At 62.5% G+C, this 221,164-nt stretch carries 212 protein-coding genes, 6 tRNA genes, 1 other RNA gene and 1 pseudogene (1 of these 220 running past the window's edge); 141 read left to right on the top strand and 79 right to left on the bottom strand.

Annotation, left to right across the window (positions count from 1 at the left end; genetic code table 11):
- The coding region (locus tag EP237_RS06755; protein ID WP_164744641.1) for a M10 family metallopeptidase C-terminal domain-containing protein at positions 1-1,768 on the bottom strand (1,768 nt) is incomplete at its 3' end.
- A gap of 221 nt (positions 1,769-1,989) precedes the next feature.
- On the opposite strand from EP237_RS06755, the gene EP237_RS06750 reads away from it, so the two are divergent.
- Positions 1,990-2,301, top strand: coding sequence for a hypothetical protein (locus EP237_RS06750; protein WP_127559391.1), 312 nt, complete (start codon positions 1,990-1,992; stop codon positions 2,299-2,301).
- A 253-nt stretch (positions 2,302-2,554) separates the two neighbouring features.
- A pseudogene (locus EP237_RS06745) lies at positions 2,555-3,046 on the top strand (tyrosine-type recombinase/integrase); the annotation flags it as partial.
- Positions 3,047-3,174: 128 nt separating this feature from the next.
- Here EP237_RS06745 and EP237_RS06740 read toward each other — a convergent pair.
- The 7 genes from EP237_RS06740 to EP237_RS06710 form a co-directional block, all read right to left on the bottom strand.
- Positions 3,175-3,681, bottom strand: coding sequence for a DUF2165 domain-containing protein (locus EP237_RS06740; RefSeq protein WP_127559388.1), 507 nt, complete (start codon positions 3,679-3,681; stop codon positions 3,175-3,177).
- 64 nt (positions 3,682-3,745) lie between these two features.
- Positions 3,746-5,410 carry an ABC transporter substrate-binding protein gene (locus EP237_RS06735; protein ID WP_127559386.1) on the bottom strand — a complete coding sequence of 555 codons (1,665 nt, stop codon included), beginning with the start codon at positions 5,408-5,410 and terminating at the stop codon, positions 3,746-3,748.
- Positions 5,411-5,522: 112 nt separating this feature from the next.
- Complete coding sequence (locus EP237_RS06730; RefSeq protein WP_127559384.1) at positions 5,523-6,404, bottom strand: TauD/TfdA dioxygenase family protein; 882 nt, start codon at positions 6,402-6,404, stop codon at positions 5,523-5,525.
- 4 nt (positions 6,405-6,408) lie between these two features.
- Positions 6,409-7,815: an FAD-binding oxidoreductase gene (locus EP237_RS06725; RefSeq protein WP_127559382.1), complete on the bottom strand. Its 1,407-nt coding sequence runs from the start codon at positions 7,813-7,815 to the stop codon at positions 6,409-6,411.
- Positions 7,812-9,044, bottom strand: a complete 1,233-nt coding sequence (locus EP237_RS06720) for an amidohydrolase family protein (RefSeq protein WP_127559380.1) — start codon at positions 9,042-9,044, stop codon at positions 7,812-7,814. Before EP237_RS06720 ends, EP237_RS06725 begins: the two co-directional genes overlap by 4 nt.
- Positions 9,041-9,835: a creatininase family protein gene (locus tag EP237_RS06715; protein ID WP_127559378.1), complete on the bottom strand. Its 795-nt coding sequence runs from the start codon at positions 9,833-9,835 to the stop codon at positions 9,041-9,043. The genes EP237_RS06720 and EP237_RS06715 overlap by 4 nt, the downstream gene beginning before the upstream one ends.
- Positions 9,832-10,530, bottom strand: coding sequence for a glutamine amidotransferase-related protein (locus EP237_RS06710; protein ID WP_127559376.1), 699 nt, complete (start codon positions 10,528-10,530; stop codon positions 9,832-9,834). The genes EP237_RS06715 and EP237_RS06710 overlap by 4 nt, the downstream gene beginning before the upstream one ends.
- A 128-nt stretch (positions 10,531-10,658) precedes the next feature.
- Between EP237_RS06710 and EP237_RS06705 the strand changes: the two genes are divergently transcribed.
- A complete protein-coding gene (locus tag EP237_RS06705) occupies positions 10,659-11,051 on the top strand; it encodes a RidA family protein (RefSeq protein ID WP_127559374.1) in 393 nt (130 codons plus the stop codon).
- A gap of 488 nt (positions 11,052-11,539) precedes the next feature.
- Here the strand turns inward: EP237_RS06705 and EP237_RS06700 are convergent, their stop codons facing one another.
- On the bottom strand, positions 11,540-12,424 hold the full coding sequence (locus EP237_RS06700) for a GlxA family transcriptional regulator (RefSeq protein WP_240661548.1): 885 nt from the start codon (positions 12,422-12,424) through the stop codon (positions 11,540-11,542).
- A gap of 134 nt (positions 12,425-12,558) precedes the next feature.
- Between EP237_RS06700 and EP237_RS06695 the strand changes: the two genes are divergently transcribed.
- The 3 genes from EP237_RS06695 to EP237_RS23075 are packed head-to-tail and all read left to right on the top strand — an operon-like array spanning position 12,559 to position 14,463.
- The gene (locus EP237_RS06695) at positions 12,559-13,347 is read left to right on the top strand and encodes a class II aldolase/adducin family protein (protein ID WP_127559370.1); all 789 of its coding nucleotides are present in this window, start codon (positions 12,559-12,561) and stop codon (positions 13,345-13,347) included.
- A 19-nt stretch (positions 13,348-13,366) separates the two neighbouring features.
- A complete protein-coding gene (locus EP237_RS06690) occupies positions 13,367-14,209 on the top strand; it encodes an alpha/beta fold hydrolase (RefSeq protein WP_127559368.1) in 843 nt (280 codons plus the stop codon).
- Positions 14,210-14,238: 29 nt separating this feature from the next.
- Positions 14,239-14,463, top strand: coding sequence for a hypothetical protein (locus EP237_RS23075; protein ID WP_164744640.1), 225 nt, complete (start codon positions 14,239-14,241; stop codon positions 14,461-14,463).
- Between the two features lie 414 nt (positions 14,464-14,877).
- Here EP237_RS23075 and EP237_RS06685 read toward each other — a convergent pair whose 3' ends face one another.
- Positions 14,878-15,792, bottom strand: coding sequence for a LysR substrate-binding domain-containing protein (locus tag EP237_RS06685; RefSeq protein WP_127559366.1), 915 nt, complete (start codon positions 15,790-15,792; stop codon positions 14,878-14,880).
- 118 nt (positions 15,793-15,910) lie between these two features.
- On the opposite strand from EP237_RS06685, the gene EP237_RS06680 reads away from it, so the two are divergent.
- The 11 genes from EP237_RS06680 to EP237_RS06630 all read left to right on the top strand — a co-directional run bounded on the left by EP237_RS06680 (position 15,911) and on the right by EP237_RS06630 (position 23,391).
- Entirely contained in the window at positions 15,911-16,777 is an 867-nt protein-coding gene (locus tag EP237_RS06680; protein WP_127559364.1) for a pirin family protein, read from the top strand.
- Positions 16,778-16,837: 60 nt separating this feature from the next.
- Positions 16,838-17,470 carry an isochorismatase family protein gene (locus EP237_RS06675; RefSeq protein ID WP_127559362.1) on the top strand — a complete coding sequence of 211 codons (633 nt, stop codon included), beginning with the start codon at positions 16,838-16,840 and terminating at the stop codon, positions 17,468-17,470.
- A gap of 137 nt (positions 17,471-17,607) precedes the next feature.
- Positions 17,608-18,147, top strand: a complete 540-nt coding sequence (locus EP237_RS06670) for an NADPH-dependent FMN reductase (protein WP_127559360.1) — start codon at positions 17,608-17,610, stop codon at positions 18,145-18,147.
- A 1-nt stretch (position 18,148) separates the two neighbouring features.
- A complete protein-coding gene (locus EP237_RS06665) occupies positions 18,149-18,394 on the top strand; it encodes a DUF2798 domain-containing protein (protein ID WP_206052255.1) in 246 nt (81 codons plus the stop codon).
- A 300-nt stretch (positions 18,395-18,694) separates the two neighbouring features.
- The gene (locus EP237_RS06660; RefSeq protein WP_127559358.1) at positions 18,695-19,390 is read left to right on the top strand and encodes a DUF4386 domain-containing protein; all 696 of its coding nucleotides are present in this window, start codon (positions 18,695-18,697) and stop codon (positions 19,388-19,390) included.
- Between the two features lie 437 nt (positions 19,391-19,827).
- Positions 19,828-20,832, top strand: coding sequence for an AraC family transcriptional regulator (locus EP237_RS06655; RefSeq protein ID WP_127559356.1), 1,005 nt, complete (start codon positions 19,828-19,830; stop codon positions 20,830-20,832).
- A 108-nt stretch (positions 20,833-20,940) separates the two neighbouring features.
- Positions 20,941-21,768 carry a Rossmann-fold NAD(P)-binding domain-containing protein gene (locus tag EP237_RS06650; RefSeq protein WP_127559354.1) on the top strand — a complete coding sequence of 276 codons (828 nt, stop codon included), beginning with the start codon at positions 20,941-20,943 and terminating at the stop codon, positions 21,766-21,768.
- A gap of 26 nt (positions 21,769-21,794) precedes the next feature.
- Positions 21,795-22,223 carry a DUF4345 domain-containing protein gene (locus tag EP237_RS06645; RefSeq protein ID WP_127559352.1) on the top strand — a complete coding sequence of 143 codons (429 nt, stop codon included), beginning with the start codon at positions 21,795-21,797 and terminating at the stop codon, positions 22,221-22,223.
- Positions 22,224-22,299: 76 nt separating this feature from the next.
- Positions 22,300-22,797: an anthrone oxygenase family protein gene (locus EP237_RS06640; protein WP_127559350.1), complete on the top strand. Its 498-nt coding sequence runs from the start codon at positions 22,300-22,302 to the stop codon at positions 22,795-22,797.
- Between the two features lie 58 nt (positions 22,798-22,855).
- On the top strand, positions 22,856-23,110 hold the full coding sequence (locus tag EP237_RS06635) for a hypothetical protein (RefSeq protein ID WP_127559348.1): 255 nt from the start codon (positions 22,856-22,858) through the stop codon (positions 23,108-23,110).
- Positions 23,107-23,391, top strand: coding sequence for a hypothetical protein (locus tag EP237_RS06630; RefSeq protein ID WP_127559346.1), 285 nt, complete (start codon positions 23,107-23,109; stop codon positions 23,389-23,391). Before EP237_RS06635 ends, EP237_RS06630 begins: the two co-directional genes overlap by 4 nt.
- 220 nt (positions 23,392-23,611) lie before the next feature.
- Here the strand turns inward: EP237_RS06630 and EP237_RS06625 are convergent.
- Positions 23,612-23,687: transfer RNA gene (locus EP237_RS06625), tRNA-Thr, on the bottom strand.
- Positions 23,688-23,844: 157 nt separating this feature from the next.
- Here EP237_RS06625 and EP237_RS06620 point away from each other — a divergent pair.
- The 9 genes from EP237_RS06620 to EP237_RS06580 all read left to right on the top strand — a co-directional run bounded on the left by EP237_RS06620 (position 23,845) and on the right by EP237_RS06580 (position 32,533).
- Positions 23,845-24,600 (top strand): 5-oxoprolinase subunit B family protein, encoded by a 756-nt coding sequence (locus tag EP237_RS06620; protein ID WP_127559344.1) that lies wholly within the window; start codon positions 23,845-23,847, stop codon positions 24,598-24,600.
- The gene (locus tag EP237_RS06615; protein ID WP_127559343.1) at positions 24,597-25,625 is read left to right on the top strand and encodes a 5-oxoprolinase subunit C family protein; all 1,029 of its coding nucleotides are present in this window, start codon (positions 24,597-24,599) and stop codon (positions 25,623-25,625) included. Before EP237_RS06620 ends, EP237_RS06615 begins: the two co-directional genes overlap by 4 nt.
- 3 nt (positions 25,626-25,628) lie before the next feature.
- Positions 25,629-26,393 (top strand): LamB/YcsF family protein, encoded by a 765-nt coding sequence (locus EP237_RS06610; RefSeq protein WP_127559341.1) that lies wholly within the window; start codon positions 25,629-25,631, stop codon positions 26,391-26,393.
- Positions 26,394-26,508: 115 nt separating this feature from the next.
- Positions 26,509-27,885 (top strand): bifunctional enoyl-CoA hydratase/phosphate acetyltransferase, encoded by a 1,377-nt coding sequence (locus tag EP237_RS06605; protein WP_127559339.1) that lies wholly within the window; start codon positions 26,509-26,511, stop codon positions 27,883-27,885.
- Positions 27,882-29,039, top strand: coding sequence for an acetate/propionate family kinase (locus EP237_RS06600; protein ID WP_127559337.1), 1,158 nt, complete (start codon positions 27,882-27,884; stop codon positions 29,037-29,039). The genes EP237_RS06605 and EP237_RS06600 overlap by 4 nt, the downstream gene beginning before the upstream one ends.
- A gap of 230 nt (positions 29,040-29,269) precedes the next feature.
- A complete protein-coding gene (locus EP237_RS06595; RefSeq protein WP_127559335.1) occupies positions 29,270-29,728 on the top strand; it encodes a DUF1499 domain-containing protein in 459 nt (152 codons plus the stop codon).
- Between the two features lie 32 nt (positions 29,729-29,760).
- Positions 29,761-30,816, top strand: coding sequence for a peptide chain release factor 1 (gene prfA / locus EP237_RS06590; RefSeq protein ID WP_127559333.1), 1,056 nt, complete (start codon positions 29,761-29,763; stop codon positions 30,814-30,816).
- Positions 30,813-31,658 carry a peptide chain release factor N(5)-glutamine methyltransferase gene (gene prmC / locus EP237_RS06585; RefSeq protein WP_240661546.1) on the top strand — a complete coding sequence of 282 codons (846 nt, stop codon included), beginning with the start codon at positions 30,813-30,815 and terminating at the stop codon, positions 31,656-31,658. The genes prfA and prmC overlap by 4 nt, the downstream gene beginning before the upstream one ends.
- A gap of 296 nt (positions 31,659-31,954) precedes the next feature.
- The gene (locus EP237_RS06580) at positions 31,955-32,533 is read left to right on the top strand and encodes a DUF4167 domain-containing protein (RefSeq protein ID WP_127559331.1); all 579 of its coding nucleotides are present in this window, start codon (positions 31,955-31,957) and stop codon (positions 32,531-32,533) included.
- A 3-nt stretch (positions 32,534-32,536) separates the two neighbouring features.
- On the opposite strand, the gene rsmA is transcribed toward EP237_RS06580, so the two are convergent.
- The 6 genes from rsmA to lptF form a co-directional block, all read right to left on the bottom strand.
- Complete coding sequence (rsmA, locus tag EP237_RS06575) at positions 32,537-33,379, bottom strand: 16S rRNA (adenine(1518)-N(6)/adenine(1519)-N(6))-dimethyltransferase RsmA (protein ID WP_127559329.1); 843 nt, start codon at positions 33,377-33,379, stop codon at positions 32,537-32,539.
- Between the two features lie 108 nt (positions 33,380-33,487).
- The gene (pdxA, locus tag EP237_RS06570; protein WP_127559327.1) at positions 33,488-34,477 is read right to left on the bottom strand and encodes a 4-hydroxythreonine-4-phosphate dehydrogenase PdxA; all 990 of its coding nucleotides are present in this window, start codon (positions 34,475-34,477) and stop codon (positions 33,488-33,490) included.
- Positions 34,474-35,718, bottom strand: a complete 1,245-nt coding sequence (locus EP237_RS06565) for a peptidylprolyl isomerase (RefSeq protein ID WP_164744639.1) — start codon at positions 35,716-35,718, stop codon at positions 34,474-34,476. The genes pdxA and EP237_RS06565 overlap by 4 nt, the downstream gene beginning before the upstream one ends.
- Positions 35,719-35,747: 29 nt before the next feature.
- Positions 35,748-37,877: an LPS-assembly protein LptD gene (locus EP237_RS06560; protein WP_240661544.1), complete on the bottom strand. Its 2,130-nt coding sequence runs from the start codon at positions 37,875-37,877 to the stop codon at positions 35,748-35,750.
- A complete protein-coding gene (lptG, locus tag EP237_RS06555) occupies positions 37,874-38,968 on the bottom strand; it encodes an LPS export ABC transporter permease LptG (RefSeq protein ID WP_127559321.1) in 1,095 nt (364 codons plus the stop codon). The genes EP237_RS06560 and lptG overlap by 4 nt, the downstream gene beginning before the upstream one ends.
- Positions 38,965-40,095 (bottom strand): LPS export ABC transporter permease LptF, encoded by a 1,131-nt coding sequence (gene lptF / locus EP237_RS06550; protein WP_240661542.1) that lies wholly within the window; start codon positions 40,093-40,095, stop codon positions 38,965-38,967. Before lptF ends, lptG begins: the two co-directional genes overlap by 4 nt.
- A 138-nt stretch (positions 40,096-40,233) precedes the next feature.
- Between lptF and EP237_RS06545 the strand changes: the two genes are divergently transcribed.
- Complete coding sequence (locus EP237_RS06545) at positions 40,234-41,703, top strand: leucyl aminopeptidase (protein WP_127559319.1); 1,470 nt, start codon at positions 40,234-40,236, stop codon at positions 41,701-41,703.
- A 6-nt stretch (positions 41,704-41,709) separates the two neighbouring features.
- Positions 41,710-42,186, top strand: a complete 477-nt coding sequence (locus EP237_RS06540) for a DNA polymerase III subunit chi (protein ID WP_127559317.1) — start codon at positions 41,710-41,712, stop codon at positions 42,184-42,186.
- Between the two features lie 51 nt (positions 42,187-42,237).
- On the opposite strand, the gene EP237_RS06535 is transcribed toward EP237_RS06540, so the two are convergent.
- The 5 genes from EP237_RS06535 to EP237_RS06515 all read right to left on the bottom strand — a co-directional run bounded on the left by EP237_RS06535 (position 42,238) and on the right by EP237_RS06515 (position 47,563).
- Positions 42,238-43,188: a Hint domain-containing protein gene (locus EP237_RS06535; RefSeq protein ID WP_127559315.1), complete on the bottom strand. Its 951-nt coding sequence runs from the start codon at positions 43,186-43,188 to the stop codon at positions 42,238-42,240.
- Positions 43,189-43,426: 238 nt separating this feature from the next.
- The gene (locus tag EP237_RS06530) at positions 43,427-44,299 is read right to left on the bottom strand and encodes a Hint domain-containing protein (protein ID WP_127559313.1); all 873 of its coding nucleotides are present in this window, start codon (positions 44,297-44,299) and stop codon (positions 43,427-43,429) included.
- Positions 44,300-44,472: 173 nt separating this feature from the next.
- On the bottom strand, positions 44,473-45,054 hold the full coding sequence (locus EP237_RS06525) for a retropepsin-like aspartic protease family protein (RefSeq protein ID WP_127559311.1): 582 nt from the start codon (positions 45,052-45,054) through the stop codon (positions 44,473-44,475).
- A gap of 50 nt (positions 45,055-45,104) precedes the next feature.
- Positions 45,105-45,719 (bottom strand): MarC family protein, encoded by a 615-nt coding sequence (locus tag EP237_RS06520; RefSeq protein ID WP_127559309.1) that lies wholly within the window; start codon positions 45,717-45,719, stop codon positions 45,105-45,107.
- The gene (locus EP237_RS06515) at positions 45,716-47,563 is read right to left on the bottom strand and encodes an ABC-F family ATP-binding cassette domain-containing protein (protein WP_127559307.1); all 1,848 of its coding nucleotides are present in this window, start codon (positions 47,561-47,563) and stop codon (positions 45,716-45,718) included. Before EP237_RS06515 ends, EP237_RS06520 begins: the two co-directional genes overlap by 4 nt.
- Positions 47,564-47,671: 108 nt before the next feature.
- On the opposite strand from EP237_RS06515, the gene ndk reads away from it, so the two are divergent.
- A complete protein-coding gene (ndk, locus tag EP237_RS06510) occupies positions 47,672-48,094 on the top strand; it encodes a nucleoside-diphosphate kinase (RefSeq protein WP_127559305.1) in 423 nt (140 codons plus the stop codon).
- Between the two features lie 160 nt (positions 48,095-48,254).
- On the opposite strand, the gene EP237_RS06505 is transcribed toward ndk, so the two are convergent.
- A complete protein-coding gene (locus tag EP237_RS06505) occupies positions 48,255-48,584 on the bottom strand; it encodes a TfoX/Sxy family protein (RefSeq protein ID WP_127559303.1) in 330 nt (109 codons plus the stop codon).
- A 1,187-nt stretch (positions 48,585-49,771) separates the two neighbouring features.
- On the opposite strand from EP237_RS06505, the gene EP237_RS06500 reads away from it, so the two are divergent.
- Positions 49,772-51,472 carry a Hint domain-containing protein gene (locus EP237_RS06500; protein WP_127559301.1) on the top strand — a complete coding sequence of 567 codons (1,701 nt, stop codon included), beginning with the start codon at positions 49,772-49,774 and terminating at the stop codon, positions 51,470-51,472.
- A gap of 96 nt (positions 51,473-51,568) precedes the next feature.
- Here EP237_RS06500 and EP237_RS06495 read toward each other — a convergent pair whose 3' ends face one another.
- The 3 genes from EP237_RS06495 to EP237_RS06485 form a co-directional block, all read right to left on the bottom strand.
- Positions 51,569-52,153: a nucleotidyltransferase family protein gene (locus EP237_RS06495; protein ID WP_127559299.1), complete on the bottom strand. Its 585-nt coding sequence runs from the start codon at positions 52,151-52,153 to the stop codon at positions 51,569-51,571.
- Entirely contained in the window at positions 52,150-54,558 is a 2,409-nt protein-coding gene (locus tag EP237_RS06490; RefSeq protein ID WP_127559297.1) for a GcvT family protein, read from the bottom strand. Before EP237_RS06490 ends, EP237_RS06495 begins: the two co-directional genes overlap by 4 nt.
- Positions 54,559-54,750: 192 nt before the next feature.
- On the bottom strand, positions 54,751-56,061 hold the full coding sequence (locus EP237_RS06485; protein WP_127559294.1) for an HlyC/CorC family transporter: 1,311 nt from the start codon (positions 56,059-56,061) through the stop codon (positions 54,751-54,753).
- 914 nt (positions 56,062-56,975) lie between these two features.
- Between EP237_RS06485 and EP237_RS06480 the strand changes: the two genes are divergently transcribed.
- The gene (locus EP237_RS06480) at positions 56,976-57,662 is read left to right on the top strand and encodes a sugar transferase (protein ID WP_127559292.1); all 687 of its coding nucleotides are present in this window, start codon (positions 56,976-56,978) and stop codon (positions 57,660-57,662) included.
- On the opposite strand, the gene EP237_RS06475 is transcribed toward EP237_RS06480, so the two are convergent.
- Positions 57,616-58,821: a glycosyltransferase family 4 protein gene (locus EP237_RS06475; protein ID WP_127559290.1), complete on the bottom strand. Its 1,206-nt coding sequence runs from the start codon at positions 58,819-58,821 to the stop codon at positions 57,616-57,618. The genes EP237_RS06480 and EP237_RS06475 overlap by 47 nt on opposite strands.
- 141 nt (positions 58,822-58,962) lie before the next feature.
- Between EP237_RS06475 and EP237_RS06470 the strand changes: the two genes are divergently transcribed.
- The 3 genes from EP237_RS06470 to EP237_RS06460 are packed head-to-tail and all read left to right on the top strand — an operon-like array spanning position 58,963 to position 64,437.
- The gene (locus tag EP237_RS06470) at positions 58,963-60,345 is read left to right on the top strand and encodes a hypothetical protein (RefSeq protein ID WP_127559288.1); all 1,383 of its coding nucleotides are present in this window, start codon (positions 58,963-58,965) and stop codon (positions 60,343-60,345) included.
- A gap of 8 nt (positions 60,346-60,353) precedes the next feature.
- Positions 60,354-61,673: a glycosyltransferase family 4 protein gene (locus EP237_RS06465; protein WP_127559286.1), complete on the top strand. Its 1,320-nt coding sequence runs from the start codon at positions 60,354-60,356 to the stop codon at positions 61,671-61,673.
- Positions 61,660-64,437 carry a calcium-binding protein gene (locus tag EP237_RS06460; RefSeq protein WP_240661540.1) on the top strand — a complete coding sequence of 926 codons (2,778 nt, stop codon included), beginning with the start codon at positions 61,660-61,662 and terminating at the stop codon, positions 64,435-64,437. The genes EP237_RS06465 and EP237_RS06460 overlap by 14 nt, the downstream gene beginning before the upstream one ends.
- Before the next feature lie 12 nt (positions 64,438-64,449).
- Here the strand turns inward: EP237_RS06460 and epsE are convergent, their stop codons facing one another.
- On the bottom strand, positions 64,450-65,649 hold the full coding sequence (epsE, locus tag EP237_RS06455) for an exopolysaccharide biosynthesis GT4 family glycosyltransferase EpsE (RefSeq protein ID WP_127559284.1): 1,200 nt from the start codon (positions 65,647-65,649) through the stop codon (positions 64,450-64,452).
- Positions 65,650-65,726: 77 nt separating this feature from the next.
- On the opposite strand from epsE, the gene EP237_RS06450 reads away from it, so the two are divergent.
- Positions 65,727-66,548 carry a glycosyltransferase gene (locus tag EP237_RS06450; RefSeq protein WP_127559282.1) on the top strand — a complete coding sequence of 274 codons (822 nt, stop codon included), beginning with the start codon at positions 65,727-65,729 and terminating at the stop codon, positions 66,546-66,548.
- Positions 66,545-67,915 (top strand): oligosaccharide flippase family protein, encoded by a 1,371-nt coding sequence (locus EP237_RS06445; protein ID WP_127559280.1) that lies wholly within the window; start codon positions 66,545-66,547, stop codon positions 67,913-67,915. The genes EP237_RS06450 and EP237_RS06445 overlap by 4 nt, the downstream gene beginning before the upstream one ends.
- 218 nt (positions 67,916-68,133) lie before the next feature.
- On the opposite strand, the gene ssrA is transcribed toward EP237_RS06445, so the two are convergent.
- Positions 68,134-68,486: a transfer-messenger RNA gene (gene ssrA, locus EP237_RS06440) on the bottom strand.
- 87 nt (positions 68,487-68,573) lie between these two features.
- On the opposite strand from ssrA, the gene EP237_RS06435 reads away from it, so the two are divergent.
- A complete protein-coding gene (locus tag EP237_RS06435) occupies positions 68,574-69,224 on the top strand; it encodes an LCCL domain-containing protein (protein ID WP_127559278.1) in 651 nt (216 codons plus the stop codon).
- On the opposite strand, the gene EP237_RS06430 is transcribed toward EP237_RS06435, so the two are convergent.
- A complete protein-coding gene (locus EP237_RS06430) occupies positions 69,221-69,958 on the bottom strand; it encodes a FadR/GntR family transcriptional regulator (protein WP_127559276.1) in 738 nt (245 codons plus the stop codon). The genes EP237_RS06435 and EP237_RS06430 overlap by 4 nt on opposite strands.
- Positions 69,959-70,067: 109 nt before the next feature.
- Here EP237_RS06430 and EP237_RS06425 point away from each other — a divergent pair, with 109 nt between their 5' ends.
- Together EP237_RS06425 and EP237_RS06420 are read left to right on the top strand one after the other, a co-directional pair.
- Complete coding sequence (locus tag EP237_RS06425; protein WP_127559274.1) at positions 70,068-70,805, top strand: DUF2182 domain-containing protein; 738 nt, start codon at positions 70,068-70,070, stop codon at positions 70,803-70,805.
- Between the two features lie 16 nt (positions 70,806-70,821).
- The gene (locus EP237_RS06420; RefSeq protein ID WP_127559272.1) at positions 70,822-71,457 is read left to right on the top strand and encodes a DUF1326 domain-containing protein; all 636 of its coding nucleotides are present in this window, start codon (positions 70,822-70,824) and stop codon (positions 71,455-71,457) included.
- Between the two features lie 283 nt (positions 71,458-71,740).
- On the opposite strand, the gene EP237_RS06415 is transcribed toward EP237_RS06420, so the two are convergent.
- Positions 71,741-72,208, bottom strand: a complete 468-nt coding sequence (locus EP237_RS06415; protein ID WP_164744638.1) for a hypothetical protein — start codon at positions 72,206-72,208, stop codon at positions 71,741-71,743.
- Between the two features lie 74 nt (positions 72,209-72,282).
- Here EP237_RS06415 and EP237_RS06410 point away from each other — a divergent pair, with 74 nt between their 5' ends.
- From EP237_RS06410 to EP237_RS06355, 12 genes are all read left to right on the top strand, one after another.
- The gene (locus tag EP237_RS06410) at positions 72,283-73,386 is read left to right on the top strand and encodes a dimethylsulfoniopropionate demethylase (protein WP_127559268.1); all 1,104 of its coding nucleotides are present in this window, start codon (positions 72,283-72,285) and stop codon (positions 73,384-73,386) included.
- A 52-nt stretch (positions 73,387-73,438) separates the two neighbouring features.
- On the top strand, positions 73,439-74,431 hold the full coding sequence (acuI, locus tag EP237_RS06405; protein WP_127559266.1) for an acryloyl-CoA reductase: 993 nt from the start codon (positions 73,439-73,441) through the stop codon (positions 74,429-74,431).
- Positions 74,432-74,708: 277 nt separating this feature from the next.
- Positions 74,709-75,164 carry a GNAT family N-acetyltransferase gene (locus EP237_RS06400; protein ID WP_127559264.1) on the top strand — a complete coding sequence of 152 codons (456 nt, stop codon included), beginning with the start codon at positions 74,709-74,711 and terminating at the stop codon, positions 75,162-75,164.
- A gap of 361 nt (positions 75,165-75,525) precedes the next feature.
- On the top strand, positions 75,526-77,175 hold the full coding sequence (locus tag EP237_RS06395) for a BCCT family transporter (RefSeq protein WP_127559262.1): 1,650 nt from the start codon (positions 75,526-75,528) through the stop codon (positions 77,173-77,175).
- A 239-nt stretch (positions 77,176-77,414) separates the two neighbouring features.
- Positions 77,415-78,641: an aminotransferase class V-fold PLP-dependent enzyme gene (locus tag EP237_RS06390; RefSeq protein ID WP_127559260.1), complete on the top strand. Its 1,227-nt coding sequence runs from the start codon at positions 77,415-77,417 to the stop codon at positions 78,639-78,641.
- 58 nt (positions 78,642-78,699) lie between these two features.
- On the top strand, positions 78,700-80,079 hold the full coding sequence (locus tag EP237_RS06385; protein ID WP_127559258.1) for a cryptochrome/photolyase family protein: 1,380 nt from the start codon (positions 78,700-78,702) through the stop codon (positions 80,077-80,079).
- 59 nt (positions 80,080-80,138) lie between these two features.
- On the top strand, positions 80,139-81,350 hold the full coding sequence (locus EP237_RS06380; RefSeq protein ID WP_127559256.1) for an SAM-dependent methyltransferase: 1,212 nt from the start codon (positions 80,139-80,141) through the stop codon (positions 81,348-81,350).
- A gap of 4 nt (positions 81,351-81,354) precedes the next feature.
- Positions 81,355-81,798 carry a TrgA family protein gene (locus EP237_RS06375; RefSeq protein WP_127559254.1) on the top strand — a complete coding sequence of 148 codons (444 nt, stop codon included), beginning with the start codon at positions 81,355-81,357 and terminating at the stop codon, positions 81,796-81,798.
- Positions 81,799-81,807: 9 nt separating this feature from the next.
- Positions 81,808-82,923, top strand: coding sequence for an NUDIX domain-containing protein (locus EP237_RS06370; RefSeq protein ID WP_127559252.1), 1,116 nt, complete (start codon positions 81,808-81,810; stop codon positions 82,921-82,923).
- Between the two features lie 115 nt (positions 82,924-83,038).
- Positions 83,039-84,067: a cysteine synthase A gene (locus EP237_RS06365; protein WP_127559250.1), complete on the top strand. Its 1,029-nt coding sequence runs from the start codon at positions 83,039-83,041 to the stop codon at positions 84,065-84,067.
- Between the two features lie 6 nt (positions 84,068-84,073).
- Entirely contained in the window at positions 84,074-86,452 is a 2,379-nt protein-coding gene (locus EP237_RS06360; RefSeq protein WP_127559248.1) for a DUF3772 domain-containing protein, read from the top strand.
- 2 nt (positions 86,453-86,454) lie between these two features.
- Complete coding sequence (locus EP237_RS06355) at positions 86,455-87,177, top strand: alanyl-tRNA editing protein (protein WP_127559246.1); 723 nt, start codon at positions 86,455-86,457, stop codon at positions 87,175-87,177.
- 124 nt (positions 87,178-87,301) lie between these two features.
- On the opposite strand, the gene EP237_RS06350 is transcribed toward EP237_RS06355, so the two are convergent.
- From EP237_RS06350 to EP237_RS06335, 4 genes are all read right to left on the bottom strand, one after another.
- Entirely contained in the window at positions 87,302-88,375 is a 1,074-nt protein-coding gene (locus tag EP237_RS06350) for a hypothetical protein (protein ID WP_127559244.1), read from the bottom strand.
- A gap of 86 nt (positions 88,376-88,461) precedes the next feature.
- Positions 88,462-89,514: a YeeE/YedE family protein gene (locus EP237_RS06345; protein ID WP_338068146.1), complete on the bottom strand. Its 1,053-nt coding sequence runs from the start codon at positions 89,512-89,514 to the stop codon at positions 88,462-88,464.
- Positions 89,515-89,549: 35 nt separating this feature from the next.
- On the bottom strand, positions 89,550-89,897 hold the full coding sequence (locus EP237_RS06340; protein WP_127559242.1) for an ArsR/SmtB family transcription factor: 348 nt from the start codon (positions 89,895-89,897) through the stop codon (positions 89,550-89,552).
- 216 nt (positions 89,898-90,113) lie between these two features.
- Positions 90,114-90,503, bottom strand: a complete 390-nt coding sequence (locus tag EP237_RS06335; protein ID WP_240661538.1) for a thioredoxin fold domain-containing protein — start codon at positions 90,501-90,503, stop codon at positions 90,114-90,116.
- A gap of 69 nt (positions 90,504-90,572) precedes the next feature.
- Here EP237_RS06335 and EP237_RS06330 point away from each other — a divergent pair, with 69 nt between their 5' ends.
- The 15 genes from EP237_RS06330 to gph all read left to right on the top strand — a co-directional run bounded on the left by EP237_RS06330 (position 90,573) and on the right by gph (position 103,778).
- Positions 90,573-91,310: a cytochrome c biogenesis CcdA family protein gene (locus tag EP237_RS06330; RefSeq protein ID WP_127559240.1), complete on the top strand. Its 738-nt coding sequence runs from the start codon at positions 90,573-90,575 to the stop codon at positions 91,308-91,310.
- Positions 91,311-91,332: 22 nt separating this feature from the next.
- Positions 91,333-91,908 carry a thioredoxin family protein gene (locus tag EP237_RS06325; RefSeq protein ID WP_127559237.1) on the top strand — a complete coding sequence of 192 codons (576 nt, stop codon included), beginning with the start codon at positions 91,333-91,335 and terminating at the stop codon, positions 91,906-91,908.
- A 106-nt stretch (positions 91,909-92,014) separates the two neighbouring features.
- Positions 92,015-92,473 (top strand): sulfur oxidation c-type cytochrome SoxX, encoded by a 459-nt coding sequence (gene soxX, locus EP237_RS06320; RefSeq protein ID WP_127559235.1) that lies wholly within the window; start codon positions 92,015-92,017, stop codon positions 92,471-92,473.
- Between the two features lie 38 nt (positions 92,474-92,511).
- A complete protein-coding gene (gene soxY, locus EP237_RS06315; RefSeq protein ID WP_127559233.1) occupies positions 92,512-92,934 on the top strand; it encodes a thiosulfate oxidation carrier protein SoxY in 423 nt (140 codons plus the stop codon).
- A gap of 24 nt (positions 92,935-92,958) precedes the next feature.
- Positions 92,959-93,282, top strand: a complete 324-nt coding sequence (gene soxZ, locus EP237_RS06310) for a thiosulfate oxidation carrier complex protein SoxZ (protein WP_071689718.1) — start codon at positions 92,959-92,961, stop codon at positions 93,280-93,282.
- A 41-nt stretch (positions 93,283-93,323) separates the two neighbouring features.
- Positions 93,324-94,172 (top strand): sulfur oxidation c-type cytochrome SoxA, encoded by an 849-nt coding sequence (gene soxA, locus EP237_RS06305; RefSeq protein WP_127559231.1) that lies wholly within the window; start codon positions 93,324-93,326, stop codon positions 94,170-94,172.
- A gap of 99 nt (positions 94,173-94,271) precedes the next feature.
- A complete protein-coding gene (gene soxB / locus EP237_RS06300) occupies positions 94,272-95,969 on the top strand; it encodes a thiosulfohydrolase SoxB (RefSeq protein WP_127559229.1) in 1,698 nt (565 codons plus the stop codon).
- A 50-nt stretch (positions 95,970-96,019) separates the two neighbouring features.
- The gene (gene soxC, locus EP237_RS06295) at positions 96,020-97,291 is read left to right on the top strand and encodes a sulfite dehydrogenase (RefSeq protein WP_127559226.1); all 1,272 of its coding nucleotides are present in this window, start codon (positions 96,020-96,022) and stop codon (positions 97,289-97,291) included.
- A complete protein-coding gene (locus EP237_RS06290; RefSeq protein WP_127559224.1) occupies positions 97,275-98,315 on the top strand; it encodes a c-type cytochrome in 1,041 nt (346 codons plus the stop codon). Before soxC ends, EP237_RS06290 begins: the two co-directional genes overlap by 17 nt.
- A gap of 4 nt (positions 98,316-98,319) precedes the next feature.
- Positions 98,320-98,994, top strand: a complete 675-nt coding sequence (locus tag EP237_RS06285; RefSeq protein WP_164744637.1) for a c-type cytochrome — start codon at positions 98,320-98,322, stop codon at positions 98,992-98,994.
- A gap of 57 nt (positions 98,995-99,051) precedes the next feature.
- Positions 99,052-100,314 carry an NAD(P)/FAD-dependent oxidoreductase gene (locus tag EP237_RS06280; protein ID WP_127559220.1) on the top strand — a complete coding sequence of 421 codons (1,263 nt, stop codon included), beginning with the start codon at positions 99,052-99,054 and terminating at the stop codon, positions 100,312-100,314.
- Positions 100,315-100,380: 66 nt separating this feature from the next.
- The gene (locus tag EP237_RS06275) at positions 100,381-100,815 is read left to right on the top strand and encodes a DUF302 domain-containing protein (protein WP_127559218.1); all 435 of its coding nucleotides are present in this window, start codon (positions 100,381-100,383) and stop codon (positions 100,813-100,815) included.
- The gene (gene hemA, locus EP237_RS06270; protein WP_127559216.1) at positions 100,812-102,038 is read left to right on the top strand and encodes a 5-aminolevulinate synthase; all 1,227 of its coding nucleotides are present in this window, start codon (positions 100,812-100,814) and stop codon (positions 102,036-102,038) included. Before EP237_RS06275 ends, hemA begins: the two co-directional genes overlap by 4 nt.
- 122 nt (positions 102,039-102,160) lie before the next feature.
- Positions 102,161-103,066 (top strand): MBL fold metallo-hydrolase, encoded by a 906-nt coding sequence (locus EP237_RS06265; protein WP_127559214.1) that lies wholly within the window; start codon positions 102,161-102,163, stop codon positions 103,064-103,066.
- Between the two features lie 43 nt (positions 103,067-103,109).
- Positions 103,110-103,778, top strand: coding sequence for a phosphoglycolate phosphatase (gene gph, locus EP237_RS06260; RefSeq protein ID WP_127559212.1), 669 nt, complete (start codon positions 103,110-103,112; stop codon positions 103,776-103,778).
- 3 nt (positions 103,779-103,781) lie between these two features.
- On the opposite strand, the gene EP237_RS06255 is transcribed toward gph, so the two are convergent.
- Together EP237_RS06255 and EP237_RS23070 are read right to left on the bottom strand one after the other, a co-directional pair.
- The gene (locus EP237_RS06255; protein WP_127559210.1) at positions 103,782-105,041 is read right to left on the bottom strand and encodes an aminotransferase class V-fold PLP-dependent enzyme; all 1,260 of its coding nucleotides are present in this window, start codon (positions 105,039-105,041) and stop codon (positions 103,782-103,784) included.
- A gap of 155 nt (positions 105,042-105,196) precedes the next feature.
- Positions 105,197-105,790, bottom strand: a complete 594-nt coding sequence (locus EP237_RS23070; RefSeq protein ID WP_164744628.1) for a hypothetical protein — start codon at positions 105,788-105,790, stop codon at positions 105,197-105,199.
- Here EP237_RS23070 and cpaB point away from each other — a divergent pair.
- The 5 genes from cpaB (at position 105,690) to EP237_RS06230 (ending at position 109,935) form a co-directional block, all read left to right on the top strand.
- On the top strand, positions 105,690-106,403 hold the full coding sequence (cpaB, locus tag EP237_RS06250) for a Flp pilus assembly protein CpaB (protein WP_240661550.1): 714 nt from the start codon (positions 105,690-105,692) through the stop codon (positions 106,401-106,403). The two genes, EP237_RS23070 and cpaB, sit on opposite strands and share 101 nt — an antisense overlap.
- Positions 106,400-107,668, top strand: a complete 1,269-nt coding sequence (locus EP237_RS06245) for a CpaE/TadZ family protein (protein WP_127559206.1) — start codon at positions 106,400-106,402, stop codon at positions 107,666-107,668. Before cpaB ends, EP237_RS06245 begins: the two co-directional genes overlap by 4 nt.
- Positions 107,653-108,132 carry a TadE/TadG family type IV pilus assembly protein gene (locus EP237_RS06240; RefSeq protein ID WP_127559204.1) on the top strand — a complete coding sequence of 160 codons (480 nt, stop codon included), beginning with the start codon at positions 107,653-107,655 and terminating at the stop codon, positions 108,130-108,132. Before EP237_RS06245 ends, EP237_RS06240 begins: the two co-directional genes overlap by 16 nt.
- The gene (locus EP237_RS06235; RefSeq protein ID WP_127559202.1) at positions 108,125-108,565 is read left to right on the top strand and encodes a TadE/TadG family type IV pilus assembly protein; all 441 of its coding nucleotides are present in this window, start codon (positions 108,125-108,127) and stop codon (positions 108,563-108,565) included. Before EP237_RS06240 ends, EP237_RS06235 begins: the two co-directional genes overlap by 8 nt.
- A 77-nt stretch (positions 108,566-108,642) precedes the next feature.
- Complete coding sequence (locus EP237_RS06230) at positions 108,643-109,935, top strand: pilus assembly protein TadG-related protein (protein ID WP_164744635.1); 1,293 nt, start codon at positions 108,643-108,645, stop codon at positions 109,933-109,935.
- A gap of 7 nt (positions 109,936-109,942) precedes the next feature.
- Here the strand turns inward: EP237_RS06230 and EP237_RS06225 are convergent, their stop codons facing one another.
- The 8 genes from EP237_RS06225 to EP237_RS06190 all read right to left on the bottom strand — a co-directional run bounded on the left by EP237_RS06225 (position 109,943) and on the right by EP237_RS06190 (position 117,693).
- The gene (locus EP237_RS06225; RefSeq protein WP_127559198.1) at positions 109,943-110,911 is read right to left on the bottom strand and encodes a type II secretion system F family protein; all 969 of its coding nucleotides are present in this window, start codon (positions 110,909-110,911) and stop codon (positions 109,943-109,945) included.
- Positions 110,904-111,884 carry a type II secretion system F family protein gene (locus tag EP237_RS06220; RefSeq protein ID WP_164744634.1) on the bottom strand — a complete coding sequence of 327 codons (981 nt, stop codon included), beginning with the start codon at positions 111,882-111,884 and terminating at the stop codon, positions 110,904-110,906. The genes EP237_RS06225 and EP237_RS06220 overlap by 8 nt, the downstream gene beginning before the upstream one ends.
- A complete protein-coding gene (locus EP237_RS06215) occupies positions 111,874-113,316 on the bottom strand; it encodes a TadA family conjugal transfer-associated ATPase (RefSeq protein WP_127559194.1) in 1,443 nt (480 codons plus the stop codon). The genes EP237_RS06220 and EP237_RS06215 overlap by 11 nt, the downstream gene beginning before the upstream one ends.
- A gap of 134 nt (positions 113,317-113,450) precedes the next feature.
- Complete coding sequence (locus EP237_RS06210; RefSeq protein ID WP_127559192.1) at positions 113,451-113,612, bottom strand: Flp family type IVb pilin; 162 nt, start codon at positions 113,610-113,612, stop codon at positions 113,451-113,453.
- 581 nt (positions 113,613-114,193) lie between these two features.
- Positions 114,194-114,283 (bottom strand) — tRNA-Ser (locus EP237_RS06205).
- A 91-nt stretch (positions 114,284-114,374) separates the two neighbouring features.
- Positions 114,375-115,322 (bottom strand): glucokinase, encoded by a 948-nt coding sequence (locus EP237_RS06200; RefSeq protein WP_127559190.1) that lies wholly within the window; start codon positions 115,320-115,322, stop codon positions 114,375-114,377.
- Between the two features lie 18 nt (positions 115,323-115,340).
- Entirely contained in the window at positions 115,341-116,657 is a 1,317-nt protein-coding gene (locus tag EP237_RS06195) for a GH1 family beta-glucosidase (protein WP_127559188.1), read from the bottom strand.
- A gap of 4 nt (positions 116,658-116,661) precedes the next feature.
- Positions 116,662-117,693: a LacI family DNA-binding transcriptional regulator gene (locus tag EP237_RS06190; RefSeq protein WP_127559186.1), complete on the bottom strand. Its 1,032-nt coding sequence runs from the start codon at positions 117,691-117,693 to the stop codon at positions 116,662-116,664.
- A gap of 250 nt (positions 117,694-117,943) precedes the next feature.
- Between EP237_RS06190 and EP237_RS06185 the strand changes: the two genes are divergently transcribed.
- The 7 genes from EP237_RS06185 to EP237_RS06155 all read left to right on the top strand — a co-directional run bounded on the left by EP237_RS06185 (position 117,944) and on the right by EP237_RS06155 (position 126,164).
- Positions 117,944-119,287 carry an ABC transporter substrate-binding protein gene (locus tag EP237_RS06185; RefSeq protein ID WP_127559184.1) on the top strand — a complete coding sequence of 448 codons (1,344 nt, stop codon included), beginning with the start codon at positions 117,944-117,946 and terminating at the stop codon, positions 119,285-119,287.
- 69 nt (positions 119,288-119,356) lie between these two features.
- Positions 119,357-120,334 (top strand): carbohydrate ABC transporter permease, encoded by a 978-nt coding sequence (locus EP237_RS06180; RefSeq protein ID WP_127559182.1) that lies wholly within the window; start codon positions 119,357-119,359, stop codon positions 120,332-120,334.
- Entirely contained in the window at positions 120,334-121,557 is a 1,224-nt protein-coding gene (locus EP237_RS06175) for a carbohydrate ABC transporter permease (protein ID WP_127559180.1), read from the top strand. The genes EP237_RS06180 and EP237_RS06175 overlap by 1 nt, the downstream gene beginning before the upstream one ends.
- Before the next feature lie 14 nt (positions 121,558-121,571).
- Positions 121,572-123,218, top strand: a complete 1,647-nt coding sequence (locus EP237_RS06170) for an alpha-glucosidase family protein (RefSeq protein ID WP_420812507.1) — start codon at positions 121,572-121,574, stop codon at positions 123,216-123,218.
- On the top strand, positions 123,211-124,311 hold the full coding sequence (locus EP237_RS06165) for an ABC transporter ATP-binding protein (RefSeq protein ID WP_127559178.1): 1,101 nt from the start codon (positions 123,211-123,213) through the stop codon (positions 124,309-124,311). The genes EP237_RS06170 and EP237_RS06165 overlap by 8 nt, the downstream gene beginning before the upstream one ends.
- Before the next feature lie 113 nt (positions 124,312-124,424).
- Positions 124,425-125,180, top strand: a complete 756-nt coding sequence (locus EP237_RS06160; RefSeq protein WP_127559176.1) for an SDR family NAD(P)-dependent oxidoreductase — start codon at positions 124,425-124,427, stop codon at positions 125,178-125,180.
- A 36-nt stretch (positions 125,181-125,216) separates the two neighbouring features.
- Positions 125,217-126,164, top strand: coding sequence for a 1-phosphofructokinase family hexose kinase (locus EP237_RS06155; RefSeq protein WP_127559174.1), 948 nt, complete (start codon positions 125,217-125,219; stop codon positions 126,162-126,164).
- Between the two features lie 85 nt (positions 126,165-126,249).
- Here EP237_RS06155 and mepK read toward each other — a convergent pair whose 3' ends face one another.
- Positions 126,250-126,810 (bottom strand): peptidoglycan L,D-endopeptidase MepK, encoded by a 561-nt coding sequence (gene mepK / locus EP237_RS06150; RefSeq protein WP_164744633.1) that lies wholly within the window; start codon positions 126,808-126,810, stop codon positions 126,250-126,252.
- 369 nt (positions 126,811-127,179) lie between these two features.
- Here mepK and EP237_RS06145 point away from each other — a divergent pair, with 369 nt between their 5' ends.
- The 4 genes from EP237_RS06145 to EP237_RS06130 are packed head-to-tail and all read left to right on the top strand — an operon-like array spanning position 127,180 to position 131,389.
- Positions 127,180-128,760, top strand: coding sequence for a L,D-transpeptidase family protein (locus EP237_RS06145; protein WP_240661536.1), 1,581 nt, complete (start codon positions 127,180-127,182; stop codon positions 128,758-128,760).
- Positions 128,761-128,795: 35 nt separating this feature from the next.
- Entirely contained in the window at positions 128,796-129,884 is a 1,089-nt protein-coding gene (lpxD, locus tag EP237_RS06140) for a UDP-3-O-(3-hydroxymyristoyl)glucosamine N-acyltransferase (protein ID WP_127559170.1), read from the top strand.
- A 36-nt stretch (positions 129,885-129,920) separates the two neighbouring features.
- Complete coding sequence (locus EP237_RS06135) at positions 129,921-130,181, top strand: acyl carrier protein (RefSeq protein WP_071689768.1); 261 nt, start codon at positions 129,921-129,923, stop codon at positions 130,179-130,181.
- On the top strand, positions 130,178-131,389 hold the full coding sequence (locus EP237_RS06130) for a beta-ketoacyl-[acyl-carrier-protein] synthase family protein (protein WP_127559168.1): 1,212 nt from the start codon (positions 130,178-130,180) through the stop codon (positions 131,387-131,389). Before EP237_RS06135 ends, EP237_RS06130 begins: the two co-directional genes overlap by 4 nt.
- Positions 131,390-131,464: 75 nt before the next feature.
- On the opposite strand, the gene EP237_RS06125 is transcribed toward EP237_RS06130, so the two are convergent.
- Positions 131,465-132,130 (bottom strand): invasion associated locus B family protein, encoded by a 666-nt coding sequence (locus EP237_RS06125; RefSeq protein WP_127559166.1) that lies wholly within the window; start codon positions 132,128-132,130, stop codon positions 131,465-131,467.
- 473 nt (positions 132,131-132,603) lie between these two features.
- On the opposite strand from EP237_RS06125, the gene EP237_RS06120 reads away from it, so the two are divergent.
- The 4 genes from EP237_RS06120 to EP237_RS06105 all read left to right on the top strand — a co-directional run bounded on the left by EP237_RS06120 (position 132,604) and on the right by EP237_RS06105 (position 137,747).
- A complete protein-coding gene (locus tag EP237_RS06120; protein ID WP_127559164.1) occupies positions 132,604-134,193 on the top strand; it encodes a helicase HerA-like domain-containing protein in 1,590 nt (529 codons plus the stop codon).
- A 266-nt stretch (positions 134,194-134,459) separates the two neighbouring features.
- Positions 134,460-136,433 (top strand): heme lyase CcmF/NrfE family subunit, encoded by a 1,974-nt coding sequence (locus EP237_RS06115; RefSeq protein WP_127559162.1) that lies wholly within the window; start codon positions 134,460-134,462, stop codon positions 136,431-136,433.
- Positions 136,430-136,891, top strand: coding sequence for a cytochrome c-type biogenesis protein (locus EP237_RS06110; protein WP_127559160.1), 462 nt, complete (start codon positions 136,430-136,432; stop codon positions 136,889-136,891). The genes EP237_RS06115 and EP237_RS06110 overlap by 4 nt, the downstream gene beginning before the upstream one ends.
- Positions 136,892-136,970: 79 nt before the next feature.
- Positions 136,971-137,747, top strand: coding sequence for an enoyl-CoA hydratase-related protein (locus EP237_RS06105; protein ID WP_127559158.1), 777 nt, complete (start codon positions 136,971-136,973; stop codon positions 137,745-137,747).
- A gap of 87 nt (positions 137,748-137,834) precedes the next feature.
- On the opposite strand, the gene EP237_RS06100 is transcribed toward EP237_RS06105, so the two are convergent.
- From EP237_RS06100 to ccmI, 3 genes are read right to left on the bottom strand one after another with little or no spacing between them, the layout of a single operon-like run.
- Complete coding sequence (locus EP237_RS06100; RefSeq protein WP_127559156.1) at positions 137,835-138,071, bottom strand: DUF1289 domain-containing protein; 237 nt, start codon at positions 138,069-138,071, stop codon at positions 137,835-137,837.
- Positions 138,068-138,547, bottom strand: coding sequence for a Holliday junction resolvase RuvX (ruvX, locus tag EP237_RS06095; protein ID WP_127559154.1), 480 nt, complete (start codon positions 138,545-138,547; stop codon positions 138,068-138,070). Before ruvX ends, EP237_RS06100 begins: the two co-directional genes overlap by 4 nt.
- Positions 138,544-139,824 (bottom strand): c-type cytochrome biogenesis protein CcmI, encoded by a 1,281-nt coding sequence (ccmI, locus tag EP237_RS06090; protein WP_240661534.1) that lies wholly within the window; start codon positions 139,822-139,824, stop codon positions 138,544-138,546. Before ccmI ends, ruvX begins: the two co-directional genes overlap by 4 nt.
- A gap of 191 nt (positions 139,825-140,015) precedes the next feature.
- Here ccmI and EP237_RS06085 point away from each other — a divergent pair, with 191 nt between their 5' ends.
- The 7 genes from EP237_RS06085 (at position 140,016) to rarD (ending at position 147,431) form a co-directional block, all read left to right on the top strand.
- Complete coding sequence (locus tag EP237_RS06085; protein ID WP_127559152.1) at positions 140,016-141,260, top strand: sarcosine oxidase subunit beta family protein; 1,245 nt, start codon at positions 140,016-140,018, stop codon at positions 141,258-141,260.
- 11 nt (positions 141,261-141,271) lie between these two features.
- Entirely contained in the window at positions 141,272-141,652 is a 381-nt protein-coding gene (locus tag EP237_RS06080) for a hypothetical protein (protein WP_164744632.1), read from the top strand.
- Positions 141,646-141,969, top strand: coding sequence for a sarcosine oxidase subunit delta (locus tag EP237_RS06075; RefSeq protein WP_127559147.1), 324 nt, complete (start codon positions 141,646-141,648; stop codon positions 141,967-141,969). Before EP237_RS06080 ends, EP237_RS06075 begins: the two co-directional genes overlap by 7 nt.
- Positions 141,966-144,977, top strand: a complete 3,012-nt coding sequence (locus EP237_RS06070) for a sarcosine oxidase subunit alpha family protein (protein ID WP_127559145.1) — start codon at positions 141,966-141,968, stop codon at positions 144,975-144,977. The genes EP237_RS06075 and EP237_RS06070 overlap by 4 nt, the downstream gene beginning before the upstream one ends.
- Positions 144,970-145,533: a sarcosine oxidase subunit gamma gene (locus EP237_RS06065; protein WP_127559143.1), complete on the top strand. Its 564-nt coding sequence runs from the start codon at positions 144,970-144,972 to the stop codon at positions 145,531-145,533. Before EP237_RS06070 ends, EP237_RS06065 begins: the two co-directional genes overlap by 8 nt.
- Before the next feature lie 266 nt (positions 145,534-145,799).
- Positions 145,800-146,405: a superoxide dismutase gene (locus EP237_RS06060; RefSeq protein ID WP_127559141.1), complete on the top strand. Its 606-nt coding sequence runs from the start codon at positions 145,800-145,802 to the stop codon at positions 146,403-146,405.
- 147 nt (positions 146,406-146,552) lie between these two features.
- On the top strand, positions 146,553-147,431 hold the full coding sequence (gene rarD, locus EP237_RS06055; protein ID WP_127559139.1) for an EamA family transporter RarD: 879 nt from the start codon (positions 146,553-146,555) through the stop codon (positions 147,429-147,431).
- On the opposite strand, the gene EP237_RS06050 is transcribed toward rarD, so the two are convergent.
- Entirely contained in the window at positions 147,397-147,948 is a 552-nt protein-coding gene (locus tag EP237_RS06050; RefSeq protein WP_127559137.1) for an LOG family protein, read from the bottom strand. The two genes, rarD and EP237_RS06050, sit on opposite strands and share 35 nt — an antisense overlap.
- 107 nt (positions 147,949-148,055) lie before the next feature.
- On the opposite strand from EP237_RS06050, the gene EP237_RS06045 reads away from it, so the two are divergent.
- Both EP237_RS06045 and EP237_RS06040 read left to right on the top strand, forming a co-directional pair.
- Positions 148,056-150,440, top strand: a complete 2,385-nt coding sequence (locus tag EP237_RS06045) for a LysM peptidoglycan-binding domain-containing protein (RefSeq protein WP_127559135.1) — start codon at positions 148,056-148,058, stop codon at positions 150,438-150,440.
- A gap of 115 nt (positions 150,441-150,555) precedes the next feature.
- Positions 150,556-152,397 (top strand): ABCB family ABC transporter ATP-binding protein/permease, encoded by a 1,842-nt coding sequence (locus EP237_RS06040; RefSeq protein WP_127559133.1) that lies wholly within the window; start codon positions 150,556-150,558, stop codon positions 152,395-152,397.
- Positions 152,398-152,627: 230 nt separating this feature from the next.
- On the opposite strand, the gene EP237_RS06035 is transcribed toward EP237_RS06040, so the two are convergent.
- Positions 152,628-156,392: an efflux RND transporter permease subunit gene (locus tag EP237_RS06035; RefSeq protein ID WP_127559131.1), complete on the bottom strand. Its 3,765-nt coding sequence runs from the start codon at positions 156,390-156,392 to the stop codon at positions 152,628-152,630.
- Positions 156,389-157,690 carry an efflux RND transporter periplasmic adaptor subunit gene (locus EP237_RS06030; protein WP_127559129.1) on the bottom strand — a complete coding sequence of 434 codons (1,302 nt, stop codon included), beginning with the start codon at positions 157,688-157,690 and terminating at the stop codon, positions 156,389-156,391. Before EP237_RS06030 ends, EP237_RS06035 begins: the two co-directional genes overlap by 4 nt.
- A gap of 283 nt (positions 157,691-157,973) precedes the next feature.
- On the opposite strand from EP237_RS06030, the gene EP237_RS06025 reads away from it, so the two are divergent.
- The 3 genes from EP237_RS06025 (at position 157,974) to der (ending at position 161,680) form a co-directional block, all read left to right on the top strand.
- Positions 157,974-158,750 carry a tetratricopeptide repeat protein gene (locus EP237_RS06025; protein WP_127559127.1) on the top strand — a complete coding sequence of 259 codons (777 nt, stop codon included), beginning with the start codon at positions 157,974-157,976 and terminating at the stop codon, positions 158,748-158,750.
- A 47-nt stretch (positions 158,751-158,797) separates the two neighbouring features.
- Entirely contained in the window at positions 158,798-160,126 is a 1,329-nt protein-coding gene (locus EP237_RS06020; protein ID WP_127559125.1) for a PQQ-like beta-propeller repeat protein, read from the top strand.
- Positions 160,127-160,231: 105 nt separating this feature from the next.
- Complete coding sequence (gene der / locus EP237_RS06015; RefSeq protein WP_127559123.1) at positions 160,232-161,680, top strand: ribosome biogenesis GTPase Der; 1,449 nt, start codon at positions 160,232-160,234, stop codon at positions 161,678-161,680.
- A gap of 150 nt (positions 161,681-161,830) precedes the next feature.
- Here the strand turns inward: der and grxD are convergent, their stop codons facing one another.
- The 5 genes from grxD to EP237_RS05990 form a co-directional block, all read right to left on the bottom strand.
- Complete coding sequence (gene grxD, locus EP237_RS06010) at positions 161,831-162,190, bottom strand: Grx4 family monothiol glutaredoxin (RefSeq protein ID WP_127559121.1); 360 nt, start codon at positions 162,188-162,190, stop codon at positions 161,831-161,833.
- Between the two features lie 50 nt (positions 162,191-162,240).
- Positions 162,241-162,477, bottom strand: a complete 237-nt coding sequence (locus tag EP237_RS06005) for a BolA/IbaG family iron-sulfur metabolism protein (RefSeq protein ID WP_127559119.1) — start codon at positions 162,475-162,477, stop codon at positions 162,241-162,243.
- 126 nt (positions 162,478-162,603) lie between these two features.
- Positions 162,604-164,763, bottom strand: a complete 2,160-nt coding sequence (purL, locus tag EP237_RS06000; protein WP_127559117.1) for a phosphoribosylformylglycinamidine synthase subunit PurL — start codon at positions 164,761-164,763, stop codon at positions 162,604-162,606.
- Between the two features lie 80 nt (positions 164,764-164,843).
- Complete coding sequence (locus tag EP237_RS05995; RefSeq protein ID WP_127559115.1) at positions 164,844-165,317, bottom strand: GNAT family N-acetyltransferase; 474 nt, start codon at positions 165,315-165,317, stop codon at positions 164,844-164,846.
- Between the two features lie 218 nt (positions 165,318-165,535).
- Entirely contained in the window at positions 165,536-166,438 is a 903-nt protein-coding gene (locus EP237_RS05990; RefSeq protein WP_127559409.1) for a LysR family transcriptional regulator, read from the bottom strand.
- A gap of 167 nt (positions 166,439-166,605) precedes the next feature.
- Here EP237_RS05990 and EP237_RS05985 point away from each other — a divergent pair, with 167 nt between their 5' ends.
- Positions 166,606-170,007, top strand: a complete 3,402-nt coding sequence (locus tag EP237_RS05985; RefSeq protein ID WP_127559113.1) for an indolepyruvate ferredoxin oxidoreductase family protein — start codon at positions 166,606-166,608, stop codon at positions 170,005-170,007.
- 123 nt (positions 170,008-170,130) lie between these two features.
- On the opposite strand, the gene EP237_RS05980 is transcribed toward EP237_RS05985, so the two are convergent.
- The gene (locus tag EP237_RS05980) at positions 170,131-170,358 is read right to left on the bottom strand and encodes a sulfurtransferase TusA family protein (RefSeq protein ID WP_206052254.1); all 228 of its coding nucleotides are present in this window, start codon (positions 170,356-170,358) and stop codon (positions 170,131-170,133) included.
- 93 nt (positions 170,359-170,451) lie between these two features.
- On the opposite strand from EP237_RS05980, the gene EP237_RS05975 reads away from it, so the two are divergent.
- The 3 genes from EP237_RS05975 (at position 170,452) to EP237_RS05965 (ending at position 173,881) form a co-directional block, all read left to right on the top strand.
- A complete protein-coding gene (locus EP237_RS05975; protein ID WP_127559109.1) occupies positions 170,452-171,201 on the top strand; it encodes a cytochrome c biogenesis CcdA family protein in 750 nt (249 codons plus the stop codon).
- 65 nt (positions 171,202-171,266) lie between these two features.
- A complete protein-coding gene (locus tag EP237_RS05970) occupies positions 171,267-172,535 on the top strand; it encodes a hypothetical protein (protein WP_127559107.1) in 1,269 nt (422 codons plus the stop codon).
- Positions 172,532-173,881 carry a cytochrome P450 gene (locus EP237_RS05965; protein WP_127559105.1) on the top strand — a complete coding sequence of 450 codons (1,350 nt, stop codon included), beginning with the start codon at positions 172,532-172,534 and terminating at the stop codon, positions 173,879-173,881. Before EP237_RS05970 ends, EP237_RS05965 begins: the two co-directional genes overlap by 4 nt.
- Here the strand turns inward: EP237_RS05965 and tpiA are convergent.
- From tpiA to rimK, 7 genes are all read right to left on the bottom strand, one after another.
- The gene (tpiA, locus tag EP237_RS05960; protein WP_127559103.1) at positions 173,869-174,618 is read right to left on the bottom strand and encodes a triose-phosphate isomerase; all 750 of its coding nucleotides are present in this window, start codon (positions 174,616-174,618) and stop codon (positions 173,869-173,871) included. The two genes, EP237_RS05965 and tpiA, sit on opposite strands and share 13 nt — an antisense overlap.
- Positions 174,619-174,681: 63 nt before the next feature.
- Positions 174,682-175,005: a TfoX/Sxy family protein gene (locus tag EP237_RS05955; RefSeq protein WP_127559101.1), complete on the bottom strand. Its 324-nt coding sequence runs from the start codon at positions 175,003-175,005 to the stop codon at positions 174,682-174,684.
- Complete coding sequence (locus tag EP237_RS05950) at positions 175,002-175,382, bottom strand: HesB/IscA family protein (protein WP_127559099.1); 381 nt, start codon at positions 175,380-175,382, stop codon at positions 175,002-175,004. The genes EP237_RS05955 and EP237_RS05950 overlap by 4 nt, the downstream gene beginning before the upstream one ends.
- A gap of 52 nt (positions 175,383-175,434) precedes the next feature.
- Positions 175,435-176,148: a DUF3307 domain-containing protein gene (locus EP237_RS05945; RefSeq protein WP_164744631.1), complete on the bottom strand. Its 714-nt coding sequence runs from the start codon at positions 176,146-176,148 to the stop codon at positions 175,435-175,437.
- On the bottom strand, positions 176,141-176,788 hold the full coding sequence (locus tag EP237_RS05940) for a hypothetical protein (RefSeq protein WP_127559094.1): 648 nt from the start codon (positions 176,786-176,788) through the stop codon (positions 176,141-176,143). Before EP237_RS05940 ends, EP237_RS05945 begins: the two co-directional genes overlap by 8 nt.
- A gap of 52 nt (positions 176,789-176,840) precedes the next feature.
- Positions 176,841-177,194 (bottom strand): SUF system Fe-S cluster assembly protein, encoded by a 354-nt coding sequence (locus EP237_RS05935; protein ID WP_071689805.1) that lies wholly within the window; start codon positions 177,192-177,194, stop codon positions 176,841-176,843.
- A 273-nt stretch (positions 177,195-177,467) separates the two neighbouring features.
- On the bottom strand, positions 177,468-178,859 hold the full coding sequence (gene rimK, locus EP237_RS05930; protein ID WP_127559091.1) for a 30S ribosomal protein S6--L-glutamate ligase: 1,392 nt from the start codon (positions 178,857-178,859) through the stop codon (positions 177,468-177,470).
- A gap of 73 nt (positions 178,860-178,932) precedes the next feature.
- Between rimK and tgt the strand changes: the two genes are divergently transcribed.
- The 3 genes from tgt to lon all read left to right on the top strand — a co-directional run bounded on the left by tgt (position 178,933) and on the right by lon (position 184,315).
- Positions 178,933-180,063, top strand: a complete 1,131-nt coding sequence (gene tgt, locus EP237_RS05925; protein ID WP_127559407.1) for a tRNA guanosine(34) transglycosylase Tgt — start codon at positions 178,933-178,935, stop codon at positions 180,061-180,063.
- An 89-nt stretch (positions 180,064-180,152) separates the two neighbouring features.
- On the top strand, positions 180,153-181,697 hold the full coding sequence (locus tag EP237_RS05920; protein WP_127559089.1) for a hypothetical protein: 1,545 nt from the start codon (positions 180,153-180,155) through the stop codon (positions 181,695-181,697).
- Positions 181,698-181,909: 212 nt separating this feature from the next.
- Complete coding sequence (lon, locus tag EP237_RS05915; RefSeq protein ID WP_127559087.1) at positions 181,910-184,315, top strand: endopeptidase La; 2,406 nt, start codon at positions 181,910-181,912, stop codon at positions 184,313-184,315.
- Positions 184,316-184,639: 324 nt separating this feature from the next.
- On the opposite strand, the gene EP237_RS05910 is transcribed toward lon, so the two are convergent.
- Complete coding sequence (locus EP237_RS05910) at positions 184,640-184,852, bottom strand: hypothetical protein (RefSeq protein ID WP_127559085.1); 213 nt, start codon at positions 184,850-184,852, stop codon at positions 184,640-184,642.
- Between the two features lie 237 nt (positions 184,853-185,089).
- Between EP237_RS05910 and EP237_RS05905 the strand changes: the two genes are divergently transcribed.
- The 11 genes from EP237_RS05905 (at position 185,090) to EP237_RS05855 (ending at position 193,094) form a co-directional block, all read left to right on the top strand.
- Complete coding sequence (locus EP237_RS05905; RefSeq protein ID WP_240661532.1) at positions 185,090-185,869, top strand: polysaccharide deacetylase family protein; 780 nt, start codon at positions 185,090-185,092, stop codon at positions 185,867-185,869.
- Positions 185,870-186,053: 184 nt separating this feature from the next.
- On the top strand, positions 186,054-186,317 hold the full coding sequence (locus tag EP237_RS05900) for an HU family DNA-binding protein (protein WP_164744630.1): 264 nt from the start codon (positions 186,054-186,056) through the stop codon (positions 186,315-186,317).
- 51 nt (positions 186,318-186,368) lie between these two features.
- Positions 186,369-186,443: transfer RNA gene (locus EP237_RS05895), tRNA-Val, on the top strand.
- A gap of 81 nt (positions 186,444-186,524) precedes the next feature.
- The gene (locus EP237_RS05890) at positions 186,525-187,103 is read left to right on the top strand and encodes a histidine phosphatase family protein (RefSeq protein ID WP_127559403.1); all 579 of its coding nucleotides are present in this window, start codon (positions 186,525-186,527) and stop codon (positions 187,101-187,103) included.
- 42 nt (positions 187,104-187,145) lie between these two features.
- Positions 187,146-187,221: transfer RNA gene (locus tag EP237_RS05885), tRNA-Val, on the top strand.
- A 92-nt stretch (positions 187,222-187,313) separates the two neighbouring features.
- The gene (locus EP237_RS05880; protein WP_127559081.1) at positions 187,314-188,879 is read left to right on the top strand and encodes a DUF6538 domain-containing protein; all 1,566 of its coding nucleotides are present in this window, start codon (positions 187,314-187,316) and stop codon (positions 188,877-188,879) included.
- 125 nt (positions 188,880-189,004) lie between these two features.
- Positions 189,005-190,189, top strand: a complete 1,185-nt coding sequence (locus tag EP237_RS05875) for a phage portal protein (RefSeq protein WP_127559079.1) — start codon at positions 189,005-189,007, stop codon at positions 190,187-190,189.
- Entirely contained in the window at positions 190,186-190,551 is a 366-nt protein-coding gene (locus tag EP237_RS05870; protein ID WP_127559077.1) for a gene transfer agent family protein, read from the top strand. The genes EP237_RS05875 and EP237_RS05870 overlap by 4 nt, the downstream gene beginning before the upstream one ends.
- A complete protein-coding gene (locus tag EP237_RS05865) occupies positions 190,548-192,119 on the top strand; it encodes a phage major capsid protein (RefSeq protein ID WP_127559075.1) in 1,572 nt (523 codons plus the stop codon). The genes EP237_RS05870 and EP237_RS05865 overlap by 4 nt, the downstream gene beginning before the upstream one ends.
- Before the next feature lie 4 nt (positions 192,120-192,123).
- Positions 192,124-192,741: a hypothetical protein gene (locus EP237_RS05860; RefSeq protein WP_127559073.1), complete on the top strand. Its 618-nt coding sequence runs from the start codon at positions 192,124-192,126 to the stop codon at positions 192,739-192,741.
- Positions 192,741-193,094: an HNH endonuclease gene (locus EP237_RS05855; RefSeq protein WP_127559071.1), complete on the top strand. Its 354-nt coding sequence runs from the start codon at positions 192,741-192,743 to the stop codon at positions 193,092-193,094. The genes EP237_RS05860 and EP237_RS05855 overlap by 1 nt, the downstream gene beginning before the upstream one ends.
- A 23-nt stretch (positions 193,095-193,117) precedes the next feature.
- On the opposite strand, the gene EP237_RS05850 is transcribed toward EP237_RS05855, so the two are convergent.
- Complete coding sequence (locus EP237_RS05850) at positions 193,118-193,594, bottom strand: hypothetical protein (RefSeq protein WP_127559069.1); 477 nt, start codon at positions 193,592-193,594, stop codon at positions 193,118-193,120.
- A 167-nt stretch (positions 193,595-193,761) separates the two neighbouring features.
- Between EP237_RS05850 and EP237_RS05845 the strand changes: the two genes are divergently transcribed.
- From EP237_RS05845 to EP237_RS05825, 5 genes are read left to right on the top strand one after another with little or no spacing between them, the layout of a single operon-like run.
- A complete protein-coding gene (locus EP237_RS05845; protein ID WP_127559067.1) occupies positions 193,762-194,055 on the top strand; it encodes a head-tail connector protein in 294 nt (97 codons plus the stop codon).
- The gene (locus EP237_RS05840) at positions 194,045-194,467 is read left to right on the top strand and encodes an HK97-gp10 family putative phage morphogenesis protein (protein ID WP_127559065.1); all 423 of its coding nucleotides are present in this window, start codon (positions 194,045-194,047) and stop codon (positions 194,465-194,467) included. The genes EP237_RS05845 and EP237_RS05840 overlap by 11 nt, the downstream gene beginning before the upstream one ends.
- A complete protein-coding gene (locus EP237_RS05835) occupies positions 194,464-194,883 on the top strand; it encodes a DUF3168 domain-containing protein (RefSeq protein WP_127559063.1) in 420 nt (139 codons plus the stop codon). The genes EP237_RS05840 and EP237_RS05835 overlap by 4 nt, the downstream gene beginning before the upstream one ends.
- The gene (locus tag EP237_RS05830; protein ID WP_127559061.1) at positions 194,880-195,212 is read left to right on the top strand and encodes a phage head completion protein; all 333 of its coding nucleotides are present in this window, start codon (positions 194,880-194,882) and stop codon (positions 195,210-195,212) included. Before EP237_RS05835 ends, EP237_RS05830 begins: the two co-directional genes overlap by 4 nt.
- On the top strand, positions 195,209-195,601 hold the full coding sequence (locus EP237_RS05825; RefSeq protein WP_127559059.1) for a P27 family phage terminase small subunit: 393 nt from the start codon (positions 195,209-195,211) through the stop codon (positions 195,599-195,601). The genes EP237_RS05830 and EP237_RS05825 overlap by 4 nt, the downstream gene beginning before the upstream one ends.
- A gap of 20 nt (positions 195,602-195,621) precedes the next feature.
- Here the strand turns inward: EP237_RS05825 and EP237_RS23065 are convergent, their stop codons facing one another.
- Entirely contained in the window at positions 195,622-195,999 is a 378-nt protein-coding gene (locus EP237_RS23065) for a hypothetical protein (protein ID WP_164744629.1), read from the bottom strand.
- A gap of 81 nt (positions 196,000-196,080) precedes the next feature.
- Between EP237_RS23065 and EP237_RS05815 the strand changes: the two genes are divergently transcribed.
- The 5 genes from EP237_RS05815 (at position 196,081) to EP237_RS05795 (ending at position 202,493) form a co-directional block, all read left to right on the top strand.
- On the top strand, positions 196,081-197,721 hold the full coding sequence (locus tag EP237_RS05815; RefSeq protein WP_127559055.1) for a terminase large subunit: 1,641 nt from the start codon (positions 196,081-196,083) through the stop codon (positions 197,719-197,721).
- A 9-nt stretch (positions 197,722-197,730) separates the two neighbouring features.
- Complete coding sequence (locus EP237_RS05810) at positions 197,731-200,229, top strand: phage tail tape measure protein (RefSeq protein ID WP_127559053.1); 2,499 nt, start codon at positions 197,731-197,733, stop codon at positions 200,227-200,229.
- Between the two features lie 665 nt (positions 200,230-200,894).
- Positions 200,895-201,356 carry a hypothetical protein gene (locus tag EP237_RS05805; RefSeq protein ID WP_127559051.1) on the top strand — a complete coding sequence of 154 codons (462 nt, stop codon included), beginning with the start codon at positions 200,895-200,897 and terminating at the stop codon, positions 201,354-201,356.
- 66 nt (positions 201,357-201,422) lie between these two features.
- The gene (locus tag EP237_RS05800; RefSeq protein ID WP_127559049.1) at positions 201,423-202,049 is read left to right on the top strand and encodes a hypothetical protein; all 627 of its coding nucleotides are present in this window, start codon (positions 201,423-201,425) and stop codon (positions 202,047-202,049) included.
- Between the two features lie 252 nt (positions 202,050-202,301).
- On the top strand, positions 202,302-202,493 hold the full coding sequence (locus EP237_RS05795) for a hypothetical protein (protein WP_127559047.1): 192 nt from the start codon (positions 202,302-202,304) through the stop codon (positions 202,491-202,493).
- Positions 202,494-202,500: 7 nt separating this feature from the next.
- Here EP237_RS05795 and EP237_RS05790 read toward each other — a convergent pair whose 3' ends face one another.
- Positions 202,501-202,998 (bottom strand): hypothetical protein, encoded by a 498-nt coding sequence (locus tag EP237_RS05790; RefSeq protein ID WP_127559045.1) that lies wholly within the window; start codon positions 202,996-202,998, stop codon positions 202,501-202,503.
- 146 nt (positions 202,999-203,144) lie between these two features.
- On the opposite strand from EP237_RS05790, the gene EP237_RS05785 reads away from it, so the two are divergent.
- Positions 203,145-203,435 (top strand): hypothetical protein, encoded by a 291-nt coding sequence (locus EP237_RS05785; RefSeq protein ID WP_127559043.1) that lies wholly within the window; start codon positions 203,145-203,147, stop codon positions 203,433-203,435.
- A gap of 174 nt (positions 203,436-203,609) precedes the next feature.
- Positions 203,610-204,389 carry an abortive infection family protein gene (locus tag EP237_RS05780; protein ID WP_127559041.1) on the top strand — a complete coding sequence of 260 codons (780 nt, stop codon included), beginning with the start codon at positions 203,610-203,612 and terminating at the stop codon, positions 204,387-204,389.
- Between the two features lie 12 nt (positions 204,390-204,401).
- Here EP237_RS05780 and EP237_RS05775 read toward each other — a convergent pair whose 3' ends face one another.
- Complete coding sequence (locus tag EP237_RS05775; protein ID WP_127559039.1) at positions 204,402-204,866, bottom strand: hypothetical protein; 465 nt, start codon at positions 204,864-204,866, stop codon at positions 204,402-204,404.
- 367 nt (positions 204,867-205,233) lie between these two features.
- On the opposite strand from EP237_RS05775, the gene EP237_RS05770 reads away from it, so the two are divergent.
- The 4 genes from EP237_RS05770 to EP237_RS05755 all read left to right on the top strand — a co-directional run bounded on the left by EP237_RS05770 (position 205,234) and on the right by EP237_RS05755 (position 207,605).
- Positions 205,234-206,196, top strand: coding sequence for a pirin family protein (locus tag EP237_RS05770; RefSeq protein ID WP_127559037.1), 963 nt, complete (start codon positions 205,234-205,236; stop codon positions 206,194-206,196).
- 85 nt (positions 206,197-206,281) lie between these two features.
- Complete coding sequence (locus EP237_RS05765; protein ID WP_240661530.1) at positions 206,282-207,283, top strand: DMT family transporter; 1,002 nt, start codon at positions 206,282-206,284, stop codon at positions 207,281-207,283.
- A gap of 134 nt (positions 207,284-207,417) precedes the next feature.
- Positions 207,418-207,494 (top strand) — tRNA-Asp (locus EP237_RS05760).
- A 34-nt stretch (positions 207,495-207,528) separates the two neighbouring features.
- Positions 207,529-207,605, top strand: a tRNA-Asp gene (locus EP237_RS05755).
- A 192-nt stretch (positions 207,606-207,797) separates the two neighbouring features.
- Here the strand turns inward: EP237_RS05755 and mmsB are convergent.
- The 6 genes from mmsB to EP237_RS05725 form a co-directional block, all read right to left on the bottom strand.
- On the bottom strand, positions 207,798-208,673 hold the full coding sequence (mmsB, locus tag EP237_RS05750; RefSeq protein WP_127559035.1) for a 3-hydroxyisobutyrate dehydrogenase: 876 nt from the start codon (positions 208,671-208,673) through the stop codon (positions 207,798-207,800).
- Between the two features lie 12 nt (positions 208,674-208,685).
- On the bottom strand, positions 208,686-209,720 hold the full coding sequence (locus EP237_RS05745) for an enoyl-CoA hydratase/isomerase family protein (RefSeq protein ID WP_127559033.1): 1,035 nt from the start codon (positions 209,718-209,720) through the stop codon (positions 208,686-208,688).
- Positions 209,720-210,865, bottom strand: a complete 1,146-nt coding sequence (locus tag EP237_RS05740; protein WP_127559031.1) for an acyl-CoA dehydrogenase family protein — start codon at positions 210,863-210,865, stop codon at positions 209,720-209,722. The genes EP237_RS05745 and EP237_RS05740 overlap by 1 nt, the downstream gene beginning before the upstream one ends.
- Positions 210,862-211,101: a hypothetical protein gene (locus EP237_RS05735; protein WP_127559029.1), complete on the bottom strand. Its 240-nt coding sequence runs from the start codon at positions 211,099-211,101 to the stop codon at positions 210,862-210,864. The genes EP237_RS05740 and EP237_RS05735 overlap by 4 nt, the downstream gene beginning before the upstream one ends.
- An 84-nt stretch (positions 211,102-211,185) precedes the next feature.
- Positions 211,186-212,319, bottom strand: a complete 1,134-nt coding sequence (locus tag EP237_RS05730; RefSeq protein ID WP_127559027.1) for a carboxylate-amine ligase — start codon at positions 212,317-212,319, stop codon at positions 211,186-211,188.
- A 105-nt stretch (positions 212,320-212,424) separates the two neighbouring features.
- The gene (locus EP237_RS05725; protein WP_127559025.1) at positions 212,425-212,754 is read right to left on the bottom strand and encodes a cupredoxin domain-containing protein; all 330 of its coding nucleotides are present in this window, start codon (positions 212,752-212,754) and stop codon (positions 212,425-212,427) included.
- Between the two features lie 162 nt (positions 212,755-212,916).
- Here EP237_RS05725 and EP237_RS05720 point away from each other — a divergent pair, with 162 nt between their 5' ends.
- Together EP237_RS05720 and EP237_RS05715 are read left to right on the top strand one after the other, a co-directional pair.
- Complete coding sequence (locus EP237_RS05720) at positions 212,917-213,099, top strand: hypothetical protein (protein ID WP_127559023.1); 183 nt, start codon at positions 212,917-212,919, stop codon at positions 213,097-213,099.
- Between the two features lie 136 nt (positions 213,100-213,235).
- On the top strand, positions 213,236-213,916 hold the full coding sequence (locus EP237_RS05715; RefSeq protein ID WP_127559021.1) for a hypothetical protein: 681 nt from the start codon (positions 213,236-213,238) through the stop codon (positions 213,914-213,916).
- A gap of 75 nt (positions 213,917-213,991) precedes the next feature.
- Here the strand turns inward: EP237_RS05715 and EP237_RS05710 are convergent, their stop codons facing one another.
- On the bottom strand, positions 213,992-214,432 hold the full coding sequence (locus tag EP237_RS05710) for a hypothetical protein (RefSeq protein ID WP_240661528.1): 441 nt from the start codon (positions 214,430-214,432) through the stop codon (positions 213,992-213,994).
- A 178-nt stretch (positions 214,433-214,610) separates the two neighbouring features.
- Between EP237_RS05710 and EP237_RS05705 the strand changes: the two genes are divergently transcribed.
- The gene (locus tag EP237_RS05705; RefSeq protein WP_127559019.1) at positions 214,611-215,126 is read left to right on the top strand and encodes a hypothetical protein; all 516 of its coding nucleotides are present in this window, start codon (positions 214,611-214,613) and stop codon (positions 215,124-215,126) included.
- Between the two features lie 44 nt (positions 215,127-215,170).
- On the opposite strand, the gene EP237_RS05700 is transcribed toward EP237_RS05705, so the two are convergent.
- Positions 215,171-216,670: a CoA-acylating methylmalonate-semialdehyde dehydrogenase gene (locus EP237_RS05700; protein ID WP_127559017.1), complete on the bottom strand. Its 1,500-nt coding sequence runs from the start codon at positions 216,668-216,670 to the stop codon at positions 215,171-215,173.
- 120 nt (positions 216,671-216,790) lie between these two features.
- On the opposite strand from EP237_RS05700, the gene EP237_RS05695 reads away from it, so the two are divergent.
- The 6 genes from EP237_RS05695 to EP237_RS05670 all read left to right on the top strand — a co-directional run.
- Positions 216,791-217,690, top strand: a complete 900-nt coding sequence (locus EP237_RS05695; RefSeq protein WP_127559015.1) for a LysR family transcriptional regulator — start codon at positions 216,791-216,793, stop codon at positions 217,688-217,690.
- Between the two features lie 62 nt (positions 217,691-217,752).
- On the top strand, positions 217,753-218,187 hold the full coding sequence (locus tag EP237_RS05690; RefSeq protein WP_127559013.1) for a CBS domain-containing protein: 435 nt from the start codon (positions 217,753-217,755) through the stop codon (positions 218,185-218,187).
- 106 nt (positions 218,188-218,293) lie between these two features.
- Entirely contained in the window at positions 218,294-218,791 is a 498-nt protein-coding gene (coaD, locus tag EP237_RS05685; protein ID WP_127559012.1) for a pantetheine-phosphate adenylyltransferase, read from the top strand.
- Positions 218,792-218,978: 187 nt separating this feature from the next.
- A complete protein-coding gene (locus EP237_RS05680) occupies positions 218,979-219,893 on the top strand; it encodes a Hint domain-containing protein (protein WP_127559010.1) in 915 nt (304 codons plus the stop codon).
- A gap of 334 nt (positions 219,894-220,227) precedes the next feature.
- Complete coding sequence (locus EP237_RS05675) at positions 220,228-220,734, top strand: peptidylprolyl isomerase (protein ID WP_071689834.1); 507 nt, start codon at positions 220,228-220,230, stop codon at positions 220,732-220,734.
- Positions 220,727-221,164 carry the 5' portion of a peptidylprolyl isomerase gene (locus EP237_RS05670; protein ID WP_127559008.1) on the top strand. The gene runs 111 nt beyond the window's last position, so only the first 438 of its 549 coding nucleotides appear in the window; its start codon is at positions 220,727-220,729; its stop codon lies off the right edge, out of view. The genes EP237_RS05675 and EP237_RS05670 overlap by 8 nt, the downstream gene beginning before the upstream one ends.

The raw sequence follows: 221,164 nt of genomic DNA, 5'->3' as shown, positions 1-221,164 counted from the left end.
CGCCGGTCAGGTCGCTCTCGGGGTCGCTGTCGCCGACACGGATGCGTCCTGCGAGGCCTGCGGTGCTGGTCACACCGTTGAGTGTCAACGTGTAGCCACCGCCGAAGTCGAGCACGAGATTGCCGCTTTGGACAACTGCAGAGGCCAGCAGTGAGCTGACATCGCCAAACCAAGAGGTCAGGTTGATCCGAATAATGTCTCCGTTGAAGTCCGTGATGACGTCCTGCCCACCGGAATAGATGAACGTATCGATCGCAGCACCTCCGGTCAGCGTGTCATTGCCGAGGTTGCCATCGAGCACATTCGCGACGTCATTGCCGATGATCGTGTCATTTCCCCGACCACCGGTCGCATTCTCGATGACGGCCCCGGCGGCGATGGTGAAGCCGCCATGTACTCCTGTGACATAAGAGACATAGCCACCGCCATTGGCCGAATAGGTCAACGGGGCTTCGCGCAGGTCGATGATGGAGGACAGCAGGCCGGGATTGACGATCGTGTCAATGCCGCCAGTATCCCAGATCGTCGAGTAGTAGGCGTGGGAAAAGGCCGTCTGATTGACTGTGAACAGCTCGTAGGTGTCGTTGCCGTTGTTGAAGGTGGTGTTGGCCCCATAGAGCGATTGCAGAACCGCTATATCCATGGCCATCGGCGTGCCCTGCCAGCCGTAATTGTCCGACGGGCTGGCCCCGTGCGGGGCGGTCTGCCAGCCATCGTTGTAGGACATTGTCGTATAGATGCCCTGGTTGAGGTCGAAATTGCCCAGGCTGCCAAACGACGCGGTCACGCCGTCCATGATGGAAGAGGTGCCACCGGTGTCGTGCGGATGGGCAAGACCCATGCCATGACCGATTTCGTGGATCATGGTGATGAACCCGTAGCCACCCTGTGCCTGGCCGAGCGTCGTCCAGCCCTGACCGCCATTGTAGAACACGCCGTGACCGTCAAGGTTGTTGTAGGAGGTGCCGTTGATCGTCACCGAGGTTCCGCCGACGCCCCAATAGCCGAGGGAGGAGTCCGGGTCGGTGGATTCAACCATGAAAAAATCGGCCTGGTTGGGGTTCGTGACCACGTTGAAATTCACGTTGGCCACGTTCTCGAAGGTCTCGAAAGCCAGCATTGCCTGCTGCTGTTCGTAAGTGCTCCAGGTCGAGGTGGTCTGTGGCGTGTCATAGGGGTCATCGAAGCTGACGCCGCCGGGCACGAAGTAGACGTTGATGGAGGTGGGGGCCGTATAGCCCCAGGTGATCGAGTCCAGCAGGTCGTTGCCAGAGGGCGGCGGCGGGGTGGTGCCTCCGCCGCTCATGGTCAGGGTGTAGGTGCCCGTGTCGACCGTGCTGCCGGTATAGCCGGGGCTGTTGTAGTAGCTGTCCGCGGCGATGTAGTAGGTGCCACTCGATGCTGCGGTGTACACGATCTGGGAGTTCAGGGTGCCGGTCCCCATATCGTCATTGCTCCGAACTGGGTTTGAGGACCCGTCATAGAGATAGAGATACGGATCCGTCATCGAGCCAGCGGTCATCGTGAACGTATAGGTCACGCCCGCCGTGAGGTTCACTTCGACCCAGTCCCAATCGTTGTCAAAACCAAGCGTGCCAACGAAGGAATCGCCCGAAGACATGCCGTACACAGTGCTGGAGTTTCCAGCTGCATCGGAGGTTTCGGAGATGGTCAGCGCGTTTTCGCCGCCAGTGTCATGCAGCCAGTCGCCATCGGTTTTGAAAGGATTGAATATGGCGCAGGTCAAACACATTTCTGGTCTCTCCATGTTGCGTCCCGGCTGTTGCATCTATGGGCAGGGGGCGGCGGACCCCCGACGGGACATCTTTTTTTGCACAGCCAAAGGCCGCTTTGAATAATCTTCGGGGACTGGTACGTTTTGCCAAAGGCGCGTCGAAGAAAGCTTCAAGAACGAGCATAACGCGGTGGCTGCCAGGCATTTTCCCCCGAAAGAAAGCAACCTCCAAGCATACTTAACGGAGACATAGGATGAAATTCAAGCTTGGCCATACGGTAAATCTGGCCGGGCTTCTGTTGGCAGGAGGCCTGACCATGGTCGCAGACAGCTCATTTGGCAGCGGGACAGGGGCTGGCGCTGCGCTCCCCCATGCTGAGGGTCAAGATTTCACAACGCTGGATGCCTATCTGGCGCATTTGCAGCAACTTGGGACCATCGGGATCGCCTGGTATGAGCGGATGCCAGACGGGCGCTATCAGCTCGTCAGGCGGCGGCCGCCCTGGGAAGAACCCGAGGTCTTCACGCGCGAAGAATTGCTGGAACGGTTCGGGTTCGAGGAATAGAACCCGCGCGAATTTGATGCCCGACGGTCGGGGCGCAGGGTGTCGGAGCACTGCGCGTTCGAAACGCCCATGCACCTGTCTTCGGGAAGCTTTAGTATCATTGCAGGGAGCGTCAGGCGGCAGGAAAAGCGCGGCTTTCGGACATGCAATGTCGCAACGGCGGTCATGTGTCGACGAAGCAGGAGGCGCAAGGGCTGACCTGAGCCGGCATCAAGCGAAGCTTGGAAAGCAGGCGATGCGATCGGTGTGAATGGTGCCTGTTGAGGCCTTTGAGGCCCGCAAGGCGCAGCTCAAGGGGGACGGCAAGGCCGGGCGCTGGTTCTCTCCGCTGGAGCTGCATGTCCTTCCAAAGCTCGGTCGCGTCCCTGCGGAGGAGCTCGACCAGCAGGACATCAGGAATACTTTGGTGCCGATCTGGCATACGAAGGCAGACACGGCTCGCAAGGCGATGAACCGTCTCGGCATCGTCATGCGCCATGCGGCGGCCATGGGCCTCGACGTCGACATGCAGGCCACCGAGAAGGCGAAGGCTTTGCTCGGCAAGTCACGGCATCAGCCCAAGCATGTCCCCGCAATGGACTGGCGCGAGGTGCCTGCGTTCTATCAGACCCTTAACGAGGGCACGATCACCAACCTGGCGCTGCGCTTGCTCATCCTGACAGCGGCCCGCTCCAGCGAGGTCAGGTTCTGCCACCTGGACGAGATCGAGGGCGACCTCTGGACGATCCCGGCCGCGCGGATGAAGCTGATGTTTCGCGGCGATCTCTTGCACGGCCTTGTCTCCGCGCAGCGCTTCCAATGCCCCCTTGGCTAGCGCGCTGTCCCGCCTCCATACAAGCTCCTCTGACACTACCGATTAGCTCCACCACCGACCTAAAGCAGCAGGTTTGCCGATGCGACGATAAGGATCATGGTGCCCATGCCCCATAGGGTCATCTGGAAATGCGTGTTTTGGCCTCCTTCGTGACCGAACCAATAGCAAAACCAGTTCCCGACGACGAGGAAACCACACCACGTTGTCGTGAACAACAGGGTCCCAATAAGCGCTAGCGAAAGCGCTGGCTCTACCGCTCCGATTGCGAAACCCGCTAAGAACAAGGCGCCCGCGCCGATCCACAATGCCAGGGCAGAGACCAACTCCCATGCGACGATCAGACGGAACAGGATCCGCCTCAGGGGCGCGCTGACAATTCGTCTGTAAGACACGAACGCATAGGCTTCGGGGTAGTCCTCTCGCATGCGGGCCATGTCCATGACCTCGGCCGTGTATGTCTCGTTCAGGAACGGGTGAAAGAGGTTTTCCAACGCGCCCACGGTCAGCCACGCGGCCAAAAAGCCGACATTGACCGCGAGAACGAACAGTATGATCTGGTCTAGCATGCTTGGTATCCTGGAAAGTTGCGCCCGGCAGGGGAGAGGGCTGCCGGGCGCCTATGGGACGCCTTTAGGCTTCCCAGTACATGTACTGAGGATAAAGCTCGTTTGAGATATGGACCTCCGCGCCCTTCAGGTTGCTCTTGGAGTGGTTGTAGAGCGCCCGCCAATAGGGCTGGATGATCACGCCTTCATCGACCATGATCTGCTCGATCCGGGCCATGATTTCACGCCTTGCCTCCACATCCGCCGTGGCCAAGGCCTGTCCGACCAGCGTGTCGAACTCCTCGTTGGCGAAGCCGGTCTCGTTCCAGGCCTCACCGGAACGATAGGCGATCGCCAGAGTCTGGATGCCGAGCGGGCGGTGGTTCCAGTTGGTGATCGAGAACGGGTATTCCGCCCAGGCGTTCCAAAAGGACGAGGACGGGATCACGTGGCGACGTATGGGGATACCTGCAGACCGGATTTCCCCGGCGATGGCGTCACCGGTCGAGCGCCAGAACGCAGCATCGAGCGAGATCAGCTCGTGTTCGAAATCGGCCATGCCGGCCTCGGCCATCAGGGCCACCGCGCCCTCGGGGTCATGGATTGCCGGGCCGATATCCGCGTATTCCGGATGAATCGGAGAGACATGGTGGTTCTCGGCGACGCTGCCTTGTCCGCCGTAGCCAAGCTCCAGCACGTTGGCCGGGTTCACCGCCATCGCCAGGGCCCGGCGCACGCGGGCATCGGCATAGGGGCGCGTCCCGTCCACTTCGGCCAGCGCATTGCAGCGGGCCAGCACCGTGGCTGCCGTGTTCACCGAATGCCGCGACCAGCCATCGAGCGTATCGAAGACGTCGATGAAGTCACCTTGCGTGTCATAGGTCACGTCGAACTCGTCGGCTTCAGCACTGGCGAAATGGGCGGTTGGATCGGCACCAAGATCGATGAATTCGATGCGATCCATGAAGGCACCGTTTTCGGCGTCCCACCATGTGTGATCGGGATTGCGCACCAGTGCCGCTGCGATGCCGACGTCATAGCCGTCGGGCAGGTATGGGCCGGTTCCAATCGGGTTTTCCAGCATCATGTCTTCCCGGAACGAGGGATGCACGATGGCGGCGGGATAATCTGCAACACCGGCGATCAGCGAGATGTCGGGCCGGGGCAGGGTCAGCCGCAGGGTATGGCTGTCGAGCACCGCCATCACACCGTCCATGATCTGGCCGGTATCTGGGTCGATCATCACTCCGAACTTTCCGGGCATGGCATTGGCTTCAACCGTGCTGTCGCAGAAGCGCTCGATGTTGAAGGCGACGTCCTCGGCAGTGAAAGGATCGCCGTTGTTCCAGGTCACGCCGCGCCGGACATTCAGGGTATAGACGGTCGCATCCTCGTTGATGTCCCAGCTTTCCAGAAGCTTGGGCGTGAAGGTGCCATCGGAATTGTATTGCACGAGGTATTCAAGCCAGCCGCGCGTATAGGTGGCGAGGCTGTTGAAGTCGAACTTGCGCGGGTCGCGCATGGTGACCAGCTGCTGCTGGATGCGAACTGTGCCGCCCATCTGGGCATGGCCCGCGGCATGGGCCGGAGCAGGCATGCCGATCATGGCGTAGGCGGTGGCAGCCGAGGCGCCGAAAGAACAGGCCGTGGCCAGAAACTCGCGGCGGCTCATCGGGTCGGGCCCGATCTTCTCTGCCGATTTCAGCAGTGTTTCGGGAAGGGGTCGTCCAGTTCTGGTGAAGAAGCGCATGTGTGTTTTCCTCTCTGTTGGGTCGTGAGGGGGACCGCCCTGTCAGTTGGCAGCGGGGCTGCGGGGATGCGCGCGGTCGCAAAGGGCCCGGTCGGCCGCGCGCGGAAACCTGTCAGGCCGGAATGCGGATCCGGTCGATGCCGTCGGCCTCGGTGACCGACGAACAGATGCTCGACAGCGTGCGTGGCTGTTCGTAGGGCCAGGGCGTGCCCCGGTGCATCACCGCGCGCTGATCCCACAGCAGCACGTCGCCGACGGACCATCTGTGCGAGTAGACGAAGGCAGGTTGCGTGCAAAATGCGGTCAGGTCGGCCAGCAGCGCCTCGCTCTCGGCCTCGTCATAGCCGTCGATCCTGAAGGCATGGGAGGCGAGGTAGAGCGCCTCACGCCCGTTCACCGGGTTTTCCCAGATCGCGTTCCAATGCTGGTCGGGCCACTTGTTGAACATCGGCAGCTTCGCCAACTCGGGCGAGATCTTGCGCCGCGAATGGCTGTAGCGGTGCCAGATTCCGCGCCCGCGTACCTTTTCTTTGAGGTCCTCGGGCATCATCGCCCAGGCCGCGCGGGTGGAGGCAAGCTCGGTCGCGCCGCCCTCGGTTGTCACCACGCGCCCGATGAGGATGTTCACCAGCGACGGGACGGGCAGGAATGTGCTGTCGGAATGCCACAGGAAGTTGGATTTCAGGTTCAGCGTCTTGAGATCCATCTCGCCCGAGGTCGTGCCATCCTCCTGCACATTCGACACTTTCGGGATCTCGAACTTTTCGCCGGGCTTGCGCTCGTCCGCCTGCCGGTCTTCGATCGGGCCGAAAAGCTGCGCCAGTTCCAGGTGCTTTTCGTCGCTCACATCCTGCGCACGGAACAGCAGCGCGGAATGCTCCTCGAACAGCGCCCGGATCTGCGGAAAGAGGTTTTCGGCAGTCACGTCGGACAGAGCGATGCCGGTCACTTCGACACCGAAATGGGGGTTGAGGGGTTTGGTCTGGATCGTCATGGGGTCAGTCCTTGGCCTTTGCTTCGATTTCGTCCGCCGTCAGGTGGCGGACCGTTTCCCAGACCTGTGACTTGCCGGGATTCAGCAGTCCCTTGGGGTCCATGCGTTTCTTCCAGGCGAGGTGGCGGTAATCGGCGTTCTTCAACCCGCCGCCCTCGACATGGAAGGTGTGGGCATCCCAGACGGTGAACCCGTGGGAGGCATAGATTCCGTCGATCTCGCGCAGGCGCGCTTCGTCCTTGAACCAGATGATGGGGAGATCTGCGGTCATGACCGCGCCGTCGAGGCGCGCAAATTCATGGTGATGCCAGACATCGTCACCAATCGCCTCGGCGACGCTGACCACGGCGTCGGCATCGGCCGGATCGGGCACGCCGAGCTGCTGGTAGGTGGCCGAGCGGTCGGCCTTGAGTACCTGCAAGGTGGTATGGTTGTAGGCGAACTCGAAGACATGGGGCACACCCTTTTCGGCGCGCTCTTCTTCGGTCATCGCCAGGTCGAGCGTGCCGCCCTGCGCCGCGACCAGATCGCGAAACGCTGCCATGTCTTCGCGCGGGACCAGCGTGACCAGCAGGTCGCGCCCGGCCTGGATGTGGCCCTCCAGCTTGGGAAAATAGCCTGCAATGCGGGCATCCACGACCGAACACAACTTGCGGCCGATGCTGTCGCTGATGGCCAGCGCATATCCCGCCTCGTAGGCGGCACGGTAGTCGTCGAAACTCGCCATGCAGCCCACCCAGTCACGGGTGGGGACGGTGCGCAGGGTCACCTCGGTGATCGCCCCGTTCAGACCCCAGGCATGGTGAATCTGCAGGGCCTCTTCCGCGTCGAAGACATGTTCGAGCGGGTCGGCCTCGACAGACAGCGCCTTGAGCTGGAGGATGTTGCCCTTCTCGCGCAGGGCCCCGTTGGCGATGGACCCGATGCCACCGCTGCCGCCCGCGACGAAACCACCGATGGTGGCAATGTCCTGGGTCGAAGGGAACATGGCCATTTCCCATCCCTGGGGGATCAGCGCGGCGTTGATGTCAGCCATGAGCGCGCCTGCCTCGACCCGAACGTAGCCCTCGCCGATTTCGAGAATCCGGTTCATACCCGTAGTCTCGATGATCAACCCGCCCTTCAGCGGCACCGCCTGCCCGTAGTTCCCGGTTCCGCCCCCACGCAACACAACCGGCAGGTCGCGGGCGTAAGCGACGGCAAGGCAGTGCGCCATTTCCTCGCGTGTCTTTGGCTGCGCGACGAGATCGCCGAAACAGCGGCGCAACTGCGCGTTGAGGATCGGTGAATACCAGAAGAAATCGCGGCTGCGTTTCTTGACCAGCACTGGCTCGTCGATGATTTCGACCGGGGCCAGCGCTGCGGCGACCTCGCTCCAGTCGGCTTGCGGTTTCTCAATCGTGTCGGTCATGGGCGGGTTCCAATCGTTTCAGCCAGCGGACGCGGGCGGGCCGTGCCGCTCAGCAGATCCGAGGTCGAGGAGGCGTCGAACAGCAGAAGATCCCCGATGGCGGCCCCGTCGACGGTCTGGGGCGCCAGTCCCAAGGCGCGACGCGCATTGGTGGTGATCATGGGAAGGTGATCCCCGAAGGGCGGGTCGAGATGGGCGGCCAAGACGCCGAGCGACAGCACCCCGATCGGGTCGTGCCGCCCGATGGGACAGAAGGCGTCGCGCACGTTGTCCGCGCCCATGACCACGCACACCCCGGCGGCCTGCAATTCCCTGACCCGCGTGATCCCGCGCCGGTCAGGCGTGCCAGCGCGGCGGCCCTGCAGGTAGAGGTTTGTTTGAGGCAACGCGGCAACGGCAATCCCGGCACGTGCGAGTTTGTCTGTGATCCGGGCGAGATCGTTTTCGCTCTGATTGGCAAGGCTGCATGCGTGTCCACAGAGCACGGGCCCCTCGAAGCCGGTTTCGAGGGCCGCGTCGGCGATCATCTCCAGCCCGTCTAGGCCCGGTTTCAGCCCCTCGTCGACGTGGAAATCGAGCGCCAGGCCAAGCCTATCAGCTTCGCGGAAGCAATTGGCGATACCCGCCGCCCGGTCCGGCTGGTCGAAAACGAAGGTTCCAAGAACCGCGCCATCATGTGCCACCCGCCGTGCACAGCGCCGGGCATAGTCGGGATCAGCCATCCGGTCGGCCCCGGTCAGCGCAGCGCGTTGAAGGACAGCTCGGCTCTCCTCGGCCAGCGCCCCCAGGACGTGCCAAGCCATGGGGGGCTGGTCGGGCTCCTCGCCATCACCCCAATCGACATGACTGCGCACCGCACCGCAGCCCGCAGCGATCAGCTCCGCAAGCCCCCGGGTTGCGCGCAGGCGGATGTTGTCCTCGGTCCATGTTGCCTTGTCGGCGCGTTGAGCCATGATGGCGGCGTGCAAATCCCCGCCAACGCCCTGCATCCGGTCGATACTGTGGCACTTGTCCAGATGCACATGCGGTTCCGTCAGGCGCGGCAGGACCATCCGAGTCGCGGGCGCATCCGAGGCCTCCAGCGCAACAGCCTGTCCGTCCATGATGAGCAAGTCCCCAGACAGGCAATCCCCGGTCGACCGCCCCCCAAACCGGTCGGGGTCGGCCAGCAGGCTTCGGGGCACAAGGACGCCCGGAATGCGCGATGTGAACCGATCCTCGCGAGTCATGGCGCCCCTCTGCGATGATCGAACCGCGCAAAATCCGCGAGGAAGGCCGCGAAGGCCCGCCCCGCGCTGTCGAGCAGATGTGCACCTTTCTCAGCCGTCGCCGCAGTAGCATTTCCACAGGCCCCGAGCGGGTGCAGATCCTGCGCGAGCCAGCCGGGATTGGCGGGTTTCCCGCCGAGGCCGATTTGGGGAAAGTCCTTCTCCCAATCCGCCATCGCAGGCCTGAAATCCTGCGCTTGCGTCATGTCCACCCGCTCTGGCCGGATCGCCAGCATGGCCGAGGTTTCGCTGTCGCCGGCGTGAATGTCCTGCGCATAGGCATCGGCATCGTAATGCGCCTGCCAGTCCGTGAACCCGCCCAAGGAACAGACCACGACAATCAGGTTATGTGTTCGCCGCAGATCCCGTGCCGCCACCTGCAACAGCGCGCTGTTGCCGCCGTGGCCGTTAAAGAGAACCAGCCGCTGAACCCCCGCGGCCGAAATCGAAGCCCCGATATCGCGCAGAACCGACAGCAGGGTTTCGGCAGACAGCGTCAGCGTGCCGGGAAAGGCGATGTGCTCATCACTCTTGGTGACGGTCAGTGTCGGAAGGACAAGCACGGATTGCTCTGGCCCGAGAGCCGCCAGCATCCGCGTGGACACGGCGTCGATCAGGTCGCTGTCCACCGATAGCGGCAGGTGCGGCCCGTGCTGTTCCGTCGCGCCAAGCCGCAATACCGCCACCGTATCAGCGGGGAGGTTGCGAAAGGCGGGTGAGGGCAGATCGGCCCAGTAGCCTTGAACGGTCACAATGCCCTCCCGATCAGGGTATCCAGAAAACCGGTGAACCACGCTGCCTGCGCGGCGTCATGCTGCGCCATCAGCGCCAGTTGCTGCTCGCGCGATTGCACGCCGGGGCGGGCATAGACATCTTCCTTGTTCTGCTGCCAGCGTCGGAAGCCGGTCTGCGTGACCTCGGGGTGAAACTGCACACCGTAAACCTTGTCGCCGTAGCGAAAGGCCTGGTTCTCGTAGTTCTCATTGCCCGCCAGCCGGACCGCCCCTTTCGGCAGGTCGAACGTATGGTAGTGCGCCTGGGTGACGGTCAGCGGCCGGTTAAGGAAATCTCCGGCCTCCTGGGTCGGCTGCACCTCGTAGTAGCCGAACTCGAATATCTCTCGCTCGCGCGGTCCGGCCCATGCCCCGAGGTGATAGGCGATCTGCTGGCAGCCCTGGCAGATGCCAAGCAGCGGAATGTCGGCCGCAAGGCTGGCCTCGATCCAGGCGTATTCGTCGTTCAGGAAGGGGTGACGGTCCGTCTCGTAGACATTGAACATGCCGCCGTAGATCACTGTCGCGGCATAGCCATCGGCGCGCTTCGGCAGAGGCTCGCCCTTGAACGGCTTGCACGTTTCGATCTCATACCCGGCGGCCTTGCACCAGGACACGACCCGATCATCCGCCGGCTCATCCCCATGGCGCACCAATAGCACACGCTGGTCCATGACTTCCCCCTTGAAGGAACTGGTTTCGCGTGGCCCTGAGAATGATCTGTGCCAGAGATGTACATTAAGGTTTCCAGAAGCCTTCGCATCTGGCAAGATTTTTTCTTGGGCAAAGAAAGAAATTGGAAATGAAGGCGTTAACACCAGATTGCATCCGTGCGCCGTTCGGTGCCTATGCTCATGGAACAGAGATTCCCGCCGGGTCGCGGCTGATCAGGACCTCTGGTCAGTTGGGAATCGGACCCGATGATTCGGTTCCTGAAAGTGCCTACGATCAGGCCGTCATCTGCTTCTCGAATATCCGGGAAATCCTTGCTCAGGGAGGGATGGAGCCATCCGACGTAGCGCACATCTCGGCTTATGTGACCGACCGTGATTTCTTTCCCGAATACATGCGCGCACGCGACGCGTTCGTCGGCGCAGCGGACAGGCTTCCCAGTTCGACTCTCCTGATCGTTTCCGGATTCACCAGACCCGAATTCAAGGTCGAAATCGAGGTTTGGGCGGCAAAATTGGCTTGATCAGGTCAAGGTTGGTTAGGCCAAGAAATCACTCGGTAAGTTAAGACCGTTCCGTGGGGATTGGGCGCCCCATGAGTTGCTTTCCCTGCCAAGATCGTCACCTTGGAATGGTACTCCTGCTCGGTGTTGATTGCATCCGCTGCCGGTTTCATTTGTGCCATCACGGCCACAAAGTGTCGAACCGGGCGAGGTATGGCCGGACAGCTACATTAGAGGCGCTGCGAGCAGATGTTCTGCCGCACCTTGCGTGGCGGTCCGCAATGGACCGTCAGAGTGGCTGTGCAGCACTTCGGTGCCAACACCGATGGCCTAGAAGCCGACAAGTTGGATGCGACCTTAAGGCAGCCGAGCTCCGTGCCGACACTTGCCGATTGACCACAAAATAATGTTCGATCCATCAGCAAAACTTGAACTTGGCTCGGGAGGCGATGTGAATTCTCAGTGTTCATTCAACTTGGTAGTCAAACATAGTCTCGCCAGATCGCGGCCTATCGTAAACGAACATCACGCGGGCGCGTCCCCATTTCCTTCCGATAGGTGCGGCTAAATCCTGCATGAGAACCGAAACCAGTCGCGACCGCGATCTCGGTGATCGGCAGCCGCGTCGTGGAAAGAAGCGCCCGCGCGTGCTGAAGCCTGAGGGAAAGGTAATACTCCGACGGGCTGCGCCGCAACACGGAGCGGCAGAGTGCCCGCAGACGCTTTTCGCTGACCGCCAGCTGTCGCGCGATCTCCCGGATCGGCATCGGGTCTTCAATGTGGGCAAGCATCAGTGCGCGCATGGCTTGCAGGGTTGGATCCATCGTATCAAGGGGACGCTGGCTTTGCGCGGCGGGCCTGAGTGAGCCGTGAATCATGTCCTCGGCCACTTCGTCGGCGAACGTCGCGCCCATCTCCGAGGCGATCCAACCGAGCATCGCATCGCCAGTCGCTGTGCCTCCCGCCGATGACAGCCGCCGCCCGTCGAAGTGGTAAATCGCGTCGATGACGTCAATTTCGGGCCAGGTTTCGCGAAAGCCGGGTTCTGCTTCATGATGCACGACGACGCTGTGCCCTTTCAGCAGGTCAAAGGAGGCGAGCACCGCGACGCCGGTGTCGATTCCGCCGAGAATGGCACCCGCTCCAGCCGCCCGGCGCAGAAATTGACCAAGGCCGTGGGGGCGCAGGGCAAGCGGTTCGTAGCCTGCCAGCACCAAGAGGAGATCGCACCGCTTCCCGTCCATCCAACCGCGCACGTCAGGCTCCACGAGGCGGCCGTTTGAGGCTTCCACCGGCTCTGCGGTAGCCGTGCGCGTTTCCCAGGTGAAAATACCTCGGCTTGCCCGCTTGTTGGCGATGCGAAGCGTTTCGCAAGCAAAGACATAGGCGAGCATCTGGAACCGAGGGTGCAGTATGAAGCAAACATGGGGCATGGGACGTTCACGGATAGAAATGGGTTGTTCAAGGATAGTCGGGTTGCAGGATGCGCATAATATGGCGCGGGCTCAATCGCTTTGGGAGATGCATCATGACAGTAATGACACCCACGCCGCTGACCGGGCGGCCAGCCAATTGCAGCGACGCCGAATGGGAGGCCCGGCAGGACCTTGCGGCGATCTACAATGCGCTTGTGAAATACCGACTGACAGACCTGACGAACCAGTGGCATGCCGTGCGGGTGCCGGGCGAAGAGGCGTTGCTGACCCACCATTACGGCTGGATGCACGACGAGGTGACGGCTTCGAACCTGATCAAGGTCGGCTTCGATCGCACTAACCACAATCCTGAGAACGGAGCGCCAAACCCCTCGGCCACTAAGATCGGCAAGCTTTTCTTCGAAGCTGATCCAGCAACAAACTGCATCATGCATATCCATACCAAGGCGATCATGGGTGTCAGTGCGCAAACCGAGGGGGTCGGTCCTTACAGCCAAGCCTACCTGATGATCGGAGGGGGAGACGTGATTGGCTACACCGACTACGAATTCGAGTGCACAGAGGATTTCCTGTCGGGCCTTCTGAAGGCAGGCATCGGGAAGAAGATGATCGTCGAGGCATGGCACGGTGCCTTCGTTTTCGGCCGCGATGCAGGCGAGGCCTTCTTCCGATCCTTCTACCTTGACCAGGCTTGCGCCGTGCAGTTGGAGGTGCAGAAGTCAGCTGCGGGTGGCGCCACGCTACGCACTATACCCGAGTCGGAGCAGGAGCGACACTTGGCAGACATGGCGGCGAGCGACTGGTACGGCTACGAGGGCGCGTTGGAATGGCACGCGATCCGCCGGCGTCTCGACACGGAGATGCCTCACTACAGGACATGACGAGCGCAGGGGAAGCTGAATGGTGCAGGTGCGAGCGAACGGTATCACGCTGGAGGTGGAGCGGCACGGTGATCCGGGCGGGGTGCCACTGGTCCTCGTCCGCGGTCTCGGTTCGCAGCTGATCCAGTGGCCCGCGCGGCTGATCACCGACCTGGTGGCGGGAGGCTGTCATGTCGTGACATTCGACAACCGAGACGCCGGATTGTCGCAGGTATGTGATGGGTCCGAGGGCTATACGCTGTCGGACATGGCCGACGATACGGTCGGTCTGATCGAGGCGCTCGGCTTAAGACAGGCGCATGTATTGGGCATGTCGATGGGGGGTATGATCCTCCAGATCATAGCGCTGAAGCATCCCGGGAGGCTTCTGAGCGGGATCGCGGTGATGTCATCGAGCCGCGCGGCCTACCTTTCGAAGGCCTCGCCCGAGGTGCAGGCAGCACTTCTATCGTCGGCTCCGAGCGGGCGACGAGAGGACGTCATCGCCCACGAGTTACAGACCGGCCGGCTCTGGCAAAGCCCGCGATGGCCCTTCGACGCCCAAGCGCGGGCGGAACAAATCGGGCAGTGCTGGGACCGCGCCTTCCGCCCCGAAGGAGTCGTGCGGCAGTACCAGGCAATCGAAGCCTCGGAACCCGACCTCGCCCGGATCGAGGAAATCTCCGTCCCCTTCATGGTGATCCACGGCACGGACGATGCGCTCCTGCCATGTGATCATGGGCGCGATATCGCCCGACGTGTGCCCGGCGCGCTGATGGTCGAGATCGAAGGGATGGGCCACGACCTGGAAGGCGACCTGCCCGGGATTGTAGCGGATCATGCACTGCGCTTCATCGAAACGGTGTTGCATCAGAGGGAGTAACATCAGTCGTAGCGCCTTCGCATCGCAGCATGGCCTTCCGCTTCCACCAGACCACAGCAATCACCACGACGGTATCGAATGGCTACGCATCCGGCTCGATTGGAGTGATCAGTTGCCTATGGAACAGCATCGGCCAGACAAGACTGGCGCGAGACGAATTGAAGATCGGCGTTACAACAACAGCCAGCGTGATGTTGCCAAGGAAGAAAGGAAAGAGGTTCCAAGCCGCAAGAACGGTGGATAGCCAAATCTGACTGGTCCGGTTTGATTGCTGGCACATGGATTGGCCTCGGGTCCATCTGGACCAAGGCTTCGGGGGCAGATGGTTTGTAGAGTGAAGCGCTCTGCTCAATCTGTCTCAAGAAGTCCCAAATAGGTCGCATGGATTCGAGGCGAATGGCCGCTTCGTCCCGCATAGCCGACCTCCACCCTTCGAAAACGCTGCACTATTTTCGAATGGCCGGTCTCGTGAAGCAGCACCGCAGCGCTCGGCCTCTAAGCCAATGGTAGGTCTGAGCCGTTCGCTCCCTACGCCCACACGCTCCACCAAGGGCGGCTTCCGGACCTTCGCCGCAAAAGCGAGCGCCACTCGGCCCGATTGCGAAAGCGGACCTTCAGCCGCCCCCACCCGCACCAGCATCTGCATGATCGACACGTGAGGCGGGTCGCTACCCGTTGCCGCCACCGCTCATGACATCCGGCAATTCGCGGCGCAGGAAGGCGGCGAAGGCATCGACCTGAGGCGGGTTGCCTCGTCGTTCGTGCATCAGAAGGCTGATTTCCGGCAAACCAGCGGTCCAGTCTGGAAGCAGTCGGGTCAGTCGCCCTGCCGCGACATCCTCGGCGCAGACATAGGCCGGCAGGGCCACGACGCCGAGTCCTTCTGCGGCCGCCTGTTTGAGGGTAGCCATGTCATCGCTGCGCAGACGCGCGGCATATGGCACCGATGCGGTCCTTCCATCAGGCCCCTGCAGCGACCAGGAATTGCCTTCGGGACGCCAGCCGAGCGCAAGTCCGGGCAGGCCTTCGAGGTCTGAGGGAGTGACCGCGACCCCTACCTGTTGCGCAAGGTCGGGTGAACCGAACAGATGCCAGGGGGTTTCAGTGATGCGCCGCTGGATCAGCCCGGAGTCTGGAAGCAGGCTGGCATGGCCCCGGATGGCCAGGTCGATGCCATCGCCGATCATGTCGGCATACTCGTTCGAGGCCTGAAGACGCAGGACGACACGCGGGTTCTCGGCCAGAAATCGCGGGACGATCCGGCTGAGCGCGAACTGCGCGACCCCGACCGAGCAGGATACGGTGACGGTGCCCTCCAACGCGTCCTTGTCTTTTCGCACCGCCGCTTCGGCGGCCACCATGCAGTCCAGGGCCATCTTGGCATGGCGGTAATAGGCTTCGCCCGCTTCAGTCAGCGACATCTGTCTCGAATCCCGGTTGAGGAGGCGCATTCCTAGGGACTCCTCAAGGGTCTTCACCTGCCGGCTGATCCGCGACTTGGGGATTCCCAAAGCCCGAGCCGCTGCCGAGAAGCCCTGTTTCTCAACGACATGCACGAGGTAGTAGGCTTGATTGAGGTCCATGCGCCGTCCCTTTCGCTCACGAGGTACGTTCCAAATACAGAACGAAGGGTTCCGAGATCAACGGATTTTCGACGCTTCGTTCCGACAGTAGGTTCAATACCAGCAAAAGGAGGCGAACATGACTGTTCAACACAAAGCTCGGACCGACATGTCCCTGGCCGCGATCACCGCGGTCCAGCACGGGGAGAAGATGAGCCGGGGCACGGGCTTCGAAGCGCTCAGCTTCATCCACCGCCAGCTTGACGGGCTGATGGATCCGCTGATCATGGTCGACCATTTCACCATGACCGAGCCGACCTTCGCGCCCCACGCGCATGCCGGGCTCTCGGCGGTGAGCGTGCTTTTCGAGGACAGCACCGGCAGCTTTCGCAACCGTGACTCGCTAGGCAACGACATTGAACTGGCCCCGGGTGATCTCTACTGGCTGAAGGCCGCCCGCGGTGCGGTGCATGACGAGGCGCCTACGCCAGGTTCGCGCACCCACGCCCTGCAGATCTTTGTGAACCTGCCCGCAGCGCAGAAGCTGGACGCACCCAGTGCGCGCCAGGTCGCCGCCGCCGAGATGCCGGTGATCGAAGGCCCGGGCCATCGGGTGCGGGTGATGACCGGCCAGAGCAACGGCGTCGTCGGCGCGACCCCGCCCGCCTTGCCGCTCACGATCCTCGATATTTCGCTGCAGGCAGGGGGAAATTTCACCCATCGCGCCGATCCCGGAGACGCCGCCTGGCTGCACCTCATCCGAGGCGAGGTCGAGGTCGAGATCGACGGAACCCGCCACCGGCTGAGCAGCGACACGGCGCTGGCCACGCATGGCGCAAAGGAGATCCGCCTGCTGAGTCGCGATGGCGGCCAAGCGGTCCTGCTTGGCGGCACCCCCTTGCGCGAACCCTTCGTGCAGAAGGGCCCCTTCGCGATGCGTGACGCGGATCAATTGGAGGCCGTCATCGCCGCCCATGCTGCCGGCAAACTGGGCGCCATCGACTGAGCCCCCCTTCACCCTGAACAGAAACCCCAACCAACCCATCAAGGCAAAGAGGAAATTCCAATGACCTTTATCAATCCTGAACCCCTGACGGCAGACAACACCGCGCTTGTTCTGGTCGACCACCAGGTCGGCCTGATGACCGGCGTGCGCGACTATCCGGTCGCGGAACTCAAGCACAATGTCGTGTGGCTGGCCAAGGCCGCCAAGGCCCTCGGGCTGCCGATCGTGACCACCACCACCTCGGCCGAGACGCTCTGGGGGCCCGCCTTTCCCGAGCTGGTCGCGGCGCTGCCCGGCCACGAGTTCATCGACCGGACCTCGGTCAACGCCTGGGATGATCCGCGCGTGGTCGCGGCGATTGAGGCGACAGGCAAGCAGAACCTGATCTTTGCTGGTGTCTCACTCGAGGTTTGCGCCGCTTTCCCTGCAATGACCGCGCAGCGCAAGGGCTACAACGCCTACGTGGCGATGGACGCATCGGGTACGTTCAACCAGACCAAGCGGGAAACCGGGCTGCTGCGCCTGTCGCAGGCGGGCGTGGTCGTCGCTGACGGGGCAAGCCTGATGGTTGAGATCCTTGCCGACAATGCCCGCCCGGTGGCCGGTGAGGTCTATGGAGCTCTCGACATGGATTGGGCGATGCTGGTCGGCCAGGTCCGGGCCAGCGCAGTGCCTGCAGACAAGGCGGCGTGAGTACAGTCAAGGCCACGCCCGGTGGCAAATCCCGGCAGAACGAGGCGGCGCTTCCCGACCTACGGAAACGCAAAGCGGATGCCGCCTCGTGATGGCCTTATTCAAATCAATCCTCCGATCCAAATAGGAGAATACCCATGAAAATCCTGGCTTTCGGTGCAAGCAACGGCAAGACCTCCATCAACAAGACCTTGGCGCAGTTTACTGCCCAGTTGGTCCCCAATGCCGAGATCGAGGTCCTGGATCTAAGTGACTACGACCTGCCGATCTTCAGCGAGGATCTCGAAAAAGAGATCGGCAAACCCCAATCTGCAAAAGCGTTCTTCAACAAGATCGGGGAAGCCGACGCGGTGATCGCCTCCTTCGCGGAACACAACGGATCCTATTCCGCCGCCTACAAGAACCTCTTCGACTGGGCGAGCCGGATCGATCAGAAAGTGTTCCAGGGCAAGCCGACAATCTTCCTGTCGACCTCACCGGGTCCCGGGGGCGCGGGCAGCGTGCTGGCGTCGGCCAAAGGCTCGGCCCGGTTCTTCGGGGTGGATCTGAAGGCGGCGGTTTCCGTTGCCAACTTCCACGACGTCTTCGATGCCGAGACCGGGCGCATCACGGAGCCAAACGCACTGGCCGCCCTGACCGCCGCGGCCGAGGCCCTGGCCCTGCAGGAGGTCGCTTGAGATGCTGGATCGTCGGCACCTTCAAAGGCTTTCGGGCTCCCTAGTCATGTCGTCTTTCATGTCGGTGGCCCTGTCAGGTGTGTTCAGCCTCCTTGAACTCGGAGTCTCATGGTCGTGGCTGCAGGTCTGGGGACAAAGCATTCTGATCGCCCTGCCGATCGCGTTCTCGCTGGACATGATGTTCGGAGACAAGCTCCGCCTTCTGTCGGCCAAACTGGCTGACAAGGCAGCAAGCGCCTGGCCATGATTGTTCAGGATAGGAAAGCAGGCGCGGGCTTTCTGAACTTGCTGCGGTGCAAGCCACCCGCGTCCCCAGAAGCCTTGCCTGCCGGTCTTCCACAGCCGTGACAGTGACCCTCATCCACTCGAAGCCCAAACCCGGCGGTCAGCCCAATGAGTGTGCGCCGGTGGCGCAATAGGCGAACGATCCCGCCTTCCTCCGCGAAGCCCCGGCCATCCTCGCGCGCGATAGCACCCCGGCGCCGACCATGGCGCCCATGCATCGGCCAAAGCAGCCTGACACCGGCCAAAACAAGGAAACCCAAGCATGACGCATTCCAGCCGATCCCCCGCCGCCGCCCTCCGCCTCGCCGGGCTGCTTTACCTGCTGATCATCGTCTGCGGACTCAGTGCAGAGATGCTGTTCCGCGGCCCACTTGTCGACTTCGGCGACCCATCCGCCACCGCGAGCGCCATTCGAAATGCGGTCGGCACGTTCCGCCTGGCCATCGCGGCAGATATCCTCATGGCTGCCGCAGATGCGGCGCTGGCGATCCTGCTCTACATCATCTTCCGTCCGGTCGCACCGGTGCTGGCGCTGGCTGCGATGGTGTTTCGGCTGATCCAGTCCGTGATGATCGCCATGAACCTGATGCACATGCAATCCGCGCTTCTGCTGATAACGGGCGTGCCCGGCCTTTCCACCCCCGAGGCCGAGGCGATGGCGCTCCACGCACTGACCCTGCACGCCCATGGCTATGACCTCGGGCTGGTCTTTTTTGGCATCAACAGCCTGCTGACCGGCTACCTCATCTGGCTGTCGGGCCTGTTCCCGCGCGTGATCGGCGCAGGGGTCGCGCTGGCCGGGCTCGTCTACCTGACCGGCAGTGCGCTGCGCTTCTTCGCGCCTATCTTGTTCGACGCCTTCGCCCCCGCCTATGGTGTGACCATTCTGGCCGAGGGCGCATTCTGCCTGATCCTGCTCTCAGGTTGGACGCGGCATCGGCGGATACGCGGCGCCTGACGCAGGCGGTCGGGCTGCCGTTCTGCGCGCGGCTCTACACGCCGCGGGTCCTTCTCGGAACTGAAGGCATCAACCCATGTCCGCCTTCTCCAAGGTCGATGACTTGTCTCCAAGACAATGCGTTCCTTGAGCGGAGCCGACCTTAATAACGAGGGCGGCCTGCTGGCCGGATCGGTGGCGACACGGAAGAGAGAGTGATTTGTTTGTGGCCACTATCCTTTCCCTGAGGACCGCTTCAGGGCATCCGCGCCGCGGCAATGGACTTCTTGATGAAGGTCAGGTCAGAGCCGTCGTCGGCATCCCGCGGATCGGGCGAAAGCAGTCCTTCGCAGCATTTGCAGGCTGGATGGAAGGTTATACAAGATCATCCAGTTAGCCGCGCATCCGGATCTGCCGCAAGCTTGGCGGTTCGTCGCGCGCATCGTAGAATGCTTGGCATGGACTATGTCACATCGCTCTTCGCGCGCAAGGTGGTCGCCGTGGCGGGTGGCGGGATCGATGCTGCGACGCTGCTGCAAAGCGTTGGGATCGCCCCCGAAGCCCCCTGGGATACCGGGCAGATGATCCCGGCCGAGAGCTACTACGACATGCTCGAAAAAATCGCTGAGCAGATAGATGCGACCGACCTGCCGGTGCGCACGGGCGCGTCCATGCGGCTCGACGAATACGGCGCGCTCGGGCTGGCCTTCAAGGCGGCGACGACGCTCGGGGCGTCCTACGCGCGGATCGAACGCTATGCGCGACTTTGGACCAGCGTTGTCGAATACGAACTGCGACCAGCGAACGGGGGCACGCTTTTCATCCTGCACCGAGAGGGCGAGCGACGCCTCGGGATGCGGCTGTCGAACGAGGCCACGCTGGCCAGCGCCGTGTCCCTTGCAAGGCAGGTTTGCCCGGTGCCGCTTGTGCCCGTGGAAGTGCTGGTCCGGCATCCCGCGCCGCGCAGGGTCGCCGCGCACGAGGACTGGTTCGGCTGTCCGGTACGCTTCGGAGCGGAACTCGACGCGATCCTCTATGCCGATGAGACGCTGGCGCGGCCCAACATCCTTGGGGACGAGGGGATCTCGCAATACCTCGCCACGCATCTTGACGCGGAACTGTCCGAGATCATCCGGGAGCCCGCGCTTGTCACACAGGCGAAAGCCGCAATCGCCCAGGCCCTCAGCGGGGGGGCGCCGAAGATGACTGATATTGCCCGCAGCCTCGGGCTCAGTGCAAGATCCTTCCACCGGCGCCTCTCCGAACACGGAGCGACCTTTCAGAGCCTCACCGAAGACACCCGCCGCGACCTTGCCGAGGGGCTCTTGCGCGACGAGAGCCATTCACTAGCCGAAATCGCGTTCCTCACCGGTTTCTCCGAGCAGAGCGCCTTTACCCGCGCGTTCAAGCGCTGGGTGGGTATGACGCCCGCGGCCTACCGTAAACATACTGTGCGCCGCTGACGGGCGCATTGGCGAGGTCGGTCAAAAGGCTGGCAAAGCCGGTCAATACCACGCGGCACCCACGCTTGTATCCCTTGGCTACCGAAACCGAAGTCAGGGAGATACCCCATGAAAGATCAACCGACCCTCGTCATTGGCGCAACCGGAAAGACCGGCCGCCGCGTCGCCAGCCGCCTCGAAGCGCTTGGCCTGCCTGTGCGGAGCGGCTCGCGAAGCTCCATAACGCCCTTCGATTGGGAGGCCCCCCAGACTTGGGCGCCAGCCCTGCGCGGGGCACGTGCGGCCTATGTCACCTACTTCCCTGACCTGGCGTTCCCCGGGGCCGTGGAAAAACTCGAATCCCTTTGCGAGACTGCGCGCGACATGGATGTCGAGCACCTCGTGCTGCTGTCCGGGCGCGGCGAACATCATGCGCGGCTGGGCGAAGAGGTTGTGCGCAATTCCGGCGTCGACTTCACCATCGTCCGGGCCGCGTGGTTCGCACAGAACTTCTCTGAAGGCTATCTGCGCGATCCCGTTCTGGCCGGCATCCTTCCGATGCCCGGCGGCGATGTCGCCGAGCCTATCATCGATATCGATGACATTGCCGATGTCGCGGTCGCGGCGCTGACCGAAGAGGGCCACAAAGGCGAGCTCTACGAGCTGACAGGCCCGCGGCTGATGTCCTTCGCAGACATGGCAGCAGACCTCTCGCAAGCCACCGGGCGCGAGATCCGGCATATCCCCATCAGCTTCGACGAATTCCATGCGACCATTTCCGAGGCTGGCGGTGCCTTCGTGGCCGACGTGTTCACTGCCATCGCACGCGAGACACTGGACGGACGCAATGCCCACACCACGGACGGCGTGATGCGCGCGCTCGGGCGGCCGCCCCGCGACTTTGCCGATTTCGCCCGTGCGGCAGCCCGAACTGGCGCTTGGAAACGCGCCGCCTGACATCACCCATTGAAAGGGAATTTGACATGAGATCCACCACGTTCGAGAAGATCGCGCTCGGCCTTTCCGGCCTTACCGCGCTCATCATCGGCGCTTTCATCCTGTTCGCGCCGCACGCCTTCTATACCAGCTACGGCATCACGCTCGGCGAAGACGCCAGCCTGCTGAGCGAATTGCGCGCCCCCGGGGCCGGTCTCGCGAGTTTCGGCCTGCTGATGCTGCTCGGCATCTGGCGGCACGCGCTCCTGCCGATTGGCATGGCGGCGGCCCTGACCGTCTTCATCGCTTTCCCGGCTGGGCGGCTGGTCGGGCTCGCGATGGACGGGATGCCGTCGGGCAGCATAATCGCCGCTCTCGTCGTCGAACTGGTCATCGCCGTGCTCTGCCTCGCAGCCTTTCGTCGCCGCCTCCGGCTGCCGACGCCCGGCTTTTCCACCGCGAAACCTGCGCGCTGAACCTGCCACGGCGGCGTGGCCCGCCTCTCCGCGCTGCCGCCAATTCCAACCCAATACTCCACGAGGAGACAGACCCATGATCGAACAACTCTTTGAAATCAGCCTCATTGCCGCAACGCTGGCCACAGGCCTCGTCGCCGGGGTGTTTCTCACCTTTTCCGATTTCGTGATGCGCGCGCTTGCCCGCGCCGAGCCCGCAGCCGGGATCGAAGCGATGCAGATAATCAACCGTGAGGTCTATCGGTCGCTGTTCATGACGCTCCTCATCGGGCTGACCATTGTCTCGATCCTGCTCGCCGTCGCCGGTATCTTCCTTGTGGGACTTGACGTGGCGCTTTGGCTTGTTGGTGCTGCCGGGTCTTACATCGTCGGCGTCATGGCGATCACCGCCCGCAAGAACGTGCCTATGAACCAGCGCCTCGACCGCATGCAGCACCGGAGCGCTGACGCACGTGCCTATTGGACCACCTACACGCGCGACTGGACCCGCTGGAACCATCTACGCTGGGTCGCCGCGCTGGCTGCCGCGATCGGCTACCTTGGTGCGACCGTCATAGTCGCCGGACAGGTGTGACCGGGTTCGGGCGGGGTCGGTCTCCCCGGTCCCGCCGCAGGTTTCGAAGGAGACGGCCGTGACCGAAGAACCGCTGACCTTTCGCCAGGCGTTTGAGACCGATCTGTTCGAGATCGTCGGTCTGCTGGCAGACGATCCGCTGGGTGAACTGCGCGAGGATCTGCGCGCGCCTCTGCCAGTGGCATACCGCGCGGCCTTTCGTACGAGGCCATGCAGGAAGCTGAGTTGCAGTGTTCCGACGATCTCCCCGTTACGCTCTGTTACGACGAGCAACTGGCTCGGATCGTTTTCGATTGTGGAAATGCGCATGTGATCTTCTTCGACAACCGCGCCGCCAGCCCCGATCCGCAGACCTCCGATGTCTGGTGCGACGACTACCGGACGAACGTGCATCACACGTTGAAGCAGAAGCGCCTTACCTTCGCCCATCTCGAAAACTTCCTGTCTTGCTCCAATCCCGAAAACCGCTTTGAGCGCAGATCGAGATGGATCGAAATGACGCCAGATGGGCGGTGGCGTGCCTTTGACCGGGAAGAGCTGCTTGCGCGCGACAAGGCGAGCCTCGATCTGTCTGGCTTCGAGATGCGTCCATGACGGATCTCGACACCTTGCCGGAACCGGAGGTGCTAGCTGAAGAGATCATAGAAAATCTTCGTTCAGCGTCGGCAAGCTTCGATGATGTGATTCAGGAGACGCCATAGTCTGGCGACGGGTGTCTCCCGGTTTGGAAATGTCACAAGGTGAACAGCTGAATGATTGGATTTTCTATAATTCTGAGTAGAAAATTGGAAACAAACAATATTCTGGGATTTTATGGTGCCGGTCGAGGGACTCGAACCCCCGACCCCCTGATTACAAATCAGACGCTCTACCAGCTGAGCTAGACCGGCACGGGGCACTCGATATGAAATTGCAGGGCCGGATACAAGAGCGAATGCGTCTGACCGATGGCCGGGTGCAGCGGCGCAGGAAAATCACTCGTCCGGGCCTTGCAACCACTCCGCAGGGGCCGCACCATGGCCGCGGACCATGAGGGACAGTCAAGCCATGGGTGGCAAAGAACAACAAAGCGGGTTTCCCCGGCTCCACCGGATGGGCGAGGCGGGCCTTCTGGTCGAATTCGGTGATCGCCTGTCGATGGCCGTCAATGCCGCGACGCTGGCGTTCCGGGCGGCCGTCGAGGCCGCCGCGTGGGACGGTGTCGAGGAAAGCGCCACGTCGCTGAAATCGGTGTTCCTTCGGTTCGACCCGGTCCGGCTGAGCCATGACGCGCTCGAAACCGCTCTGAGCGACCTGCTGAAAAGCAGTGACTGGTATGGCGTGCCCTTGCCTCATGGACGCAAGCTGTGGCGCGTGCCCACTGTGTTCGGGGGGGATCATGGCCCACAACTGGAAGAGGCGGCCAGCATGGCCGGGCTGTCGCCGGATGATGCGGTCGCGCAGATTGCCCAGACACCGGTTCGGGTGCTGACCATCGGATTCTCACCGGGGATGCCCTATCTGGGCCAATTGCCGGAGATGTTTGATATTCCTCGGAAAACAGAATTGAATCCGCATGTGCCGGCAGGCGGTCTGGCCTTGGCGATCCGCCAGTTGGTTCTGTTCCCCGTCGGCACCCAGACCGGGTGGCGCTGGATCGGGCGGGCGGCGATTGACGTGTTCGGCCAGCAGGCGGAGCAGCCCTTTCCCCTGACCGCGGGCGACGAGATCCTGTTTCAGCCGGTCACGGCTTCGGCCTTCGAGGATGCCTGGGCCGGGGTGGAAGCCGGTCGGATGATGGCAAGTTGCGAGGCCCTGCCATGAGCGCGGCGCTACAGATCCTGTCCGCCGGGCCGGGGCTGTCCCTGCAGGATGCGGGCCGGCCGGGGCTTCTGTCCAAGGGATTGTCGCGCGGCGGTGCGATGGATCCGCAGGCGCTGGCAGAAGGGGCGGCGCTCTTGCGGTCTGATCCGGACCGGGCGCTGGCCATCGAGATGGCCGGGGCAGGGGGCACCTTCCGCGCCGAGGGTGCGGATCTGCTGATCGCCCTGACTGGCGCGCCGATGACGGCGGAGATCGAGGGGGTGCGCCTTCACTGGTCTGGCAGCCATGTGTTGCCGCGTGGCGCGACGCTGAAAATCGGTGGGGCGCTTAAGGGCAGCTATGGCTATCTCAGCATTGCGGGGCTAGACGCGGCAGAGATCCTCGGTGCGCGGTCCGCCCATATCTCTGGCGGGATCGGCGGGCGTTTGCAGGCAGGCGACCGGCTGACCTGTCGTCCTGCACCCGATGCGGGGGGTATGATGATTGCCGCCGATGATCGCTTTTCGGGCGGCGAAATCCGTATCCTCCCCTCGGTGCAGACCGATCAATTCGACACCGATACGCTCGCCCGTCTGGAAACCACGGCCTTTCAAAAGGATGCCCGCGCCAGCCGCATGGGAGCGCGAATGGGCCATGAGGGCCCGGGCTTTTCCTCGGATGCGCATCTGGCGATCCTGTCGGAGATCATCGTGCCCGGCGATGTGCAGGTGATCGGTGACGGCTCGCCTTTCGTGCTGCTCAATGAATGCCAGTCCATGGGGGGCTATCCCCGCATCGCGACCGTGATCAGCGCCGATCTGACCAAGGTCGCGCAAGCGGCACCGGGCAGCCCGATCCGCTTTCGGTTCGTGACGCTGGACGTTGCGCTGTCCGCGCGAACGTCGCTTGTTAAACACCTGAAATCGCTTCCTTCCCGCGTGCAGCCCCGGGTGCGCCACCCCGGTGACATTTCCGACCTGTTATCCTATCAGCTGGTGGGCGGCGTGATTTCCGCCCATCATGATGCCCATGAAGAGGAGATCTGAGCCATGACCATCCGCGTCGATCTGAACGCCGATATGGGCGAAAGCTTTGGCCCCTGGCCCATGGGCAATGATGCCGAGGTGCTGAAGGTCGTGACCTCGGCCAATGTGGCTTGCGGGTTCCATGCGGGTGACCCGAGCGTGATGGCCGAGACGATCAAGGTGGCACAGGCCAACGGCGTCGGCATCGGCGCGCATCCGGGCTTTCCCGACCTGCAGGGCTTTGGCCGCCGCCGCATGCATATGGGGCGCGAAGACCTGCAAAATGCGATCCGCTATCAGTTCGGGGCGATCCGGGGTATGGCAAAGGCGCTTGGGGCCGAGGTGCGGCATTTCAAGCTGCACGGGGCGCTCAGCAATATGTGCTCCGAGGATGAGGAGATGGCGCGCGCCTGCTATGAGGCGGCGCTGTCGGTCGATCCCGATGTGATCATCTTCGTTCTGGCCTCGACCGCGCAGGAACCGGCTGTGAAGGCACTCGGGGCCAACTACGCGGGCGAGATCTTTGCCGACCGGGCCTATAACGACGACGCGACGCTCGTTGACCGCAGCCTGCCCGGCGCGGTGATCCATGACGCGGACCGGGCCGCGAAACGCATGGTCGAGATGGTCAAGGCGGGCGCGATCATCGCGGAATCGGGCAAGGTGATCCCGTCGCGCGTCGACACGATCTGCCTGCATGGCGACAATGAGACCGCACTGCAAATTGCCCGTGCGGTGCGTGCGGGGCTGGAGGCGGAAGGCGTCAAACTGGCCCCAGTGGGGGCATGAGTCTGGCCCTGTCGCCTTGCGTCATGATCCTGTTTCATGGCCGCCATATCGTCACCATGCGCCTGAGTCGCGAGGCTCCCCTCCTCGTGTGCGCTTCTGCCCGGAGGTCAGCCCCATGACCACGCTCTCCAACACCCCTTACGAGTCGCTCAAGGTGGGAATGGAGGCTGCCTCCCCTCGGCTGGTCACCGCCGATGATCTCTACGTCTTCGCCAATTCCAGCGGCAATCATAACCCGATGCATCTGCCGCGAGAGGATGGCGATGGCGACGGACGGCCCGAGGCGATTGCGCCGGGCATGTGGGTGGGGGCGTTGATCTCCTCCGTTCTGGGCAACCAGCTGCCGGGGCCGGGGACGCTGTACAAACGCCAGACCCTGACCTTTCTCGACCGCGCCCACGCGGGCGAGACGCTGGTGGCCAAAGTGCGGGTGGCGGAAAAGCTGCCGGGCAATGTCGTGTGTTTCGAGACATGGGTGGAACGCGATGACGGCTTGCGCATCTGCGAGGGCACGGCCGAAGTCGTTGCGCCGGACCGCCCGATGAGCTTCGATGACATGGACGTGCCCGCGCTCACGGTGCAGCGACACCAGCATTTCGACCGGCTGCTGGAACTGGCCGCCCCTCTGCCCGCTCTGGCCACCGCCGTTGTGGCCCCGGAAAAGCCCGATGCGCTGAACGGGGCGCTTCTGGCGCGGGGCCATACACTGATCGACCCGATCCTTGTGGGCTGCGCCAGGAAAATCGCCGTTGCGGCGGAAGAACTGGGCGCGGATCTGACGGGGATCGAGATCATCGACGTGCCCGACAACCGGGCCGCCGCCTTGCGTGCCGTGGCGTTGATCCATGAGGGCCGGGCCAAGGCGCTGATGAAGGGGCATCTGCATACCGATCAGTTGCTCCATGCGATCCTGAAGAAAGAAGGCGGCCTGCGCACCAATCGCCGCCTCAGCCATGTCTTCGTGATGGATGTGCCGGGGCTCGATCATCTTCTGTTCGTGACCGATGCGGCGATCAACATCGCGCCCGATCTCGATTGCAAGGTGTCGATCTGCCAGAACGCGATTGATCTTGCCCTGTCGCTTGGCATTGCACAGCCCAAGGTGGGGGTGCTGTCGGCGGTGGAAACAGTGACGCCCTCGATCCCCTCGACGCTGGATGCGGCCGTACTGTCGAAAATGGCCGACCGGGGCCAGATCACCGGCGGGCTGGTCGACGGGCCGCTTGCCATGGACAACGCCATTAACCTTGAGGCGGCGCGCACCAAGGGCATCACCGGGCTGGTGGCGGGCCATGCCGACATCCTGCTGGCCCCCAACATGGAAGCGGGCAACATGATTGCCAAGGAACTGAGCTTCCTTGCCCATGCCGAAGCTGCGGGCGTGGTGATGGGGGCGCAGGTGCCGGTGATCCTGAACAGCCGCGCCGATGACGACAAGGCGCGGCTGGCCTCTTGCGCGGTGGCTGCACTCTATGCGGAAAGCCTAAAATGACCGGCGTGATCCTGACCCTCAATGCCGGGTCCAGCTCCATCAAATTCGCGCTCTACGGGGCAGGGGACACGCCCGTGTTGGAGGCGTCCGGCATGGTCGACGCCATCGGCCCCGAGGCGCGGCTGGTCCTTAAGCCGGAGGGCGGAGACAAAAGTGTCACAGCGCTTGGCCGCACCGACCATGTGACGGGGGTGACCGCGATCCTGACCGCGCTGGATCCGCTGCTGTCCGGGCGCCCGGTTCTGGGGGTCGGGCATCGGATCGTGCATGGCGGCCCAGATATAGACGGCCCGCGCGTGCTGGATACCGCCCTACTGGACCATCTGGCCACGCTGCAACCGCTTGCACCGCTTCACCAGCCGCACAACCTTGCCGCCGTCCATGCCGCGCGCGCGGCCTTTCCGGACGCGATTCAGGTGGGGGCGTTCGACACCGCCTTTCATCGCGGCCATCCGCGGGTGCATGACCAATTTGCCCTGCCGCGCCGGTACTATGAACAGGGCGTGCGCCGCTATGGCTTTCACGGGCTGAGCTATGACTACATCGCCGGGCTGATGGCGCGGGACGCCCCCGATCTGGCGCGCGGCAAGGTCATCGTGGCGCATCTGGGCAATGGCGCGTCCCTGGCGGGGATTGATAACGGTCGCTCGATCTCATCGACCATGGGGTTTTCGGCGCTGGAGGGGCTGTGCATGGGCACCCGGCCCGGTCAGGTCGATCCCGGCGTGCTGCTGTATCTGATGAAAGAAGAGGGCATGGGCTATGAGGACCTGACCCGGCTTCTTTACAAGGAAAGCGGGATGCTGGGGCTGTCCGGGATCAGCCACGACATGCGGGAATTGCTGGCCTCGGACGCGCCGGAGGCGGAAGAGGCCATCGCCTATTACTGTGCCCGGCTTGCGCGGGAAATCGGGGCGATGGCGGCTGTTCTGGGCGGTTTGGATGCTCTGGTCTTCACCGGGGGCGTGGGGGAAAACGCGGCCCCGATCCGGGCGCGTGCGCTGGAGGGGCTCGGGTTTCTGGGGCTGTCCCTGGATGGCGAGCGGAACGCGCGCAATGCGCGTGCTATCCATTCGGGCAAGGTGCCTATTCTGGTGCTGCCCACGGATGAAGAACAGGTCATCGCCCGCGCCACCCTGTCCTGCCTGGGATGAGCGTTGCGATGTCACTCCCGCTGAGCCCGACTGCCGAGGCGGCTGGAGCTTTCGACCCTTCCGCTGTCGCCTGTTTTCCACGGCTGTTGGACCGGGGGGCGGGCTTGTCCCCCCGGCCGAAAGGCGGTGGATAGACCCGCATTAACCTTACCCGGACTTGATCCCCTCAAGCTTTATCCTTCACGCTGCGTCAGGATTGCCATTCCGACCCCGCGTCCCATCTATGTCCCATGCGCTATATTCTCCTGTTCCTCCTGCTGCCTGCTGCCCTGCTGATCTACATCCGGGTCTCGCCCATGTCGGTTGATCGCTGGCATGTCGATCCGGCGACGGCCCCACGCCCGGACAGGCCCAATGCCTATCTGATGCGCGACGGGGATGGCGATGCCCCGGCGTTGATCCTGCCCGCATCGCCAGCCGAGGTTGCGATAGCCCTTGATCAGCTTTTGGCCACGGCCCCGCGGGTTACCCGACTGGCTGGCAGTGCAGCAGACGGCCATGTCACCTACGTGCAGCGCAGTCGGATCATGGGCTTTCCTGACGCGATTTCCATCCGGCTGAGCCCGGAGGGGGATGGAACGCGGGTAGAAGTGTTTTCCAGATCCCGCTTTGGTTACTCTGATGCAGGGGTCAATGCAGCCCGCGTCACGCGATGGATCAACCGGCTGGAGGCCGCTCTAGGCTCTTGACGGCGCGCGCGCCCCGCGCCACACCGCCTGTCATGTTGCCCGCAGACCGCCTGACCCAGATCACCGAACGGTTCGAGTTTCTCGAAGCGCGGCTCAATGCCGGTCCCGCCGCTGACGAGATCGCGGGGATCAGCCGGGAATATTCCGACCTGAAGCCTGTCGTCGACCAGATCGCCACCTATCGGCGGATCCTGTCCGACATCGCCGAGGCTGAGGCGATGCTGGACGATCCCGATATGGCGGAGCTGGCAGAGGAGGAGTTGCCGCAGCTGCGCGACGCGCTGCCCGAGGCCGAAAAAGCCCTTCAGCTTGCGCTTTTGCCCAAGGATTCCGCCGATGCCCGCCCGGCGATGGTGGAAATTCGTCCCGGCACCGGCGGCGACGAGGCAGCGCTGTTCGCGGGCGATCTGTTGCGCATGTATGAACGCTACGCCGACGCGCGCGGCTGGAAGCTGGAGATCATCGAGCAACAGCTGACGGAACTGGGCGGCATCAAGGAGGTCGTGGCGCATGTGAGCGGCGAGGGCGTCTTTGCCCGGCTGAAATACGAATCCGGCGTGCATCGGGTGCAACGGGTGCCAACCACGGAATCGGGCGGGCGCATTCACACCTCTGCGGCCACCGTCGCCGTGCTGCCCGAGGCCGAAGAGGTCGATATCGACATTCCGGCGGGTGACATCCGCATCGACACGATGCGCGCCAGCGGGGCAGGGGGGCAGCATGTCAACACCACCGATTCCGCCGTGCGGATCACGCATATTCCGTCAGGCATCGTGGTGACGAGCTCCGAGAAATCGCAGCACCGCAACCGGGAGATTGCCATGTCGGTCCTGCGCGCCCGGCTTTTCGATCTGGAACGCCAGAAGGCCGCCGATGAACGCGCTGCGGATCGCAAGGCGCAGGTGGGTTCCGGCGACCGCTCGGAACGCATCCGCACCTATAATTTCCCGCAAGGGCGCATCACCGATCACCGCATCAATCTGACGCTCTACAAGCTCGATCAGGTGATGCAGGGCGATCTGGATGAGCTGATCGACGCGCTGATCTCGGACGATCAGGCCCGGATGCTGGCGGAGATGGAGGGGTGAGCGACCAACCCCTGACCGTGACCACTGCTCTTCGTGCGCTGAAATCCGAAATGGACTATGACGGCGTCAACCTGCCCATGAACGAACTGCGGATGCTTCTGGCCCATGCCATGGGGATAGACCCTGCGCGCCTGACCCTGATGGCGCAGGATGAGGTGGCGCCGGAGCATTTCCAAGAGGCGCGGCGGCTCTACACGCGAAGGTCCCTCGGTGTGCCCATGTCCCATATCCGGGGCTATCGCGATTTCTATGGCCGCCGCTTCACCGTGAGCGACAAGGTTCTGGACCCGCGCCCGGACACCGAGGCGCTGATCGCGCTGGCCCTGCAGGAACCATTTTCGGAGGTTCTGGACCTGGGCACCGGATCGGGTTGCATCCTGATCACGCTTCTGGCGGAACGGCCCGAGGCCATGGGCATCGCCACCGACCTCTCGACGGATGCTCTGACGGTGGCCGAGGCCAATGCCGACAAATTCGAGGTGCTGGAACGCGCCGCCTTTCTGCACAGCGACTGGCTGGACAGCGTGGGCGGGCAGTTCGATCTGATCGTCTCCAACCCGCCCTATATCGCGCTTGACGAGATGCAGGACCTGTCCGCCGAAGTGCTTCACGAACCGCGTATGGCGCTGACCGATGAAGGGGATGGACTGTCCGCCTACCGCACCATCGCCCAGGAGGCGCCCAAGCATCTCGAGCCGGGCGCTCGGTTGATGGTCGAAATCGGCCCCACCCAAGGGAGGGCCGTGAGCGAATTGTTTCGCAGGGCACGGCTTGAAGATGTCCAGGTGCACCCCGATCTTGATGGCAGGGACCGCGTCGTTCTGGGCAGAAATCCCGTCTGACTGAGTGTTTCGGGCAGCATGTCGCGCGATAATTCCGCCAGTCCCGGCTTAAAACGCCGCATAAGGGGCAGTTTCCCCTTGTTTTACCGGGGAACCCGTGGTTACACAGGGGCAGCGGATGCGGAATGGACATCAGGCCATGCCCCCGCGGTTCACCCTCAAACGAGACGAAGACAGCAGGGAAAACCGCAAAAGCAGGGGCAAGCTGCAAGGTCCAGCCGGACTGGCGGAATTGCCTGACCATCGCGTGCCCCGCATCCCAATGACACCAGGACAGCTGGAACAGATACAGACACATGAGATCATCAAAAAACCGTTCGCGGTCCAAGGGCAATCGCAACAACAACAACCGCTCTATGGGCAATATCGTCAATCGCGTGTTCGACAGCTCCGGCCCCGAGGGCAAGGTTCGTGGAACGCCGCAGCAGATCATTGACAAGTACAACCAGCTGACCCGTGACGCGCAGCTCGCCAATGACCGGGTTGCCGCCGAGAATTTCCAGCAACATGCCGAGCACTATGCCCGCATGTTGGGTGAGGCGCAGCGAGAGCAGGACGCCCGCCGGGCCGAGCAGGAAGCACAGCAGCAGGCCCGTGAGGCGCGCCAGTCCCGAGACGATGACACGGCCCAGGATCAGGGCAGCAAGCCCGACGCGCAGGACCGGCCAGAGCCTGCCCCCGCAGCGGCCGCCGAAAAAGGCTCCTTCGATGATGTGATCGACGTGCCCGGTTCTGGTGACAGCGGTCTGGTCAGCACGCCCGAAAGCGCGCCAAAGCCCAAACGCCCTCGCACCCGCCGGGCCCCCAAGAAGGCGGCCGAAAGCCAGGGCGACGCGGCCAGCTCCCCGGAAGAAGGCCCGCAGGCTGCGGAATAGGCCTCAGCCCGCCGCGATCTGGCGGGCAAGCGCACAGAACCCTTCGATGGGGACCTGTTCGGCCCTGTCGGTAGGCGTCAGCCCCGCAGCCAGAATGCGATCCTCGATATCCGGCGCCAGCCCTTTCAGGGCGGCGCGCAGCATCTTTCGCCGCTGGTTGAACCCGGCGGCGACGACGCGTTCCAGCACCTTGGGATCGGCCTCGAACCGGGGCGCGGGCAGGGCGGTCAGATGCACCACGGCCGATTTCACCTTGGGGGGCGGCGTGAAGGCCTCGGGCGGCAGCGTCAGCGCGATCCTGGCACTGCACCGCCACTGGGCCAGCACCGCAAGCCGCCCATAGGCCTTGCCGCCCGGTTGCGCGACGATCCTCTCAGCCACTTCCCGCTGAAACATCAGCGTCAGGCTTTGCCATTGCGGCGGCCACAGCTTCGGCGTCAACCAGCGTATCAGCAGTTCCGTCCCCACATTATAAGGCAGGTTCGCCACGACCTTGATCGGCGGCGTCAGATGCGCGGCCCAATCGACCTGCAACGCATCCTCGTTCATCACCTCCAGCTGACCGGGATAAGCCGCCGAGATCTCCGCCAGCGCCGGCAAGCACCGCGCATCCTTCTCGATCGCCACCACCCGCCGCGCGCCCTCGGCCAGCAACCCGCGCGTGAGGCCACCGGGGCCGGGGCCCACCTCCAGCACATCGCAACCGGTCAGATCGCCGGCAGCGCGGGCAATCTTGGCGGTCAGGTTCAGATCCAGCAGGAAATTCTGCCCAAGCGCCTTTCGCGCACTGAGCCCATGGGTCGCGATCACCTCGCGAAGCGGCGGCAGCCCGTCAATCGTCGCCATGCAACACTCCATTAAGGTTAACGCGCGCGCCGCCCCCTTTCAGCTTGGCAAAAATACCTCGGGGGAGTCGCGCAGCGACGGGGGCAGAGCCCCCTCCGGATCTGGCCATCAGGCGCCTCCCGCCCGGGCAAGGGCCATGTCGCGGGCCATGTGCAGCGCGGCGATCATGCTGGCTGGATCGGCCAATCCTTTTCCGGCGATATCAAACGCCGTCCCGTGATCGGGCGAGGTGCGGATAAAGGGCAGGCCGAGCGAGACATTCACCCCGCCCGCGAAATCCAGCGTCTTGATCGGGATCAGCGCCTGATCGTGATACATGGCAATTGCGGCATCATAGCCCGCGCGCGCGCCTGCGTGGAACATGGTGTCGGCAGAGAGTGGCCCCGCAATCCGCATCCCTTCGGCCCGCAGCATGTCCAGGACCGGGGTGATCACCGCCATGTCCTCGACCCCCATTGTGCCGCCTTCGCCCGCATGGGGATTGAGCCCGGCCACCGCCAATCGCGGGGCCTCCAGCCCGAAATCGCGGATCAGCGCCGCATGGGTGATGCGGATCGTATCGGCCAGAAGCTCCGGCGTCAGCGCCCTCGGAACATCGGCCAGCGCGATGTGGATCGTGACCGGAACCACCCGCAATGCATCGCAGGCCAGCATCATCACCACGCGGTCCACCCCCGCCAGATGGGCCAGGAACTCCGTGTGGCCGGGAAAGGCGAAGCCCGCCCCGTCCTTTAGCGCCTTCTTGTGGATGGGTGCAGTACAGATCGCCGAAGCCGCACCGGCCCTGACAAGGTCAACGCCTTTCTCGATCACGTCGATCACAGCTTGCGCGTTGCGCGGATCGGGCTGGCCGGGTGCGGCGTCGGCGGCAAAATCATGGGCCAGAAGCGGCAGGCGCCCGGGTGGCACGTCCGAGGCCTCCACGGGGGCCGAAATCAGGTCAACGGCCCCATGGGCTTTGAAATGACGCGGATCCCCAATGGCGAAGAAGGGCAGATTCGCCCCAAGCGCGGCGCGCGCTTTGACGATGATTTCCGGGCCGATCCCGGAGGGCTCCCCACAGCTGACGGCCACGGGGGGCAGTGTCTGCGCGGTCATGGGTTTTCGTCGATGATCGCATCGGCGCGCAGCTCGGCCAGATAGCCCTGCGCATAGCTTTCCAGACGCTGCTGGAACAGGGCCTGCCGGACTTCGTCGCGTCCGCCTTCGGGCAGTTCCGTGGACCGGCCGCAGAGCATCAGGAACAGCAGTTGCGTACCATTCGCGCGGGTCAGCCCGGTCGAGATCTCGTTGGCATCCAGACGGGCAAGCTCCAGCGAGATATCACCGGGTACATCCTCGATCGGCAGGGAAACGAGTTCAAAGCCGCCCGGGCGCACACCATTCAGATCGTCACAGGTGTCGATGCTGTCGCGCAGATCCTGCGCCTCGGCCAAAGCCTCTGCGCTCTGGCCGCCGGGGATCAGCACCTCGGCATATTCGACCGCCGTCACCTCCGGCGATACGAACCCGGTCTCGTCCAGCCCGCGCAGCTGGAAAATCGCGATGGCAGGTCCAAGCGGCACCGGGTCGGTGACGTCGCCCACATTCATTGGCAGCAGGATCGCGCGCAGTTGCGGCGGGATCGCGGACAGGGGACGCCAGCCAAGCCCGCCACCCTGACGACCCGTTGCCGCGGCGGAATAGGCGCGGGCGGCTTCCGAGAAGGCCCCTATCGAGCCGTCGAGCTCCTGTGCCAGGCGGGCAATGTCAGCGCGGATCTGATCGGCGTTTTCCGGGGTGACCGGCACCACGAGCTCGGCGACATTGATCTGTGCGCCGCCATCGGATGCGGACAGGGTCAGCGCCCGGTCAATCTCTTCCTCGGTGACCTGTGCGCGGGGTCCAAAACGGGCGCGCACGATATTGCGCCAGGTGATCCCGGCCGCAACGAAATCGCGGAAGGTTTCGGGCGAAATCCCTTCGTTCTGCAAGGCACCCAGAAAGGCCTCGGTGTTCATGTTGGCGCGCCCTGCGAATTCGGCCATGCCCTCTTCAATATCGTCGATGCTGGCGAGCATGCCGAACCGCTCACCGACTTCGCGTTGCAGGCGTTCGTTGATCAGGGTTTCGCGTGCCTGTTCCTGCAAGTCGCCCGGGGCGTTCAGAACTTCGAGAAACAGCACGCGCTGCGTGATTTCGTAATGCGTGACGATCTGGTCATTCACGGTCACCGCCGCCGAAAACGGGCTTTGCGCCGTGGCCGGTGTCAACGGGACAAGTGACAGGGCAAGCGCTGCGGTCAGGGCTTTCAGGGGGCCTGCGATGCGGGGTCTGTCTGCTTGGGTCGTCAAGGTCATATGCGTCATTCTTTCGTCCGGCGTTCCGGTTATCTGTGGCAGCTTCGGTCATAGCTGCGTCCGTCGCGGGACGCGCCGAAACCGTTCAACGCCACAGTCAATCCGATATCGGTGGCTGAGGGCAACGTAGCCGAGGTCGTGAAGCGACGCGAGAGAGAAAACTCCACGTCCACGCACTCGGTTGCGTAGATCAGGCTCAATCCTGCCCTTGTGGGCTCGTTGGCCTCGAAATCATAGCGCCAGTCCACTGTTGCGGCCCAGGCATTGTCGAAATCATAGCTGGCGTCAAAGGCCCATTCCGCCATGTCCTGAGGGCGGCCCTCGGCGGGATCTGCTTCCAGCCAGGTGATCGAAGAGGCAAGATCGAACTGATCTTCCTCCCACATCAGGGCGAATTCATTCGAGCTTATGTTGAAGGACTCACTGAACAGGGCGCGGTTCATCAGGGTCAGCGAATTGCCGATCCCGAGGCTGGTGGACAGCATGAAATCGGATTGCGTCCCGTCCAGCCCCGACCCTTGGGTGAACTGCGCATGGTCGCGTTCGCGCAGGACCTGCCCGACAGTCACCCCAAGCGACCAGCCAAGCGGATCGTCACGGGTATAGGACAGCCCATAGGCCAGGCGCGGCCCCAGTTCCTGCCCGTCGGCACCCGGAAAGCGGTTGAGCGAAAACAGGTTGCCCTCGTCGAATTCCACCACGCGCCCGTCTTCATTGGGCAGGGCCGGCTGCGTGTCAGGGGCCCAGACATATTGCAGCACCGGTTCCAGCAGATGCGTCACCCCCGCCGAACTCGCCCGCGCCAGGGGCCAGCGCAGCTCGGCCGCAAGATAGGGTGTCGAGCGGGTGATGGTGTCGTCATAGGTGGAGTCCTGGCTGATATTGTAGACATCCCCCTGCCATTGCGCCTCGACCGCTGCCAGAATGCCGGCGGGCAAGATCCAGTCCCGCCGCCAATTGGCATCGAAGCTGAGCCGCGCCACATCGCGCCCGTCGATATCGGCATCCGACCGGCGGGCATGGCTGTGCGTGGACATGCCGACCGTGGCAATGCCTCCAAGCCAGGAAGGGCTGAAGCGTTCCGTCACCTCCGCATCGGTGGTCAGGGTCGGCAGGGTGAAATTGTTATCGCCCTCTCGAAGCGATCGGAACCGGTTGGCGGAAATGCCGATATACTCGTTGCGATCGGCCCGGCTGAGGGTAATGCCCGTGTTCAGGCTGTCTTCCTCGCTGTAGCCGTAGGTCAGCAGGTAATCCGGGTCCGAGACGGTTTCGTAAGTGAACTCCAGCCGGAAATCGCGCGGCAGGTCGAACCACCCCTCGGCAAAGACGTAGGATCGGGACGAGTCCACCGACAGGTCATCCCAGCTGACAGCCCCGTTCAATTCGACAAATCCATTTTCGAACGCCCGGCGAAAGCGTGCCTCAAGCGTCTGGCTGTCGCCTGCGGTGATATAGGGCGTGATGGTCAGGTCCGCATGGTCGCCCATTTCGATGAAATAGGGCAGGCGAATGCCGGTGCCCAACTGGTTCGACGCGCGAATGGTCGGGGTCAGAAAGCCGGTGGCGCGTTCCAGCGTCGGATCCGGCAGCCGCAGACGCGGGAACCATGCAATCGGCACACCGAGTGCTCGGAACTGCGCATCTTCGAAATAGAGCTGTTGTTCCTGCTGATCATGGATGATCCGACGCGCCCGGATCTGCCACAGCGGCACCGGGTTCGTGGCGCAGACCTCGCAGGACGACGCGACGGTCTGGTACATCTGCGTGTAGCGCCCGTCGACCCGGTTGATCTGGGTCGCGGCAATCTGCAACTGCCGGTCCAGAACCAGCCGGGCGGATTGCAGCACACCGTTTTGCAGATCGGCCGAAAGCTCGGCGAAATCGGCGAAGAGGATGCTGCGCCCGCTGTCTTCGGTCAGGGTGATCGGGCCTTCCACGCTCACGCGATCAGCGGTGCCATCATAGACAATCCGGCCCGCGCGCAGCCTGACTCCGTTGTAGAAAATCTCGACATTGCCGCTGGCGGTGACGGACGTGGTTGCGCCGGAAAAGCGGATGTCGTCGGCGATCAGCGTTGCGGGAATGACGCGCGTTTGCGCGGCCAGCGGGCTTGCCAGCAGGATCAGGGACAGAAGAAACGCGCCGATCCGCATCATCCGTCCTCCGTATGCAAGAGAATGCCTAGCGACAGCAGAATCGCCGCGATCGGTGGAGTCCATGCCGCGACGGCCACCGGCAACTGGCCGGTTTCCCCCAGAACCTGCGCGAAATTGCGCAGGAAGAACAGCCCGAATCCCACCAGCAATGCGAATAGCACCATCATCCCCGTTTTCCCAAAACGTGTATGCCTCATCGTGAAGCTCGCGCCAATCAGAACCATCGCGGCGAGAAGCAGCGGATTGGCCAATTCACTCATGAACCACATGCGATGTTGCAGGGCGGCGAAGCCCGCCGTGCGCAGTTGCGAGATGAATCGGGGCAGTTCGTAGATCGGAATCGTCGTGGGGCGGCCGAAACTGTCGCGGATCTGATCGCGGGTCAGGGTGGAGGGCAGGGTAAAGGTTTCGTGGCTGGTGGCCTCCGCCTCGGGGTTGGCCTGTCCTAGCGGCCAGAGCTTGGCATCGGTCAGCGTCCATGCCCCATCCGCCAGAACCGCGGAGTCCGCATCGATGCGGCTTTGCGCCAACCCGTCGGGGTCGAAGACGAAGAAGCTGGTTTCGAAAAGCGACGTGCCATCGGAATTGGCGCGTGCTGCACGGATCACGGTCTGGCCGAACTGGCTGCCCTGGCGCAGCCACAGCCCTTCGCCAGAGACGGACAGGGTCCGGTTTTCGCCGCTCTGGTAGCGCGACATGGAGATTTCGAACTGCCGCTCCGTTGCGGCCACAAGCGGGTTGATGACCAGCAGTCCGAGGATGCCGATCACAAGCGACATCATCACCGGCGACAGGGCCGAATGCAGGGCAGACCGGCCCGAGGCCCGTATGACCACAAGCTCGGACGTGCGCGCCAGGGACAGGAACAGAACGAGCGTTGCCAGAATGACGAACAGCGGCAGCATCCGGTAGAGCGTTCCGGGCAGGTTCAGCAGCGCCAGATTGAACGCCGCGCCGAGACCAGCATTGCTTTCCCCCATGGCGCGCAGCTGTTCGGCAAGGTCGATCGGCAGCAGAATGGCGACGAAGACCGCAAGCACGATCAGGAAAGAGCGCAGGAACCTTCGGGCGATATAAAGATGCAGGATCACGCCGCGGCCTCCTGTCGGCGCGGGTGTCGGTGGCCTCGCAGGGCCAGCGCGATCATCAGCGCGGCGATGGCTCCGGCTGCTGCCGGTTGCAGATAGGCCAGCCATGCCATGCCGTCCTGCCGCATCCCGACGCTTTCGGCCACGTTCCAGATCATCTGGAGGGGAATGATCAACGCGATGGCCAACAGGATCTGCGGCCAGATGCCAAAGCGCGAGAACGCCCCGAGCATCAGGGTTGCTGCCGCGATCACCGGCACGAACAGTGCGAAGAAGGGGCGGGCAAGCCGGTCGTGACCCGAAAAGCGGAATTCGGCAAGCGTCGAGCCCTGAGCCTCTGCAAAGGCACGCGGCGCAAACAGCAGGACCGGGGTGGACAGCTCCCGGATATGCAGCGTGCGAGTCTCCGGCGTTTCGATCAGCCCGGCAATGTCATAAGTGAAATCGTCGAATTCAACGATGGACAGGCGCTGCCCCTCGGCCTGCACGGTCTGCGCCACCCCTTCGAACATCACCAACCGGGGGCCGGCCTCTGATGAGACCAGCAGCGCGCGCCGGGCGGTATAGGTGGTTTCCACATCGGGTGTGGATCTGTCTTGCAGAAATACGTCGCGAAACTCGCCCAATTCGGTGATCTCGCGGATATAGACGGTCAGCCCATCTGTGGGGTGGATGAACTCGCCTTCACGCAGAAGCCTGCCGGTCATGTCCTGAGAGACCTCCACCGACCGGTTCATGAGCTGGCCACGGGCGGCGGGCACAAGGTAATGCGCCAGAATCGCCAGAAGCAGCGCGGCCACGACACCGAACACCCAGACCGGGCGCAGAAGCCGAAGCGCAGAGCATCCCGCGGTCTGCATCACCACAAGTTCGCTTTCCGAAATCATCCGGTTGGTGACATAGATCGCCGCCACAAAGGCCGAGACCGGTAGCACGAGAAAGATGATCTGCGGCAGGGAAAGGGCGGAAAACTCTAGGAAAACCCGTAAGGATTGCCCGTCGCCGATCAGCCTGTCGAACAGGCCCACGGCCCTGTTGACCCAATAGACGGAGACCAGCACAAGGCTGAAAAAGCTGAACAGCGCCAGAAGCTGTGACAGGATATACCGGTCATAGCGTCCCAAGTTCATCGCCCCCCGAAATCAATCTCTTAATAACCCCAGTAACCAAGGTCTTAATCCAATCGCAGCCACAAGGACAGGCATATCTGGTCAAGCCTGCCCACTAGTTCTAGTGTTGCAACAACATCCAATTCCAGAGGTTCCCACATGACCACGCCGATTGCCATTTCCTTCTCCGAAACCGACCTCGATGCGCTGGCAGGCGCCGAAGGCAAGCTGGCGGTGATCGTCACCCCCGATGGCAAGCTCGACCAGTCTGCGCGCCGGGTGAACCGGCTGACCAAGGGCGCGTTGGTGCGTCTGGCCGAGTCGGACGCCTGGGACAAGGCCAGGACGGGCGATTGCGTGTCTCTGGGCTTCCCGACCGGTCTGGCCGCCGAGGCGCTGCTTGTTGTCAAACTCCCCCGCCGGGTCAGTGTCGAAGAGGCGCGTCGCGCCGGGGCCGAACTGGCCAAGGCCAAGGGCAAGGCAGCACTGACCGTGGCCGCCGGGGCGTTCCACCGGGCCGCTGACATGTCCTTCGGGCTGGCGATGCGGGCCTATGAATTCACCGATCACAAGACCGGCGACACTCCCGTTGGCGAAGGGGCCGTGTTCCTTGTCAGCAAGCCCGAGGACGTGTCCGCCGAAGCCACGCCCATGACCGCCGTGGCCGAGGGCGTCTTTTTCACCCGCGATCTGGTGAGCGAGCCTTCCAACGTGCTGACCACCGAAGAGTTCGCCGCGCGTCTCGCCGCAATGGCCGATCTGGGGCTGGAGGTGGAGATCCTCGACGAGGCGGAGCTGGAAACACTCGGCATGCGGGCACTGCTGGCCGTGGGGCAGGGGTCCGAAAGCCCGTCGAAGGTCGTGGTCATGCAGTGGAGGGGCGGCGGTGACGAGGCCCCGCTGGCGCTGATCGGCAAGGGCGTTGTCTTCGACACCGGTGGCATCAGCCTGAAACCGGCCGGCGGCATGGAAGACATGACCATGGATATGGGCGGCGCGGGCGTCGTCTCGGGTGTCATGCGTGCGTTGGCCCTGCGCAAGGCCAGGGCCAATGTGGTGGGCGTCGTGGGGCTGGTGGAAAACATGCCCGACGGGCGTGCGCAGCGACCCGGCGACGTGGTGCGCTCGATGAAGGGCGACACGATCGAGGTGATCAATACCGATGCCGAAGGGCGGCTCGTCCTGTGCGATATCATGTGGTACGCGCAGGACCGCTTCCAACCTGCCGGCATGGTCGATCTGGCGACCCTGACCGGCGCGATCATCATCGGGTTGGGGCATGAAAACGCGGGCGTATTTTCCAATGATGACGGGTTCTGCAACAGCTTCCTCAAGGCAGCTGGCGCGGAAGGAGAGGGCGCGTGGCGGATGCCGCTCGGCGCCGCCTATGACAAGATGCTGAAATCCCATGTGGCGGATATGAAGAATGTGGGCGGCCGTCCCGCGGGCTCGATCACCGCGGCACAGTTCCTGCAACGCTTCGTCAAGGACGAGACTCCCTGGATTCACCTGGACATCGCAGGGGTGGCCAGCGTCAAGGCGGATACGGCCCTTGCCCCCAAGGGCGCGACCGGTTGGGGCGTCATGGCGCTCGACCGGATGATCCGCGACGGCTACGAGGCGGAGTAACCCCTTATGGGCGCGGCCTATTTCTACCACCTGACCCGGTCCAGCGCCGAGGCGACCGTGCAGACGCTTGCGGCCAAGTCGCTGCAAGTGGGCTGGCGGGTGGTGGTTCGGGGCCGCTCCGATGCATTTCTCGACCGGCTGGACGAGGTGCTATGGCTGCGCCCGGAAGAGGGGTTTCTGCCCCATGGCCGGGCGGGCGGGCCGCATGATGCCGATCAGCCAGTGCTGCTGAGCACCGCTGCGGATATCCCAAACGGTGCGGCCTGCCTGATGAGCGTGGAGGGGGCCGAGATCAGTCCCGAAGAGGTGCAGAGCCTCGACCGGGTCTGCATCCTCTTCGATGGGGGCAACGGCGACGCGGTCGCCCATGCCCGCATCCAGTGGAAGACCCTGACAGGAGCAGGCTGTGCCGCGCAATACTGGTCGGAAGAGGGCGGCAAGTGGGAAAAGAAGGCCGAGAACGGGGGTATTTCGGCGGATTGAAAGGGAAAGCCCCCGCGCGGGAAGCGAGGGCCTTCGGAATGTCAGACTGTGTCAGGCAACCCGGCTGTGCGTCAGAGCCGCCCTGATATGCGCTGGCACCTGGCGTGCACTCATCGCGCGGGGATAAGGCAGTTCTTCCATCTCGGGCACGTCGCCATAGAGCGCTTCGAATTCGGTGAAATTGTCAAAGACACGGCGCGAGACATTGTCGATGAAGGTTTCGGCGGGGGCACCGTTGGCGAGGATGATTTCATGTTCCTCGGTTTCGATGTGATAGACGGTGTAACGCTCGCCCATTTCGGAGAGCGGCACCCGCGTGATCGTGGTTCCATTCACGAGCGCCCCTGCGTGGCAAATGACGCCCGAAACCAGCATCCCGTGGTCGGCGGTCACCGTCAGATCGGTGTGCGGCAGACCTTCACCCAAAGACCCCGCCGCAAATCGCACTGGCATCAGGCGTTCCGCGGGGCCAAAGCGGGTGGAGACCGTCTGGCGGCCGATCCACTTGACCTCCGCCTCGCCACCGTCGGCGATCAGAACCATATCCCCGGCCTTCAGGCATTCCACCGCAATTTGTCCCTTCGGTGACTGAATTTGAGTGCCCGTGAGGAAGCAGATCGGCGTGACGGTCGAGGCGATATCGTCCGATGAGTCACCGGCAGTATAATTGCCATCAAAGTCCACCGCCGGCGGGAAATCCGCATGGGCGACCCCAGCTTCTGATGATCCCAGCAACTGGCCAAACTCATCCTCGAACACAAGGAATTCCCGCCCATTATAGGTGACGGTTCCAACATAAGTCGCGTCCAACGCGGAATAATCGGGATCGAGCGTTTCACCAGGTGAGAGGTTATTGTCGACCGCGGCACCTTCAGTGTAGCTGGCAGGCGTATATCCGGGATTGCTGCCTGACAGCGCCTGCCTGGACCAGAACTGATCGCCGGTAGCAGTCACGGTACTTACACTGTAGTAGCACCATGAATTGATCGTATAGGTTCCCATCTGTCTCTCTCCGTATGGCTTTCGGGTCGGGCCAGCAAAATCTGGGCCTGTCCCGAGTGTTGCGGAGCGCTTGTATCATTGATCCGGCCAGATGCCGCGCGCGCCATGTTCGTCGAATGAGAAAACCAGCCGCTCATCACGTGCCCTGTTGCTGGTCTGCCCGTCACCTTTTGTCATTCTGTCGAAGGGGCTCGTCCAATGGCCCCGGGCTGTGACGTCTGCCAACCCTGCCGTGCAATCAGACCGCAATCAAGCGCGAAAGCTGCTTGCGTAAGCGTTCAGGCACCTGGCGTGCGGACATGGCGCGGGGATAGGGCAGTTCTTCCATTTCGGGCACCTCGCCGTAGAGCGCTTCGAACTCCGCATAATTGTCGAAGACCCGGCGGGAGACGTTGTCGATGAAGGTTTCGGCAGGGGCGCCATTGGCGAGGATGATTTCATGCGCCTCGGTTTCGACGTGGTATACAGTATAACGCTCGCCCATTTCGGATAGGGGAACGCGCGTGATCGTGGTGCCATTCACCAAGGCTCCGGCGTGGCAGATGACGTCCTCCACCAGCATGCCGTGATCGGCGGTGACGGTTAGATCGGTACGGGGCAGACCATCGCCCAAGGAACCCGCCGCAAAGCGCACTGGCATCAGCCTGTCTGCGGGGCCGAACATCGGGAACACGGTCTGCCGACCGATCCACTTGACCGGCACTGATGCGCCTTCTGCGGTCAGGACAAGATCGCCGATCGCCAGAGTCTCCACCGCGACCTCGCCGTTGGGCGTTGCAATGCCGGTGCCTGCCGCGAAACAGAAGGCGAAGTTCGCCGCCGTGAAGGTCGAGGTGATCGAGCTGTCGAGCGTCAATGGCCAGGTTACGGTCGATGGGCCAGGATTGTAAATTTGTTGAGCACCCGCCGGAAAGCTGCCGTTGTTGGTAAAGACGGGCATTGTTATTCCGTCGATCACCAATGTTCCTGCATAAAGCCAGCCGTTACCGTCATTGTCCAAGCTGTCGAATTCGTCGTCATTGTCCAGATCGGTGACTGTCCCTGCTCCACCGGTTAGCGGAGAGCCGAGGTTGAGGTAGTTTACGTATTGAATGTAGGCGAAATTGCTCATGCTTGCCTCCTTACAGCCTGCTCAGCGCGGGTGCGCAACCCGCAAGGTTGATCAAAATGGCAGAACGGGAGGCGATAATCGCCTGCGTGTCGATCCAATGGTGACAGTCATGCCTCACCGATCGGGAGATTTCCAGAAAAACCTGACCGGAAGGTGCCAGAAACGAAAACTCTCTAGCGCGCCAGCACCATGCGCCCGTCCTCGATCGAGATCCGGTCGAAGAGGTTGAGGTAGCTCATGCCGAGCAGGCTTTCCTGCATGGGCGAGCCATTGACCACGGCGGGGACGCGGCGGTCGGAGATCGGGCCGAGTTCCACCAGATCGAGCCGCACCGGTGCGGTCTGGACCATGCCATTGGCGGTCATGGCGCGGCTTGTATAGCGCAGGGTGGCGGTGTCCAGACCGGCGCGGGCGGCATCCTGCGGGGTCAGCACCATATCGGTTGCCCCGGTATCCACGACAAAGCGGATGGGTGCGCCGTTGATCTCCAGCGTCAGGTAGTAATGACCGTCGAAACTGCGCGGCACCGTGACTTCACCCGTTCCGGTCACGACCGATTGCTGGGGCAGCACACCGTTGCGCAGTTCGGGCCAGACGCCCACGGCAATGAATCCGCCCAGGATCAGAGCCCCCCAGACCACCGCATAGCGCGCAACCTTGCCGATCTGGTGGCGATTGGCCGAGATGATCGACCCCGTCAGCGCGATGGCCAGCAGGCTGAGATAGATGATCGAGGCGATATCGGTGTCTTTCATCGGGCCGGTCTGAACGTTGATCCTGAGCCCAATATAGGGCAGGGGGCCGCCTAATACACCTGAAGATCGCGAATCCCGTCAATCACGAACTGGACAGAGAGCGCGGCGAGCAGCATGCCAAGCAGCCGCGTGACCACGTTGATGCCCACGGGCCCCAGCATCCTTTCCATCGGCCCGGCCAGAAGAAACAGCAGGAACACGACGAGTATCACCGCCAGCATCACCCCATGCACCATGGCGATGCCCTGCACCGACCCCGCCGATCCGGTCAGCAGGATCATCGTGGCAATGGCGCCCGGACCGGCAATCAACGGCATGGCCAGCGGAAAGACGGAAGGATCTTCCGCATGGGGCGCATCGGCCTGCCCCTGACGGCGCTGCGTGCGGCGTTCGAAAAGCATGTCGAGTGCGGTCAGGAACAGAAGGATGCCACCCGCGATGCGGAAGGCGGACAGTGAGATGCCCAGAAAGCCCAGAACCGCCTCTCCCGCCAGGCCGAACACGGTCAGAAGCCCCACGGCAACGACACAGGATCGGATGGCAATGGCACGACGCGCCCGGGTGCTCATGCCGCGGGTGATGGCGATGAACATCGGTGACAGGCCGATCGGGTCAATGACCACGAACAGCGCCACGAAGACGGTGATTGCCTCGGCCATGGTCATTGCGCTTCGGCCTCCTCCAGCTTTTCCAATGCCTTGAGCCACATCGCCTCGGCCCGGTCGAGACCGTTCATGACTTCGGCGTATTTCTTCTGCCAGACCTCGATTTCACCGGTCTTCCCCGATTCATACAGCTCCGGGTCCGCCAGTTTCGTGGCCAGCTTGTCGCGCATGGCGTTCAGCTTTTCCACCCGTTCCTCGCATTTGCGCACCTCGCCGCGCAGTTCGAGGATCTGGTCGCGGCTGGCGCGTTTGGGCCTGGGCTTTTCCGGCTTCGGTTTCGACGTCGCCGCCTCGCCCGCCAACAGCATCTTGCGATAGGTCGCCAGATCATCCTCATAGGGCGTCACGGTGCCATCCTTGACCAGCCACAGGCGATCGGCGGTCATTTCCAGCAGATGCATGTCGTGGCTGACAAGAATGACTGCGCCGCTATAGGCGGTCAGCGCCTCGACAAGCGCCTCACGGCTTTCGATATCGAGGTGGTTGGTGGGTTCGTCGAGGATCAGCATATGCGGTGCATCGAGCGTGGCGAGCAAGAGCGACAGCCGCGCCTTTTGTCCCCCCGACAGCTTGCCGACCACGGTTTCCGCCTGATCGGCCCCCAGCCCGAAGCCCGCCAGCCGCGCCCGCAGCTTCGCCGGGGCCTCCTCGGGCCGCATCCTGCGCAGATGTTGCAGGGGTGTTTCGTCGATATGCAGCTCATCCACCTGATGCTGCGCGAAATAGCCTACCCGCAGCTTGGAGGATTTGGTGATCCGCCCCTCCAGCACCGGCAGCTTGTCGGCCAGCAGCTTCGACAGGGTCGATTTGCCCTCGCCATTGCGGCCAAGCAGCGCGATGCGGTCATCCTGGTCTATGCGCAGGTTCAGCCGCTTCAGGACCGGCACACCGCCATAGCCCACGGCGGCCCCGTCCATCTGCACGATGGGCGGCGACAGCTGTTCGGGTTCGGGGAAGCTGAACTTGCGGAATGCACGTTCGGCCGGGGCGGTGATCGGCTGCATCTTTTCCAGCATCTTCAGGCGCGATTGCGCTTGCCGGGCCTTGGTGGCCTTGGCGCGGAACCGGTCGACGAAGCTTTGCAGATGGGCGCGGCGCGCCTCCTGCTTTTTCGATTCCGCCTGCGCCACGGCGATCCGGGCCGCGCGAGTCTGCGCGAAGGTGTCATAGCCGCCCTGATAGAGCGTCAGCTGCCGTTCCTCCAGATGCAGGATATGGCCCACGGCACGGTTGAGCAGCCCCCGGTCATGGCTGATCACCAGGACCGTATGGGGATATTTCGCCAGGTAGCTTTCCAGCCACAGCGCGCCTTCGAGGTCGAGATAGTTGGTTGGTTCATCGAGCAGCAACAGGTCTGGCGCCGAGAAGAGCACCGCCGCCAGCGCCACCCGCATCCGCCAGCCGCCCGAGAAGGCGGAACAGGGCATCAGCTGTTCCTCGGGCGTGAAGCCGAGACCGCGCAGGATGGTCGCGGCGCGTGCCTCGGCGGACCAGGCGTCAATATCGGCAAGCCGGGTCTGGATGTCCGCGATGCGGGTCGGATCCTGTGTCTGCTCGGCCATCAGCGACGCGCGCTCGGTATCGGCGGCCAGCACCGTGTCGATCAGCGAGGTCTCGGAAGACGGAACTTCCTGCGCGACGCCGCCGATGCGGGATCGGGGGGGCAGGGTGATTTCACCCGTATCGAGCGTCAGCTCGCCGCGGATCAGCCGAAAGAGCGTGGTCTTGCCACTGCCATTGCGCCCCACGATGCCCACCTTGTGGCCCTCGGGGATGGTGGCGGTTGCGTGCTCCAGCAAGGGGCGGCCAGCGATCGAGTAGGAGATGTCTGAAATTCTTAGCATGGGCGCGGGTGTGACCCGGTCGCGCGGCACTGTCAATTGGCGGGTTTTCTTTACAGGCGCTGCGTGCTAGCAGCCGCGCCAAACCAACCCATTTTCCGGAGAGTCCCCATGGCGGTTCAACGCACCTTCTCGATCATCAAGCCCGATGCCACCAAGCGCAACCTGACTGGCGCGATCAATGCCAAGATCGAAGCAGCCGGCCTGCGCATCATCGCCCAGAAGCGCATCCACCTGACCCCCGCGCAGGCCGGTGTCTTCTATGCCGTGCACAAAGAACGTCCCTTCTATGGTGAGCTGTGCGAATTCATGGCGTCCGAGCCGGTGGTCGTGCAGGTTCTGGAAGGCGAAAACGCCATTGCCGCCTACCGCGAAGTGATGGGCGCCACCGATCCGGCAGAAGCCGCCGACGGCACCATCCGCAAGGACTTCGCCCTGTCCAAAGGCGAAAACTCGGTCCACGGCTCCGACGCGCCGGAAACCGCAGCCGAAGAGATTGCCTATTTCTTCTCCGGTCTCGAACTGGTCGGCTAAGGTCAAACCTGACCAAACGTGATTTGCGGGCCGCTCTGATTTGGGCGGCCCGTTTTCTGTCGAGGCCCTGAAAAATCTTCTGGAAGATTTTTCCGCATCCCAAATTTCTTCCGGAAGAAATTTCAGCCCGGAAGAATTTTGCATCAAAATTCTTCTTGGCTCAGCGTCGCGCACCCACGCCCAGCTCGTTCATCAGCTTTTCGAACTCTGACCGGTCAGGATCGAAGGAGTCGGCCTTGATCTGAACGAAGCGCCTGCGCAGCGCTGCCTTCTCATCCCCCTGACAATCGTTCCAGGGGCGCCCCTGCAACCCCATATGCAGCACGTAATACGCGATGAAATGCGGCCGGCTGCCGGCACGCAGCATCGCCGCATAAGCCGCATCGGGGCCCGCCCGGCGCAGGGTCTCGGCATCCGGGATCCCGGCGCGTTGCAGGTCTTCGGCCATGGCCGGACCGATGTTGCGGATGTCTGTCAGCGGGGTAGGCATGGGCGCAGCTCCGGTCAGGGGTCCGCCCAGATCCTATCAGATGCTGGCCCAGTCCCGGAAGGTGGCGGGCGTCTCATCCTCGCTGCTGCCCTTGCGGGGGGCTGGTTGGGGGGTCGGTGCCTGTTTCGGTGTGGGGTGCGGTTGTGGCATCGAGGTGCTCCGCTTGTTTGTTGCTGCCTGCGATCAAGGATGCCAGCGAAATGCGGCGGATTTGGGGCGTATTTTGCAAGGCCGGGCAAGGCCCGTGTGGCAAGATTGAGGCGGCGCGGGAATCGCAGGTCAGTTCTCCTAATCGAACATTCAGGAGAGCCATCGGCCTTGAAAGGGTTGAAAGATTCGATGCTGAGAAAGTGATTCGCATTCGATTGGTTCCGCGATGGAACCAAAGCTGGGATTTGACGGTGGATTGGAAATGTGTCAGGCAAAGCGCAAAGCTGCCCAAATTCTGCCATGGTTAACAGTGCGTTTCCAACTCTCGGCCAATTGGCTGTTTATAAATCAGAAACAATAAATGGCACTGAGCATCGAATGCCATGGTCGATCATTCCCACCGGCCTTGCACGGCTCTAGATAAAATCAGAGAACATCAAGCATCTGGGCGGCTGTCGCACAGATAGATCGAGATCAATCGCTGTTTCCGCTCTGGTGACAATGGGGCGAGCAGGCGAGGCCAAGTTAACCACGATATTGCCCTATTCCGATCAAAGCCGACGCTCTCTTGCCATGTTTCAAACAATTTTCGCTTTCTTGGATCGGCCCGCTCGGGCTATGACTGGGTCAGCCCAACTGGGGGGCGATGTCTGAAGGCCACGGGGGCGGCCGCACGATACCAGCCGGTTCAAACGGATCGGCAGGTGGCATGTGAGCCGCAACGTTTTGCGGAATTATATGAGGGAACTGCCCTGCCAGGCAGACCCCTGCCGCGCGCCTTATGGCCGTCGGCCCATCTGCTTCGGTTCCGGTCTTCGTGCGCCCGCCCACACATTCTTCATACATCGCAATCCGGTTGGAACGTGTTCGACACCGATCGTCAGGGGATGTGCGATGTTCTTGGTTTCCTTGGTCTTTAACCTGACCGTCCATGCACTGAAGCAGCAGTCTTCGTCTTTCGTTGTCATTGAAAATTCAGTGGTTCGCCGCGAAGCCGCGCAAGTTGCGCGTTCGGGCAGGGCGTAAAGGAGACGACAATGGCTGGTGAAATAGTGAATCCGAATAGTGTAGACGGCGTCGTCGACGGCACCCCAGGGGATGACAACATCAACCTTGCCTACACAGGCGATCCCGAAGGCGACATGATTGATGCCGGTGACGCCATTCTGGACGGGGCCGCGCCCGATGACGATGTGGTGCTCGCCGGTGAAGGCAATGACACCGTCCATGCCGGTGTCGGGGACGACATCATCTGGGGCAATGATGGCGACGACTATCTCGACGGCGAAAGTGGCGATGACACCATCAAGGGCGAAGGCGGCAACGATACGCTGATCGGTGGCGACGGCAACGATCATCTGATCGGTGGCGATGGCAATGCGTCCGTCGATGGTGGCGATGGCGACGACCTGATCGACACCCGCCTGGACGGCAACCTGCCGCTGCCCGATCGCGGCTATCCCGGCCTTTTCCCCAGTGACTACGACCCCAATGACGCGCGCGACACCATCGACGGCGGCGCGGGCAATGACACGATCTTTGCGGGCGACGATGCCGACAGCATCACTGGCGGCACCGGCAATGACCAGATCGACGGCGGCTTCGATGACGACACCATCGACGCGGGCGAGGGCGATGACCTGATCGTCGGTGGCGAAGGATCGGACACAATCCTTGGCGATGCTGGCGATGACACCATCTATGGCGGCCTCGGCGCCGGTTTCCCGGATGAGCTGAACATCACCGATGACGGCTCGGACGGTAATCCGATCGGTCCCGACGCGGTGACCGATAATGGCCGCGACTATATCGAGGCCGGTGACGGCAACGACGTGGTTTACGGCCAGGACGATGACGACACGATCTATGGCGGTGCCGGCAACGACACGCTGGATGGCGGCATCGACGAAGACGAGATTTACGGCGGCGCCGACCGCGACGTGATCCTTGGCGGCAATGTCGGCGACTACGTGGACGGTGGGGGCACCGGCGACGATTACGATACGCTCGACCTGACAGGCTCTGGCCCGTTGCGTGTCGTACTCGACGCCGACAACCCTGAAAACGGTACGGTGACCTTCTATGACGGCAATGGCTATTCCCCGTCGAACGTCACCGGCACCATGCGCTTCGAGGAGATTGAAAACGTCGTGCCCTGCTTTACCCCCGGATCCCGCATTGCAACCCCCCGTGGCGAGGTGGCCGTCGAGGCGCTTCAACCCGGTGACAAGATCATCACCCGTGACAACGGCATTCAGGAAATCCGCTGGATCGGATCGCGGACGCTGAACCACGGCGAGTTGCGCCGCGCGCCCAATCTGCGCCCGGTGCTGATCAAGGCCGGCGCGCTCGGCAACGGTCTGCCGGAGCGTGACATGCTGGTCAGCCCGCAGCACCGGATGCTGGTCGGCAATGACCGCACGCAGCTCTATTTCGAGGAAAGCGAAGTGCTGGTCGCGGCCAAGCATCTGATCGACCACAAGGGCATCCGCTACATGGACACGATCCGCACCACCTATATCCACTTCATGTTCGACCGGCACGAGGTGGTTCTGGCGGACGGTGCCTGGACCGAAAGCTTCCAGCCCGGCGACCAGACGCTTGGTGGCATGGACGCGGAGCAGCGGGACGAGATCTACACGCTCTTCCCCGAGCTGCAGAAGCCCGCCGGGATCGACAGCTATGCTGCGGCCCGTAAGGTTCTGAAAGGCCATGAGGCGCGTCTGATCACTCGTTAACGACAACAGGAATGCAGCAGGGATACGGGGGGAGAGGGGGCAGATCCTCTCCCCGGACCCGGACTGGGGCGGCGCGAGGGCTCGTGCCGCCCCTTTTTATTGGGAATGTGCCGCGCGCCAGGCGGCCCAGTCTTCGGGCGTGTCCAGATCGGTCAGCGCGCGCTTGCCTTGCAGGGGCACCAGATGCACCCGCGCCGCATGCTGTTTCAGCAGCCCGCGCGCGCCCTTGTCGCCCTTGATCTTCTGAAGCTCTGGCAGCAGGCTGGCCGGAAACAGAACCGGGTTTCCGGGCGTTCCGTCCGCGTCTGCGGCGCGCAGAATGGCATTGGGGGCCTGAGCGGACAACGCCAGCAGCAAATGCAGGTCATGGGCGGTGACCTCGGGCATGTCGGCCAGCATCACGAGCACCGGGCAGGACAGCCCCGCAACCCCGGCCGCCAACGACTGCGACTGGTCGCAGCCCGCGGGAAGGGTGACGATATCGCAGTCGATCCCGGCGAGCGCCTTTACCCGCGCGGAGTTCCCTTCGGGCAGGGTCACGCGCAGTCGCCCGGCCTTGGCCGCGCGCCGTGCCATGACGGTCAGGAGCGTTTCGCCCCCCACCTCCTCCAACAGCTTGTCGGCCCCCCGCATGCGCGAGGATGCCCCGGCTGCCAGCAGCAGGATCACCGCATCGCTCATCCGCGCATCCGCGCGCCATCGGCATCGAAGAGCATCTCCGTCACCAGCCGCGCCTTGTGCATCTTGCCGAGGATCTCGATCTCGACCTCCAGCCCCTCAACGGCCCGCTCGGTCGGGACGAAGCCGAAGGCCACCGATTTGCCCGCGTAATGCGAATAGCCGCCCGAGGTGCAGAACCCCTGCACGCTGCCATCGAGCCAGATCGGTTCATAGGCGACCACATCTGCATCATCGGCCTCGACGATGAAGGAACAGAGCTTGCGGGCAGGACCTTCCGCACGCTCCTTCTCGGCGGCCTCCTTGCCGATGAAATCCTTGTCCCATTTGATGAACCGGTCCATCCCGGTTTCGCCGGGCATGTAATCGGGCGAAAACTCCCGCATCCAGGAGCCGAAGAACCGGTCGAGCCTCAGGCTCATCATCGCCCGCATCCCGAAGGGTTTGAGGCCGAACTCCTGCCCCGCCTCCCACAGCAGCTGCCACAGGGCGCGCTGTTCCATGGCGTCGACGTAGATTTCATAACCCAGATCGCCGGTGTAGCTCACGCGCTGCACGGTGGCCTCCATCATCCCGATGGAGAGCCGTTTGACATCGAGAAAGCGGAAGGCGGCGTTCGACACATCCGCCCGCGTGACCTTGGCCAGCAGGTCGCGCGCCCGCGGCCCCGCGATCTGGAAGCCGGTCGACCGGTCCGAGATATTCTCGACCCGCACATCGCCATCAAACTGCCCCTCGAACCAGCGCATGTGGAAGTCCTGCGCACCGTAGCTTGCCGTCAGGCGGAACTCGGTCTCCGACAGGCAGGCCACGGTGAAATCGCCAATGAGCCGCCCGGAAGGTGCCAGCATCGGCGTCAGGCTGATCCGACCCGGCGCCGGGATGCGCCCCGCCATGACCCGGTCGAGCCAGGTGCGCGCATCCGCCCCCGTCACGCGATACTTGCCGAAATTCTGCACCTCGTTGATGCCCACGCCCTCGCGCACGGCCCGCACCTCGCGCGCGGTGGCCTCAAACGCGTTCGAGCGTCGGAAAGAGGGCGTCTCGTAGCGCGGCTCATCGCCTTCGGCGAAATAGTTGGGCACCTCCAGCCCGTATTGCTGCCCCCAGACCGCGCCCATGCCGTCGAAGATGTCGTATATGGGCGTCGTGCGGAACGGCCGCGCGGCGGGCAGTTCCTCGTTCGGATAGCTTACGGAAAACCGGTTCTGGTAGTTCTCGATGACCTTGGGCAGGGTGTAGCCCGGCGTGATCCAGCGGCCGAAGCGGGCCACGTCCATGGCGAAGACATCGCGTTCCGGCTCGCCCTCGACCATCCATTGCGCCAGAGTCAGGCCGACCCCGCCACCTTGGGAAAAGCCCGCCATCACCCCGCAGGCCGACCAGTAGTTGCGCCGGCCCGGCACCGGGCCCACCAGCGGGTTGCCATCGGGGGCAAAGGTGAAGGGCCCGTGAATGACGGTCTTCACGCCCGCGCGTTCCAGGATCGGGTAGCGGCGATAGGCGAAGGCGATGGAGTCCTCGATCTTGTCGTAATCATCGGGCAGCAGCTCGTGCCCGAACTCCCAGGGCGTGCCGCCCACGGCCCAGGGCTTGCAGGGCTGTTCATAGAACCCGATACACAGCCCCCGGCCTTCCTGCCGCAGGTAGCTTTCGCCGCCAGGGTCCATCACATGCGGATGCTCCACCTCGCGTTCATAGATCTCGGGCAGATCATCCGTCACCAGATACTGATGCTCCATCGGGTGAAGCGGCAGGTAGACCCCCGCCATCGCCCCCACTTCCCGTGCCCAGAGCCCGCCCGCATTGACCACATGCTCCGCATGGATCGTACCCTTGTCGGTCACCACGTCCCAGGTCCCATCGGCGCGCTGATTGGTCTCGCGCACCATGCAGTGCGTTTCGATCGTGGCGCCCCCCATGCGCGCGGCCTTGGCATAGGCATGGGTCGTGCCTGAGGGGTCGAGATGCCCGTCGAGCGGATCGTAGAGTCCGCCCAAAACGCCCTCGACATTGGTGATCGGCGCAATCGCCTTGATCTCATCGGGGCCGAGGATCTCCGTTTCCAGCCCCATGAAGCGGTGCTTGGCGCGTTCGGCCTTCAGCATGTCGAAGCGTTCGGGCGTGTCGGCCAGCGTCACGCCGCCCACGTGATGCAGCCCGCAGGACATACCGGTCAGCGCCTCCAGCTCGCGATAAAGCCGGATCGTGTAGCCCTGCAGAGCGGCCATGTTGGTGTCGCCGTTGAGCGTATGAAACCCGCCCGCCGCGTGCCAGGTGGACCCTGATGTCAGCTCCGAGCGTTCCACCAGCATCACATCCGACCAGCCGAGCTTGGTCAGGTGATAGAGCACCGAACAGCCCACAACCCCGCCCCCGATCACGCAAACCCGTGTGCTCGTCTTCATCGCCGTCTCTCCCTGCAATTCTGGTGGAAGTCAGCCTTTTGCTGCCACCGCCCGCAAGTCCAAAAGCGACATGCCCCTTCATCTTGGTGAAAATACCTCGGGGGGTCGCCATTGGATGCGCCATTGGTGCAAGCCCAATGACGACGGGGCAGCGCCCCCCGGGCGGTCGACGCGCGGGACGCGCGGCGATCCCTAAAGCAGCTTGCGCACCCGAAGCTGCGTCAGCCGGTTCTGCTGGCGTTCGGCCACCTCAAAACGGAAGCCGTGAAACGAGAATACCTGTCCCTCCTCGGGGATCATCTGCGCCTCGTGGATGACCAGCCCCGCCACCGTATTGGCCTCCTCGTCGGGCAGGTTCCAGTCGGTCGCCCGGTTCAGGTCGCGGATCGTCATGCCACCCTCGATCAGGTAGCTGCCATCCGGGCCGGGCGTCAGGTTGACCTCTTCTTCCACGTCAAACTCGTCGGTAATCTCGCCGACAATCTCTTCCAGAATATCCTCCAGCGTGATCAGCCCCTGCAAAGCGCCATATTCATCGACGACAAGCGCGAAATGGGTGTGGCGCCGCAGGAACTGGCGCATCTGGTCATCCAGCGTGGTGGTTTCCGGCACGAAATAGGGTTTCATCGCCACGTCGGTGACGGAAAACGCCGCAAGGCCCGCCTGGGAGGCATCCGGCCCCCGCACCAGCCGGTCCATGGCCCGCAGCACGTCCTTTGCGTGGACCAGACCGATGATGTTTTCGGGCTCGCCGCGATAGACGGGCAGGCGGGTATAGGGGGAATGCAGAAGCTGGCTGAGGATGGTTTCCCCATCTGCGTCGGCGTCGATCATCTCGATATTGGAACGATGTAGCATGATTTCCTCGACCGTGCGGTCTCCCAGATCGAGCGCACCAAGCAGCCGGTCGCGATGTTCCTTTTCCACCACGCCCTCGGAATGGCCAAGCGTGATGGCACCGGCGATTTCCTCGTGGGCGGACAGCACCTTGCTGTCGGGGTCGGCCTGCACGCCGAACATCCGAAGCATCGCGCGCACCAGCACCTGAACCGTGGCCACCACGGGCGAGAAGACGAGGATCACAACCTTGATGACCGGGCTGACCGCCGAGGCGGCCTTCTCTGCATTGGTAATGGCATAGGTCTTGGGCAACACCTCGGCGAAGATCAGCACCAGCAGGGTCATGACCAGCGTGGCCAGCGCCACGCCGCTTTCCCCAAAGGCCCGGGTGAAGAGAGAGGTGGCCAGCGACGCAGCCAGGATGTTGACCAGGTTGTTGCCAAGCAGGACCGAGCCGATCAGCCGTTCGCTGTCTTCGGTCAGGTGCAGCGCGCGTTCCGCCGCCTTTGATCCGCGATCGGCCTGCGAGCGCAGCTTGCCACGGGACGCCGCCGTCAGAGCGGTTTCCGAGCCGGAGAAGAAGGCGGATAGCAGAAGAAGAGCGAGGATGGCGCCTGCCGTCAGATAGAAGGATGCGTCAAGAGTGGGCTCAAGCTCGGGCATGATGTCTCCGGTTCAGGGTGTCTGTGGCAGGTTATGGGCATGGTGGCCGCCCGTATCAAGGACAAGGCGGGAATCGTGGCGGGAATGAGGCGCGGCGTCAGCGGCATGCGACCTGACTGAAAGACAGGATTTTTGACGGAAAACCCGGAAAAAAGCCGGGCTTTCCAGTGCGCAAGCTTTCGATCCGCGAATCAGATTGTGGCGAAATCTGGCGCAATCAGGGACAAAGAGGCGCGGATCGAGCCATTGTTTCGCCACATTGTGCAACCTTAAGAAGAGTTGCGTTAACCATGAAAACTATTTGTCGTGCTTTCAGCGTCTTGATGCCGGAAACAAGCCATGGTTCTGCCACGGATTGACGCTTTCGAGCGGAAGATCCCCGGCGCTTGAAACGTGCGTGCCTCTGTTTCCGGTTCGAAAGACAAACCTGACCAAATGGACAGGGCAATCCGCAAAATGCAACCTATAGGTGTTCCATCTCTCAATCACTGTTTCCAGGGCTGAGACAATGATGGCGCTGCGACATTGGTTTCTCTGGCGCACTTGTTGATATTGAACGGTTTTTTCTCTGGGCCGTTGCCACAATTACGCCTAATTTCGCGACACAAGCATAGGTTGAAATGGGCAAAATGAAATTGACGAAATTATGCCACAAATGCCATTTTACGGCTGTGCGAAAGCGCTGGTCGGCCATGACTTGACGTTGCTGCCTCACCGGACTGCCACCCGGTTTGCAGCATCAAAAGGTGGGGATGGACTGACCGCGACCCGGGGGGGCCCGGTTACTCATCTGCGCCTTTCCGCACCCAAAACCTGAATGACTTTCTAAACCGCGCCAGAAGTCGCTGGCGGGGCAGGGAAGCGCTGTCTGTCGCGACCGGAAACGGTCGCCCCCCTTTAGGAGGGTGTTGTCGATGTATGAGCGTTTCGGCCTTTACAGCCAAAATGAGGCACCGCATGCGGTGGTGCCGATCCGGTTTATTCAAACCCGGTCAGTCTATCGACAGCACGCCAAGCGCATTCTGGACATCGCCATCGTTCTGCTCGCGGCCGTGCCTGCGGCCCTGATCGTTCTGGTCTCGGCCCTGGTTCTTATCCTGCGTGAAGGCGGCTCTCCGTTTTACCGTCAGGAACGCATCGGCATGAATGGCCGTGTTTTCGGCATGTGGAAACTGCGGACCATGGTCAAGGACGCGGATCAGGTGCTGGAAGGCTATCTGTCGGAAAACCCCGAGGCCCGCGCCGAGTGGGACCGCCACCAGAAACTGAAGAACGACCCTCGGATCACCCGGTTCGGCCAGTTCCTGCGCCGCACGTCGCTGGATGAACTGCCGCAACTGTGGAACGTGCTGACCGGTGACATGTCGATCGTTGGCCCGCGTCCGATGATGTGCAACCAGCGCGCGATGTATCCGGGTACGGAATACTATGTCATGCGCCCCGGCATCACCGGCTACTGGCAAACCTCCAGCCGCAACGAAAGCAGCTTTCACGAGCGTGCGGGCTATGATCAGGCCTATTATCGCACACTGTCGCTGCGGACCGATCTGGCGATCATTGGCCGGACATTCGGGGTGGTGCTGCGCGGGACCGGGCACTGACCGCATCCCGCAGCAGACCCGCCACGGTGCGGCCCCAGCTATCCCAGTTCAGCCTGTCCTCGTAGACCTGCCTTGCGCTGATGCGCAGGGCAGCATGACGCTCGGGGGTGTCCATGTAGCCCTGGATGACCTGCGCGAATTCCTCGGGCCCGGCACCGGGCGGCAGGGCATCGCCGTTTATGCCATTCCAGACAGGAATGCCCCCGACATCGAGGCAGAGCGAAGGCAGGCCATAGGCCGAGGCCTCGCAGAAGGCGAAGCCATAGGATTCCATCGACGGCATCAACAGGAAATGGGCGCGGCGAAAGCAATCATGAAAGATCCGAAGATCCTCCGGTTTGGATTTGTCCAGGTAGGGATGAACGGTCAGCCCGTCCCGGCCGATTTCGGGCGGTGGCGTGCAGCCGATCACGGTCAGCCGGGCATCGACGCCCCGGTCGCGCAAGGCTGCGACAGTTGCCGCTGTCGTCCAGCCTCCCTTCGCGGTCCAGTCGCGCCCGACCAGAAGGATATCGACCGGCCCGCCTTGCATAAGGGCAGCAGTGCTTGCCGTGCCGGGATCGGGCACATTGGCCCCCCAGGACACGGTCAGCGAACGGTCGGGTGGCAGACCATAGCGCGCATTCACGGCACCTGTCAGCCAGTCCGACGGCCAAAGCGCGAGGTCCAGACCGCGAAACGTGCGCCGTTCGGCGGCTTCGATCAGAGGGTCCATCACGCGCGCCGGGGAAAACCACGACCCGAAGCTCTGCCCCACAACGGATTGCTTGTACGTGGTTGGCGTCGCGTCGGAGCTGTAGGCCGTGACCATCGGGTAGGGCAGCCGCAGACGGTGCAGCGAGTGGAAGGAATAGGCCCCGAACAGCACGTCGAAGCGATCTGCCGCCAGAACCTTGCGCACCCGCCGAGAAATGAGACGGGACAGCATCAGGTGCAGCCGCCACCGGGCGCGGATGCTGAAGGCCTCGGGGGCGGCCAGAACGGCGCGGCGCAGGGGGTCTGCCAAACCCCAGTCCTGCGGCAATATGGTGACCTCGCCGGCATGGGTTTCAAGGGCCGCAAGCATGCGTGCATTGCCGCCCGAATAGAGCGTCGGATCACGGGGATCGAAATCGCACAGATAGGCGATCTTCAGCTGTCTGTCGCTGCCCAGGCTCATTCCAATGCCCTTTGCCCTCAATCTGCCAGCGGGGCATATTTCTGCCCCAAGTTCCGGGTATACCCCGTGTTGAACCCCCATCTAGAGGGGAATCCGGGCATTAACATGACGATGAGCTACAAAGGTTAACAGAATACAGGCATGCCGAACGCGCTCGCATCTCTTGCGCTGGTGCTCTACCCAGTGGTCGTGGTCTGGCTGTTCGTCAGGCTGCCCAGAGGGCGTGCGCTGCTGGCCTCGCTGATCCTGGGCTATCTGTTCCTGCCCCCCGAACCGGCAGGGTTTGACTTTCCGCTGATGCCGCCCCTGACCAAGCAGACGATTCCGGGTCTGGCGGCGCTGTTTACCTGTCTGTTCATGTTCCGGGGCGAGCTGCGCTTCCTGCCGGAAAACAATACCGCCCGGGTGCTGGTGTTGCTGTTCATCTTCAGCCCCTTCGGCACCGTTCTGACCAATATGGACCCGGTCTATTTCGACAGTTTTACCTTGCCGCCCCTGCGCATTCGGGAGGCTGTGGCCCAGTGCATCAACCAGGCGCTGCTGATCTCGCCCCTGCTGTTGGCACGCGATTTCCTGCGCAGCGATGATGACATTCGCGATCTGCTATGGGCGATGCTGCTGGCGGGGCTGGTCTATTCGCTGCCGATGCTGCTGGAGGTGCGGCTGAGCCCGCAGCTCAATATCTGGATCTACGGCTATTTCCAGCATTCCTTCGAACAGATGATCCGGGGCGATGGCTTCCGTCCCATCGTGTTCCTCTATCATGGGCTTTGGGCGGCCTTCCTTGCACTGACGGCGCTCTTGTCGGCCATCACAATCGCGCGCAGCGACCACAGCCGCCGGGCGCTTCTATGGTGGGCAGCGGCGGCCTATATGGGCCTCGTGCTGATCCTGTGCAAATCCATGGCCTCGATCCTCTATGCTGCGGCCTTCGCCCCGGTGCTGCTGTTCCTTGGCAGCCGGATGCAGTTCCGCGTGGCCATGTTGCTGGCCTGTCTGGTGCTGGCATATCCCGCCCTCAAGAGCTTTCATCTCATCCCCGAAGAAGACATGCTGGAACTGGCCGAAAGCGTCGACGAAGACCGTGCCAATTCCCTGCGCTTCCGGCTGGACAATGAAAACATCCTGATCGACAGGGCCATGGAGAGACCCGTCTTCGGCTGGGGCACATGGGGCCGCAACCAGATCTACGACGGCGCGACAGGCGAAATCCTGACCACCACCGATGGCCGCTGGATCATCACCATCGGGGTCTATGGATGGGCCGGGTTCCTTGCCGAATTCGGGTTGCTGACCCTGCCGATCTTCCTCGTCTGGTGGCGCGTGGCTGCGGTCGGCCGCGAGGTTCCGCCATGGGTGGGCGGCGCTGTGCTGATCCTGGCGATCAACGTGATCGACATGATCCCCAATGCGACGCTGACCCCGATGAGCTTTCTCTTTGCCGGGGCCTTGCTGGGGTATTCCGAACAGATCCAGACCGCCCGGCGGCGCAAGGTCCTGACGCCCTTGCGAACGGTATTGTAGGTGCGCCCATGACCCAGCATCACCCCCGCATCCTGATCATTGCCGAGGCCGCCAATCCCGAATGGGTCAGCGTGCCGCTGATTGGCTGGTCGCTGTCGCGTGCCTTGGCGGGCGTGGCCGATGTGCATCTGGTCACGCAGGTCAGAAACCGCGAGGCAATTCTTCGGGCCGGTCTGGTGGAGGGCCGGGACTTCACCGCCATCGATTCCGAGGCTTTCGCGCGCCCGCTCTGGGCCATCGGTGAGAAGCTGAGGGGCGGCGGCGGAAAGGGCTGGACGACGCTCCAACTGATCAACGCGCTGTCCTATCCGCATTTCGAACGGCTTGTGTGGCGTCAGTTCGGGGCGGATATACGGGCAGGGCGCTATGATATCGTCCACCGGATTACGCCGCTCTCGCCGACCATCTCCAGCCCGCTGGCTGCAAAATGCGCCCGCGCGGGCGTGCCCTTCGTACTTGGCCCCTTGAATGGCGGCGTGCCATGGCCGCGCGAGTTCGACGCCGAGCGGCGGCAGGAAAAGGAATGGCTGAGCTATATCCGTGGTGCCTACAAGGCGCTGCCGGGGCGCAGGCGGGCGCTGAAACACGCGGCGGCGATCATCGCAGGCTCGCGCCATACCGAAGGCGAGATCCCCGCGGCGATGCGGGAAAAGACCTTCTACATCCCCGAAAACGCCATCGACCCCGCGCGCTTTGCCAAGCGGGCAGCCCCCAGCAAAGACGGGCCGCTTCGCGCCTGCTTCGTCGGGCGGATGGTGCCCTACAAGGGCCCCGATATGCTGTTGGAGGCCGCAAGCCCGCTGTTGCGCGATGGACGGATGCAGCTCGATCTGATTGGCGATGGCCCGATGCTGCCGGGGCTCCGGGCTCAGGCAGAGGCGCTTGGAGTGTCGGACGCGGTGACCTTCCATGGCTGGATGGAACACGGCGCGGTTCAGGACGTTCTGGCGGGCTCCGACCTCATGGCCTTCCCGTCGATCCGCGAATTCGGCGGTGGTGTCGTGCTGGAGGCGATGGCCCTTGGCGTGCCGTCGCTGATCGTGGACTATGCGGGACCGGCGGAATTGCTGATAACGGGCACCGGCTGGAAGGTGCCCTTGGGGGATCGCGCAACGATTGTCGCGGGCTTCCGGGCGGAACTGGAGCGGCTGGAACAGGATCGCCCCGCCTTGGCCAACGCTGGTCGCGCAGGGTTGGGTCGGGTTGCGTCCCGGTTCACATGGGATCGAAAAGCTGACCAGATTTCAGAGGTTTACAAATGGATATTGGGGGAACGGAATGACCGGCCGGAACCGATGGCGGACAGGCAGAACCATGCGGCTGAGTAGACTGATTTCTGCAATGGCGCTAGTCCTGCTGGCGGCGCTGCCCGCGCGTGCGCAACAGCAGGATATCCGCGCCTTCATCTACGGCAATTCGCTGATCAACCATGTCTCGGACAGTGACGAGACGACAATGCCGCATTGGCTGTCCATTCTGGCGCAGGCGGGCGGGCACGGGTTTGCCGCTGACGGGGCCTTTGGCGCGCCGTTGCACTTTGCGGATCAACTGCCGCCGGAACCCAACTGGTCCTTCCAGAACGTGCCCTCGATCTGGGATTCCGAGCGCTTTGCGTTTCGTCGAGCGAATTTCAACACGATCATCCTCAACAATGCCAATTTCATTCAGGCCAACCCGCCGGATGCCGCCTATGAATGGGACAATCCGCAAGGCTACAGCCCGTTATCCGCCACGCTGCGGGTCTTCGATTGGACCGAGTTTCAGGCCCGGGGCGCGCGGTTCTTCATCTACGAGGGCTGGTCGGATCTGGCCCTGATCTCCAACCGCTTCCCGCCACGCCCGCGCGCCTTGCGGCGGTATCATGCGTATAATCGGGGTGAGTATCACGACTGGTATGTCGACTATGTCGATATGATCCGCGAGGCGCGCCCGGAACTGGATGTGACGCTGATCCCCGTCGCGTCGATCCTTGCGGAGATGTTCAGTGAGGGACCTTTGGCCGATCTGGAGGCGACGGATCTCTATCTCGATGACGCGCCGCATGGCACACCGACCTTGTATTTCCTCGCAGCTCTCGTGACTTACACGGCGATCTTCAACGAAGAACCGCCAGCGATGACGGGGCTTCCCGACAGCATCCATGCAGATGTGCGCGAGGGTTATGCCGATATCGCGGGCTTCATCTGGGCGCGGGTGCAAGGCAGCGCGATGGACGATCACGCCAGCCTGACACCGGAAACCGGCCTGACGGATCCGGCTCTGGCCATGGGGCTGACGGGGCTGTCGGACTGGTCCACGCAGATGCCGTTTATCAATCTCATGCATTCGGCGCGGCCCTGGGTCGGGCATCTGGAGGGGCAATGGGGCGGGATCGACGCAAGCGAACTGGAGCTGTCGAACCATCTGACACCCGAAGGCTGGCCGCTCGGCCTGCCCGAAGGCGTCGTGGCGCTGGAAAGCTTCATTCTGACCGATCTGCCGTCAGAGGCCATCAGCGCCGCCGGGCGTTACCGCGTGACCTGGACCGGGCGCGGCACCTTCCGGCTTGGCGGGCGGGTGGAAAATGTGGAGATGGGCGATCACGAGGCCTGGTTCGACTTTACCCCCGGCGAAGGCCCCGTCGCCCTACGCATCGAAGCGACCGATGCCGCCGACCCGATCCGCGATATCGTCGTACTGCGCGAGGATCACATTCCGCTCCATGAGCTCGGGGAGCTGTTCAATCCCGACTGGATCACCCGCATCCACGACTTGCGCAGCATCCGGTTCATGGACTGGATGGACACCAATGCCTCGCCACAGGTGATCTGGACCGACCGTCCGCGCCTGTCGGACTATACCTGGGTGCGCCGGGGCGTGCCGGTCGAAGTGATGGTGCGGCTGGCCAACCAGATCGGCGCCGACCCGTGGTTCACGCTGCCTCATATGGCCGATGATCGCTATGTGCGCGCCTTCGCATCCTATGTGGAAGAGCGGCTCGCCCCCGATCTGCGCGTCTATGCGGAATGGTCGAACGAGGTCTGGAATTTCCTGTTTTCGCAGGCCCATTGGGCCGCCGACATGGCCGCTGCCCGGTGGAACGGGGCCGAGGGCGATGCCTGGATGCAGTTTGCCGGGCTGCGCGCGGCTGAGGTGGCCGATATCTGGGCCGAGGTGTTCGAAGGGCAGGAGGATCGCCTGATCCGTGTGATCGCCACGCAGACCTCCTGGCCCGGACTGGAGGTGCCGCTGCTGGAGGCACCGCTGGCACAGGCAGAAGGCCGCGCCGCGCCCCATGAAAGCTTCGACGCCTACGCGGTTGCCGGATATTTCGGGACCGAACTTGGCAGCGATGAGCGTGTCGAAGAGGTTCTCGGCTGGATCGGGCGCGAAGATGGCTTCGATCTGGCGGCACATGCGTTGCGGCGTGGCAGCCTTGGGGAACTGGTCGACACATGGCTACCCTATCATGCCGAGGTGGCCGCCGATCACGGTCTGTCCATGGTGATGTATGAGGGCGGAACCCATGTTGTGGGGTTAGGTGAAAATGTCTGGAACGAGGATCTGACCGGTTTCCTGATCGACTTCAATTACTCGCCGCAAATGGCTGAACTCTATGCGGAACTTCTGAATGGTTGGCGCCAGTCCGGGGGCACGCTGTTCAACGCTTTTGTCGATGTCAGTGCTGCCAGCCAATGGGGAAGCTGGGGCGCGCTGCGCCATCTGGATGACAGCTCTTCCCGGTGGGCCACGCTGATGGCCTATAACGCCACCGCGGGCGGATGGGAGAGCCGTAGCGACACGGCCTTCGCCCATGGCACCTATCGGTGGGGCAGCGCCGGGGGCGACGACCTGATGGGCACGCAAGAACGCGATGTGTTCGTCGCGGGCGACGGCAATGACAGGCTGGTGCTCGGCCCCGGTGACCGCGCCCATGGCGGTGGCGGCCACGATCTGGCGGTCCTGCCCGGTGTCGCCGCCGACTACGCGCTGATCGAAGAGGAGGGCCGCGTCATCCTGAACGGTCCCGATGGCCCGGTCTGGCTGGTCGATGTCGAAGTGGCGGAGTTCACCGATGAACCGGGCGTGTTCTACGCCGTGGAGGGCAGCTGAGCCGTGACCAGCCTAGCCCCAGACCCCCTCGATCAGCATTTCGGCGCCGCGTCCGGAATGGAAGCCTTCCACGATCCGTGCGCGCCCGGCCACGGAAAGCTGCGCGCAGCGGTCCGGGTCATCGGCGAGCGCGGCGATTGCACCGGCCAGCGCCTCTGGCGATTTGGGTGGCACCAGCACCGCGTCGACCCCGTCCCGGATCAGTTCCGGCACGCCGCCCGCATCGGTGCCGATGGTGGGTGTGCCACAGCTCATCGCCTCCATCAGCGCCACGCCAAGCGGTTCATGCCAGCTGGCCAGAACGAAAAGATGCGCCGCGCGGATTTCGTCGCGCACCCGGCCGGCATCGACCGCGCCAAGCAGGCGCACGTGATCGGCAAGCCCAAGCTCTGCAATCCGCGCCTCCAGCACCTTGCGATAGCCCGAGCCGCCATCATCGTCCTGCCCGGCGATATGCAGCTGCACGTCGCGCCCCTGATCGCGCAGCAGCCGCACCGCCGCCATCAGATCCTGATGCCCCTTCACGATATTGAGCCGTCCGCAGCTGAACAGTCGCAAGGGTTCGTCTTCTGTGACGGGCCGGTAGGCGCCGGATGGGGCCAGAACGTCGGTATCGACGCCCATGGGTTGGATGAAGAGCCGCGCAGGCAGGTCCTCGGGCATGTGAGCCAGCATTTCGGCCTTCAGCTTCTCGGTTATGATCGAGGCGAAATCCGCGTTTCGCCATTTGAAGCGCTGGCCGGGGCCGTAGTCGCTGAGCGGCCCATGCAGCGACAGCGAATAGCGCGGCCCGCCCATGCGGCGCGCAATCGCGGCGATCAATGCCGCGCGCCCGCAGGAATGCACATGGACATGGGCAATGCCACGCGCCCGGCAATGGCGGATCAGGCGCTGTGCGGCAGGGATCGACACGGCAACATCCTTGAGCATCGCCTTGCCTTCGGCGCGGGCCTCCGTCAGCAGCTCGCGATACGGCAAGCGGGGCAGGGCAGAGAGCCCCGCCAGCACATCCGCCTTGCCCAGATAGGTCGTGCGCGCCATGGCCTGTTCGGACCAGTCATGCGCAACCAGACCGGCAGGTGGCAGGCGGGTGGACATGAGATCCACGATGACGCCACGCTTTTCCAGCTCCAGGATCTCGCGCCAGAAGAAGATATGCGTCTGACCCGGAAATTGCGGAACCAGATAGCCGATTTTTCGCGTCTCGGTCATGACCTGTCTTGCCTGTCTCTGCCCGTGCCCAACCTGCGGAAAAACGGCTTGAAGGTCAAAGGCAAAAGGGGGCGGTCATGATCTCGGTCATCATCCCGGCCCATAACGAGGCATCCCTGATCGGTGACTGCCTGAAAGCGCTTTTGGCGTCCGACCCGTTGGCGGTGCCGGTGGACGTGATCGTTGTGGCCAATGGCTGCACCGATGAAACCGTCAGCATTGCAGAAGGCTTTGCAGATCAGGCCCGCACAAAAGGATGGGGGTTCAGGGTGCTGGACCTGCCGGGGCTCGGCAAGCCGGGCGCGCTGAACGCCGGGGATGCGGCGGCGGCCTATCCGGCGCGGGCCTATCTGGATGCGGATGTGACGGTCAGTCCCGGTCTGATGGCCGCGCTTTGGCGGGCGCTGGACCGGGCTGAACCGGCCTATGCCTCTGGCAGCGTTCGGATCACCGGTCAGGGGGCGACTGCGCGGCGCTATGCGCGCTTCTGGTCGCGCGTTCCCTTCATGCGCAGCGGGGTGCCCGGTTGCGGGCTCTTTGCCGTGAACGGACCGGGGCGGGCGAGGTGGGGGGTGTTTCCGCCGATCATCTCGGATGACACTTATGTGCGGCTGCTCTTCGCGCCCGAAGAACGGCATCTTGCGGATGCGTCCTATGATTGGCCGATTGCCGAGGGTTTCCGGGCTTTGATCAAGGTCCGCAAGCGGCAGGATGTGGGGGTGGAAGAAATCGCGCGGCTCTATCCCGATTGCCTCGCCAATGACGACAAGCAGACGCTCGGCGCGCAGGGCAAGATGGTGCTTGCACTTCGCGATCCGTTAGGGTTCCTGACCTATGCAGGTGTTGCGCTGGCGGTGAGGTTGTCTCCCGCCCCAAGGGACTGGAGCCGGGGCAGATGATCGGGGCGATCCGGAGTTTCTATCAGGGACAGGGGCTGATGCAGCGCGCCATGCGCAGCGCCGGGCTGAACCTCTTTGGCTTTGGCTTTTCCCAGTTTCTCAGGCTGGCGTCCAACCTCATCCTGACGCGGCTGCTGTTCCCCGAGGCGTTCGGGGTCATGGCCATGGTGTCGGTCTTCCTGATGGGGCTGGCGATGTTTTCCGATGTCGGTGTCGGCCCTGCGATCATGCAGTCGAAACGCGGGGATGACCGGGATTTCCTGAACACCGCCTGGACGATCCAGATCATCCGGGGCGTGAGCCTGTGGCTGGTGGCCTGCGCGCTGACCTGGCCTATGGCGATCTATTTCGGGGAACCCGACCTGATCTACTACCTGCCCGTGGCCGCGCTGACACAGCTGGTTCTGGGCTTCACCCCGACCCGGCACGAGACCGCGAACCGGCATCTGCGGGCCGGGCGCGTGACGGTGCTGGACATGGGGACGCAGGTGATCGGCGTGCTGGTGGCGATCGGACTGGCCTGGGCGATGCAGTCGGTCTGGGCACTGGTCATATCGGGGGTGATCTCGGCCCTCGCGCAGGTGCTGCTCTATGACCTGTTCCTGCCCGGCGAGCGCAATCGCCTGAGATGGGAAAGCGCCGCCGCGCAGGAGTTGATCCATTTCGGCAAATGGGTGTTTCTGAGCACCATTGCGGGCTTTGCAATCGGTCAGGCCGACAAGGTGGTGATCGGCGGCTGGCTCAGCACCCATGATTTCGGGATCTATAATATCGGCTTCTTCTGGGCCTCCTTCCCGTTCCTCATGGGCTCGGTCGTGGTGCGCAAGGTGATGATCCCGATCTACCGCGAAAGCCCGCCGGGCGAGAGCCGCGAGAACTTCCTGCGCCTGCGCAAGATGCGGATGCTGGCCACGGCGGGCATGATCGGGATGGTCATGGTGCCCGCCTTCCTGGGGCAATGGCTGATCGGGTTCCTCTACGACCCGCGCTATATCGCGGCGGGCGGCATGGTGGTGCTGATTTCGGTCGTGCAGATCCCGGCCATCATTGGCGTAACCTATGACCAGGCGGCCCTGGCGGCGGGAGATTCGAAGCGGTTCTTCGTGCTGGCGGCGACGCGGGCGGTCTTCGTGATCGTCGGCATGGTTGCGGGGATCACGCTTTACGGGCTGCCCGGAGCTCTGGCGGGGCAGGGGCTGGCGATGCTGGCGGCGCATCCGGTGGTGGGCTGGCTCGCATCGCGCAGCCGCGCCTGGGATCCGCTGCATGATGCGATCTACTATGCGGTAGGGTTTGGGCTGGGTGCCTTGGCCCTGTGGTGGAACTGGCCGCTGATCGAGACCTTGGCCGCAATGCAACCGGGCTGAGGCCTGGCCGGGGAAGCGGTTTCGAAACCGCTTGTGACGGGCTTTCGAAAGCCCGTTTTGGCGCTCCGATCACACCGGGTGGTGTCGCGGTCATGGATTGGCTCGAGGCCGCATCGTCTTGTGCGCTCCGCCTTCATCAGGCGCTGCAACGCGGTTTCGAAACCGCGTCCCACGGGCTTTCGAAAGCCCGTTCTGCCTGTCGTCTTCATAGAGGTGAAAGTGCAGGCTTCTGTTGCCAGGTGCCTGCGAACCCCGCCTTACGCTGCTAGGCGCAAGGACTTAGTTTCGGCGACTTAAGCAGCTTACGCTGCCAGAGCCATTGCCGGAGCACGATTGTCGTTTGCAATTGTACTGTTTTCGCCGATAACGGTGGCAGACAGCCGAGACAAAGCAAAACCCCTTTAGACGTTCGTCGATCCTGTTTCGGCCCCATGATCCCCAAACGAAGGATATTGGTGGAGCCGCCGGGTACCGCCCCCGGGTCCGATCCGCTTATTACGAGCGCGTTTATGTCCATAGTCCCCGAGGGAACATCGCTAAGATAAGGCCTCCGGCCCGGCGGTTCAACGCCATTCATCATCAATTCTCTTGATTGCCTCCCAAAGGTGAAGAAGACTGGATTGCATTACCGAGACGAATTCTTAGGGAGGAACGCCATATGTCATCTATCCATCGGTCCACGGGGCTCGCGGCCCTCGCCACGGCGGGTTTGATCGCCATGGCCAGCGCGGCGTCAGCGCAAACCGCTCCTTGCCCGACAAATGCTTTGGGCATCACCAGCCCGACCGCCTGTTCCTGCGCCTCTGGTGGTGGAACCGGCGCGGTCTGGGGCACCAATGTCTACACCGCCGACAGCAATGTCTGTGTCGCTGCCGCCCATGCGGGCGTGATCGGTGCCGGGGGCGGGCAGATCCTTGTCACACCTGGCAGCGGATATCAGAGCTATCCTGGCTCCACCCAGAACGGCATTACCACCAGCACCTGGGGCTCCTACGACCGCAGCTTCACGGTCTCGCTCGTGTCGATGCAAACGCCCGCCTGCGCGACGATGCCAGCGGGGGCGGATGTCTATGAATGCAGTTGCCCGGCTGGCCCCTATGCTGGCTCTGCCTGGGGGTCTGGCCCCTATACCAATGACAGCAGCATCTGTGTGGCTGCCTTGCATTCCGGCGTCCTGACCGCCGCGGGCGGTACGGTTCGGGTGCTGTCGGCCCCCGGCTTGCAAAGCTATCGCGGGTCGGAATGGAACGGCGCCAGCACCATGGACTATGGCCCGTGGAGCGGGTCGATCCTGTTCGACCGGAACTAACTGGCTTCCCGGCTTGCCCGCTTGGCCATGACCGAGCGGGCAAGCTCGATCGTGTAGTGCTCCAACTGGCTGAGGCCCGCGCTGGCGGCAGCCCCGTCGCGCGCCTCGATCGCGTCTGCAATACGTGTGTGCAGGGCGACGATTTCCTCGCGTGATCGGGCGGTGAAGGTGATCATGTTCATCAGGGGCTGCATGGCCTCGACTGCGCCGGCCAGCTGATAGGACAGCACCGGGTTGTCGGCCCCATCCACCAGCGCCCGATGAAAGGCCACGTCCGAGGCGCAGAAGGCCTCATCCGTCAGGCCCGGCTGCTGCTGGCGAAAGATCTCGGCGCGCATGGTGGCCAGGTGATCGGCGCTGCGGCGGTCTGCCGACAGGGGTGCGCAGGCGCGTTCCAGCGCATAGCGCGCCTCGCAGGCGGTGTCGAAACTGACACTGTTCATCGACAGGAGCAGGGTCGAAGTGGTGATCTGCTGGCCATAGGCATCGGGATAGGAGAGCCGGTTCACGAAGGCCCCGCCGAACGCCCCGCGCTGCGTGCGAATGAGCGACTGCGCCGCCAGACGCTTCAGCGCCTCGCGCACGGTGGAGCGCGACACATCGAATTGCTCGGCCAGTTCGGCCTCTGACGGAAGGCGCTCATCGACGATCAGATCGCCCGCGATGATGGAATCGCGGATGGCCTTGGCGATCTGGGCCGACAGGTCGGCGCTGCTCTTGGGGTCGATCTTCACGTAGCGTCACTTTCGAATTTTTATTTGTCAGACATTTAAAAGTCTGACATTTAAAACGCAAGACCTGAGTCGGGGAGGACCAGCCTTGTTTGCAACACGGATCAGAGCGATGCGGGGGCCGCACTGGCTGGCGCTCTTTGCCCTGATCCTTGCGGCATGGGCGGCGCTTTATGCCATGTCGATCCCGGCGGAGCTGCGCGCGGCAGGCCGGGTCTACGGCACCGGCTTCTGGGCCGATCTGTGCAACCTGACCCCCGATGCCGCCGGGTTCGCGCGTATGGCGTTGATGTGGGCGCTGATGTCGGCGGCGATGATGGCCCCAACGGCGCTGCCTGCCTTTGCCACCTATGAGGATCTGTCCCATAGCGGTGCAGAGACCCGGTTTTCCGCGCTAGTGGGCGGGTATCTGGTCATCTGGCTCGGCTTTTCTTTGCTGGCTGCGGCCACTCAGCTGGTGCTGTTCAGGGCAGAGCTGCTGGACCCGTTCGGCTCCAGCGCCTCGGCCGCGCTCTCTGCCGGTATCCTCGCCATGGCCGGGGCCTATCAGTTCACGCCACTGAAAGATGCCTGCCTGTCCAAATGCCGGGCACCCATGACCTTTTTCATGCAGCATTTCGACGAAGGGCCGTTCCGCAATGGATTGCGCCTCGGGGCGGTCTGCTTGGGCTGCTGTTGGGCGCTGATGATGCTCGCCTTCGTGGGCGGCGTGATGAATGTCGCTTTCATGGGGCTGGCGACCCTGCTGATGGCACTGGAAAAACTGCCCGATATCGGGCGCTGGCTGACGCGGCCTTTGGGCGTTGCGCTGCTGGCGGGCGCGGTCTTCGTCGCGCTGAATGGAATCTGAAAGAGGAGTAAGTCAAATGGCACTCGACGGCGACATCGGCACCGTCCCCTGGGACATCAAGGGCGAGCTGATCCTGAACTGCAACTGCACCGTGTTTTGTCCTTGCGTGATCTCGCTTGGCAAGCACCCGCCGACCGAAGGCCACTGCCAGACCTGGGGCGGTGTGCGGATCGACAGCGGCAGCTATGGCGATATCGACCTGAGCGGCCTCAATATCGGCCTGATGATCGAGATCCCCGGCATGATGGGGCGCGGCAACTGGAAAGTGGCGCTATTCATCGACGATCGCTCGACCGAGGATCAATATGACGCGCTGGTCGCGATCTTCTCGGGCGCGGCCAAGGGCACCACGGGCCTGTTCCAGATCCTCGTGGGCGAGATCCTGGGCCATGAGCGTCAGCCGGTGACCTATGAGACCGAGGGCAAGACCCGTCACATCACGGTTGGCCGCAAGATCCAGGGTGTCGTGACCCCGGTTGCGGGCAATGACCCCGACAGCGATCTGGTTGTGACCAACACCCAGTACTGGATGGGTCCGGATATCACCGTGGCCTCCGCCTCCAAAGGCAAGCTGCGCGCCTATGGCCGGGTCTGGGATTTCGATGGCCGCTCGGCCGAGATCTGCCAGATCGACTGGAAAGGCCCGCGCTAAGTCGTTGACCTGAAAAGAACTGTTTCGGGGGACTTCTGGCAAGTTCCCCCGAAGACCCTGTCCCCACCCATTTTTGCCGGAACCTGCCGCAATGGCTGTGATCGACCCCCGTTCAGGGGCAATTTCCGAAGAGATTGCGACCCTGCCCTGTCATGGCGGGTACGCCGTGCGTCGAGGTCCAACCCCGTCATCTCGGGGAGGTTCAACCGACATCGGGCGCGCTCGGTGTCATCCCGGAAGACGCCCTTCGCGCGATCCTGCAACGGGATTTGGCGGAATGGCGTTACTGCCGCTCTTCCAGAAATCCCAGATAGCGTTCGCGGTCCATGTATCCGAAATCCTCCCATCCCCAGGTGGTGTCTTCGGGGCTGTCGAGGTCGAGAAAGACGACGATCAGACGCCCGGGCTCACCGGAGCTCAGGGACGCAAAGCCGGTCTCGGTTTCGATTGCGAAGGGCACGAATGCCGTGTTCAGGTAGTCGAAACGCGCGGGCAGGATCATTCCGTCCCATGCCATGGCGGCATGCGCGCGGGGGTCATCGAAGATCGTTTCGAACGGATGCTCCTCGAACACCTCGGGGGACATGGACTCGGCGTTGTAGGCATTGAGATGGGGCAGGATCATCGTGGCATCCGCGCGCGTAAATCCGGTCAGGATCGCCGCGGCGACGGCTTCAGGGCTGTGGTCCTGGGCATGGGCCGGCAGCCCCAGGAGAACTGCGCTCAAGGCCAGCGCGAGGAAAGACTTCATAATGTGACCTCTCTTGAAATGAGTGGGTCTAGCCTAACCCGGTTTCGGTCAATGACAAAGGTAAGGAAAACCTGATGGCCCTGATTTCTCTGTCCCGCCGCCTGCGCCGCACGCCCTTTTCCGAGGGCGTCGAGGCCGCTGGCGTCAAAGGTTACACCGTTTATAATCGCATGCTGTTGCCGACGGTCTTCCGGTCGGTGCAAGAGGATTACCACCATCTCAAATCGGCCGTTCAGGTCTGGGACGTGGCCTGTGAACGCCAGGTGGAACTGCGCGGCCCCGATGCCAGCCGCCTGATGCAGATGCTGACCCCGCGCGACCTGCGGGGCATGCTGCCGGGCCAGTGCTACTACGTGCCGATCGTCGATGAAACCGGCGGCATGCTGAACGACCCAGTGGCAGTCAAGCTGGCCGAGGATCGCTGGTGGATCTCCATTGCCGACAGCGACCTGCTGCTCTGGGTCAAGGGCATCGCCTATGGCTACCGGCTGGATGTGCTGGTCGATGAACCCGATGTCTCACCGCTTGCGGTACAGGGGCCCAAGGCGGATGAGCTTATGGCGCGGGTCTTCGGCGACGCGGTGCGCGATCTGCGCTTCTTCCGCTTCGGCCATTTCGATTTCCAGGGGCGTGACCTCGTGATCGCACGATCCGGCTATTCCAAGCAGGGCGGGTTCGAGATCTATGTCGAGGGTTCGGATATCGGCATGCCGCTTTGGAACGCGCTGATGGAGGCGGGCAAGGATCTGGATGTGCATGCGGGCTGTCCCAACCTGATCGAGCGGATCGAGAGCGGGCTGCTGTCCTACGGCAATGACATGACCGACGACAACACGCCCCATGAATGCGGGCTTGGCCGGTTCTGCAACACCGCGACGGCCATTGGCTGCGTCGGGCGTGACGCGCTGTTGCGGGTGTCCAAGGAAGGGCCGGTTCAGCAGATCCGCCCTGTCGAGATCCACGGGGACGCGGTGCCGCCCTGCGACCGGCAGTGGCCCGTGGTGGTCGGCGACAAGCATGTGGGCAACATCAGCTCGGCGGTCTGGTCGCCCGATTTCAACACCAACGTGTCGATCGGCATGATCCGCATGACCCATTGGGACGCCTTTACCGAGGTCGACGTCGTCACCCCCGAGGGTGTGCGCGCGGCAACCGTGTACGAGGCGTTCTGGAACTGATAGTCACGTGGTCGCCCCTCCGGGCGGCCCTTCGTAAAGAAAAGGAATCGAGATGTTCAACGCACTGGTCGTGAGAAAAGACGAAGAGAGCGGCAAGACCTCGGCCGCGGTGGAGCAGATCGGCCTGGATGATCTGCCCGCGGGCAATGTCACCGTGGCCGTGGACTATTCCACCGTGAACTACAAGGACGGGCTGTGTATCGGGCCGGGCGGCGGTCTTGTCCGCAAGTATCCGCATGTTCCGGGGATCGACTTCGCAGGCTCCGTCGAGGCATCGGACGATGCGCGCTACGCGCCCGGCGACAAGGTCGTGCTGACCGGCTGGCGCGTGGGCGAGGCGCATTGGGGCGGCTACACCCAGAAGGCGCGCGTCAATGCCGATTGGCTGGTGCCGCTGCCCGAGGGGCTGACCACGCGTCAGGCGATGGCCGTCGGCACCGCCGGCTTCACCGCGATGCTGGCGGTCATGGCGCTGGAAGATCACGGGCTGACCCCGGACAAGGGCGAAGTTCTGGTCACGGGTGCCGCAGGCGGTGTCGGGTCCGTTGCGACCGCGATCCTGGCCAATCTGGGCTATGACGTGGCCGGTGTGACCGGTCGGCCCGAGCAGGAAGACTACCTCAAGGGTCTTGGCGCCAAGCGCATTGTGGCGCGTGAAGAGATCAACGAAACCGTCAAGCGCCCGCTGGAATCGGAAACCTGGGCTGGCTGCGTCGATGCCGTGGGTGGGCCGATGCTGGCCCGGGTCCTGGGCCAGATGAAATATGGCGGCTCGGTTTCCGCCGTGGGTCTGGCTGGCGGGGCAGGGCTGCCTGCGACTGTCATCCCGTTCCTTCTGCGCGGGGTCAACCTGCTGGGGATCGACAGCGTCATGCAGCCCTATGAGAACCGGCTTCGGGCTTGGGAGCGGATCGCGCGCGATCTGCCGATGGACAAGCTGGATGCCATGGTGCACCCGGCGGTTCTGGCCGATCTGCCCGATCTGGGCCGCGCGATCCTGAAAGGTGGCGTGCGTGGGCGTGTTGTCGTTGACGTTAACGCCTGAGTGACAGGGTTTCGCCGCCATTCGGCGTCGACCCGCGGGGGGATCTTCCCCCCGCACCCCCCTGAGGTATTTGGACCAAGATGAAAGCAGGGGCGGGCTTGACCGCAAGGCCGGGGAGGCGCAGAAAAGGCCTATGACCCAACTTGCTGCCATGACTGCCTATTATCGTGCGTTCTCATAGAACGGGCGGGATGCATGTGCAGATAGGATAGACCGCCACCTGAGGCGGTTTTTTTATGTCATCCCGGCTTCGGTGGCCCAAGCCGGAGTACTGGAAATGGCCCTTCAACCGATCGTCCGACCCGTAACGCCCCAGGATCTGGAGGCGCTGGCCGACATGGTCCGCCACCTGGCGCGGTTTCATGGCGACACCCCGACCGTCACCGCCGCCACGCTGGCCCGCGACTGCCTTGGGCAAGCCCCGTGGCTGCATGTCCTTGTGGCAGAGGTGAACGGAGCCCTTTGCGGATACGCGATGCTGTGCCCCCGTGCGCGGGCGCAGTTCGGGGAAAGGGCCATGGATCTGCATCATCTCTATGTCCAGAAGGATCTGCGCGGGCAAGGGATCGGTCGGGCGCTTGTGCGGGCGGCAGAAGCCGTTGCCGATGCTCTCGGAGCGCGGAGTCTGAGCGTGTCTTCGATGCCGGAAAACGACATGGCAGGTCAGGTCTATCTCGCCATGGGGTTTCGGGAATCCGGTTCCCAGATGCGCCGGTTCCGGCGGGATTTTTGATCAGGAAAGGGCCGGTTGGACGGCGTGAGAACCGGCTCAAATCAACGCTGTCTCACCTCGTGAGACCCTTATTTTGTTGCTTGTGCAATGATCAAAACCGCACCGGACCGGGAAAGGTTGGCCGATCGTTTGCACACGTGTTAGTTGTGAGTAAGAGACATGCGTAAATGCGCCGCAGCCGGTGGGGGAAGTGCCGTTTTTGTACAAGAAGCGATGCCCCCCCGCACTAAGGCTTGCCGAATGGGAGAGATTGCGACCGGACCCGGTTTTTTCGGAAAAACATCTCCGGGGTCGGCATGGAAAGGAGACAGGGGATCATCCAGCGAAAACGTTTTTCCAAGACATCTGGGAGGAGAACTCTATGGCAAAAACGCCCCCATTGATGGAACTGCCGATCAAGACCGCCGAGGGCGGTTTTTATAACGGTTTCAGTAAAGACGTCACGGTAACCGCAAAGATTCTGGTCGGTGCGCTGATCATCTGGGCTGTTGCATTTCCGGACAATGCCGCCAGCGTGCTTGGCAGCCTCAACAGCTTCCTGCTGGCGAATTTCGCAACCTGGTATATCTGGGTCGTGGCCTTCTTCATCATCGTTTGCATCTTGCTCGCGCTTGTGCCGTCAACCGGCCGCCTGACGCTCGGATTGCCGGAGGACAAACCGGAATTTTCCAATTTCTCCTGGTTCTCGATGATGTTCGGGGCCGGTATCGGCATCGGGATGCTGACCTTCGCAACGGCAGAGCCGATCTATCACTTCGCCACCAACCCCGACGTGATCGTGGGAAGCGCCGAAGGATCGTCTGCCGAAAACGTGCGCAACGCTTACAAATGGTCGTTCCTGCACTGGGGCATCGGGGCCTGGGCCTGCTATGCGCTGGTCGGGCTGTCGCTGGCTTATTTCTCCTACCGCCGCAACCTGCCGCTGACCATCCGCTCGGCACTGGTGCCGCTCTTTGGTCGCTCGCTGTCGGGTACGCTCGGCCATGTGGTCGACATCGTTGCCGTGGTGGCAACGGTTCTGGGTGTTGCCCAGACTCTTGGTTTCGGCGTGAACCAGTTCGTTGCGGGTGTGCACCGCATTGGTCTGGGCGATTGGCTGCTGAACGAAGATGGCAGCGCCTCGACCATGGCGATTGTCTTCGCGCTGCTGGTGATCATGGGGGCGTCCACCCTGTCGGCGCTGTCCGGCGTGGGCAAGGGCATCAAGTGGCTGTCGAATATCAACATGGGGCTCAGCTTCTTCCTGCTGGCGTTCTTCCTGATCTTCGGCTCCACCTTCTTTGGCCTGCAGGCGCTGTTCGTCGGCATCTTCGACTACCTGATCAACCTGCCGTCGATGATGTTCACGGTCTGGCGTGCCGATGGTGTCGAGGACTCTGTCGCGACTCAATTGTCCAGCTGGCAGGGCGGATGGTCCGTGTTCTACTGGGCCTGGTGGATCGCGTTTGCCCCGTTCGTGGGCGTGTTCCTGGCCCGTATTTCCCGCGGTCGGACCGTGCGCGAATATGTTCTGGGTGCGATCATCATCCCGTCGATGATGTGCTTCGTCTGGTTCGCCATCGTGGGCGGCACCGCGATCGACCTGTCGCTGAATGGCGATGCGGGTGATGCGATTACCGGCGCTGGCGCTGAATCGCAGCTCTTTGCGATGCTTGACGTGATGCTGTCCTCTGGCCTGGCCTGGGTCATGGCGCTGATCGTCGTGATCCTGCTGCTGACATACCTGGTGACCTCCGCTGACTCTGCCGTGCTGATTGTGAACACGATCAACTCTGGCGGGGATGAAGGCCCCAAGGGTCGTCCGCATATCATCTTCTGGGGCGCGGCCCTGGCACTTGTGGTGGGCGCATTGCTGGTGATCGGCGGATTGGGTGCGATCCAGACCGCCATGGTCATCGGGGCGCTGCCATTCAGCTTCGTGATGCTCCTGATGGGCTTTGCCGTGATCAAGGGCATCTGGCGCGACGCGATCCGGGAAAAGAACGGTGTCGAAAGCGTCTATCGCGGGTAAAGCGATTGGTCTGAAACAACTCTCGATCCCCCGTCGGGCAACCGGCGGGGGATTTTCGGTTTGCGGCAGGTGATTGACCCGGGCCATGGCCTGTCGTAGCCATGTCGCGTCGCGGGCATTGACCTGCGGCTGCCGCTGATCCGCCGGGATCGCCGGCTCGGCTGGAAGACCTGCCAGGTTGGGGATGCCCGCCTGTGGCGCGGCTTTCCCGGGATGGTGACAGGACAAAGGATCGCACTATGACCACCATGGATATCGACTGGGTACGGGCGCAGTTCCCGGCCTTTTCGCAACCCTCCCTGCAGGGGCAGGCCTTTTTCGAGAACGCCGGCGGCAGCTATACCTGTCAGCAGGTGATCGACCGGCTGTTCCGCTTCTACACGGAACGCAAGGTGCAGCCCTACGCGCCCTACGAGGCGAGCCGCTTGGGCGGCGAAGAGATGGACGAGGCGCGGGCGCGTCTGGCAGCGATGCTGGGGGTGGAGACCGATGAGCTGTCCTTCGGCCCCTCGACCACGCAGAACACCTATGTACTGGCGCAGGCCTTCCGGCAGTATCTGGACGCGGGCGACGCGATCGTCGTGACCAATCAGGATCACGAGGCCAATTCCGGCCCCTGGCGGCGGTTGGCGGATGAGGGGATCGAGGTCCGTGAATGGCAGATCGACCCGGAGACCGGGCATCTCGACCCGGCGGCTCTGGCGCAATTGATGGCCGATGGCAAGGTGCGGCTGGTCTGCTTCCCGCACTGTTCCAACGTGGTGGGCGAGGTGAATGACGTGGCCGCGATCTGTGCGCAGGCGAAGGCGGCGGGGGCCTATACCTGTGTCGACGGGGTCAGCTATGCGCCGCATGGGTTCGAGGATATGGGGGCGCTCGGGGCCGATATCTACCTTTTCTCCGCCTACAAGACCTACGGGCCGCACCAGGGCATCATGGTGATCCGCCGCACGCTTGGTGAGGTGCTGCCGAACCAGGGGCATTATTTCAACGAGGGGTCGCTCTACAAGCGTTTCACGCCGGCTGGCCCCGACCATGCGCAGGTGGCCGCCAGTGCCGGCATGGCGGATTACATGGAGGCGCTCTCGGCCCATCATGGCGGACCGGCCAGCGGGGCCGGGGCGGCCCGCTTTGCACATGGGCTGATGCGCGAGCAGGAAGTGTCGCTGCTGGAGCCGCTTCTGGCTTACCTGTCGTCGAAGAACTCGCTGCGCCTGATCGGCTCGGCTTCGCCAACGGGTCGCGCGCCGACAGTTGCCGTGTCATTGGACCGTCCCGGTGAGGCCGTCGCGGCAGAACTGGCCGCCCATGGCATCATGGCGGGCGGCGGTGATTTCTACGCGGTGCGCCCGCTTGGGGCCATGGGGGTCGATTTGGAAAGGGGGGTGCTGAGGATGAGTTTCACCCACTACACCCACCACGGAGAAATCCAGCAATTGATCGCGGCGCTCGACAAGGTGATCTGATCTGCTTGACCGGTGCAGGGGCCGGTCTAACTGTCTGTAATCCAAGGGACAGAAGACCATGAGCACGGCACCGATCATCTACTGGATGCGCCGGGATTTCCGGTTGGCGGACAACCCGGCGCTGGCAGCCTGTCAGGGGCGTCCGGTCATTCCGGTCGTGATCCGTGATGGCGCAGTCACGACGCTCGGTGCGGCCCCTGCGTTCCGGTTCGGCCGGGCGGTGGAAGAGTTTTGCAAAACTCTTGGCCCGCCCGGTGGCACTGTCATTCTTCGCACGGGCGACGCGCTTGCGGTGCTGGAGGATCTGACCGCCGAGACCGGTGCGACCAAGGTCGTTTGGAACCGGCTCTATGACCCGGAAGCGCGCGCGCGGGACAGCCGGATCAAGGCGGCGCTGAAGGATCACGGGATTGCGGTAGAGAGCTACAACGGCCATCTGCTGTTCGAACCCTGGACCGTGGAAACCGGAACCGGCGGGTTCTACCGGGTCTACACGCCTTACTGGAAGGCGGTGCGCGACCGTGATGTGCCCGAGCCCTTGCCGGTGCCCGCGCTGCGCTTCCCCGATCGGATGCCTGATAGCGAGACCCTTCAAGATTGGGGCCTGGCCGCCCCGATGCGCCGTGGCGCGGCGATTGTCGAAAAACATCTGCTGCTTGGGGAGCAGGCCGCGAAGGACAGGTTGGCGGAGTTTATGGAGCGGCGTGTTGCCAGCTACCGCGACGACCGGGATTTCCTCGCGCTCGATGCCACGTCCGGCCTGTCGGAACCGCTCACATATGGTGAGATTTCCCCTAGGCAATGCTGGCACGCAGGCTGGCGCGCGATGGAGGGCGAGGGCGGCAAGGGGGCGGAACATTTCCTCAAGGAACTGGTCTGGCGTGAATTTGCCTATCACCTGATGTTCCATTCCCCGGAAATCCTGTCCGGCAACTGGCGGCCCGAATGGGATGGCTTTCCGTGGCAGGACGACGGCGAGGCAGCAGAGCGCTGGCGGTACGGCGAGACCGGGGTTGAGATTGTCGATGCCGCCATGCGGGAGCTTTATGTCACCGGCTGCATGCACAACCGCGCGCGGATGCTGGTGGCGTCCTACCTGACCAAGCACCTGATGGTGGACTGGCGGATCGGGCGCGACTGGTTTGCCGAGACGCTGGTGGACTGGGACCCGGCCTCGAACGCCATGGGCTGGCAATGGGTGGCGGGATCCGGTCCCGATGCCGCGCCGTTCTTCCGCATCTTCAATCCCGACACGCAGGCCGAGAAATTCGACCGGAAGGCGGTTTACCGCACTCATTGGCTCCATGGGGCAGGGGCGCGGGACTTCGCCGCCGCGATCCCGAGGGCCCGATCGATCCGGAACAGGCTCTGTCCGATGATTACCCTCTCCGAGGGACGGGAACGTGCTCTGGCGGCCTACAAAGCCCTGAAAGGTTAATTTTCTTGCCAGAATATGGAGTTCGCGTTCATGATACGCTTGCGACAAGGGGATGGGACATGAGTGTCAGAACGACGACAGTCGGCGAAACCGACCTGCCGCGCTATTTCGCGCAAGTCTTCCAGACGGTCAGCAGACTGAAGAACGGGCGGCTGGAATTTCACCTGCCCGATGGCCGCATTTTCCGTGCTGAAGGCACGAACCCGGGGCCGCTCGGCATCTGCGAGGTGCACGACCCCGATATCTTCGCCCGGCTGATCCGCGAGGGCGACCTGGGCTTTTGCGACGCCTATCTGGAGGGCGGCTGGTCCACCCCCGATTTGCAGGCGCTGATGGATGCGGTCCATGCGGATAATGACGAGGTCTATGACGGCTTCCTGGGCATGGCGCTGGTCCGGGCCTATGAAAAGCTGCGCTTCTGGATGCAGGGCAATTCCAAGCGGCAGGCGAAGAAGAACATCTCCTATCACTATGATCTTGGGAATGATTTCTACGCCCTCTGGCTCGATGACACGATGACCTATTCCTCGGCCCTGTTCGAAACCGGGCAGGAATCGACCGAGGCCGCGCAGCGGGCGAAATACGCGGCGCTGGCCGACAAGATCGGGGTGAAGCCGGGTGATCACCTGCTGGAGATCGGCTGTGGCTGGGGCGGGTTCGCGGAATATGCCGCGAAGGAACGCGGCGCGCGGATTACCGGATTGACGATCAGCCGGGAACAGCACGATTACGCGGTGGCGCGCATGGAACGGCAGGGGCTGTCGGACAGGGTCGAGATCCGCATGCAGGACTACCGGGAAACCGAGGGCCAGTTCGACGGCATCGCCTCGATCGAAATGTTCGAGGCCGTGGGCGAAAAATACTGGCCCGTATTCTTTTCCACCGTGCGCGACCGGCTGAAGCCCGGGGCAGTTGCGGCCATGCAGATCATCACCGTGCAGGACGCCCGCTGGCAGGTTTACAAGCGGGGCGTCGATTTCATCCAGAAATACATTTTTCCAGGCGGCATGCTGCCGTGCCCCTCGGTGCTGCGTCAGCAGGTCGAGGCGGCTGGCTTGCAGTTCTCGGGCAGTCACGAATTCGGGGAAAGCTACAGCCAGACGCTGCGGCGCTGGCACGAGACCTTCAACGAAAGATGGGACGATGTGGCGGCGCAGGGCTTTGACGACCGGTTCCGCAGGATGTGGAATTTCTATCTGACCTCTTGCGCAGCAAGCTTTCACAGCGGCAATACTGATGTCACACAGATTTCCGTGACCAGACCGGGCTGATCCCATGCCGACCACCGCCAAGCTTGTTTCCGCCGTCCTCTTTGCCATCATCGGCTTTTTCGCGGCGGACGCCTATGCGCAGACCCTGCCGCCGGGGCAGCCGCGGTTCTGGCTGATCCCCATCGTGACGGCGCTTGGCATCGGGCAGGGTTGGATGACCATGGGCCGCAATGTGGGCGAGGGAATATCCATGGCGATCACCACCGGGGTGCGGACATCTTTCATGATCGCCTTCTGGGCGGTTGCCATTTTTGGTATTTTCGAGATGTTCTACCGCTCTACCCGTCTGCGCTATGACGGGCCGGGCGAGGCGGTGATCGCGGCGCTGGATCTTTTGATGGAATATGGGCTGTCGGTGTTGACGGCGGTGCCCACGCTGATCATCTTGTTCGGGGGAGGCGCGGTTGCGGGGATCGTGACCGAGTTTGTAAACCGCCGCTGGAGCTGACCTGACCCGATGACACCCCTGTTTTTCTTTGGCACGCTGCGGCACCAGCCGCTGCTGGATATCGTCCTTGGCCGTGCTCTCACACCCGAGCCTGCCCGCCTGCCGGGATATCGCGTGGCCTGGGCCGAAGGCGAGAGCTTTCCGATGCTCGTCGCGGATGCAGGCCGTGCAGCCGAGGGTGTGCTGGCCCATGGGCTGACCGAGGACGACATGGACCGGCTGAATTTCTACGAAGGGGCGTTTTCCTACGATCTGGTTGATGTCACGGTCGAGGGCGCAACCGGCCCGGTCCCGGCGCGGGTGTTCATGCCGAAAGAGGCCCCGTGGCACCCCGGTGCGGATTGGCACCTGCAGGACTGGGTGGATCAGTGGGGGCAGTTGACGCTGATCGCGGCGGGCGAAGTCATGCGCGCTTTCGGGCGGGAAACACCGCAACAGGTGGCTGCCCGCTTTCCCATCATCCGGGCACGTGCGCAATCCTACGTTCTGGCGGCCGCCCGCCACAGGCCGGTGACCCTGTCCAGCCCGCTCACGCGCGAGGATGTGGAGATGACCTCACTTGCCCGCCCCTATGAAAAATTCTTCACGGTCGAGGAATACCAGACCCGGTTTCGCCGCTTCGATGGCACCTGGACCGACACCGGTGCGCGGGCCATTTTCAACGTGGGTGATGCGGTGACGGTGCTGCCCTATGACCCGGAGCGCGACATGGTGCTGCTGGTGGAGCAGCTGCGCATCGGGGCCTATGCGCAGGGCGATCCGCAGCCCTGGCTGCTGGAACCGGTGGCAGGCATCGTCGATGCAGGCGAAAGCTATGAGGACACCGCTTATCGCGAAACCCGCGAAGAGGCGCATGTCGAGCCGACAGCGCTGCACAAGGTGGCAGGCTACTACCCTTCTCCGGGCGGGATCGCGCAATACCTGGTATCCTATATCGGCATCACCGAACTGGCCGATGATCGCAGGAAGGTGGGTGGGCTGGAGTCCGAGGGCGAGAACATCCGCAACCTGCTGGTGCCCTACGAGCAGCTCGTCACCATGTTGGAGGCGGGTGAGCTGGTGAACGCGCCGCTGGTTCTGTCGGTGCAATGGTTGATGCTGAACCGCGATCGGCTGCGCGCCTAGGCACAGAGCCATCGCGGTGCTACCTGCTTGAGTTCGGCGCTGTGCGCGCCTATCCCTTCTAGGCAACAAGGACCGCTTTCGGGGCGGTCACAAGATATCGGCGGAGTGACCGGACATGACCATCAACAAAGATCTTGCAGCATCCGTGGGAAACACGCCCCTGATCCGGCTGAACCGGCTGAGCGATGCCACCGGATGCGAGATCCTCGGCAAGGCCGAGTTCATGAATCCCGGCCAATCCGTGAAGGACCGTGCGGCTTTGTTCATCATCCGCGACGCCATCGCGCGGGGGGATCTGAGGCCCGGCGGCACGATTGTCGAAGGCACAGCCGGAAATACCGGGATCGGCCTGTCGCTGGTCGGGGCCTCGATGGGCTTCAAGACGGTCATCGTCATCCCCGAGACGCAGAGCCAGGAAAAGAAGGACATGATCCGACTGGCGGGCGCGGAACTGGTGCAGGTGCCGGCGGCACCCTACAAGAACCCCAACAACTACGTGCGCTATTCCGAACGGCTGGCAAAGGCTTTGGCCGCGACGGAACCAAATGGCGCGATCTGGGCCAACCAGTTCGACAATGTGGCGAACCGTCAGGCGCATGTTGAGACCACCGGGCCGGAAATCTGGGATCAGACCGGCGGCAAGGTCGATGGTTTCATCTGCGCCGTGGGCTCGGGCGGGACCATCGCGGGTGTCGGCATGGCGTTGCAGCCCAAGGGGGTGAAGATCGGCCTTGCGGACCCGGATGGCTCGGGCGTTCACAATTTCTACACCACTGGCGAGTTCAAGTCCGAGGGCGGATCCATCACAGAAGGCATCGGGCAGGGGCGCGAGACCGCGAACCTGAAAGGCTTCCGCCCCGACATGAGCTACAAGATCTCCGACGCGGAAGCGCTGCCCATGGCCTTTGACCTGCTGTCGGAAGAAGGTCTCTGCGTGGGAGGGTCGTCGGCGATCAACATGGCCGGTGCGGTGCGCATGGCGCGCGAAATGGGGCCGGGCCATACCATCGTGACGATCCTTTGCGACTACGGCACACGCTACCAGTCCAAGATGTTCAACCCTGACTTCCTGCGCGAAAAGGGGCTGCCGGTCCCTGCATGGATGGATGCCGCCCCGCGCGACCTGCCATCCGTCTTCGAGTAACGGGTGATGATCCGCCGCTTCCTTGCCCTCTGTCTGGTCGTTCTGACTGCGCTGACCGCACCGGTCTGGGCGCAGGACACGTCGCTCGGCCCGGATTATGACCAGTGGACGCAGTTGGCGGACCGTGCCGAAGGCGTGATCGACGCAGAACGCGCCTCCGATCCGGCGTTTGAGACGCTGCGGGCGCAGATCGCCGAGTATCGCGAACAGTTCAGGGCCGCGACCGGAGTCAATGCCGCGCGCATCGAGACGCTGCGCGCTCAGATCGTGGCGCTTGGCCCGGTGCCAGAGGATGGCAGCCCCGAGCCGGATGAGATTTCCAGCCAGCGGACCGATCTTGGCGCCCGGCTGGCCGAGGCCGAGGCCCCGGGACGCCGGGCAGAGGCAGAGTTGCGCCGCGCGCAGGGGCTGATCGGCGAGATAGACCGCCTGCTCGCCAGCCGACAGGCCGGGGCGTTGCTGACATTGCAGCCGTCGCCGATAAACCCGGCCAACTGGCCCGGCGCGATCACGGCGGTCTTTTCCTATCTCAATTCGCTGGCCAGCGAGAACCTGCGGCTTTGGAGTTCGCCGATCTATCAGGAGGAATTCAGCGAAAATCTGCCGCTGGTGCTGATCTATCTCCTTGTTGGCATGGTGCTGATCCTGCGCGGGTGGCGGTGGGTCGGACGGATGATGCGCCGCCCGGTGGAACAGGAAGAAAGCTCGCCCACGGCGCGGCTGTCGGTGTTCTTCCTGTCGATTGCACAGCACGGGCTGCCGGCGCTCGGGGTGATTGCCTTGGCGCAGGCGGTCGAGGAAAGCAGCTTCGTGGGGTTGCGGGGCTCGGTCATCCTGGCGGCGATCCCGCAGATCGCCATCACCGTCGCGGCTGCCATCTGGATCGGGCGCCAGGTGTTTCCGGCCCGCGAAACGGCCGCGCGGCCGCTGAATCTGCCCGAGGTCAAGCTGGCCCGGGGGCGCCGTGCGGCGGGCTGGCTCGGCCTGTTGATGGGGGTGTCGCAACTGGTCGATGCCATCGCCGAAAGCGAAGGCTTCCAGCCTGCGGAACGGCTTGTCATCTTCTTCCCGCTGGTGATCCTGACCGGCCTTTTTCTGGCCCGTCTCGGGCGGTTCCTGGTGTTGCATGCCAAGGCCCAATCCGACCTTGAAGACCCAGCCAGCCTGCGGACCCGCGTCTTCGGGCTGATCGGCCGCGCCGTGCTGCTGTTGGGCTTTGCCGGTCCGGTGCTGGCCGGGGTGGGCTACTTCACCGCCGGGTCGAGCTTTCTGTTTCCCGCCGTTCTGTCCCTGTCGCTGCTGGCGCTTCTTGGGGTGCTGCAAAGGCTGGTGGCCAATGTCTACGGCGCCTTCACCGGACGGCAGGACGGGCTGGACGAGGCGCTGACACCGACCCTGATCGGCTTTCTGCTGACCATCGCCTCGGTGCCGATCTTCGCCCTGATCTGGGGCATGCGGCAGGCGCAGCTTGCGGATCTGTGGGAACAGCTGATCCTCGGCTTCGACCTTGGCGGCGTCCATATCAGCCCGCGCAGTTTCCTCAGCTTCGCAATCGTGTTCGTCGTCGGCTACACCGCAACCCGCCTGATCCAGAGCACCTTGCGCAATTCCGTCCTGCCCAAGACCAAACTGGACGCGGGCGGGCGCAATGCGGTTGTCACCGGAACCGGCTATGTGGGGATCTTCCTCGCTGCGCTGGTGGCCATCACGGTGGCGGGGATCGACCTCAGCTCGATCGCCATTGTCGCCGGTGCCCTGTCCGTCGGCATCGGTTTCGGCCTTCAGGCCATCGTGTCGAATTTCGTCTCGGGCATCATCCTGCTGGTGGAACGACCCATCAAGGAAGGCGACTGGATCCAGATCGGAACGACGGCAGGTTACGTGCGTGAAATCTCGGTGCGCTCGACCCGGATCGAGACCTTCGACCGGTCGGATGTGATCGTGCCAAATGCCGACCTGATTTCCGGCGTTGTCACCAACATGACCCATCACAACAGCACCGGTCGGGTCATCGTACCCGTGGGCGTGGCCTATGGGACCGATACGAAACGGGTCGAGGCGATCCTGCAGGAGGTGGCCGAGGCCCATCCCATGGTGCTGCTGACGCCGCCGCCCAATGTGATCTTCCAGGGCTTTGGTGCCGATAGCCTCAACTTCGAGATCCGGGCGATCCTGCGCGATGTGAACTGGATGCTGAGCGTGAAGAGTGACATGAACCACGAGATCGCCAAGCGCTTTGCCGAGGCCGGGATCGAGATTCCCTTCGCGCAGCGTGACATCTGGATCCGCAATCCCGATGCGCTGAAAAACACGACCGTCCTGACCGGGGCGGAGAATGAAGACGATAGAGACGACAGGGATACGTCCCCGCAAGAGGAGCAATGAGCATGACGACACAGCTATTCATGGAAGACGCCTATCGCAAATCCGCGCCCGGAACGGTGCTGCGGATCACCGAGGAAGGCGGCGTGGTTCTGGATGGCTCGCTCTTCTATGCACAGGGCGGCGGCCAGCCTGGGGATAGCGGCACGCTCGATTGGGCGGGCGGTCGGCTACGGATTGCCACGACCGTGAAGGGCGAGGCGGGCGAGATCGTGATGGTCCCTGCCGAGGCGGGGGAACTGCCACCCGTTGGGGCCAAGGTGGAACAGCGGCTGGACTGGGATCGGCGTTTTGCCCATATGCGCGTGCACACCGCGCTGCATCTTCTGTCCGTGGTGATCCCGCTGCCGGTGACCGGTGGTGCGATTTCCGCCGAGAAGGGGCGGCTCGATTTCGATATGCCCGACGCGCCCGATGACAAGATGGTGCTGCAAGGCAAGCTGAACGCCCTGATCGATCGCGATCTGCCGGTCAGCGAGACATGGATCACCGATGCGGAGCTTGAGGCCAATCCCGGTCTGGTCAAGACCATGTCGGTCATGCCGCCCATGGGTGCAGGCCGGGTGCGGCTGGTCAGGATCGGCGAAGAGGGGTCGAGCCAGATCGACCTGCAACCCTGCGGCGGTACCCATGTGCGGCGCACCGGCGAGATCGGCAAGGTGACGCTTGGCAAGATCGAGAAGAAGGGCCGCCAGAACCGCCGGGTGAGTGTCATTCTGGCCGAGTGATCCAAGGTCGGCGTCGGGCGGAGAACGGCCCGTCTCGAGCCCCCTTTCAGGGAGCCCTCGCCATGTCGTCGGGGGGGCGCTGCCCCCCTGCGACCCCCCGAGGTATTTCACCCAAGATGAAGGATCAGACGATCCAGGGGATGAACGGGTAGAGCAGGGCGATGCCGATTGGACCGAGCGGCAGGAGCCAGGGCGCGATGGCGATCTTGACGGGCAGGGGCGAGAGGTCTGCACCGCGCCTGCGGCCGAGCGTCGGGGCCGCTGCCAGAACCAGCAGGACAGAGAAGTACAGGCAATGCGACCAGCGCCCGTAATCGACGCCGAGCGCAAACAGCGCGAGCGTGGCGGCGGGGGCGAAGAGGAGCAGGTCGGGCGCCGCGCTGTTGAGCCGGTAGTGGCGATGGAGCAGCAGCAGCGGCACAAGCGCCGCATAGGCCGCGATCAGGTAATGCGAGGGCGGGAAGCCGCGGGCCGGTTCCATGATCTCCCGGGTCCAGACAGAGGCGGCGAGATTGGCCTCGGGTGGCAGGGCAGCGGCCAGGTCGATCTCGGTTCCGCCCCAGAGCATCAGCGCGATTGTGGCGGCAAGGACAGGCAGCGCGATGGTCGCGGCATCGGTCATGGACCGGCGCATGGCCAGGGCGACCACGACGGGGACGCCGTAGAAGAGGACCGCCTCATGCACCAGCATCGCGGCGGTCATGAGGAGTGCGGCAAGCCATGCGCGCCCCTTCAGGACCGACGCGACTGCCAGCCCGGTCAGCACGAAATTGAGGTGGTCGAGCCGCGCCATGTCGTAGCCCATCTGCATCATGCCCACGGGCGCGATCAGAAGCACGGCGGCGAAGACCCGTTGTCCGGGGGCGGCATCCGCAAGCGGCAGGAAAAGGCGCGCGGCAGTGATCGCAAGGCCGAGGCAGAGTACCAGATCAAGGCCGATCATCACCGCGTATTCGGCGAGCCCGCCATCGGGGAGGGCGGCGAAGATCGGCGCGACGGCGGAGCCTGCCAGCCCACGGCGGAGAAAGCCGAACTCCTGATAGCTGACATGGTAATGGGTCAGGTTCCAGACCAGCGCATCGGGGGGCGATCCAGACAAGGCCCAACCCATCAGATGCGGGCTGGCCCCGAGCAGCCAGGCCATCATCGCCAGAAGAACGAAGCCGTTCCGGCGTTCCTTGCTCCAATCAATCGCCATATGCGCCTGCCTTGTTCCCTGCGGCCCCCGCCTTGCGCGAAGTCTAGGGGATTATGGCCGGATCACAAAGACTTCTGCGGAAACGCTTAGTCCGCGTTGCGGAAACCCTGTCCATAGATCAGGAAATGCAGACCGATCCGGGCACCCGCATAGATGCTGAGCAGCGTGACGGGGGCAGAGAGTCCGAGGACAGAAAAGGCCGACAGCCCCTGACCGATGGAACAGCCGCTGGCCAGCACCGCGCCCACCCCCATCATCGAGGCCCCGACCAGTTGCCGCCCCAGTTCGCGGGCATCGTCGCAGGCCTCCCACCGGAAGTGACCCAGTCGGGTATTGCCCAGAAAGGCCCCCGCGACCACGCCCAGAACCGAGCCCATGCCGAAGGTTACCGCTGTGCCGCTGGAGGTCATGGCAAATAGAATGGTTTCACCGATCGGGGCGGCGAATGTGTGGTTTGCGACGCTGATCGACTCGAAGCTTTCGAAATGCAGCCATTGCAGGGCGCCCCAGGTGGCGGCGATGGTCACCCCGACGATGGCCGCCCAGATCGCATGGGGGCGAAACTCTGACCAGTCGGCGCCGCGCATGGCCAGACCCGCCAGGATGGCGGCAATGAGGGTGGCGGTCGCCAGTGCCGGCAGGCCGATGGCGTCTTCGACCATTTGGGCGATGCCGGCCGGGCTCTCGCTGGATTGGCCCGGAATCAGGGCCACACGCAGCCCCGACAGCGGGCCGGAGATGGTGGCATAGGCGGTGATGCCCATTGTGACCACCACGACGCCAGAACGAAAATCACCTCCACCGATCCGGGCCAGCGCGCCGAAGCCGCAATTTCCGGCCAGCGCCATGCCAACCCCGAAGAGCAGCCCGCCCGCGACAGCCCCGACAATGGACCAGCGGGTCAGGTAGTAGATATCGGCGGGGTCCAGAAGCCCTGCCGTCATCAGCAGGTGCGTGCCCAGGATCGCCACGGCGAGCGCAATGCCCCACATGCGCAAGCGGTTGTCATTGCCGCCATAGCTGGCATCCTCGATCGCGGCGAGCGAGCAGAACCGGCCGATCCGGGAGGCAAGACCAAGAATGATGCCCGTCGCGAGCCCGATCAGGGCTGCAAGTCCGGCGTCGGAAATCTCTGGCATCAGGCGTCCTCCCAAACGCACCGGGCCACCGTCGGTCAGGCCTCGGGCATCTCGGGATTACAGAACATATCGTAGACGAGTTCAAGAATTCTGATCGCGCGCTCATCGCAGAGACGATACCAGATCACTTTCCCGTCGCGCCGGGTGGTGACAAGACCTTCCAGCCGCAGACGGGCCAATTGCTGCGACACCGCCGCCTGACGCGCGGCCAGCAGCTGTTCCAGCTCGGTCACGGATTTTTCACCGGTGGCAAGGTGGCACAGGATCATAAGGCGGCCTTCATGACTGACAGCCTTGAGCAACTGGGCAGCTTCGGTTGCGTTATTGGCAAGCCGCTCCATCTCGTCGTCCTCAAGGTCCGCTAGCCGCGCCGGTAGACCCATTTTTCCACGCCCCTTGCAATTTGATCGGGTCGACTGCGCCTTTTGGCGCAATTGAGGGGCATATGGACCGATCAGGGTGGAATAGTCCAGCGTTTACGAAGGTTTCCTTTGTGGCTTCAGCCCGTTTGGCACATGCCGTCCTGCCGCCAAAGCCGCGTGTTTCTGGTGTCCGAGCGGCGGCCCGGCAGGGAGGGGGACACAAGGGGGCCGTGGTCCTCACGGGGCCGAGACCGCGCTGCGATGCTCGGACAGCTGACGCGACAGCAGGTCCATATGCATCCAGAACAGTTCATCCCCGACATAGCCTTCGGCGCGGGCGATTTCCTGCCCGTCCTCGACCAGAACGAAGGTGGGGGTGAAGACAACGCGGCTGGAGAAGGTCAGGTCTTCGGGCAGGTCGTGCAAATCCACGATGCGCAGAGGCGCGACTTCGGCGAATTCCGTCAGAGGATAGATCTCGCCCACATCCGTGTGCCAGCGGCGGCAGTAGACGCAGCCATCCTGTTCGACCATCACAAGGGCGGTATCCGCCGCGACAGTGCTGGCCACACCTAGGGCTGTGACACAGGCCGCAACAAGAAGTTTGGCATTCATCGGCATACCCATGATTGACGCCTTTCTCATATAATGTATTTTGAATGTGTGAATATGGCAAGTGCAGGGGAGAGCGGGCGCATGTTTGACATCAGTTTTGGCGGCGCGGCACTTGCAGGTCTTCTGTCGTTCCTGTCGCCCTGCATCCTGCCTATCGTGCCCTTTTACCTGTCTTATCTCGCGGGGATGAGCGCCGATGACCTGGCCGCTGCCCGCGAAAGCCGTGGCGCGAGCAAGCAGGCGATTCTGCCCGCGATTGCCTTCAGCCTCGGCATCCTGACCATTTTCATGGCGCTCGGCATGGCCGCGTCCAGTTTCGGGCAGGCGGTGCGCGATGCGATGCCGGTGCTGCGCTGGATCGCGGCGGCGATCATCCTGGCCATGGGGCTGCACTTCCTTGGCGTGGTCAAGATCCCGATTCTCTATCGCCAGCTGCGTGCTGACAACCAGATCGACCGCGGCAAGGGCATCGTCGGGGCCTATGTGATCGGACTGGCCTTCGCCTTCGGCTGGACGCCCTGCGTCGGCCCGGTTCTGGCCGCGATCCTGTTCACGGCGGCCGATGCGGGCACCGCCAGCAAGGGCGCGCTGCTGCTGATGGTCTACGGGCTTGGCATGACCCTGCCGTTCATCGTTGCCGCCGCGTTTGTCGGGCCGTTCATGCGCTGGATGGGGCGGTTTCGCCGGCACATGGGCAAGGTGGAAAAGGGAATGGGCGTCTTGCTGATCGTCTTTGCCGTGCTGATCGCAACGGATTCGATCAATGTCGTGGCGCAATGGATGATCGACTATGGCCCGGACTGGACGGGCATTGGATGACCATGATCGGGAGGAACGCACCATGAAACAGTTTATTTCGGGACTTGCCGGGCTCGTTCTCGGCGTGACCACGGCACTACCGGCATTCGCGGAACTGGACGACAATGGGCTGCATGTCGAAACCTGGATCGAGGAAACCTTCCTCGACCTGCGCGAGGATCTTGGCGATGCCAATGCCAATGGCCAGCGGCTGCTGATCCTCTTCGAGCAACGCGGATGCATCTACTGCAACGAGATGCATGAAAATGTTTTCTCGCGCGAGGATATCGCCGCGATGCTGGACGAGGATTTCTTCGTGGTCCGGCTCAATCTGCATGGAAGCCTGGAGGTGACAGACTTCGACGGAGAGGTGATGAGCGAACGCAACATCGCCCGCCGGTGGGGCATTCTGTTCACGCCGACGCTGATGTTCATGCCCGAAGAGGTGCCCGAGGATCAGACCGCCGTGCAGGCGGCTGTCGCCTCGATGCCTGGCGCGTTCAGTGGCTGGACGACCTACAATCTGCTCACTTGGGTGCAGGAACACGGCTATGACAGCGACGAGGGTTTCCAGCGCTATCATGCGAGAAGACTTACAGAATTGGGGATCATCGAGTGATGACGGCGGGCAAGATTCCTGCGCTACAAATTCATAAATGCGAATTTAATGTTGCAAGGAATCGTCCCCACGCCCTATTGTGGACGGAAGAATACAAACGGGAGGAATGGACGTGAAACTTACAGCTCTTGCAGCTGGCGTGCTTATGGTCGCCGCTCCGGCGTTCGCGGACGAGGTTGCGCAAGCTGACGTCGTGTTCGGCGAATACGGAGAGGTTGAGGCTTCGTTGACCGGTGTGCCGGGCGATGCTGCGGCCGGACGCGAGGTCTTCATCAATCGCCGCCTTGGCAACTGCCTGGCCTGTCACGAGAACAGCGATATGGCGGACCAGCCATTCCATGGTGAAGTGGGGCCAGTGCTCGACGGTGTCGGAGATCGCTGGTCCGAAGCGGATCTGCGCGGGATCATCGTGAACTCGAAAAATGTGTTCCCTGACACGATCATGCCAGCCTTCTACGTGAGCGAAGGCTTCATCAATGTACGCGAAGATTTGGCCGGTCAGTCGATTCTGACAGCGCAGCAGGTGGAAGACGTGGTCGCCTACCTGATGACGCTTCAGGAATGACAATCGGCTTAATACGAGACACTCAGGAGGAGACGAAAATGAACCTGACGCGCAGACAAGCGCTGATCACGGCGCTCAGCGCCGCAGCTGTGGCGGGCATCCTGCCGCGCTCGGCCTCGGCCCAGTCGCTGGAAGACGCGATGGCGGCCTTCACCGGCGGCGCGGAAACGTCCGAAGGCGGGATCATCATCACCGCGCCGGAAATCGCGGAAAACGGCAACACCGTGCCGGTTGAAGTGGAAGCTGAAGGCGCAGCGCGCATCACCATCTTTGCCGCCGGCAACCCGAATCCGGGTGTCGTGACCTTCGCCTTCGGCCCGCTGGCCGCGGTGTCGCGGGCCTCGACGCGCATCCGTCTTGCTGCCACCCAGGATGTGGTGGTCGTGGCCGAGATGGCCGACGGCAGCTACCAGATGGCCGCGCAAGAAGTCAAAGTCACCATCGGCGGCTGCGGCGGCTGAGCGAGAGAAGGAGGAGTAAGACCCATGGAAGGTGTTCGCCCCCGCGTTCGAGTCGACAGTGCCACCGAGGCCGGTGCCGTTGTCGAAGTTAAAACCCTGATCAGCCACCCGATGGAATCGGGCCTTCGCCGCGATGGCGATGGCAACCTGATTCCGCGTCAGATCATCAACCGCTTCACCGCCGAATATAACGGTGAGATGGTGATCGATGTCACGCTGGAACCGGCTATCTCGACCAACCCCTATTTCGAGTTCGATGCCACCGTGCCCGAACCCGGCACGTTTACCTTCACCTGGTATGACGATGATGGGGATGTCTACACATCCACCAACGACCAGAGCTTCTGATCGCTGGCATCCAGGAAACGAGAATAATAGGGAGGACCAAGATGCCAGGAAACGCACGCAGAGCCACAATGGCCGTACTGCTGGCCGGGACCGTTATGGTGGCCCCGGCTCTCGGTGACGAAAGCGCCGAGCTGGTGATCGACGGACAGGTGTTCGTCACCCGCACAGAAGCGCCGGAGCACATGGAATATGTCCCCGAGATCATCTCGGGTTGGGTATTCCGGTCCGCGGAAACACAGGCCGTCCAGATGGACGACTTCGACAATCCGGGCATGCTCTATGTGGATGGCGGTCTTGAAGAATGGACCAATGTGGACGGGACCGCAGGCGAATCCTGCGCCTCCTGCCACGGCGACGCAGAAAGCATGGCCGGTGTCCGCACACAGATGCCGCATGTGAACGAAGACGGCGAGTTGTGGACGATGGAAGACTACATCAACAACTGCCGGACCGAGCGCATGGGCGCCGAGGCTTGGGGTTGGGAAAGCGGCAACATGCTCAACATGACCGCGATGATCTCCTACCAGTCGCGCGGCATGCCTATGAGTGTCCAGATCGACGGCGAAGCGGCGGAATATTGGGAGCAGGGCCGCGAGCTCTACTACACCCGGTTCGGTCAGCTGGATCTGTCCTGTGCCAATTGTCATGAAGACAACTACGGCAACATGCTGCGGGCTGACCACCTGTCGCAGGGGCAGCTCAACGGCTTCCCCGTCTATCGCCTGAAATGGGCGGGCCTTGGGTCCATCCATCGTCGCCTGCGTGGCTGCATCACCGATACGCGCGCCGAAACTTTCGGCCGTGGCTCGGATGAGTTGACCGCGCTGGAACTCTACGTTGCTTCGCGTGGTAACGGTCTGTCGGTCGAGGCTCCCTCGGTCCGCAACTGATATCAAGAAGACCCGCTAAGGGCCTGAAAACAAAACAAGACCCTCCGACCCTTGGTCGGGGGGATCAATACCCACATGCTTGCAAAACGGAACTGACGCATGATTTCCCGCCGCGAATTTCTCCAGGCTTCGGTTGCAGCTTCTGCCATTCTGGGGGCCTCTGGCACCGGACGGTGGGGCCGCCTGGCCGCGCAACAGCGCCTGATGACCCAGGATGACCTGCTGAACATGGAGGCCGTGGGCAATGTCACGCTGATCCATATCACCGACATCCATGCGCAGTTGAAACCGATCTATTTCCGCGAACCCCAGATCAACCTGGGCGTGGGCGAGGTGAACGGCTTGCCGCCCCATGTGACTGGCGCGGATTTCCTCGACCTCTACAATATCCAGCCCGGCAGCCCCGAAGCCTATGCGTTGACCTATGGCGATTTCGAGGCGCTGGCCGCGCAATATGGGCGTCTCGGCGGGCTCGACCGCGCCGCGACGGTGATCAATCACATCCGGTCCGAACGCCCCGGCGCGCTGCTGCTGGACGGCGGCGACACATGGCAAGGCTCGCTGACTGCGCTGCGCACCAATGGTGGCGATATGGTCCGCGCCATGAACGCGCTTGGCGTCGACGCTATGACCGCGCATTGGGAATTCACCCTTGGCATCGACCGGGTGACCGAAATCGTCGAGAGCGAGCTGAACTTCCCGTTCCTGGGCGCCAATATCTTCGATTCCATGTGGGATGAACCGGCCTATGAGCCGTACCGGATGTTCGAACAGAATGGCGTCAACATCGCCGTGATCGGGCAGGCCTTCCCCTATATGCCGATTGCGAACCCCGGCTGGATGTTCCCTGACCTGTCCTTTGGCATCCGCGAAGCACGCGTGGCCGAGATGGTCGAAGAAGTGCGCGGGGCAGGGGCCGAGGTTGTGGTCCTGCTGTCGCATAACGGCTTCGACGTGGATCGCAAACTGGCGGGGCGCGTTCCGGGCATCGACGTGATCCTGACCGGCCACACCCATGATGCGCTGCCTGAACCGGTGATCGTCGGCAATACGCTTGTCATCGCCACTGGCAGCCATGGCAAATTCGTCAGCCGTCTGGATCTCGATGTGCGCGATGGCGGGGTGCAGGGCTATGGCTATCGCCTGATCCCGATCTTCTCGGACGTGATCACCCCCGATCCCGAGATGGCCGCGCTGATCGACGCCGAACGCGCGCCCTATGAGGCGGAACTGGGCGAGGTTCTGGGCCAGACCGCCAATACGCTTTACCGGCGCGGCAATTTCAACGGCACCTGGGACGACCTGCTGTGTCAGGCGATGCTGGAAGAACGCGACGCCGATATCGCGCTGTCGCCCGGCTTCCGGTGGGGCACCAGCGTGCCCGCGGGGCAGGACATCACCAAGGAAGATCTCTTCAGCGCCACGGCGATGAGCTACCCGAATTGCTACCGCACGGAAATGACGGGCGAATTCCTGCATGTGATCATGGAGGACGTGGCCGACAACCTGTTCAACACCGATCCCTATTATCAGCAGGGCGGCGACATGGTGCGCGTCGGTGGCATGGGCTACCGCATCGACATCAGCCAGCCGCAGGGCAGCCGGATCAGCGACATGACGCTTCTGCGCACGGGCGAACTGCTCGACCCCGCCGCGACTTACACCGTCGCCGGATGGGCCAGCGTCAACGAGGGCACCGAAGGTCCGCCGATCTGGGAGGTGGCCGAGGCCTATATCCGCCGGATGGGCACCGTGGACATCCCGCCCAACCAGTCCGTGATCGTGACCGGGGGCTGACCGATATGAGCAAGACATCAATGACAGACGAAGCTGAGCGGAGGACGGACATGACCGACAGCCCCCACAAAAACGGCACCACCCGCCGGGGGTTCCTTGCAGGAACTGCCGTGGCAGGGGCGGCAGCCATCACGGGAACAGTAGCGCGCGCAGATGCGCCGGATCCGGCGATCACCGAGGTGCAGCCCTGGGCGCGCTACCTTGGTGAAGGCGTCGATGCGCGGCCCTATGGCACGCCGTCGGAACACGAGGCGCATGTGGTGCGCCGCAACGTGGAATGGCTGACCGCCGATCCGATCTCGTCGGTCAACTTCACCCCAATCCACGAGTTGGACGGGATCATCACCCCCAATGGGCTGTGCTTTGAACGCCATCATGGCGGCATCGCGGAAATCGACCCGGCCCAGTATCGGCTGATGATCAACGGTCTTGTGGACCGGGAGCTGATCTTCACCCTGGAAGACATCATGCGCTTCCCCCGTGAAAACCGCGCCTACTTCCTCGAATGCGCGGCAAATTCCGGCATGGAATGGCGCGGCGCGCAGCTCAATGGCTGCCAGTACACTCACGGCATGATCCACAATGTCATGTATACCGGCGTTCGCCTGCGGACCCTGCTGGAAGAGGCCGGTGTGCAGCCCGAGGGCGAATGGCTGCTTGCCGAAGGCGCCGATGCCTCGGCCATGACCCGCTCCATCCCGATGGAAAAGGCGCTCGACGACTGCATGGTTGCCTTCAAGATGAACGGTGAGGCGCTGCGTCCTGAACAGGGCTATCCGGTGCGTCTGGTCGTGCCCGGTTGGGAAGGCAATATGTGGGTCAAGTGGCTGCGCCGTCTGGAAGTGGGCGATCAGCCTTGGCACCACCGGGAAGAGACCTCGAAATACACCGATCTCTTCGCCGATGGCCGCGCCCGGCGCTTCACCTGGGAAATGGACGCCAAGTCGATCATCACCAGCCCCAGCCCGCAAAAGCCCATCAGCCACGGCCCCGGGCCCATGGTTCTGACCGGTCTGGCCTGGTCGGGCCGTGGCACAATCCCCCGCGTGGATGTGACCATCGACGGCGGCATCAACTGGGTTGAGGCGCGCATGGACGGCCCCAGCTGGGACAAGTCGCTGCATCGCTTCTACTACGACTTCGAATGGGACGGCTCGCCGATGATCCTGCAAAGCCGGGCCCATGACTCGACCGGCTATGTGCAGCCCACCAAGGACGAGCTGCGCGAAGTGCGGGGCGAGAACTCCATCTACCACAATAACGGCATTCAGACCTACGCCGTGGCAGCCGACGGGAGCGTTGAAAATGTCGAAATCGCTTAAGCTTCTCCTGACCGCCGCCACGCTGACGGCCCTTGGGGCGGCCGCAAGCGCACAGACCTATGGCCTGGGCCGCGAGGCTCTGCCCGAAGAGGTTGCCGCCTGGGACATCGACATTCGCCCCGACGGGCTTGGCCTGCCGGTCGGATCAGGATCGGTTCTCGAAGGGGAAGAGGTCTTCCTTCAGCTTTGCGCGTCCTGCCACGGCGACTTCGCCGAAGGTGCGGGCCGCTGGCCGCCGCTTGCGGGCGGGCAAGGCTCGCTTGCGTCGGACGACCCGTTGAAAACGATCGGCTCCTACTGGCCGTATCTGTCGACCGTGTGGGACTACGTGCACCGCGCCATGCCCTTCGGCGACGCGCAGTCACTGAGTGATGACGAGGTCTATGCGATCACGGCGTTCCTGCTCTACATGAACGACATCGTGCTGGAAGACGACTTCGTTCTGTCGAACGAAAACTTCACCGATATCGAGATGCCGAACGCCGACGGGTTCTACATGGATGACCGCGAGGAAAGCCCGCTTTGGGGCCCGCGCGAGGTCTGCATGACCGACTGCGCGGAAAGCGTGGAAATCACCATGCGCGCCAACATCCTCGACGTGACGCCCGATGACGCCGCAGCCCGTGAAGCGCGTGAATCTGGTGGCGAAGAGGCAGTGGAAGACGCCGCGACCGAGGAAGCGGCCGAAGACCCCAATGCCATCGACATGGAACTGGCAGAGGCGGGCGAGGGCCTGTTCCGGCAGTGTTCCAGCTGTCACCAGGTGGGCGACGGGGCGCAGAACCGCACCGGTCCGATCCTGACCGGGATCGTTGGCGCACCAGCCGGGCTTGTCGAAGGTTTCCGCTATTCCAACCCGATGCAGGCGGCTGCCGAAGAGGGGTTGGTTTGGACGCCGGAAGAACTCCATGCCTTCCTTGAAAACCCGCGCGCCTATATGCGCGGGACACGGATGGCCTTCCGCGGGGTGGCGGATGAGGCGGATCGTGCCGCCATCATCGAATACCTCCGGTCGGTGGAGTAAACGGATGTTGCGCAGGATCCTCCTTCCGATCCTCGCAACCCTCGCCGGGGCCCCAGTGGCCCTGGCGCAAGAGGGCGACGCAGAACGGGGCGCAGTCCTGTTCCGGCAATGCAATTCCTGCCATGTGGCAGAGCCTGACGGCCCATCCCGCACCGGCCCCAATCTTTATGGGGTTGTCGGACGCGCGGCTGGCACGCTGGAGGGTGTCCGCTATTCCCCGGCGATTCGCGAGGCGGGCGAGGGCGGGCTGATCTGGACCGTGGAAACCCTGGACGGGTTCCTGCAGGATCCGCGCGGCTACATTCCCGGATCCCGCATGAGCTTTCGGGGCCTGCCGGACCTTCAGGACCGCATGGATGTGATCGCCTATCTGACCGGCGACGCACCTGTGGTACACTCCTCGGACCTGGGGCGCCTGTCGCCCGAAATCTTTACGATCGAAGGCGATGTGGAATACGGGGAATACCTGTCGTCCGAATGCGTGGCCTGTCACAGCGCCAGCGGCAGCGACGAGGGCATTCCGGTGATCACCGGGATTGACCCCGAAGCGTTCATCCTCGCCTTGCATGATTATCGCGACGGCCACCGGGAACATCAGGTGATGACCACGGTGACCGCCAGACTGACCGACGAGGAAATTGCCTCGTTGGCGGCCTATTTCGCCATGTTGGAGGAATAAGGCCATCGCCCGCTTGGAGGAGGGGGCGGAAACAAAGTGGAGTTGGGAGGCTTCGACATGATGATGAACAGACGCTCTTTTTTGGGAACAACGGCCGCATTGGCCGGGACATTGGCCGCTCCGGCCGTCCTCGGACAAGCACGACCTCGCGCAGTTGTCATCGGTGGCGGGGCAGGTGGGGCAACCGCCGCGCGCTATATCGCCAATGACAGCGACGGCATGATCGACGTCACGTTGATCGAGCCCACCCGCCACTACTACACCTGCTTCTTCTCGAACCTTTATCTGGGCGGCTTCCGCACCATTGAATCGCTTGGCCACAGCTACGGCACGCTGGCCGCGGATTATGGCATCAATGTCGTCCATGACTGGGCCACCGGCATCGACCGGGATGCGCGGACCGTGGCGCTGGCGGGTGGCGGATCGGTGCCCTATGACCGGCTGATCGTCAGCCCCGGCATCGACTTCAAGGAGGGCGCTGTGCCCGGCTGGTCCACCGCCGCGCAGAACCGGATGCCGCATGCCTACAAGGCCGGGTCGCAGACCGAACTGCTGCGCGCGCAGCTGGAAAACATGCGCGAGGGCGGCACCTTCGCCATGGTCGCGCCGCCCAACCCCTATCGCTGTCCGCCGGGGCCCTATGAGCGGGTTTCGATGGTCGCTCATTATCTCAGCCAGAACAACCCGACGGCGCGGATCCTGATCCTCGACCCGAAGGAAAGCTTCTCGAAACAGGCGCTGTTCGAAGACGGGTGGGCCCGCCACTATCCGGGCATGATCGAACGCATCGGTCCCGATTTCGGTGGCGGCAACGTGGAAGTGCGCCCCGACAGCATGGAAGTGGTCGTCGACGGGCAGGTCGAGGCGGTCGATGTCTGCAACGTCATCCCGGCGATGCAGGCGGGCAGCATCCTGCAGGACGCGGCCCTGACCGAAAGCGATTGGGCCACGGTGATGCCCGCAACCATGCAGTCGGTGATGGATGAGAACATCCATGTCCTGGGCGACTCCGCGCGCCAGGGGGCGATGCCGAAATCGGGCTTTGCCGCCAACAGCCAGGCCAAGGTGGCCGCGATGGCCGTGCGCCATGCGCTGACCGACAGCCGCCTGTTCCCGGCGCGCTTCTCGAACACCTGCTGGTCGCTCATCACCACCGATGACGGCATCAAGGTCGGGGCGACCTACCAGGCGGGCGAGGACCGGATCGAGGCGGTCGATACCTTCGTCAGCCAGCTTGGCGAAAGCGACGAGGTGCGCGCGGAAACCTACCGCGAGTCGCTTGGCTGGTATGACTCCATCACCTCCGACATGTTCGGCTGATATACCCATTCGGCCTCGCGGCGGGGTGCTGCGGGGCCACTTCATGAACCACGAAAGGATCAGACGATGAAACAGTTTGCACTTGCAGCCGCCCTGGCAGCGGCCACCGCGACCGGCGCAATGGCGCAGCAGGCCGTGACCTATCCTTTCGACGGCAGTTTCGAGGACGCGGCCTTTGGTGTGGAAAGCGCCATCGTGGGCCGGGGTCTGGTGATCGACTACACGAGCCATGTGGGCGAGATGCTGGAACGCACCCGCGAGGACACCGGCAGCGATGTGGTGCTGTTCGACGAGGCGGATATCTACCTGTTCTGTTCGGCCGTCGTGTCGCGTCAGGTGATGGAGGCCGACCCGATGAACATCGCTAATTGCCCCTATGGCATCTTCATTGCCAACATGGATGGCGAGGTGACAATCGGCTATCGGGTGATGCCCGAGGAGTCGATGGCCCCGGTGATGGCCCTGCTGGATGAACTGGCGCGCGAGGCAGCCGGTCAATGACATCCGACCGTTACGACACGATCTTCAGGGCGCAGCTTGACGCCCTGAAGGACGACGGGAACTACCGTATCTTCGCGGAACTGGAACGCCGCTGCGGGGATTTTCCACTGGCGAAGAACCACGGCGCGGGGGCCGATGAGGTCACCGTGTGGTGCGGCAATGACTATCTGGGCATGGGCCAGCACCCGCGCGTGTTGCAAGCGATGCACGAGACCGTTGACGCTTGCGGCGCAGGGGCAGGGGGGACGCGCAATATCTCGGGCACCACCCACGCCCATGTGATGCTGGAACGCGAACTGGCCGACCTGCATGGCAAGGAGGCGGCGCTTCTGTTCACGTCGGGCTACGTGTCGAATTGGGCGTCGCTCGGCACGCTCGGATCGCGGCTGCCGGGTTGCACGATCCTGTCAGACAGCCTCAATCATGCCTCTATGATCGAAGGCATCCGCCACGCCCGCTGCGACCGTCAGATCTGGCGGCACAATGATGTAGAAGATCTGGACCGCCGCCTGTCGGCGCTGGACCCCGATGCGCCCAAGATCGTGGCTTTCGAGAGCGTCTATTCCATGGATGGCGACATCGCGCCGATCGCGGAGATCCTCGATGTGGCCGAGAAACACAACGCCATGACCTATCTGGACGAAGTCCATGCGGTTGGCCTTTATGGCCCTCGCGGCGGCGGCATTGCCGAGCGCGAAGGTCTGATGGACCGGGTCACGCTGATCGAAGGCACGCTCGGCAAGGCCTTCGGTGTGGTGGGCGGCTATGTCACCGGGTCGGCCCCGCTGGTCGATTTCATCCGCAGCTTTGCCAGCGGCTTCATCTTCACCACCGCCCTGCCGCCCGCGATTGCCGCGGCGGCGACGGAATCGATCAAGGTTCTGAAAGGATTCGAGGGCGTGCGGTTGCGGGCGGCGCAGCAACGGCAGGTGGCGCGGCTCAGGGCGCGTCTGGATGCCATGGGCATCCCGCACCAGCCCAACCCGAGCCATATCGTTCCGGTCATGGTCAAGGATCCGGTCAAGTGCAAATGGCTATCCGATATCCTGCTGGACCGGTATGGGATCTATGTGCAGCCGATCAACTACCCGACCGTGGCCAAGGGCGAGGAGCGGCTACGCTTCACCCCTTCGCCGCTGCATTCGGACGCGGAGGTCGACCGGCTGGCGGATGCGCTGCACGATCTTTGGAGCCAATGCGCCCTGGCGCGGGTCGTGGCGTGATCGGATAGGGGAGGATCGCCGCGCGGCGCGCGTCGATCCGCGGGGGATCCTCCCCCGCACCCCCTGAGGTATTTTCACCAAGATGAAAGGGTTGCGGCCCTGATGGAACAGGAGAACGGTCAATGAGCGGGATCACGCGGCGGATGCTGATGGCGGGGGCGGCGGGCCTTGGAGCGGCGATGGCGATGCCGCGTTGGCTGCATGCGTCTGTGCAGATTGGGGATTGGCAGCTCGACACGCTGAGCGATGGCAATCTGATGCTGCCTGCGGATTTCATCCTTGGACCGATGCCGGCCGATGAGGTTGCACCGATCCTTGCGCGCAACGGGATCGTGGCGGGTGAGCCGCTGACACCGCCCTGCAACGTGACCTTGCTGCGCGGGCAGGGGCGGGTGGTTCTGTTTGATGCAGGGTCCGGATTGGCCTTTCAGCCTTCGGTGGGGGAATTGCCGGACGCGCTTTTTGCGCTCGGGGTCGATCCCGCGGATGTCACGGATGTGGTGTTCACCCATGCCCATCCCGATCACCTCTGGGGCGCGCTGGATGATTTCGACGAGGCGATGTTCTACAATGCCCGCCACTACATGGGTGCGGGCGAACTGGCCTATTGGCGCGATCCCGACACGGTGAACAGCATCGGAGAGGCCCGCCAGGCCTTTGCCATCGGGGCCGCGCGGCGGTTGGAGATGCTGGGGGACATGGTTGAAAGCTTCGATGACGGCAACGAGGTCTTGCCCGGTGTCACCGCCGTGCTGACCCCTGGACATACGCCGGGGCACATGTCCTTTACCGTGGGCAATGCAATGATCCTTGGGGACGCTGTCGGCAACCATCACGTGGGGTTCGAGGCACCGGGGCTGCTGTCGGGGTCGGATCAGGATCAGGCCATGGCGGCCGAAACCCGCCTGACGCTGCTGGATCGGATCGTGGCCGATGACATGACGGTTGTGGGCTTCCACCTGCCCGGCGGTGGCATCGGCAGGGCAGAGCGTATGGACGGGGCCTATCGCTTCGTGCAGGACGTCTGACGCGGCCATTGACCCCGCCCGCGCTGTCTGAGATGCGGGGGGCATGACCACGCCCTCTGTTTCTGCCCGCATCGTCTTTGACCTCGACGGCACGCTGATCGACAGCGCGCCCGATATTCACGCCATTGCCAATGAGGTGCTGGAGCTGGAAGGGGGCGCGCCGATCACGCTGGAGGAGACCCGTCGTTTCGTTGGCAACGGCGCTGCGGTCTTCGTGGCGCGGATGCGCGGCGCGCGCGGGCTGCCGGACGCCGCGCAGGAGCGGATGCATGACGCCTTTGTCGCGCGCTATGACAGGGCCGTGGGGCGCACCCATCCCTATCCGGGCGTGGCAGCGGCGCTGTCAGATTTGCAGGCGGCAGGCCACCGGTTGGGGATCTGCACCAACAAGCCGATCAAGCCCGCGCTTGCGGTTCTGGCGCATCTGGGCCTGGATCGGTTCTTCGGGGCTGTCATCGGCGGCGACAGCCTGATCGTCAAGAAACCCGACCCCGCCCCGTTGGAGGCTGCATTCGAAGCGCTTGGGCAAGGGCCGATGGTCTATGTGGGCGACAGCGAGGTGGATGCCGAGACCGCCGAGCGGCTCGGCGTGCCCTTCCTGCTGTTCACCGAAGGCTATCGCAAGACGCCCGTGAACAAGCTGCCCCATGCGGCCGCCTTTGATGACTTTGTGCATCTGGGCGGCTTGGTGGACAATCTGCTGAAACGCTAGTCCTCAGCCCTCAGGCCCCATGTCCTTCAGCGCGGCCAGAAGCTGCGCGACCTCGCCCTCGGTATTGTAATGGCACAGGGACACGCGGATGCAGTCGGTCAGGCCCAGAGGGGTCAGCACATTGCCACTATAGTGATCGGCCTTGCGGGTATGGGTGCGGATGCCCTGCTGATTGAGCGCCTCGACCACATCCTCCGAAGCATGGCCTGCGACCACGATCGACACCAGCCCCTCGCGCGCCGGGTTGTCTTGCCCGGCCAGAATGGTGATGTGGTCCATATCCCTTAGGCCGGGCAGATTGCCGGTGCCGTTGATCATCGCGTTTGTCAGATGGGTTTCGTAGTCGTGAATGGCGCGGCCCGCCGCTTCGATCCGGTCACGCCGGTCTGTGGCGTCCGACACCTCGCCGCCCAACCAGTCGAAATAGTCGATCACGTCCGACATGGTGGCATAGCTGCCCGCATCGCGGGTGCCGAATTCCCACCCCGTTGCGGGGGCGTCGATCAGCATGTCATGGGGCATCTTGCCGAACCGGTCCGAAATCCAGGCGATGCCATAGCCGTGGCGGGAAAACACCTTGTAGGGGGAGATCGCGTAGCCATCGACGTTATAGGCGTTCAGGTCGAGCTGTCCATGGGCGGCGTGCTGGATGCCATCGACGATGATCAGGCAATCGGGCGACACGGCGCGGATCGCAGCAGAGATCCCCGCCACATCCATCGCCATGCCGGTGACCGGAGAGCCGTGCAGGATCGTGGCAACCGCCACATCTGGCGTCATATGGGCGGCATAGTCCTCGGGCGTGGTGCGGCCCGTTGCGTTGTCATGGGGGACGTTCACATATGTCAGCCCGGCAATTTCAGCCCAACGGCGCGCAGCACTGCGACTGGCGGGATGTTCTATGGATGACCCGATGACCTTGGCCCCTTTCGGCGCATTCACGCAGGCCGTGCGGATCAGGCGGAACAGCAGTTCCGTCCCGCTTTCGCCCGCAAAGAACTGCCCCCCCGGCGCGTTCATGAACACCGCCAGGTCGGCTTTGGCCTTGTCGATGATCGCCTGCAAACCCTGTCCGGCGGGGTTGATCCGGCCGGGATTGTCGGGAAGGGCGGCGAACTTGGCCGAGGTCTGCACCACCGAGTTGAGGGTCAGCGCGCCGCCTGCATTCTCAAAAAAGATGCGCGGGCCCTGAAACGGACAGCTGTCCACATGGGCAAAGCGCGCGCGGATCGCGTCGAGAAGGGCGGGGGTGTCCTGGATCATGTTATCTGTCCTGTCATGGCGCAAGTGACGGTCGACTTTTGTGCGCCGCGCGATACCGGGGTAGGCGCGGCGAGAAACCGTTTCGGCAATGGAAGACCGGTTTGAAGGTGTGGTGTCAAGCGTAAGCCGTAGTGACAGCAGAAGGGCTGGCCGCGTCAGGCGGGCAGTCTATGCGTGTGGATTTGAACAGTCTGTTCCTTGATCGGCGTCAATGGAGATATGGCCTTGAACCGGGCCTCATTGTTTCTGATGTCGAAATGATAAAGGGGGTTGGGGGGTATTATTGAAGAAGCGGAAGCATTGCGATCGTTTTCCAATTGAACGCCGAGTACGGGAAGGGCCTTTTGTATACGAAAGAGCTGCAGGAAATATTTCTGGTATGACTTCGGTCCAAAAGCAACCATTGCGGCAATCGTAGTCGCAGAGATACTTTCTTTGAACGAAATAACGAATTTGTCAGCGGGGACGCCGCAATGCCTGCCCTGAATACAGGCGGCATTCGGATATCGTGGTTTTGCTGAGATTAAAGACAGCTGCAAGACCCAAGCGCGTATGCCGAAAGAGAAAGAAATGATACGAGCTTTTCTCATCATCATCTTTTTGACCAGCGGCAGCGCCGCATTGCGCCATGCATTGGACAATGACGCTGTGGCTGAGGGAATTGTTGCAAACCAGAACCTGCAAATTGCGCGCGCGGAACCGGAAGTGGAACCGGCAAGAGTGACCGTTATCGTCGCATCGCGGGCCATTCAATCGGGCTATCAACTCTCTGCGTCTGATCTCGGATGGGCGCGTATGCCCGTTGAGTCCGTGTCGCCAGATTTCATCCTCGATCGCGATGCATCCGTTTCGGTCGATGAATTGATTGGCCGGGTCGTCGAACGCGACATCGCAGAGGGCGACCCGATCCTGCTGCAGGATTTGCGCGACATGTCCGAACGCAGCCTGTCTGGAAGTTTGCTGCCGGGGATGCGGGCCTTTTCCGTCCTGATCGACCAGGAGGCCATGGCCGGGGGGCTGATCATGCCCGGTGATCGGGTCGATGTGGTCTATACGTTTTATCCCCCGGAATCCGAGTCCGCTGCGAGCATGATCATTGCCGCCAATGTCCGGGTTCTCGCGTTGGACGACATGACCGAGTTCGGACAGCAGGACGAGCTTTCGCAGGACGATCCGCCGAATGAAAGAAACGCGACGCTTGAACTGTCGCCCGACCAGATCGGCCGTGTTTCGGCCGCAGAAGATGACGGGCGGCTGCGACTTGCACTGAGGTCCGCCGATGAAATCGCGGGACCGGCGCCAGTGAACAGCCCGATCATTCGCGTCAACCGGGGGGGCGTAGTCAGCTTCGAAATGCGATGAACAAACAGCTCAATCCATCAGATTTTCCGGAAACGATCAGGTCAGCCACGGCCTCCGAAAACGCGCTTCTGCCCGCGCTTCGGATCGGGGCATTTGCAAGTTCCGAACAGGCAATCCGGGAACTTAGCCGCGCCAAGGGTGACATTTCGCTCAACCGGACAAGATGGAAGATCCGCACTGGCGATCTCGACACCGCAATCCATGCCTTCAAGGAGGAGAAATCCCCCGATCTTCTGATCGTCGAAAGCGGCGATGATCCGGCGGCCTTGCTGCGCAAGCTTGAAACGCTCAGCGTCCATTGCGAAGCGGGAACGCGGGTCATTCTCCTTGGTGCGCGATCCACCTATTCGGCGGATTTCTATCGGAGCGTTGTGAAGATCGGTGTCAGCGATCTGCTGGTGTCGCCGCTCAGATCCAGGCAGGTCATCGAGACGATCAAGGAAATCTACGCGGACTGGTCCGATGTCCGGCTTGGGAAGATAACCGCGTTCATCGGATCTCGCGGGGCAGGGTCATCCATGATCGCGCAGAACGTCGCGGCCACCATGTCGCGCGCAATGTCCACGGATGTGCTGTTGGTGGATCTCGATCCTCAGTTCGGGACTGTCGGCCTGAACTTCAACGCCAAAAGCACCTATTCCCTGACCGATATCCTCAGGCGGGGAAGCAAGCTGGATGACATCCTGATCGAGCGGATTTCCACCGTGATGCATGATCGGCTGCGTTTGCTGACCGTGGATGCGCGCATGGACAATCGAAGCGAGCTGCCAATCAACGCCATCCGCGCCATCCTGAATCTTCCGAATGCGCTGCGCCAGCACGTGGTGCTGGATCTTCCGCCGATCTGGTCCCGCAGGATGCGGACCATCATTCAGCGGGTCGATACCGTGGTCATCACCGCCGAACCAACCCTGCGCGGCTTTCGCGATGCGGGGCATCTGGTGCACGCGGTTCGCGCGGCAAGGCCCGACAAGGAGGCGCCCACCCTTGTGATCAACAAGCTGCGCGGCGGCAGGGAGAAACATATCAAGACCTCCGAGTTTCAGGACTTCCTGCGCCTGAACACGGTGGTGGACGTGCCCTACAACCACAAGCTGGTTCGAAAGTCCCAGGCTGTTGGGCGGTCTGTCTTCGAATGCGATGAAGGTGCCCAGATTTCCCGCAGCCTTCTCAAGATTGCAAAGGCGGTAAACGGCGAGTTGAACATCGGCGACGATCGCAGCATCTGGGATAAAATGGCGTCCAGGCTATGGAAATGGTGGTAGCGGGGGCAGGCGGATTCTGGAGGTCGGAACGGGGCGCCAGTGCTGTCGAGTTTGCGCTGATTGCGCCGCTGCTGATCCTGATGCTGCTTTCGGCGGCGGATCTGGCCCTCGCGGTCAATCAGCGCATGGTGATGCAGCATATCCTGCGGGTGGGGGCGCAAACGGCCATGGCCGGTGGCAGCCTGTCAGAAGTCGGGCGCGCCCTTGAGACGGCGGAAGACACGCTCGCCACGGGTAGAATGTCGGATCTTTCGGTGAGCGACCCGGTGATCGACTGGCGTTGCGGTACAAGATCGGTCGACCGAAGGGCGTCCTGCGGACGAGGGCGCGAACCTTCTGCCGTGTTCGTTTTCGCGGCGGGCCTTCCTTTCCGAAGCATCGTGCTCGGGGATCGTCTCGGCATGGATATCGAGGTGGCGCTGGAACTTGAGGTGCCCCTGTCATGGAGCGCGGACAATGATTGATGATCCATGCGCCAGGGCGCGCGGCCCGCGCAAACCGCTTTGCGCAATTCGGGCGTTCAGCTGGTCCGAGAAGGCCGCGGTGTCAGTGGAGTTTGCGCTGGTCGCCCTGCTTGCCATTCCGCTTTTCTTCGGGATTTTCGAGATGGGAAGGGCGTTTTATAACAAGACCACGCTTGACTACCTGGCCGATGAGATCGCGCGGGCGGCGGCGATCCAGCTGGACAGCGTGGCCATCGACACGGCTTTCATGGACGCGGCCATGGAAGAGGCGCTGAATGCTGTCGCCATCTTCATTGATCGCAACACATTGGACCGGCGATTGGTCAGCAACAACGGGGAAACAACGATTGTCCTGAGCTACCCGCACCAATTGCGTGTTCCGATGATCCTTGATGAAACGATTACCCTGACCGCCACGCGGATTCTGCGATGATGCAGTGCGGCGATCCCACGAGTCCCGAAAGACCCCGTCCCAGAACCGGCAATACGGACTGCCGGCAAACGCGGTTCGTGCAGGATGAACGCGGGTCGATGACCACGATGTTCGCCCTTGTGATGCCCTTCCTGATCGGTGGCATTGCCTTCGGGGTGGAGGTGTCGACATGGCTGATGCTGGAGCGGCAAACGCAGAACGCCGCCGATATGGCCGCGTTTTCCGCTGCGGTGAACCTGTCGCTGATGGATGATGAAGAGGATGCGGTCGACCGGGCCGAGCAGGTCGCATTCGGCAGCGGCTTGTCCCGCGACACCGCCATTGTCGACGTCGAATTCATCAGCCAAACCGGGGTCGCGGTCGAGATTTCGGTTCAGTACCCGCGCTATTTCACCCGGCTCTTTACCGACAGCGATGTCACGATCCGGGCGCGGGCCGTCGCGGATATCGTTATCGGAGACGCTGCCGCCGCGTGCCTGCTTGTGCTCGATAGCCGGGATGACAGCACCTTGGAACTGGACGGAGGGTCGGTGATCGACATGCCCGATTGCGCGATCGAAGTGCATTCCCGTGATGATGACGGGCTGGATATTTCCGGCAGCGCCGAAATCAGCGCCGCCTGCCTTTCCGTCCGGGCGGATCAGGTGGACGACCGAGACGCCGAACGCGTTTCCGACCTTGGCTGCGGGTCCATCGTGACGGATGCACCGCTGAATGGCGATCTTCCCGAGCGGCTACAGCAGATCGTCGAGCGCGAAGAGGACAGCCTGCGCGACTTTGTCGACGAGGTTCCCAGATATCGTGGCGACCGGACAATTCGGGGCGGGGTGCTGACGCCGGAAGACGCCGGGCATCCTAGCGGGATTCCCATGATGCGGTTTGATCGTGACGTGACCTTGAGCGATGAAATCACCCTGATGCCGGGGATCTACATCGTTGATGATGCAGAGCTGCGCACCCGGAACAATACAGTTCTGAATGGTCAGGCGGGGGTCATGTTCTACCTTGTCGATGGTGGCGAGCTCGATTTTCACAGTGGCACCGACGCCAGCTTGCGGGGATTGACCGGTTTCGAAGGATCCATCTTTCAGGATGTCGTGATGCTGAATGACGGTGATGACGAAGAATACACGTTCGAGGCCGGCGAATGGACGGGGATTATCCTGTTGCCCGAGGCGGATATTGAAATCGGGGGTGGGCGGTCCATTGACGGCTGCTTTTTGTTCGCGGCGCAGCGTTTCCAGATGCAGGGAAATTCGCGCATCGATGTCCTGTGCGAGGACTCGGCCTTCGATCCCAGTCTCTATGCGGGCACCGGGGGCGGTCCGGGGTCGGGCGGAACCAACAGCGTGATCTTCCTGGTGGAATGAGCCGAACCTACTGAAGGTCGAGAATGTCGATTGCCGCGGGCGCCAGGATCACGATGAACAGGACAGGAATGAGAAACAGGATCAGCGGCACCCGCAGCCGGGAGGGCAGGGTAGCTGCCTTCTTTTCGGCCGCTGCAATGCGCATGCGACGGCTTTCTTCGGACAGGTTGCGCAGGGTGGAACTCAGCGGCATCCCGTAGAATTGCGCCTGAGAGATTGCGCGCGTGGCCTCGCGCACGGCGGGAATGTTGATCCGGCGTCCCATGTTTTCAAGCGCATCGCGGCGGTTCTGAAGGAAGGCCAGCTCGGCCACCGTCAAGGTGAATTCCTGCGCCAGCTCTGGCGCGCTGGTGGAAATGTCCCGCGCGACCTTCGAGAGCGCGGCCTCAAGCCCAAGACCGGCATCGACGCAGAGATAAATCAGATCGAGCGCATCGGGCCAGTCGCGTCGGATCTTTTCCTGGTAACGAAGCCTGAGGTTCTTCAAGGCCAGATCAGGGGCCCAGATCGCGGCCACCCCGCACAGCAGGCTTGCCAGGATGATGGCCACCGGCGGGCGCTGTGCCATGATCGTCGCATTAAGAAAGCCCCATGCCAGCAGCATGGCCACGAACGGTATCGTCACCTTGGCGATAACGAAGATCGACGCGGCACGCGGGGATCTGAGCCCCGCATTGTGAAGGTCCTTTTTCAGACTCGCGAACGAACTGGCCGCATAGCGGGTCAGCCGTCTGTTCAGGCGGGTTTTCAGGGACGGTGTCGTCTGGCGGGACTCCGTCGCCGCCGCGGGCCCCGTTCCGTTCCGATCTGGCAAGGGCAGCGTCCCCGCAAGATCCTTAATGCGCGCATGAAGCGCGTTCGCAAACAGGGCGGGCCAGAAGATGATCAGAATGGCCGAAACATAAGCGACGAGCACGAGCGCGATCAGAACCAGATCGGAGAAGAACAGCTCTTGCAGAGTTGCATAATCAGGCATCGAATTTCACCATTTCCTTCATGATGAAGAACCCAAGGCCCATGTAGATGGCAGCCCCCGAGATGATCAGCTTGCCCGACACGGTGGTGTAGAACACGCTCAGGTAGTCCGGGTTCAGGAACAGCAGCGCCGCGATGACAATGAAGGGCAGGGCACCGATGATCAGCGCCGAAGAGCGTGCATCCGCTGTCATGCTGATAATCTTTTCCTTCAGGATCCGGCGCTGGCGCAGCGTGTCGCTGAGCGTGTTCAGCGTGTCTGCAAGGGACGAACCGGTCACGCTTTGAAGGTTCACGATGGTCACGAAATACTTGATCTCCTGCAACGGCATCCGCTCTGCGAACCGGGTCATGACTTCCGGAACCGAAAGGCCGATTTCCCGTTCCATCTCGATCCGGCGAAACTCGGCGGCAATGGCGGGCGAGGCTTCCTCCGCAATCAGGCGAAATGTGTCCGTCAAGGTCAGGCCCGAACGCAGACTGCGCACCATGGTGTCGATCGCTGCGGGAAACTCAGAGGCAATGAGCGCCCGACGCCGGGACAGAAGCTGCCCGCGATAGAGCCACGCGCCACCCAGTCCGAACGCCCCCCCAATCATCAAAGAGCCAATCCAGGAGCCGCCCACGAACAGCATCGTAAGGGTGACAAGGGGAAAGACGACGAGTCCCAGGCCCAGATATCGCCGAAAGGCCGGATCCTTCAGCGCAGACATCCGCAGCATACGGTCGCGATATCTGGATTGCGGTCCGCGCAGGCGACCGGCAGCGTCCGACATCTGGGTTGCTTTGCTGGCTTCGGCACCGGCTGGCTGGACACCGAGTGTGGCAAGCCGCCGGCGATATTTCCGCGCGGGGTTGATCCGTTCATGCAGGATGAACAGGGCCAGTGCACAGATCGCGATCACCCCGGTGATATAGGCCAGATCGGGCCGCAGCGCCGCCAGTATGCTGTTAAGACCCTGTTCAACCGGCATGGGCCAGGTCCTCATGCACTTGCAGCCCGTCCCGGGCGAGGGCGCGCATCAGATTTCGGGTCTCGCCGTATTGTTCGCTGCGCCGGAGGATTTCCCCGACCGGATACGCAGTTGCCCGATGCTGACCGACGATCTTGTCCCCGACCTGTTCGCCATCGGTCTTGAACACGATCAGATTGCGCAAGCGCTGTTCCTGCGGCCCTTCGTCGAGCACTTCGGTCACATGGGTGATGCGGCGGCTGCCATCGCGATGGCGCTCCACGTGAATGATGACGTCAATCGACCGCTGGAACATCTCCTGAATGATGTCAGGCCCAAGCGAGCTAAACCCCATGGTCACAAGCGCGGTCATTCTGGACACGGCATCTTCGGGGGAATTTGCGTGCAATGTGCTCATGGAGCCGTCATGCCCGGTATTCATGGCCTGAAGCAGGTCGAATGCTTCCGGGCCCCGCACTTCGCCAACGATGATGCGATCGGGCCGCATGCGCAGGCAGTTCCTGACCAGATCCCGCATAGGGATCTGGCCCTTGCCCTCGACATTCGGTGGACGGGTTTCCAGACGCACCACATGCGGCTGTTGCAAGCGCAGTTCGGCGGTATCCTCGCAGGTGACGATGCGCTCGTGTGCCTCTATATATCCGGTCAGGGCATTCAGCATTGTGGTTTTGCCTGACCCTGTTCCGCCAATGATCAGGATGTTGCAGCGGCATCGGGCAAGGATCCGCAGCAATTCGGCCCCGCCCGCGGAAATGACGCCGCGACTGACCATCTGATCGACCGTCAGAACATCCTGTCGAAACAGCCGGATGGTCAGGGAGGGCCCGTTGATGCTGACGGGGGGAATGATCACGTTCACGCGCGACCCATCCTTCAGGCGGGCATCGCAGATCGGGCTGGCCTCATCGACGCGGCGGCCCACGAGGCTGACCATGCTCTGGCAGACGTTCAGCAACTGGTTGGTATCCCGGAACCGGACATCGGTCTTGCGCAGCACACCGTCGATCTCGACATAGATCGGCTCGGTGCCGTTCACCATGATCTCGGTGATGTTGCCCTGGGTCAGAAACCGTTCCAGCGGCCCGAAGCCGAGCATGTCATCGCTGATTTCGTTCAGCAGCCGCTCTTCCTCTGCGGCGGATACTTTCAGTTTGTCGCTGATGATGATCTCGTCCAGGGCTGCGGCAATCAAGGCGCGCCCTTGCGTGATCCCTCCGCGCAGCAACCGCGCGGCGTCGAGTTCTTCGATCAGCCGGGAAAACACCAGGCGGCGCAGATCGCGATAGGCGTCTTCCTGTTCGATGCTTGCATTGTCTTCCGAGCTTGAGTCGAGGATCTCAAATCCGCTGGTTGACGGTGAGTTTTCTTGAAACGCCCCACTGGGCATTCCAAATCCGGCAGTTGACGCGATGGAATTCTTTTTGCCGAACATTCCTATGGGCCCTTTGATAATTAACAGATACCGTCTGATCCGGATGCCCCAATCGGTTTACGAGGCCACGCCAAAACTGGGTGGCCTCGCAGATTTTATCAACTTCACGAAAGCCCGTAAGGCGGACTGCAGGATTATTGCAGGGCGGTGCTGATGGTTGTGAAAGCGGCAGTCAGATCCGTTCCCACAGTGCCCAGGATGCCGACAATGGCAACGGCAATCAAAGACCCGATCAGGCCATATTCAATTGCAGTTGCTCCATCTTCGGAATTCATGAAAGTAGTCAGTTTGTTCATCTTTTTACCCCCTAGTGGTAGTTAAATCCCCCAACGCCAATAAGATTGCATGGTGGTGCGATCCGAAGAAGTGTACTTGTGTATAATATTTGGATCGTTTGATAATTTGAATATCGTTTGGCGAAATTTATAATACTTTTGTATATGTCCGCCGCCAAATGGGTTTCTGGCCTCGAAACAGTAGTAAACAACTGTTTCCGACACTGAAAGTTACCAAGTGAATTTGCGGCGAATCCGAATCGAATTGGGAGAACAGAGCATTGCGCAGCGGCTCACTGTCCGGGTCAGTCCGGCTGTGTGGGCAGGGCAGCTGTCGACACCCCTTGCAAGAGGATTGCTGTTTGCCCGAGTCTTTCAGATAGTGGTCATCGGTGGCTTGTGGGATCCTGCAATTCAGTGCGACGGACGGTCATGACAAGATGGATCTGAACACCGCCTCGGACCCGACCTGCCTCGCAGCGTGCACTCACAGGCCCGAATGCCACTAACCCGCTTGCATCATTGTCGACCCGACCGACAGACAAACGACCAGTGCGCCGCATCAGGGCGATCATGATGAGAAGAAGGTCCGTTTGAGAATATGGCGGAGAGACAGGGATTCGAACCCTGGAGACGGTCTCCCGCCTACACACTTTCCAGGCGTGCGCCTTCGACCACTCGGCCACCTCTCCGTGCGGGGCGGGATAGCGCAAGGAGCGGGCCGGGTGCAAGAGGGCTTGGGGCCTTCCGTGCAAAAAAGTTGCGGCGTGGCCAATGGCACGCTCAGCCGATCGGCAAATGGCCAAGGTGAGAGGCGCAGCCGGTCAGGGCCGCATAGTCATCCTGGACCACGGCCACGCCGAACTGTCCCATGAAGTCCGTGAACCGCCCCTTGCCGCGGAAGGCTTCGGCAAAGCCGAGCGGTGCGAGCCAGGGCGTGATCGCGCGGGCCATGCCGCCGATCAGGTAGATGCCGCCGAAGGGCAGGTGGATCAGCGCAAGATCACCCATCACGGTGCCCATCAGTTCAATGAACAGTCGCGCGGTTTCGGTGGCCTTTGGGTCGCCCTGCGACAGGCGCGAGATGATCTCGACCCCTTCCAGATCCTCGCCGTGCAGATGCCGGTGCACGCGGACGAAGCCGCCGCCCGACAGCGCGTCCTCGACGGCGGCGAAGCCGTGGCGCGGTTCCATCGCCTCTGCCAGCGCGGCAAGGGCAGCGGTGTGGCGCGGCATGGTGATATGGCCGCATTCCGAGGGCGGCACGAAGCGCCCGCCTGCCGTGTCATAGACCGGGGCGGCGTTGAACCCGGTGCCGAGCCCCACCACAAGCTTGGCCGCATGACGCATGGCATCGGGTTGCGGCAAGAGGCGGTTGAGATCCTCTTCCTCCAGATGGCCAAGCGCATGGCCCTGCGCCTGCAGGTCATTCAGAACCGCCAGCTTGCGGGCGCCGGTGACGGCCCCAAGCCCTTCGCGGTCCACCCGCCAGTCCAGGTTTGTCATCTGCCCCACGCCGTCGCGCACCGGCCCGGCAATGGCCACGCAGGCCCCGGTCAGGGCGCCGGGCTGCATCTCGTCTATATAGCGGGTCAGGTGGGCGTCCAGCCCCGACGCGCCGGCGTTCGAATACCGCCGCACCGTGTCGCGTTGCACCTCGAAGCCACGGGCCAGTGCCACGCGGGTATTGGTGCCACCGATATCGGCCACGAGCGAGATGTCACGGTGCATGAGCAGGATTCCCTTTGGTTAGCGCAAACGGTGCGCGAGGGCGTGATAGGACGCTTTGGGCGTTCTCTTCAAGCTTTCGAAGTCCACATGGACCAGTCCGAAGCGTTTTTCATAGCCTAGCGCCCATTCGTAATTGTCCATCAGCGACCAGATGAAATAGCCGCGCAGATCGACCCCCTCGGCCATGGCGCGGCGGCAGGCGTCCAGATGGGCGTCGATATAGGCCAGCCGTTCAGGATCGCTCACCGCGCCGCCGATCAGCACATCCGCATTGGCCATGCCGTTTTCGGTGACATAGATCGGCAGGTCGGGGATCAGATCGGCGGTGCGTTTGAGGAAGTGGTAGAGCCCGTCGGGGTAGATCTCCCACCCCATCTGGGTCTTGGGCAGGGGCCCGTCGATCTCGGCCAGAGCGGGCCAGGGGCCGGGGGCAGGGGCGATGTTCTTGCGGGTGTAGTAGTTAAGCCCGATCCAGTCGAGCGGCTGGCCGATGGTGGCGAAATCCTCCTGCCAACCGTCAGGCAGGTGCGGTTCCAGGCCTTCCAGTGCTTCAGCGGGGTAGGCACCCTTGAAGATGCCCTCCAGAAAGAAGCGGTTGTAATAAGCGTCATAGGTGGCAGCGGCGCGGGCGGCCTCGGGGCTGTCATCCACCGGGTTGGCCCATTCCATGTTGAAGACACCGCCGAGATTCGACATGCCAAGCCCCCGCATCACCTCGATGGACCGGCCATGGGACAGCAACACATGATGCATGGCGCGGGCGGTGGCACGGATATCGCGCAGGCCGGGCGCGTGATGGCCGAGGAAATGGCTGAGCCAACCGACGCACCAAGGCTCGTTGATCGGCGCGGCGGACCAGACGCGGTCGCCGATCCGGCCCATGATCGTTTCGGTGAAATCGGCGAACCAGCCCGCAATATCCCGGTTGCGCCAGCCACCCTTGTCGGCCAGCGGCTGCGGCAGTTCCCAGTGATAGAGCGTTGCGGCGGGTTTCAAACCACGCTCCAGCAACCCGTCGACCAGTCGGTCGTAGAAATCGAGCCCCTCCGGGTTGGGTGTGCCGGTTCCCTCGGGCATCACGCGCGCCCAGGAGGTGGAGAAGCGGTAGACATCGACATTCAGTGCGCTCAGCAGGTCGAGGTCTTCGCCCATCCGGTGGTAGTGGTCACAGGCCCGGCCGCCATGTTCGGCGCGCACCACATTGCCCGGCGTGGCGGCGAAACTGTCCCAATGGGTGGGGCCTGCGCCGCCATACGAATGCCCCTCAATCTGATAGGCCGAGGTCGCGGCCCCGAAGAGAAACCCCTCGGGGAAATCTTGCCGTGTCCATGTCATGATGTCAGCTTTCTTTTGGGGCAGGGCCGGTGGATCGGCCCAGCATCAGTTCGGCTTCCAGAAGGTGGTGGCGCGGGGTGCGGTCGGGGTCTTCGATCAGGTCCAGAAGGGTCGTGGCCGCAATGCGCCCTGCTTCGCGCACGGAGGACCTTGTGGCGGTGAAGATCGGCACGTCTTTGCCATTGCCCAGATAGCTCAGCTCATCGTCATGGGTGATGACGCTGACATCGCGGCCCATTTTCAGATCCGCCTCTTCCAGCGCGCGGCGCACCCCAATGGCGGAAATCAGCGAAGACACCAGAAAGGCCGTCGGCGGATTGTCCCGGGCCAGCATCAGGCGGGCAGTGTCATAGCCGTAATGTTCGGTCATTTCATCACTGGCCCCAAGCTCCGGGTCCGGCTCCAGCCCGCGCTCGCGCAGGGCCTTTTCATAGCCCTGCCGACGTCTGATGGCGAAATCCATGTCCTCCAGCCCGTTCACCATCGCAATCCGGCGATGGCCCAGATCGAGCAGCAACTCGGTCGCACGTGAAAAGGCGCGGCGGTTGTTCACATCGACCCAGGAATAATCGCTGTCCTCGGCAGAGGCCCGGCCATGCACCACGAAAGGCAGGTCCAGATCCTGCAACAGCCTGATCCGCCGTTCATTGGCGCGGGGGCCGTGGATGACGATGCCATCGACGGTCTTTTTCTGGGCAAGGCTGCGATAGGTGGCGTCCTCGGCATCATCGGGCACGATTGACAGGGTCATGTCGTAGCCCGCCCGCGCGTAGGCCTCACCAGCCCCGGCGATGAAGTCGGAGAAGACCGGGTTCATCATCTCGTGCCGGGTCGAGATCGGGATGACATGGCCGATCATGTGGGCGCGCCCCGTGGCCAGGCTGCGGGCGCGGGTATTGGGGCGGTAGTTGTGGCGATGCGCGGCGTCCTGAACCCGCTGGCGCGTCGCCTCGCTGACCTCCGGATAGCCGTTCAGGGCCCGGCTGACCGTGGTCTGCGACAGGCCGAGGGATTCGGACAGCTGTTTGAGGTTCATAGCCAAGTCTGCACCCAAAGCGCTTTCAAACTTTGGGCAGTATCCCCGAAAATCCGGGGCTGTCAAAGGCGAATTCCACAACCCAAACGTGATAGATCGCCCTTGGATGCCCCCTTTTTGGCCTGTTTTGACAATCGTCATTGACAGAAAACCGGGAATCGCAGATGCCTAGAGAAGTGTCAAAGCGCTTTGGAAATGCATTCGGTGCGTTCCAATCACAGGGGCCTCGGCCCATTCTTGGGAGGAAACCATGAAGAAATCGTTACTCGCTGGCGCCGCCGCGCTGGCCTTGACTGCAGGTATGGCGCAGGCCGACGGGCATATGATGTTCGCGCCCGGCGAAGGTGAATTCAACTGGGACAGCTATGAAGCTTTTGCAGGCGACAATGACCTTTCCGGTCAGACCCTGTCGATCACCGGCCCGTGGATCGGCGCCGATGCCGAGCTTGTGGAAAGCATTCTGGTCTATTTCGAGGAAGCGACCGGCGCGACCGTGAACTATTCCGGCTCCGATAGCTTCGAGCAGGACATCGTGATCGCCACGCAGGCGGGCAGCGCCCCCAATATCGCGGTCTTCCCGCAGCCCGGCCTTGCCGCCGACATGGCCGCACGCGGTCTGCTGACGCCGCTGGCCGATGGCACGGCCGACTGGGTCTCCGCCAACTACGCGGCGGGTGACAGCTGGGTTGATCTGGGCACCTATGCGGGCCCCGATGGCGAAGACGCGCTTTATGGCTTCTTCTACAAGGTTGACCTGAAATCGCTGGTCTGGTTCAGCCCCGAGGCCTTTGACGAGGCGGGCTATGACATCCCGACCTCGATGGAAGAGCTGATGGCGCTCACCGACCAAATCGTCGCCGATGGCGGTACGCCATGGTGCATCGGGCTGGGATCGGGTGCCGCAACCGGCTGGCCCGCGACTGACTGGGTCGAAGACCTGCTGCTGCGCACGCAGCCTGCCGATGTCTATGATGGCTGGGTGACGAACGAGATCCCCTTCACCGATGAACGCATCGTCGGCGCGATCGAGGCCTTCGGCCATTTCGCCCGCAACGACGCCTATGTGAACGGGGGCGCCAGCGCCGTCGCCACTACCGACTTCCGCGATAGCCCCGCCGGTCTCTTCTCCTACCCGCCGGAATGCTACATGCATCGTCAGGCGTCGTTCATCCCGACCTTCTTCCCCGAAGGCGCGGATGCTGACTTCTTCTACTTCCCGTCCTACGCGGAAGGCGATCTTGGCAACCCGGTGCTTGGTGCGGGCACGCTTTGGGCCATCACCGATGATGCCCCGGCCGCGCATGTCTTCATGGAATTCCTGCAAACCCCCATCGCGCATGAGCTGTGGATGGCGCAGTCGGGCTTCCTGACCCCGCATAGCGGTGTGAACCTCGACGTGTTCCCGTCCGACTCGCAGCGCGCGATGAACGAGATCCTCCTGGGCGCGACCACCTTCCGCTTTGACGGGTCCGACCTGATGCCGGGCGAGATCGGCGCAGGCGCGTTCTGGACCGGTATGGTCGATTACACCTCTGGTGCCGACGCCGCCGATGTGGCGCAGGCGATCCAGGACCGTTGGGACTCGATGCAGTAACAACACCTGGTCCGGGCCGCATCCACGCGGCCGGGACCGCTTCAGACCTGATGTCGGGAGGGCAAGGTCATGTCACCGCTTTTGCAGGGTGTGATTACCATCTTCGTGGGCGTGTTCGGATGCGTGGGCTATTTCTACGCGGCGAACCTTGTCCTCGACAAAGTAATCTTTCCGCCCCGTGGCCCCCATGCGGGTCGCAATATCAACCGCGCCACCGCCGTCCGGCCCTGGCTGTTCCTGTTTCCCGCGATCTTCGCCCTGTCGCTCTATCTGGTCTATCCGGTGATCGGCAGCCTGTGGCGCTCGATGCACAACCGGGCCGGGGATGAGTTCATCGCGCTTGATAACTACCTGTTCCTGTTCGAGGATCCGGAGTTCCTGCAGGCCCTGTTCAACAATGCCCTCTGGGCGCTTGTCGTCCCCGCCGCCGCGACCTTCCTTGGCCTGCTGGTGGCGCAGCTGACCGACCGGCTGTCCTGGGGCAATATCGCCAAATCTCTGATCTTCATGCCGATGGCGATCTCTTTCGTGGGCGCCTCGCTGATCTGGAAGTTCGTCTATGCGGGCGACCCGGATATCGGCATCATCAACGCGCTGCGTGACGGGATCGGGCTTGATCCGATGGACCCGGTGCAGGTGCCGTTCTGGAACAACTTCTTTCTGATGGCGATCCTTGTCTGGATCCAGACCGGCTTTGCCATGGTGATCCTCTCTGCCGCCCTGCGCGGCATCCCCGAAGAAACGGTCGAGGCCGCAATCATTGACGGAGCGAACCCGTTCCAGCTCTTCTTCAAGATCAAGGTGCCGCAGATCATGGGCACGATCGTGGTGGTCTGGACGACGATCACCATCCTCGTGCTCAAAGTCTTCGACATCGTCTACACGATGACCGGGGGCAATTTCGGCACCCAGATCCTGCCAAGCTACATGATGAGCTTCATGTTCCGCGATGACGGGCGGGCGACCGCCGTGGCCGTGGTGATCATGATCGTGGTGCTGCCCGTGATGATCTGGAACATCCGCCAGGCCCAGAAGGAGATGCGCTGATGGACAATATCGCCGGCAAAAGCTCTGGCCTGAAATGGGCCGTCAACATCTCCGTGGCGCTGCTGGTCATTGCCTGGCTGATCCCGACGGTTGGGCTCTTCGTGTCGTCCTTCCGCGACCGCGACCAGATCACCGCCTCGGGCTGGTGGAACGCGCCGTTTTCGGTCGAACTGACCTACCGCACCCGCGCCAATGATGGCGAACCGGTGCAGGAGGGCGATCTGTGGGTGGTCGAGGGCAATATCTTCGCGACCTCCGAAGTGTCCGAGGCCTTCGCCAGCGGTGAAGCCGCTGTCACCGCCTTCGGTGTCACCGGTCGTGAACCCACGGCCTATCCGGCCGGGACCGAGGGCGAGACCCGCGATGGCGGTACGCTTACCGTCAATGCCGATGGCAGCTACCGCTACACGACGGCGGAAACGCCCGATGATCGGGGTCTTCGCATCTATTTCGGCGCGGATACCCCGCCCGATTTTACCATGGACAACTATCTGACCATCCTGACCGCGCAGACCGAGGAAGAGCGGGAGGAGGCTTATGCAGCGGGTCAGACCTTCTGGGAAATCCTGTCGGATGAAAACGGCGTCTTCCGCAACTTCATCAACACCTTCACGGTCACGATCCCCTCGACCGTGATCCCGATCCTGATCGCGGCCTTCGCGGCCTATGCGCTGGCCTGGATGGATTTCCCGGGGCGGGGCCTTCTGATCGCGGCCATCGTGGGCCTTCTGGTGGTGCCCCTGCAACTGGCGCTCGTGCCGCTGCTCAATCTGCACAACCAGATCGGCATCGGGCAGAGCTTTGTCGGAATCTGGCTGGCCCATACCGGGTTCGGCCTGCCGCTCGCGATCTATCTCTTGCGCAACTACATGGTCGGGCTGCCGCGCGACATCATCGAAAGCGCCAAGGTCGACGGGGCCACCGATTTCCAGATCTTCACCAAGATCATTCTGCCGCTGAGCTTTCCGGCGCTGGCCAGCTTTGCCATCTTCCAGTTCCTCTGGACATGGAACGATCTGCTGGTCGCCAAGGTCTTCCTGCCGTCCGACGACGCCTCCAAGGTCATGACCGTGCGGATTGCCGATGACCTGCTTGGCTCTCGCGGCGGCGACTGGGGTATTCTGGCGGCAGCGGCGTTTGTGTCCATCGCGGTGCCGGTCCTCGTCTTCTTCACCATGCAACGTTACCTCGTGCGCGGCCTTCTGGCTGGCTCGGTCAAATAAGGGCAGCAAGACCCATGAATCTCATGCAAGACATGACCCCGGCCCGTGCGGGCCTCGTCGACAGGGACTGGTGGCGGGGGGCGGTGATCTACCAGATCTATCCGCGCAGCTTCCAGGACAGCAATGGCGACGGTATCGGCGATCTGTCGGGGATCATCCACCGGCTGGACCATATCGCGCGACTTGGTGTTGACGCGGTCTGGATTTCACCCTTCTTCCGCTCGCCGATGTTGGATTTCGGCTATGACGTCAGCGATTACCGCGACGTGGACCCGATGTTCGGCACGCTTGGCGATTTCGACGCGCTGATCGCCCGCGCCCATGAATTGGGGCTCAAGGTGCTCATCGACCTTGTGATCAGCCACACCTCGGACCAGCACGCCTGGTTCCAGGAAAGCCGTCAGAGCCGAGAGAATGCGCGCTCCGACTGGTATGTCTGGGCCGATGCCAAGCCCGATGGCACGCCGCCCAACAACTGGCTGTCCATTTTCGGAGGCTCCGCCTGGGAATGGGATGGAGAGCGGATGCAGTATTACCTGCATAATTTCCTGTCCGAACAGCCTGACCTGAACCTGCACAACCCGGATGTGCAGGATGCCCTGCTGGACGTGGTGCGCTTCTGGCTGGAACGCGGTGTCGATGGTTTCCGTCTGGATACGATCAACTTCTACTTCCACGACCAGCAATTGCGCGACAACCCGGCGCTGGCCCCAGAGGCCCGCAACGCCACCATCGCGCCCGAGGTGAACCCCTATAACTGGCAGGATCACCTCTATGACAAGAACCAGCCCGAAAACCTCGCGTTCCTGCGCCGGTTCCGTTCGGTGATGGACGAGTTCGACGCCGTGGCCGTGGGCGAAGTGGGCGACGCGCAATACGGGTTGGAAATCCAGTCGGAATACACATCGGGCGGCGACAAGGTGCAGATGTGCTATTCCTTCGAGTTCCTGTCCGGCATCGCCCCCACGGCAGACCGGGTGGGCGAGGTGCTGACGCGCTACGAAGGCTCGATTGGCGACGGATGGGCCTGTTGGGCGTTTTCCAACCACGATGTGGTGCGCCATGCCAGCCGCTGGACCCTGTCGGAACCGGCGCAGCGCGCCTATGCGGCCCTGTTGCTCAGCTTGCGGGGATCCGCCTGTCTCTATCAGGGCGAGGAACTGGGGCTGACCGAGGCTTACGTGCCGTTTGAGCATCTGCAAGATCCCTATGGCATCCGCTTCTGGCCCAAGTTCAAGGGCCGCGACGGATGTCGCACGCCGATGCCCTGGGTCACCGACAATGCCAATGGCGGCTTCACGGAAGGCAAGCCGTGGCTGCCCGTGGCGGTGGAACACCTGTCCCACTCAGTCGCCGCTCAGGATGAAAAATCCGACAGCATGCTGGCCTTCTATCGCCGCATGATCCGGTTCCGGGCCACCGAACCGGCGCTGGCCAAGGGGGATTTCACCCTGCTTCACGCAGCGGATGACATCCTGTCCTTCAGCCGTCAGCACGCAGGTCGAACGGTCCTGTGCATCTTCAACCTGTCGGACAGCGCGCAGGATATCGACATGCCCGATGGCGACTGGACCCCGCTCGCCGCGCCCTTTGACGGCACCGCCCCGACCCTCGGGCCCTGGCAGGCCCTTTACGCAGCACAGGAGAGTTCCGATGGCTGATCTCGTCCTCAAGGACGTCGTCAAATCCTATGGCGATGTGAATGTCCTCAATGACATCAATCTCGATATCAAGACGGGCGAACTGATCGTCTTCGTCGGCCCCTCCGGGTGCGGGAAATCCACGCTTCTGCGGATGATCGCAGGGCTGGAGAAGATCACCGACGGCACCCTGTCGATTGACGGAGAGCCGATGAACGACGTGCCGCCCGCGCAGCGCGGCATTGCGATGGTGTTTCAGTCCTACGCGCTCTACCCGCATATGACGGTGCGAGAAAACATGGCCTTTGCCCTGCGCATCGCGGGCAAGTCGAAGTCAGAGATCGACAGCGCGGTCAATGCCGCCGCCGACAAGCTGCAACTGACCGACTACCTCGACCGGCTGCCCAAGGCGCTGTCGGGCGGGCAGCGGCAGCGGGTGGCGATTGGCCGGGCCATTGTGCGCGATCCGAAGGTGTATCTCTTCGATGAACCGCTGTCCAACCTCGACGCGGCGCTGCGCGTGGCCACGCGGATCGAGATCGCGCAGCTGAAGGAACAGATGCCGGATTCGACCATGATCTACGTGACCCACGACCAGGTGGAAGCGATGACGCTGGCCAGCCGGATCGTGGTGCTGGCCAACAAGGGCATCGCGCAGGTTGGCAGCCCGCTGGAGCTGTATGAACGCCCCCGGTCCACCTTCGTGGCCCAGTTCATCGGCAGCCCGGCAATGAACCTGCTGGCCGGCAAGATCGTCGGCACCGGAGAGGTCACGACACTGGAACTTGCCGATGGGGCAGGGCGCATCACCTCGAATTACCCCTCGGTTGAGGCGGATATGGGGGCCGAGGTTGAAGTTGGCATTCGGCCTGAGGACATGGTGCAGACGGACTCTGCCGACTACGCTTTTGCGGGGACGGTCGATATCACCGAGGCCCTTGGGGAAGTGACGCAGCTCTACTTCTCGGTGCCGAGCGCCAATCATGACACCGATACGGTCATCGCGAAACTGCAGGGCATCCATCAGGGGTTGCGCGGCACCCGTGTCACCATGAGTGCGGCCCCGGAAAAGGTGCATGTCTTCCGCGATGGTGTATCGCTGCACTATCGCTAGCAGGTTCCTCCCGCGCCCGGCACGGCGCGACCGAAACGACGTTGCGTTCTGATTGACGCGACGTCGTTTCCTTTCGTAATTGAACATCTGTTCAGTTTCGAAGGGAGACAAGCATGGACATCGCAAGCGCAAAGGTGATCGTGACCGGTGGGGCCAGCGGGCTCGGGGCCGCGACGGCGACATATCTGGCTGGTGCCGGGGCCGCGGTGACGATCTTCGACCGCGATGCTGCCAAGGGCGCCGAGCTGGCCAGCACCCCCGGTATCAGCTTTGCCGAGGTCGATGTAACCAGCGAAGACAGCGTTGCAGCGGGTGTCGCCCATGCGGTCGCACAATTGGGCGGGATCACCGCCGTTGTGAACTGCGCAGGTATCGTGACCGGCGCCAAGACGGTGGGATCGAAAGGGCCATTCCCGCTCGACGCCTTCCAGCGCACCATCGACATCAATCTGGTGGGCGCCTTCAACGTGGCGCGGCTGGCGGCGGTCGAGATGTCGAAGAACGACCCGAATGAGGATGGCGAACGCGGGGTGATCGTCAACACCGCCTCCATCGCCGCCTTTGACGGCCAGAAAGGGCAGGCGGCCTATTCGGCGTCCAAGGCCGGGATCGCCGGTCTCTCGCTGCCCATGGCCCGTGACATGGGCGCGATCGGCATCCGGGTGAACGCCATCGCACCGGGCCTGTTCCTGACGCCGATGCTGGAAAGCCTCGGGCCCGAGATGATGGCGGAGCTCGCCAGCGACGTGGTCTTCCCGCGCCGCCTTGGGAACCCGCAGGAGTTTGCGCGGCTGGCCCGTTTCATGATCGAGATGCCCTACCTGAACGGCGAAACCATCCGTCTCGACGGGGCGCTGCGCCTGCCATAGGGTCTGGGGGTAGCTGCCCTTACGGACCTTTCTGGAATGACATCTGTTCTGACGATCACCCTGAACCCGGCCGTGGATCTTGATACCTCCACGGCCGAAATCCGTCCCGGCCCCAAGCTGCGCTGTTCCACGCCGAGGCTGGACCCCGGTGGCGGCGGCCTCAACGTCTCGCGCGCCATGGCGGAATTGGGGGGCGAAAGCCTGGCGCTGGTGGCGGCGGGCGGTGGCATGGGCGTGGTTCTGGCCAAATTGCTGGCGGGCACCGGTCTGCCGGTTCGCATCATCGAAGCCCCGGGCGAAACCCGCCAGAGCGTTGCGGTGATCGAAGACGGGACCGGCAAGCAGTTCCGGTTCATCTTCCCGGGACCGCACTGGTCCGAGGGCGACATCGCAAAGGCCGAGTCCGAGATCGCAGAGGTGATTCCCGTGGGCGGGCTGGTGGTGTTGTCCGGCAGCCACCCGCCGGGATTTCCCGACGATTTCCCCGCTCGTCTGGTGGCGCTGTGTTCAAAGTTCGACGCCCGGCTGATCCTTGACACCTCCGGTGCAGCGCTTCGGGCATTGCAGGCGGGGCGCATCGCGGGGCTGGACGTGCTGAGGCTGGATCATGAAGAGGCGGAGGAGCTTGCGGCGCGAAGTTTACCGACCGCGAAGGACAGCGCGGATTTCGCGCAATCACTGGTGCGGAACGGAGTGGCGCGGGTCGTGGTGTTGGCGCGTGGGGCGGATGGCTCCATCCTTGCGACGGATCGGGACCGCTGGCTGTCCCATGCCGCCGATGTGCCGGTGCGATCCAAGACCGGCGCGGGCGACAGTTTCGTTGCGGGTTTCACGCTGGCCCTGTCCCAAGGCGCGGCTTTGCCCGACTGTCTGCAACGGGGCATGGCGGCGGCCAGCGCCGCGGTGATGACCGAAGCGACGCGTCTGTGCGAACGCTCCGACGCGGAACGGCTGATCGCGGTTTGTCCGGTGGAGCGGATCTGACAAGAAAAAACCGGCCATGATGGCCGGTTCTTTCCTGTCCCTCAGGATCGTATGGCCACCCTTGGGCGAAGTGGCCGCAAACCTGTCAGCCGCCCCAGGAGCGGACCGGGCCGCAATCCATATGGGTGAAATTGGAGCCGGAATACCGCCCGACGCCACCCGCAGAACAGGACTCTGCCGCAGCGGCGACCTGACGGACGGAGCGTCCCTCGATCCGCAGGTCGGCGGCCTGTCCCTGCATGTGCAGCGAATTGCGCGCAACGCCGGAAGACCGGGCACGCAGCATGGCATTGGTGGAGGGCGACCGATAACCGGACAGCAGCAGGTAGGGTTGCCCGGTTTCCAGCAAGTTGTGGGATGCGGCCATGATATCCAGCGTGCGCGGGTCGATATCGTGGGTTTCATCAACGCGCCAGTCGCGCATGAAATAGGTGATTTCCTGAATTGCGGGCCGGATATAGTCGCCATCAATCCAGTAGACCATGTCGAGTGTTTCGCCGGTCCGTGCGGAATACATGCGCAGCTTGCGATAGTCGCCGCCGCCACGAAGGATCCCGAAAGCGTTTGCCGCGTAGGGGGCGGCTGCAACCGTGGTGGCTGCAAATGCCCCAAGCAGCGACCGCCGCGTCATCGTCGGATTCGTCATAAGATTTGCCCCGTCCTTCTGCCCGTTCCGTCCAGTGTCACTTTTCCGTGACTTGTTACATGTCCATCCCCAGCTGTGCGTTTTATGACACAATTGAAACTTTCTTGAAAGTCTCAAGTCGGGGCGTCCCACCCGTATGGTGGCCTGTCGGCAGAAATCCGCCAAAAAAGGCGTTGATTCCGGGGATATTGGCCGATTCTTCGGCAGGCGTTGCACCAGGGGCACGTCGTATTTTTCAAGTAACTATCAGGAACATCTTTCGAAATTGTGAATGGACTCTGCCTTGTGAGACAGGTCATCTAGACCTCACACACCCGTGATCCGCGCGCAAACAGGTGACCCATGACAAAAAAGCTTTTTCTTCCTTCCATGCTGCCAATTCTGGCGGCGATCCTTTCGATCTCGCTGCTGGTTCCTGCCCCCGCTTCGGCGCTGGTCACGGCCTTCCGTCAGGCCATTGCCGAGGGCGTGGCCGAACATGAGGATATGGCCGAATTCTACCGGGAGCGTGCATTCGAGCCGATCTGGACCCGCACCGAGGATGCCGCGCGGCGCAATGCGCTGCTGATGGCTCTGGAGGGGGCCGCAAATCACGGACTGCCCGCCGGCCGCTACGACCCGGACGCGCTGCGCGCCGCCTTCATGGATGCGGACAACCCCTACAGCCGGGGTCAGGCAGAGATAATGGCGTCGGCCATGTTCCTGCGCTACGCCCATGACGTGCAGTCGGGCATTCTCGATCCCGGCGAGATCGTGCGCGAGATCTATCGCGACCTGCCGCGCCGCGACCCGACGGATCTTTTGCAATCCCTCGTCGATGCCGACCCCTACGAGGTGATGCGCGCCCTGCCGCCCGCGCACCCGGAGTATCTGCGCCTACAGCGAGAGCTTCTGCGCCTGACACGCATGGCCAATGAGGGCGGATGGGGGGCGTCCGTCTATGGCGGCCGTCTGGAACTGGGCGACCGTGGACAATCCGTGGTGCAGCTGCGAGACCGGCTGATCCGTATGGGGTATATGGAACGCTCTGCCACGGCCGTGTTCGATGCCGACATGGAGGCCGCCGTTCAGCGCTTCCAGTCCGCGCATGGGCTTCTGGCTGACGGTGTTGCGGGCTCTTCGACCATCGAAGAGGTCAATATCGGGCTCGATACCCGCCTGCGTCAGGTCATTCTGGCGATGGAACGTCAGCGCTGGATGAACTGGGAAGACCCGGAGCGCGGCAGCCGTCATGTTCTGGTGAACATTCCCGACTACCACGCCTATGTGATCGACAATGAAGAGGTCACCTTCGAGACCCGCGTTGTCGTGGGCGCAACCCCATCAAACCGGGTGACACCTGAATTCTCCGACACGATGGAGCATATGGTGATCAACCCGAGCTGGTATGTGCCGCGTTCGATCACCATCGGGGAATACCTGCCGCAGATGCAGGCCAACCCGGCTGCCGCCGGTCATCTGGAGCTGTTGCAGGGCGGTCGGCAGGTCAGCCGGGCGGGCATTGACTTCAGCCAGTACACCGCCTCGACCTTCCCCTTCGACCTGCGTCAGGGACCGGGGCCGGGCAATGCGCTTGGCCGGGTGAAGTTCATGTTCCCCAACCGGCACAACATCTACCTGCATGACACGCCCTCGCGGAACCTCTTCGCCCGCGAAACCCGTGCCTACAGCCATGGCTGCGTCCGGGTTCATCGTCCGCTGGAGCTGGCCTATCACCTTCTCGCCCGTCAGGAATCGCAGCCGCAGAGCTATTTCACCCGCATCCTGAATTCCGGTCAGGAAACGCAGGTTGACCTGGTTCAGCAGATCCCGGTGCATATCGTCTACTGGACGGCCTTCGTGACGCCAGAGGGCGAGCTGAACTTCCGCCGCGACATCTATGGGCGGGACCGTGCCCTGTGGAATGCGATGGAGCAGGCCGGGGTGGAACTCCCGATCATGGCCAGCTAAAGCTGTCGCAGCAACCCTCGCTGCGGAGCACGAATATGGCGCTGACCATTGGAAGGATAGCCGAGGCTCTTGGGGCCTCGGCTTTCGGCAATCTGGACCTGGAGATTGACGGCCTGTCGGAACCGGCTCTGGCAGGTCCCCGGCAGCTTGCCCTCGCCATGTCACCCGCCTATGCGGAGGGGCTGGCAAGCGGGCAGGCGAAGGCCGCCGTGCTGGGACCGGACATGGATTGGCAGGCCTACGCGCTGGAAGCAGCGATTGTCGTCCCGCGTCCGCGGTATGCGCTGGCCGGTCTGACCGCCGCGCTGGATCCGGGGCCCGAGATTGCGCCGGGCATACATCCCATGGCCGTCATCCACGAAAGCGCCAGCATCGGCATCGGTGCGGCCATCGGCCCGTTCGTTGTGATCGGACGCGGCGCGGTGATCGGCGCGCGGGCCCGTATCGCCAGTCATGTCACTGTCGCGGAACTGGCCCATATTGGCGACGATGCGTTGCTGATGCAGGGGGTGCGCGTGGGCAGCCGGGTCCATATCGGGGATCGCTTCATCGCCCATCCGGGTGCGGTGATCGGTGGTGACGGCATGTCCTTCGTGACGCCCGAGAAATCGACGGTGGAACAGGTGCGCGAATCCATGGGGCAGGCGGAGGCGGTTGACCAGAGCTGGACCCGCATTCATTCGCTCGGCTCCGTCCGCGTCGGGAATGATGTCGAGATCGGCTGCAATGCCTGTATCGACAAGGGCACCATCCGGGACACGCAAATCGGGGATGGCTGCAAGTTCGACAACCTCGTTCATGTCGCGCATAACGTGCAGGTCGGGCGCGATTGCCTCTTTGCCGCGCAGACCGGCGTGGCGGGATCGACCGTGATCGGGGATCGCGCAGTGTTCGGCGGCCAGGTCGGTGTTGCCGACAATCTGACCGTTGGCAGTGACGTGATTGCCGGCGGGGCCACAAAGATCCTGTCCAATGTGCCCGCAGGCCGCGCGGTTCTGGGTTATCCGGCGGTCAAGATGGAGACGCATGTGGAAAGCTACAAGGCGCTGCGCCGCTTGCCGCGTCTGGCCAAGACTGTCGCGGATCTGCAGAAAGCCGTTTCAAAACTGGCGGGCAATGACTAAATCAGCCGCAGGCGCAGTATCAGGGATTACGAAGCCATGACGGACGTTGCTGAAAAGGTCATCGGGATCATCGCTGAACAGGCGGTTCTTGATGTCGAGGACGTAAAGCCCGAGGCAACATTGGAGGATCTGGGGATCGATTCCTTGGGCCTCGTGGAAAGCATTTTCGCCATTGAGGAAGCCTTCGATATTCAGGTTCCCTTCAATGCCAACGAACCCGATGCGGGTGATTTCGACATTTCCAGCGTTGCGGCGATCATCAAGGCGGTTGAGGGCCTGGTGGCCGACGCGGCATGAAACGGGTTGTCATTACCGGGCAGGGCACGATCAATGCCCTCGGGGCCAATGTGGCCGCCACCAAGGAAGCGATGCGCGAGGGCCGCTGCGGGATAGGCGATCTGGAAATGCGCGACCTTGACCGGCTGTCGGTTCGGATCGGCGGCCAGATCAAGGATTACGACCCAGAAGCGCTGTTCAATCGCCAGCAGATCTCGCTTTACGACCGGTTCACGCAGTTCACCCTGATTTCCGCGCGCGAGGCCATTGCGCAATCCGGGCTGGTCTTCAGCGGCGAGCTTGCGGCGCGGTCCGGCGTGGTTCTGGGCACCTCGGGCGGCGGGATGCAGACGCTCGACGAGAATTACCGCTCGGTCTACGAGGACGGCAAGAACCGGGTGCACCCTTTCGTGGTGCCCAAGCTGATGAACAACGCCGCCGCCAGCCACGTGAGCATGGAGTTCAACCTCAAGGGGCCGAGCTTCACCGTGGCCACCGCCTGCGCCTCGTCCAATCACGCGATGGGGCAGGCCTTCAACATGATCCGATGGGGCATGGCGCCGGTGATGATCACGGGCGGCTCGGAATCGATGCTGTGTTTCGGCGGTGTGAAGGCGTGGGAGGGCCTGCGCGTCATGTCGCGCGATGCCTGCCGGCCGTTCAGCGCCAACCGAAACGGCATGGTTCAGGGCGAGGGCGCGGCGGTTTTCGTCTTCGAGGAGTATGAGCATGCGAAGGCGCGCGGCGCCCAGATCCTGGCCGAGGTGGTGGGCTTCGCCATGACGTCCGATGCCGCCGATATCGTGATGCCGTCGAAACAGGGCGCGGCGCGGGCCATTTCCGGCGCGCTGAAAGACGCGCGGCTGAACCCGGAAGACGTGGGCTACATCAACGCACACGGCACCGGCACCGCCGCCAACGACAAGGTGGAATGCGCCGCTGTTGCCGATGTGTTCGGCCACCATGCGGATGAGTTGATGATCTCCTCCACCAAGTCGATGCATGGCCACCTCATCGGCGGCACCGGCGCGGTGGAGCTGCTGGCCTGCATCATGGCGCTGACCGACGGGGTGATCGCGCCCACGATCAACTACGAGGAGCCCGACCCGGAATGTGCGCTGGACGTGGTGCCCAACGTGGCGCGCGATGCAGAGGTCGGGGCGGTCCTATCCAACGCTTTCGCCTTCGGCGGGCTCAATGCGGTTCTGGCGCTGCGCAAGGCGATCTGACTCGGCTTTCGACAAGAAAAGACCCGCCTCGGATCTGTCCGGGCGGGCCTGTATCTGGTGGACGGGCGGGTCCGGTTACTCGGACGCGGCGCCGTCTTCTTCTGCAGCCGCAGCTGCTGCGGCCGCGGCCTGCAACTGGGCAATCACCTCTTCATTATAGGCTTCCAGGGCTTCGAACCCGGCGGTGAAGCCGGACAGCGACAGCGTCAACGGGACGACCTGATCGGGGGCCTGAAGGGGCACGATGGCAATCCGCGCTTCGCTTCCGGCGCGGAACGCCTGCACATCGGCACCGGTCAGACCGAGGCGGACATAGCAGCCGATCGGCTGGCAGAAGCTGAACGGATAGACCCGCGCCTGACCGCTATCCACGGCCATGCGCAACTGGCCGGTCAGAAGCGTGTCCAGGGGCGTCACGATCGTTGCCCCTGCCATCAGTTCCCCTTCATCGGGAACATCGAACAGGTTGAACTCGGCGACGGAGTTGCCCTGTGCATCGACCAGAAGCTGGTAGAGCTGGCAGGGATCGGGCTGGCCTTCCGGGGCCTGGATGCAGCGCATGTCCCAGTCGCCATGGGTTTCGCGGCTGTAGGCGGTGCCGACCTCACGCTCTCCGAGCGACAGGCCAGCCTGTTCTGCTGCGGTAAGGGTGCTGTCTTCGGTATCTGTGGCCTCCTGCGCGGCCAGCGGGAAGGCAAGGCCAACGGCCAGGATGGCGGCTGTCAGGGAAAGGGTTTTCATCAAAGCGCCTCGTCTGTCTTCGGGTGAACAGGTGGTTTGGCAAATGGCTAACACGGGCGCGCGGCGCTGTCAGGGGCATTTTTGGCGCAGGCGCTGGATTTCGCCCATGGAGGAGCCTGGCGCATCCGGAGGCCGAGAAACAAAAAGGGCCCAGCAACGGGGCCCTTTTCAGTATCTTTTTTCTCTCCCTGTCGGACTGGCCGACTTTCTGGCCCGAACGCTAGGACAGGTGCGCGCGGTCGTCAACAGGGTAATTTACGTTTTTGGTCCGTTTTTCGAACCATTTCGGGACCAGCGCCTTCGAAGCGGAAAAAACCGCGCCGGGCAAAGCCGGCGCGGCCAGTCAACAGGGAGGAAAACCATGGCCTCGGGGTCAACCGGCGGCAAACTTGCCGGGGCCATGACGAGGAGACTGGCACAGGATGGTTAAGATTGTATTGTGCGGGGCGAAGAATTTCAGACAGGGGCAGATCATGTCGGACAGTATTTTCATTGGCGGCGGGGGTGGAGACTACGGCGTGGCGCAGCACATGCTGCTGAAATACGCCAACCGGCATGGTCTGATCGCGGGCGCGACCGGAACCGGCAAGACCGTCACCTTGCAAATTCTGGCCGAAAGCTTTTCCGCCAATGGCGTGCCTGTCTTCCTGTCGGATGTGAAGGGCGATCTGTCGGGACTTGGCGCAGCGGGGAGCGAAAGCTTCAAGCTGCATGACGCCTTCATGGAACGCGCAGGCCGGATCGGATTTGCCGACTACGCCTATCGCGCCTTCCCGGTGACCTTCTGGGATCTCTACGGCGAGGCCGGTCATCCGGTGCGCACGACGATTTCTGAAATGGGCCCCTTGCTGATCTCGCGCCTTCTGGAACTGTCCGAGGCGCAGGAGGGCATCCTCAACATCGCCTTCCGGGTGGCAGACGAACAGGGGCTGGCACTGCTCGACCTGAAAGACCTGCAATCGCTGCTGGTCTGGGTCGGCGAGAATCGTCAGACGCTGAGCTTGCGCTACGGCAATGTCTCCACCGCCTCGATCGGGGCGATCCAGCGACGGCTTCTGGTGCTCGAAGGGCAGGGGGGAGACCGGCTGTTCGGGGAACCTGCGCTGGAACTGACGGATATCATGAAAACAGATGCAGACGGGCTGGGGCGGATCAACATCCTGGCCGCCGACAAGCTGATGGGGTCACCCCGGCTTTATGCGACTTTCCTGTTATGGCTGCTGTCAGAACTGTTCGAGGAACTGCCAGAGGTGGGCGACCCGGACAAGCCCAAGCTGGTCTTCTTCTTCGACGAGGCGCATCTGTTGTTCGACGACGCGCCCAAGGCGCTGGTGGACAAGGTCGAGCAGGTGGCGCGGCTGATCCGGTCCAAAGGGGTGGGCGTCTATTTCATCACCCAGAACCCGGCAGATGTGCCCGAGGATGTGCTGGGACAGCTTGGTAACCGGGTGCAGCACGCGCTGCGCGCCTATACAGCGAAGGACCGCCGCGATCTGCGGCAGGCCGCCGAGAATTATCGCGACAATCCGGGTTTCGATATCGAGGACGCGATACGGGAAGTGAGCGTGGGCGAGGCCGTGACCTCGATGCTGGAGCGCAAAGGCATCCCCGGCATGGCGGAACGCACGCTCATTCGCCCGCCTTCGTCGCAACTGGGGCCGATGGCCGATGCGATGCGCGCAGGCCTGATCGCGACCTCGCCTCTGGCGGGGAAGTACGAGGCCCAGGTGGATCGGGAAAGCGCCTTCGAGATCCTGCAGGCGCGGGCCGAAGCCGCTGCGCGGGAGGCGGAAGAGGCGGAGGCGGTCGAGGAAGAGACCGAGAGCGCGGCAGAGCGCGAATACCGCGCTGGACGGCGCTATTCCGGCAATCGCGTGGGCCGGTCCAGTTCGCGGGTGACCCGAGAGGCGCCTGCCGAGGAACAGCCGCGTCGCCGGTCCACCTCGCGGCGCAGCGATTCGGTCGGCACGGCTTTCGCCAAGAGCTTTGCCCGGCAATTGGGCACCCAATCGGGCCGCGCGGTGGTGCGGGGTATTCTGGGCGGGCTGTTTCGCGGAAGGTAAGCGGTTTCGCCGCCTGCCGGCGTCGACCCGCGAACGGCCCGGCTCGACCCCCGCTTGCGCGGGGGCACTCGCCCGTGCCGTGTTGCCACGGAATTGAGGCGGGGATCGTGGCAGACAGGATGCGGAAACGCCGGTTGCCGCGTCGGATGCCTCCGGCGGAGGTATTTGGGCCAAGATGAAAGGGCACTGCGGCAGGCGGTCACGGAGACGTGTGTGGCGGACGGTTGGGCTTGGCGGTCGGGCATGGCTGCTCTAGGTTGGCAGTCATGATCGTAGAACTCGGACATTTCGCCCTCATCCTTGCCTTTGCCGTCTCGATCTTCCAGACGGTCGTGCCCCTTGTGGGCGCCCATAAGGGCTGGCCCGAATGGATGGCCGCCGCCGCACCTGCCGCGAGCGCGCAATTCCTTCTGACGGCCGTCAGCTTCGGCGCGCTGACCTTTGCTTTCGTGACCTCCGATTTCTCGGTGGCGCTGGTGACCGCGAATTCGCACACGCTGAAGCCTTTGCTCTACAAGATAACCGGCGTTTGGGGAAACCATGAGGGATCGCTGCTGCTCTGGGTATTGATCCTGACCCTGTTCGGGGCCCTGGCGGCCTGGTTCGGAGGCAATCTGCCACCACGTCTACGGGCGCGGGTTCTGGGGATTCAGAGCAGCATCGGCGTGGCCTTCTTCGCCTTTATCCTCTTCACCTCGAACCCGTTCCTGCGGCTGGAAAGCCCGCCGATGAACGGGGGCGACCTGAACCCGCTGTTGCAGGACCCCGGCCTGGCCTTTCATCCGCCCTTCCTCTACCTGGGTTACGTGGGTCTCAGCATGGCGTTTTCCTTTGCCGTTGCCGCCTTGCTGGAGGGCCGCGTGGACGCTGCCTGGGGACGGTGGGTGCGGCCCTGGACGCTGGCGGCCTGGCTTTTCCTGACCATCGGCATCGGGCTCGGGTCCTGGTGGGCCTATTACGAGCTTGGCTGGGGTGGCTTCTGGTTCTGGGATCCCGTTGAAAACGCGAGCTTCATGCCCTGGCTGATCTCGGCGGCTCTGCTGCATTCGGCCATCGTGGTGGAAAAACGCGAGGCGCTGAAAAGCTGGACGATCCTGCTGGCGATCCTGGCCTTCGGCTTTTCGCTCATCGGCACCTTCATCGTGCGCTCGGGCGTCATCACCTCGGTCCATGCCTTTGCAAATGACCCGGAGCGCGGCGTCTTCATCCTGTTCATCCTGGCGTTCTTTATGGGCGGGGCCTTCCTTCTGTTTGCCCTGCGGGCAGGCGCGATGGAGGCAAAGGGCGTCTTCGGCATTGTCAGCCGCGAAAGCGCGCTGGTGCTGAACAACCTGCTTTTGGCGGTGTCCTGTTTCGTCGTCTTCATCGGCACGATCTGGCCGCTTCTGTCGGAGATGTTCTTCGATCGGACACTGTCGGTCGGGCCGCCCTTTTTCAACGCGGCCTTCTCGCCCTTTGTCTTTGTCCTGGCCGTGGCGCTGCCGATCGGATCGGTGATGCCGTGGAAACGGGCCAGTATCGGACGGGCCATGCGTCAGCAGATGCCGGCGGCCGCGCTGGCCGTGGCTGGCGGGTTGCTGGCCTATGCCGTCTTTACCGGGCATTCGGCCATGGGCCCGGTGTTCATCGCGCTGGCGGTCTGGCTGGTGGCTGGGGCGGTCGTCGACCTGTTCACCCGCACCGGGCGCGGGGCGTTTGGGGCGCGGCTCTCGCGCCTGACGCGGCTGCCACGGGCCGATTGGGGCAAGGCGGTGGCGCATGCGGGCTTTGGCCTGACGTTGTTTGGCGTTGCCGCTCTGACCACCTATGAATCGGAAGATATCCGTATTGCCCGGCTTGGCGAAGCCTTCGACGTCGGCCCCTACGAGATCACCCTGACCGATGTTCGCGAACATGAGGGGCCGAACTATATCGCCCTGATGGGAACCGTCGAAGTGGCACGGGACGGAGATCTTGTTTCCACCCTGCATCCGGAGCGGCGCTTTTATCCGGTGGCGGGCATGCCCACGACCGAGGCGGCCATCGACAATGGCGTGTCTCGCGATGTCTATGTCGTGCTTGGGGAACCGCAACAGGGGGGCTTTGCCCTGCGCACCTATATCAAGCCTTGGGCAAACTGGATCTGGGGCGGGTCGATCATCATGGCGCTTGGCGGGCTGCTGTCCCTGTCAGACCGTCGGTACCGGGTTGCGGCCGGGGCACGCCGCCAGGCCGAACCGAAGGGGGTGCCCGCGGAATGAAGCGGCTCTTGCTGATCCTGTGCCTGTTGGCGTCCCCGATCTGGGCGGTTGAACCGGATGAAATGCTGGCTGACCCGGTCCTCGAGGAACGGGCACGGGATATTTCGGCGGGGCTGCGCTGCGTGGTCTGTCGCAACGAGTCGATCGACGAAAGCCATGCGGACCTCGCGCGGGATCTGCGGCTCTTGGTGCGCGAACGGCTGGTTGAGGGCGACAGCGATGACGAGGTTGTGGACTATATCGTCGAGCGCTACGGCGAATACGTGCTGCTCAGGCCGACGCTGACCGGATCGAACCTGGTATTGTGGCTGGCCGGTCCGGGCATGGCGCTGATCGGTCTGGGGCTGGCCTTCGGATATCTTCGCAGCCAGTCACGGCGGAAGGCCGAGGGAGAGTCTGCTCCGACCGGGCTCTCTGATGCGGAACAGGCGCGGCTGCGACAGATCATGGAAGACTGACGCTGCGTTGCCCTTCCGGTCGGGTGGCTTGGCCCCTATCTGTCAGGGCGATTGCGCAAGACCGAGGGAATGCACGGCCATGGACTACCAGACACTTACCAGCGATCTGCACGACGGCGTGGCTGTCATTACCCTGCGGCGTCCGGATGTGATGAATTCCTTCAACACCCAGATGCGGGCCGAGCTGTGCCATGCGGTTCAGGCGGCGGGACAGGCGGCGCGAGTGGCCGTGATCACCGGCGAGGGACGGGCGTTTTCCGCCGGGCAGGATCTGGGTGATACCGGCAATCTCAATGATCTGAACCTCGAAAAACTGCTGCGCGATGAATATTCGCCGATTTTGCGCGCCATTGCCGAGGTGCCGATTCCGGTGATTGCGGCCGTAAACGGGGTGGCCGCCGGGGCGGGGGCCAATATCGCCTTGGCCTGTGACGTGGTGATCGCTGCTGAAAGCGCGTCCTTCATGCAGGCTTTTTCCAAGATCGGACTGATCCCCGATGCGGGGGGCACCTATACGCTGCCGCGCAAGGTCGGCTTCGCCAAGGCCATGGGGTTGGCGCTCTTTGCCGAGAAGCTCTCTGCACGCGAGGCCGATGAGATGGGGCTGATCTGGGAAGCGGTCGATGATGCCAGCTTCGAGGCGCATTGGCGGGCGCGGGCGCATCATCTGGCAAGCGGCCCGACGCAGGCCTATGCGCGGATCAAGCAGGCGATGCGGGAAAGCCTTGGCAATGACCTTGAGGATCAGCTGATGCTGGAGGCCAGGCTGCAAGGTCAGGCCGGAAAGTCCCGAGATTTCAAGGAAGGTGTGCTGGCGTTTCTGGAAAAGCGACCGGCGCGTTTCGAGGGGCGCTAGATCCCGGGCGCGGGGAAGGCTTTTGCAAAAGCCTTGAAAGGATCTTGCAAGATCCTTCCACCGAACATCTTCAGCCGCTTTGCCTCGTTACAACCCGCGCTTCAACCGGGCCGCGCGGCCGCCCCGTCGCTTCTGGATCAGGCTTTGGCGCCCCGGCAGTTCCGCCATGATGCGGCTGCGATCCTCGGGCGACATGCGGCTCCAGGCCCCGATCTCGTCGATGGAGCGCAGGCAGCCGGTGCAGAGCCGCGCCTCGGGATGCACCACGCAGATCTTCACGCAGGGGCTTTCGATTTCGTCGCGTTTCCAGACCTGATCCGTCATCCATCGACACCTTTCAAATGGGCCAGCCTGTCCAGCACCCCTTGCAGGATAAACCCGGCCGCGACATGGTCGATCACCTCTGCGCGACGCTTTCGGGACGTATCCGCCTCTAACAGCGCCCGCTCGGCGGCCACGGTGGACAGGCGCTCATCCCAGAAGGTGATCGGCATGTCCACAAGGCGGTCCAGATTGCGGGCAAAGGCGCGGGTTGCCTGGGCGCGGGGGCCTTCGCTGCCATCCATGTTCATCGGCAGGCCAAGCACCAGCCCGCCAACAGACCGGTGCGTCAGGATCTTCTGCAAGGCCGCAGCATCCTGGGTGAATTTCACCCGCCGGATGGTTTCCAGAGGCGTCGAAACGCTGAGAAACGGGTCGGACACGGCCACGCCGATGGTCTTTGTGCCGAGATCGAGCCCGGCAAGGGCGCGCATGGGCGGCAGGGCGGCGGCAAACGCCGCGACATCCTCAAGGATCACTCGCTTGGCTCCCGCAGGGGGGCATCGTCAGGCAAGGGCACATCGCCGCCTGCATCAAGCGGCGCACCCGCTGCGCGGATAATCTCAAGCGCCGCATCGGACCGGGCAAAGGCGGACAGGGCCTCCTGATAGATCGGCCGCGCCCGATCCGGTTGCCCCAGCACGATATAGGCAGAGATCAGTCGCGCCCATTCCTCGGGCGTGCCGCCCTCGTTGGCCAGACGTTCGGAAAGACCTGCAACCATGCTTTCGATCATCGACTGACGATCCTCTGCCGACATCGCGCCTGCGGCCTCGATATCCTCGGCAGTGGGGCCGGGCTGGTTGGGCAGGGGCGGCTGTGGCAGTTGTTCGACCGAAATGTCATCGCCCGCCATGGCCGCGACAATCTCGATCTGGTCGCGAATGGGGGTCAGCCAGGGCGCGTCGGGCTCGCTTTCGGCTAGCAGGTTGCGCCAGATCGGATAGCCCAGATCGGGGCGGCCCTGTTGGGCATACATCAGCCCGACGTAATAGCGCGCGGCGCCGTTCATGCGATCTTCTTGCAGGACGCTGTTCAGCAGCGCCTCGGCCTCTGGCGAGACGTAGCCACCGGCGGCCATGAACATCATCTCGGCCAGGTCCAGCCGGTGCTGAGCCGTGGCCTCGTCCCCCAAGATCTCGATCAGATGCGCCTGTGCGGTTCGGGCCGCGACATAATTGCCAACGCGCGCCTCCTCGAAGGCCAGAAGGCGCAGCCCCTCCGGTTCATCGGGATGGTCCTGCATGGTTTCACGCAGCTCCGCCACCAGTTCGGCGCGGCGCGGGTCCGGGTCTTCGCGGGTCTGGCTGGGGACGCCCGCCTCTGCCTCCGCTTGGGTCGGTCGGTCGGCACGGGCCTGTTCGACGAGCGATATCCGCGTCTCGATCGGCAGGTCCGGGTAGCCCGGCGCACCGATGGTGTTATAAAGCCCGAAGGCCCCCGCAATCACCACGGCAACGCCCGCCACGACGGCAATGCGCTGCGGACGCCCGGCATGTGCCTCCGCAGTCTGGGCCTGCAATGCGCGGTCGGCCTCCAGCACCCGGCGGGCGACCTCTGTGCGGGTACGTTCGGCTTCGTCCTCGGTCAGGACCCCGCGCGCCAGATCCTTGTCGATCTCGCGCAGCTGGTCGCGATAAATCTGCAGATCATAGGCCGCCGTCGGATCGCCTGCGTCACGAGACCGCCACGCGGCCATGACCAGCGCCGCGCCGATCAGCAAAGACAGCAGCCCTGCCAGCATCCAGAAACCCATGATCCCTCCGCGCATTACGTTCTGGACACATCTATACACGGCACGGCCGTATCAAAAGCCCCAAACCGATCCGAAAAGCGACATCCCCCTGCGCGCCTTGTCGCATTTTCCTTGCGAAATGCCGCCGGGGGGTGGACCGGATCGGGCGCAATCCAGCATGTAGTTCGGGCACGCAGCCGTCGGGGATTACCATGCGCCGTTATTCCGCCTTTGCCATCGCCCGCGAAGCCGCCCGCTACCATCAGGGATGGGAACGGGCCTGGGCCTCGCCTGAGCCGAAAAAGTCCTACGATGCGATTATCGTGGGGGCAGGGGGCCATGGCCTCGCCACCGCCTTCTATCTTGGCAAGAATTTCGGCATCACCAATGTCGCGGTGATCGAGAAGGGCTGGCTTGGCGGCGGCAATACCGGGCGCAACACCACCATCATCCGCTCGAACTACCTGCAGGACGCCTCCGCCGCGATCTACGAAAAGGCGCGCAGCCTTTACGAGACGATGAGCCAGGACCTGAACTACAACGTGATGTTCTCCCCCCGCGGCGTCATCATGCTGGCCCAGACCCATCACGAGGTGCGCGGCTATCAGCGCACGGCCCATGCCAACGCGCTGCAGGGGGTGAAGACCGAATTCATCTCGCCGCAGCGGGTCAAGGAAATCGTGCCGATCATCAACCTCGACGGGCCGCGCTACCCGGTTCTGGGCGGGCTGTGGCAGGCGCGCGGCGGCACCGCCCGGCATGACGCGGTGGCCTGGGGCTATGCGCGGGCCTGTTCCGACATGGGCATGGACATCATCCAGAAGACCGAAGTGACCGGTGTGCGCAAGGAAAACGGCGCTGTCGTGGGCGTGGAGACCTCGCGCGGCTTTATCGGCACCAAGAAGCTTGGCATCGTCGTCGCGGGCCATTCCGGGGTGCTGGCCGATATGGCGGGCTTCCGGCTGCCGGTCGAATCCGTGGCGCTGCAGGCGCTCGTCTCCGAGCCCATCAAGCCCTGCATGGATTGCGTCGTGATGGCCAACACCGTGCATGGCTATATGAGCCAGTCCGACAAGGGCGAGATGGTCATTGGCGGCGGCGCAGACGGCTACAACAACTACACGCAGCGCGGCTCGTTCCATCATATCGAGGAAACCGTGCGCGCGCTCATTGAGACCTTCCCGATGATCAGCCGCCTCAAGCAGCTGCGCCAGTGGGGCGGCATCGTCGACATGACCGGCGACCGCTCGCCCATCCTGTCCAAGACGCCCGTGGAGGGTGTCTTCATCAACTGTGGATGGGGCACCGGCGGGTTCAAGGCGATCCCTGGCTCGGGCTGGGGCTTTGCCGAGCTGATGGCGCGCGGCTACTCGCCGCTGACCGCCGAATTCGGCCTCAACCGTTTCAAGGAAGGCCGCTTCATCGACGAGAGCGTCGCGGCCGGGGTGGCGCACTGATGAACTGTTCAGTGAACGGAATTATGCGTAGTGAAGCGGGCTTCTTCAGTCAGTCGCTCAATGCGCCTTTTGGACAAGGTTTCCAGCTCTTCGTTGGTCAGATATCGCTGCAAACGTCGCTCCTGTCGAACATGTCGAGCGATGAAGACCGCGCCGACAAGTACAGCGATCCCAAAGCCGATAAATGCGATCGTGTTCGCGGTCATTCGTGCGCTTCGTCCCGGTTTTTCGCAACCGCACGCCGTCTGACCCAGATGTCGTACAGCCGACGCAAAACCCAGACATCAACCGCAATGGCGGCCAGGATGAACAATATGATCGCTAGAGGTCCCATACTCAAGAACATGGGCGTTGCGATGTCGCCTATCAAGAAGGAACTGGCACAATGCTGATCCTCGAATGCCCCTGCTGCGGCGTGATGGCCGATGAAACCGAGCTCGCCCCCGGTGGCGAGGCGCATCTCAAGCGCTACGGTCCCGGCTCCTCGGATGAGGACTTCGAGGGCTACCTCTTCCACCGCGCGAACCCCAAGGGCGTGCATTTCGAACGCTGGCGGCATGCCAATGGCTGCGGCAAGTGGTTCCTCGCGGCCCGCTGCACCAACACGCTGGAGGTCTTCGCCACCTATTCGGCCCAGACCCCGGAACCGCCCCAACACGTCATCGACGCCATCCGCGCCAAGCGCCCCGACTGGAGCATTGAGGCATGAGCACCCGTCTGTCTTCCGGCGGTCGCCTGATCGACCGCAGCGCCGCCCGCGACTTCACCTTCAACGGCAAGCGCTTCACCGGCTATGCTGGCGATACACTGGCCTCCGCCCTGCTGGCCAATGGCCAGACGCTGATGGGCCGGTCCTTCAAATATCACCGTCCGCGCGGCGTTGTGGCCTCGGGCGCCGAGGAACCCAATGCGCTGATGGGCATCGGCAAGGGATCGCGGTTCGAGCCGAACCAGCGGGCCACCACGACCGAGCTTTTCGACGGGCTGGAGGCGGAAAGCCAGAACCACTGGCCGAGCCTGGAGTTCGACGTGGGGGCCGTGAACAACAGCCTCGCGAAGTTCTTCCCGGCGGGGTTCTACTACAAGACCTTCATGTTCCCGCGTCCGGCGTGGAAGCATCTGTTTGAACCAATTGTCCGCCACTCCGCCGGTCTGGGCAAAGCCCCCAAGGACCGCGACGCGGACCGCTACGAGCATTTCTATGCCTTCGTCGATGTGATGATCGTGGGCGGTGGCATTGCCGGTCTTCAGGCCGCGCTGACCGCAGGGGCGACCGGCGCGCGGGTGCTGCTGGTGGAGCAGACCGCCCATTGGGGTGGTCGTGCCCCCGTCGATGGGGTCGAGATCGACGGCCAGCCCGCCGATGACTGGATCAAGAACGCCCTGCAAACCCTTGAAGGGATGGAAAATGTCCGCGTGCGCAGCCGCACCATGGCTTCTGGCGTCTATGACCACGGCTATGTTCTGGCCTATGAACGCCTGACCGACCATGCGCCGGAACTGGACGGGCCGCGTCACCGCCTGTGGCGGATCCGCGCCAAGCAGGTCATCACCGCGACCGGCGCGTTGGAGCGGCCCCTGTCCTTTGCGGGCAACGATATTCCCGGCGTCATGCTGGCCTCGGCCGTGCGCGATTACGTGGTGAACTGGGGTGTCGGCCCCGGCGACCGTACTGTTGTTGTCACCAATAATGACGACGCCTACCGCACCGCGCTGGCGCTGCATCAGGCCGGTTTGGCCGTGCCGGTCATCGTGGATGCCCGCGCCACCGTGACCGGCGACCTGCCGGAAGCCGCCCGTGCCGCAGGAATCCGGGTGCTGACCGGCACCGGCATTGCCTCTGTGAAGGGCAAGAAAGCCGTCACTGGCGTGACGCTCTGCGCGCAGGCGGGCGAGGGGGCGGTGACCGATGAGATCGCTTGCGAGGCGGTTGCCATGTCCGGTGGCTGGTCGCCTGTGGTGCACCTCTGGTCCCATTGCGGCGGCAAGCTGACCTGGGACGCGGCGCAGGCCTGTTTCCGCCCCGATCACGACCGCGCGCCGACCGGCCATGACGGCAAGCCCTTCGTCACCGCCGCAGGTGCCGCCGATGGCCTGTTCGGTTCCGCCGAGGCCCTGGCCTCTGGCAGCAACGCGGCGGTGTCCGTGGCCGAGGCGCTTGGCCTCTCCGCAACCGCCTCCGCCCCCTCTGCCAACGATCCGGCGGAAACCCCGATGGAGGCGGTCTGGATCATGCCGCAGGGCGCAGGCCCCTCGAAACGCATGAAGATGTGGCTTGATTATCAGAACGACGTGAAGGTTTCCGACGTGCGGCTTGCCGCGCAGGAAGGCTATGAAAGCGTTGAACATACCAAGCGCTACACCACGCTCGGCATGGCGACGGATCAGGGGAAGCTCAGCAATATCAACGGTCTGGCAACCCTTGCCTCGGCCTTGAACGATGAGATCCCCAACGTTGGCACCACCACCTTCCGCCCGCCCTACACGCCCATTTCCATGGGTGCCATCGCGGGCGAGGCGCGCGGCGAGGTGTTCCAGCCGCTGCGCCGCACGCCGATGCATGGCTGGCACGAGGAACAGGGCGCCTATATGGAGCCCGTAGGCCACTGGCGCCGTCCTTACTGCTACCCCAAGGCGGGCGAAACCCACGAACAGGCGGTCCACCGCGAGGTTCTGGCGACCCGCAACAGCCTCGGGCTGCTCGACGCCTCGACCCTTGGCAAGATCATCGTCAAGGGCCCCGACGCGGGCCGTTTTATGGACATGCTCTACACCAACATGATGAGCACCCTGAAGCCGGGCAAATGCCGCTATGGCCTGATGTGCAACGAAAACGGCTTCCTGATGGATGATGGCGTCGTGGCGCGGATCGACGAAGATACCTTCCTTGTCCACACCACCTCGGGCGGGGCGGAGCATACTCACGCCCATATGGAAGACTGGCTGCAATGCGAATGGTGGGACTGGAAGGTCCATACCGTCAATGTGACCGAGCAATATGCGCAGGTCGCCGTGGTCGGCCCGAATGCGCGGAAATTGCTGGAAAAACTGGGCACCGACATGGATCTGTCGGCCGAGGCGCTGCCCTTCATGGGCTTTGCGACGGGCAAGATCGGCGGCTTCTCGACCCGCGTCTTCCGCATCTCCTTTTCGGGTGAGCTCAGCTTCGAGATCGCCGTTCCCGCCAGTCAGGGCCGCGCCTTCTGGGATACGCTCCATGCGGCGGGCGCGGAGTGGAACGCCACCGCATACGGCACCGAGGCGCTCCATATCATGCGGGCCGAGAAGGGCTTCATCATGATCGGCGACGAAACCGACGGTACTGTGATCCCGCAGGATCTGGGTCTTGGCTGGGCGATCTCGAAGAAGAAAGAGGACTACCTGGGCAAGCGCGCGCAGGAACGCAGCCACATGACCGACCCGACCCGCTGGAAACTGGTGGGGCTGGAAACGGTCGACGGTTCGGTCATTCCCGATGGCTCTTACGCTGTGGCCTCCGGCTCCAATGCCAATGGGCAGGGCAATACCCAGGGCCGGATCACCTCGACCTATCACTCGCCCACTCTGGGCAAGGGCATTGCCATGGGGCTGGTTCTGAACGGGCCGGACCGCATGGGCGAGGTGATCGAGTTCAACAAGGTGGATGGCACGACAGTGCCCGCGAAAATCGTGAACCCGGTGTTCTTTGACCCGGACGGGGAGAAGCAGAATGTCTGACGTCAGTGCATTGATTGGCGCGGTGGCCGAAGGTCGGACCCGCGTGGAAGAGGCAGGCCTTGCCGGAATGATCACCCTGCGCGGGGATCTGTCCAGCAGCAAACTGGTGGCGGCAGTGACCGGCCTGGCAGGCGTCGAGATGCCCGGCCAGCGGGAGATCAAGGCAGGCGATGACAAGGCCATAGCCTGGATGTCACGCGACGAGTTGCTGATCATGGTGCCCCACGAGGAGGCTGATGGGGCCGTGGCAACGCTGTCCGCCGCACTGGCGGGCGAGCATGCGACCGTGGCAAATGTCTCGGATGCGCGCGCGCTCTTTCGGGTGGAGGGGCCCCATGCGCGCGAAGTGCTGGCCAAGCTGGTACCGGTCGATCTGCACCCCGAGAGCTTCCGGGCAGGAGAGATGCGCCGCACCCGCATGGCGCAGGTGCCTGCGGCGATCTGGCAAAGCGGCGAAGATCAGTTCTCGGTCATCTGCTTCCGCTCGGTCGCGCAATATGTCTTCGACCTGCTGGCCTTGTCGGCCAAGGACGGCTCGGAAGTCGGGTATTTCTGATCGTCGACGGTGCGGCGGGAAAGCGGTTTCGAAACCGCTTCGTCACGCGCCTTCGAAGGCGCGTTGGAAAGGGCCTTCGAAGGCCCTTTTTTCATGGCGCTTCGAAGCGCCATCCCGGGCCGTCGGCAAGGGCGGCGCACATTGGCCGAGACCGGTCACCTGTATTTCTGCACATGAAAAACCTGACCAAAACGCTTGACCAACCGGGGCTTGGGCCTCAGGTAAAGGGTATCTGACTTCCCACACGAACAAGAGGGGCCCTCACAATGGCTTTTGAACTTCCCGACCTTCCCTACGCCCATGACGCACTGGCCGATCTCGGTATGTCCGCTGAGACGCTGGAATATCACCACGACCTGCACCACAAGGCCTATGTCGACAACGGCAACAAGCTGATTGCCGGGACCGAGTGGGAAAACAAGTCGATGGAAGAGATCATCACCGGCACCTACAACGCCACTTCCGTTGCGCAGAACGGTATTTTCAACAACATCAGCCAGCTCTGGAACCATAACCAGTTCTGGGAAATGATGGGCCCCGGCGAAAGCGCCATGCCCGGCGAGCTGGAAGCGGCCCTGACCGAGAGCTTCGGCTCGGTCGATGAGTTCAAGTCGCAATTCGCCGCCGCAGGTGCGGGTCAGTTCGGCTCCGGCTGGTGCTGGCTGGTGAAGAATGCCGATGGCTCGCTCGCCGTCACCAAGTCTGAGAACGGCGTCAACCCGCTCTGCTTCGGGCAGACCGCGCTTCTGGGCTGCGACGTGTGGGAACATTCCTACTATATCGACTTCCGCAACAAGCGCCCGGCTTACCTGGACAACTTCCTCAACAAGCTGGTGAACTGGGAAAACGTCGCTGCACGCCTCGCCGGCTAAGCGGTTTTCGGGACAATTAGACACTTTTGAACCCGTCGGTGATCTTCACCGGCGGGTTTTTCCGTGCGTGCAGGAATACCGGTGCTGCTTGACCACATTCGGCCCTCATGAAAGGGGTAGCATAAGATCGACGGGGACAGAATGGCCATGACCGAGATGCAAAAGGGTGTTCTGGCCCTGATCCTGGCCTGCGTCATCTGGGGCCTGGCACCGATCTTCTACAGGGAGCTCTCACATGTCGCCCCGTCAGAGGTGTTGGTCCACCGTACCCTCTGGTCCTTTGTCAGCTTTGGCCTGGTCCTGGCGCTGCAAGGCCGTTTCCGAGAAATTCGGACCGGGTTTGGCGACAGGCGACAGTTGGTCATTGCCTGTTTTTCATCGCTGACCATCTCGCTCAACTGGTTCATCTTCATTTTCGCCATTGGCGCGGGCCGGGCGCTGGAGGCGTCGATCGGCTACTACATCTACCCGCTGGTCGCGGTGGTGATCGGGCTTGTGGTGCTGCGCGAGAGCCTGAGTCGTGCCCAATGGGGGGCGGTCGGGCTTGCTTCACTGGCGGTGCTGGTGCTGACGGTCGGGCTTGGTGTCGCGCCTTGGATCAGCCTCGTTCTGGCGGTCAGCTTTGCCACCTACGGGCTGCTCAAACGCTGGATCGACGCAGGCCCGGTGGTGTCCGTCGCCGTCGAAACCTTGCTGCTGACGCCCTTTGCCCTGGCGTTTCTGGCGATCTGGGGGCAGGGCGCGTTTTTCTGGGGCTGGTGGGAGGCGCTGCTGCTGGTCCTCTGCGGCCCCGTCACGGCGGTGCCGCTCATTCTGTTTTCCTACGCGGCCAAGCGCGTGCCCATGTCCTCCATGGGTCTCATCCAATACCTGAACCCGACGCTGCAATTCCTCGTGGCCTGGCTGGTCCTGCTGGAGCCGGTCTCTCACTGGCACGCTATTGCCCTGCCGATGATCTGGCTGGCGCTTGCGCTTTACAGCTGGTCGGTGCTCAGCCCTTCTGCGCGCGGTAGAGCCCGGACATGAGCGCGGGCACGTCATCCACGATTTTGTAGAAGTCCATCAGGCTGGAATCGGCAAAGCCCTGGCCGACGATATGGGCCAGAAGGTCGCTTAGCTTGTCCCAGTACCCTGCGGAATTCAGAAGGAAAATCGGCTTTGAATGCAGGCCGAGCTGGCGCCAGGTCAACACCTCGAAGAATTCATCCAGCGATCCGGCACCGCCCGGCAGCACCACGATGGCATCGGCATTCATTACCATGACCTTTTTGCGCTCATGCATGGTTTCGGTGACGATGAACGTATCCAGATCGCGTTTGCCGACCTCCATGTTCAGCAGGTGCTCGGGAATCACCCCGAATGTGCCGCCACCCGCTGCCATGGCCGCCCGCGCGACGATGCCCATCAGCCCCACATCGCCCGCGCCGTATACGAGCCGCATGCCGCCTTCCGCCAATGCCGTGCCAAGCGCCTCGGCATCCTCGGAATAGCGCGGCGACGAACCGGCACGAGAGCCACAGTAGACACAAACGGAATAGGACATGGGTTAACCTGACTTGATGGTGTTTTGACCCGTGATAGACCTGTTGCTAAGGTCATACAACTGCACCGGCATGTGGGGACGTGCCGGGGCCTGAGGGGAGAGCAGATATGGCAGCTTCGGCAGGGTCCGGACTTGGACTAGGCACGCTTGCGGCGGGGGTGGCTGTCGCCGCCGTTGTCGGCGTGGTCGGCTATCAGGTCATCTTTGCACCCGGGCCAGACCCGGTGGCGGAAGGCGTGCCCCAAGGTATTGCAGGCGACCCGGTGGCGGTGCCCGATCCCGATGTGAGCGACCCGGATGTGGAGGTCGCAGTCGAGACCCCCACAGCGGCGACCCCGGCAGAGCCTGACATCCTGCCCGACCTCATCGCCCCGCGCTTCGACCTGGTTCGCGTGGATGCCGCCGGGGGGGCGCTGATTGCCGGTCAGGCCGAAAGCAATGCGGAACTGCGCCTGCTTCTCGACGGGCAGGAAATTCACCTTGCCAGCAGCGATGCGGGCGGGGATTTCGTGGCGATGTTCGATATTCCACCGTCCGAACTGCCACGCATCCTGAGCCTTGAGATGCTGATGGAGGATGGCTCGGTTCTGGTGTCGGAGCAAAGCGTCATCATCTCGCCGACCCTGCGCCCCGTGGGGGCGGCCACCGGTGTTGAGGTTGCTGAAGCCGACGCAACCGGACCGGACGTGCCCGACGACAGTGGCATGACAGAGCTTTCCATGGCGTCAGAGCCAGACACGCCCCCGGCCAGTGGCACCACGCCTCTTGCCCCTGCCACGCCCGATCTTCCTGAACAGACCGGCGTTGCGGCTGGTGGCGAAGTCGGCACCGCACCGGTTCGCGAAAACGGCACGGAGGTCGCGGTATCAGTAGCGGATGAGATGCCAAGCGGCGGGTCCCAGGAACCTGCGGCGCTTGCGGAGGACACCGGTGACGCAGGCGAGCCGGATCTGGAAATCGCGTCCCTGGAGATTGCAGAAAGCTCGGGCGGTGGCCTGAGTCGCGGCTTGCAGCCGGGAAATGCGGCGACGGATACGGAAAATGCTGGTGACGCCGATGCCCAGTCCAGCGAGGCAGGCGCGGATGAGCCGACACAGGCGGCTGCGGGCGATGCACCGCAGGTGATCCTGGACACCGCCAATGTGCCTCAACCGGATACGGGCGACGGGGTGGGACCGGTTCAGGTGGCAACGGAGGCACCCGCGGCGGATCGTGACAGCCCAGAGATCGCAGGCGCTTCGGGTGCGGACGACCCGGCAGCCCTGGCCGATGGGACAGGGGCCCCGGTTGCCGAGGACAGCAGCCAGGAGGTCGCGACCGCCAGCCTGGAGGAAAATCCCGTCCCCGTCCCGGAGGACAGCGGCCCCTCTGCTTCATCCGAGGGCACGACGGGACTGGCCACGCCAGAGGGTGTGAGCGTTGCGGTCTCGGACACGGTTGAAGATGACACGGACCTGGCCACGACGCAGGGCACGGGCGGCTCATCTGCGGACGTGGATATGGCGGCTTCCGGTGACGCCTCTGGTACTGCGGAGGAGAACACAGCGCAGGCCGCAGCGCAGGAGTCGGGCGATTCGCCTGTTATGGACATGGACGTTGCGGACTCCTCCGCTGACTCACCCGGCGTAACGGATGGGAACACGGAACTGGCAGCCGCGCAGGAGTCGGGTGACTCGCCCGTTATGGACATGGACGTTGCGGACTCCTCCGCTGACCCACAAGGCGCAACGGATGGGAACACGGAACTGGCAGCCGCACAGGACGCGGCAGATGCTCCTGCTGCGCAAAACGGCGCGGCGGTTTCCTCTGGCGAGGCAGAGACACAACCCGCTTCGCAGCCCGATGTCGGCGTGACCGAGGATGGCTCCGGCGATTCTTCCTCCGACTCCACGCAAGTGGCGGCGGCGGACAGCTCGTCAGAGGCCCCGCAGGGCAGGCCGGTAATGGAGCCTCAGACCCCCACCGTTTTGCTGGCCGACAGTCAGGGCATCCGCGTGATCCAGTCGGGTGACGAGGCCCCGCAGGTGCAATCACAGGTGACGCTGGACACCATCGCCTATGATACGGTTGGCGACGTGGTTCTTGCGGGGCGTGGCCCGGCGGAATCGGATGTGCGCTTCTACCTCAATAACCAGCCCATCCACTTGGCCCAGATCAACCTGCAAGGCGGCTGGCGCACGGCATTGCCGCAGGTCGATCCCGGCACCTACACGCTGCGCCTGGACGAGGTCAGCGCCGATGGCGCGGTGCAAAGCCGGATCGAAACGCCCTTCCTGCGCGAAGAGCCGGAGGCCGTTGCCGCGATTACTTCGGCCTCGGGCGAGAACGTGATCACCGTGCAATGGGGTCACACTCTGTGGGGAATCGCGCAGCAGCATTTTGGCGAGGGCGTGGCTTATGTTCAGATTTACGAAGCCAACCGAGATCAGATCCGCAACCCGGACCTGATCTATCCGGGCCAGATCTTCACCCTGCCAGAGCGGACCGACTAAATCTCGCCTCGGCACATCCGCACATATCGGTCGCGCCCCGGTGATCTGGTCATTCCGGCGGGGCGGGCTTAGGTTGCGCGCAACGCTCCGCCATCTGTGACAGAAAGCCCGCTTCATGCCGCCCACCACCATGACCGACCATCCCAAGGGCTCCGAGGCCCGCCGCAGCGGTTGGCGCACCATTCGCAAGGTCGCGCCCTATCTCTGGCCCGACGCCCACCCATGGGTGAAACACCGGGTCCTGGCGGCGCTGGCGATGCTGATCCTGGGGCGGTTGATCGCGGTCTATACGCCGTTTTTCTATGCCGAGGCGGTGGATGTGCTGTCGGGGGATGCGACGCCCTCTGGCATGCTGATGATGGGGGCCGTGGGGCTGACCGTGGCCTATGGCGTGGCGCGCGCCATGGCTGTGGGCTTCCAGCAATTGCGCGATGTGGTCTTCGCAAAGGTCGGTCAGCGGGCGCTGCGGCAACTGGCGCTGGAAACCTTCGAACATATCCACGCGCTGTCCCTGCGCTATCACATCACCCGCAAGACCGGCGGCCTGTCCCGGATCATCGAACGCGGTGTGAAGGGCGTGGAATTCCTGCTGCGCTTCCTGCTGTTTTCCATCGGGCCGCTGGTGATCGAGCTTCTGCTGATTGGCGTCGTGCTCGCCGTGCTGTTCGACATCTGGTATTTCGTCGTCGTTCTGGTGACGCTGGCGATTTACATCTGGTTCACCTTCGCGGTGACCGAGTGGCGGGTGAAGATCCGCAAGGAAATGAACGATCAGGACACCGACGCCAACCAGAAGGCGATCGACAGCCTGCTGAACTTCGAGACCGTCAAGTATTTCGGCGCCGAGAAGCGCGAGGCGGAACGCTATGACAGCGCCATGGCAGGCTATGAGAGCGCGGCGCTGAAAACCGCCTATTCGCTCGGGTTCCTGAATTTCGGGCAATCGGTGATCATCACCATCGGGCTGGTCATCGTCATGGTCATGGCTGCCATCGGTGTGAACAACGGCGTGCTGACCGTGGGCGATTTTGTGATGGTCAATGCCTACATGATCCAGATCACCATGCCGCTCAATTTCCTCGGCACCGTCTACCGCGAAATCCGCCAGGCTCTGGTCGATATGGGCGAGATGTTCGACCTGTTGGAACAGCCCGCCGACGTGGTGGATGCGCCTGATGCGGGCGCGCTGAGCTGCGATAAGGGCGAGCTGATCTTCGAAGATGTACGCTTCGGCTACGAGGCGGCGCGCCCGATCCTGAAGGGCCTGTCTTTCGCCGTGCCGCCGGGCCACACGGTGGCTCTGGTCGGGCCGTCCGGGTCAGGAAAATCCACCATCGGGCGGCTTCTGTTCCGCTTCTACGACGTGGGCAGCGGCGCGATCCGCATCGACGGGCAGGATCTGCGGTCGGTGACGCAGGCGAGCCTCCATGACCATATCGGCGTGGTGCCGCAGGATACGGTGCTGTTCAACGACACGATCCGCTACAACATCGCCTATGGCCGTCCTGAGGCCAGCTTTAAAGAGATCGAGGCGGCGGCGCGGGCGGCGAAGATCCACGATTTCATCGAGAGCCTGCCGGAAGGGTATGAAACCCCCGTGGGCGAACGCGGGCTGAAACTGTCGGGCGGCGAAAAGCAGCGGGTGGGGATTGCCCGGACGCTACTGAAAGACCCGCCCATTCTGTTGCTCGATGAGGCGACCTCGGCATTGGACACGGAAACCGAACGCGAGATCCAGGAAGAGCTGAAGATGATGGGGCAAGGGCGCACGGTGATCACCATCGCGCACCGGCTGTCCACCGTGGTCGACAGCGACCAGATCATCGTTCTGGAAAGGGGCGAGATCGCCGAGCGCGGGACGCATGAGGAACTGCTGGCCCTGAATGGCCGCTATGCCTCCATGTGGGCGCGGCAGGCGGCCGAGCGCGAAGACATGGAAGAGCAGGGCGCGGCCTGAGGGCAGTTTCGCCGCGCATTGCGCGTCGACCGGAGAGCGCTGCGCCTCAAGCCCCTTCGGGGCCCTCGTTGCAGCGCGTTGCCACGGAAATGCGAGACGGGCGCTGATCTGTCCTGACCGCTGTGCAGGCGGCACGCGAGGGACGCCTCCGGCGGGAGTATTTGGGCCAAGAAGAAGGGGCAGGCGGTGCGATCCGTCTGCCCCTTGTGCTTGTGCGTTGGAAAGTCGGGTTACTCCGCCGCGCGCAGCGGTGCGTCGGTGGGGGCGTCTTCTTCCTCTTGCGGTGCGTCTTCGGCTATGGGGGCCTCTTCCGGGGCTTCGATGATGAAGACGGGCTGCGGCGGCTCTTCCCAGAGGATCTCGGGGTGGCGGGTGCGGCGGGCGGCGCGGGCCAGCGTCCAGTCCTGCGCCCGCTGGCTGACGTCGCGCGCGCCGAGGCGCCCGAGGCCGCGGGCGATCCCGCCAAGGATCGTCCAGAACCAGATCCTGAGCGCCAGAAGCGACGGGGTCAGGACCAGCGTCAGCACTGTGGCCACACCCAGGCCGAAAACCACAGCCGTAGCCAGTTGCTTCCACCAGAGCGCCGTGGGGCTGTCGACGGAATAACCGCCCGCCGCGAAGTCGAGACTGATGCCATACATCATCGGCATGAGGCCCGCCATTGTGGTGATGGTGGTCAGCAGGACGGGACGAATGCGCGCCTCTGCTGTGCGGGTGATCGCCTCCAGCTGTGGCATGTAGCGGCTGTATTCCTGATAGGTGTCGATCAGAACAATGTTGTTGTTCACCACAATCCCCGCAAGCGCGACAATCCCGGTGCCGGTCATGATGATCGAGAAGGTCTGGTCCATCACCAGCATGCCGATCAGAACGCCGACGGTGGAGAGCACCACGGCCAGAAGCACAAGGACCGAGTTGTAGACCGAGTTGAACTGCGCCAGCAGGATGATGAACATCAGGCCAAGCGCGGCCCCGAAGGCCTGCCCGAGGAAGGCCTGGCTTTCCTGTTCCTCTTCCTGGTCACCGCCCCATTCCCAGCTGACAGAAGCGGGGAGCGGGTTTTCGGTTTCCAGCCATTCGGTGATTGTGGCAATGCGTTCATTGGCATTCACCGGGGTCAGGGTCAGTGCTCCGGTCCGAACGCCTTCCTGAACGGCAAAGCTGTCTTCCGCCGCAGATGCATCTTCCAGCCAGCTTTCACCGGTTTCCGTGTCGGTCAGCATCACAAGACCGTCCAGAACATCGGCGCGCACGTTGAAAATGCGGCTCTGGTCGCGGCGGTCGATCTCGGCCAGTTGTGGCGCGGGGGTGCGGGTGACGAAATTGGACAGCGGTATCAGCCCGTCGGCGGTCCGCACGCGCAGGGTGTCGAGCGTGGACAGGACGCGCGCCTCTTCGGGGAAGCGGACGCGGATCTCGATCTCTTCGTCCGAGCTTGGCACTCGCATTGTGTCGAGCAGAATGCCCCGCGTCACCAGCTGCACCATGGCGCCCACGGTGGCCACATTGGCACCGTAGCGGCCTGCGGCTTCCACATCGACAGTGAGTTCCCAATCGACGCCGGGCAGGGGCAGGGTATCTTCCACCAGCGTCAGGGCAGGCGTGGATTCGAACCGTTCCCGGACGATGCGGGTGGCTTCCTGCAGCTCTTCCCAATTGTCCCCGGCAAGGCGCAGGTTCACCGGCTTGCCCGAGGAGGGGCCACGGGACTGGCTGAAGATCTCGGTCCGGATGCCGGGGATCTGGTCCAGGTCCTCCTGCATGCCCGCGAGGATCATGTCGCCGTCAAAGGCCGGGTCGATCACGGTGCGCGGCAGCTGGATCAGCCCGCCAAGCAGGGACACCGGTGCATCGAGGACGGGGCGTTCATCCCAGGGCAGCAGGTCGAACTGGACCTGTCCGATCGTGTCGCGGGGCTGTTCTGCGCCGCCGGTGTTGTTGTTCAGCCCGCCCTGACCGGCAAAGGCAAAGACATCGCGGACGCCTTCTGTGGCGATCACCCTCGCCTCGACCTGACGCACCAGCAGGTCCATTTCCTCGACCGAGAGGTTGCCGCGCGCCCGGACATAGACGATGCCGTTCTCGGGCTCTGATTCCACGAAGAACTCGACGCCGTTATTGTTAGCCTGAAAATAGATGAAGACGCTGACCACGAAGACCACGACCGCACCGATGGTGACCAGCGGCATCACCGGGTTGCCGACGATGGCATGGATGACCCAGCCGAACGGGCTGCGCCGATAGCCTGCGCGGATGCGCTTTTCCTGCCTGTGGATGGCGACAGAGCCGATCATGACCGACATGAGCGAGGCCGCCGCCACGAACATCACAATGCCCGGCAGCATCTGGCGGAAGGCCGAGGCCGTGGGATCGGCCGGGACCAGCCCGCCGGGGCTGATGGTTTCCAGCGCCGCAAGGAACATCAGGTAGCCAGCGCCCGCAGTCAGCAGCGCCCGAACCGGCCACCACGGGATCAGCGCCTTGACCACCTTGGTGCCGTTGTCGATCAGCCGCGAATAGCGGGCGGCGACACCGCCCAGAACCGGCAGGTAGATCAGCGCCACGATCAGCGAGGCGGACAGCACGAAGATCAGCGTCACGGGCAGCATGCCCATGAATTCCCCGGGCACACCGGGCCAGAACAGCATCGGCAGGAAGGCACAAAGCGTGGTGGCGGTCGAACTGACGATCGGCCAGAACATCCGCTTGGCCGCATCCGTATAGGCCTGCATGGGGCGCGCGCCCTCTGCCAGGCGTTTGTCGGCATATTCCACGACCACGATGGCCCCATCGACCAGCATCCCAACGGCGAGGATCAGGCCGAACATGACGATGTTGGAGATTGTCACGCCCATGATGCCGAGGAAGATGAAGCACAGCAGGAAGGAGGTGGGGATCGCGAAACCGACCAGCAGCGCCGAGCGCGTGCCAAGCGCAGCCAGAACCACGATCATCACCAGCGCGATGGCCGTAAGGACCGATCCTTCCAACTGGCTGACCATGCCCTGAACGGTCACGGATTGGTCCAGCGTCGCGGTCACGCTCACTGACTGGCGCAGCTCTTCGGGCCATTCGGCCTGCGCGGCCTCGATCTCTGCCCGGACCAGCGCGGCGGTGTCCATGATGTTGAAGCCGAGCCGCTTCACGACCTGCAATGCGATGGCGTTTTCGCCGTTGAATCGGGCAGTGCCTTCGCGGTCTTCATAGGTCAGGCGGATCTCGGCCAGGTCGCCGAGGGTCACCACCCGGTCCCCGTTCACCTTGATGGGCAGGTTGTAGATGTCCTCGGTCGTGTCGAAGCTGGAGGGGATCGAAACGGAAATCGCCCCGCTGGCCGTCGAGACTTCGCCCGCTGCAATCAGCTGGTTGTTGTTCACGACCGCGTCGATCAATTCGCGCGCGGTGACGTTGTAGGCCTCCAGCGCCAGCGGGTCGATGACGACCTCGACCATCTCGTCCCGACCCCCGGCAAGCCCGGCCTCAAGGATGGGCGGCAGGGCCTCGAGCCGATCCTGAAGCTCCTGCGCCAGTCGCAGCAATGTGCGTTCCGGGGCCTCGCCAGACAGGGCCACGATGATGATCGGGAATTCGGAGAAGTTGATTTCGTTGATGGAATAGCTTTCAGCCCCGTCCGGGAACTGCGCCTCGGCAGCATCCATCGCTTCACGGACTTCGGCAATGGTGGCGTCCTTGTCCCAGCCGAACTCGAACTCCAGGAAGATCCCGGCATAGCCCTCGGCCGCCGTGGCCGAGATGGTCTGCAACCCGTCGAGATCCTGAAACTCGGCCTCCATCGGGCGGACGAGCAGGCGTTCGCTGTCTTCCGCCGAGATGCCGGGGAAGGGGACCGAGACGAACAGGCCCGGAATGTCGATATCGGGCTCGCCCTCTTTCGGCAGGCCGATATAGGCTGCGGTGCCCACGACCACGGACAGGACCACGAAGGCCACGACCATCCGGGCGCGGGAGGCGGCCCAGTCCACCATTCCCATCATTGCGAGAGCTCCTGGTAGTGGGGCTGCACCGGCACGCCATCGGTCACGAATTCCTGGCCCACCACGATCACATCCGCCGTCTCCGGCAACCCGGCCACAAGCACGCCGTTCATCGTGTCGCGCAGATAGGTGACCGGTGCGAAGCGGGCTGTGTTGGTCTCATCCACGATGCGCAACCCGAGCAGACCTTCGTCATTCAGGGTCAAGGCGGAGGAGGGCAGCAGATGCGCCATCTGTCCGGAAGACGCGATCAGGATATCTGCGGTCTGCCCGTCGCTGATGGAGAGATCGGTGTTGTCCACCGTGATTTCGACCCGGAAGGTCCGCGTCTGTGGATCGGCGGAGCGGCTGAGAAAGGTGACCGTGCCGGCGACTTGCTGACCGGCAGCAAGGCGTGCGCCTGCGCTTGCGCCCACGGTAACCCGGCTGACCTCGGCCTCTGGCACGAACCCGACCAGCTTGATCGGATCGAGCTGGATGACCGTGGCACAGAGCGATCCCGGCTGCATGAGCGACCCAAGTTCAGCGGTGTCGCTTTCCAGAAGGCCCTCGAACGGGGCGTAGATCCGAAGGTTGTCGATCTCCTGCTCGGCACGCAGCACGGCGGCCTCGGCAGCGCTGATGCCGCTTTGGGCGGCCTGAATGGCGGCCTGAGCCGCTTGAACTCCGGCGGAGGCGGATTCGATTCCGGCCTCGGCGGCGCTGACCGTGGCACTGGCCGATGCGGCGCGGGTTTCCGAGGCAAAGCCGCTTTCACTAAGCCGGCTGGCGGCGTTCGAGTCGATTTCGGCGGCGATCAGGCTGGCTTGTGCTTCTGCCACGCGGGCCCGTGCGGCGGGCAATTGCGCCTCGGCCTCGGGCAGGCGGGCCTGCGCCTCCAACAAGCGTGCCTCGGCCTCGGCCAGAGCGGCTTCGCGGGTGCCGGGATCTATCTGGCACAGAAGCTGGCCTTCCTCCACGAAGGCCCCGGCGCGGATCGGGTCAGAGATGATGCGGCCAGACGTTTCGGCCCGCACTTCGACCTGACGGGCGGCTTCCGTGCGGCCCCGAAGCAGAACCGCCGAGTCGACCTCTTCCGCGACCGAGCGGCGCACAACAACGGATACGGTGCCTTCTGGCAGGGCCTCGGCGGTCTCCTCTTGCGCAATCTCGGCGACCGGAGCGGCATCTTCGGCCACTGGTTCCTCAGTTGAGGCACGAAACCCGTTGGCAAATTCCACCAAACGCTCGCGTTCCATCACCACGCCGTAAATCACCGCGCATACGAGGACTGCCGTTATAATCGAAAATATGCGCATCATTCGCCTCTTTAAGCGGGCCCGTTTCCGTCGGCCCTACATCTGAGCCTTTGGTCCCTGTTTCAACCCGCTATTACGCTGAACCAGTCCGTTTAGTTTACTTTTTGTGGAATCTGGCTGCAAGACTGAACTGACCAGTTCACTTTTTTGCGTTCCCCTCCGGATTTCCGGGGCTTGGACCGCCCCAGACGGCTGGTGAGACTTGTTCCCGGGGCGCTTCTCGCGTTAAGAGGCGGTAACAAGTGACACGCGGGCCGGGAACGGCCCAGATATTGGGGCGAACATGGCCAATACCGACAGTTTCATCGAAGAGGTCAACGAAGAGCTTCGCCGTGACCGGCTGTTCCGTCTGTTCCGGAAATGGGGCTGGATCCCGATTCTTGTAGTGATTGCGATTGTCGCGGCCGCCGCCTGGCGGGAATACTCGCTTGCGCAGGAGCGTGCGGCCTCCGAGGCGTTCGGGGACGCGCTGATTGCCGCCTTGGATAATGACGACGCAGACGCGCGTCAGGTGGCCCTGTCCGAGATCACCCCCACTAGCGAGAACGCCCAGGTGCTTCTGGCAATGCTTCTGGCCGGGGAACAGGCCAATGGCGAAAGCGCCGAAGAGGCTGCCGCCAGCTTGCGCAGCATCGCCGTGGATACCGGCCTGCCGGAGCGTTATCGCGACCTCGCCTTGCTCAAGGCCCATATGCTGGCCCCGCAGGACTTTGCCACCGCGATGGCCGAACTTGACCAGCTGGCCCGACCGGGCCGCCCCTATCGCCCGCTGGCGATGGAACAGCAGGCGCTGCTGCATGTCAGCAATGGCGATCCTGAGGCCGCAATCGCGCTGTTGCGCCTGTTGGAGGAAGACAGCGAAGCCACGCCGGGCTTGCAACAGCGCGCGTCTCAGTTGATTGTGGCATTGGAATCCGGCGCTGCCCTGCAGGATCCGGCCCCGGTGGAAGACACCGCGACCGACGGGTCAGAGACAGCGACCGAAGACGAAGCCGGTGCCGAGGCTCCGGCAGACGAGGGGGAAGAATCCCCGGCAGCAGAAAGCGCCCCCGAGCAATAAGGGGGCAGGATGCCGGTGGTGAAACGGTTTGAAGGGGCGGCAGTCAGATGAACAAGATCAGCATTGGGTTCCTTGGGCTCGGATTGCTCGCCATGCTGGCTGCATGTGCAGAACGCGAGGTCATTCTCGAAGGGGATCGCTTCGGAACCCGCACGCCGCTGGATCAGGCCTTTCCCGGGATCGAAGCGCCCGATGTGGCGGAAGATACCGCCCCCCCGATTTCCTTGGCAGAGCCGGTCACTCTCGACAGCTGGCCGATGCGGTCCCTGACCACGCGCAACGTGGTTCCGCATCTGTCCCTGTCTGCTGCTCCGGTGGAGCTTTGGGCCAGTGATATCGGGCAGGGCAATACGCGCCGTGCCCGCATCACCGCCGATCCCGTCATGGCCGATGGCCGAATCTTCACCCTCGATTCGGATGCGCAGCTGACCGCGACCGGCACCGATGGCAGCACCCTCTGGACCGCCGATCTGACAGCGGGTTATGAGCGCGGCGGCGGTGTATCCGGTGGCGGCCTCGCGGTTGTGGGCGGCGTCGTCTACGCGACGACCGGCTATGGCGAGCTGATCGCCCTGCAACCTGCCAATGGCGAGGTTATCTGGCGTCAGCGCCTCGGCGCGGGGATCACCGCGCCGACTGTGACCGACAATTCCGTCTATGTGGTCAGCCGCGACAGTCAGGCCTGGTCGCTCAACCCCGAAAATGGCCGCATTCGCTGGCAACTGCCCGCCGGTCCGGCCACGGCGGTTCTGTCCGGTGGCGCGTCGCCCGCGCTGACCGATCGTCTCGTGATCTTCCCCTTCGGCTCGGGTGAGCTTGTGGCCACCCTGCGCCTCTCTGGTGTCCGGGTCTGGGGCACGACCGTTGCAGGCGCGCGTCGGGGTGTGGCCTATAATGATCTCAACGATATCACCGGCGACCCGGTGATCGTGGGCAATACGCTTTATGCCGGCAACCAGTCGGGCCGCGTTGTCGCGATGGAGGCCTCCTCGGGGGAACGGCTCTGGACCGCGCAGGACGGCGCTTATTCCCCGGTGCTGCCGGCGGGTGATTCCATCTTCTTCGTGTCCGATCGCAACGAGCTGATCCGTCTGGACGCCGAAACCGGCACCCGCATCTGGGGCACCGAGCTGCCGCTTTACGTCAATGAACGCGAACGCCGTCGCCAGGCCGTGTTCACCCATTACGGCCCGATCCTGGCCGGTGGCCGCCTTGTGGTGGCTTCGGGTGACGGCAATATCCGCTTCTTCGACCCGGAAAGCGGGGCAGAACTGTCGCGCGTCGAAATCCGCGGTGGCGCGGCAGCGCATCCGATCGTGGTGGGCGGGACGCTCTATGTCGTGTCCGGTGCCGGGCGGCTGCACGCCTTCCGCTGATCGCACCGCACAGGTTTTTTCGGGGTTTTGACGTCACGACGGCTTTTCATTGCCTGTCAGCCGCGGTATGCCGCGCGATCTGGATAAAGTAAGGATAACGGGCCAATGAGCTTCGTTCTGGCCATTGTCGGACGTCCCAACGTGGGCAAGTCGACGCTGTTCAACCGCCTCGTGGGCAAGAAACTGGCTCTGGTCGATGACCAGCCCGGCGTCACACGGGATTTGCGCGAAGGCGCGGCGCGGCTTGGCGATCTGCGCTTTACCGTGGTGGATACAGCCGGTCTGGAAGAAGCAACCGATGACAGCCTGCCGGGTCGGATGCGCCGCCTGACGGAACGTGCCGTCGGGATGGCCGATGCCTGCCTGTTCATTGTCGACGCGCGCACCGGAATCACCCCGACCGATGAGGTCTTCGCCGATATCCTGCGCCGCTCCGGCACGCCGGTCATCCTTGCCGCCAACAAGGCCGAGGGCCGCGCCGCCGAGGCAGGCGTGTTCGAGGCCTTTGGGCTGGGGCTTGGCGATCCGCTGGCGCTGTCGGCCGAGCATGGCGAGGGCATGGCCGAGCTGGCCGTGGTGCTGAGCCCGATGATCGAAGCGGCGGAGGCGAGGGCCGAGGAGGCGCTCACCGATATCGACATCGAAGACGATGAAAGCGGCGAAGCGCCCGAACGCACCAAGCCCCTGCAAATCGCCGTGATCGGCCGCCCGAATGCGGGCAAGTCCACCCTGATCAACAAGATCATCGGTGAAGACCGTTTGCTGACCGGGCCAGAGGCGGGGATCACCCGCGATTCCATCGCCGTGTCTGTCGACTGGGATGGCACGCGGATGCGCATCTTCGATACCGCCGGCATGCGCAAAAAGGCCAAGGTGCAGGAAAAGCTGGAAAAGCTCTCCGTTTCCGATGGCCTGCGCGCGGTGAAATTCGCCGAGGTCGTGGTGGTGCTGCTCGACGCGGCTGTGCCGTTTGAACAGCAGGATCTGCGCATTGCGGACCTCGCCGAACGAGAGGGCCGGGCCGTTGTCGTGGCGGTCAACAAATGGGACCTGGAAGAGCACAAGCAGGAAAAGCTGCGCGACATGCGCGAGGCCTTCGAACGTCTGCTGCCGCAGCTGCGCGGGGCACCGCTGGTGACGGTTTCGGCCAAAACGGGCCGGGGCCTCGACCGGCTGCAACAGGCCATCGTGCGGGCCTATGACGTCTGGAACCGCCGGGTGCCGACCGCGACCCTGAACCGCTGGCTGGCGGGCATGGTCGAGGCGCATCCGCCACCCGCGCCGTCGGGCCGACGTATCAAGCTGCGCTACATGACCCAGGCCAAGACCCGACCGCCGGGCTTCGTGGTCATGTGCTCCCTGCCAGAGAAGCTGCCGGAAAGCTATTCCCGCTATCTCGTCAATGGGTTGCGGGATGACTTTGACATGCCCGGAACACCCATTCGTCTGCATATGCGCAGTCAGTCCGACGCCAATCCCTATAAGGATCGCAAGAAATCGATCCCGTCGCGGCTGGCCAAACATGTGCGCAAAGGGGCCACTAAAAAGGGCTGACCGGTGTCACCGACAGCCCTTTCAGCTTGGTAAAAATACCTCGGGGGAGTCGCCTGAAAGGCGACGGGGGCAGCGCCCCCCCCCAAAAGAAAACGCGGCCCGGAACGGGCCGCGCGGGTCGACGCCGAAGGCGGCGAAATCCCTTGTGTCTCAGGCGTTTGCAGCCCGGATCTTGTCGGCGGCCTCTTTCGAATAGCCCACGCCCTTGTCATCGAACAGCGTGTCCAGCTCTCCCGACAGGGTCATCTCGGTGATGATGTCGCAGCCGCCCACAAACTCGCCCTTCACATAAAGCTGCGGAATGGTCGGCCAATCTGAGAACGCCTTGATCTCCTGGCGGATTTCGTCGTCGGCCAGCACGTTCACATCGGCAAACTCGACGCCCATGAAATTGAGCACCCCCGCCACGCGGCTGGAAAACCCGCATTGCGGCATCGTCTTGGTGCCTTTCATGAAAAGCACCACGTCATTGGCCTCGATGGTGTCCTTGATCTGGGTCTCTGCGCTCATCTCAGCGTTCCTTGATATCCTGATGTTTCCTTCGGAGCCCCGGTCCGGGCTCACTCCGGCGCTTTCGTCGTCAGCGCCAGTGCATGAACTTCGCCCTGTGCGCCGTCCATCTTGCCCTTCAGCGCCGCATAGACCGCGCGCTGTTGCTGCACCCGGTTCATGCCCTTGAAGCTTTCGTCCTCGACCTGTGCCGCGAAATGAACGCCGTCATCGCCTTCGACGATGATCTTCGCATTCGGGAGACTTTCCCGGATCAGGTCTTCAATCTCCTGGGCCGTAATGGGCATGATGGGCAACTCCTGTCTGTCTTCCCAGATGTAATCCGCACCCAAGCTTCCCGCAAGGGCGCGACGTGAAAGGATCTTCGAAGATCCTTGGCAAAAATCTTCGAAGATTTTTCCCCGCGCCCGGAACTAGCCGATCTTTTCTGCGAAACTGCTGCGATAGATGGCGGCAAGGTCTGCCAAAGGCGCCGCGGAGCTGCCCATGCGCACAGTATCCCCGCCGAACCGGCCCACGGTGGCAATCGGCACGCCGGCCTGACCTGCCGCGACCATCAGCGCCTCGGCCTTATCGAAGGAGCAGGCAATCAGGTAGCGCGCCTGATCCTCGCCAAACAGCGTCGGCGTGTCGTCCGCATCGAGGGTGACGCCGACACCGGAGGCCTCTGCCATCTCGAAAGCCGCCATCGCCAACCCGCCGTCCGACAGGTCGGAACACATGTCGATCAGCGCCCGATTGTTGCGAATGAACGCGCCGTTTCGCTTCTCGGCGTCGAGGTCCACATGAGGCGCGTCGCCGTCTTCACGGTTGAAGACCTCATAGAGCAAGGCCGACTGGCCCAGATGACCCTGCGTCTCGCCCACCAGAACCGCCACATGGCCGTCGCGGGCGGTGCCGTTGATGAGATCGTCCAGATTGTCCAGAAGACCCACGGCCCCGATGGTGGGGGTGGGCAGGATGCCCTGTCCATCGGTTTCGTTGTAAAGCGAGACATTGCCCGACACGATCGGCACATCCAGCGCCGCCACGGCTGCCCCGATCCCTTTGATCGCGCCGACAAACTGGCCCATGATCTCGGGCTTTTCGGGATTGCCGAAATTGAGGTTGTCGGTTGTGGCCAGCGGCAGCGCGCCGGTGGCGGTGATGTTGCGATAAGCCTCGGCCACCGCCTGCTTGCCGCCTTCAAACGGGTTCGCCTTGACATAGCGCGGGGTCACGTCAGAGGTGAAGGCCAGCGCCTTGTCGGTGCCGTGCACGCGGGTCACGCCCGCACCTAGCCCCGGTGCGCGCACCGTATCGGCCATGACCATGTGGTCATATTGTTCGTAGACCCACTGCTTGGCCGCATAATTCGGCGAGGAGATCAGCGCGATCAAACCGTCGATCGGGTCGACGCCCGGCACCGGCTCCATCTCGGCGGCGGCGGGGGTTTCTATCCAGGGGCGGTCATATTCCGGCGCGGTCGAGGACAGTTTCGACAGCGGCAGGTCGGCCATGACCTCGTTGCCATGAAGGATCAGGAAGCGGTCTTCGGGAATGGTTTCGCCCACGATGGCGAAATCCAGATCCCATTTCTCGAACACTGCGCGGGCCTCTGACTCTAGCTCGGGGTTCAGCACCATGAGCATCCGCTCCTGGCTTTCCGACAGCATCATCTCATAGGCGGTCATATGGGTTTCGCGCTGCGGCACGTGGTCGAGGTTCAGCTGAATGCCAAGCCCGCCCTTGTCGCCCATTTCCACGGCAGAGCAGGTCAGACCCGCCGCGCCCATGTCCTGGATCGAGATCACCGCACCGGTCTGCATTAGCTCCATGCAGGCTTCCATCAGGCGCTTTTCAGTGAAGGGGTCGCCAACCTGGACCGTGGGGCGCTTTTCCTCGATCGTGTCGTCGAACTCGGCACTGGCCATGGTGGCGCCGCCAACCCCGTCGCGGCCCGTCTTGGCGCCGAGATAGACCACCGGCATGCCAACGCCCGAGGCGGCGGAGTAGAAGATCTTGTCGGCATCCGCCAAACCGGCGGCAAAGGCGTTCACAAGGCAGTTGCCGTTATAGGCGGGGTGGAAGCGGACCTCTCCACCTACAGTGGGCACGCCGAAGCAATTGCCATAGCCGCCGATGCCTTCCACAACGCCATGCACCAGCTGCCGGGTCTTGGGATGATCAACCGCGCCGAAGCTGAGCGCATTCATCGCCGCAATCGGCCGCGCGCCCATGGTGAAGACGTCGCGCAGGATGCCGCCCACGCCGGTGGCCGCGCCCTGGTAGGGCTCGATATAGGAGGGATGATTGTGGCTCTCCATCTTGAAGACCACGGCCTGCCCGTCGCCGATGTCGATCACGCCGGCGTTCTCGCCCGGGCCGCAGATGACCTGGGGGCCTTCCGTGGGCAGGGTGCGCAGCCATTTCTTCGACGACTTGTAGGAACAATGTTCGTTCCACATGGCCGAGAAGATACCCAGTTCGGTGAACGTCGGTTCCCGACCGATGATCTCCAGAATGCGCTCATACTCATCGGGGCTCAGCCCGTGCGCGGCGATGATGTCGGACGTGATGGCCGGTTCCTGCATGGTCTTCGATGTCCCTCGGGGCTCAGGTCGCTTGCCGCACTCTTTAGGGCAAGGCCCCGGCGGGGAAAAGGGGGGAGAGGTCACAGGGGGCGGCGGAATGTCAACGATGTGGCCCGCGCATAGCCCGGATGGGCGCTGGCTCCGATCAGATGGAACCCCATGGCCCGGAATGTCCGGTGGTTTTCGCGCAGCTCCACCCGGGTTTGCAGCCGGAGCCCGCTGCACCCCTCATGCCGGGCTTGCCGCGCTGCGGCATCAATCAGAAGCCTGGCAAGTCCCTGTCCACGGGCATCGTTGGCGACGGCGAGCTTGCCGATGTAGTAATCCTGCCCGTCGGGACGGCCGAAAAGGCAGGCCACCGGCCGGGTCTTGCGCAGGATCAGGAACAGGTCTTCATCCTTGGCCTTTTGCTTCAGGCTGGCTGATGTCATGTCCGCCAGAGAGGAGGGCGGATCAATCCGGCCCTGCATGAAGGCAAACGCCTGTTGAAGCAGGTCCAGCAGGCCGGGCCAGTCATCGAAATCATCGGGGTTGAGCAAGACGGGGTCACACATAACGCCGCAATATCAGGGCGTTCGACCAAAAAAAAGGCCGAGACGAATCTCGGCCAAAGTCCAACAGGGAGGTAGTGAGCGCGCGATGTCTATCGCCCGTCACTGATGCTGAAATAGTCAGCAGCATGTTAACGATCAAGGGTTTTTTCGCCGCATCGCCGCAATGCTGCTATGCGCGTTGCACATGGCTCACACTTTTTGCGGATGGCAGCTGTAGGTTATCCCTCTTGCTCGCGGCGTTTGCGGCGATGCGCGATGATTTCCTCGGTCACGAAATCGCGGAACGCCTCGATCCGCTTGGAATGGCGCAGCTCTTCCGGATATGCGAGGAAAACAGGCACTTCGTTGCTTTCGACCTCCGGCAGGACGCGGACCAACTGCGGGAAATCCTCGGCCAGATAATCCGGCAGCAGACCAATGCCCAGATCGTGGATAACGCCCTGAAGGACGCCGAAATAGTTGTTGACCGTCAGGAAGCTGCCCACATCGTAGGACATGATCTCGCGCACCAGCAGGGCCCCGGCGCTGACTTGCGCGGAATGGGCGTTCTGGCTGATCAGCCGGTGACTGCCCAGATCGTCAAGCGAAGCGGGGGTGCCGTTGGCCTCCAGATAGGTTTGCGACGCGTAAAGCTGCATCCGCACGCTCATCAGCTTCTTGCGGATCAGGTCGGCCTGGCTGGGTTCCTTCATGCGGATGGCGACATCGGCCTCGCGCATGGGCAGGTCCATCACCCGTTCTTCAAGGATCAGGTCGATCTTCAGCTCGGGATACTTGTTGTAAAGCTGCGGCAATCGCGGTGCGAGCCAGAGCGTGCCGAATCCCACGGTGGTGGTGACGCGCAACTCGCCAAAGACTTCCTCTTCGCTGTCGCGAATGCGCGCGGCGGCGGCCTCCAGCCGTTTCGACATGGATCTCGTGGCATCAAACAGCAATTCGCCCTGTTCGGTCAGGATCAGCCCGCGCGCATGGCGGTGGAACAGCGTCGTATCAAGGCTTTCTTCCAGGGACCGGATCTGCCGGCTGACAGCAGATTGGCTCAGATGCAGGATATCCCCCGCGTGGGTCAGGCTGCCCGCATCGGCAACCGCATGAAATATGCGCAGCTTGTCCCAATCCATAGGAGAGACTTTCTTTTCCTGATCCGATGCCCCGATACCCATGGCAACCTAGTCACTTTACCCTACAGTTCAATGAAGAACTCTGAGGATTGGTCAAACATCGCTTGAAAGGTCACACATGCTGACCTATACTGATGGAAATTGCGGCATGCTACCGGGAGGGGACCATGGGACTGGCACAAGTTTCACTTAAAGACCGTTTCGATCTGGAAAAATCCCCCGTTCTTCTGAACGGCACGCAGGCGCTGGTGCGGCTGATGCTGGCGCAGAAGTGGCGCGACCGGCAGGCCGGGCTGAACACGGCGGGTTTCGTGACCGGCTATCGCGGCTCGCCGCTTGGCGCGGTGGATCTGCAGATGGCCAAGGCCAAGCAGGTGCTGACAGAAGCCGACGTGCTGTTTCGTCCCGGCCTGAACGAGGACCTTGCCGCAACCTCCCTGTGGGGCGCGCAACAGGCGGAACTGCGCGGCGAGGGCAAGTTCGACGGTGTCTTCGGGCTCTGGTATGGCAAGGGGCCGGGCGTGGACCGCTCTGGCGACGTGATGCGCCATGCCAATATGGCCGGAACCTCGCCCCATGGCGGGGTGATCATGGCCATGGGCGATGACCATACCGGCGAAAGCTCCACCGTCTGTCATCAGTCCGATTGGGCGATGGTCGATGTGCATATGCCGGTGCTCTCGCCCGCGGGCGTGCAAGAAATCCTCGACTATGGCCACTACGCCTATGAACTCAGCCGCTTCGCCGGGGTCTGGGTGGGCCTCAAGGTGATGAAGGACACGGTCGAAGCCACATCCGTGGTCGATGGCCGCCCTGACCGTATGTCCTTCCAGCTGCCGGATTACACGATGCCGCCCGGCGGGCTTAACATCCGCCTTGGCGATCACTGGATTCCGCAGGAGGAACGGCTGCTCGGCCATAAACGCTTCGCGGCCGAGGCCTTTGCCCGCGCCAACGGCATCGACAAGCGGGTTCTGGGCAAACCCGGCGCCAAGATCGGCTTCGTCGCGGCGGGCAAGAACTGGCTCGACCTGGTTCATGCGATGGAACTCCTCGGCATCCATGAGGACGAGGCCGAGCGGCTCGGCATCACCACCTACAAGGTGGGGCAGACCTGGCCCTTGGACATGAAAAGCCTTGAGGAATGGGCCGAAGGGCTGGAGCTGATCGTCGTCGTCGAGGAAAAGCGCAAGCTCATTGAGGTGCAGATCAAGGAAGCCATCTTCGACAACCGGCGCGGCCGCCGCGTCTATGGTTACAAGGGCGGCAAGGGCGAGGTGCTGTTCCCGACCCATTACGCGCTCGACCCCAATGATATCGCGGTGAAACTCGGCAACATCCTGATCGACGAAGGCCGCGCCACCGACCGAATCCGCGCGGGCATCCAGCAGGTGACCGACGCCATGCGCGCCGACAACGCGCAGGATCTGGCGACGCGGCTGCCCTGGTTCTGTTCTGGCTGCCCGCACAATACCTCCACCAAGGTGCCCGAAGGCGCGCGGGGTGGCGCGGGCATCGGCTGTCACTTCATGGCCAAATGGATGGATCGCAACACCGAGGCCTTCACCCACATGGGTGCGGAAGGGGCGAACTGGGCGGGCGAGGCGCCGTTTTCCACCCGCAAGCACATCTTCCAGAACCTGGGCGAGGGGACCTATAACCACTCGGGCATTCTGGCCATCCGCGCGGCCATCGCGGCGGGCACCAACATCACCTACAAGATCCTCTTCAACGATGCTGTCGCCATGACCGGCGGGCAGCACAACGAGGGCGATCTTGACCCCGCGCGCATCGCCCATGAAATCCGTGCCATGGGGGTTAAGCATATCGCGCTCATTTACGACCCCAAGGAAGAGATTGATTTTTCTGCCTTTCCGCGCGACGTCGAACGGCATGAACGCGACGATCTGATGACCGTGCAGGAACGGTTTCAGGACATCGAGGGCGTGTCCGCCATCATCTACGTGCAGACCTGCGCCGCCGAAAAACGCCGTCGCCGCAAGCGCGGCACCTTTCCCGATCCCGATAAGCGCGTCTTCATCAATACCGATGTCTGCGAGGGCTGCGGCGACTGCGGGGTGCAGTCGAACTGCGTGTCCATCGTGCCGGTGGAAACCGAACTTGGCCGCAAGCGCGCGATCGACCAGTCGAGCTGCAACAAGGATTTCTCCTGCCTCAAGGGCTTCTGCCCCAGTTTCGTGACCGTCGAGGGTGGCAAGATCCGCAAGGAAGCCTCGGCCAGCGTCGATGTGGGCCATTTGCCCGCGCCCGACCTGCCCGCGATCAACGGCACCCATAACGTGGTGATCACCGGCGTCGGCGGCACCGGCGTGGTGACCATCGGCGCGGTTCTGGCGCAGGCGGCGCAGCTCGACGGCAAGGGCGCGGGCATGATCGAGATGGCGGGGCTCGCGCAAAAGGGCGGCGCCGTGCATATCCACCTGCGGCTGGCGGACCGGCCCGAGGATATCAGCGCGATCCGCGTCGCTGTGGGCGAGGCCGATGCTGTCATTGGCGGCGATCTGGTGGTCAGCGCCGGGGCCAAGACGCTTGGCCTGATGACGACAGGCCGCACGAAGGCCGTGGTCAACAGCCATGAAATCATTACCGGCGCCTTCACTCGAGATACGGAATTCCGTATTCCTGTGAATGACTTGGAGATCGCTCTTCAAGCGCGTTTGGGGGAAGGACTGGCGCTCTTCGATGCTTCGGACCTCGCCCGCAAGCTGATGGGCGATTCCATCTTCAGCAATATGATGGTGCTGGGGGCGGCCTGGCAGAACGGGCTGGTGCCGCTGAGCCACGAGGCGATCCTTGGCGCGATCGAGCTCAATGGCGCGGCGGTGGACCGCAACAAGCAAGCCTTCGACCTGGGCCGGTGGGCCGTGCTGAACCCCGAGGAGGCCGCGAAGATCGGCGGCGACGTGGTGCAGATGCCCAAGCCGCTGGAAGATCGCATCGCTTTCCGCGAGGCACATCTCGTGGCCTATCAGGGCAAGCGGCTGGCCAAGCGCTATCGCAAGCTTGTGGACAGCGTGGACGATGCCACCCTGAAAGAGGCCGTCGCCATCGGGTATCACAAGCTGCTGGCCTACAAGGATGAATACGAAGTTGCGCGGCTGCATCTGGACACCGAGGCCAAGGCGCGGGAGATGTTCGAAGGCGATCTGAAGCTCAGCTACCATCTTGCGCCGCCCATGCTGTCGGGCAAAGACGCATCGGGCCGCCCGCGCAAACGGCAATTCGGCGCCTGGATGGGGCGCGGTTTCAAGCTGCTGGCGAAACTGCGCAAGCTGCGCGGGACGCATTTGGATGTCTTCGGCTACACAGCAGAGCGCAAGATGGAGCGCGGTCTGATCCGTCAATACGAGGCGGATATGGCCGAAGTCCTTATGAAGGTCGCCCCGGAAACATCTGATATCGCAGTTGAAATCGCATCACTCCCTCGACAGATCCGGGGCTATGGCCCGGTGAAGGAGGCCCATGTGGAGGCTGCAACCCGACGCCGGGAGGAGCTGCTGGCCGCCTTCCGCGCCGGGGGCAGCCCGATGGCGACAGCGGCTGAGTAGGGTAATCCAGCGGTGGCGCTGCCGCGCCGCTCTATTCCCGCCTGTGGGAAGGCGACGCCGAACGTGGGTGCCGGGCCGGGTTGCACGGTCAGGATTTGAGTATTTGGACCAAGAAGAAGGGGGTCAGGCTGCGCGGATCGTGAAGGCGGTGCCCTGATCCATGTCCTCGGTTTGCAACAGTTCCGCGCCCTGTTCGGCGCAGAAATGCGGGATGTCGATGCGGGCGACCGGATCGTCGGCCAGGATGCGGATCACAGTGCCGGGACGGGCCGCGAGCATCACTTTGCGCAGGCGCAGCACCGGGAGCGGACAGAGCAGGCCAAGCGCGTCGATATCGTGGTCGGGTGTCATGGGGCCTGCTAACGCGCGGCTGCGGCACTTGTCCACGGGAATGTGAGATCGCTTGGGCTGGTCTTTTGCCGCGCGGCGCGGCAGGAAGGGCATATGTTCGGAATTGATCTTTTTGATGCGGGTCTGCTGCCCGCCATGCTGGTGGCGCTGACGGCCGGGGTGCTTAGTTTTCTCAGCCCCTGCGTGTTGCCCATCGTGCCGCCTTATCTCGCCTATATGGGCGGGATCAGCATGAACGAAATGCAGGAGGGAACCGGGCGGCGGCGCGCGGTTCTGGCGGCGGCGTTCTTCGTCCTGGGGCTGTCGACGGTTTTCATCTTCCTGGGCTTCACCGCGTCAATATTCGGTCAGTTCTTTCTTCAAAATCAGGATCTTCTGGCCAAGATCGCCGGGGCTGTGGTGATCGTCTTCGGGCTGCATTTCCTGGGCGTGTTCCGCATTTCGATCCTCGACCGCGATGCGCGGATGGATGCGGGCGACCGGGGGGGCTCGGCGCTTGGGGCCTATGTGCTCGGTCTTGCCTTCGCCTTTGGCTGGACACCGTGCATCGGGCCGCAACTGGGCGCGATCCTGGGCCTTGCGGCGGTGGAATCGTCCGTCGCGCGCGGCACGACGCTGCTGGCGGTCTATGCGCTCGGGCTCGGGGTGCCTTTCCTGCTGGCGGCCATGTTCATCGAACGCGCCATGGGGCTGATGACGCGGCTCAAGCGCCATATGCGGCTCATCGAGCGGATCATGGGCCTCTTGCTGATCGCCGTCGGACTGATGCTGTTGACCGGCGCCTTCACCACGCTCTCGTTCTGGATCCTCGAAACCTTCCCGATGCTCGGCGAATTGGGTTGATCGGGCCTTAGCCTTGTTTGAATTTCCCTGTATGCTGCGCCGGAAAGCCGGTGCAGAGTAGAGTGATGAGTGAGGCACAGAGCCAAGAGGTCAGGACCCGGCGGGTTCTCTATATTCCCGGCTTCGACCCGGTCCCGGCGCGCAAATATCGCGAGAGGTATCGGCGCGGGGGCGGTGAACAGGCGGCGATTTCCGGATATGCCCTGACGATGGGGCCGCAGCGCACCAAGGGCTATTACGGCTGGTCGGTGGGGACCGAGATAGACGGGAACCGCACGCAGGCCGATGTCGAGGTGCTGGTCTGGGCCGATATCGTCAAGGACAGCATGGGGCACGGGATTGCCGCCACCTATTGGCAGCTTCTGCGCACGGCATGGGCTTATATCGGGTCGGGCGCGCTCTTTCGGCTGATGCGGCTCAGGAAGGGGCCGGTGATCGCGGCGCTTTACCCGGTGTTGCTGCTGCTGGCGCAACTGGGTCTGGCCCTTGGGCTTGGCTTTGCGCTGGCATATAGCGCGCTTGCGGGGTCCGAGGCGCTGCTGCGGGGGATCGAAGGGGAACGATCCGGTGGGCAGAGCCTCTTTGCCCTACGCGCGGCCCTGGCGCTGGTGCTGTGGCCCTGCCTGGCCTGGCTGGTGCTGCGCTGGTTCAAGCGACGCGACCCCTGGCTTGGCTGGTATCTGATGCATGATTATGCCTTTTCGGCGAGCCACGGCGGGGCCTATCCTCCCGCGCAGGAAGAGCGGATGCGCGCGTTCGCGGATCGGATCGCCGAGGCGCTGACCGAGGATGTGGAGGAGGTTCTGGTCGTCGGCCATTCCTCGGGCGCTTATATGGCCGTGTCCTTGCTGGCCGACGTGATCCGGGCGGGCAGAGTGCCTGAAAACGGCCCGAAACTGGCGCTGCTGACGCTTGGCCATGTGGTGCCGATGGTGTCGTTCCTGCCCAAGGCGGGGCGGTTGCGCGCCGATCTGGCGTTTCTGAGCACGCGAGAGGAGATCACCTGGCTCGACGTGACCGCGCCGGGCGATGGCTGTTCCTTCGCGCTCTGTGATCCGGTGGCGGTGACGGGGGTCGCGCCGGAGGGGCAGCGCTGGCCGCTGGTGATCTCGGCGGCGTTTACCAAGACGCTGAGCTCTGAGCGGCAGAAAGCCCTGAAATGGCACCTGTTCGAGTTGCATTTCCAGTATCTCAATGCCTTCGACCAGCCCGGCGACTACGACTATTTCCAGATCACCGCCGGGCCTCTGACGCTGGCCACCCGATATGCGGGCCGCGCACCCTCGCCGGGGAAGATCACGCGGCCCGTGAACCGGCACCGGGGGCTTGCATGATCCCACCCAAGCCCAAACCGCGCGCAGACCGAGTCTCGCTTTGGCGCTATCTCCGGCTGTTCCGGCAGGACATCCTGTCGGCACAGCCCGCGCGGCTCTACCGGGCGTGGATGGCGGAGTTCAAGACGCCGTTTTTTCGCAGTTTCATGGTGAACGAACCTGCGCTTCTGGATGTGGTCCTGAAGGAACGCCCTGACGATTTCCCCAAATCCGACCGGATCGGCGAAGGCTTGCGCCCGCTGCTTGGGGTCTCGGTGTTCCTGACCAATGGCGAGACCTGGAAGCGCCAGCGGCGGATTATCGACCCGGCCTTCGAGGGCGGGCGGCTGCGCGACACCTTCCCGGCCATGTGGGCGGCAGCTGAGGCCGCTTGCGATCGCATGGGCCGGGGCGAGGTGGAGGTCGAAGAGCAGATGAGCCACGCCGCGGCGGATGTGATTTTCCGCACGCTGTTCTCGATTCCCATCGAGCATGAGGTAGCGAGCGAGGTCTTCACCCAGTTTCGCGACTACCAGCGTACGCAGCCCATCCTGAACCTCGCCGCCTTCCTGCCCCTGCCGCGATTTCTGCCGCGCGGGCACCGACGCCGAACACGGGAAACGGCGAAGGCGATCCGGGGGCTGATCACGCGGCTGACGGCGGAGCGGATGGCGGAAATCGAGGCGGGGACCGCGCCGGATGACCTTGCCACCAAAATCATGACCACGGCGGACCCGCTGACGGGGCAGACCTTCACGACGTCCGAAATGGTCGATCAGGTGGCGATCTTCTTCCTTGCCGGTCACGAAACCAGCGCCTCGGCCCTGGCGTGGACGCTCTACCTGATGGCGCTGTACCCCGAGTGGCAGGACAGGGTGGCCGAGGAAGCAGTGGCGCTGGAAAATCCAGAGTTTTCCGTCATGTCCAGGCTGAAGCTCAGCCGCGATGTGTTCCGCGAGGCGCTGCGGCTTTACCCGCCGGTGCCGATGATGGTACGCGAGGCGGCCTGCCCGGAACGCTTCCGCAACCGCGACGTGCCAAAGGGCGCGCAGATCGTGCTTTCCCCCTGGCACTTGCACCGGCACGAACGTCTTTGGGACAACCCGGACGGCTTCGACCCCGCGCGATGGCAGACGGAGAACGGCAAGCGCTGCATGCGCGAGGCCTATATGCCGTTTTCCACCGGTCCGCGCGTCTGCACCGGGGCAGGGTTTGCCATGGTCGAGGGGCCGCTTCTTCTGTCGATGCTGCTCAAACGCTACCGGTTCGAGCGGATCGAAGGGAAAGACCCGGTGCCGGTCGCCTTCCTGACCGTGCGCGCGAAGGATGGCATCCCCCTGCGCGTCATCCCCCGTCAGGAGGCCTGAAGCGCCTCGACAATTGGCAGGAAATCGGCGGCTTTCAGGGAGGCCCCGCCCACAAGTGCGCCGTTCACGTTGCTGACCGCGAAAATCTCTGCAGCATTCGCGCCCTTGACCGATCCGCCATAGAGGATCGGTACCGCACGGCCCACACCGACGCCGAAGCGCTTTTCCAGCTCGGCCCGGATGAAATCATGCACCTCGCCGATCTGGTGCAGCGTGGGCACCTTGCCGGTGCCGATGGCCCACACAGGCTCGTAGGCGATGACCAGACGGTCGGCACTGACCAGATCGGGGGCTGACCCCGCGAGTTGCCCGCCGATGATGGCGAGTGTATTGGCGGCCTCACGTTCCGCCAGCGTTTCACCCACACAGACAACCGCCGTCAGTCCTGCCGCAATCGCCGCTTTGGCCTTGGCGCGCACCTCCGCATTGGTTTCGCCATGATCGGTGCGCCGTTCGGAATGGCCGAGGATCACGTGGCTTGCGCCCGCATCCGCCAGCATCGCGGCCGAGATATCGCCGGTATGGGCGCCGTTCTCGACCGCATGGCAATCCTGCCCACCCGTGGTGATGGCGCTGCCCGACAGTGTATCAGAAAGGCGCGAGAGCAGCGTCGCAGGCGGGCAGATCAGCACGTCGACTGTGGGCGCGGGCAGGGCGGCTTTCAGTGCCTCCGCCTCGGCAAGGCTCGCGCCCGTTCCGTTCATCTTCCAGTTCCCGGCGGCAAGCTTGCGGACCATATCGACACCCTTCTTCATCACGCTTTCGCAGGGGATAGCGCGAAACAGGCGGGGCGGGAAGGGTTATAGGTGGCGCAGCGCCCGGCGTGCCCAGTCACAGGCCACATCCGGATCGTCGAGCGCCGCATCGGGCAGCGACCAATAGGGCATCGACGTGGGCTTGCCGCCCTCGCGGGTGTAGGTCCATCGGGTGCAGCCCTCCGCCTCCAGCTCGGCAATGAAATCGCCCGCACCCTTCAGCCAAATCGAGCCGTCACCATGGACAATCGCGAAGATCGTGCCCTCGTGATAAAGGCACAGCCCGCCCATCATCCGCCGGGTGCTCAACTCGCCAAGGTTCGAAAACAGCTCTTTCGCGAAGGCAATCTCCTCCGCTGACAGGCTCATTTCCCGGCCTGGTCTGCCTGGAGCTCGTCAATATCCTTGAACTTGATCGATTCCCCGCATCCGCAGGCATCGGCCACGTTCGGGTTGCGGAACTTGAAGCCCGATTCCAGCAAGGAGACCTCGTAGTCGATTTCCGTGCCAAAGAGGAACATCTGCGCCATCGGCGCGATCATCACGCGGGCGCCGTCCTGTTCCACGACCTCATCGAGCGGGTCGATCTCGGACACGTATTCCATCGTGTATTCCATACCCGCGCAGCCGCCCTTCTTGACACCGATGCGCAACCCCTGAGAGCCGCCGGAAGCCATCAGTCTGGCGATCTGCCTTGCGGCGGCCTGGGTCACGGTCACGGCCTGCTTGCCGGGAATGCCGAACATGGGATTGGTCCTTTTCCTGTTACCCCAAATCTAGGGCAGGTGGCCCCGGTTCTCAAGCGCCCCCTAGTCGGGAAATGAGGGCTGCGGTGCCAATTCCGGCCAACAGGGCCCACCCGATCGACGCAAGCGTGCCGATAATCACATATTCGGCCAGCGTCCGGTCCTTCTCGATGCTGCCCACCCGCAGGAAGGATTTCGCCGCGATCAGGAAACCCACGCCCGCCATCTGGCCACTCAGGACAAGAATGAAGGTCAGCCCCCGTTCCAGAACGCCAATCACCGCGCCGCCATTCGCCAGCCCCTCGGTGTCGGGCAGAGCCGCCGCGTAAGGGGCCATCAGCTTGCCAACAGCAAATTGCCCCGCCCGCGTCGCCAGCAGGACCCCGGCAATCAGCGCCATCGCCTCGGGCGCTTGTGCCGTCAGACCGGGCATCTGTCCCCACAACCCGGTGGCATAGGCATCGGTCCACAGCAGCCCACCTGCCAGAATCGCCATCAGATGCGCGCCCTGATCAATCAGGAAATGTGCAAGACGGTCGTCGGATCCAAGCCGCGCCTTGGCATAGTCGATCTGCATATGCAGCGCCGCGATGAACAGCGCCGGCCAATGCGCCCCGCCAAGCGCCGCATAGCTGAGCAGGAAGACCACGCCCGTATGCGCCAGAAGCGGACCAAGCCTGTCCTTGCCTGTGGCCATCGCCTTGGTCTGAAAGGCAAAATCGGCCAGAAAATGGGCAAAGATCAGCGCGGTGACGGTTTCAATCATGGCGGCTTTCCTCTGCTTCCCAGGCCTCAACGGCGCGGCGTAGCGCATGGGCGCCAGCCCCTTTCAGTCGTGCATGCACGGCCTGCGTGGAAATCTGGAGCGTCTCTGCAATGGATTTCTGCGTCGGGTTGTCCGGAGACAGGAACCACAGCGTTGCCTCGGCCTGTTCCGCAGTCCAGCGTTGAACATGCTCTTCGACCAGGTCAATGACAGCGCGGTGCAGCGGCGTCACCCCGTCACCTGCGATGGTGAATAGCCGCGATTTCTCGATCTCGTCCAGTGCCTGCCCGGACGCAATCAGCGCGGTGCCCGACGCGGCGGACAGACCGCTGCCCGCTACCGGTTCGATTGATCCAATTCCAATGGACACCCTGCTAAGCGGAGAGCCCTCGACCCGTCTCAGCGCGGCATGCACGCCGATCAGTGCCCGCAAGGCGAGGGACGCACAGGGAAGCAGGAATTGCCATCCGTCGCCGCGAAATCGGGTGAAGCGGTGCGCACCATTGTCCGGCCAGGTGCTGGTCGTGGCGGCAAAGCTCTGAATGCGCGCAATCCCCAGATCGGTTTGGCTCGAACCCGCAGAGGTCGAGTCCACCAGATCGCCGGTCAGCACAGCCACGCGGTGAGGATCAGTTGCCATGCATCAAGCCATAAGACTTGATATTCGAAAAATCAAGCCAAAAGACTTGATCTTACATGAAGCCCAGTTCCAGCCGGGCCTCGTCCGACATCATCTCCATTCCCCAGGGCGGGTCCCAGGTGATCTCGACATTCACCGTCTTGACCCCGGCCACCGGCAGGATTGCATCGGCCAGCCAACCCGGCATTTCGCCCGCCACGGGACAGCCCGGCGCGGTCAGGGTCATGGTCACTTCGACCTCGTTCTCGGCGCTGATCTCGACCGTGTAGACAAGGCCCAGGTCATAGATATTGACCGGGATTTCAGGGTCATAGACCGTGCGGCAGGCCTCGACGATCGCATCGTAGAGAGGATGATCGGTCGAAGAAGGTTTGATGAGGGGCGCGCCCTCCAGCTGCTCTTGCATTTGCGTGCCATCCGGCTTGGAAAACCAATTGTTGAGCAAAGATATAAGGAAAGCGCCCCCCAAGGTCCAGAGCCGCCGGCCAATCCCGCCCATTCATCTTGGTAAAAATACCTCCGCCGGAGGCATCCTGCCCTCACCACCATCACATCCGACCGGTTTGGACCGCAGGTCTCGCAGATGTTCCGTGGCAACGCGGCATGACGAGGCCTCCGGCGTCAGCCGGGGGTTGAGGAGGGCCGCCCATGGGTCGACGCCAAAGGCGGCGAAACACCCCTATTTTTCCTTGCGCTTGCGCGCAGGTGTCGGGCGCACCTTCTTCTCTATGGCATCGAACAGATGCGCGGCGATGTTCTTGCCGGTCGCCTTTTCCACGCCTTCGAAGCCGGGAGAGCTGTTGACTTCCAGCACCTTGGGACCGTCCGAGGCGCGCAACAGGTCCACCCCGGCCATCCCGAGGCCGAACACCCTGGCAGATCGCAGCGCCGCCTCCCGTTCCTCCTTGGTGATCCGCACCGCCTTTGCAGTCCCGCCCTGGTGCAGGTTGGACCGGAAATCATCCCCCGCCGCGCTGCGTTTCATTGCGGCAACCACCTTGCCGTCGATGACGAGGCAGCGAATGTCCTCGCCCGCGGCTTCCTTGACGAAATCCTGCACGAGAAAATTGGCCTTCAGACCGCGGAACGCGTCGATCACCGATTGCGCGGCCTTGCGGGTTTCCGCCAGCACCACGCCTTTGCCTTGCGTGCTTTCCAGAAGTTTCACGATCAGCGGCGCGGTGCCCACGAGGCCAATCAGGTTGCCGGTATCCTTGGGCGATGCCGCGAAGGCGGTGCGCGGCATCCCAATCCGGTGGCGGGCCAGCAATTGATGCGCATGGAGCTTGTCTCGGCTCGCCGTGATCCCCGCGCTGCCGTTCACGCAGAAGGTGCCGAGCGTTTCGAACTGGCGCAGCACGGCGGTGCCATAGGCGGTCACCGAGGCCCCGATGCGCGGGATCACCGCGTCATAGCGGGGCAGGCGGGCGCCGTCATAATGGACTTCCGGGGCCAGTGAATTGATCGCCATGTAGCAGCGCGTCGTGTCGATGACCTCGATTGTGTGTCCACGCTCCTCGCCCTCATCCACCAACCGGCGGGTGGAATAATTGTTCTCCCGGCTCAGCACGGCGATGCGCAGCGCGCGTTTCGGCGCCGAGGTCTTGACCTTGGCGGAGTGATAGACGTCGTAGCTCAGCAGCGGCTGACAACAGCTTTCCGTCGGGCTGACGATCCAGTCGGGCTGAAGCGCCTGCCGCCCCAACAGCATGCGATAGGCCATGTTGGTGCGGTCTGTCAGGGTCACCTCGATCGGGACGCTTTTCCCGCCGATATCCAGCTCGGTCTCGATCACATAGCGTTGTTCGGTCTCGCCATTGGACGAGGTCACCTCGCGCCGGTCCCGCAGCGGGGCGGAACAGGCGATGGTGATATCGGTGCGCCCGGGCACCGGATGCACGGCAAAGCGCACCTTCGGTTTGCTGGCCGAGCCGAAGGTTTCGATGTCGAAGGCGTGCAGCGCCGAGGTCTTGGCCCCGGTGTCGACCTTGGCTTTCAGCGCGGGCAGACCGAGGCCGGGAAGGCTCAGCCACTCTTCCCACCCAAGACGAAGAGACTCTTCTGCAGTCATTTCATGGGTCCTCTCTTGGCATCGCGAATATTTCGCCTATGACAGTCGCCTGTCCAAAGCAATGGGTGACGACATGACAGGCCGGTTTGACTTTTCGGTGACAGCGACCAGCAGCAAGGCCCGTCGGGGGGTGATTTCGACCCCGCGCGGGCAGATCCGGACGCCCGCCTTCATGCCCGTGGGCACGGCGGCGACGGTGAAAGCGATGATGCCAGACAGCGTGGCCGCGACGGGGGCCGACATCCTGCTTGGCAACACCTATCACCTGATGCTGCGCCCCACGGCAGAACGGATCGACCGGCTTGGCGGGCTTCATCGCTTCATGAACTGGGACAAGCCGATCCTGACCGACAGTGGCGGTTTCCAGGTCATGAGCCTCGCGGATCTGCGCAAGCTGACCGAAGAGGGTGTGACCTTCCGCAGCCATGTGGACGGCTCGCGCCACATGCTGACTCCGGAACGTTCGATGGAGATCCAGCGGCTTCTGGGCTCGGATATTGTCATGTGTTTCGACGAATGCCCTGCGCTGCCCGCCGACCGGGACCGGATCGCGGAGTCCATGCGCCTGTCGATGAGATGGGCCGCCCGCAGCCGCGAGGCGTTCGGTGACCGTCCGGGTCACGCGCTCTTTGGCATCATGCAAGGCGGGCTGGAACGCGACCTGCGGGAGGAAAGCGCCGAGGCGCTGAAAGCCATCGGGTTTGAGGGCTATGCCGTGGGCGGTCTGGCCGTGGGCGAGGGGCAGGAGGCGATGTTCACCTGTCTCGACTACGCGCCAGATTTCCTGCCCGCGGACAAGCCGCGCTACCTGATGGGCGTGGGCAAGCCCGATGATATCGTCGGCGCCGTCAAGCGCGGGATCGACATGATGGATTGCGTGCTGCCCTCACGCTCGGGCCGGACCGGGCAGGCCTTCACCCGGCGCGGCGTGGTCAACATCAAGAACGCCCGCCACCAGGACGACCCGCGCCCGCTGGACGAACACTGCACATGCCCCGCCTGCACCGGCTATTCCCGCGCCTATCTGCACCATGTCTTCCGCGCCAAGGAGATCATCAGCTCCATGCTGCTGACCTGGCACAACCTGCATTACTTCCAAGAGCTTATGCAGGACATGCGCGATGCAATCGAGGGCGATGACTTTGCAGGGTTTGAGGCCCGGTTCCATGCCGGGCGGGCCGAAGGCGACATTGAGCCGCTTTGACCGAGCTAACACCATCGCAGCTAGGGAGTGTTGGCCGGGCTATTCCACCATGCTAACGATCAGTGAACCGTACAGCCTGAGGGACGGGAATGGCAACAGATCGGGATGAAAGCATCCTTGAAACGCGCAGCGACAAGCTGTTGCCGGGGCTGACCCTTGCCCTGATCGGTCTGCTCTACCTGCTGACCTTCCCGCAGAATTTCACCGAAGGGGAGGACGCGGTCTATTACGTTGATCGCGTATCGGGTGGGGTGGCCCAGTGGCATCCGAACCACCTGATCTATGAGCCCCTGATGCAGGGCCTGACCGGCGTGGCGCAGGCGGTTTGGCCGGGGGCAACAGCGCTGGCGGTGATGCAGGTTGCCAGCCTCGTGGCGGCGTTGTGGGCGCTAGCCTTGGTGTGGAAAATTGCTCGTCTCGCGGGCGGTGGATTGTCGGGCGCGTCAGGGGCTGTGTGGCTGATGGGGGGCTGCTTCGCCTTCTGGCTTTACGGCATGTATCCCGACACCTACACGCTGCCCTTGCCCTTTGTCCTGGCCTCGTTTCTGGCCCTTTGGCAGGTCGGATGGGAAAAGTCCGGCCCCCGTGCTGTGATCCTGGCGGCGTTCCTGGCGGGCATCGCCACGCTTATCCACCAGAGCCATGTGTTTCTGGCGGTGCCTGCGCTGATCGTACTGATCTATACGCGCCGGATCGGGGCGGCGGTCTTGTGGCTGGCGGTGTTTGGCGCGGTGGTCGGGGCGTTCTATCTCTGGGCTGGGTGGGTCCTGCTGGGGCATCGGACGATCGCAGAGCTGATCCTCTGGGCCAAGGGCTATGCCGCTGACGGGCTTTGGACGCCGCTCTCGGTCCTGGCTCCGGTCAAGGCGTTGATCGGGCTTAGCACCGCGATCTGGTCGAGCCTGTTTCTCTTTGCCTCTCCAGATGCCGCAGGCTTGCTGGAGCGGGTGTTCGCGGGCCGTCAATTGGTCGAGGAAACCCATTTCGCGGCCACCGGCCTGGCGCTCGGGTTCTGGCCCTTGCTGCTGCTGACAATCGTGAGCGTTCTCGCCATCGGCGCATTGTCGGTCAGGGCCTTGCTGCGCAAGGGCAGGGCGCTGACGCCCGGCTTTGGGCCGCTTCTGGTTTTGCATGCGGGCACCTATGCGCTGGTCGCCACGATCTGGGAGCCCACTAACAAGGAGTTCTGGATCGTCGTGCTGCCGTTTCTGGCCCTGCTTGTTGTGCTTCGGTTGCCACCTGTCCGAGGCGTCCAGCGGGTGCTGCTGGCGGGCATCCTGGCCTTGTGGGTTGCCAATGGCGCGGGCGCGATGATGGGCTTTGCACGGGCAGACAGCGATTACTGGCGTGTCACCCATGCGGCGCTGCTGCAAGAGGTGCGTCCCGGCGATGTCGTCGTCGATGACTGCGGCTATATCTGCACGGGCTACCTGCTGCTGTTCTCTCCCGCAGAGCTGCTGCCCGCCGATGCGCTGGACCGGGCGGCTGACACCGGGCCGGGTCGCATCCTTCTGACCTCCCGTGCCATTGCGGCACTGGATGCGGAGCCGGGCGACAGTTGGGCCAGTCAAAGGGCGCTGCTGCAGCCTGTCTTCTCATCGGAGGCCCTGTCCCTTTCGGAACTGCCACGCTGACGGGCCGGTATGCGTCACATTTCCTTCATCTTGCTTCAGTTCGCGCCTTGCCCCTGCCTGCGCCGGGGTGCAGACTGCTTGCGACCCAAAGCCGGGATGACCTGTTGAAATCGGGCGGCTCTGCCCCCACTTTCAAGTGTCCCACCCGGAGAGGGCCGAGGGCTGCCGCATGACGGGGCCAGCGTCCTCTTGCCAAGAACAAGGAAGGCACCATGCCCGAGCAACATACAACCTATCCTGTCCTGCCGCTGCGCGACGTTGTCGTGTTCCCGCATATGATCGTGCCGCTGTTTGTCGGGCGCGAAAAATCGGTGCGCGCGCTGGAGGAGGTGATGCAGGATGACCGGCAGATCCTGCTGTCCAGCCAGATCGACCCGGCCGTGGATGACCCTGACACCGACGGCATCTACCGTACCGGCGTTCTGGCCAATGTGCTGCAATTGCTGAAACTGCCCGATGGCACGGTCAAGGTGCTGGTCGAGGGCCGCAATCGCGTGACAATCACCGGCTTTCTCGACAATCCCGAATTTTTCGAGGCCAGCGCCGAGGCCCTGGCCGAGGATGAGGGCGATGCAGAGGCCATCCAGGCGATGCTGACCCCGGTCGCGGAAGAATTCGAACGCTACGCCAAGATCAAGAAGAACATCCCCGAAGAGGCGCTGACCTCCGTCTCGGAAACCACCGATCCGGCCAAGCTGGCGGACCTTGTGTCCGGTCATCTGGGGATCGAGGTGGACCAGAAACAGGATCTTCTGGAAACGCTGTCCGTCTCGGACCGGCTGGAAAAGGTCTACGGGCTGATGCAGGGCGAAATGAGCGTCCTGAAGGTCGAAAAGAAGATCAAGACGCGCGTGAAATCCCAGATGGAGCGCACGCAGCGCGAGTATTACCTGAATGAGCAGATGAAGGCCATTCAGCGCGAGCTTGGCGACGGCGAAGAAGGCGCCAACGAGGTTGCGGAACTGGAAGAGCGGGTGGCCAATACCAAGCTGTCCAAGGAAGCCCGCGAAAAGGCCGATGCCGAGATCAAGAAGCTCAAGAACATGAGCCCGATGAGCGCCGAGGCGACCGTCGTGCGCAACTATCTCGACTGGATGCTGGCCATTCCGTGGGGCGTGAAGTCGCGTGTGAAAAAGGATCTGGGCCGCGCGCAGGGCGTGTTGGATGCCGATCACTACGGGCTGGAAAAGGTCAAGGAACGCATCGTCGAATATCTGGCCGTGCAGCAACGATCGAAGACGTTGAAAGGCCCGATCATGTGCCTTGTCGGCCCTCCGGGCGTCGGCAAGACCTCGCTTGGCAAATCGGTCGCCAAGGCCACGGGGCGCGAATTCATCCGCATCTCGCTTGGCGGCGTGCGCGATGAATCTGAGATCCGCGGCCACAGGCGGACCTATATAGGCTCCATGCCCGGCAAGATCATCCAGGCGCTGAAGAAGGCAAAGACCACCAACCCGCTGATTCTGCTCGATGAGATCGACAAGATGGGGCAGGATTTCCGGGGCGATCCCGCGTCGGCCATGCTGGAGGTGCTGGACCCGGAACAGAATTCGACCTTCGTGGACCATTATCTTGAGGTGGAATATGACCTGTCGAACGTCATGTTCCTGACCACGTCGAACAGCTACAACATGCCGGGGCCGCTTCTGGACCGGATGGAGATCATCCCGCTGGCGGGCTATACCGAGGACGAAAAGCGCGAGATCGCGCTGCGCCACCTACTGCCCAAGCAGACCAAGAACCACGGTCTGAAGGCCAAGGAGTTCGAGCTGACCGAGGACGGTCTGACCGACATAATCCGCTACTACACCCGCGAGGCGGGGGTGCGGAACCTGGAACGCGAGATCGCCAAGATCTGCCGCAAGGCGCTGACCAAGATCCTCAAGCGCGAGGTGGAAACGGTCCGCGTGACGCCGGACAATCTGGAAGACTTCCTGGGCGTGAAGCGGTTCAAGTTCGGGCTGGCGGAGAAAGACGATCAGATCGGCGTGGTGACCGGCCTGGCCTGGACCTCTGTCGGCGGCGATCTTCTGTCCATTGAGGCGCTGCGCCTGCCGGGCAAGGGCCGGATGAAGACCACGGGCAAACTGGGCGATGTGATGAAGGAATCCATCGACGCAGCGAGCTCCTTCGTGCGGTCCATCAGCCCGGCCATTGGGGTGAAACCGCCGAAATTCGACAAGATCGACATCCATGTGCATGTGCCGGAAGGCGCAACGCCCAAGGATGGCCCCTCTGCCGGTATCGCCATGGTGACCTCCATCGTGTCGGTGCTGACGCAGATCCCCGTGCGCAAGGATATCGCCATGACCGGCGAGGTGACCCTGCGTGGCAATGTGCTGCCGATTGGCGGGCTGAAGGAGAAACTGCTTGCGGCGTTGCGGGGCGGCATCAAGACGGTGCTGATCCCGGTGGACAACGAAAAGGATCTGCCCGAGATCCCCGATAACGTGAAGGAAGGTTTGGAGATCATCCCGGTCGCGCATGTGCGCGATGTGCTGGCCCATGCGCTTGTACGCACGCCCGAAGCGATTGACTGGGACGAGGAGGCCGAAGAAGCCGCCGCCGCCGCCGCGCAGGCCGCTGCGGGTGGTGGGGCAGGGGCAACCGCCCACTGACGGCTGATATATCCTGTCAACATTTCAGAACCCCGCCGATACGCTGTCGGCGGGGTTTTCTGTTCCGTGGCGGAGCCGGTGATAAAGAGCGCCATCAACGAGGACGCCGCGAAACAAATGAAAACACCAGCGTCACCGCTGGTGTTCCGTGCGTTCTGAATTATCGCTCACGACGGGTCTGTGTGCCGCCCTATCTGAACAACCGCGATGGCCATAAGCCTCGACTACGGCGTCGCTTCAGATATCGGCCTTTCAAACCCGCCGTCTGCAAGCCCGTCCGTTGCCCATCTGGGCCGTCAGCCGGGTTCGCTTTAGCGAGAGCGATCAGTTCGGCATATGGTAGCCACCGCCACCGGACGCGGCCATCAGCATCAGGATCATCGCAAGGATCGGAACCAGAATGCCGCCGTCGACGCCGGTGTTCATCGCGTCCTGAGACACGATCTCAACCGGCATGGTCGGTGTGGTCTCGTCGGCATAGGTCGCGGTCGCACTCAGCAAGGTGAGCGCTGTTGTTGCAGCCATCAGTTTTTTCATAGTCTTCCCCTTCAGAGCCATCGGCTCTTTCTTACCCCAAGGTTGTTGTTAACCGTAATCAATCACAATGCAGGTTCGCAAGGCAAGAACCCCCTGTGTCGCAAAGGCGACACAAGTGGGGCAGGTGACACCCTTTTGCAACGGATCGGTGCCCCATTGCTGTGACACAACTTGATTCGCAGCCGATTCGCGGGTTGCCTAGCCGAATTGCCTTAAACCGCCTTGCCTGGTGACATAATGAAAACCAACCTGACACGTCGCAGATTTGCCGGCTGCCTGACTGCCATATTGGCCAGCCCCGCCCTGATTGGCCGCGCAAATGCGCAGGCCCGGATGGATCTGACCATTCCCGAAGGGATCACACAGGGCGGTCCGACAACGATCACCCGGATTCCGACGGATCAGCCATTGGTCGCCATGACCTTTGATGACGGCCCGCACCAAACGCTGACTCCGCAACTGCTGGACATGCTGGCTGCGCGGAACATCCGCGCGACCTTCTACCTGATCGGTCGCCGCGTGGCGCTCTACCCGGAACTGACGCGGCGCATCGCGGCCGAGGGGCACGAGATCGGCAACCATACCTGGAATCATCCGCGCCTGACCTCGCTTGGCAATGAGGGGCTGCTGCGGGAACTGGATCGCACCACCGTCGCGATCAACGAAACCGTTGGCCGCCCGCCGGTCACCATGCGCCCGCCCTACGGCCTGCTGTCCATGCGTCAGCGCAACCTGATCTACGAGGCACGGCAACTGCCCACCATCCTGTGGTCGGTCGACCCCGAGGATTGGCGCCGTCCCGGCAGCTCGGTCGTGGCCAACCGCATTGTCAGCCGGTCGCATTCGGGTGCGGTGATTCTGGCCCATGACATCATCGGGGCCACGGTCCGCGCCATGCCTGCAGCGCTGGACGGGCTGATCGCTCGGGGCTATCGCTTCACGACCGTGTCCGAACTGATGGGCTGGCCCCGGTGGGACACCCGCAATATTCGGCTCGCCTCCAGCAGCGCGGGCTGAAAAAGGCCTGAACGCGGCTCTGGCGCATCGGCACATCGGTTGCTAGGCTGTTTCCACAGAAGCAACAAACTGCCGACAAGGGGGCCATATGTCAGCCGGAGAAATCGTGAGTCTCTCCTCTTCCGTGGATGCGAACAGCGAGACTGCCGAAACCACGGGCTCGGAAAAGCCCAAAGCCTACAAGATGCAGAACCTGATGCAGGCGATCGCCGATCAGTCCGACCTGAAGCGATCGGAACTGCGGGAGGCCGCTGGTCTGGTGTGCGAAGCGATCGGTCGGGCGCTCGACGACGGGCATGTGATTTCGCTGCCCGGGCTTGGTAAGATCATGCCGCGCAAGCGCGACAGCAAACCCTCCGGAGATCTGCTGACCGCGCGAATCAAGCTTATGAACAAGGGGGACAAACTGACCCCGACAGAGCCAGAGGACGATCCGGAAAAACCGTGATCTGGCCTCTTGCGCAGGTGCGAAAGCGCCGCTAAAAGACGGCCCCACGGCGGGTGATTAGCTCAGTGGTAGAGCGCTTCGTTCACATCGAAGATGTCAGGAGTTCAAATCTCTTATCACCCACCATTTTTCCTCCGAAAGGCGCCCGGTATCGCGGCGCCTTTTCGTTTTCTGTAGATCTGAGTGCACCGGAACACGGCGATGATCATGCAAGAGTTTCCAGAGCTTTGGGTGCTGCGCCATGGCGAGACCGAGTGGAACACCGAGGAACGCCTGCAAGGCCGGCTTGATTCCCCCCTGACCGCTGCGGGATTGCATCAGGCGCGCAGGCAAGGGCAGATTTTGACAGCTCACCTGCCCGGTCCGGTGCGGGTCATTTCCAGCGACGCCCCCCGCGCCCTGCGCACGGCAGAGATCGCCGTTGCGGGCTTGGGTTTGACAATAGAAACCGATCCGCGCCTGGCTGAGATCGACCTCGGCAGATGGCAAGGACGCACGGTGCAGGATCTGCGCGCGGACCATCCCGATATCGCCCGTGCGACCGACCCGCATCTGTGGAAATTCACCGCCCCCGGCGGCGAGACGCTCGGCCAGATGGCGGCGCGGGTTCAGGCGGTGCTGGAGGGGCTGACCGGCCCCACGGTTTTGGTCACCCACGGCGTCACGTCGCGCCTGCTGCGCTGTATCGTTCTTGGGCTGCCAATCACCGATCTGGCCTCGGTTCCGGGCGGGCAGGGGGTGGTTCACCACATCCGCGACGGCAAGGCGCAGATCCTGACCGCTTAGGGCTTGCGCCCCTTTTGGTCCCGCGCTATCAGAACCGCCGACGGGTCGTTAGCTCAGTTGGTAGAGCGCTTCGTTTACACCGAAGATGTCGGGAGTTCGAGCCTCTCACGACCCACCATCCTATCTCATTGATATCAAAGAAAACCCTTGCAAATAAGGGCCGTAGCCCGTTCAACGGTTACAGTTTTGGTTACAATCGGAGATTGGAAGATGGCAGGTAAAGTAAGGAACTTGGTGAATCGTTCCGGGCGATATCATGCACGGCTGGTGGTGCCGAAAGATCTTCGCGACATTGTAGGCAAAACTGAACTACGCACCCCGTTGGGCGGCGATTACAGGGAAGCGCTCAAGCTGCTACCCGGCGCTGTCGCGCAGTTGCAGCACAAGATTGCCTTGGCGGAGCGTAAGGCAGGGCAGGGGCGTCCACAGTCCGGACAAGCTCGCTATCCGCTTGCGCCAGATCAAATCGCCCTAAGTCACTACATGCAGCGCCTCGCCTTTGACGATGAGCTGCGCAATGATCCCCGTTATTCAGCGATTTCCATAGATGCTTCACTCGTAATTCGGCTCAGGGAAGCCATTGCCGGGCGGGCTACCGATGGGGAACTTGAAGCGCTTGTTGGCTTCGAGATCGCGCGATTTCGCGCCGCCGGTAACATCGACGCTGAAAAGGGCAGCATCAAATGGCGTGAGATCGCGCGTGCCCTCTGCCACGCCGAGTTAGAGGCGCTGGCAAGGGCGGCAGAGCGCGACGAAGGTGATTTCACTGGCACACCTACAGACCCGATCATTGTGAACGCTCAGCCCCCGGAAGAGCCGCAGAAGCGCGTGAGCTTAACGCGCCTTTGGGCTGATTACACCGCCATGCGGAAACAGGCGGGATTCATGCGTGATGGTGGAAGGCGTCAAGCCGTTGCCATCACAAGCCTGCGCAAGTTTCTCAAGCATGATGACGCGCGCAAGATCACCAGAAAAGACTTGCTGGCTTGGCGTGACAACCTGATGAAAACCCTGTCTGCGAAAACCGTAAGCGACGTCTACCTTTCCACGATCCGGACATTGCTTGGTTGGGCGGTAGAACAAGACCACCTGCCAGAAAATCCAGCGGCAACCGTGAAACAGCCCAAGCCTAGAAAGGTGCATAACCGTGAGCGCGGCTACACCCACGCGGAAGCGGTGAAAGTGTTGCGGGCATCGCGCGTCTATGAACCGCACGAAGATGAACACGGCTACATTCGTGAAAAGCCGCAACTGGTTGCGGCAAAGCGATGGGTTCCGATCATTTGCGCCTTCACCGGGGCGCGTGTGACAGAGATCACGCAGCTACGGAAAGAGGATTTTCGGCAAGAGGATGGGCGTTGGATCGTTCGTATTACACCCGATGCAGGGGCGGTTAAGGCAGGTGGCTACAGGGATGTTCCGTTGCATTCGCAAATTCTCGACGAGGGGTTCGGAGACTTTCTTCGCGATGCGAATGCAGGACCGCTCTTTCACAATGGCGTCGGACCCGAAAGCTACATTCGAAAGTCAAAGCAGATTTCAAATCAGATCGGCGATTGGCTGCGCTTGAAGAACCTTCGACCGGATGGGTTGCAACCGAACCACGCATGGCGGCACAGGTTCAAGACGCTATGCCTCGAACTCGCGATTTCTGATCGTGTCATGGACGCCATTCAGGGCCATGCTGGCAGGACAGCCGGTGACAGTTATGGTGATGTGACGCTCAAGGCGAAGATTGACGCGATTGCGAAACTGCCTCGATATGACCTGAGCTAAGCGAGCGACATGGGAGGAATTGCGAAAGAAAATTACACAAACCCTCCCATAATGGTAATTTTAATGTTACTACATTTCTAGAATTATGATAATGTCTGTGCAGTTTTCACCTGTGTGGACCGTCAATGTCATTTTTCGACCGCCTGTTTGGTAAGCCCGAAACCAAAGCGCTCAGTCTGACCGATCCCGGTATCGAAGACCTGTTCGGCGTTCTGCCAACAGCGTCCGGTATCGCTGTCTCGGCACGAACCGCATTGCGCGTTCCTGCCGTGGCCTGTGCCGTAGGTCTGATCAGCGAAACAACCGGCAACCTGCCCGCCAAGCTGTTCTTGCGCGCCACCAAGGAAACCAAGACCGATCACCCGGCCCACAAGCTGATCCATGAAGAGGCAAACGAGTGGACAAGCGGCGAAGAGCTGCGCACCCAGCTCACCCTAGACGCCCTTCTGACTGGAAACGGCTATGCACATGTGGTGCGCCTGAATGATGGCACCCCCTTCGAACTGCACCGCCTGGACCCTGCCAAGGTGCGCGCAGACCAGAAGGATGATGGCGAACCCTTTTACATGGTCGAAATGTCCGGCGGCACCCGCCGCTTTGTCTATCAGGACATTCTACATATCAGCCCGTTTGGCGAAACATCCCCGATCACCCTTGGCCGCGAAGCGATTGCCCTGGCCGTTGCTTTCGAACAGCACGTTGCCAACCTGTTCAAGAATGGCGGAAGGCCATCCGGCATCATCAAATCCGAAAAATCTCTGGACGTTCCGGCCAAGCAAAAGATCGCGGCCTCTTGGTTCAAGACCCACGGCGGCTCCAATTCTGGTGGCACGGCCATTCTTGACGAGGGTATGGGCTATGACCCGCTCAGCCTGACCCTTGTGGATGCACAGTTCGCCGAAAACCGGCTTGAGCAAATTCATGAAATCGCACGCGTGTTCCGCGTCCCGCCTACGCTCTTGTTTGAGCTGAGCCGTGGAACGTGGAGCAACACCGAACAGATGATGCGCCAGTTTCTGACGTTAACCCTCTCGCCTTGGCTCAAGAACTGGGCATGGGCCTATTCCCGGTGCCTTCTGACACCGGAAGAGCGGAAGAGCTTGTATATCGAATTTGTCACCGACGACCTGCTGACCATCGACCACGCGACCCGTGCAACTGCCTATGGGCAGTATCGAGCGATGAACGCCATGACAGGGAACGAGGTGCGCGCAGGCCTCAACCTGCCACCCCATCCGGACGGCGACAGACTGGACAACCCTCATATCACCACGCCGGACAATTCGGCCCCTGAGGATGAAGCCGCATGATTCAACACGATTCATTCTTTGGCGACGGCACCCACGCCTTTGCCCTGACAGATCCTATGATCGCAGAGCTTGAACGCGTTACTGGCATGGGTATCGGTGCCCTCTATCAACGCACGGTAGCTATGCAGTTCCACAATGCGCACCTTGTCGAGATCATCAGGCTAGGTCTGATCGGCGGCGGGATGGCCCCGGAACAGGCGCTGCACCTGACTGAGACTTACGCCAAGAACCGCCCCTTTGAAGAAATCGTGCCGCTTGCCTTGGATATCCTTGATGCGCGCTGGACCGGCAAGGGCACCCCCGTCACCGATGCGGCTCAATCTGGCGACCTGTCTGCGGCACTCTCGGAGGAAACCGCATGACTCAGGTTCTGGAATTCAAAGCTGCGCTGGACGTGTCCGAAACTGGCGAAATCACCGGCACAGCGTGGCCGTTCGGTATCCCCGACCGGGTTGGCGACGTAATCGAGAAAGGGGCGATTTCCTGCCCTAAGACCCTGCCGATGCTCTGGTCTCACAATCAGGCAGAGGTAATCGGCGTCTGGAATGAAATCGCGGAAACAGACGCCGGTATCACCGTCAAGGGCAAGCTCTTGGTCGATGACGTGCCGCGTGCCCGTGAGGTCCGCGCCATGATCAGGGCACAGGCTGTCACCGGTCTGAGCATCGGCTTTGTCACGAAATCCTCCACACCCCGCGCCAAGGGCCGCACGATCACGGCCTTGGATCTTCACGAAATCTCAGTTGTTGCCGTCCCGTGTCATCCGGGCGCGCAGATTACTTCGCTCAAATCTGATGACACACCCAACCCCCGTAAGGAACAAAGCATGAATCCCGAAGAAGTCGAAGCAATGATTGCAGCCGCAATCGCAGGCATTCCGGCCAATGATGCGCCAGAAGCTGACACCAAAGCGTTCGAAGAGATCAAAGCGCGCCTGGACAAAATGGAAGCCAAGGCCAACCGGCCCCAAGGAGTCCATATCGCCACCGGCGCTGAAACCGAACGGAAGGCCTATGAAAACTTCCTGCGGCGCGGTGCAGAGCGTATCAGCCCGGAAGAGATCAAGGCCCTGACCGTGGCAACCGATGCGAACGGCGGCTATCTGGCACCGGAAGAATTCGGCTCCGAGCTGATCAAGCTGTTGAACGAATTCTCGCCCATCCGCAAATACGCCAAGGTGGTGAACATCTCAGCCCCCGAGATCACCTACCCCCGGCGCGTCACCGGCACCGCTGCAACGTGGGTGACGGAAACCGGAAACCGCACTGCATCCGGCATGACTTTCGAACAGGTGAAAGTGACCCCGCATGAGCTGGCCACGTTCACAGACGTGTCGAACGCCCTCTTGGAAGACAACGCCTACAATCTCGAAGGCGAGCTGCTGTCCGATTTTGCTGAATCGTTCTCCAAGACTGAAGGGCTGGCATTCGTCAAAGGCACCGGCACCAACCAGCCCACCGGGGTTATGACCGCCGCAGACATTGCCGAGATCAAGACCGGCGTTGCGGCCAACTTCCCGGCTTCGAATCCTGCGGACGTGATCATTGCCATGTATCACAAGATCCCCACCACCCATGCGCAGGCCGGTGTGTGGATGATGAACCGGAACACTCTTGCTGTCATTCGGCAGTGGAAAGACGGCAATGGCCGCTATCTGGTTCTGGACCCGATCAGCGAAGGCGCACCTTCGACCCTTCTGGGCCGTCCGGTGGTCGAAATGCCGGATATGGATGACATCGGCGCTGGTCTGTTCCCCATCCTGTTCGGCGATATGTCCGGTTACCGGATCGTGGATCGCATCGGCCTGACCACGTTGCGTGACCCTTACAGCCTCGCTGCCAATGGTCAGGTGCGCTTCCATGCCCGGAAGCGGGTAGGGGCCGACCTGACCCATCCGGATCGCTTCATCAAGCTCAAGGTATCCGCATAATCCGATGACAACGCGGCTCGCAAATGACGTGATCACGCTGACCCACGGTGGCAACACCGTGCGCTTGCGCCCGTCTTTGCGGGCCGCGACCCATCTTGAGCGCCTTCATGATGGATTCGAAGCCCTGTTCAACAGGGTTGATGCTTTTGACACCTCGACCATTCGCGAGATCATTTGGGTATCAGCAACTGACCGGGAAGATGCAGACGCCTATCTGAGCGCGGTAACCAACGCGCCACTACGCACCCTGCATGCAACCCGAAACCAGATCATCACGCTTTGCACCAGCCTGATCCCTACAGCACCAGATCAGGAACAGAGCAAACCGGAAGGCAAGCCCATGCCTTGGGCCGAAGTGTATGCGCGGCTCTACAAGATTGCGACGGGTTGGCTTGGCTGGACACCCAACACTGCATGGGCCGCAACGCCAGATGAAATCGCCCATGCATTCGACGGCCTGACAGAAAAGCTTAGGGCCATCCACGGCAGTGCAGATGAAGACGAGGCCAACACCGGCCCGGATGAGGAACAGCGCGCCGCAAATGAAGCGGCTGGCCTTGATCCTGATTTTGACAGGGACGGCCTTCACAAACTCAAAGCACAACTTGCAGGGGGAAGGTAATGCCGCGTCCCCCTCATGTCTGCCAGTGCGGGAATACCGTCGCACATGACCAGCGCTGCGCATGCCAGATCAAGGCAACCCGTGACCGCAACCAGCGCCATGATCGCAACCGACCCAATGCGCGGCAACGCGGCTACACGCGTGAATGGGAACGTGAAAGCAAACTCTTCCTTGCTTACAACCCGGTCTGCGCAACGCCGCGTTGTGGTGCCATCGCCGATCTTGTCGATCACATCATCCCCCACAAAGGCGACAAAGATCTGTTTTGGGACAGAAGCAACTGGCAACCCCTTTGCACCCATTGCCACAACAGTGTGAAGCAACGTCAAGAGCGTTCCGGCGAATGCATTTAGCGCTTTATCACAGTATATCTATATTAGAGACGGATTGGAGGAGATTTTTGAAAGATGAAGTGATGAGTGCTGTTTGTCTGGCACGCCTTATTATATGGGTTTCCAGTAACAAAGCTAATCAACCGATCACGGTTTTTGCAAACGGGGCAAATGAAGTGAGGCGGCTGTCCATTTCTCATGTCGTCCCTAAGTTTATAAAGAACGTCCCCCAATGGAGTTTCAAAGAGCTCGTATCTCGCGATCTCTTTCTCAAATTCGTCCTGGCGTTGCAATTCGCGGCTCAACTCCTTGAGCGCATCGCTAAGTTGAACGTTCATCATGTTCGCAGTTGTAAGCTCAATTGCGAGAGAATTAAGAAGAGCCGTTGCTTGCTCGCTATCCGGCGCTTTTCCATCGTCAAAGAGCCCTTTGATGGTGGCAATGGTCGATGCCGCCTTATTTGTAACTCCTGCAGCACTAGATGCCAGCCCAAGCACTTCTGTCAATTGGGTAATATCCATTCAGTCTATCTCCAAAGGGAACAACTCGAAGCCATTGCTACCTTCTGCGGACATCAACGCGCAAGTGGAATGGGAGTGGTCTCGAACTTTGCGTCCACCATGCGGACCGGCGGGGGGACAACCGCACAAGATAGCTCGAAAATAACATTTCTAGGATGTTCGAAATGATGACACCCCTTACCCTTCTGAAATCTCAGCTCAACCTAGATCACGATCTGGATGACGCCCTATTGTCGCACAAGTTGGCCGTCGCTGAAGAGTGGGTTGGCAATTTTGTCGGCACCGCTTTCGCTGATCATGATCCTGTTCCGGTATCCCTGACTGAAGCCGCGCTGCAGCTTGCGGCATATTGGTATGGCCAGCGCGAAGCCGTGAGTGACGTGCGCATGTTGCCGATCCCTTATGGCGTGATCGACCTGTTGCGCCCTTACCGTGAGAGTGTGACCGGCCATGACGCGTAAGTATGTTCACGGCTCCGAAAAGCTGGACCTGCGCCTGAGCGCTATCCCGGCTGAGGTTTTAGCCGAGCTGCGCCCCGCCTTGGTGAAGGGTGCCAATGAGGTTGCCGACAACATGCGCGCCTTGGTTCCGGTGAAGGAAGGCAAACTGCACGATTCCATCGAAGTCACCGGCCCCGGCGAAACGACACCACCCTATGCCGCCGGTGGTGGCAGTGTAACGGCCAAGCCCAATCAGGCGCTGGTGACGGTTGGCAATGAAGACGTGCGCACCGGTCATTTGCAGGAGTTCGGCACCGTCCACCATGACGCGCAACCCTTCATGCGGCCCGGTTTCCGTATCGCAAAGCCGCGTGTCTTCAGGCGTATCCAGAGGGCAATCAGCAAAGCCATCAAGAATGCAGGAACACAATGATTGAACCTAGCGTAGCCCTGCAAACCGCAATCCGCGCCAAGCTGATCGCTGATCCGGCTGTTACTGCCCTTGTGGCCCCTGATCATATCCGCGCCGGTAGCACCCGGCCCGATAGGACGCCCTGTGTGATCCTTGTCGGTGGTCAAACGCAATACCTGGGCCGCGCATCCGGTTCGCAGCTCTGCGCTCGGGTATTCTTTGATTTGCATATCTGGGCGCTGGAAGACGGGCCAGACACCGCCAAGGCCATCGGCCATGCTGCTGCACTGGCACTGATCAACTTGGACGATGCAGCCGGAATCGAGATCGACACATTCGATATGCCGCGCACGATCTGGCTCCGCGACCCGCAACCCGAACTGGCTTACACGCACGGCATCATGGATCTGGAAGCCGTTGTGAGGTGGAGGATATGACCATGATCAGGGCAGGCAAGTTGACCGAACATCTTACATTCGAACGGCGCGAAGAGCTGGTGCAAGCGTCTGGCGCGGTAGAGGTGCTTTGGATAGTCCAAGGGAACTTGCGCGCTGAGCTGGTGCAAGAAACCGCAGACGCCTTCCTTGGCACTGTGGATCGCACCGATGACCGCAAGGTGTTCCGCATCTGGGCCGTGGATTGGATTACGACCGACATGCGGCTGATCCATGCCGGCAGCACCTATAGGATTGCCCGGATCGTGCGGCTGGACCGACTTGGCCTTGAGCTGCATTGCGTGAACAGCATGGATGAGGTGGCGGTGTGAGCATCCACAATCGCGGCATCAAGCCGAAGCCTGCAAAATCCACCGACGCCCTGACAAAAGCGCCGCCGGTGCCTGACTATTTCAGCCCCTATGCCAAGGAGGAATGGAAGCGGATTATGCCCCGGCTGATCAAGGACCGGATCATCACCAAGGCCGATCTGGCAGGGCTGGAAAATTACTGCGTCATGATCGGCACCGTGAAGGAAATCGAGACCAACCGGACGCTGAATAGCAGGGACATAGATCCCAAGCTGTTCGGAGTGCAGAACCGCGCGGCACAGACTGCACGGCAGCTTGCGGCTGAATACGGCCTTTCCCCAACAAGTCGTGCGCGTATCGGATCGAATGCAACCGATGATGACGACGACAATCCGTTGGCAGTGAGATGATGGAAAACGTTCCCTTTTTTCTACTCAAAAGTGATGTCAATGCAGAACTCGAAGGACATTCGGGAAATGCTATCCTCAAGCGCTTGGAGGTTAGTTCCGTTGGTGATCGGAGTCTGAGTTTCAAGCAGCGCGATCGAATAAACGAGAGTTCTCCCAGTGATGGAATTCGCGTCCCGCCCGGCGAGAAGTTCATCAAATGTGTATCGGTAGGTTTCTGGAAACATAACCGGTGCATCTACCAAAGTCCGGCTGAAGTCAGCCAAATTGCTACACAACAAAACCTGACGTTCGAACAGTTCTTGCAGCGTATCCGCCGAGTTTGGGGTCTCTGTAATAACTTGGGAGTTGGCCGGGTGGGCAATCAGAAGAACCGTGGCTACCACGCGAAGAAAACGCATAAGGATCCAACCTATCAACAAGTTGACATTCCTACTGACATTCGCGCAACCAACGCCGCAAGTAAATGTCTGGTTTGATCTTTGCTTGACCAGCCCCCATCGAATCGAAGCGAGCAAACCCAATATCCGGATTGGGTCTTCGACGAGTCCGACATTCCGGACCCGCTAGGCTATGGGCAACGGGCCGTTACCTTCCTGAAACGATTGCGCCACCCGAACAGTTCTGCCCCCGGCCATGCATTCCAGCTTGCGCCATGGCAAGAACGTATCGTGCGCGCCATCTATGGGCCGCGCCATGCCGATGGTCGCAGGATTGTGCAGACGGTGTTCCTCTTGGTGCCACGCGGCAACCGCAAGACCAGCTTGGCCGCTGCGCTTGCCCTCTTGCACACCATCGGCCCCGAGCGTGAGGCTGCTGGACAGGTGCTGTTCGCCGCTGCTGATCGGGAACAGGCCGGAATCGGTTTTCGGGAAGCGGCGAACATCATCCGCGAAGACAAGCGGTTGGTGGCGGCAACACGCATCTATGACGCCTTCAACAGTGCTAAGCAAATTGTCATGCTGGACGGCAAGACGACGCTACGCGCGATATCGTCAGACGGTGGTGCAGCACATGGCCTCACCCCGGCCTTTACCCTGATTGATGAAATTCATGTCTGGAAAGGCCGTGATCTTTGGGAAGCGTTGAAATCCGGCGCGGCCAAGATCGACGATAGCCTGACCGTCATCGCTACCACCGCCGGACGTGGTTCTGAAACGGTGGCGGCAGAGCAATTTGCCTATGCGCGTGATGTTGCATCCGGAAAGATTGTGAACCCGGCCTATCTGCCGATCTTGTTTCAGGCGAATCCCGATGACGACTGGCAAGATGAGAAAATCTGGCACAAGGCCAACCCCGGCCTTGCGCATGGCTTCCCGTCACTGAAAGGGCTGCGCACACTTGCGAATGAGGCCGAACACAGGCCAGCCGATAAGTCCGCATTCTTGCAATTCAATCTGAATGTCTGGCAGGCCAACAGCCGTGATCCGCTCTTTGAAATGGCCACCTATGACCGGCGAGCATTCGACATAGACTTTGCCGATCTTGAGGATCTGTCCTGTTACCTGGGCGTGGATATGTCGATCAGCGGAGACCTTACTGCCGTTGTGGCGGCGTGGAGACATGATGATGATCAGATCACGATTCATCCATGGGTTTTTGTTCCGGGCGAAGACCTGAAGGGCCGCTCAGAGCGTGACGGCGTTCCTTATCAGCGATGGGCCGATGAAGGTTTGATCACGATCTGTCCCGGCCCGATCATCGACCACGGCACGGTGGAAGACCAGATCAGGGAACTGTGTGCGACGTATCAGGTGCAGGAAATCGCTTTCGATCCGCATTTGGCACGGGCGACGATGCAGCGCCTTTTTGATGACGGCCTGCCTACCGTGGAATTTCGGCAGACGCCGCTCAATATGGGCGTTGCCGCCGGTGATTTGGAGCGCACCGTGAACGGCGAACTTATCAGGCATTCCGGTCATGCAGCCTTGCGTCAACATTTCGACAGCGTTGTTGCGTCCCGCAATGACACGTCCGGCCTGATCAGGATGCACAAAGGCAAAAGGACAGACCGGATCGACGCTGCAATTGCCGCTGCAATGGCCGTGAACCGCGCCTGCGCAGCCAAGACCAACCTGAGCAAATACAACGATCCAGAAGCCGAAGGGCTGTTCATTTTTTGAGGTAGAGACATGTCCAATCTTCCCGGCCTTGTGGTCGATATCGAAGGCCGCGTTGACAAGCTTGAAAAGGCGCTTGCCAAAGCCAACCGTGCGCAACGGCGTGGTGCGGACCAGATGGAAAGGCGCGCAAGTCAGTCTGCACGCCGCATGGGGCGAACCTATGACCGTGCTGGACAGGGGATGGCCGCGAGCCTCACCCGGTGGGGCCGAACCGCAGGGGCTGGCCTTGTCGCTGGACTGGCGGCGGCAGGGGTATCCGGTGCCGTTCGACAGATCGACCAGATTGCCAGCTCTATCGCAGAGATCGGCACCGAAGCTGAGCGTGCAGGCCTGAGTGTCGAGACGTTTCAGGAATGGAGCTTTGTCGCGGAACAGAACCGGATCAGCATCGACGCGCTGGTAGACTCGTTCAAGGAATTGCAGCTCAGGGGTGATGAATTCGTCCATACGGGCCGTGGTAGCGCCGCAGAGGCGTTCACCCGGCTTGGGTTCAGTGCCGATGATCTAGCCGCGCGCCTGGACGATCCTAGCGAGTTGATGCTTGAGATTATCGACAGGCTGGAAGGATTTGATCGTGCTGGACAAATTCGGATTGCAGATGAGTTGTTTGGCGGCACCGGCGGTGAACAGTTTGTGCAGATGTTGGATGAAGGCGAGGCAGGCATTCGTGCCACAATTGGCCGCGCGCATGAGCTTGGATTGGTATTGGATGAATCCATCATCGACCGGGCTGCTGAGATCGAACGACGCTTCAATGAAATCAGAGCTACTACGCGCACTTGGTTGCAGGGATTCGTGGTGGGCCTTGTGGACGCGGGCGTAGAGCTGGTCGATTTTCGCGCCAGACTAGACGAGTTGTTCCCGAACGAGGAACAGGGCCGCGCTGTTCTTGGCGATGACCTTTACGACGGGTTGGCAGGTAATCGAGATCTGATTGAGGATCAGGCCGAAGAGGTTGCTCAGTTGAGGGGCCAGTATCTCGGGCTTGCCGAAGATGCCGAGCGGACAGCCGCTTCATTGGAATTCGCATCAAATCTCGCCCGGTCGTATGGGTATGACGAAGCTGGTGCAGCGCTTTCTACCGCCGCTGGTAACTTGCGCCGTTTGGCAGGTGAGTTCCGGGCAGGGGAGATCGACGCGGACAGTTTCACATCGCAACTTGGCGAAGCACAGACCGCCGCAAATGATGCATTCGCCGCGATGGATGAATCTGATCGCGTGGATTTCTCGAATGTGATCTCGGAGGTTGGACGGCTTGGCACCGCGTTGATCAGCGCTATTGGATTGGCTGATAGCTTACGCACTGCAATCGCAAATGCGGCAGCTGAGTCTGTCCCGGCTGGTCCGACACCTATTCAGGTATTCCGTGATGCAGATGCGGAATCTATGCGCAACTGGGAGGCCGCACAGGACGCGCAGCGGGAATTCAATGAAGGCGAAGCCGCGCGCAACGCCATGAGCAACGAAGAGTTGCGCATTCAGCGAGAGATCTTGGCCGTGCGCGAACGTGCAGCTGAGACCGGTGCCACCCTGACCGAAAGACAGGCACGCGATGCAGCCGTTGAGGCTATCGCGGCGGCAGATGCACGAAATGCCCCGGCTGAGCCTCTCGAAACAGGCGGTGGCGGCAGGGGATCCGATGACGACTACGCCGAACTTGCAAACTCTATCCGCGAACAGGTGCGCGAACTGGAAGCGGAACGGCTGGCATTCATCGCAGCATCGGCGGCAGGTGGCGACTTCCAACAGGCTCTTGAGCTGGCCCGGACCAAAGCCGAGTTACTGCATGCCGCCTTGCAGTCTGGTCGCGCTGATACCCCGGCCCTACGCGCTGAGATCGACGCCCTGGCACGGTCCTATGTTGGTGCCGCAGGTGCCATGTCGCAGGCCGAAGATCGGATGAATAGGATTCAGGAAGCCCGTGACCAGATCGCGAATGCTGGCGAAAGTGCATTCACCGGCTTGATTACCGGCGCGATGAGTTTTCGCGAGGCACTTGGTCAGCTGTTGAGTGAAATGGCGCGGATTGCAGCAAGCCGACTGTTTCAGAACCTGTTCACGGGCGGGCTATTTGGCGGTGGTGGCGGCTTTCTGAGCGGGTTATTCGGTTTCTCAGAAGGTGGTTTCACCGGATATGGCCGTAAATTCGAACCGGCTGGCATCGTCCACAAGGGTGAATATGTCATGCCTGCGCAAGCGGTGCGTAGCATCGGCGTAGGCAACCTAGAGGCACTGCACCACTTGGCCTTGCGCGGTTACGCGGACGGTGGCCTTGTTGGTCACACACCGGCCTTGAGGCAGTTGAAACCCGTGACTTCATCCGGTGGCAATTCGATCAGCATCAATGCGCCCGTGACCGTGAACGGATCAGCTGGAACGCCAGAGCAGAACGCCGATCTAGCGAAACAGATATCGCGCCAGATGGAAGAGTCGATGCGCAGCACCGTGGCTCAGGAGTTGTTTCGGCAGATGCGCCCTGGCAACATGCTCAACCCCGGTAGGGGGTAGTCTAGGTCTAGGTCCGATTCCGGACTCACTGAGCGTCCCCCTGAGCGCCGGAAGGCTCTTTCGGCACCATGTGTCCGGAAACCGGCACAAGGCCGCTCAGGGACTCTCTCAGCGCCTCTCAGATGACGCAGCGGCTATCCGGGGCGGAACCTGATCTGTCGGCCTTCGAATGCGGCCGCGAAGCGGCCCTTCTCTGGGCCGGAGGATCATTTTCAGGTTTCGTGTATGCCTCGCTCTCAACCGGAAGAGGTTTCGGGTATGCCTGACTTCTGAGCCGGAACCTTCCCCGGTAGAGATGATAACAATCGTTGAGCGCGCGCCAGCGCGCTCAGCAAGGCCCCGCAGGGGCCGCGCAAGCGAGGGGCGAAGCCCCGAGGTATCGTCGTTTCGCCGAGGAGTGTCCCTTCTGCCATTTTCTGGAATTTTTCGTCTTTTTATAGAATTGTTAGTAATAGACATACAGTTCTATACGGCAGAAAATGGCAGAAGGGACACTCCAGAGTGATTTGCCCGTGAAATAAAAAATGTATTCCCATGTTGGTCGTGAACGTTATTTCCATATTTGCATTTAATCTGTGAACGTGAATATTGATTTAACGTTGAAAATTATTTGGGCAGCCTTATTGAATTCACCCAATTCGAATGCTACTATATGACGAGTAGATATGGAGAACACTTTGGACAATCATCAATCCTTTCGCCTTCCCAAAGAGCGCGTGATCAAGCTCGACGAACTCCGCGAGGCCCTTGGCGGTGCGACAATGTCCGCTACCATCGGGACATTGCTGGCTAGCGCACGGGAACAGGGCCTCATTGGTCATGGTCTTCCCGGCGTGGAGATCAATCGTCTCTCGGATGGGGTGGCCATTCGTTTCGATGGCGGCCCCACCCACGGCATGAGTTTTCAGGCCGCAATGGCGTTGGCTTCGTCGATCAAGGACATCCTTTCCGGGGCTGAGATCGGCGCACTCGTGAACCTCGATCACAACTTTACAGCGAAGCGGCGTGGTTCCGGTTTCCGCGTAATCCTCCACGGTGATGCAGAGGAATCCGTGAAAACATGGTCGCCGGATATTGCGCTTGAATTTGCCGAGCTTCTGGAACGGTCGGTTGAAAGTTCCGAGTAGGCAAAAGAACGGCCCGGTGCTGCAACACCGGGCCTGACCATCTGTGAGCAAAACAGACTTACTTACATGACTGATAATATAGAGCTTCTTAGCATTAGTGAAACGGAATTTTCGTCGCAGGATGAAAAAAGCGAGTGCATGCGCCGCATGCGCCACCTCGTTGCCAAGGCCATTGAAGAGTTGAAACCCGCTAGGGCTGAGAATGCGCGCGCAGGATTCACCGCGCAGGCTTATGACGCAATTGATGCACACCGGTCAGGACCAGGGCGAGAACAGCGGAATGCAGATGAGCGCATGCGCTACCGGAAGAAAGCAGAAGCCGAAGGCCGCAAGGTCCGAGTGTATCGAAAGGATCGCACTGAAGAAGAGCGGAAGCGTCGCAAGGCTCAGACCAACAAGGAACGCTATGAACGGCAGAAGGCCGCACGGGCCAAGGATCGGGCCGAAGTCGAGCAATTGCTAGCTGATCTCGAAATAGAGCCTTGTGCTGAACCTGAGATCAGTGTCGAAGATTTGGTTTTCTTTGGCCTTCAGCCAAGCTCCGGACCTGCTACCACTGACGCTCAAGCAAGGCGTGATTATGAGAGCGACAAGCGGTGGCGATCTCGCCAACGTAAGAAGGGTGTTCCGGAAATGGAGATCGAAGAACAATTGGCTGAACGCAAGAGTAAGCGGCTATTGTCGCGGCAATGAGGTTCATCTTAATACTCGTTCGCGTAAGTCAATTAACCGATTCCATCTCTTTGGGATTCGTGGTAATAGCTCCCTGCGAATGGGTATTTCGCGTCCACCCTCTGCGCCACCAGAATAGTAAGTCATTGCTGATCGCGCAGAGGGTGCTTCAATTTCCCAGTCTGAGTAAGCAATTACTTATCGAAGATAACTATTGCGCAGTGATTATTTTTGATTCATGCATTGGGAATTCAGATCTAACGGAGAGCAAACATGCCCGATCACTACATCCCGAATGAAGCATACGACCGCCTCGTTGACGAGCTGTTGCACTTGAAACCTACCTTGGACCCGCGCGGCCAGATCGTGGAGGTGCTTGGCGAATTCGGTGAGATCTGGCCCGAGTCGTGTCGCGAGGCTATCGAGGCCGATGAGGCTGCATACAGGGCGCGGTTGGTTCGCTGAAAATGCCTCAGTCGTCACCTAATTCTAGCTGTTCTTCCTCATTGGAAAGCCCATCGCTGCCCTCGGATGGAAGGTTTTCTTCGATCTCGCGAGTAAACGATGGATATCCTACCTCAGAGGAGGCACCATAACCCCCGTATCCCCCGGAAAAACTTATCGACACGCCCGCCCCCCATGGCAGCGCCTCAGATACAAGCGTAGCGGCTTCCTCGTCTGACAGCGCGGGTGGAGAGGTCGGGTTTTGAAGGACGCGGGTTGCCCAGTGTCGCAGCTCAGCACTTGTTTCACCGAGAACGACGGGTTCAGCAAGCACTCCAATTGCGATCTGAGTCATTGTAGCGGCTGTCGCTCTCTCGCTCGCCGCGATGTTTGCAGCGGCAGCCCGCTCGCTTGCTGACGTGTTCCAGCTCCAAATTGCATAGGCAACCAACACGGGAACGAGCACCTTGCCTAGACCTTCGAAGACAATAGCAGCCTTGTCCCAACAGTCCTTCGTTTCAGCCATGTGGTTCCTCTCTACCTGTGACGAGCAAAAATCCTATGGAATCCTACGTAAATCCTATTTCGGAATTGCTATAAGGAAGGTGGGTCTGGTCAGTGTTTGGCGACGGTGACCAGACCCGAACATCACACCTAACCAAAGGAAATGACATGACCAAGTATACACCGACGCCAGATGAAGCCAAGGCACCAACCAGAAGCCGCCGCCTGAGCCGTAAGCAATTCGACGGATACCTTCACAAGCTCTACGGATGCCCCGGTAACAATGACGTTACCCCACACTATGTCTTCGGTGGCGATGAAGAAGATGATTTCTACGTGGAAGTATTCTTGAACGCCCCGGATGGCGGCACGATGATTGCCGTCCACCATGGCCCCAGGCAGGATCATGTTGACGTTTTCAGTGTGGATGATGATGAACGAGGTGAGATTGCTGCCTAACGCAATAAATACACTAGTCTGATCAACCGCCGGGTAATTCCGGCGGTTGTTGCGTCAGGAGACCGGGTGCGCTAACACCCATCATGGTTTTCAATTTTTAGACAATCATCTAAGGGATTCGGCGCTTTAATCATTTGGCCGAGTCCCCGTAATAACAGGCAACTAGTGTGGCTCATGAACGGATTCCTGACGGACCCCGAAATACCAGATGATCCTCTTGAGGTAGCGATTCAGCTTCGCAACACGATTGTGCAGCTTACTACAGAGGGCGGTTCACCCTACATCTACAATGAGTGCAGGGCGCGCTTGATGGAAGATCCTACAATCCGGTCCCTTCTGCCTGACTACATTCGCTATTCAAATGATGCCGATTCCCTACGGACGGCCCTGTCGGCAATTGCCAGCGGGGCAGGATCTTGGGCAAGGCGGCGTGGGTATGTCCAAGAGACTTTCAAACCGGTTTTGTCATTCTTGGAGACCGGGGGAGGTGCGGCCGACCTCGCAATTACCGATGCTCTTGAAGAGTATGACGGGCCAGCCGTTCAGGCGGCATGGAGTAAGGCCCTTGAGCGACGGCACACCGATCCAGAAGCGGCGATAACCGCAGCGCGGACCTTGCTGGAAGAGGTCTGCAAGCACGTGATTGAGGATTCAAAAAAAGATTGGGATGAAAAGTGGGATTTGCCGAAGCTATATATGGAAGCGGCACAAACCCTCAACCTTGCCCCCTCTCAACACAATGAGGTGGTTTTCAAAACCATCCTCGGAAACTGTCAGAGCGTGGTGCAGAGTCTCGGCACATTGCGCAACAAGCTCTCGGATGCCCATGCTGGTGGGAGGCGTCGTGTGAGACCGCAAGCTCGTCATGCCGCGTTAGCAGTCAACTTGGCTGGATCAATGGCACTTTTCTTAGTCGAGACCTCGAAGGCCATGGCAGAGGAAAAGCACGGCTGACACCGCCACTCATTACTTGGTGATACGATCTTCTAGGGGGACCAGAAATCGCGTCCATTCGGATCGTGGGATTACATAAGCTGGGGCACGGAGCGGCATGGATAGTTGCATACCGCTCCGTTCTGCCATCGCGCTGGCAGCGGCCATAGCAACATAGGTATGATTGCCATCAACGATTTCCGACAAGCCTTCATGGTAATCCTCACAAACCAAAATCGGTTTGGGGTCATTCTTAAATGTGAAGTTGCGGATATGAGCTTGATCGACACGTCCGGATTTTAGAATATCCTCAACCTTGCTCAGTTCTATATCGACACTCACAAGCTCTAAGGCACTTTCCGCCCATTTCCTCAATGGCTCAACGGCCAACCATTCTTCTTGGCCATCATCGCCGGTAAACGTGAAAACCTCAGTCTTGTCGTAGCGGGGTTTCTTGGCCGCCACCCTTTCGGCTCTTCTGCGCTGTTGTCGGGTCATGTGCTCTGATTTCCTGTTGTGGTGGCGGCGGGTTCTTACGTCAGGATGCCGGGTGCACTATCCACCAGATACTATCAAGTCCGATCCAATTGACGCAACGTCACTCGGTCCAGAATGGAGGCGGTTACATGGTTACAAATCGCCGAGTAAAGCATTGATAATATTGATATCAAGTAGAATTCGAGCCTCTCACGACCCACCATCCCCCTCATGATAACCAGCAGGAAGATCCGCATGGTCGCCGTGTCATCTTTGGCATCTTGGTAACCTGCGCTAGGGCACAGACGCTGTTCGGCGCTCGGTGTTTCCTGATATCCCACAAGTCCTACATTCAGCTCAATGACCCCCTATCCAGGAGACGAAGGACATGAGCTGGAACCCCGCCCTTGACCCGCATTGCCCGTTGGGTGACGGGGTCGATGCCATCGAGACATTGATCATTCCCCGCGCCCGCGACCTCGGCGGATTTGAAGTGCGGCGGGCACTGCCAGCCCCCAAACGGCAGATGGTCGGCCCCTTCATCTTCTTCGACCAGATGGGCCCGGCCGAGATGCTGCCCACGCAGGGGCTCGACGTGCGCCCGCATCCGCATATCGGACTTGCGACGATTTCCTACCTCTACCGGGGCCGGATGCACCACCGCGACAGCCTGGGCACCGATGGCTGGATCGAACCGGGCGACGTCAACCTGATGGTGGCGGGGCAGGGGATTACCCATTCCGAACGCACCGATGACGAGACCCAGACCCTGCCCATGCCCTTCTTCGGCATCCAGACATGGATCGCTCTGCCCGAGGATCAGGAAGAGCGTGCGCCGGAGTTCCATCACGCGGGCAAGGCCGATCTGCCGCTGCTGGAGGCGGAGGGCAAGGAACTGCGCCTGATCCTGGGCTCCGCCTATGGCGAAACCGCGCCGGTGCCGGTCCCTTCCGAGATGTTCTATGCCGATGCGGTGTTGCAGGCCGGGGCGGTTCTGCCCTTGCCCGATGATCATGAGGACAGGGGCGTTTACGTCGCCGAGGGCTCGGTCACGCTTGCGGGCGAAAGCCATGGCGCGGGCGAGATGATGGTCTTCCGCCCCGGTGACCGTCTGGCGCTGACGGCGGGCCCTGCGGGCGCGCGGCTGGTACTGCTTGGCGGCGCCACGCTCAATGGTCCGCGTCATATCTGGTGGAATTTTGTGTCTTCCAGCAAGGAGCGGATCCTGGAGGCCAAGGAAGCCTGGCGCGCGGCCGATTGGCAATCGGGGCCGTTCCACCTGCCCCCCGGCGATGATGCGGAGTTCATCCCCGCGCCGGATCGGGGGCCGCTTTGGGGGAAAAACGACTAAGGCCGCAAAGGGTTCTCATGGCAGGGGTTTCGCGTTAGGGCTGGTGCGAGCGTGACGGAATTCTTCGCCGCCCGCGCCCGACCCAATGAAAGCAGACGAGATGCCCGGCCCTCCGCGCCCGACCGAGGAGACTCCGCCGCTTGCGATCCTCCTGATCCTGGCTGGCATGGTCTTCATCACCGTGAACGATTCCCTGATCAAGGCGCTTGGCGGGGATTACCCGCTGCACCAGATGGTTTTCGTGCGCTCGGCCATCGGGATCGTCTTTTCGCTGGTGATCCTGCAATTCGAGGGCGGTTTCCGCGAATTGCGCACCGCGACGCCGGGGCTGCACCTCTTGCGCGGGCTCTTCGTGGTGATCTCGAACATGCTCTATTTCGCGGCGCTGGCGGTGATGCCGCTGGCGGATGCGGTGGCGACCTTTTTCGTGGCACCGCTGATCATCACGCTGCTGTCGGTCGTGGTTCTGGGGGAAAAGGTCGGCGTGCACAGGATCACGGCGATCATCGTGGGCTTTGCGGGCGTGCTGGTCATGACCCGCCCCGGCATGGCAGGCGAAGACGCCCCGGAGCGCTGGACGCTTCTGCTGCCGGTGCTTGCGGCCACGGCCTATGCGGCGATGCAGGTCATGACGCGAAAACTGGGGGTCTATTCCAAGGCCTCGGCGCTGGCCGTCTATATCCAGGGCGTGTTCCTTGTGGTCAGCATCGGCTTCTACCTGGTGGCAGGCGATGGTCGGTTTGCAGAAGGGGTGGAGGCGGAAAGCCTTGTCTTCCTGTTCCGGGCCTGGGTCTGGCCCACGCCGGGCGACTGGCCGCTCTTCATCCTGCTTGGCTGCATGTCCGGTGCGATCGGTTACCTGCTGTCGGCGGCCTACAAGATGGGCAACGCCGCGACGATTTCCTCGTTTGAATATACGGCACTGCCGCTGGCCATCGCCTCGGGCTGGCTGGTGTTCGGCGAGGTGCCGGACCTTTGGGTTCTGGCGGGCACCGTGTTGATCGCGGGGGCCGGGATCCATGTTTTCATGCGCGAAAGACAGCGCCGCAGTCCGGTCGCCCCGCGCCGTCCGCTGAGGCGTGGATAAGCCCGCGCGGGGTGGCTGCGAAAAAAGTCGCCCGACAGGGATTTATGCGCAAAACCGCGCTTGACGGGGGGGCGCGGGGCACATAGAACCCGCTTCACGCCACGGGGATCAACGCCCCAAGGCGGCAGCAGCGGGCGGTTGTAGCTCAGTTGGTTAGAGTACCGGCCTGTCACGCCGGGGGTCGCGGGTTCGAGCCCCGTCAACCGCGCCACCGCTGCCACATTCGGGCAAAACGCCCACTCTGCGCGGTTGTAGCTCAGTTGGTTAGAGTACCGGCCTGTCACGCCGGGGGTCGCGGGTTCGAGCCCCGTCAACCGCGCCACTTTCCTTACAGTTGGATATTGTTGCCCTGACGGGCGGTGGCTGCGTGCCTCCTCAAACCCCCGCTTGCGCGGGGGCCTTCGTCGGCCCGCTGTCCGCTGAAGCGGACGGTTGCGCGGGCGGAGAGCGTAGTGGGGCAACGCCTGATCCGATCGTTTGGACCGGGGTCACCCCTTTGCCGATATGCGTGCGATCAACTCTCGCGATGACGCTTTTCGAACCGCGGCAGCATGGCGGAGAAATCCATGCCCTTGCCGTCCTCGCGTTCCACGAACTGTTCATAAAGCGCGGCTGCGGCCTGCCCCATGGGCGTGTCGGCATCGGCGGCCTCGGCTGCGGCTTGGGACAGGCGCAGGTCCTTCAGCATCAGTTCCGCCGCGAATCCGGGCTTGTAGTCGTTGTCGGCGGGGCTTTGCGGGCCGACGCCGGGCGCCGGGCAATAGGCGTTCATGGTCCAGCTGTAACCCGAGGAGGTGCTGACCACGTCGAACATCTTGTCGCGCGCCAGCCCCAGCTTGTCGGCCAGCGCGAAGGCCTCGCAGGTGGCGATCATGGTCACGCCCAGGATCATGTTGTTGCAGATCTTAGCCGCCTGACCGTTGCCCGCAGGCCCGCAATGCACGGCCTTCTGGCCCATGATGTCGAAGAGCGGCTTGGCCGTTGCGAAGGCCGCGTCGCTGCCGCCCACCATGAAGGTCAGCGTGCCTGCCGCAGCCCCGCCGACGCCGCCTGACACAGGCGCGTCGAGAAAGCCCAGACCCGCCGCTTCGCACTGGTCTGCCACGTCGCGGGCGGCGTCCACCTCGACGGTGGAGCAGTCAAGCAGCACCGCGCCCTTGGCCATGGAAGGGATCACCTCGGCGGCCACGGATTTCAGGATTGCGCCATTGGGCAGCATGGTGATGACCACGTCCTGGCCTGCGGCGGCCTCGGCCGCGCTTGCTGCCATGGTGACGCCCTCTGGCGCGGGGGCGGCGAGGTCGAAGCCCGTCACCTCATGGCCCGCCGCCAAAAGGTTGGAGGCCATGGGGGTGCCCATATTGCCAAGGCCGATGAAACCGATCTTCATTATGTCTCTCCTTCAGAGGGTCAGAGCATCCGCCCCAAGGGGCCGGAACATGGCCGAAACCTCGGCGGGCGGAACCGCGCCCGGCCCGGCATGGCGCCACCTAGGCGCGTTGTCCTTGTCGATGATGAGGGCGCGGATGCCTTCGAGGAAATCGCCTTTTTCCATGGACCGCGCGGTAAAGCGGTATTCCAAGTCGAGCGCGCCTTCGATCGTGTCCTTCATGCGGCTGCGATGGATGAGCTCCACCGCACAAGCCATTGAAATGGGGGAATTTCCATCCATAGCCTTCAGGGCGCCCCGGGCGAAGTCGCTGTCGGTCACCTGCAGGAGGTTGACGATGTCGCGCAGGGTTTCGCCACCAAAAAGCCGATCAATATCAGCTTGTTGCGATGCGATCTTCGAGTCAGGGGCGGGCAGGGCGCTGCGATCCACGGCGTCCCAGTCTCCGGTTTCGACCAGCGTGTCGATCAGCGCGGCCCAGTGGTCGCGCGGCATGTAGTAATCGGCAAAGCCCGCATGGATCGCGTCGCCCGGCCCCATCCGGGCGGAGGTGACGCCGAGATATTCGCCCAAGCGCCCCGGCGCGCGGGCGAGGATCAGCGAGCCGCCCACATCGGGGACCAGCCCCACCCTGGTTTCGGGCATGGCAATGCGGCTGTCGTCGCAGACGATGCGGTGTGAGCCATGGCAGCCAACGCCGACGCCACCGCCCATGACGAAGCCATGCAGGAAGGTGACGACGGGCTTGGGGAAATTGAACAGCGCCGCGTTCATGCGGTATTCGTCCTGCCAGAAACGGCGGCCATAGCTGTAATCACCGGCGCTGCCGGTCGCATACATCTCGGCCAAGTCGCCGCCCGCACAGAAGGCTTTCTCGCAGGGCAGCCCGTCGATGATCAGGAGTTTCACGACCGGGTCATCTGCCCACGCAATCAGCGCCTTCTCGATCTCCAGGCACATGTCCCAGGTCAGTGCGTTCAGCGCCTTGGGGCGATTCAGCGTGATCCGGCCCGCGCGGCCCTCGATGCGGCAGGTGATGTCTGACATTAACCGCGCTCCGCAAGCATTTGACGGGAAACGATAAGCCTCATGATCTCGTTCGTGCCTTCCAGGATCTGGTGTACCCGCAGGTCGCGGACGATCTTCTCGATCCCGTAATCGGCGAGGTAGCCATAGCCGCCATGAAGTTGCAGGCAGGTATTGGCCACGTCGAAGCTGGCATCGGTCACATACATCTTGGCCATGGCGCAGAACTTGGTGGCGTCATGGGACTTGTGGTCCAGCTTCCACGCCGCCTGGCGCAGGAAGGTGCGGGCGGATTGCAGTTTGACCTCCATTTCGGCCAGCTTGAATTGCAGCGCCTGGAAACTGTCGATGGTCCGCCCGAAGGCCTTGCGCTCGCCCATATAGGCCAGCGTCAGGTCGAGCGCCTTCTGCGCACCGCCAAGGGCGCTTGCGGCAATGTTCAATCGCCCGCCATCAAGCCCGGCCATGGCATAGACAAACCCCTTGCCTTCCTCGCCAATGAGGTTGCCCGCCGGCACCTTGCAATCGTCGAACTGCACCTGCGCCGTGGGTTGGGCGAGCCAGCCCATCTTGCGTTCCAGCGCCCCGAAGGAGAGCCCCTCGGCCCCGTCCTCGACCACTACGGTGGAGATGCCCTTGGGCCCGTCCTCGCCGGTGCGGACCATGGTCACGTAGGCATCGGAATACGAGCCGCCGGAGATGAAGGCCTTGGTGCCATTGAGCACATAGCCCTCATTGGTCCGTTCCGCCCGCGTGCGCAGGGCGGCGGCGTCCGATCCCGATCCCGGTTCCGTCAGGCAGTAGGAAAACACCTTCTCCATCGTGCAGAGGTCGGGCAGCCATTTCGCCTTGGTCTCGTCCGAGCCGAACTTGTCGATCATGCCGCCGCACATGTTGTGGATCGACAGGAAACTGCCGACGGCGGGGCAGGACATGGCGAGCGCCTCGAAGACCAAAGTCGCATCCAGCCGCGACAGGCCCGAACCGCCGTATTCCTCGGACACGTAAAGCCCGCCAAAGCCAAGCTCAGCAATCTTGGGCCAGAGGTCTTTCGGGATGGTGCCCGCCGCTTCCCATTCCATCGCGAAGGGGGCGATATGTTCCTCGCCAAAGGCTTTCGCCATGTCGAAGATCATCACCTGTTCGTCGGTCAGTTCGAAATTCATGCGTTCATCCACCTCAGGACTTCGATAATCAGGACCCAGAGGATCATCCAGGCCAGTGCCGCCCCGATGGGCAGCAGTCGCAACCAGAAATACTGTCGCCAGGCTCTCAGACCGAAGGGGTCTTTCAGTGTCTTCCAGTCCCGCAGCGCCTGCCGGTAGCCGGGGTTGCGCCGCACGGTGATATAGGCGGTGCCTATACCGACCACGAAGGTGGAGATGACAACGAAGAGACCCAAGGGCAAGTGGCGGCAATCCTCCCAGAATTGAACACTTGTTTAATTACCAAATCTTGCAAGAGTTTTGCAAGGAGGTGCGCGGCGTCACAAATCCGCGTGAAATTCCTCGATCAGGTGGCGCACCACGTCGCGCATGGCCTCGTCCTGGGGCTTTCCGGCCTCCAGTGACGCCGCCAGAACCGCGCGCTGCCGGTCAGAGGAGGTGCCGCGCGCGACCATGTCGCGGGCGCGGTCCAACTCGGCGGTGCAGCCAAGATAGGCGGCATCCTCTGCCGTCAGCTCGATGATGTCCTCGACCAGCTGCGCCATCGGCAGAATCTCCCGCTTGCCGAAATCAATCAGCCCCTCGGAGGTGCCATAACGCTGCGCGCGCCAGCGGTTTTCCTCGATCAGGAAAGCATCATAGAGCCGCCAGCGTTGGTTCAGGCCGCGCAGGCGGAAGAGCATGCGGGACAGGCTCTGGATCATCGCGGCCAGGGTCAGCGTGTCTTCCAGTCGCGGGTTCACGTCGCAGATGCGGGTTTCAAGCGTCGGAAAGCGCGCAGAGGGGCGCAGATCCCACCAGATCTTGGAACTGTCCTCGATGATCCCAAGATCGACCAGCACATCGACGGTGCGTTCGTAATCGGCAAAGGACGGGAAGGAGGGCGGCAGCCCGGTGCGCGGCAGGTTGTCGAAGACGGTCAGCCGGTAGGAGGCCAGCTTGGTGTCGCGCCCCTGCCAGAAGGGCGAGGAGGCCGACAGCGCCAAGAGATGCGGCAGGAAATAGGACAGCTGCCCCATCAGGTCATTGCGCAGATCGTCGGTGCCAAGCCCCACATGCACATGCATCCCGCAGATCAGCATCCGGTTCACCACGCCCCCCAGATCGCGGGCCAGCGCATTGTAACGGTCCTTGTCGGTGTGGTGCTGGTTCTTCCAATCGGCGAAGGGGTGGCAGGACACCGCAATCGGGGCGAGCCCATAGGCATCCGCAACGCGGGACACGGTGGACCGCAGCCGCTTCAGATCCTCCCGCGCCTCGGAGATATCGGCACAGACACGGGTGCCGATCTCGATCTGGCATTGCAGGAATTCCGGGCTGACCTGTCCTTCCAGTTCGCTGACGCAGGCCTCCATCAGCTCTTTCGGGGCCTCAACCAGATCGCAACTGGTCTGATCGACCAAAAGGTATTCTTCCTCGATCCCGAGAGAGAAGGGGGGCTCTTTGCGTGCCATGATGTCCTCCACCGTTTGCATCAGCAAAACCCGAGACCGGCCATTTGCCAAGAAAAAAGCCCCGGCGCGGGGTCGGGGCTTTCGGTCGCGGCAGAAGAACCGGGGTCAGGCGACGGTGATCGTTCCGGTCATGCTGGGGTGGAACGCGCATTTGAACGGGAAGGTGCCGGCGGCGGTCAGCGTGATTTCCCCTGTTTGCCCCCGGTTCAGGCGACCGGTGTCAAAGCTGCCATCGTCGGCAGTCAGCGTGTGGGGGGCGCCGTCATTATTGGTGACGGTGATCGTATCTCCGACGGCGGCCGTCAGTTCGGCGGGCGAAAAGGCAAAGCCTTCGATCGTGACCGCGTGGGCGGCGGCCTGCGACCGGCCCGCGATCAGCGCGAAAGGGGTGGCGAGAAGCGCGGCGAGCGTCGTGCGGCGGGTGAGGGTGGTCATCGGTAATCTCCTGTTGCGAATGCAGGCAGCGTCGCAGGCCGCGACGGCCAAAGCAACCTTTGGTTGAAGGAAAGACGGGGCTTAGAAAAAAGTTTTGAACCGGGGGCGGGGGTGGGACGACAGACAGGCATACTCCTTGGAAAGACCAGTCAGGACGGACCCATGATCAAAGCCCTTGCCATCGCCCTCAGCCTCACTGCCCTTCTTGCTGGCGCCGTTCAGGCCGATCAGGTCACCGGCCGCAGCACCGGCCTGATGGCCCAGATCGACGGATTTGCCTCGGAAGGTGGCCTCGGCACCACCCGCGGCGGCGGTGACGGTGGTCGTGGAACCACGACCCGCTGAACCACCCCCCCTCATTTCAGCACGTTTCGGCCCGCCTGGTTTCAGGCGGGTCTTTTCGTTGACAGGGCGCGTTCGGCAAGCAATCCTGAAATCCATTCAAACGGTTCGATTTCAAGCCAAAGCCAGGAGCATCCTCATGAAAAGACGAAGCTTTCTTTCTCTCGCACTGACATCAATGGGTGCGCTCGGCGTGCCGCTCTCGGCGCGGGTCTTCGCGCAGGAGACCGACGGCGTCTCGCCCATTGGTATCGCGGTCGCCAACAGTCCGCGCGGACGGATCGTGACGCGCGTCTATCCCGGCAACCGGCGTCGAGAGGTCGTGATCATGCTGCGGACCGCGGAAGGCGACGAGTTTCGCCGCATGACCCTGCCGCAGGGAATTGTCCGGCTTTCGCGCCGCTTCCTGCAGGAAGGCACGATGCCGCTGCGCGTGGTGGACGTGAACGAAGACAGTGTCGATCTCGATTTCAGGCTGTCCGGACAGGCCCCCAATATCTCGTTCGATTACCGCGTCGGAAACATCAGCGGATCGGGTCAGGCCGCCGGCGATGATGATGACGACGATGGTGGCGGCGGCGGTGGCGGCACCCAGGCGCTTGGCTTCTGGGGGTTCATGCTGGCGGTTTTCGCTATGGCCTTCGCGCTTGCTGCCTATGCCATCCACGAGGGCGCGTCGCTGAAACTTCGCTTCCGCTGCGATTCCGGGTTTGAGCCGGGCTGTGAAGGCGAAATTCAGGTCGGCAATCCAATGGACGACGACAACGACAACTTCATCGCCGATGAATCCTGCGAGGGGCTGCCACCGCTACCCTGCTAGGTTTGATATACTCGGAAGGTCCGGGGGCCTGTTTCGCACGCGCCCCCGGATCCGGGACGGACATATCCCGAAGCGTCAGCGCGCGGCCTGCAAAAGCGCGTCGAAGCTGCGTTCTGGCTGGCCAAGCAGTTGCAGGGTTTCCGCTTCGTCCTCCTGCACCAAGGGAATCACGGCGCCCGAGGGTTCCCATGACTTGATCACCGCCTCGGCCATGTTCAGCGATATTTCGGTCGGTGCGTAGTAGACCAGTAGGGTTTGCACCCCTGTACCCAGAAAGACATCCGCCTTTCTGGCCTGAAGCGCGAAGAGCTTGACATAGTCCTTTTCGATCCCGGTCACGCCCGCCAGATCCACGAGCTGCTTCTGCCCCGGTCTGAACTCGGGATGGGCGGCATAGGCTGCGAAGGTCCTGGCGCTTTCATCCAGCAGGGCAAAGCCTTCATACTTGACATAGACGAGCCCTCGATCGCGGAATATCTTGAAACTGACCGGCATCGGGCCTCTGTGCTGCTGCATCGTGTGGTCAGAGAATAGCCGGGAAATTCCCTTTCGATCCAGTGGGAAGTTCAGCTTTCACTATACGCGGTCCCGAAGCTGTGACATCACATGCTTGGTCGGGATGCGCGATAGTGCTATTCTGTGATGCGGGCGCATTTCAGCCCGCCAGACCCTCAATTGATATCGGAGTATTATTATGGATCGCAGACTGTTCCTCGCTTCCCTCGCCAGCCTTCCCCTGTTGAATACCACCGCGGCCCTTGCCCAATCCGGCGCCATCGTGCAGGCAACCGCTGACCCCGGTGCCCGAGCCACCGTAAGACCCCGACGGGGCAGTGGATTCCTGTTGGAAGTCTCGGGGTTCAACATCGGAATGCCCCCCTCAAGCCAGTTCAACATCGGAATGCCGCCGACGTTGCAATTGGGGAATTTCGAGATTCAGGACCTGATGGCGCGCGACATCACGGTGCGGATTGGCAGCAATCTTGGAAATTTCGAGATTCAGGATTTCATGTCCGGACGCTACGTAAGCGGGGCGACCCGCGGCACCCTCGCACTGGAAATCAGCGGACGCTCCCCCGCTAACGGCATCCTGATGATCATCGCAAGCGCCGCCGCAGCCTTTGGGGCGGATGCCCTCGGGTCTGGCGGGCGCGGGCAGATCGGCATCGGTGAAACGACAACCGGTTTCCTGCTCGAAGTCTCGGGCTGACCCCAAAAAAGGAAGGGGCCGCAGCGGGCCCCTTCCATGATCTCTCAGTCCATCGCCTTGAAGTTGAACTCGCCGCCTTCCTTGATGCCCGAGGGCCAGCGCGAGGTGATGGTCTTGGTCCGCGTGTAGAAGCGGAACCCGTCCGGCCCGTGCTGGTTCAGGTCACCGAAGCCCGATTTCTTCCAGCCGCCAAAGGTGTGGTAGGCCAGCGGCACTGGGATCGGCACGTTGATGCCGACCATGCCGATGTTGATCCGGTTGGCGAAATCGCGCGCGGTGTCGCCGTCGCGGGTAAAGATCGCGGTGCCGTTGCCGTATTCGTGGCTCAGCGCCAGGCCGATGGCCTCCTCATAGCTGCCTGCCCGCACAGTGGACAGGACCGGCCCGAAGATCTCGGTCTTGTAGATGTCCATATCCGGCGTCACGCGGTCGAAAAGGTGCGGGCCAACGAAAAAGCCGTCCTCATAGCCCTGAAGGCTGAAACCACGGCCATCGACGACCAGCTCCGCGCCCTGATCGACGCCGGATTGCACCAGACGTTCGATATTGGCCTTTGCGGCGGCGGTCACGACGGGGCCGTAATCCACGTCATCGCCTGCGGTATAGGGACCGACCTTGAGCTTCTCGATGCGCGGCACCAGCTTTTCGATCAGCCGGTCGGCGGTTTCCTCACCAACGGGCACGGCCACGGAAATTGCCATGCAGCGTTCGCCCGCCGCGCCGTAACCGGCCCCAACAAGCGCGTCGGCAGCCTGATCGAGATCGGCGTCGGGCATGATGATCATGTGGTTCTTGGCACCGCCGAAGCACTGTGCCCGCTTGCCGGTCGCGGCAGCACGTTCGTAGATATACTGTGCAATCGGGGTGGAGCCCACGAAGCCAACGGCCTGGATCACTTCGGAATCCAGAATGCCATCCACGGCCTCCTTGTCGCCGTTCACAACCTGCAGCACACCATCGGGCAGGCCCGCTTCCTGGCACAGCTCCGCCAGCATCAGCGGCACGGACGGATCCCGCTCGGACGGTTTCAGGATCATCGCGTTACCCGAGGACAGGGCAGGGCCCATCTTCCACAGCGGGATCATCGCGGGGAAGTTGAAGGGGGTGATGCCCGCAACCACGCCAAGCGGCTGACGCATGGAATACATGTCGATGCCGGGGCCGGCGCTGTCGGTGAACTCGCCCTTCAGCATCTGCGGCGCGCCGATGCAGAATTCGATCACTTCCAGACCGCGCTGCACGTCGCCCTTGGCGTCGGGGAAGGTCTTGCCATGTTCACGGCTCAGCGCTTCGGCCAGTTTGTCCATGTCGCGGTTCAGCAGGCTGACAAGCTTCATCATCACCCGCGCGCGGCGCTGCGGGTTGGTGGCCCCCCATGCTTTCTGCGCTTCGGCGGCGTCTGCGATGGCGCTGTCCAGCTCTTCCTTGGAGGCCAGAGCCACCTTGGCCTGAACCTCGCCAGTGGCCGGGTTGTAGACATCGGCAAAGCGGCCGGATGTGCCTGCCACGCGCTTGCCGTTGATCCAGTGACCGAGTTCTTCCATGGAACCTCTCCTCATCTCCAAAAAATCCTGCGCGGAGCATAGTCTTGCATTCCTGCGCCACAAAGGGGCAGGTTTTCAAAATCGTTTTGCGTTTCTGCAAAATGAAGGTAAACCCTTGCCATGGCACAGAACTGGGATGATCTGCGGGTGTTTCTTGCGGTGGCGCGGGCCGAAAGCCTCAGCCGCGCGGGCCAGGAACTGCGCATGGACCCGGCCACGGTCGGGCGTCGCATCGCACGGCTGGAGGAGTCTCTGGGCGCCATCCTGTTCGCAAAATCCCCACAAGGCTACGCGCTGACCGAGGCCGGTGAGCGGATGCTGGAGCCGCTGGAGGCGGCAGAAGCGGCGCTGAACGCGGGGCAGGGGGCCGTGACCGGGGCCGATGAAGGGCTGTCGGGCACCATCCGCATCGGCGCGCCGGACGGGTCGGCCAATTTCCTTCTGCCGCAGGTCTGCGCGCAGATCCGCGAACAGAATCCCGATCTGGAGCTGCAAATCCTGGCGCTGCCCCGCGTCGTGAACCTGTCCAAGCGAGAGGCCGACATGGCCATCACCGTCAGCCCGCCCCAGACCGGACGGCTTACGGTGCAGAAAGTGGCGGATTATCACCTGCATCTGGCCGCGCCGAAAGAAATCGCGGGCGAGATCCACAGCCTGTCCGACATCCGGGACCGTCCGGTGATCGGCTACATTCAGGACATGATTTTCGATCAGGAACTGGATTACCTCTCTGCGATCGGGGCCAAGAAGGTCGACCTTGCCTCGAACTCCTTTTCCGTTCAGCTCATGCTGATGCGCACCCGGCGCGGCATCGGCATTGCCCATGATTTCGCCATGCCCTTCGCACCGGAACTCAGGCTGGTGCTGCGCGATCAGGTCTCGCTGACCCGCACCTTCTACCTCGTGCGCCACGCCTCTGACCGGGGGTCCGAACGGCTCAACCGCTTTGCGCAGGCGCTGGTGACCGGCATGCGGGCTGAAATCACGCGTTTGGAAGATCTTGCCCGTCACGACGCTTGACATGGCCTAGCGTAAGAGGGGACGCTGGAAAAAACCACAAGCCACGAAAAATGGAGGCCGCGATGCTGGTGCAGCAAATTCTCAAGTCCAAACCGGATCAGGGGGTTGTCACGATCAAACCGGGATCGACCATCGGAGATGCGGCTGAACTTCTGTCAGGCAAGCGGATCGGGACCGTGGTGGTCTCGCCCGATGGCAAATCGCTGGCGGGCATCCTGTCGGAACGCGACATCGTGCGCGAGCTTGGCAAGCGCGGCGTGGCCTGCATGACCGACAGCGTCGATGACGTCATGACCTCCGAGATCATCACCTGCACCGCGTCCGACAGCTCCGACGCGGTACTGGGCAAGATGACCGAAGGCCGGTTCCGTCATATGCCGGTGATGGACGGCGACGCCATGATCGGGCTGATTTCCATCGGTGACGTGGTCAAGGCGCAACTGGCCGTTCTGGCCATGGAGAAGGAAGCGCTGGAAGGCATGATCAAGGGGTTCTGACCCCAATTGCCGCAGGTGCGAAGGCAACAACCCGGCGGGGGTTGCAATGCACGGCGCAATATTGTTGCGTGCGGCCCAGACATTGCGGGATGGAAAGGGACCACCCATGCGCATCGGCCTCTATCCGGGAACCTTCGATCCGATCACGCTCGGCCATATCGACATTATCCGGCGGGCCTGTTCGCTGGTCGACCGGCTGGTGATCGGGATCGCCATCAACCGCGACAAGGGGCCTCTGTTCTCGCTGGAGGAGCGGCTGGCCATGGTCGAGGCGGAATGCGCCTACCTTACCGAAAGGACGGGGACCGAGATTGTCGCCCATCCGTTCGAGAACCTGCTGATCGACTGCGCCCGCGATGTCGGCGCCCAGGTCATCGTGCGCGGCCTGCGCGCCGTGGCCGATTTCGAGTACGAATTCCAGATGGTCGGCATGAACCGCAAGCTCGACCCGAGTGTCGAGACCGTCTTCCTCATGGCTGACGCGCAGCATCAGGCCATTGCGTCGAAACTGGTCAAGGAAATCGCCCGGCTCGGCGGCGACATCTCGCATTTCGTGACCCCCCCGGTGCGCGCGGCGGTGCAGGAAAAGTTCAAGCGGGGGTAACCGCGCGGGTTTCATGCAACCAGAAGCGGAACGTTCTTGACAGCGCGCGGTGCGTCGGCTTTTGCTCGCGGGGTGGGGTGCAGCATTTCAAAAATCCGGTCTTGGCGGAGTATTCACGGTTTCGTCGCACAGCACCCCCCGTGCAGGGCATGGCCTTGCAGGCGCGTGACCGCTTGGGGGAACGATCATGGCGACGTATCACGCGGGCACCTATTTTGAGTACAATCTGGTTTCGGGAACGGTCTATGCCTACGGCACACAGAACGGGGCACCGCCGTTTGTCTATGACGACCAGGAGCTCGACAATACGTTCGAGGTCGGTGACGACATCAATGCCAATACCGTAGTCACGACCTTTCTGGGCACCATTTTGGTTCCTGTCACTGGAGGGGATCCGGTCGAGGCGATGGTCTGTGAATTCAATACCATTGCAAGCAACCAACGGATTCTGATCCTGCCCAATGGGCTCGACCCGGGGCTGGTCACTCTTCCGGCCACGATCGATCTCAGCATCCTGACCACCACGCCTTTCGTCACCTGTTTCGCAAAGGGTACGCGCATCGCCACGCCCGCAGGCGAAATCGCTGTCGAGGCGCTGCGGATCGGCGATGATGTCCTGACCGCCCAAGGCAACAGCGTTCCGGTCAAATGGATCGGGCGCCAGACGGTCTCGACCCGCTTCGGCCCGGCGGAACGGCTGCGACCCGTTTGCATCGCGGCGGGGGCGCTCGGGCAGGGGCTGCCGCATGCGAAGCTGACCGTCACCGCCGATCACGGGATGCTGATTTCGGATGTCATCTGTCACGCGGGCGCGCTGGTGAACGGGACGACCATCACCCGCGTGCCTTTGCAGGAGATGGGCGAAAGCTACACCGTCTTTCACGTGGAGACCGAGGCGCACGAGATCATCCTCGCAAACGGCGCCCCGGCTGAGACATTCATCGACAATGTCTCCCGCCGGGTGTTCGACAATTACCCGGAATTCGAGATGCTCTATGGCGACGTGCCCGAAATGGAAGAACTGCCCTATCCGCGCGCGATGAGTGCCAGGCAGCTACCGGCATCGGTTCGTCACCGGATCGGGATCGTCGCAGCGGCCTGAACGGGCCTCAGCGCGCGACCATCTGGACGGCGGGCGCCTCGGCGTTCCCTGCCGTCCACAATCTCTCTGACGTAAGCGCCGCGCAGGCGGCCAGAAGCGCGAGTGCCACTGCGAATGTCGCTGGCAGCCAAAGCGGGGCGGGACTCAGTTGGGGTCGGGAATTCCGGGCCATCGTGCGTTTCCTTCATCTGGCCGCCCTGCGGGCGCTGTGATCCTTCCACGCACAAGGCGGCGGGTTCCGTCGCTGCCGCCCGGCCCAGTTGCGACGCACCCCCTTTTCCTTTTCCGCCCGCACCACTAGGTTCCTTCCCGACACAGCATTCAGGAGAGCCCCATGGCCGAGATCAAAGACCCCGAAAACACCATCATCATCGAACTGAAGGATGGCCCCGTCACCATCGAGCTGCTGCCCGATGTGGCACCGCAACATTGCGCCCGCATCAAGGAACTGGCCCGCGAAGGTGCCTATGACGGTGTCGTCTTTCACCGGGTGATCGAGGGCTTCATGGCCCAGACCGGCGACGTGGCCCATGGCAATGCCGACAAGGGCCTGAATATCCGCGCCGCCGGCACCGGCGGATCGGACAAGCCCAATGTTCCGGCCGAGTTCTCCAAGCTGCCCCATGATCGCGGCACCATTGGTGCGGCCCGGTCGCAGAACCCCAATTCCGCCAACTCGCAATTCTTCATCAACTTCAAGGACAACCACTTCCTGAACGGCCAGTACACCGTCTATGGCCGCGTGGTGTCAGGCATGGAGCATGTGGACAAGATCACCCGCGGCGAGCCGCCCGCGAACCCCGACAAGATGATCTCGATGAAGGTCGCCGCCGATGCGTAAGCTGGCCTTCGCATGCCTGTTGATGGCCGCCCCCGCGGCGGCCACCACGCTGGAGATCGACGTGACCGGAGAGGCCGAAGGCACCATCGTCATCGACCTCTTCGAACAGGTCGCGCCACTGCATGTGGAACGCATCGTGACGCTGGCCGAAGAAGGCGCCTATGACGAGGTCGTCTTTCACCGGGTGATCGACGGCTTCATGGCGCAGACCGGCGACGTGGAATTTGGCCGCCTGGGTCAGGACATGCGCTATGCGGGGCGGGGTGGCTCGGACTATCCCGATCTTCCGGCGGAATTCGATCCCGAGCTCAGCTTCGAGCGCGGCATCGTCGGCATGGCCCGCGCGCAGGATCCGGACTCGGCCAATTCGCAGTTCTTCATCATGTTCGACCACGTGCCGCAGCTCGACGGGCAATACACCATTGTCGGA

Source organism: Nioella ostreopsis, assembly GCF_004000255.1.
Classification (GTDB): Bacteria; Pseudomonadota; Alphaproteobacteria; order Rhodobacterales; family Rhodobacteraceae; genus Nioella; species Nioella ostreopsis.
This window is presented reverse-complemented; position numbering and strand designations above follow the sequence as displayed.

Excerpts from the sequence above, each read along its gene's own strand:
- EP237_RS05990 (WP_127559409.1), bottom strand. The coding sequence starts at position 166,438 with ATGGATTGGGACAAGCTGCGCATATTTCATGCGGTTGCCGATGCGGGC.
- tgt (WP_127559407.1), top strand. The coding sequence starts at position 178,933 with ATGACAGGCCGGTTTGACTTTTCGGTGACAGCGACCAGCAGCAAGGCC.
- EP237_RS06735 (WP_127559386.1), bottom strand. The coding sequence starts at position 5,410 with ATGCGCTTCTTCACCAGAACTGGACGACCCCTTCCCGAAACACTGCTG.
- EP237_RS05945 (WP_164744631.1), bottom strand. The coding sequence starts at position 176,148 with ATGATTGAAACCGTCACCGCGCTGATCTTTGCCCATTTTCTGGCCGAT.
- EP237_RS06115 (WP_127559162.1), top strand. The coding sequence starts at position 134,460 with ATGATCGTAGAACTCGGACATTTCGCCCTCATCCTTGCCTTTGCCGTC.
- EP237_RS05860 (WP_127559073.1), top strand. The coding sequence starts at position 192,124 with ATGACAACGCGGCTCGCAAATGACGTGATCACGCTGACCCACGGTGGC.
- EP237_RS06720 (WP_127559380.1), bottom strand. The coding sequence starts at position 9,044 with ATGACTCGCGAGGATCGGTTCACATCGCGCATTCCGGGCGTCCTTGTG.
- EP237_RS06750 (WP_127559391.1), top strand. The coding sequence starts at position 1,990 with ATGAAATTCAAGCTTGGCCATACGGTAAATCTGGCCGGGCTTCTGTTG.
- EP237_RS06185 (WP_127559184.1), top strand. The coding sequence starts at position 117,944 with ATGAAGAAATCGTTACTCGCTGGCGCCGCCGCGCTGGCCTTGACTGCA.
- EP237_RS06005 (WP_127559119.1), bottom strand. The coding sequence starts at position 162,477 with ATGCCCATTACGGCCCAGGAGATTGAAGACCTGATCCGGGAAAGTCTC.
- EP237_RS05985 (WP_127559113.1), top strand. The coding sequence starts at position 166,606 with ATGGGACTGGCACAAGTTTCACTTAAAGACCGTTTCGATCTGGAAAAA.
- EP237_RS05770 (WP_127559037.1), top strand. The coding sequence starts at position 205,234 with ATGAGCTGGAACCCCGCCCTTGACCCGCATTGCCCGTTGGGTGACGGG.
- EP237_RS05920 (WP_127559089.1), top strand. The coding sequence starts at position 180,153 with ATGGCAACAGATCGGGATGAAAGCATCCTTGAAACGCGCAGCGACAAG.
- EP237_RS06345 (WP_338068146.1), bottom strand. The coding sequence starts at position 89,514 with ATGCCAGAGATTTCCGACGCCGGACTTGCAGCCCTGATCGGGCTCGCG.
- rsmA (WP_127559329.1), bottom strand. The coding sequence starts at position 33,379 with ATGGCGACGATTGACGGGCTGCCGCCGCTTCGCGAGGTGATCGCGACC.
- tpiA (WP_127559103.1), bottom strand. The coding sequence starts at position 174,618 with ATGGTCCGCAAGCTTGCCGCCGGGAACTGGAAGATGAACGGAACGGGC.
- EP237_RS06370 (WP_127559252.1), top strand. The coding sequence starts at position 81,808 with ATGACACCCCTGTTTTTCTTTGGCACGCTGCGGCACCAGCCGCTGCTG.
- EP237_RS06375 (WP_127559254.1), top strand. The coding sequence starts at position 81,355 with ATGCCGACCACCGCCAAGCTTGTTTCCGCCGTCCTCTTTGCCATCATC.
- acuI (WP_127559266.1), top strand. The coding sequence starts at position 73,439 with ATGTTCAACGCACTGGTCGTGAGAAAAGACGAAGAGAGCGGCAAGACC.
- EP237_RS05715 (WP_127559021.1), top strand. The coding sequence starts at position 213,236 with ATGAAAAGACGAAGCTTTCTTTCTCTCGCACTGACATCAATGGGTGCG.
- EP237_RS05725 (WP_127559025.1), bottom strand. The coding sequence starts at position 212,754 with ATGACCACCCTCACCCGCCGCACGACGCTCGCCGCGCTTCTCGCCACC.
- EP237_RS06180 (WP_127559182.1), top strand. The coding sequence starts at position 119,357 with ATGTCACCGCTTTTGCAGGGTGTGATTACCATCTTCGTGGGCGTGTTC.
- ccmI (WP_240661534.1), bottom strand. The coding sequence starts at position 139,824 with ATGGGTTTCTGGATGCTGGCAGGGCTGCTGTCTTTGCTGATCGGCGCG.
- epsE (WP_127559284.1), bottom strand. The coding sequence starts at position 65,649 with ATGACCGAGACGCGAAAAATCGGCTATCTGGTTCCGCAATTTCCGGGT.
- hemA (WP_127559216.1), top strand. The coding sequence starts at position 100,812 with ATGACATCCGACCGTTACGACACGATCTTCAGGGCGCAGCTTGACGCC.
- EP237_RS06365 (WP_127559250.1), top strand. The coding sequence starts at position 83,039 with ATGACCATCAACAAAGATCTTGCAGCATCCGTGGGAAACACGCCCCTG.
- EP237_RS06240 (WP_127559204.1), top strand. The coding sequence starts at position 107,653 with ATGGAAATGGTGGTAGCGGGGGCAGGCGGATTCTGGAGGTCGGAACGG.
- EP237_RS06275 (WP_127559218.1), top strand. The coding sequence starts at position 100,381 with ATGAAACAGTTTGCACTTGCAGCCGCCCTGGCAGCGGCCACCGCGACC.
- EP237_RS06495 (WP_127559299.1), bottom strand. The coding sequence starts at position 52,153 with ATGAGCGATGCGGTGATCCTGCTGCTGGCAGCCGGGGCATCCTCGCGC.
- EP237_RS06070 (WP_127559145.1), top strand. The coding sequence starts at position 141,966 with ATGAGCACCCGTCTGTCTTCCGGCGGTCGCCTGATCGACCGCAGCGCC.
- EP237_RS06710 (WP_127559376.1), bottom strand. The coding sequence starts at position 10,530 with ATGGACCAGCGTGTGCTATTGGTGCGCCATGGGGATGAGCCGGCGGAT.
- EP237_RS06355 (WP_127559246.1), top strand. The coding sequence starts at position 86,455 with ATGACGACACAGCTATTCATGGAAGACGCCTATCGCAAATCCGCGCCC.
- EP237_RS06680 (WP_127559364.1), top strand. The coding sequence starts at position 15,911 with ATGACTGTTCAACACAAAGCTCGGACCGACATGTCCCTGGCCGCGATC.
- EP237_RS06105 (WP_127559158.1), top strand. The coding sequence starts at position 136,971 with ATGGACTACCAGACACTTACCAGCGATCTGCACGACGGCGTGGCTGTC.
- EP237_RS06470 (WP_127559288.1), top strand. The coding sequence starts at position 58,963 with ATGCCGAACGCGCTCGCATCTCTTGCGCTGGTGCTCTACCCAGTGGTC.
- soxX (WP_127559235.1), top strand. The coding sequence starts at position 92,015 with ATGGACGTGAAACTTACAGCTCTTGCAGCTGGCGTGCTTATGGTCGCC.
- EP237_RS06465 (WP_127559286.1), top strand. The coding sequence starts at position 60,354 with ATGACCCAGCATCACCCCCGCATCCTGATCATTGCCGAGGCCGCCAAT.
- EP237_RS05910 (WP_127559085.1), bottom strand. The coding sequence starts at position 184,852 with ATGAAAAAACTGATGGCTGCAACAACAGCGCTCACCTTGCTGAGTGCG.
- EP237_RS06425 (WP_127559274.1), top strand. The coding sequence starts at position 70,068 with ATGCGGGGGCCGCACTGGCTGGCGCTCTTTGCCCTGATCCTTGCGGCA.
- der (WP_127559123.1), top strand. The coding sequence starts at position 160,232 with ATGAGCTTCGTTCTGGCCATTGTCGGACGTCCCAACGTGGGCAAGTCG.
- EP237_RS06605 (WP_127559339.1), top strand. The coding sequence starts at position 26,509 with ATGACCACGCTCTCCAACACCCCTTACGAGTCGCTCAAGGTGGGAATG.
- EP237_RS06290 (WP_127559224.1), top strand. The coding sequence starts at position 97,275 with ATGTCGAAATCGCTTAAGCTTCTCCTGACCGCCGCCACGCTGACGGCC.
- purL (WP_127559117.1), bottom strand. The coding sequence starts at position 164,763 with ATGCAGGAACCGGCCATCACGTCCGACATCATCGCCGCGCACGGGCTG.
- EP237_RS06460 (WP_240661540.1), top strand. The coding sequence starts at position 61,660 with ATGCGGCTGAGTAGACTGATTTCTGCAATGGCGCTAGTCCTGCTGGCG.
- EP237_RS06120 (WP_127559164.1), top strand. The coding sequence starts at position 132,604 with ATGTCGGACAGTATTTTCATTGGCGGCGGGGGTGGAGACTACGGCGTG.
- EP237_RS05680 (WP_127559010.1), top strand. The coding sequence starts at position 218,979 with ATGGCGACGTATCACGCGGGCACCTATTTTGAGTACAATCTGGTTTCG.
- EP237_RS06350 (WP_127559244.1), bottom strand. The coding sequence starts at position 88,375 with ATGGCGATTGATTGGAGCAAGGAACGCCGGAACGGCTTCGTTCTTCTG.
- EP237_RS23065 (WP_164744629.1), bottom strand. The coding sequence starts at position 195,999 with ATGCGTTTTCTTCGCGTGGTAGCCACGGTTCTTCTGATTGCCCACCCG.
- EP237_RS05690 (WP_127559013.1), top strand. The coding sequence starts at position 217,753 with ATGCTGGTGCAGCAAATTCTCAAGTCCAAACCGGATCAGGGGGTTGTC.
- EP237_RS06705 (WP_127559374.1), top strand. The coding sequence starts at position 10,659 with ATGAAGGCGTTAACACCAGATTGCATCCGTGCGCCGTTCGGTGCCTAT.
- EP237_RS06330 (WP_127559240.1), top strand. The coding sequence starts at position 90,573 with ATGTTTGACATCAGTTTTGGCGGCGCGGCACTTGCAGGTCTTCTGTCG.
- EP237_RS23075 (WP_164744640.1), top strand. The coding sequence starts at position 14,239 with ATGGCCTTCCGCTTCCACCAGACCACAGCAATCACCACGACGGTATCG.
- EP237_RS05720 (WP_127559023.1), top strand. The coding sequence starts at position 212,917 with ATGATCAAAGCCCTTGCCATCGCCCTCAGCCTCACTGCCCTTCTTGCT.
- gph (WP_127559212.1), top strand. The coding sequence starts at position 103,110 with ATGACCACGCCCTCTGTTTCTGCCCGCATCGTCTTTGACCTCGACGGC.
- EP237_RS06340 (WP_127559242.1), bottom strand. The coding sequence starts at position 89,897 with ATGGGTCTACCGGCGCGGCTAGCGGACCTTGAGGACGACGAGATGGAG.
- EP237_RS05710 (WP_240661528.1), bottom strand. The coding sequence starts at position 214,432 with ATGCAGCAGCACAGAGGCCCGATGCCGGTCAGTTTCAAGATATTCCGC.
- EP237_RS05740 (WP_127559031.1), bottom strand. The coding sequence starts at position 210,865 with ATGAATTTCGAACTGACCGACGAACAGGTGATGATCTTCGACATGGCG.
- EP237_RS06645 (WP_127559352.1), top strand. The coding sequence starts at position 21,795 with ATGAGATCCACCACGTTCGAGAAGATCGCGCTCGGCCTTTCCGGCCTT.
- soxC (WP_127559226.1), top strand. The coding sequence starts at position 96,020 with ATGACCGACAGCCCCCACAAAAACGGCACCACCCGCCGGGGGTTCCTT.
- EP237_RS05880 (WP_127559081.1), top strand. The coding sequence starts at position 187,314 with ATGGCAGGTAAAGTAAGGAACTTGGTGAATCGTTCCGGGCGATATCAT.
- EP237_RS06650 (WP_127559354.1), top strand. The coding sequence starts at position 20,941 with ATGAAAGATCAACCGACCCTCGTCATTGGCGCAACCGGAAAGACCGGC.
- EP237_RS05955 (WP_127559101.1), bottom strand. The coding sequence starts at position 175,005 with ATGAGCCTGTCAGCGGAGGAGATTGCCTTCGCGAAAGAGCTGTTTTCG.
- EP237_RS06400 (WP_127559264.1), top strand. The coding sequence starts at position 74,709 with ATGGCCCTTCAACCGATCGTCCGACCCGTAACGCCCCAGGATCTGGAG.
- EP237_RS06110 (WP_127559160.1), top strand. The coding sequence starts at position 136,430 with ATGAAGCGGCTCTTGCTGATCCTGTGCCTGTTGGCGTCCCCGATCTGG.
- EP237_RS06235 (WP_127559202.1), top strand. The coding sequence starts at position 108,125 with ATGATTGATGATCCATGCGCCAGGGCGCGCGGCCCGCGCAAACCGCTT.
- EP237_RS06540 (WP_127559317.1), top strand. The coding sequence starts at position 41,710 with ATGGGCGCGGCCTATTTCTACCACCTGACCCGGTCCAGCGCCGAGGCG.
- EP237_RS06175 (WP_127559180.1), top strand. The coding sequence starts at position 120,334 with ATGGACAATATCGCCGGCAAAAGCTCTGGCCTGAAATGGGCCGTCAAC.
- EP237_RS06195 (WP_127559188.1), bottom strand. The coding sequence starts at position 116,657 with ATGACATGGACACGGCAAGATTTCCCCGAGGGGTTTCTCTTCGGGGCC.
- EP237_RS06700 (WP_240661548.1), bottom strand. The coding sequence starts at position 12,424 with ATGCTCGCCTATGTCTTTGCTTGCGAAACGCTTCGCATCGCCAACAAG.
- EP237_RS06130 (WP_127559168.1), top strand. The coding sequence starts at position 130,178 with ATGAAACGGGTTGTCATTACCGGGCAGGGCACGATCAATGCCCTCGGG.
- EP237_RS05850 (WP_127559069.1), bottom strand. The coding sequence starts at position 193,594 with ATGGATATTACCCAATTGACAGAAGTGCTTGGGCTGGCATCTAGTGCT.
- EP237_RS06665 (WP_206052255.1), top strand. The coding sequence starts at position 18,149 with ATGCTGGATCGTCGGCACCTTCAAAGGCTTTCGGGCTCCCTAGTCATG.
- EP237_RS06615 (WP_127559343.1), top strand. The coding sequence starts at position 24,597 with ATGAGCGCGGCGCTACAGATCCTGTCCGCCGGGCCGGGGCTGTCCCTG.
- EP237_RS06165 (WP_127559178.1), top strand. The coding sequence starts at position 123,211 with ATGGCTGATCTCGTCCTCAAGGACGTCGTCAAATCCTATGGCGATGTG.
- EP237_RS05765 (WP_240661530.1), top strand. The coding sequence starts at position 206,282 with ATGAAAGCAGACGAGATGCCCGGCCCTCCGCGCCCGACCGAGGAGACT.
- EP237_RS06380 (WP_127559256.1), top strand. The coding sequence starts at position 80,139 with ATGAGTGTCAGAACGACGACAGTCGGCGAAACCGACCTGCCGCGCTAT.
- soxY (WP_127559233.1), top strand. The coding sequence starts at position 92,512 with ATGAACCTGACGCGCAGACAAGCGCTGATCACGGCGCTCAGCGCCGCA.
- EP237_RS06360 (WP_127559248.1), top strand. The coding sequence starts at position 84,074 with ATGATCCGCCGCTTCCTTGCCCTCTGTCTGGTCGTTCTGACTGCGCTG.
- EP237_RS05855 (WP_127559071.1), top strand. The coding sequence starts at position 192,741 with ATGCCGCGTCCCCCTCATGTCTGCCAGTGCGGGAATACCGTCGCACAT.
- EP237_RS05870 (WP_127559077.1), top strand. The coding sequence starts at position 190,186 with ATGATTCAACACGATTCATTCTTTGGCGACGGCACCCACGCCTTTGCC.
- EP237_RS06490 (WP_127559297.1), bottom strand. The coding sequence starts at position 54,558 with ATGAAGACGAGCACACGGGTTTGCGTGATCGGGGGCGGGGTTGTGGGC.
- EP237_RS06155 (WP_127559174.1), top strand. The coding sequence starts at position 125,217 with ATGACATCTGTTCTGACGATCACCCTGAACCCGGCCGTGGATCTTGAT.
- EP237_RS06675 (WP_127559362.1), top strand. The coding sequence starts at position 16,838 with ATGACCTTTATCAATCCTGAACCCCTGACGGCAGACAACACCGCGCTT.
- EP237_RS06525 (WP_127559311.1), bottom strand. The coding sequence starts at position 45,054 with ATGAAAGACACCGATATCGCCTCGATCATCTATCTCAGCCTGCTGGCC.
- EP237_RS06170 (WP_420812507.1), top strand. The coding sequence starts at position 121,572 with ATGAATCTCATGCAAGACATGACCCCGGCCCGTGCGGGCCTCGTCGAC.
- mmsB (WP_127559035.1), bottom strand. The coding sequence starts at position 208,673 with ATGAAGATCGGTTTCATCGGCCTTGGCAATATGGGCACCCCCATGGCC.
- EP237_RS06485 (WP_127559294.1), bottom strand. The coding sequence starts at position 56,061 with ATGCCCGAGCTTGAGCCCACTCTTGACGCATCCTTCTATCTGACGGCA.
- EP237_RS06200 (WP_127559190.1), bottom strand. The coding sequence starts at position 115,322 with ATGCACCGTGACATCTCGCTCGTGGCCGATATCGGTGGCACCAATACC.
- EP237_RS06385 (WP_127559258.1), top strand. The coding sequence starts at position 78,700 with ATGAGCACGGCACCGATCATCTACTGGATGCGCCGGGATTTCCGGTTG.
- EP237_RS06145 (WP_240661536.1), top strand. The coding sequence starts at position 127,180 with ATGCTGCCAATTCTGGCGGCGATCCTTTCGATCTCGCTGCTGGTTCCT.
- EP237_RS06065 (WP_127559143.1), top strand. The coding sequence starts at position 144,970 with ATGTCTGACGTCAGTGCATTGATTGGCGCGGTGGCCGAAGGTCGGACC.
- EP237_RS05835 (WP_127559063.1), top strand. The coding sequence starts at position 194,464 with ATGATTGAACCTAGCGTAGCCCTGCAAACCGCAATCCGCGCCAAGCTG.
- EP237_RS06725 (WP_127559382.1), bottom strand. The coding sequence starts at position 7,815 with ATGACCGACACGATTGAGAAACCGCAAGCCGACTGGAGCGAGGTCGCC.
- EP237_RS06280 (WP_127559220.1), top strand. The coding sequence starts at position 99,052 with ATGATGATGAACAGACGCTCTTTTTTGGGAACAACGGCCGCATTGGCC.
- coaD (WP_127559012.1), top strand. The coding sequence starts at position 218,294 with ATGCGCATCGGCCTCTATCCGGGAACCTTCGATCCGATCACGCTCGGC.
- EP237_RS05675 (WP_071689834.1), top strand. The coding sequence starts at position 220,228 with ATGGCCGAGATCAAAGACCCCGAAAACACCATCATCATCGAACTGAAG.
- EP237_RS05795 (WP_127559047.1), top strand. The coding sequence starts at position 202,302 with ATGCCCGATCACTACATCCCGAATGAAGCATACGACCGCCTCGTTGAC.
- EP237_RS06475 (WP_127559290.1), bottom strand. The coding sequence starts at position 58,821 with ATGAGCCTGGGCAGCGACAGACAGCTGAAGATCGCCTATCTGTGCGAT.
- EP237_RS05745 (WP_127559033.1), bottom strand. The coding sequence starts at position 209,720 with ATGTCAGACATCACCTGCCGCATCGAGGGCCGCGCGGGCCGGATCACG.
- EP237_RS06395 (WP_127559262.1), top strand. The coding sequence starts at position 75,526 with ATGGCAAAAACGCCCCCATTGATGGAACTGCCGATCAAGACCGCCGAG.
- EP237_RS06640 (WP_127559350.1), top strand. The coding sequence starts at position 22,300 with ATGATCGAACAACTCTTTGAAATCAGCCTCATTGCCGCAACGCTGGCC.
- EP237_RS06445 (WP_127559280.1), top strand. The coding sequence starts at position 66,545 with ATGATCGGGGCGATCCGGAGTTTCTATCAGGGACAGGGGCTGATGCAG.
- soxZ (WP_071689718.1), top strand. The coding sequence starts at position 92,959 with ATGGAAGGTGTTCGCCCCCGCGTTCGAGTCGACAGTGCCACCGAGGCC.
- grxD (WP_127559121.1), bottom strand. The coding sequence starts at position 162,190 with ATGAGCGCAGAGACCCAGATCAAGGACACCATCGAGGCCAATGACGTG.
- EP237_RS06690 (WP_127559368.1), top strand. The coding sequence starts at position 13,367 with ATGGTGCAGGTGCGAGCGAACGGTATCACGCTGGAGGTGGAGCGGCAC.
- EP237_RS06210 (WP_127559192.1), bottom strand. The coding sequence starts at position 113,612 with ATGAACAAACTGACTACTTTCATGAATTCCGAAGATGGAGCAACTGCA.
- lon (WP_127559087.1), top strand. The coding sequence starts at position 181,910 with ATGCCCGAGCAACATACAACCTATCCTGTCCTGCCGCTGCGCGACGTT.
- EP237_RS06125 (WP_127559166.1), bottom strand. The coding sequence starts at position 132,130 with ATGAAAACCCTTTCCCTGACAGCCGCCATCCTGGCCGTTGGCCTTGCC.
- EP237_RS05875 (WP_127559079.1), top strand. The coding sequence starts at position 189,005 with ATGTCATTTTTCGACCGCCTGTTTGGTAAGCCCGAAACCAAAGCGCTC.
- EP237_RS05830 (WP_127559061.1), top strand. The coding sequence starts at position 194,880 with ATGACCATGATCAGGGCAGGCAAGTTGACCGAACATCTTACATTCGAA.
- EP237_RS05790 (WP_127559045.1), bottom strand. The coding sequence starts at position 202,998 with ATGGCTGAAACGAAGGACTGTTGGGACAAGGCTGCTATTGTCTTCGAA.
- EP237_RS06060 (WP_127559141.1), top strand. The coding sequence starts at position 145,800 with ATGGCTTTTGAACTTCCCGACCTTCCCTACGCCCATGACGCACTGGCC.
- lpxD (WP_127559170.1), top strand. The coding sequence starts at position 128,796 with ATGGCGCTGACCATTGGAAGGATAGCCGAGGCTCTTGGGGCCTCGGCT.
- EP237_RS06215 (WP_127559194.1), bottom strand. The coding sequence starts at position 113,316 with ATGTTCGGCAAAAAGAATTCCATCGCGTCAACTGCCGGATTTGGAATG.
- EP237_RS06335 (WP_240661538.1), bottom strand. The coding sequence starts at position 90,503 with ATGGGTATGCCGATGAATGCCAAACTTCTTGTTGCGGCCTGTGTCACA.
- EP237_RS06100 (WP_127559156.1), bottom strand. The coding sequence starts at position 138,071 with ATGACGGATCAGGTCTGGAAACGCGACGAAATCGAAAGCCCCTGCGTG.
- EP237_RS06410 (WP_127559268.1), top strand. The coding sequence starts at position 72,283 with ATGGCCCTGATTTCTCTGTCCCGCCGCCTGCGCCGCACGCCCTTTTCC.
- EP237_RS05950 (WP_127559099.1), bottom strand. The coding sequence starts at position 175,382 with ATGTTCGGCATTCCCGGCAAGCAGGCCGTGACCGTGACCCAGGCCGCC.
- EP237_RS06535 (WP_127559315.1), bottom strand. The coding sequence starts at position 43,188 with ATGGGAACCTATACGATCAATTCATGGTGCTACTACAGTGTAAGTACC.
- EP237_RS05940 (WP_127559094.1), bottom strand. The coding sequence starts at position 176,788 with ATGGCAACTGATCCTCACCGCGTGGCTGTGCTGACCGGCGATCTGGTG.
- EP237_RS06040 (WP_127559133.1), top strand. The coding sequence starts at position 150,556 with ATGCCGCCCACCACCATGACCGACCATCCCAAGGGCTCCGAGGCCCGC.
- EP237_RS05995 (WP_127559115.1), bottom strand. The coding sequence starts at position 165,317 with ATGTGTGACCCCGTCTTGCTCAACCCCGATGATTTCGATGACTGGCCC.
- EP237_RS06660 (WP_127559358.1), top strand. The coding sequence starts at position 18,695 with ATGACGCATTCCAGCCGATCCCCCGCCGCCGCCCTCCGCCTCGCCGGG.
- EP237_RS23070 (WP_164744628.1), bottom strand. The coding sequence starts at position 105,790 with ATGGCCCGCGATGCGACGATAACGGTCACTCTTGCCGGTTCCACTTCC.
- EP237_RS05840 (WP_127559065.1), top strand. The coding sequence starts at position 194,045 with ATGACGCGTAAGTATGTTCACGGCTCCGAAAAGCTGGACCTGCGCCTG.
- EP237_RS06515 (WP_127559307.1), bottom strand. The coding sequence starts at position 47,563 with ATGCTAAGAATTTCAGACATCTCCTACTCGATCGCTGGCCGCCCCTTG.
- rimK (WP_127559091.1), bottom strand. The coding sequence starts at position 178,859 with ATGACTGCAGAAGAGTCTCTTCGTCTTGGGTGGGAAGAGTGGCTGAGC.
- EP237_RS06035 (WP_127559131.1), bottom strand. The coding sequence starts at position 156,392 with ATGATGGGAATGGTGGACTGGGCCGCCTCCCGCGCCCGGATGGTCGTG.
- EP237_RS06685 (WP_127559366.1), bottom strand. The coding sequence starts at position 15,792 with ATGGACCTCAATCAAGCCTACTACCTCGTGCATGTCGTTGAGAAACAG.
- EP237_RS05865 (WP_127559075.1), top strand. The coding sequence starts at position 190,548 with ATGACTCAGGTTCTGGAATTCAAAGCTGCGCTGGACGTGTCCGAAACT.
- EP237_RS05905 (WP_240661532.1), top strand. The coding sequence starts at position 185,090 with ATGAAAACCAACCTGACACGTCGCAGATTTGCCGGCTGCCTGACTGCC.
- EP237_RS06655 (WP_127559356.1), top strand. The coding sequence starts at position 19,828 with ATGGACTATGTCACATCGCTCTTCGCGCGCAAGGTGGTCGCCGTGGCG.
- EP237_RS05800 (WP_127559049.1), top strand. The coding sequence starts at position 201,423 with ATGACTGATAATATAGAGCTTCTTAGCATTAGTGAAACGGAATTTTCG.
- EP237_RS06390 (WP_127559260.1), top strand. The coding sequence starts at position 77,415 with ATGACCACCATGGATATCGACTGGGTACGGGCGCAGTTCCCGGCCTTT.
- EP237_RS05705 (WP_127559019.1), top strand. The coding sequence starts at position 214,611 with ATGGATCGCAGACTGTTCCTCGCTTCCCTCGCCAGCCTTCCCCTGTTG.
- EP237_RS06045 (WP_127559135.1), top strand. The coding sequence starts at position 148,056 with ATGGCAGCTTCGGCAGGGTCCGGACTTGGACTAGGCACGCTTGCGGCG.
- pdxA (WP_127559327.1), bottom strand. The coding sequence starts at position 34,477 with ATGACCGCGCAGACACTGCCCCCCGTGGCCGTCAGCTGTGGGGAGCCC.
- EP237_RS05695 (WP_127559015.1), top strand. The coding sequence starts at position 216,791 with ATGGCACAGAACTGGGATGATCTGCGGGTGTTTCTTGCGGTGGCGCGG.
- EP237_RS06255 (WP_127559210.1), bottom strand. The coding sequence starts at position 105,041 with ATGATCCAGGACACCCCCGCCCTTCTCGACGCGATCCGCGCGCGCTTT.
- EP237_RS05730 (WP_127559027.1), bottom strand. The coding sequence starts at position 212,319 with ATGGCACGCAAAGAGCCCCCCTTCTCTCTCGGGATCGAGGAAGAATAC.
- EP237_RS06285 (WP_164744637.1), top strand. The coding sequence starts at position 98,320 with ATGTTGCGCAGGATCCTCCTTCCGATCCTCGCAACCCTCGCCGGGGCC.
- EP237_RS06135 (WP_071689768.1), top strand. The coding sequence starts at position 129,921 with ATGACGGACGTTGCTGAAAAGGTCATCGGGATCATCGCTGAACAGGCG.
- rarD (WP_127559139.1), top strand. The coding sequence starts at position 146,553 with ATGACCGAGATGCAAAAGGGTGTTCTGGCCCTGATCCTGGCCTGCGTC.
- EP237_RS06435 (WP_127559278.1), top strand. The coding sequence starts at position 68,574 with ATGTCATCTATCCATCGGTCCACGGGGCTCGCGGCCCTCGCCACGGCG.
- lptF (WP_240661542.1), bottom strand. The coding sequence starts at position 40,095 with ATGAACTTGGGACGCTATGACCGGTATATCCTGTCACAGCTTCTGGCG.
- EP237_RS06050 (WP_127559137.1), bottom strand. The coding sequence starts at position 147,948 with ATGTCCTATTCCGTTTGTGTCTACTGTGGCTCTCGTGCCGGTTCGTCG.
- EP237_RS06595 (WP_127559335.1), top strand. The coding sequence starts at position 29,270 with ATGCGCTATATTCTCCTGTTCCTCCTGCTGCCTGCTGCCCTGCTGATC.
- EP237_RS06695 (WP_127559370.1), top strand. The coding sequence starts at position 12,559 with ATGACAGTAATGACACCCACGCCGCTGACCGGGCGGCCAGCCAATTGC.
- soxA (WP_127559231.1), top strand. The coding sequence starts at position 93,324 with ATGCCAGGAAACGCACGCAGAGCCACAATGGCCGTACTGCTGGCCGGG.
- EP237_RS06620 (WP_127559344.1), top strand. The coding sequence starts at position 23,845 with ATGGGTGGCAAAGAACAACAAAGCGGGTTTCCCCGGCTCCACCGGATG.
- EP237_RS06420 (WP_127559272.1), top strand. The coding sequence starts at position 70,822 with ATGGCACTCGACGGCGACATCGGCACCGTCCCCTGGGACATCAAGGGC.
- EP237_RS06670 (WP_127559360.1), top strand. The coding sequence starts at position 17,608 with ATGAAAATCCTGGCTTTCGGTGCAAGCAACGGCAAGACCTCCATCAAC.
- EP237_RS05805 (WP_127559051.1), top strand. The coding sequence starts at position 200,895 with ATGGAGAACACTTTGGACAATCATCAATCCTTTCGCCTTCCCAAAGAG.
- EP237_RS05890 (WP_127559403.1), top strand. The coding sequence starts at position 186,525 with ATGCAAGAGTTTCCAGAGCTTTGGGTGCTGCGCCATGGCGAGACCGAG.
- EP237_RS05700 (WP_127559017.1), bottom strand. The coding sequence starts at position 216,670 with ATGGAAGAACTCGGTCACTGGATCAACGGCAAGCGCGTGGCAGGCACA.
- EP237_RS06505 (WP_127559303.1), bottom strand. The coding sequence starts at position 48,584 with ATGCCTACCCCGCTGACAGACATCCGCAACATCGGTCCGGCCATGGCC.
- EP237_RS06415 (WP_164744638.1), bottom strand. The coding sequence starts at position 72,208 with ATGAAGTCTTTCCTCGCGCTGGCCTTGAGCGCAGTTCTCCTGGGGCTG.
- EP237_RS06265 (WP_127559214.1), top strand. The coding sequence starts at position 102,161 with ATGAGCGGGATCACGCGGCGGATGCTGATGGCGGGGGCGGCGGGCCTT.
- EP237_RS05785 (WP_127559043.1), top strand. The coding sequence starts at position 203,145 with ATGACCAAGTATACACCGACGCCAGATGAAGCCAAGGCACCAACCAGA.
- EP237_RS05970 (WP_127559107.1), top strand. The coding sequence starts at position 171,267 with ATGAGTGAGGCACAGAGCCAAGAGGTCAGGACCCGGCGGGTTCTCTAT.
- EP237_RS05980 (WP_206052254.1), bottom strand. The coding sequence starts at position 170,358 with ATGACACCCGACCACGATATCGACGCGCTTGGCCTGCTCTGTCCGCTC.
- EP237_RS06325 (WP_127559237.1), top strand. The coding sequence starts at position 91,333 with ATGAAACAGTTTATTTCGGGACTTGCCGGGCTCGTTCTCGGCGTGACC.
- EP237_RS06565 (WP_164744639.1), bottom strand. The coding sequence starts at position 35,718 with ATGACCTTGACGACCCAAGCAGACAGACCCCGCATCGCAGGCCCCCTG.
- EP237_RS06025 (WP_127559127.1), top strand. The coding sequence starts at position 157,974 with ATGGCCAATACCGACAGTTTCATCGAAGAGGTCAACGAAGAGCTTCGC.
- EP237_RS06020 (WP_127559125.1), top strand. The coding sequence starts at position 158,798 with ATGAACAAGATCAGCATTGGGTTCCTTGGGCTCGGATTGCTCGCCATG.
- soxB (WP_127559229.1), top strand. The coding sequence starts at position 94,272 with ATGATTTCCCGCCGCGAATTTCTCCAGGCTTCGGTTGCAGCTTCTGCC.
- EP237_RS06075 (WP_127559147.1), top strand. The coding sequence starts at position 141,646 with ATGCTGATCCTCGAATGCCCCTGCTGCGGCGTGATGGCCGATGAAACC.
- EP237_RS06085 (WP_127559152.1), top strand. The coding sequence starts at position 140,016 with ATGCGCCGTTATTCCGCCTTTGCCATCGCCCGCGAAGCCGCCCGCTAC.
- EP237_RS06740 (WP_127559388.1), bottom strand. The coding sequence starts at position 3,681 with ATGCTAGACCAGATCATACTGTTCGTTCTCGCGGTCAATGTCGGCTTT.
- EP237_RS05900 (WP_164744630.1), top strand. The coding sequence starts at position 186,054 with ATGCAGAACCTGATGCAGGCGATCGCCGATCAGTCCGACCTGAAGCGA.
- EP237_RS06610 (WP_127559341.1), top strand. The coding sequence starts at position 25,629 with ATGACCATCCGCGTCGATCTGAACGCCGATATGGGCGAAAGCTTTGGC.
- EP237_RS05810 (WP_127559053.1), top strand. The coding sequence starts at position 197,731 with ATGTCCAATCTTCCCGGCCTTGTGGTCGATATCGAAGGCCGCGTTGAC.
- EP237_RS05975 (WP_127559109.1), top strand. The coding sequence starts at position 170,452 with ATGTTCGGAATTGATCTTTTTGATGCGGGTCTGCTGCCCGCCATGCTG.
- EP237_RS05935 (WP_071689805.1), bottom strand. The coding sequence starts at position 177,194 with ATGCAAGAGCAGCTGGAGGGCGCGCCCCTCATCAAACCTTCTTCGACC.
- prfA (WP_127559333.1), top strand. The coding sequence starts at position 29,761 with ATGTTGCCCGCAGACCGCCTGACCCAGATCACCGAACGGTTCGAGTTT.
- EP237_RS06245 (WP_127559206.1), top strand. The coding sequence starts at position 106,400 with ATGAACAAACAGCTCAATCCATCAGATTTTCCGGAAACGATCAGGTCA.
- EP237_RS06580 (WP_127559331.1), top strand. The coding sequence starts at position 31,955 with ATGAGATCATCAAAAAACCGTTCGCGGTCCAAGGGCAATCGCAACAAC.
- EP237_RS05775 (WP_127559039.1), bottom strand. The coding sequence starts at position 204,866 with ATGACCCGACAACAGCGCAGAAGAGCCGAAAGGGTGGCGGCCAAGAAA.
- EP237_RS06530 (WP_127559313.1), bottom strand. The coding sequence starts at position 44,299 with ATGAGCAATTTCGCCTACATTCAATACGTAAACTACCTCAACCTCGGC.
- ndk (WP_127559305.1), top strand. The coding sequence starts at position 47,672 with ATGGCGGTTCAACGCACCTTCTCGATCATCAAGCCCGATGCCACCAAG.
- EP237_RS06225 (WP_127559198.1), bottom strand. The coding sequence starts at position 110,911 with ATGCCTGATTATGCAACTCTGCAAGAGCTGTTCTTCTCCGATCTGGTT.
- EP237_RS06220 (WP_164744634.1), bottom strand. The coding sequence starts at position 111,884 with ATGCCGGTTGAACAGGGTCTTAACAGCATACTGGCGGCGCTGCGGCCC.
- EP237_RS06030 (WP_127559129.1), bottom strand. The coding sequence starts at position 157,690 with ATGCGCATATTTTCGATTATAACGGCAGTCCTCGTATGCGCGGTGATT.
- EP237_RS05965 (WP_127559105.1), top strand. The coding sequence starts at position 172,532 with ATGATCCCACCCAAGCCCAAACCGCGCGCAGACCGAGTCTCGCTTTGG.
- EP237_RS06480 (WP_127559292.1), top strand. The coding sequence starts at position 56,976 with ATGTATGAGCGTTTCGGCCTTTACAGCCAAAATGAGGCACCGCATGCG.
- EP237_RS05780 (WP_127559041.1), top strand. The coding sequence starts at position 203,610 with ATGAACGGATTCCTGACGGACCCCGAAATACCAGATGATCCTCTTGAG.
- EP237_RS06560 (WP_240661544.1), bottom strand. The coding sequence starts at position 37,877 with ATGATGCGGATCGGCGCGTTTCTTCTGTCCCTGATCCTGCTGGCAAGC.
- EP237_RS06545 (WP_127559319.1), top strand. The coding sequence starts at position 40,234 with ATGACCACGCCGATTGCCATTTCCTTCTCCGAAACCGACCTCGATGCG.
- EP237_RS06600 (WP_127559337.1), top strand. The coding sequence starts at position 27,882 with ATGACCGGCGTGATCCTGACCCTCAATGCCGGGTCCAGCTCCATCAAA.
- EP237_RS06730 (WP_127559384.1), bottom strand. The coding sequence starts at position 6,404 with ATGACGATCCAGACCAAACCCCTCAACCCCCATTTCGGTGTCGAAGTG.
- EP237_RS05845 (WP_127559067.1), top strand. The coding sequence starts at position 193,762 with ATGACACCCCTTACCCTTCTGAAATCTCAGCTCAACCTAGATCACGAT.
- EP237_RS06450 (WP_127559282.1), top strand. The coding sequence starts at position 65,727 with ATGATCTCGGTCATCATCCCGGCCCATAACGAGGCATCCCTGATCGGT.
- EP237_RS06520 (WP_127559309.1), bottom strand. The coding sequence starts at position 45,719 with ATGACCATGGCCGAGGCAATCACCGTCTTCGTGGCGCTGTTCGTGGTC.
- EP237_RS06190 (WP_127559186.1), bottom strand. The coding sequence starts at position 117,693 with ATGAACCTCAAACAGCTGTCCGAATCCCTCGGCCTGTCGCAGACCACG.
- EP237_RS06500 (WP_127559301.1), top strand. The coding sequence starts at position 49,772 with ATGGCTGGTGAAATAGTGAATCCGAATAGTGTAGACGGCGTCGTCGAC.
- mepK (WP_164744633.1), bottom strand. The coding sequence starts at position 126,810 with ATGACGAATCCGACGATGACGCGGCGGTCGCTGCTTGGGGCATTTGCA.
- EP237_RS06160 (WP_127559176.1), top strand. The coding sequence starts at position 124,425 with ATGGACATCGCAAGCGCAAAGGTGATCGTGACCGGTGGGGCCAGCGGG.